Source organism: Dietzia sp. B32 (genome assembly GCF_024732245.1).
Taxonomy (GTDB): domain Bacteria; phylum Actinomycetota; class Actinomycetes; order Mycobacteriales; family Mycobacteriaceae; genus Dietzia.
In genome coordinates, this window is record NZ_CP093845.1 from 1,940,322 (window position 1) to 2,168,594 (window position 228,273).

Here is a 228,273-nt window from a genome sequence, read left to right on the forward strand (position 1 = left end):
GCATCCGGGCCGGGTGGCTGCGGTCAAGTGGCTGCGGTCAGGTGTCCTCCAGCGCGTAACCCTTGCGCTCCGGGAGGGTGAAGGCGGCCAGGGCGGCGACGACGAAGGCCGCGGCGAAGACCCCGAAGACCAGCACCGTGTCGCCCAGATCGAGCAGGAGCGGCACGAGCAGCGGCGCGATGATGGAGGCGATCCGCCCGAACGCCGCGGCGGCGCCGGTGCCGGACCCGCGGGTCGCGGTGGGGTAGAGCTCCGGTCCGATCGCGTACAGGGCGCCCCACGCACCGAGGTTGAAGAACGACAGGGCCATGCCGGCGGCGATGATCGTGGCCGGGGAGTCCGCGAGCCCGAACAGACCGGCCGCCACCGCCGAACCCGTGAGGAACACCGCGAGCGTGACCCGTCGGCCCCAGACCTCGATGAGCCACGCCGCGACCGCGTACCCCGGCAGCTGGGCGAGGGTGATGATGAGCGTGTACCCGAACGACCTGACCAGGTCGAAGCCCTGCGAGACGAGCAGACTCGGCAGCCAGATGAAGGCGCCGTAGTAGGAGAAGTTGATCCCGAACCACACGATCCACAGCGCGCCGGTCCGTGTGCGCAGGCGCGGGGACCAGATGGACTCGGCGGGGGCGGCAACGGCGGGGGCGGCGTCGACTCCGGCCGCTGGTGCCGATGCGGTGGCGGGACCAGCAGCATCGTCTGGCGGCTCGACGCCCGCGGAGGCCTCGTAGTCGCGGACGATCCGCTCGGCCTCGTCGGCGCGGCCCTTCGATTCGAGGTAGCGCACCGACTCGGGGAGCCCGAACCGCACGACGAGCGCGTACGCGGCGGGGACGAGCCCGATGGCCAGCGCCCAGCGCCACCCGTCGTCGCTCGCCGGCACCACGAAGTAGCCGATGAGGGCGGCCATGATCCAGCCGACGGCCCAGAACCCCTCGAGGATCACCACCACCCTGCCGCGTATCCGGCGGGGCGCGAACTCGCTGACCAGCGTGGACGCCACCGGCAGCTCGGCGCCCAGGCCGAGGCCGACGATGAAGCGCAGCACGATGAGCATGGCGATGCCGGTCGACAGCGCCGCGGCGCCGGTGGCGAGGCCGTAGATCAGCAGGGTGGCGGCGAAGACCTGGCGACGGCCGATCCTGTCGGCGAGCAGCCCGCCGAGCGCGGCACCGATCGCCATCCCGACGAACCCGATGGATCCGATCCACGACAGCTCGGTGGGCGAGAGCGACCAGTGGACCGCGAGCGCGGCCATGACGAAGGAGATCAATCCCACGTCCATGGCGTCGAGCGCCCACCCCACGCCCGAGCCGAGCAGCAGCTTGCGGTGCTTGCGGGTGAACGGCAGGCCGTCGAGGCGCTCCGTGCGGGTCGTCATGGCGGCAACGCTACTCGGCGCCTCCGTCAGATCGGCGGGTCAACCGGGGCTGGACGTGGACGAATGTCCGAGTAGCCTGGTGTCACTGTGTCACACATCACAACAAGAGGAGCTCCTCGTGGGCATCACTGAGTCGTCCGGCACCGGTTCGCCCGCTGCGACGGGCACGGACTTCGACGTCGTCATCCGGGGCGGCACGGTCTTCGACGGCACCGGCGCCCCCGGCATCCGCGCGGATGTCGGGATCCGGGCCGGGGAGGTCGCGGCGATCAGTCCGACGCCGCTCCCCGTCGCGCCGGACACGCAGGTCGTGGAGGCCGAGGGCAGGTGGGTGACGCCCGGGTTCGTGGACACTCACACCCACTACGACGTCGAGCTGCTCGTCTCCCCGGGCCTGGGCGAGTCCGTGCGGCACGGGGTGACCACCGTCCTGGTGGGCAACTGCTCCATCTCGGGCGTGTACTCGGGCACCGTCGACGTGGCCGACCTGTTCAGCCGCGTCGAGGCCCTGCCCCGCGACTCGGTGCTGGCGGCGCTCGAGCAGAAGAAGACCTGGTCGGGTCCGGCGGACTGGCGGCGCGCGGTCGAGGGGCTGCCACTGGGGCCCAACGTCGCGTCGTTTCTCGGCCACTCCGACGTCCGCGCCTCGGTGATGGGGTTGGGCCGGGCGACCGACCCCAAGCAGTCCCCCAGCCGCGACGAGTTGCGCACGATCGACCGCCGCATCAACGCCGCTCTCGACGAGGGCTTCCTGGGCGTGTCCACCATGACCAATCCGTGGGACAAGATGGACGGTGACCGCTACCGCTCGCGGACCCTGCCCTCCACGCACGCCTCGTGGGGCGAGTTCCGGCGGATCAGCCGGCTGCTGCGCCGCCGTGACCGCGTCCTGCAGGGCGTGCCCAACCTCAACACCAAGGTCGACGTGGCCTTCTACGCCGCCACCAGCACGGGGCTCTTCCGCAAGCCCCTGCGGGTCTCGCTGCTCTCGGCCGCGGACACGCTGGCCGAGCCGTGGGTCAACCGCATCTTCCGGCCCATCGCCTGGGCCGCCAACACAGTGGGTAAGGGCAAGTTCGTGTGGCAGCACCTGCCCACCACGTTCAAGGTGTGGGCGGACGGGATCGACCTGGTGGTGTTCGAGGAGTTCGGCTCCGGCCGTGAGGCCCTGCACCTGGTCGACGAGATGGCCCGCACCGATCTGCTGGAACAGGAGAGCTACCGCCGCTGGTTCCGGCGGGATTTCGAGAAGCGGTTCAGCCCGCGGGTGTGGCACCGCGACTTCGACGACGCCCTCATCGTGGCGTGCCCCGACGAGTCGCTGGTCGGCAAGACCGTCGGCGACGTCGCCCGCGCCCGGAAGCTCCACCCGGCGGACGCGTACCTCGACCTGGTGGTGGAGTTCGGCACCGACTTCCGCTGGACCACCACCATCGCCAATGCGCGCGAGAAGGTCGCCAACCGGCTGGCGCGGACCCCGGGGGTGACGATCGGTTTCTCCGACGCCGGAGCGCACCTGCGCAACATGGCCTTCTACAACTTCGGCATCCGCCTGCTGGAGCGCGTCCACCAGGCACAGCTGGGCGGCAAGCCGTTCCTCACCACGGAGGAGGCCGTGTACAAGCTCACCGGTGAGCTGGCGGATTTCTACCGCCTCGACGCCGGGCGCCTGGAGGTCGGCCGCCGGGCGGACGTGGTGGTCATCGATCCGTCCGGGCTCGACGGCGAGTCCCTCGAGTACCACGAGGAGGCCATGGACGAGTTCGGCGGGATCCGCCGGATGGTCAACCGCAACGACCGGGCCGTGGCGGCGACGATCATCGGCGGCCGGGTGGTGTGGTCCGACGGGGAGTTCGTGCAGGGTTACGGCCGGGAGTTCGCGGCGGGCCGGTTCCTGCCCGCGGGCGAGGCCGTGGCACCGCGCCCGGTGGAGGCGCCACGGCCCGCCGCTCACTCCGTGGGCATCCCGGCGTCCTCCCAGGCGGAGTAGCTGCCCTCGAGCTCGGTGACGTCGTAGCCGACGCTGCGCAGCGAGCTGGCGACCACCGAGCTGCGGGTGCCCGACTGGCAGTAGGTGACGATCGTGCCCGAGTCGGGCAGTTCGTCGCGCTCCCACATCACCTGGCCGCCGTGTAGCTGGGTGGCGTCGGGGACGTGGCCGTCCTCATATTCGGACGTGGCGCGGACGTCGAGCACCATGGCGTGCTCGTGGGACTCCAGGTTCTTGGGGTCGACCGTCTCCGGGCGGAACGTGGGCAGTCCGTCGGTGGAGGTGACGTACCCGCGTGTGGAGTCGATGCCCACGCGGATGACGTGCCGCCGCAGCTCGTCGGCCGCCTCGGCGTCCTCGGCGAGGAAGACCAGGCCGCGGGTGTCCTTGTCCGGATCGATCGCCCAGCCGGCGTAGGTGCCCGCCTGGCCGGCGGGGAGGTTGATGGCGCGGTCGACGGTGCCGTCGTGGACGTCGTCGGCGGGGCGGGGGTCGACGACGACGAGGCCACCGGACTCGATGCCGGAGGCCACCTCCTGGGCAGGCAGCTCGTGCAGCTCCGGCAACGGATTGCCGAGCACGGAGGGGCCGTCCCGGTTCTCGCGCTTCATCCGCCCGAAGTACGCCGGCGCGTCGGGCTGGCCGTCGAGGAGTTCGGAGATGAAGCCCTCCTCGTCGTCGTTCTCCACGTACGTCGGCCACCACGCGAACTTCCGCTCGTATCCCACCGAGCTGGACGGCAAGGCCCCCAGGGACTTGCCGCAGGCCGAGCCCGCGCCGTGGGCCGGAAACACCTGGACGTGGTCGGGCAGGGTGAGGAAGCGCTCGCGCAGGCTGGAGAACAGTTGCTTGGCGCTCTCGACGCGGGTGTCCTCGCCGTCCGAATCGCTGCCGGCGTCGTCGTGGCCGCCGGCGGTCTCGTCGAGCAGGTCCGGTCGGCCGAGGTCACCACAGAACACGAAGTCGCCGGTGAGCGCGTAGCCGGGCTCGTCGGCGAACGCACCGTCGGTGACGAGGAACATCAGGTGCTCGGGCGTGTGGCCGGGGGTGTGCACGGCCTTGAGCCGGACGTTCCCGAGCTCGATGGTGTCGCCGTCGCGGAGCCGTTCGCCTTCAAAACCGTAGCGCCAGTCGTCACCGCCCTCGTCCGAAAGGTAGACGGTAGCGCCGGTCGCGGCGGCCAGTTCGCGGGTGCCGGACAGGTAGTCGGCGTGGATGTGGGTCTCGGTAACCTTGACGATGGTCATGCCGTGCTGGTCGGCCATCTCGAAGTACGGCCTGAGGTCGCGGCTGGGGTCCACGACGATCGCCTCACTGCTGCTCTGGCAGCCGATGAAGTAGCTGGCGTGGGCCAGGTCGTAGTCATAGATGCGTTCGAAGAGCATGGTGCGGCGTCCTTTTTCCTTGGGGGAACAGGTACATCAGCCACCGTAAAACCCTCCCCGGTATGCAGCCACCGGTCGATTCGTGCGCACTCGCGGCCGGGCGGCGCACACTGGGGACGGACCGTATCGCCGATGGAAGGACCCCCGCCGTGACCGACTCGCCCCTGGACGACGACACCCGCGCCCTGCTGCTCGCGCCCAACCCGGCCGTCATGGCGACGCTGCGCAAGGACGGCTCCCCGGTCACCGTGCCGACCTGGTACCGACTCGTGGAGGGCGACCGGATCCACCTCAACCTCGATGCCGGCCGGGTGCGGCTGCAACACCTGCGCCGCGACCCGCGGGTGGCGCTGTCCGTCATCGCGTCCGAGGACTGGTACACCCACGCGAGCATCCAGGGGCGGGTCGTGGAGATCGCCGATGACCCGGACCTGTCCGGCATCGACGCCCTGAGCACGCACTACACCGGCGAGCCGTACCCGGTGCGCGACCGCGCCCGCGTGGACGCGTGGGTGGAGATCGAGCACGTCCACGTGTGGGGTCAGCTCCGCGAGTCCTGATCCGGACGCCCCGGGCCGGCCGGCTCGTCCGCGTCGGCCGAGCCGGCCGGTCCGGAGCTGTTCAGACCGCGTGCGCGGCCTCGACACCGAGCGCGGCGAGGAGCGCCTCGCGATAGGCGGCGTGCTCGGTCGCGCGCTCCGCGCGGCCCTCGGACAGGACCACGTCCACGTCCTGGGCGATCCGGCCCCCGTCGAGCACCACCACGCGGTCGGCCAGGGTGATGGCCTCGTCCACGTCGTGCGTCACCAGCAGCACGGCGGGCCGGTGCACCCGGCACAACTCGAGCAGCAACGCGTGCATCCGGATACGGGTCAACGCGTCCAGGGCGCCGAAGGGCTCGTCGGCCAGCAGTAGCTCGGGGCCCCGGACCAGCGAGCGGGCCAGCGAGACCCGCTGCTGCTCACCGCCGGACAGCTCCGACGGCCACGAGCGCTCCCGGCCCGCCAGACCGACCTCGGCCAGCGCCTCCGAGCCGCGGCGTCGCGTGTCGGGGCCGTCGAGGCCGAGCACCACGTTGTCGAGCACGCGGGACCACGGCAGGAGCCGCGAGTCCTGGAACACCACCGACCGGTTCTCGGGTACCTGCAGCTCCCCGGAACCGGGGACGCCCGCGTCCAGGCCGGCGATCGCTCTCAGCAGGGTCGATTTGCCGGAGCCGCTGCGTCCGAGCAGGGCGACGAACTCGCCGCGGCGGATGTCCAGATCGATGTCGTCGAGCACCACCCGTCCGTCGAATCCGCGGGTGAGTCCGCGGGCGCGGACGCTCAGCTCGCGATGGTCGTGCGCCATGACAGTGCCTTTCGCTCGAGGAGTCGGACCAGCAGGTCGGAGGTGGTTCCGAGGATGGCGTAGACCACCAGGCCCACGATGATCACGTCGGTCAGGCCGTAGTTGCGGGCCTGGTACATGAGGAAGCCGATCCCGCTGCTGGCGTTGACCTGCTCCACCACGACCAGTGAGGTCCAGGCGATGGTCACGGCCAGGCGCAGCCCCGAGATGAAACCGGGCAGCGCGCCGGGAACGGCCACGTGCCGCAGGAACCCGACCCGCGACAGACGCAACGACTCGGCCAGCTCGACGTGCCGGGCGTCCAGGCCGCGCAGGGCGGAGAAGGTGTTGATGTAGACGGGCACGAATACCGCCAGGGCGATGAGCAGGATCTTCATCTGCTCGCCGATGCCGAACCACACGATCGCCAGCGGGATGAGCGCGAGCGTGGGGATGGACCGCTTGATCTGCACCGGCCCGTCGATGAGGGCCTCGCCGATCCGGGTCAGGCCCGCGAGGGTCGCGAGCACCACCCCGAGCACGACGCCGAGCGCGCCGCCGACCAGCGCCCGCTGGACGGAGATCCACAGGTTGCTCTGCAGGCGCCCGTCGGCGATGAGCTCCCCGGCGGTCGTGACGACCGTCCACGGGGCGGACAGGGTCCGCGGATCGATGAGGCCGGTGGCCGACCCCACGGTCCAGATCGCCAGGAGCACGAGCGGCCCGATCGCCAGACCGAACCGGATCGGCGCGCCCGGCCCGAGCCGCGACCTGGCGGGCCTCGGTGCCAGGCGCCCGGCCGCCGGGGCCTCGTCCCCCGGCGTCCGCCCGGTCGGCCGGGCAGTGGCGGGGCGGTGCATGGTGAGCGTCATGAGGTCGTCCTCTCGTCAGGTGGTGGAGGAGATGGTGTCCGGCAGCGGCGGAACGGGGCAACGGTTGGCATCACGGTGATCGGATGTCGGCTCCCGGCTCGGCCCCTCCGCCGGCTGGCGGCTCGGCCCGACCGCCGGCTGGCGCCGGGGCAGATACCGCGGCACGACCCACGCGAACACCCCGGCGCCCACCACTGCCACCCCGCCGGTGGCCAGGCTCGCCGCGGCCAACCCGCCGAGCGCGGTGACCCCGGACAGGACCAGCGGCCCGGACAGCACCCCGAGGTCGTGGGCGACCCGCCACAGTCCGAGGAAGGCCACGCGGTCGCCCGGGGGCGCGAGGTCCGCCCCCAGGGTCATGAGCAGCCCGTTGCTCAGCCCGTTGGCCGCGCCCAGCACCACGGACACCGCCCCCACCGCGACCGGCCCGTGGGCCAGCGGCAGCAGCAGCGCACCCAGCGCGAACACGCTCGTCGAAGCGACCGCGACGGGAACCCGCCCGATGGTGTCCAGCGCTCGTCCCGCGGGCAGCGAGATCAGCAGGTCCATGGCGCCGCCGATGCCGAACACGACGCTCGTGGCCACGGCGTCCAGGCCCACGTGCGCGGCCCACAGCGGAAGGACCGTGGTGCGGCTGGTGCGGCACACCCCCAGCACCAACGCGCCGGCACCGACGCGGGTGAGGGGCTCGGCGTGGTCGACCGCCACCGCCCACACGCCGCTGCCGGTCTCGGCGCCACGGGCGGTGGCGTCGGGCACGATCATCATCAGCACGCCGGCCACGGCGATGGCCGCGGCCTGGATCCACAGCCCGCCGGCCGGACCGCTCACGGCGACCACGGCGGCGCCGACGAACGGGCCGATGAGCAGTCCCGCGCGCATCGACGCCGCGACCGCGGACAGCGCACGGCCGAGGTGGGCGTCGGCTGCGATCACGACCACGGAGTTCTGCCGGGCGACCATCGACACCGCCGCCGCGACGCCCACGAGCGCCACGCCGATCGAGATCCACACCGGGTCCCCGACCAGGGCGCTCAGCGCGGCGCCGCCGACCCCGACTCCCGTCGAGACGGCGACGGCCCGGCGCTCCCCCAGCCGGGAGATGATCCACCCCGACGGCACGTCGCCCAGCAACATGCCCAGGCCCGCCATGGCGGCCACGAGCCCGGCCTGCACCACCGACGCGCCGTGCTCGAGCGCGAGCAGCACCACGACCGGCGCGGCCGCACCCTGCCCCACCCCGTGCAGCAGCGACGGGACGAGCAGTGGCAGGACGAGCGCGCGCGGCAGGGCCGGGCCCCGGCGCTGCCGCCGGGGCCCGGCCGACCTCCCTCTCTCTGGCCTGTCCCCCACTAGGAGGCGGTGGAGCCGGCCAGCGGCTCGGCGGCGTAGCGGCTCTCGGGCCGCAGCAGGCCGTAGTGATCGCGCAGGGTGGTCCCCGAGTACTCGGTGCGGAACAGGCCCTTGTCCTGCAGGATCGGGACGACGCGCTCGGTGAACGCCTCCAGCCCCACCGGGTACACGGGCGGCATGATGTTGAACCCGTCCGCGGCGCCGGTGCGGAACCACGTCTCGATCACGGTGACGATCTGCTCGGCGGTCCCCGTGACGACGTTGTGCCCACGTGCACCGGCCAGCCGGTAGAGCAGCTCCCGCACGGTCGGCTTCTCCCGGAGGACGATCTTCGCCACCACGGACCTGCGGCTCTGGGTGGTGTCGGCCAGGTCGCCAAAGCCTTCGAACCACGACTGCGGGACCTCGTCGTCGTATCCCACCCCCGACAGGTCGATCCCGGTCAGCTTTCGCACCTGCTCGAGGCCGAAGGCGGGGATGGTGAGTTCGTTGAGTTCGCGCTCCAGGTCGCGGGCCTCGGCGGGCGAGTCGGCGATGAACGGGCTGAGCCCGGGCAGGACCTTGACGTGGTCCGGATTGCGGCCGGACTTGAGGGCGCGGGCCTTGATGTCCGCGTAGAAGGCCTGCGCGTCGCCGATGCGTTGGTGGGCGGTGAAGATGGCCTCGGCGTAGCGGCCCGCGAACTCCCGCCCGTCGTTGGACGAGCCGGCCTGGACCAGCACCGGGCGGCCCTGGGGGGACCGGGGCGAGTTCAGCGGGCCCCGCACGCGGAGGTGCTCGCCGCGCGCGTCGACGCGGTGGATCCGGTCGCCGTCGGCGTAGGTTCCGGCCTCCTTGTCGACGACGAGGGCGTCGTCCTCCCAGCTGTCCCACAGCCCGATGGCCGCCTCGACGAACTCGGTGGCCCGCGCGTACCGGTCGGCGGCCGGCGGGTGCTCGTCCAGCCCGAAGTTCGCGGCCGCGGCGTCGGTCGAGGTCGTCACGATGTTCCATCCGGCCCGGCCCCGGGAGAGGTGGTCGAGCGAGGAGAACAGGCGGGCGAGGTTGTAGGGCTCGTAGTAGGTGGTCGACGCGGTGGCGATGAGGCCGAGGTGGCTGGTGACGGAGGCCATCGCGGTGAGCGTGGTGATGGGCTCGAGGTGGTAGTCGGGCTTGAACCGGGCGTCCGAACGCAGGGCCGGGCCGTCGGCGAAGAACACCGCGTCGAGCTTGGCGGCCTCGGCCGTGCGGGCGAGTTCCTGGAAGTAGGTGATGTCGGTGATGCGCTCCGGGACCGCGGCCGGGTGGCGCCACGACGCCTCGTGGTGACCGGTCGGGTAGATGAACGCGTTGAGGCTGAGCTGGCGTGGCTGTGACATGGGGTTCTCTCCTGGGGTGGGCGGCGTCAGCTGCGGGTGCGGGAGGCTCCGACGGACGTCACGGCCTCTGCGACGACGGGGTCGAAGCGGCGGTCGACGCCCTCGGACGCCTCCACCGGTCGGGGCAGTCCGCCGACCGAGTCGAGCCCGGCGGCGATCGAGGCGATGACCTGCTCGACCTCGTCGAAGGTGGGGAAGGTGAACTCCCCCTGCGAGGCGAGGATCGCGTCGCCGTCCTCCTCGGTCAGCCCCTCGGACTCCACGACGTAGGAGCGGACCCACTCCTGCGGGTTCTCGTTGATCCACTGGTAGCTGCGCACCACGGCGGCCACGAACTCGGCGGCCGCGGCAGCGGTGGCGGGGTCGGACAGCGCCGTCTCGCTGGAGTACACGTACAGGTGCCCGGAGCCGAAGTCCTCGGTGAGCTCCTCGGGGACCTGGGAGCTGCCGGGGGTCTTGAGGTAGCGGGAGCGGACCGGCTGGCTCAGGGGCGCGGCGTCGATGACGCCGGAACGCAGGGCGTCGGGGAAGTCGGGCAGGCTCATGTGGACCAGCTCGACGTCCTCGGTGCCGAGCCCGGCTGCCTCGAGGAGGTTGAGCAGGAAGATCTGCTGCGTGGTGCCCTCGGCGTAGCCGAGTTTCCTGCCCTTGAGCTGCGACAGCTCGGTGACCTCGACGCCGGGGGCCAGCGCGAGCGCCACGGAGTTGTCGGTGGCTCCGGCGCCGATCACCTTGACGTCGTCGCCCGCGGCGAGGGCCTGGACCTCCAGGATGTCGCCGGCGTAGCCGATGTCGATCGCGTCGGCGCGGAACGCCTCCAGCACCGACGGCGCGCCCTGGAACGCGCCGAACTCCACCTCGAACGGGAGTTTGTCCAGTTCCCCGGACGCCTCGAGCGCCACGGTGAGCCGGTTCTGCTGGTCGGCCACGACGAGCGTGGTGCCCTCGGGGATCTCGGTGGGCAGTGGCGCGTCGGCCTCGATGCCGTCGGCGTCGCCGGAGCAGGCCGAGACGGCGGTGACCGCAGCCATCGCCATCGCGACGAGGGCGAGGCGACGGCGCGGGCGAGGGCTGGGACGTGGTGACATCTCTACTACTCCTGTAGGGCTGGCTCGTGTGAACGAGAGATGTCTACCAACGGGTGAGCGGGCGGGGGAACCTTAATTCGCATCGTGAACGGAACGGTCCCGAGCCGCTCTAGGGTGAGGTACTTCCCCTCACCCCCTGATCCCGGAGGCACCGGATGTCTGACCGCTACCCCCTCGCCGAGCTCGCCGACCTGCCCGATGACCTGCGTGAACGTATCCTGGCCGAGCAGGAGAAGGCCGGATTCGTTCCCGAGGTGTTCCTGATGTTCGGGCGCCGGCCGGCCGAGTCGCGGGCGTTCTTCGCGTACCACGACGCGCTGATGGACCGGGAGGGGAACCTGTCCAAGGCGGACAAGGAGATGATCGTGGTGACCATCTCCGGGCAGAACAACTGCCTGTTCTGTGTGGTGGCGCACGGGGCGATCCTGCGGATCGTCAAGAAGGCCCCGATGATCGCCGACCAGCTGGCGGTGAACTACCGCAAGGCCGATCTCACGCCGCGCGAGCGGGCGATCTGCGACTTCGCCACGAAGGTCAATCTGCACTCCGACGAGCTGGGCGACGCCGACTTCGCGGCGCTGCGCGAGCACGGTCTGGACGACGAGGACGCGTGGGACATCGCCGCCATCACCGGCCTGTTCGGGCTGAGTAACCGGCTGGCGAACGCGACCGACATGCGGCCGAACCCGGAGTTCTACCTCATGGGCCGGGTGCCGCGGCAGAAGTAGCCCGGCCCCGACCCCAACCGCGGCGCGGGGCCGCGTCAGTTCTGCTCGGTGACCACACCGCAGGCGGCGCGGCTCCCGCCATCGCCGGCCTTCTTGGTGTCCTCGTCCGGCCCGCCGGGCGCGTAGCGCTCCGGGATGTTGGCGAGGTTGTCCGAGTTCTCGTGGACCATGACGGCCGATCCGTCCTCGTCCAGCAGCAGGTCGCGGTCGAGCCGGTCGGTGAAGGTGACGATCCGGGCGGAACCGTCCTCCGTTACGTAGAGAGTGGGCAGGTCACCGGCATGTTCGGGGTGGCCGGCCTCGCCGTCCGGCCCGGCCAGGTGGCCGCCTGCCGAGAGGAACGCCCCGCGTTCGCCCGGCTCGGAGGGGTTCTCGCTGTCGGGTTCGCAGAGGCCCGCGCCGTGGATGTGGAGGCCGTGGAAGCCGGGTGTCAGGTCGGTGGCGTTGACGGTGACGAGCGTGCCGCCGTCGGTCTCAGCGAACTCCGCCGTGCCGCGGGGTTCACCTCCCGCGTTCACCAGTTCGGCGGTCGCAAAGACGTCGCCCCCGCTCGCACCGGCACCGTTCTCGGTATTGGTCGTCTCGGCCGTCGTGACAGTCGTCTGGGATTCGACATCGCCCTGGGCAGCCGGCGAATCCTCCCCAGTTCCGCATGAAGCCAGCAACAGGGCGGCTGCGCCAAGAGCGGCGAAAGCAGAGCTTTTTCTTCCGCTCAGTCGGGCGGCGGACACGGTGCGTGCGGTCATCGGAACCTCCTCGAACGGCGTCGTGGTGGTGACGGTACCGATGCGCATGCTCGGCGCAACCGCCTTGAGCCACACGACTTCTCGCGGCGCGCTTCGATGCGGTCTGCGGTACCACAAAGTAAGGATCCCCTTGGCATTGCGAGCTGGCGTTTTGTTGATTAGCCAACACCGGAGTAGGACAACCGACTTGACAGCCCCGTCGACCACTCCCGCGGGCGGCCCGAGACCGGTTGAGCTGGAGCGAGTTTCAGGGACGGCGCTGTGCGCGCAGCAGCCGGTCGAAGACGACTGTGAAGTTCGTTACGCAATTTTGTCTGAACGCTTGCTAAACCTGAGAGCGAGATGCATACTCTTCTCAGTCCCCGCACAGATTCCTCTGGCTCCCCGCGGGGCGTCCCTCCCCCTCGAGCCTCAGGCTCATTCCCTCGCAAGAAAGGGTTCATCATGAACCAGGTCTATGCCCTCATGGTCACTTTCCAGGCGTTCCTCGACGACCGCTTCGAGAACCGCAAGGACCGCGGCGCCACCGCCGTTGAGTACGGCCTGATGGTCGGACTGATCGCCGTTGTCATCATCGTGGCCGTCATCGCCCTCGGCGACAACTTGAACGAGATGTTCACGGGAGTGAACGACGCACTTCCCGTCGGCGAAGACGACGGCGAAGGCGGCGCGTAAGTCTCAAGTGCGCCCTCCGGCGCGGCGGTCAATCTGACGCCGCGCCGGGGGGCCTCAACCGACTTCGACCCACTCGTCCCAACCAGTTCCCAACTCCCGACACCCTCAGGCGCCGCAATGTTCACGCCCTCACGTGACCGCGGAGCAACCGCAGTTGAATTCGCCCTCGTACTGCCGATACTTCTCCTTCTAGTCATTGGCATCCTCGAATTCGGCCGGGCGTACCACGTTCAGACCACCCTCTCCAACGCAGCTCGCGATGGCGTCAGGGTGATGGCGCTGCAGGACAGCGCCACCGCTGCACGTGCGACCGCCAAAGACTCCGCCTCCGGTCTCTCCCTCACCGACTCGATGATCGATGTCACCCCCTCCCGCTGCACCTCGGATACAACGGCTCCCGGCCAAGTCGCGGTCACGATCAGTTACCCATTCACGCTGGTTTCCGGGTTCCTCCCCCTCGACGACTTCACCCTCACAGGCAGGGGGACCATGCGATGCTTCGGCTGAGTGACGACCGTGGCGCGGTTGCTGTCATCGTCGCCATCCTCATGGTTCCGCTCATCGGGTTCGCCGCAATCTCCCTCGATATCGCGGCCGCACACGCCGAAAAGCAGCAACTTCAGACCGGCGCCGACGCCGCTGCACTGGCCATTGCCCAGGACTGCGCCCGCAAAGCCTGCGGTTCTCCGAACACAACTGCCCAAACCTTCGCGAGCGAGAACAGCAACTCCGGCAACGCCGTCGCCAGCGTCCCGACGATTCCCTCCGCCTCGACGGGAAGGGTAACCGTGCACAACTCTGCGGTTCGCGAGCACTCGTTCGCGCCAATCTTCGGAATCGATCGCACAGCACTCACAGCGACTTCCAGCGCGGGGTGGGGCGGCCCGACCGGCGGCACGGCGGCGCTTCCGCTCATCATCTCGCTGTGCGATTTCAACAAGTTCTCCCTCGGCGGGGTTCCGTCAGGAGTTGAACAGACGATCGTCACAACACCGGCCGGGACCTGTTCGGGTACGGGTAACGGCTCCCCGACCCTCCTTCCCGGAGGATTCGGGTGGCTGGAGACCGATGAGAAGAAGAGCTGCTACACCACCACGCGAATCAACACGAAGGCCTATAGCGAGCCCGGCAACAACCCGGGCCAATGCGACCTCTCGACGATTCGCGGAAAGACCATCCTCATACCGCTCTTCGACGAGGCTGACTCCACCACTTCCGGCGGCAACGGCCGTGGCGCCTGGTACGAGGTCTACGGCTACGCGGCGTTCCACGTTACCGGGTACTACTTCTCCGGCCAGAGCTGGAATCCGCCGTGTGACAAGAACCAACGGTGCATCCGCGGCTACTTCACCTCGATGGTGAACACGGACCCCGACTTCACCTACGGCCCGGACGCGCCAAACCTCGGCACATCCGCCGTCTACCTACTACCTGACTAGTGAGAGACCAATGAACCGACGTCTCGTCTCGGCTATTGCAGCCGGCGTGCTCGCGCTCCTCGGCGCAGTACTGCTCGTCAGTTACGTGAACAACGCGGACAGTCGCGCGATGGCGAACATGGATCCCATCGAGGTCCTGGTGGTGTCCGCACCCATTGCCGAGGGCACTCCGTCGGAGGAGATCGCCGCCTCGGTGACTACCCAGCGCCTGCCCCGGGCGGCGGTCGGGCCCGACCCGGTCCGTTCGCTCGCCGAGGTGGCCAGCCGAGTCGCCGCGACCGATCTGCAGCCCGGGGAGCAGCTCTTAAGCGCCCGGTTTGTCACCAGGCAGTCGCTGGAACGCTTCGGCGGAATCCCCGTGCCCGAGGGGTACCACTCAGTGACCATCTCGCTTGGCGCACCGCAGATCGTCGGCGGCACCATCACTCCCGGGGACACTGTCGGCGTATTCATCACCGTCGGCGACGGGAGGACTCGCCTCATCCTCCGAAAAATCCTTGTGACCCGCGTCCAAGGCGGGCTTGGCGCGACCCAGCCGAACGAAGGGGTCGAGAACCCCGACGCTGCCCCGGTGCCCGACGGCGGCGCGATGATCACCATGGCGCTCACCACCGATCAGTCACTGACCGTCGTCCACGCTGCCAAATTCTCGAATATCTGGCTCTCGCTCGAAGACGCGACCGTCCCGCAGGACGGCACCCCCAAGGTCGATATGAGGAACTTCTCCTGATGAGCCGCATACTTCTCGCTTCCGATTCCGCCGATCTTCGCGGACTGATCGCCACCGCGACCGGCGAACCGGTCTCGGTGATCGCCGGAGCCCCGCTGCCCGCCGGCCCGTCGCAGTTGTTCCAGCAGCTCGGTTCGGGTATCGCCATCCCCCAGGTCGTCGTGATCGACACCGCCGCAGGCCGCAACGAGGCGCTGCAGCTCTCGTCCCGCCTCGCCGCCGAGTGCCCCGGCATGGCCGTGGTGCTGGTGAGCGATCACCCGGACGCCTTCGCCCTGGCCGCCCTGCGGGCTGGCGCGTGCGACGTGGTGCACCTCGACGCCGATGTCGCCGAGATTGCAGCGGTGCTCGGTCGCGCCGCACAGGTCGCCGCCACTACCGCACCCCAGGGGCCAGGTGACCCCGCCATGAACGGCAGCGCCAGCACGCGCGGCCGCGTCATCAGCGTGGTCTCCCCCAAGGGCGGGGTCGGCAAGACGACGGTCGCCACCAACCTGGCGGTGGGCCTGGCCCGCTCCGCCCCGAACTCGACGGTCCTCGTGGACCTGGACGTGCAGTTCGGCGACGTGGCCAGCGCACTCAACCTCGACCCCGAGCACACCCTTCTCGATGTGGTCCGCGGCCCGGCCGTCAAGGACTCGATGGTCCTCAAGACCTTCCTCACCCAGCACCAGACCGGCCTCTACACCGTGTGCGCGCCGGCGTCCCCCGCCGACGCCGACGACATCACCTCCGCCGACGTGGCCCAGCTGCTGAAGACCCTGGCCTCGGAGTTCCGCTACGTCGTGGTGGACACCGCCCCCGGACTGGACGACCACGCGCTCGCCGCGATCGACCAGGCCGACGAGCTGGTCCTCCTCACCAGTCTCGACGTGCCGGGCGTCCGGGGCCTGCGCAAGGAGATGGCCATCCTGCGCGACCTGGCCCTGGACTTCGACAAACGACACATCCTGGTGAACTTCGCCGACCCGCGCAGCGGGCTGACCAAGGCCGACGCCGAAGCCACCATCGGCACCGGAGTCGACCTGGTCCTCCCCCGCAGCAAGGCCGTGCCCGTCTCCGTCAACCAGGGCCTGCCCCTCCTGCAGAGCGACACCCGCGACCCCATGACCAAGCAGCTGCGCAAACTGGTCGACCAGTTCACCCCGGCGCCCATGCGCCCCACCCAGACCGCCGTGCCCCTCACCATGGGAGGCCGGCACCGACTCCGTAGGAAGCGGGTGAAGGCATGAGCCTGTCCGATCGCCTCCGCGCCGCGCGCGTCGCCACCGGCACGACCCTCACCGACGCGCCCCCGACCGAGGCCGCCGCGCCGGTCCCCGCCGCCACGGACCCGACGTCGTCCGTGGCCACCGCCACCTCGATGGCGACGACGACGAGGTCGGCCGCTGCGGGCACCACGCAATCTCTCGCGTCCGCGAGCGGTCCCCTCACCGACGACCCGACCGCCGATCCGCTGATCGCCCTCAAGGAACGCGCGGCCACCGCACTGTTCGAGCGCATCGGCGCTCGGCTGAACAACCCCTCGCTCACCGAGGACCAGCTCCACACCATGGTCCGCGCCGAGCTCAACAAGGTCGTCGAGGACGAGACCGTCCCGCTGACCGGGGACCAGCGCCAGCGCCTCATCACCGACGTCCAGGCCGACGTCCTGGGTCACGGCCCGCTCGAGAAGTTGCTCGAGGACCCGGACATCACCGAGATCATGGTCAACGGTCCCGACATGATCTTCGTCGAGCGCGCCGGTCAGATCACCCGACACCCCTCGCGATTCACCTCCGAGGACCACCTGCGGCAGGTGATCGAGCGGATCGTCTCCCGCATCGGCCGCCGCGTCGACGAGTCGTCCCCGCTGGTCGATGCCCGCCTCGCGGACGGCTCCCGCGTCAACGCGGTGATCCCTCCCCTGGCCGTCAACGGCTCCTCGCTGACGATCCGGAAATTCTCCAAGGACCCGTACCAGGTCCATGACCTCATCCGCTTCGGCACCATCACCCCCGAGATGGCCGAGGTTCTGCAGGCCTGCGTGCAGGCACGACTCAACATCATCGTCTCCGGCGGCACCGGATCCGGTAAGACCACCCTGCTCAACGTCCTGTCCTCGTTCATCCCCGAGGGCGAGCGGATCGTCACCATCGAGGACGCCGTCGAGCTCCAGCTGCAGCAGGACCACGTGGTCCGGCTCGAGTCCCGACCCGCGAACATCGAGGGCCGCGGGGAGATCACCATCCGTGAACTCGTCCGGAACTCCCTGCGTATGCGTCCCGACCGCATCGTGGTGGGCGAGGTCCGCGGTGGCGAGACCCTCGACATGCTCCAGGCGATGAACACCGGCCACGACGGCTCACTCTCCACCGTCCACTCCAATTCGCCACGTGACGCCATCGCCCGCCTGGAGACGCTGGTGCTCATGGCGGGCATGGACCTGCCGCTACGGGCCATCCGGGAGCAGATCGCCTCCGCCGTCGACGTCATCATCCAGCTCACCCGCCTCCGCGACGGAACCCGCCGCATCACCGCCGTCACCGAGGTCCAGGGCATGGAGGGGCAGACGGTCACCCTGCAGGACGCGTTCTTGTTCGACTACTCCGCCGGCGTCGGTCCCGACGGCAAGTTCCTCGGCAAGCCCGTCGCCACCGGGGTGCGCCCGCGGTTCACCGACCGGTTCACCGAACTCGGCATCACCCTGTCCCCCCGCGTGTTCGGGGCCACCACCGACGGAGCGGGGTCGATCCGATGACCGCGTCGCTGTTCTCTCCCGCTGCCTTCGGGCTCGCCGCCGTCACCCTGGCCATCGCCGTCCTCACCTTTCTGGCGCTCGCCCCCGCACGCGGCCACATCCCGCGCGAGCGCCGGAGGCCCGACCAGCCCGACGGCCCCGGCCTGCTGAATCGCACCGCCACCGCGCTCACCGAGGCGATCGACTCGCTCCTGCGCCGCCGCGGGACCACCGGAGCCGGCCAGCTCGAACGCGCCGGCGTCCGCATGGGGCTCCAGGACTACGTCTTCCTCGTCGTCGTCGCCACGATCGTCGCCTTCGCCCTGGGACTGATCCTCATCGGGCCACTGATGGGCGTGTTCCTCGCCCTCCTCGCCCCCGCGGGCGGATACATCCTGCTCCAGGTCCTCGCCGCCCGCCGACGCGCCGCGTTCGCGGACCAGCTCGATGACTCCCTGCAGCTCATGGCCAGCAGCCTGCGCGCCGGACACAGCCTCCTGCAGGCACTGGCCTCCGTGGCCCGCGAGGCCGAACAGCCGACCTCCGAGGAGTTCGCTCGGATCATCAACGAGACCCGCGTCGGTCGCGAGCTCGCGCCGGCGCTGGAGGAGACCGCGAACCGGATGGGTAGCCAGGACTTCGTCTGGGTCACCCAGGCGATCGCCATCAACCGCGAGGTCGGAGGCAACCTCGCCGAGGTCCTCGACGGCGTCGGCCACACCATCCGCGAACGCAACCAGATCCGCCGACAGGTCCAGGCACTCGCCGCCGAGGGCAAGCTCTCCGCCTACGTCCTCATGGCACTGCCGTTCGGCATCGGCGGATTCCTGTTCATCTCCAACCCCTCGTACATCGGCGTGCTCACCCAGAGCCCGCTGGGCTGGGGGATGATCGCCGCCGGAGTGGTGATGCTCATCATCGGCGGGATCTGGTTGAGCAAGGTCGTGCGCATCAAATTCTGACCCGGAGCCCGGCCCCGGGCCCCGTATCCCTCTCGTCTCCCCTCCCCTCCCCCTCTGCCCGTCTCCGCGAAAGGAGGCCCCCGCGATGCCGCTGACCGCCGCGTTGGCCGTGTTCGTCCTGACCGCCTCCGTGTTCCTGCTGGCCTTCGCCGTCTTCGCCGGCCGGGACACCGTCCGGGCGCGCACCGTCGCCAACCTCCGCCGCGGGACCGACGACGGATTCGCCTCCGCCGTCGACCTGACCGGTGTTGACGACGACGACTCCCGCAGCCGCATGTACGAGGTCGCCCGCCGACTGACGCCGGTCGGCACCATCCGCAGGCTCGAGAAGCTGTCCATCCGCGCCGGTCGGCCCCGCGGCTGGTCCATCCAACGGCTCGTCGTGGCCAAGATCGTCCTGCCCCTGGCCGTGGTGCTGCTGGGCCTCATGCTGTTGCGTGCCAATCCGGAGCCGCTGCTGCTCCTGCTCATGCTGGGGACCGCGGTCGTCTGCTACTTCCTGCCCGAGCTCCTCCTGCAGAGCCGCGGCCAGGAGCGCAACGACGAGATCGCGCTCGAGCTGGCCGACACCCTCGACCAGATGACCATCGCGGTGGAGGCCGGGCTCGGCTTCGACGCCGCCATGGCCCGCGCCGGGCGCAACGGCACCGGCCCGCTCGCGCAGGAGCTCATCCGCACGCTGCAGGAGATCCAGGTGGGCCAGCTCCGCCGGACCGCCTACGAGCAGCTGGCCATCCGCACCGACGTGCCCGACCTGCGCCGGTTCATCCGCGCGATCATCCAGGCCGACGCCTACGGCATCTCCGTGGCCGACGTGCTGCGCACGCAGGCGTCCGAGATGCGGCTCAAGCGGCGGCAGCGCGCCGAGGAGAAGGCGCAACAGGTGCCGGTCAAGGTGATCTTCCCGCTCCTCACGTGCATCCTGCCCGTACTGTTCATCGTGCTGCTCGGTCCCACCGCGATCAACATGATGGAGGCGTTCTCCTGACATGCTCTTCGTGATCGCCGCGGCCTCGGCCGTCGTGGCCGGTGTGGCCGCGGCGGTGCTCGGGCGATGGATGCGCTCGGTCGCCGGGTCGGACTCGCGGTGGCTGCGCTGCGGCCTGCACGTTGTGCTGGCGGCGGCCGGAGGGTTCGGTGCCGCGCATCTGGCCCTGGGCTGGGCGGACCTGGTGACGTTCCTCGTCCTGGCCGTGGCCTGCGCGCTGCTGGTGCCGATCGACCTGGCGGTGTTCCGCCTGCCGGATGCGCTGGTCCTGCCGCTGTACCCGGTGGTGTTCCTCGGTTTGGCGGTGACGGCCGCGATGTTCGACGAGTGGGGCTCGTTCGGCCGGGCCGCCGCGGCGGCGGCCGCGCTGTTCGCGTTCTACTTCGTGCTGGCGCTCATCAACCCGTCCGGACTCGGCCTGGGGGACGTCAAGCTCTCCGGCGTGCTCGGCGCGTTCCTCGGCTGGTTCGGCTGGCCCGCCGTGCTCGCGGGGACGTTGGCCGCGTTCGTCATCAACGCCGCGGTCGCGCTCGTGCTCCTGGCCGCGGGTCGGGTGGGGGCCAAGAGCGGCATCGCGTTCGGCCCGGCCATGGTGATCGGCGCGGTCGTCGGCGCCGCCTACTGGGCCGTGCGCTCGGCGGCGTTGGCGGGCTGAGCCGCGCGCGGCTGCCGCGTGCGGACCGTGAGTCGCCGGGCGAGGGCAACGACGACCACCACGACGGACGCGATCGCCGCCGTCCACACCAGGGCCGCCGATTCGTGCTCGCCCGAGGTGCGGCCGTACGCAACCCACGCCAAGCCCCACGCGGTGGCCAGCGCCGGCGGGATCCGCCCGCCGCTGAGGAGCGCGGTCGCCACGCCCACGGCGGCGGCCACGATGATGCCGACGATCCCGAACGGCACCTCGGTCACCACGTCGACGCCTTCGCTCGCGAGCCACGCGTAGGTATTGGCGAAGAACGCCACCGATACCCAGCCGAGGTACAGGCCGAACGTGCCGTCGGTGACCACGGTCTCGGGCACCCCGCCGATGCGCGGCGCCCCGAGGATGAACATGATGCGGATGAGCACCGCGAGCAGCAGCACGATCACCAGCACGGATCCCAGGATCAGCTCCATCTGGACCGCCCAGATCCACGCGGCGTTGAGCAGCACCGAGGCCAGGGCCCACGGCCGCAGCGCCGCCTGCCGGACCGAGCGGCGGGCCACCGGCGTGAGCTGCCAGAGGGCGTATGCGGCGAGCCCGAGGTAGATCACGCTCCAGATGCTGAACGCCGACCCGGCGGGCGCGACCGGCGTGGCGTCGGCGGACAGGACCCCGCCGGCGGCCTCGGCGATCGGCGTCCCGCCCAGCGCTCCGCTGCCGATGAAGGCGGCCACGATCGCGGCGGCGGTCCCCAGCAGGGTGATGATGGGCAGCGCCCAGCCGGTCGGGGCGGGCAGGTCGCCGGGGCCGGCGGCGTCGGCGGGCCCGCCCGGCAGCCCGGCGTGCCGCTGTCCCGTCGCACGGGCGTCTGTCACACGGGCGTCTGTCGCGTGGTTGTCGCTCGAGGGGGTCGTGTGAGAGCTCATAACTCCACCCAACCACGCATCTGCAGATGGTGCAGCCGGTGTCGGGGCTCGCCCCGACCGCCCCGAGCCGCGAAATCGGCTACTCCGAATCGGGATCGGCGAGCCCAATTGGACTAGCCGATGCCGATTCGGAGTAGCGGATCTGGAGGGGAGGGGCCGGCCGAGCGGGATCGGTCAGACGGTCGCGCGGAACCTCCGCAGGCGCAGGCTGTTGGCCACCACGAACACCGAGGAGAACGCCATCGCGGCGCCCGCGATCATCGGGTTGAGCAGCCCGGCCGCGGCCAGCGGGAGCGCCGCGACGTTGTAGGCGAACGCCCAGAACAGGTTGCCCCGGATGGTGCCGAGCGTGCTCCGCGAGAGTCGGATCGCGTCGGCCGCCGAGCGGAGGTCCCCGCGCACCAGCGTGAGGTCGGAGGCCTCGATCGCCGCGTCGGTACCGGTGCCGATCGCCAGGCCCAGGTCGGCGGTGGCCAGGGCGGCAGCATCATTGACGCCGTCGCCGACCATCGCCACCACGCGCCCCTCTGCCTGCAGCCGGCGGACCACGTCGACCTTGTCGGCCGGCATAACCTCGGAGATCACCGTCTGCGGTCCTGGATCGATGCCGACCTCGGCAGCGACCGAGGCGGCCACCGCGGCGTTGTCCCCGGTGAGCAGGATCGGGGTGAGACCCAGCTCGCGGAACTTCTCGATGGCCTCGGCGGAGGAGTCCTTGATCTGGTCGGCCACCACGAGGACCCCGCGGGCCTTTCCGCCCCAGCCCACCGCGACAGCGGTCTGACCAGCCCGGGCGGCCTCGGCCAGGGCCGCCTCGAGCTCCTGCGTCAGCGGCATGTTCCGCTCAGCCAGTAGGGCGGGACGGCCCACGACGACCACCTCGTCGTCGTCGGCCCCGGAGGAACCATCGACAGCGGGTTCCGCGGCCGCGCGCCCGGGACCAGCGCCAACGCGCCCCGACACCCCCAGACCCTCGTGGTTGGCGAAGTCCGCTACGGCCGGCAGGTCGCGGACCTCCTCGCGGGCGCCGGCGGCGATGGCGCGGGCGATGGGGTGCTCGGAGGCGTCCTCTACGGCCCCGGCGCGGCGCAGCACCTCGGCGCGATCCTCACCGGCCGCGACAGTCGTAGAGACCAACGCGTGCTGACCGGTGGTGACGGTGCCGGTCTTGTCCAGGACGATCGTGTCGACCTTGCGGGTGGACTCCAGGACCTCGGGGCCCTTGATGAGGATGCCCAGCTGCGCGCCGCGGCCGGTGCCCACCATCAGGGCCATCGGCGTGGCCAGGCCGAGCGCACACGGGCAGGCGATGATGAGCACCGCCACGGCCGCGGTGAACGCCAGGGCGGCGCCGCCGCCGGTGAGCATCCAGAAGGCGAACGTCACCACGGCCAGCACCAGGACGACGGGGACGAAAATCCCGGAGATGCGGTCGGCGAGGCGCTGTGCGGCGGCCTTACCGGACTGGGCGTCCTCCACCATCTGCGCCATCTGCGCGAGCTGGGTGTCGGAGCCGACGCGGGTGGCGCGCACGGTCAGGCGGCCGCTGGCGTTGACGGTGCCGCCCACCACGACGTCGCCGGGGCCGACCTCGGCGGGAACGGACTCGCCGGTGACCATGGAGGTGTCGACCGCGGAGGCGCCGTCGACGATCTCGCCATCGGTGGCGATCTTCTCGCCGGGGCGGACGACGAACTCGTCGCCGACCTGCAGGTCCTCCACCGGGATGCGGGCCTCCACACGCCCGCCATCAACACCGGCGCGCAGCACGGAGACGTCCTTCGCACCGAGCTCGAGGAGCGACCGCAGCGCGGCGCCGGCGGAGCGCTTGGACCGGGCCTCGAAGTAGCGACCCAGCAGGATGAACGTGGTCACGCCCGCGGCGGCCTCGAGGTAGATGTCCCCGGCTCCGTCACTGGGAGAGAGGCTGAACTCGAATCCGTGCGTCATCCCCGGCATACCCGCGTGGCCGAAGAACAGGGCGTACAGCGACCACAGGAACGCCGCGGACGTACCGAGCGAGACGAGCGTGTCCATGGTGAACGCGCCGTGGCGCAGGTTGATCGCGGCGGCGCGGTGGAACGGCCACGCGCCCCACACGATGACCGGCGCGGCCAGCGTCAGGGACAGCCACTGCCAGTTGGTGAACTGCAGCGCCGGAATCATGGCCATGGCGATGACCGGGATCGACAGGACGGCGGAGACGAGGACGCGCTGACGCAGCTCGTCGACCCGGTCGGGGCCGGCGGTGTCGTCGGTGGCGTTGCCGGCGTGGCCGGTCGACTGTCCGCCGTCGGCCGCGGAACCGTCAGCGCCGGGCGCGGACGTGCGGGGCTGAGTGTTCCGGGGCTTCGGCAGCTGTGCGTGGTATCCGGCCTGCTCGACGGTGTCCAGCAGGAGCTGCGGCTGCAGCCCCTCGGGGATCTGCACGCGCGCCTTCTCGGTGGCGTAGTTGACCTCGGCGGTGACGTCGTCGAGCTTGTTGAGTTTGCGCTCGATCCGGTTGGCGCACGAGGCGCAGGTCATGCCCTCGATCTGCAGCTCGACGAACGTGGTGCCGGCGGTGGGCGCGGCGGACTTGCTGGTGGTCACGGTGTCCTCATCCCTCAGATGTGACGGTGTACCCGGCCTCGTCCACGGCGGCACGGACCGCCGCGGGATCGACCGGATCGGAGGAGACGGCGACGAGGCGACCCGACTCCAGATCGACCTCGACCTCCGTGACTCCCGAGATCTCCGAGACCTCCTCCTGCACGGAGGCGACGCAGTGGCCGCAGGTCATGCCGGAGACGGTGAAGGTTGCGGTGGCGGACATGGCGTTCTCCTCGTTCGGGTGGCGGGTGTGCGGTGACTGTCGGATCGCACGGTCGGTCGGCGCGGTGGTCAGGACCTGACCAGGCGGGCGATGGCGGCGTTGGCCTCGGCGAGCTTGGCCTCGGCCTCCTCCGGACTGCCGTTCCCGATGGCCCCGGCGACGCAGTGGCCGAGATGCTCCTCGAGCAGGCTCAGGGAGACGGACTGCAGGGCGCGGGTCATGGCGGAGACCTGCGTGAGGATGTCGATGCAGTACTTGTCCTCCTCGACCATCCGTTGCAGCCCGCGGGCCTGACCCTCGATGCGGCGCAGCCGCTTGAGGTGGTCCTCCTTGTGCGGGGCGTATCCGTGCTCAGCCATGCCGCATACGGTACCCCCCTAGGGTACCCACCGCAAGGGTGACGGCGTTCGCGATCGGCGCTGTGGCCCATCGGATCGGTTCCGAATCCGCCTCTTGGTGCCTATGGTCGGGGCGAGGCCACCCTCCGATGTCGATCAGTCGAGAAAGGAATGGACTCATGACCGACACGACCCGCACCGCTCGCCCGGCCCGGCCCCGCTCCCCCGTCCAGTACGCAGCCCTCGCCTTCGGCGTGGTGTTCCTGCTCGTGGGTATCGCCGGCTTCATCCCCGGGATCACCACCGCGTACGACACCATGCAGTTCGCCGGCCACCACTCCGAGGCCATGCTGTTGGGCCTGTTCCAGGTGTCGATCCTCCACAACATCGTCCACCTGCTTTACGGAGTCGTCGGCCTCCTGATGGCCCGCACCGCTTCGCAGGCCCGCATCTACCTACTGGCAGGCGGTGCCGTCTACCTGGTCCTGTGGATCTACGGCCTGGTGATCGGTCACGACTCGTCGGCCAACTTCGTGCCGCTCAACACGGCCGACAACTGGCTGCACTTCCTCCTGGGCATCGCCATGGTCGCCCTGTCCTTCCTCCACCGCCGGCAGCCGCGCAGAGCCTATGAGATCCATGACACCCGGTAGCGATTCGACGCCCGATCGGGTGGCTCGCCCTTGGGGCGAGCGCACCCCGTACGGCCCGGGCGAGCAGTGGCCCGTCCGGGTGGACACCCACCTGGCCGACGGAGTGGCCGAGGCGGATGTCGACCGGTGGGTGCAGTCCGCCTCGATCCTGCACTCCAACGGCGACGGGCTGGACATCGCGGTCGCCGGCGGCCGGATCTGCGGCGTACGCGGGCGCGCCGAGGACCGGGTCAATCGTGGCCGCCTGGGGGTCAAGGACCTCTACGGCTGGCAGGCGAATGCGTCGCCGGACCGTCTGACCCGTCCCTTGGTGCGTGAGAACGGCGTGCTGGTGGAGACCGACTGGGACACGGCGATGGATCGGATCGTCGGACGCACCACCGAGTTGCTGGACGAGCAGGGCCCCAGCGCGATCGGTTTCTACACCTCCGGCCAGCTCTTCGCCGAGGAGTACTACACCCTCGGCGTGATCGCCCACGGTGGCATCGGCACCAACCATGTCGACGGCAACACCCGGTTGTGCACGGCGACGGCCGCGGCGGCACTCAAGGCGTCCTTCGGCTGTGACGGCCAACCCGGGTCGTACGCCGACATCGACCACGCGGACGTCATCTGCCTCTACGGACACAACATGGCCGAGACGCAGAGTGTGGCCTGGATGCGGATCCTGGACCGGCTCGCCGGGGACGACCCGCCCGCGATCCTGTGCGTGGACCCCCGCCCCACCCCGGTCGCCGAGCACGCCACCATCCACCTGACCCCGAGGCCCGGCACCAACCTGGCGCTGATGAACGGCCTGATCCACGAACTACTCGAGGCCGGCCATGTCGACCACGACTACGTGGACCGGCACACGGTCGGATATTCGTCACTGGCCGAGCAGGTCGCCGACTACCCGCCGGAGCGGGTGGCCGAGATCTGTGACGTGCCGGTCGAGCAGATCCGCGAGGCCGCCCGGCTCATCGGGGGCGCGCAGCGGCTGATGTCCACGGTGCTGCAGGGCTTCTACCAGTCCAACCAGGCCACCGCGGCCGCCGTGCAGGTCAACAACATCCACCTGCTGCGCGGGATGCTCGGGCGACCCGGGTGCGGCGTGCTGCAGATGAACGGCCAGCCCACCGCCCAGAACACCCGTGAGTGTGGCGCCGACGGCGACCTGGCGGCCTTCCGGAACTGGTCCAACACCTCGCACGTGCAGGACCTGGCCCGGGTGTGGAACGTCGATCCCATGGACATCCCGCATTACACGGCACCTACCCACGCCATGCAGATGATGCGCTACGTCGAGGACGGTTCGATCCGGCTGCTGTGGGTCAGCGGCACCAACCCGGCCGTCTCCCTGCCGGAACTGCGTCGCATCCGCTCGATCCTGTCCCAGGAGCGACTCACCCTGGTGGTGCAGGACATCTTCCTCACCGAGACCGCCAGGCTCGCCGACGTCGTCCTGCCGGCCGCCACATGGGGCGAGAAGACCGGCACGTTCACCAACACCGACCGGACCGTGCACCTGTCGGAGAAGGCCGTCGATCCGCCCGGCCAGGCCAGGGCCGACCTGGACATCTTCATCGACTTCGCCCACCGCCTGGGACTCAAGGACAAGGACGGCGAGCCGCTAATCAAGTGGCACCACCCCGAATCCGCCTTCGAGGCGTGGAAAGACTGCACCGCCGGCCGGCCGTGCGACTACACCGGACTGACCTACGACAAGCTGCGCGGCGGCTCCGGTATCCAGTGGCCGTGCAACGACGAGAACCCCGACGGTACCGAGCGCCTCTACTCCGACGGCAGATTCTGGGCCGACCCGGACTACTGCGAGAACTACGGACGCGACCTGATCACCGGAGCCCCCAAGGACGCCACCGAATACAAAGCGATGAACCCGGAGGGCAAGGCGATGCTCAAGGGCGCGGAATACCTCCCCGCGCACGAACCGCCCGACGAGCAGTACCCCCTGCAGCTGATCACGGGCCGGACCATCTACCACTTCCACACCCGCACCAAGACCGGCAGAGCCCCCGAGCTGCAGGCCGCCGCCCCGCAGGTGTGGGTGGAGATCTGCGCCGCCGACGCCGCGGCCGCCGGGATCACCGAGCGAGACCTCACTGAGATCTCCACCCCCCGCGGACGAGTACGGGCGGCCGCCCGGATCACCGGAATTCGGCCAGGGGTGATCTTCCTGCCGTTCCACTACGGCTACTGGGACGCCAGCGAGGGCACCGGCCCCGAGGCGGGCGCACCAGGGACGGCAGCCAATGAGCTGACCGCCACGGACTGGGATCCCGCGTCCAAGCAGCCGATCTTCAAGACCGCCGCCGCACGCATCGCCCGGATCGCCGACCGCGACACCACCTCCCGTGGCCGCTCGACGCGCGCATCGACAGGAGGTCAGAGATGAAGATCGGGCCCGTTCTCCGCGAACTACACCGCTCCGAGGTCGAGCTCGCCCACAAACTGCTGCAGGTCTCCGAGCGCCACAAGGTCGATCACGAGATCTACCACGTCGCCCGCGATCTGGTGGGCTGGTCCCGCAGCCACCTCGTCGAGATCGCCCGGGTCGCCGGCGACTACGGCCAGGACCTCGACCCCGACCCCCGGCTGGAACTCGGACTGGACGAGCGGGCGCGGGAGAAGGGCAGCGAACTGCTCGGCAGACACCACACCCCGGAGCTGCTCCTGCTCGAGGACCTGCGGACCGTCTACATGGAGGCCTCCGGGGTCGCCATGGACTGGCTCCTCATCGCCCAGGCCGCTCAGGGCCTGCGGCACCGCGACCTCCTCGCGGTCGCGGAGAAATGCCGACCCCAGACCACGCGCCAGGCCACCTGGGCCCAGGCCAAACTCAAGGAAACCGCCACCCAGATCCTGGTGAGCTGACGACGGAGAGGAACCGCCATGCCGAAGACCGACAGCGACGGGAACGCGAAGGACAGCGAGCTGCCCTCGACGCTGCAGCGCAGCGACCAGAAGGCCAAGGACACCTTTGCCAAGACCTACGACTCGGCGGAGGAAGAATACGGCGACGAATCCCGTGTCGCGCGGACCGCCTGGAGCGCCGTCAAGCACACGCACGAGAAGGTGGGCGACCACTGGGAGCCCAAGGATGGCAAGGGTCCCTCGGATTCACGCTCGGAGAGCGGAGGTCCGAACCCCTCCGGCGAGTCGAAGGGCGGGGTGGACGCCAACGCCAGCAAGGACCACCTCTACGAGCAGGCGCAGAAGCTGGACATCGAGGGTCGCTCGGACATGACCAAGGACGAGCTCGTGGAGGCGCTGCGCAAAGCGAACGACAGGAAGACCGAGAAGAGTCGGGACGACTCGTGAGCCGGCAGGACGTATGACATGCCGATGGGCCCGGGTCGGCCCCGGGCCCATCGGGCAGTGGCTCCTTCTGATCAGTCGCGAGCCCGCAGCCTCGCCTCCGCACGATCCGGCAGCAGGTAGTCGGCCGTCATCGCCGCGATGGCGGAACCGATGATCACCAGGACGAATCCCACCGCGGCGACGTACGGGCCGTAGGTGACCGCCGCATCGAGGGGCAGCCCCGACAGGATCGGGTCAGAGGTCCCGGTCGAGCCGTAGAGCACGTAGACGAACCCGAGGTGGGCGACGAGGACCAGGACCGCGGTCGCCGCGTTGAGGATCGCGAAGATGCCCAGCCTGGCGACGAGCATGACCGCGGTGAGGAACAGGAGCCCGACCAGCCCGAGGAAGTTCACCGGGGTGATCTCCCGCAGACCGAGCACCTCGGGCAGCTCCAGACCCGAGAGGGACCGGCCGCCGCCGGACACCCAGGGCAGGTACAGGCTGAGCATGCCGATCGCCAGGCCGACGAAGGCCAGCGGAGCGCCGATCTTGCTCTGCACGATCGGCAGGGACCTCCTCCTGCCGACCGCCGCGTCATGCTCGGCGTTCGCGTGCCCGGAACCTGGGGTGGCGTGGATGGTCATGGCGATCGCCTTCCGTGAGCCCACACCCTCCGTGTGAGATACGTCACATACTATGTTGATGCGACAGCATCCGCTACCCCGGCGGGCTATGAGTTCCCTGAATTTCCGGGAGCCGGTCCGGGCGCGCCGCTACGCCCGCAAGGGCGCCGCCCGCCTCACCAGGCGGACCGGCTGTCCGTCCTTCGGGAAGGGCAGCGACTTCATGTCCATCGGCGCCGTGTAGTCCGGGTCGACGTGCCACTCGAAGTTGCGCAGCAGGTGGTGCAACACGAGCGACACCTCCGCCCCGGCGAAATGCATGCCGATGCACTTGTGCACCCCGCCACCGAACGGCTGCCACGCCTGCCGGTGGACCTTGTCCTCCCGGCGCTCGTCGGAGAACCGGCCCGGATCGAACCTCTCCGGATCGGGCCAGTACTGCTCGAGGTGATGGGTGAAGTACGGGGCGATCGCGACCATGGTCCCCGCCGGAATGAAGTGCCCCAGCACCTCGGTGTCCTTGACGGCCGTGCGCGCGATCGTCGGTACCGGGGACACCAGGCGCAGCGATTCCTTCATCACCAGATCGAGCGACCGCAGCTCCGCGAGTTGCTCGTAGCTGATCGCCTCGCCCGGGATCGCCAGGGACTCCTCCCGGCACCGCTGCTGCCACTCCGGATGCTGACCCAGGTACTGCATCATCGTCGAGATGGTGATGGTGGAGGTGTCGTGCGCGGCCATGAGCAGGAAGATCATGTGGTTGATGACGTCGTCGTCACTGAACCGCTCGCCGTCAACCTCCACCCGGCACAGCACCGAGAACAGATCGTCGCCGTCGCCCGCCCGCCTGGCCGGCAGGTACTCGCGGAGGAACTCCTCCACCCTGCGGCGACCCACCAGGCCGCGGTGCCAGCGCCCGCCCGGGATCGGGTACCGCACCAGCGCGGTCGCCGCCTGGACGCAGTCGATGAAGGCGGCATTGACCTGATCGAGACGCTCCTGACTGGCGCCCGGGGCGCCGCCCATGAATACCTCCACGGCGAGATTCAACGTCAACTGCTTGAGCCGGGGATAGACCTCCACGTGCTCCCCGGGCTGCCACTCCTCGACGGCGGTGCGGACCGCCGGGTCGATCGCCGCCGCGTACCTGGCGAGGCGGTCGGAGGTGAAGGCCTCCTGCATCAGCCGGCGGTGGGCCATGTGCTCGTCGAAGTCCAGGAGCATCAGGCCACGGTCGAAGAACGGGCCGATGAGGAACTGCCAGGCGTCACCGTTGGCGAACGCCTTGTCGCGGTTCTGGAGCACCACTCCCGATGCATCCGGCCCGAGCAGGGCCACGATCCTCGTACCGAACGCGCGGAACCACGACACGGGCCCGTAGCGGCGGTGTCGCTGCTCCCAGAGCCGCATCGGATCCCTGAGGTAGTCCAGCCCGTGACCCAGGAGCGGCAGACCGCCGTCTCCCGGAACCGGGGTCAGCCCACTACCCGTCGGTGCGTTCGCCAATGTCCGTGTCACGAGCATCCCTCGATCCTCGAGCGGGCCTGTCCGTCACCGGCCGACCCGACCGCCTGTCTGACAGGTGACCCTGTCAGTTTGAACGAGTTTGAATCAGACAGGACCCCCTGTCAAGATCGGAACATGGCTCAGACCCCACGCCGCTACCGAGGCGCCAGCGCAGAGGAACGCCGTGCCGCCCGGCGCCGCCAGCTCCTCGACGCCGCCCTGGAGCTCGCGGGGACCCGTGGTGTCGAGCGGACCACCATGACGGCGATCTGTGCCGAGGCAGGACTGACCGAGCGCTACTTCTACGAGAGCTTCACCGGCCGCGACCAGCTGCTTCTCTCACTGGTCGACGAGATCGCCGACCAGGTCCGGGCCGCCGTTCTCGCCGCACTCTCCGACACCGAGGGCGACGCCGCGGCAAAGGCGCACGCCGCACTGGCCGCCTTCACGGCCCTGCTCACGGACGACCCCCGCAAAGGCCGGGTGGCGATCATCGAGTCGGCCACGGTCCCGGCCCTCCGGCACCGGCGACACGAGCTCTACCGCGACTTCGCCGCCCTCGTCGTGACCCAGGCCCGGGCCCTGTTCGGGCCCCGCGCGCTCCCGTCCCCACGGGACGAGATCAGCGCGCGGCTGCTGGTGGGCGGCCTGGGCGAACTCGTCACGGCATGGCTCCAGTCCGAGACCGGTGCCGGCATCGACGACATCGTCGACGAGGCGACCCGGTGGTTCGCCGTGGGCATGCACACCTGACCCCGTCGGGACGAGAGGCGAACCGGTCCGCGGGCCGTCCGTCCGGCCCGGCACTCTCCGGTCGTCGACGTACCCTCTGACGGTATGAGCACGTGGGTGGCGCGGTGATGGGCGGCGAGGGGGTGGCGTGGAGACTGCGCGTCGCCGGGATCCGGTACCGGTTCCGGGAGAGCCTGTTCCTCCTGCCCGCCCTGGTGATGCTCGGTGGCGTGCTGTTGGCGGTTGCCGCCACCGCGATCGACAACGACCTCGGCGACGAGGCGGAGGTTCCGCTGACCCTGGCGATGAGCAGCAACGCCGCGACGTGGCTCGTCTCGACCGTCGCCGGCGCCATGATCACCACCGTCGGCGTCGTCTTCTCTCTCACCGTCGTGAGCTTGCAGCTGGCCAGCAGCCAGTTCTCGCCTCGGGTGATGCGCTCGTTCATCCGCGACCGCCTCAGCCAGGGCGTGATCGGGCTACTGGTCGGCACGTTCTTCTACTGCGTGCTCATCCTCCCCAGCATCAACGGCGAGGCGACGGCGCCCGCCCCACGGATCTCCGTGACGCTGGCGGTGGTCCTGACGCTGGTCACCGTGGTCGGCATCATCGCGCACCTGGACCACCTGGCCCGCGGCCTCCAGGTCGGCAACCTCGCGCGCGTCATCTCCGCCGAGGGACGGGACGTGGTCACCAAGGTGAGCCGGACACCCGACGGTCTACACGGGGCGGATTCCGCAGACTTCTCCGTGCCGGACGACGCCACGGCCGTCTGCTCGCGGCGCAGCGGGTGGATCAGCCAGGTGGACACCGAGCAGATGCTGAACAGTGTCCCACCGGGCACCACGGTGAGACTGGAGACGAGGGTGGGCGCCTACATCCACGAGGGCGAGCCGCTCTTCACAGTGCACCCGCCCCAGACGCGGCGCACGCGGCACGCGCTCGCCGAGGCAATCGACGTCACCGCCGCCCGGACCATGCTCCAGGACGTCGACTTCGCCATCCGCCAACTGGTCGACATCGGCCTACGAGCACTGAGCCCGGCGGTCAACGATCCCACCACTGCAGTCGAGATCATCCTGCGCCTGGGCACCCTGATGCGGAAGGTCCTCACCTGCCCGCCGGCGCCGCTCGCGATACACGACGACGAGGGACGCGTACTGGTCCAGCCCTGGAACCTCCACCCCGACGAGTACGTCGCGCACGCTTTCGACCAGCTACGTCAGAGTTGCCTCGATCAACCCGAGGTGGTGGCGACACTGCTCCGGGTGCTGCGCATGCTCATCTCCCCCGTCGACGCCGCGGGATGTCACGCCCGCGCCGACTCTCTCGATCGTCAGATGCGGTTGACCCTGGAGGCGGTGGCGGAACAACCGGGCCTACATCCGGAGGACCTGGCGCGACTGCAGGCGATGGCCTCGGACGAGACGGACCCGGCCGACCACAGCCCGTAGCGATCCACACTCACGTCCTCCTCGACCAGACCTCGTCGCCTCGAGTCCGGAAGGGCTGGCACAACACTTACCCAGGTGGTGTCCATGTGCTGGGCACGGACGGATTACACTCCGTTTGTCAGTGACTCGCACCACAGCAGTCCGGGGGGACCGTGCCACTTCGTCGAACCGCGATGCGCGCAGCCGCATTCGCCGCCGCCATCGCCACCGCAGTCGCCGGAGGAGCCCTGGCCGCTCCCGCCGCCGGCGCTCAGGGGTCGTCCAACGATCCGGCGCCCACCTTCTACCAGCCGCCGGCCGCCCTGCCCGCGACCTCCGGTGAGCTCATCAAGACCGAGCCGTTCCCGCTGGCCGGGGCGATCCCGCCGATCCCCGGCGCCGCTCCGATCTCCGACGGCGCCGGCCCGCTGTCCACGGATGCGCAGCGGATCATGTACACCTCCGTCGGCTCGCGCGGCCAGGCCATCGCCGTGACCGGCACCTACCTGCAGCCGCGCGCACCGTGGACCGGACCCGGGTCACGCCCGTTGGCGGTCGTCGCGCCGGGGACCCAGGGCCAGGCCGACCACTGCGCGCCGTCCAAGACGTTCCAGAACCTCGCCACCGTCCGCACGGACCCGCCCGGCGTCGGGTTCGGGTACGAACTCATCCAGGCCTACGCCCTGCTGGCCCGCGGGTACGCCGTCGCGGTCACAGACTTCGAGGGCCTGGGCACGCCGGGACTGCACTCGTACATCAACCGCGAGTCCCAGGCACGCGCCGTGCTCGACCTCGCGCGCGTCGCGGCGTCGGTGCCGGGCGCCGATGTCGCCCCGGACGCCCGCACGGTCCTCGCCGGCTACTCGCAGGGCGGCGGCGCGGTGGCCGCGGCCGCCGAACTGCACCCGCAGTACGCGCCGGAGGTCAATCTGGTCGGTACCGCTGCGGGCTCGCCGCCGGCCGACCTGCTGGCCACCCTCGAGCAGGTGGACGGCACCGCGATCGCGGGAGTGATCGGCTACTCGCTCAACAGCCTGCTGGACGCCTACCCGGAGATGGGTCCGCTGATCGACCCGTACTTCAACGACCGCGGCCGGGCCATGCTCGCCACCACCGCCGACCAGTGCATCGGCGAGACCGCCGTCCAGTTCTTCCAACAGCGCACCACCGACTTCACGGTCTCGGGCCGGTCGGCCGGTGACATCGTGCGCTCCGAGCCGGTGCTCATGGGGTTCCTCGAGCGTCAGCGGATCGGCCGGCTCGCGCCCACCACGCCGGTGCGGATCCTCTCGCCGGTGAACGACGACGTCGTCCCCGGTCACCAGTCACAGCAGCTCGGTCGCGACTGGTGCGCGCAGGGCGCCACCGTGGACATGGTCATCGACCCGTCGCCTCCCGTCGCACCCGGGCTGGTGATCGGCCACGCCGCGCCCATGCTCACCGGTCTGGACAGCACCCTGCGGTACCTGGACGACCGCGTGGGCGGCGTCCCGGCGCCGAGCAACTGCGGGACCTACTGAGGCCAGCGGCTCCGGAACGCCGGGCCCGTCGTCGACAAGACAGTTCCGCACACCTTCGCCGAGAGGCAGGTGTGCGGAACTGTCTTCTCGATACGTCCCCCACCGCCGCCCCTACGGTTGCGCAAGCAGGTTGCGCAAGCAGGTTGTAGACTCGCCGGAGTGACACCCGCCGACCCGCCCATCGACCCGACCGCTGCCCCGCGGCCCGACATCGCCGACCTCGCAGAGGACCTCCGCCAAGTACTGCGCCCCCTGTGGCGACGGTTCAACTCCCACCGGACGTTGTCGCTGGGCAAGGTCGGGATCCTGTCCCATCTGGAACAGCGCGGGCCCCTGGCCGCGACCGACCTGGCCGGCCTCGAGCGGATCAGCCACCAGGCCGTCGCCAACGCCGTCCGCGAGCTGCAGGATCTCGGACTCGTCTCCCGCAGCCCGGACCCCGCCGACGGCCGCCGCACCCTCGTCACCATCACCGCAGACGGGCGCGAGCTGCTCCGCACCGAACGCGGCGCGGGCCAGGACTGGCTGACCCACGCGCTCGCCGGTCAGCTCGACGACGCCGAGCGCGCCCGACTCGCCGCGGTGATCCCCCTCCTGCGCCGCCTCGACTCGGAGGACGCCCGATGACCCCCCACCGTCGACCGGCACCCCGCTGGTTCGTCCAGGCGCTCGTCTACGCTGCCCTGACCAGCTCCATCGTCAGCTCCCTGGGCATGCTGCTCGTGCCGTCGGTGGCCACGGAGTTCGGCATCCCGGTGAGCACGGCGCAGTGGATGCTCACGGCCAACCTGCTCGTCGGCGCGGTCGCGACCCCGATCATGGGCCGCCTCGCCGACGGCCCCCACACCCGCGCGCTGCTGATGACCAGTCTGGGCGTCATCTTCCTCGGTTCGATCGTCGCCACGGTCGCGCCCAACTTCACGGTCTTCCTCATCGGCCGCGCGATGCAGGGGCTCCTCTACGGCACGGTGCCCATCACCATCGCACTGGCACGTCGACACCTCACCTTCACCGAATCCCAGCCCACGATCTCGACCCTGTCGGTCACCGTCTCGGTGGGCATGGGCCTGGGGTATCCGCTCACCGGCATCCTCGCGGCCGCGTTCGACCTGCGGGCCGCGTTCGCCTTCGCGGCGCTGTTCGTCGCCACGGCGGCCATCGGTGTCTGGCGCTTCGTCCCCGCCGGCCCCGATCCGCTCGCACCCCGCACGCCGTTCGACGTGGGCGGTGCCCTGCTCTTGGGCGGCGGGCTGGCCGCGTTGCTGTTGTGGATATCCGAGGGCCAGACCTGGGGCTGGGGGTCGGCCACCGCGCTGGTCGTCCTGGTCGTCGCGCTGAACACGCTGTTCTTCTGGATCGTGCACAGCATCCGCACCCTGCATCCCCTGGTCAATCTGCGCGTGGTCCGCCGACCCGAGGTCCTGCTGGCCAACGCCACCGCGATCGGCCTGGGCACCGCCATGTACATCGGCCTGTCCATCGCCAGCCTCGTGGCCCAGGCACCCGCCGGCACCGGCTTCGGCCTGGCGGTGCCGTTGATGTGGGCGGGCTTCATGATGGCGCCGCTGTCGGTGGGCAGTCTCATCGCCAACCGCACGGTCCGTGCGCTGTCCCGCCGCTACGACATGGCGGTGTTCCTGCCCGTCGGCGCGGCCGTGATGACGGTGGCGTCGGTGCTGTTGTGGCTTCGTCACGGCGACTTCTGGACGCTGGCCATCGGCATGTTCCTCTTCGGAGCCGGGATCGGGTCGGGCTACGCCGCGATGCCGGCGCTCATCGCCCGCAGCGTGGCGGTGGACCAACTCGGCAGCGCGGTGAGCTTCAACCAGGTGCTGCGCACGGTCGGTGGTGCGGTCGGCGCGGCCCTGTCGGCCGCCGTCCTCGCCGCGCACCCTTCCGACTCCGCGTACTCGACCGACGAGGGCATCACCATGGCGTTCGGGGTGGGTGTGATCTGCTGCGCGACGGTGATGCTCGCGTTGGTGCTCCACGCCGTCACAGGTCGACGACGACGAGCTCACCGGTAGCCCCGGCGTCCCGCGGCCCCGGGCGATACCGTTCTCGCATGCGCGCGTTGAGCTGGATCCCCGTGGGGATCGTCAGCCTGGTTCACCTGGTCGCGCTGGCGGCGGACGCGGGGATCGCGGCCGCGTGGACCCAGGTCCTGCTCATGCCCGCGCTCGCCCTGGTACTGCTGACGCTCCCCCGTGATGAACGCGGACCCGCCTGGCCGTGGGCCCTCGGGGCGCTGGCCGCGAGCTGGGTGGGTGACTCGCTGCCCAAGGCGGTGCCCGGAGACGCGCGGTTCCTGGCGATGGTCGGCGGCTTCGCGGTCGCGCAGGTGCTGTGGATCGTGGCGTTCACCCGCGTGGACCGGGGCCGGTCGCCTATCGCGTGGACGCTCCTGCTCATCGCCGTGGCTACAGCCCTACTGACGGTGACGGTGCCCGAGGCCGGGGTGCTCGCCCCGGCCGTCGTGGTCTACGGGCTGCTCCTGCTCGCGGTGGCCTGGCTCGCGGCCGGCCACGGTTGGATCGGCGGTCTCGGCGGCGCGCTGTTCGTGCTCTCCGACGGGTTGATCGCCCTGGGCGCGTTCCGGCCCGACCTCGTGGACTGGCCGGAACGCGACCTGCTGGTGATGGCCACCTACGTCGCGGCGCAGGCACTGTTGGTGGCGGTCATCCTTCTCACCCGCTCCCCGGACCGCACGTTCGGCCGCTCGCCGCTGCGGCACCCGCGTGCGCGCCTGCACACCTGACGCGAGGGTTGCGGCTTCGGAGCTACCGCCGAGAACTTATCTTATGACAAGCTGAAAGAACCCTATGGGCTCTCCCCGCACATAAAGAAGATCCGGGTAACAGCCCGAACCCCCGCGTGGGCCAACCCTGAACTGCGCTTTTCCTGCGCCAGCTCAGCAGACCCGGGCAGCCCGAGGACGTTAGACAGGCATCCCCTTCGGAGGCACGCAGACGACCCCTGAACTGGCGTTCTACCTACGACTATTGCGTTTGCCGCAATCTGAGTGCGGGTTTCGCAATTACGGCTCCGACCAAGAGACAGCGGCCACGACAGTCCACCGCGACCGCCTTTGTCCTGCTCACACCACCGCCAGGCTGGCCACCCCCCGGAGACGCACCCGGCAGCCCGAGCGCCCCGATGCCGCCGACCCTGTCACGCTCGCGCTCCACGAAGAAGCGGATAACGTACTTTCCCATCAGCCGCCCGAGCCTGTGGCATTAGCAACTCTTCTCCGTCCTCTAGATCTATACGTCGAGCGGCCCCCTCACCGCTACCAAGGGGTCGGTCGCTCCGGCCAAATCTGAAGGCCGGCGACCAAGTTGGACGCCGGCCCCGCTTCCCCGAATTGGCCACCAAGCCCCACGCTCCCTCTTTTCTTAGCGAGCCGCAGCGGAAGAACGGCGATGACACGCGCTCCGCACCTAGCCGCTGCTCGCGTGTTGCCTTCGCCATTCCCATTAATACGATACGATACGTAGCGACACATAAGGGCGGCACGAGTGCTAGCCCCGGTTCGGCTCACAGCCGACCAACAGTCAGGCGAATGGCTGAAATGATCTCGAACCCGAGTCCCTTCTCCCACCTTCAGGAGCAGAGCGTGCACACCCGACATCAAGGCAAGAATGTGGTCGTAACCGGTGGGGCAAGCGGCCTCGGGGAGGCCATCGTCCGCCGACTCGTGGCCGATGGGGCTACCGTTACCGTCGCGGACATAAACGCGGAGGCGGCCGAGACCCTCGCCGACGAACTAGGTGAGCTCGCCTGCGCCGCCCACCTCGACGTAACCGATCCGGCATCGTGGACCCGTTTGCTTGCCGGTTTCGATGGGGACGGCGCATCGCTGCACTGCCTCGTCAATAACGCCGGGGTCGCCCCGACCGCCGATCTAATGATGTCGCTGGATACCTGGCGATCCGTTATGGCAGTCGACTTGGACGGCGTCTTCCTCGGTACGCAGTCCGCGGTCCGGATCATGGGTCAGCAGGGCGTGCGGGGGTCGGTCATCAACAAATCCTCGGTCATGGCATACGTCGGCCAGACCATGACACCCGCCTACTCTGCAGCGAAAGCGGGGGTGATCGGACTTACCAAGGCCGCGGTCGCCTACGTTTCCGAACACGACCTAAACATCAGGATCAACACAATCCACCCGGGCACCCACCTCACCCCGATCCTGCTTAACGAGCTTCCGAAGCTTCCGCCCGGCTTCGAGGATCTCGAACTGGGCCGCCATCCCGTTGGACACTTCGGCGATCCAGTAGGGATTGGCGCCACGGTGTCGTTCCTCCTCGACGATGACGCCGAATTCTTTCAGGGTTCGGAGATCGTTATCGATGGGGGGCGCTTGTCCGTCGACCGGTGAGGACCAGGGGAGGGCGCGGCTTCCTACGGTGATGACCATGCTGCCAGCGTCCTCCCCCGTCCCTCCGCGGTGAGCTGCAGCGCTGGGCACCGCCTGCCTGACCGTGTCGGTGTGGCGACCGCCTCGCGAAGAGCCTTTTGCGGGAGGCACTCACTAGTCGACGGGAAGCTGGACCGTGCCTGGTCACGCGACCGATGCAAGTCGAAAGCCGATGTTTCCGGAAGTCGAATCGGGGGTATTGGAGCTGCGGGCCGATACTCGGTAGCGGTTGCAGTACGACTCGTGACACAGGTACGAACCGCCGCGTATAACCCGGCGGTTCCCGGCGCGCGGACCGCTAGGATTCACTTTGGTTGAGCGAGCGTAGTACGAGGGATCAAACCAGTCCTGACACCATTCCCACACGTTTCCGGCCATTTGCCATAGGCCGTAGCCGTTGGGCCGATAGCTCTTTACCGGGGCAGTGGTCAGATGCCCGTCTTCGGCGGTGTTGTCGTGGGGGAAGTTGCCCTGCCAAATGTTGCAGTTCCACTTCCCGTCGGACTTTAGGTTGTCGCCCCAGACAAAGTTCCGCCCTTCCAAGCCACCACGGGCGGCGTACTCCCATTCTGCTTCCGAGGGCAGGCGGGTTTGGCTCCACTGACAGAACGCGTTGGCATCTTCCCAGGACACGTGGACGACAGGGTGCTCGTCTTTACCGGTCAGGTTCGAACCTGGGCCGTTCGGACTTCTCCAAGTGGCCCCACGAACCGAGAGCCACCATGGGATCCCCGGGATTCGGCCGAGAATGTCGGATGGCTGGCCCTGGAAAGCGGCGTAGAACACTGCTGAGACACCCAGTCGTTCTGCGGTGGTCTGATATCCGGTCTGGTAGACAAATTCCGCGAACTCCAGGTTGGTTACCGTCGTGGAACTCATGCGAAAACTGTCTAGTCTCACTTTATGGACGGGAGTTTCGCCATCGGCTGGATAACCGACACCGTGGTGGTCGCCCATCGAGAGCGTCCCGCCGGGAACTCGAACTAGCGCCCCGGCTGCTGGTGGGCGCCGTACCGCCCTGCCTGGCAAGACAGAGCTGACGGATTCGGTGACCTCAAGGCCGCCGGAATCAGGGCTCTTGCCGATCCCGGCGGCCGGCAGCTCCGCCCCACCGGGAGCGCAACACCTACTCAAAGGTGGCACTCGCGGGATGGTCGATCCCGTCGGCCCAGTCCATCGCGTACCACACGGCCGCAGTGAATGGCGCGTACTGGTTGACCAGGTCAAAGTCAACGGGCACCACCCCGTTGACCTCGGCGTACCTGTCCCACTGACTCGCAAGCTCCGCGGCGATCTCCGGATGGTCGGCGGCCACGTCCGTCGTCTCACCCGGATCAGCGCTGAGGTCGTAGAGCGCCCATCGACCCGTGCCACCCATCGGCTCAGGGACGAACATCAGTTTCCAGTCCCCGGACCGATAGGCACGGTGCCCGAAGTGCTCGGACCCGTGGTCATCATCGGGTCCGATGCTCTCCGATGTGCCCTCGAGTAGCGGCTGTGCCGAATCCCCTAGCAGCTCCTCAGCAGTGCCCAGGTCTGCACCGGCGTAGTGCGCGAACGTCGGGTAGAGGTCTGTGATGTGAGCAAAGGTGTCGACTACTCGGTCACCGCCCGCCCCGTGGCCGGTTGGAGTTTTGATGATCGCCGGAACCCTCGTCCCACCTTCGAACAGCGAGTTCTTGGTGTGGAAGTACGGCCCCGAGGATGCCTGGGCGTTGTGGAGACCGAGCGACGGAAATGAGCCTTCGAGCCCGTATGATTCCATGTCGCCGAGGAGGGGATAGGCGTGGTCGTACCAGCCGTCGGTCGCGGCGGCGGTGTACATGGCCTGAGTACTGCCCGCCGGGCCGTTGTCGCTGGCCAGCACTATGAGCGTGTTGTCGTACTCCCCCGTTGCCCGGAGATGGTCCAGTACTCGACCCACTTCCAGGTCGGCCTCGTGGATGTTGGCCGCGTAGACCGCCATTCTGTACCGCAGGTCGCGTCGTTGGTCTTCTGAGAGGTCGCCCCAGTCTTGCACCTGCTCGGGCCATCGGGTGGAGACATCGGGATCGATCAGTCCGAGTTCTGCCATTCGCTGGATGCGTTCGGTTCGGAGACCCTCGTGGTTGTACTCCTCGCCATAGAGTTCGAGGTAATGCTCGATGAGATCTGTGTCCTCTACGTGCAGCGGATCATGAGGTGCTGTGTACGCCAGGTATCCGAAGAAGGGTCGGTCTGATCCCGCGCGCTGGTCCAGCATCCCGATCATCTCATCGGTGTAGGAACGGGTGGCGAAGAAGTCCTCTGGCAGTGCGTCGACGACTTCCCCGTTGCGTTCGTAGATCGCCGTGTCCACTGGCTCCACTCGACGATCGAACAAGCGGTGCCCGTCTGGATAGTACGAGGCGCCGGCGTCATACAGCGTGAAGTTCTGATCGAACCCCAGATCCTGCGGAGTTTGCCCCTCTCCGGATCCCAGGTGCCACTTACCGACCTGGAGAGTCTCGTACCCTTCCTGACCGAGTACCTCGGCAATCCCGGTGAATTCGCCCTCAAGGCTCCCCTTGTACCCGGGCGTGGTCAGGGGCACTCCCGGTGGGCCGACCCCTTCCATGGAACCGAGGCCCACGCGATGCGGGTCCTGTCCCGTCATCAACGCTGCCCGGGTCGGTGCGCACAACGGCGCCGTGTGGAAATTGGTGAGCTGAACGCCGTCGCGAGCGAGACCGTCGATATTCGGAGTACTCACCTCACCGCCATATACCCCCAGGTCCGAATACCCCAGGTCGTCCAAGAGCACCATCATGATATTCGGCTGTCCGGCACGCGGACCCGCGCTTCCCACGCTGCCCACGCTTTCCGTAGCGGAGGGTGATGAAACCCCGTAGCCCACCACGGCGGACGACAAGAGCGCGGTCACCCCGAAAGACAGCCCGGCCAGAGCCGTGCGGACCGAGTTCGAATCAGGAGGAATGGTCATTCGAGTTGCCTCTTTTTCCCTGTTGGTTCAGTTGCTCGGCGAAGTCGCGGCCTTGGCGCGTGCGGCCGCCTCTGCGATCTCTTCCACCTTGTCGAGCATGGGCATCCTGTCCTGTCCGATTTCGGCGTCGAATCGCTCGGCGACAGACTCCGGCGTCCACCCTTCGGCGGCACGTGCTGTTCGGATTTCGCGGGGCTGAGCCCACAGCGCGATATTTGGGCCATTGACGGTGTAGACCTGTCCGGTGACGTCTTGCGCCGCGTCGGAGAGGAGGTAGATCACCATCGGGGCGATGTCTTCCGCGGTACCGATTTCGGCGATATCAAAAGGTATCCCCTCGGACATCCGGGTCTGCGCGACCGGGGCGATGGCGTTAGCTGTCACCCCGTACTTGTGCATCCCGAGCGCGGCGCTGCGCACTAAGGACACGACGCCGCCCTTCGCCGCGCTGTAGTTGGCTTGGCCGATGCTTCCCGCGAACGCCCCGGAAGTGAACCCGATCAGGCGCCCGAACCCTTGCTTCCTCATCACGGCGGTGGCCGCACGGAAGACCGTGAAGGTGCCTTTGAGGTGGGTGTCCACCACACCGTCCCACTCGGCCTCCGTCATGTTGAACAGCATTCGTTCCCGAAGAATGCCGGCCACGCAGATGACTCCGTCGAGGTGACCGAACTCCTCCACCGCCGTCTGGATTATCCGCTGGCCACCCTCCATCTCCACGACCGTGTCGGCTACCGAGACCGCTCGGCCCCCTGCCTCGCGGATCTCGCGGACGACCTCGTCGGCCACTTCACTGCTCGGATCGCTTCCGTCGATCGAGACGCCGTAGTCGTTGACCACCACCGCGGCGCCGTGCCGGGCGCACTGGAGGGCGAGCGCCCGTCCGATACCGGAGCCGGCACCGGTGATGGCGACGACTTTCCCCTGCAGCATGCCGGTCTGTCGTGTGCTGTCATCAGTCATAGTCATCAGCTCACTCCTCGTGCGAATCAAGTCGTTCGATGATGGTGACGTTGGCCAAGCCGCCGCCCTCACACATCGTCTGTAGACCGAACCGGCCGCCGGTGCGCTCCAGCTCGTGGAGCATCGTGGTCATCAGCCGTGCGCCCGAGGCGCCCAGAGGATGCCCCAGTGCGATCGCTCCACCGTTGACGTTCACCTTCTCCGGGTCGATACCGAGTTCCTTCTGCCACGCCAGGACGACCGGAGCGAAGGCCTCGTTGGCCTCGAACAGGTCGATGTCGTCGACGGTCAGGCCGGTTTTGTCCAGCGCACGGTGGGTCGCCGAGATGGGGGCCGTGAGGATGAGCATCGGATCGGCCCCCCTGCACGACAGGTGGTGGATACGAGCCCGGGGACGGAGTGAATGCTCGCGTACTGCGCTTTCTGAGGCGATCAGCAGGCCCGCCGCGCCGTCGCAGATCTGGCTCGCATGCCCAGCAGTGATCATCGTGCGCTCGACCACCGGCTTGAGGCCGGCGAGCTTCTCGAGTGAGGTGCCCGGGCGCGGACAACTGTCGGCGGTCGCTCCTGCGAGCGGAACGGTCTCGCGCTCGAAGCGGCCCTCCTCGGCAGCCTGCACGGCCTTGCGATGGCTGTTGTAGGCGAACTCGTCCATCTGATCTCGGGTGATCGACCACTTGCGAGCGATCTCGTCGGAGGCGGTGAACTGCGAGAGCGGCACGTGCCCGTACCTGTCGGTCCAGCCCTTCGAGCCGAGGAACGGCTCGCCGTACGACGGGTCGACGTGAGCCGCCGCGGAGATCGGGACCGTGCTCATGTTCTGAACGCCACCTGCCACCACGAGGTCAGCTGTCCCGGACAGGATCGCCTGGGCGGCGAAGTGAACCGCCTGCTGCGAGGAACCGCACTGACGATCGATCGTCACCGCCGGGACCTCCTCTGACAACCCTGCGGCCAGCCAGGCGGTCCGAGCGACGTTGAACGCCTGCGACCCGATGGTGTCGAGACACCCGAAGATGACGTCGTCGACCAGGGATGAATCGATGGCAGCCCGATCGATCAGGTCCCTGAGGACGTGCGCTCCCATATCGGCCGAGTGGACCTCGGCGAGCTCGCCGTTCCGCTTCGTGACGGGCGTGCGGAGCGCGTCGATGATGTATGCCTCGTTCATGGATACCTTCTTTGCTTCCGGAGGGGTGGGTCAGGCGACCGTGAACGTGACGGGAACCGACTGGAAGCCCTGCACGAACTCGGCGTACTTGCGTTCGCAGTTGTCCCAGTCGACCGCGTAGGACTCGACAGCGTCGAAGAACTCCTGGAGCAACACGGTGCCGAGTCGCAGCGCCACGGCCTCGCCTAGGCAGCGGTGCTGGCCGAACCCGAAGAGCAGGTGGCGAGGATAGGTGCGGTGAATGTCGAAGACGTGGGCATTCTCGAACTCGGCCTCGTCGCGGTTCACCGATCCCCACAGCATGATCACCTGCTGACCGGGCTTGAGGGTCTGCCCTTCCACCTCGACCTCGTTGGCGACCTCGCGGCACATGATGTCCGTGGGGTGGTCGTATCGGACGGCCTCCATGAAGGCGTTCTGCAGCAGCCTCCAGTCACTGCGCACGGCCGCCAGCTGCTCGGGGTGCTGCGCCAGGTAGTACAGCGTTGCCGCGACGCTGGTCTCCGTGGTCTCGGACCCGGTCACGACGAGAGTGAACAAGTTGCCCAAGATCTCGTCATCGGTCAGCTTCCGGCCGTTGATCTCCGCGTCGAGCATCACCGCGAGGTCACCGGTCGCGGTCGACGGGTCCTTCCGTGCGTCGCTGAGCAACTGTTGCAGGTAGCCGAACACCTCGGCGCCGGCCGCTCCATTGGTCTCCGAAGTCCCGACCTGCCCGTACTCGCGGGTGAAGAACTCCTCGGAGCGCTTGCGGATCCGCTCGGCGTCGACGTCCGGGATGCCGACCTTCCGCGCTGCGAACCTGGCGGCGACGCGGTTGGCGTAGTCCTTGAACACGTCCATGGTGCCGTCGCCGTTCTCCACGAGCGGGAGGAGAACTTCGCGGGCGAGCGCGCGTATGAACTCCTCGTCGCTATCTGCGGCCTTCGAGTTGTAGGCGGGCTGGAGCAGACGCCGGCTCGCGGAGTGGTCGCGCAGGTCCATCGCGGTGAAGTTGACCATCGTCGGCTCCCCCAGCAGCGCCGAGATGGGCGGCATCCCGCGGTTCATCGTGGTGAAGTTCTTGGCGTCGCGGGCAATCTTCCACGCCGCGTTGAAACCGGCCACCGCCCAGGCGTCGTACTTGGGCAGGTAGTGGATGGGGCCCGACTTGCGCAGGGCCTCGTAGATGGGCCGGGGGTCGACCATGGATTCGGGGGCGAACGGGTCGTACTCCACCGGAGTCATAGACTCATCCGGGGTTGTCACCGATGCACTCATTGGATTGACCTTCTTGTCTAGTAACCGTGGACCGGGTCCACGACGTTGTGGAGAGGTTCACCGGCGACCCAGCGCCGGTAGTTGTCCGCGAAGGACGTGAGAATCGACTCCCACACCCCGAGCCCGCTCCAGGAGGCGTGGGGGCTGAATCGAACGCGCGGGTGGGTGTAGAGCCAGTGCCCGGCGGGCAGAGGCTCGACGGGGGCGACGTCGATCGAGGCGAGCGCGGGACGCCCCTCGTCCAGCGCACGACGGAGGTCGTCCTCCACGACCAGACCTGACCTCGCCACGTTGATGAGGTGTGCACCGGGCTTCATCGCGGACAGGAAGGCCGAGTCGACGACGCCCCTGGTCGATTCGGTGAGCGGCGCGGCGAGGATCACGTGGTCGGCGTCCGCCAGCAGCTCGGGGATCGACCGCACCATCGTGACCCCCGGCACCGGGCTGGGGGCGTCGCTGCGTCGGAGCGCGACGACCTTCGAGTCGAAGGCCAGCGCCCGGGTCGCGAGGGCGGTCCCCACCGTGCCGAAACCGAGGATCGCGATGGTGCGGCCCTGCAACCCACCGAGCTCCGGTCCGCCCCACTGGGCGGGGGGTTCGCTGACCCACGACTCCGGGAGCCGCTTCTCGGCGGTGAGGATCTGCGCCATCACCCACTCGGCGATCGCCACGGACGTGGCGCCCCGGCTCACGGTGAGCGGGCGCTCGCCGAGATGCTGCATGGGGAAGGTGTCGATGCCCGTGCCGACCGTGTGTACCCACCGGACTCCGGAGCGGAGCACCTCCGGAAGGTTGGGGGTGCCCTGCGCGAGAGTCAGCAGGACCTCGCCGTCGACGTCCACCTGCCCCTCCGGGGGGACCGGGACGATGTCGACGTCGGCCCCGGCCTCCCCCAGCAGGTCGTGGAACCCGCTCAGCTCACCGACGTGGCTGAGGATGCGCGATGTCGTGGGCGTCACGAGTCGGCCCCGCTCACCGACTCCGCCAGCGATTCGCTGGTCAATCCGTGGTGTCCCCACAGGTCGCCGTCGACGAACTCGTTGGCGACCCACGTCTCCTCGTCGACGAGCACCGGGTCGCATCCGATCTCCACCTCGAAGCCACCGGGGCTCTTCATGTAGAACGAGAGCATCCGGTCGTTCTTGTGTCGGCCCAGCGTCGCCGTGACCTGCATGCCGGCCTTGGTGGCGCGCTCGAGGGCCTCACCGACCAGGTCGACGTTCGAGACCTCGAACGCGATGTGGTGGGTGCCGGAGAACGGCCCCACCGCGCTGAGCGCGATGCTGTGGTGGCGCGGCGTGCACCGCAGGAAATGGATGGCCATGCCCGGTCCGAAGTTCATGTAGTCGGAGGTGCGCATACCGAGCGTCTCGGTGTAGAACTTCAGGACGCTGGGCAGGTCCTCGACCATGAGGACCGCGTGGCCGAAGCCGTTCTCCGTGATGAACTCGGGAACATGCTGCGGCGACCTGAACGGACCGTCGACGGTCGGGCCCCAGAAGATCTCCAGTCGGATGCCGCCGGGATCGGTGAACCACACCATGTCCGCGACGCCACGCGCGGCGAGCTCCTCGGCGGTCGCCTGCACCGGGTCGGCCCCAGCTGCCTTGAGCTGACGGACCGCCTCGTCGAAGTCAGCGCGGCCGACCACGTCGAAACCGATGTTGTGGATGCCCGGCTTCTCGGCCTGGCGGGCGGCGAGTCGCCAGGTCCGCTTGTCCGCCTTGAAGTAGGAGAGCTCGGTGTCGGCGCCCGCAGGGGTGACCTGCTGCACGCCGACGACGTCGGTCGCGAAGGTGTTCCAGGCCGCGAGGTCGGGAACGTTGACGGTGATGTAGCCGATGCCACGAAGTTGCATGATGAGTCCTTGTGTCGTGTTAGTCGAGCAGCTCGGGCTGCGCGAGGGTGATCTCGGTGTAGTAGCTCTGGAAGCCGAGCCAGCCGGCGTAGTGGCTTCCGGCCTGTCGGTTGGTCTGCCTGGCCATCTCGGGGTCGATCAGCTTGTAGGGCAGTCCGGTGGCCTCGAGCCGCATCTGGGACTGGCACATCTGCTCGAAGAGCAGGAACCAGAACACGGCCTCGTCGACCGTCTGGCCGACCGTCATGTGCCCGTGGTTCTCGTGGATCACTGTGGTGACACCGCCGGCGGAAGTGGTCTCGTCCGCGAATCCATGGGCGATCTTGTCGCCCACCTCGGTGTCGAACACGACGCCTTCGAAGCCCTCGATGATCCGCTGCGATTCGTAGAAGGCGCAGGCGTCCTGGCTGGTGGGTTCGATGAGTCGACCGGTGGCCGACCAGGGGCGACCCCATGGTGTGTGGGAGTGGCACGCGGCGACCACGGACGGGTTGTGGTGATGGATCCGGGAGTGGATCGCGAACGCTGCCGCATTGACCATCCTGTCGCCCTCCACCACCTCTCCGTCGCTATTCACGAGCAGCAGATCGGAGACCCGCATCCGACTGAACGGCGTCGAGAGGGGGTTGACCCAGAAGTGGTCCGAGTGTTCCGGGTCGCGGACCGTGATGTGGCCGTTGATGCCGGTGGTCAGATCCTTGGCCGCGATGATGCGGAACGCGGCGGCCAGACGCTCCTTGCGGTGCCGCCTCTCAGCCTCTACATCAGTGAAGTCTGGTGGGGAAATGCGGGACATGGTCTCCGCGACCGCTTCGCGTTCCCTTTCTGGAACTACCGATTGTTCAACCATGAAGCCTCCTCGTTGTTGAGATCTGGGGGGGTCACGGAGCGGTATTGCATACGCGACGGTTCGTATCGTAATCTCCACCTTGTGATCTGCGCAACAGTTCGCTCGAAGCTTGTTCGAGCGTCTCGACCGGAAGCGCACGAGGAGAGGTGTCACCATGACCGTTCACAGGACTGAGATCGGGTTGGTCTCGGAGCACGACGACATCATCGGGTTCTACCGGGATACCTTCGGGATGAGAGAGCTCGAACCACGCTCGTTCCCCAGCGGTGTTGTTCACCGTCTCGGATACAACGAACCGCTGGTCAAGATCATGATTCCCGCTACCTCACCACGGGTGGTCGACGAGCGTGGGGAGCCGTTCTGGGCGAGCACCGGTCTACGGTTCTTCACGTTCTGGGTGGACGATCTCGACGCCGTGCTCGAGCAGGTCAGCCCCCGGGGCGGCGTGGTTGAGACTGGCCCGATCGATCTTCGCCCCGGCGTGCGCACCGCCGTTCTGCGAGACCCGCTGGGTAACTCGATCGAGGTCATGGAGGATCGCTCATGATCCGAAGCGACCGCCCCAACGGTGCCGAAACTACGGTGCGACGCCCGAAGTCGACCGAGATAAACCCGCTCGGGCCGGCGTCTTTGTGGCGACTTGTGGAGTTGCGCGCCGACACAGACCCGGATCGCGTCTTCCTGGTCGACGAGTTCGACCGCTCCCTCACCTATGAGCAGTTCCGGCAAGCAGCTCTGCGTGCCGCAGCCGGATTCGCCGGACTCGGGGTTGCAGCGGGCGACACTGTGGCGTGGCAATTGCCCACGTGGATCGAGTCGGTGGTCACTATGGGTGCTCTCGCCCGCCTCGGAGTCCGTCAGCTTCCGTTGCTGCCGATCTACCGGGAGGCCGAACTCTCTGACCTGCTGGCGCGGTCTGGAGCCAGCCTGTGGTGTCTGCCTTCGCTGTGGCGCAAGACTGATTACCAGCCGATCGTGGAACGCGTATGCGAAGGCAGCCTCCAGGTGCGACACCTCTTCTGCGACCACGACCTTCCGGACGGGGATCCGAAGATCCTACCGGAGTTCGACGGAACCCAGGGCGATGAGGTGGCCTGGCTGTTTCCCACCTCCGGGACTACCTCCGCACCGAAATTGGTCATGCACACCGACCGATCCATCATGGCCGGTGGGGCGGCATTCTGCCGCGCCCAGGGCCTGCGCAAGAGCGACCGGTACGGGATTGCCTTCCCGATCACGCACATCGGGGGAGCGAACAACCTCGCGGCAGCACTTCTCGGCGGGTACTCCCTCGCCCTCACCGAGGCGTTCGACCCGGCCAAGACGGCCGCCTCCTTCCGCCGGAACCAGGTGACCATCGCTGGCGGCGGCCCGGTGTTCTACGCGGCGTTCCTGAAGGAACAGCGGCGTCGCGAGGATGGACTGTCAATCCTTCCCGACCTCCGGTTCATGACCGGCGGCGGCGCTCCGATGCCGTCGGCACTGCACTACGCGGTACGGGATGAGATCGGCGGGGTGGGTTGTGCACACGGGTACGGGATGACCGAGGCGTGCATCGTGTCGATGAACCACCCGAACGATGCTGACGAACGGCTCGCCACCACGGTGGGGCGACCGACGACCGGGGTCGAGGTGCGCATCGTCGCCGACGGGGGTCCGGTTGCGCAGGGCGACCAAGGCGAGATCCAGATCCGTGGCGAAGCTGTGTTCCGCGGATACCTCGGAGCGCAGGATTCCGCCCTAGACGACGATGGCTGGTTCTCCACCGGCGACCTGGGACATCTGGACACAGACGGCTACCTCCACATCACCGGCCGGCTCAAGGACATCATCATCCGCAAAGGCGAGAACGTCAGCGCCGTCGAGGTCGAGGGCATTCTGTTCTCCCACCCGAAAGTCAACGATGTCGCCGTCATCGGGCTGCCCGACCCTGATCGGGGCGAACTGGTGTGTGCTGTCGTCAGGCCCGAGAGCGGTGCTGCACCGACCCTGGACGATCTCGCCGACCACTGTGCCGCAGCCGGCCTGATGACCCGCAAGTTCCCGGAGCGACTCGAGCTCATGGACGACCTCCCCCGGAATCCGGCGGGAAAAGTCCTCAAGAACGAACTGCGGCAGCGTCTGGTCGCGGTGTCCTCGCAGGGGCACCAGTGACGACCACCCTGCGGGACCGCTGCGCGATCGCGGGGGTCGGCCATACCGAGTACACGCGGGGCACCCTCCGTTCCACCCTCGAACTGCAGTTGGAAGCCGCACTGGCGGCCCTTGATGATGCCGGCCTCACTGCAGCGGACGTCGACGCGGTGATGCCCAACGAGATGTCCGGACGCATCGCCGAGGAATTCATCATCGAGCTCGGGCTCACCGACCTCGCCTTCACCTCGACGATCCGCACCGGCGGGGCCAGCGTCATCTCGGCGATCCAGAGCGCCTGCATGGCGATCTCCACCGGAGTGGCGACATGCGTCCTCGTCGTCGCCGGCAGATCCGGGTATTCCGAACACCGGGTCTCGACTTCCACGACCCCGGCCGTGCCGGTTCTGGCCACGGTCAACGAGTTCGAGAAGCCCTATGGGAGTCTCGTCGCCGCCCAGTGGTTCGCCCAGGCCGCCCAGCGGCACATGCACGAGTACGGCACGACCAGCGAGCAGTTCGGTCACGTCGCCGTCACCACCCGGCAGCACGCCAACCTCAACCCCCACGCCTACATGCGCGACCGTCCTATGACGCTGAGCGACCACCAGTCCTCACGGCTCATCACGACCCCATTCCGTCTGCTCGACTGCTCACTCGAAACCGACGGCGCTGCGGCGATCATCATCACTGCGGCCGACCGTGCCGCAGACCTCCGCCGGGGCCCGGTGCTGATCAGCGGAGTCGGGGAAGGTCACGGCAATCCCCCGACCTCGATCACCCAGAAGGGTGACCTCACCTCGATGGAAGGCATGCGACATGCCGGTCGGCGAGCCTTCGCCATGGCCGGCCTCGGTCCCGATGAGATCGATTGCGCGCAGCTCTACGACGGATTCACCTGGTTCGTCGTGGCCACGCTCGAAGCTCTCGGCTTCTGCGCAATCGGCGAGGGCGGGCCCTTCGTGGCTGACGGCGAGATCCGACTCGGTGGCCGCCTCCCGGTCAACACCCACGGCGGTCTGCTGTCCGAGGCACACGTGTCCGGCCTCGGACACGTCATCGAGGCGACCCGGCAGCTACGCGCGACGGTCGAACCCGAACGGCAGGTCCCCGGCTGTGAAACCGCCCTCGTGTCGAACGAAGGCGATTTCCATGAGGGCTCAGTCCTCATCCTGAGAAAGGGAGACTCGTGACCGGCTCACCTACAGGGGCAACTGACCACCCCTCGCGCAGACCTCTCCCTGCCCCGACCACTCTGACCGCCGGATTCTGGGACGCCGCCCGGGAAGAACGGCTGGTCGTCCAACGGTGCGAATCCTGTTGCACGTTCCGTCACTATCCCCGCCACCGATGTCCCAACTGCACCGGCGATGCCTGGCAGTGGACCGAGGTCAGCGGAACCGGTCACATCCACAGCTTCACCGTCACCCACCAATCCTTCCACCCCGCCTGGGCGGACCGGGTCCCCTACGTGGTGGCGACAGTGGAACTGGACGAGGGCATCCGGATGGTCTCCGACCTGGACGAGCCCGCCGAAGCCGTGACAATCGGCGCCCGGGTCGACGTTTTCTTCCACCACCTCGTTGACGAGGGGATCACATTGCCACGATTCCGGCTCGTCGGGACCCCGTGACCGCCTGTGCCGGCACGAGCCACCACCGACCCGATTACAGGAGAGACCGATGGAACAACACGAACTTGAAGATCTGAACTATCGCACCGCCAACGGGGTCGCATGGGTGACCCTGAATCGACCGGATACCCACAACGCACTCAGCACACGTATGCGCGCTGATCTCCAGACCATCTGGCGAGAAGTCCGACGAGATGACTCGGTGCGGTGCGTCGTCCTCACGGGAAGCGGCGACAAGGCATTCTGCTCCGGCATCGACCGCTCCGAACTAAACGACGAACCCGGACGCTTCGATCCGTATTCATATGACGATCTCGGCGCCCAGATCGGGCCGAAGTCCAACGGATTGTGGAAGCCGGTCATCGCAGCGGTCAACGGTATGGCATGCGGCGGGGCCGCGTATCTCCTCGGTGAATCCGAGTTCATCATCGCCGCTGAGCACGCCACGTTCTTCGATCCGCACGTCACCTACGGAATGCCCGCCGTCTACGAGCCGATCCTCCTGATCGGTCGGATGTCGTTCGGAGATCTCACCCGGATGTCGCTGCTCGGAGCCTCCGAGCGCATGTCGGCTACGACCGCGAAGGGCTCGGGCCTGGTCTCGGAGGTCGTACCGGCCGACGCCCTCCCCGACGCCGCACGCTGGGCTGCTGAGACCATCGCCGCGCAACCAGCCCTTCCGGTGCAGACCACTGTGCGGTCACTGTGGGCCGCGCGGCGGCTCGGCTACCAGGACGCACTCGATATGGGCAACGTGTTGCTCGCTGCCGGCAACGACCCCGACGCATTCGCCGCGGGCCAATCCGACTTCCGCGGTCGCGTCCGCCAAGAACCGCGGCTCAGGTAATGCGCAGCACGCCAAACCCACCCAACCCCTTCGCCAACGAGGAGCACGCACACGATGGACTTCACTTTCACTGACGACGAGCGTCGTTTCGATACCGAGGTGGTGGCGTTCCTGGACTCGGAGCGGGACCACCCCGACGCGGCCGTGGTATTCGCTCCGCAACGCGAGGCGGACGCCCAACTGGCGAGCACGCCCGAGCACAAGGAGTTCATGCGACGCCTCGCCGACAAGGGTTGGCTGGGGATGTCCTGGCCGGAGGAGTTCGGCGGCGACGGACACGAAGGCCTCTACGAGTACATTCTCAACGAGCGCTTGTCACAGAGGGGTGCGCCCCTCATCGGCAAAGGCGTCGGCATGATTGGCAAGACCCTGATACGGCATGCGGACGAGCAGCTGCAGAAGCGTTTCCTGCCGGAGATCCGGACCGCGAGCATTGACTTCGCGCTCGGCTACTCCGAACCCGACTCGGGTTCAGACCTGGCGTCACTCAAGCTCCGTGCCACACGGGTCGAGGGCGGCTGGGCGCTGAACGGACAGAAACGATTCAGCACCTCGGCACACTTCGCCGAGTGGTACTGGGTCGCGGCCCGTACCGACCCCGACGCCCCGAAACACAAGGGCATCACCCTGTTCCTCATCGACATGGCCGACCCCGGCCTGACCGTCCTTGAGCAGAAGACGATGGGTGACGAGCGCACCAACGAGGTCTTCTTCGACGATGTCGTCGTGCCGGACGAGAACGTCGTCGGCGAGGTCAATTCAGGCTGGACCTACATCTGTGAGGCACTCGACTACGAGCGGTTCACCATCTACACCGTGGGCGCGTTGGAATCGAAGATGGCCCGGATCATGGAATGGGCGACCACCACCGAGCGCCGGGGCCGAAGGATGTCCGAGGACCCGCAGGTCCGCGCGGGCATCGTCGCCCTGGCCACTGATCTCGAGGTCGCGCGGATGCTCACGTTGCGGGTGATCGACGAAGCGGCCCGTGGCGGTGTGCCCTCTAACGAGGCCTCGATGTGCAAACTCACCCTCACCCGCCTGCATCAGAAGATGGCGGACTGGATGCTTGAACATCTCGGTCCGTCCGGTGTCCTCACCCATGAGGACCCGGATGCGATCGACGACGGATTCTGGGAGCACTCCTACCGCTTCACGGTGCTGGAGACCATCGGGGGTGGGTCGTCCGAGATCCAGAAGAACATCCTCTCCCGTCGAGCACTGGGCCTTCCGGGATGAGCGGCAACACCGACGACCAGGTGGACCGCAGCATTGCCGCGCTCCTGACCGAACGGGTCACCCAGCACGGACGTGGCCCAGTGGACACCCACTCGATCCGCCTGTGGTGCTCGGCCGTCGACGACGACAATCCGATGTACTGGTCCGATCAACAGCGGGCTCTCGCTCCCCCGGCGATGGTCGGCACGTGGACGCAGGCCCCGCCCTGGACCCCGTCCGGGCCTCCGGTCCGCGCACTCGAGCTCCACCACCGCTTGAAGGACGCGCTCGGACTGCCGACCGCGGTGGTCCGCGAGGTGTCCCACGCGTACGGCGTTCCCGTTCGTGTTGGCGACCTCCTCACCGCGACTCACCGGATCACCGACGTCGGACCACTGCGACGCAGCCGCCTGGGCGAGGGCCGGGACTGGCAGGTGCAGGTCGAGCACACGAACTCCGATGGAGAAACGGCCGCGACCGAGACCTGGTCCTTTCACGGGTACTCACCGCTCCCGCGTGCCTCTGACGGACCGGGATCGTCTCCCACCGGCGACAGAGATACTGCAACGACTGAGAACCAGCTTCCCGAACTACCCCTCGAGATCGATGCCGGCCGGATCGTCAAAGCCGCCGCCGGCAGCGGTGACTGGACCCGCTTTCACCACGATCCCGTCGCTGCGCGGGCAGCAGGCCTGCCCGACATCATCTTCAATACACCGGGCCATCTGGCCCTAATCACACGGTGGGCCACGACGATCGCCCCGGGCTCCCGGCCATCAGGCCTGAGTCTGCGGCTCCGCCGTTCTGTATTTCCCGGAGACAACCTCAAGGTCGGGGGCCGGATCGTCGCCGAAACCACGACCAGTGACGGCTGGCGAGTCCTCGAGCTTGCTGTTACCGAACGCGTCCGCGAGACCACTGTCGCGACGGGGCGAATCACCCTCGTAGTCGACGGAGACCGGAAAAGCGGGACAACCGTCAGCACCACCTCACGCGATCCCTGGGCGCTGCCCGCCGACCGCTGGCGCGCACTCGCGAACTCACCCTCTTCGTCCCTCACCTAGATAGAACAAGGACCACCACGAATGGATTTCACCTTTTCCCCAGAGCAGCAGATGCTGGCCGACACCGTTCGTTCGATGTGCGAGTCAGGTTGCGACTCCGAAACGGTCCGCCAGACGGAGCTCAACGGCGACCCGTTCCCTTCCCTCCTGTGGACCCACCTGGCATCAGCTGGACTCCTCGGTCTCACGCTGCCGGAAGAGCACGGCGGACTGGGGGCGGGTCTGATCGAGATGAGCCTGCTCGCACAGGAATTGGGACGGGCCGCTGCCCCCATCACACCGATTATTTCATCAGTCCTGGCTGGCGGGCTGATTGCACGCGGGGGGTCCGACGCCCAGCGCGCCGAGTGGCTTCCCCGAATCGCGGACGGCAGTGCCCTCGTGTCGATCGCCTGGCTCGAGGGTGCCGGTGGCTACTTCCCAGACGAGATCCGTCTGCAAGCAACACCTGATGGCGACAAGGTCCGGCTCCAGGGTTCAAAGGCCCTGGTGCCGTTCGGCGACCGGGCCGACGCCTTCATCGTCGTCGCCAGGAGCTGCGAAAGCGAAGATATCGATCTGTACCTCATTCCCGCCGGCCCGGGGACGTCCACGGAACCACACCGCACCATGGCTGGTGAGCCGGTCCACTCGCTCGCTCTGGACGTGACCTTGTCCAGCGGGAGCAGAATCGGCGAGATGGGCGAAGGGTGGTCGCTACTGAGGGAGCAGATGCTCGAGACGGCCGTCGCGCTCGCCGCGTACGCGTGCGGAGGCGCTCGACAAGCTCTCGACATGGCTACCGACTACGCCAAGCATCGGGAACAATTTGGTCGGCCCATCGGTGCCAATCAAGCGATTGCCCACCCCCTTGTCGACACTCTTGTGGCGGTAGAGGGCGCGACGAGCCTCATGTATGAGGCAGCGTGGGCCATCGATGCACAATGCGATGCACGTGTGCTTGCTGCGATGACCAAGCAGCGGTGCTGCCAGGTTTACCGGGATGCAGCCGCGGTTGCTCACCAGGTGTTCGGGGGCATTGGTTTTACCCTCGACGTGGATGTTCAGCTCTACTCGCGGCGCGCCAAGCAACTTCAACTGACCTGGTGGGACAACTGCTACCTCACCGCGCACCTGGCTGAAGAGCTGCTGGATGCTGGCGGTCCGGGCCTTTTGCCGCCGGTGATCTCGCGCACCGGGGCGGGGGGAGCATGATGCGTGTTGCTCAAGCCTTGGCGTTTCGTCGTTCCAGCGCCACTGGGTAACCGGTCAGGACGGTGTCGACGACGAGATCGATAAAGGCGTCATCCGGGGGGTTGGTGGCGAAGAAGACTCGGTTGACGATGGGGCCAAGAGCCAGGTAGATGAGCTCCTCGCGGTCCGACTCCGCGGGGAGCTCACCTCTTTCCATAGCTCTGCCGAACATGTCGAAGACCGACGTCAGCCGCCGTTCAAAGAAGTCCCGCACCGCGGGGTCCCGCTGGGGCGATTGGTCGGCAGCAAAGTACGCCATCACCTGACCGACAGGGGTCTCGAACAGGAGTTCGCTCTCTTGCCTGTAGAGCCCGCGGAGGTCTTCGGCAAGGCTCCCTGTGTCCGGGGCGACCATCTCGGGTAGGAGTTCGACCGCTTCGAGCACTAGGGCAATCTTGGTCGGCCACCAGCGGTAAATCGTCGTCTTTCCCACGCCCGCACCCGAGGCGATCTCCTCGATGGCCAACTCACTGAGAGTTCGCTCGCCCAAGAGCTTCAGCGTCGTATCGAGAATCGCTTGACGCGCCTTTTCGCTTCGAGGTCTCCCCTGATTCTTCAAAGGTTGACGACTGGTCTTCGTAACCTCCTTGGAGTCGTCCCCCTCAAGACCGTGCTCGTCCCCAGGGATGGTGTCGTCCTGCTCCATGGCGCTCATAACCCCGGAATCTACTAGGGGCCGCCAAGGGTGCCAGCCACCCATCGGTTCGCGAGACACGGATCCGCCAATCTGCCGAGATCCCACCTGCGACTTCCTTCCGTCACTGTTGCGTAGGTCACTCGATTTCTATACGATACGGTACGTATCGCTAAGCGAGGACACGGTAGCGATTCAGACAGTTAAGGAAAGGAGGAGGACGTGGACCCCGACATCGCGATCTCAGTCACGAACGGAATAGCTCAGCTCGAGTTCAACCGTCCCGACCGGGGTAACGCCTTCACCACCGAGCAGGTCACCGCGCTCAGCGACGCACTCGACCGCGTCTCAGCGGATTCCGAGGCCCGCGTACTTGTCCTCACCGGGCGGGGACGCCACTTCAACATCGGCGGCATGGCCGGGAACGGCGCATCTGTCACTGCACATTGGGAGCGCTCACCCGACGCGCACCGGACACAGGTCGAACTGGCGGTACACGTAATCCGTCGAATCCACCGGATGCCCATCCCGACAATCGCAGCGGTGAACGGCGGATGCGCCGGGGCAGGTTTGGCGATCGCATTAGCCACCGACCTTCGCTTCGCGGCGCGGCACGCGCGGTTCAATACCGCCTTTGCCGACAACTCGCTACCAGGCGAACTCGGCGCAATATGGTTCGCCGACCGCATCCTCGGAGCCGCTCGTACCGCCGAATTGTTCCTGCTCCCCGACAAACTGAGCGCCGACACCGCCCGGGAGATCGGTCTGGTCAACGCAGTTTTCGAGCCGGACGAACTCCTCCCACAGGTGCATGCGCGGGCGAGACGCCTCGCCAGCGTCGACCCCGGTGCCCTGCGGGCGATGAAAGCAAATCTCCTCGATGCGCAGTCCGCCGCACTCGACGACTACCTCGACCGCGAGACCCATCGACTCATCGCGAATGCCTGGACCAGCGTCAATCCCTCTCGACGACGCCTCGAACCGCGGCCACTTCCTACCTAAAGAATCGGCACTAACGGATGCCGCATCCCTGTCCCAAGCCCAATTCCTCTCAAGAACCAGCACTGTGAAGGTGACCGAACAATGACCGCAGTCTTCCCCACCGAATTCTCTCTACAGGTGCGGCACCGACGCGATTGCGCGACTGGCGTCGTCGAGTTGGAGCTGGTGCACCCCTCACGAATCGACCTGCCAGCATGGACACCGGGGGCGCATATCGACCTGGTCCTCGATTCGGGCCTTGTCCGCCAATACTCACTGTGCGGCGACCCCGACGACCGACAGGCATGGCGCATCGCCATCCTTCGTGAACCGGACGGACGTGGGGGCTCACAGTACGTTCATGATCAAGTGAAGGAGGGGGATGACGTGCGAGTACGTGGCCCCCGGAATCACTTCGAGCTCCGTCCCGCCTCCAAGTTCATCTTCATCGCCGGCGGCATTGGGATCACCCCGATCCTCCCGATGGTGACCCAGGCAGAGGCATCCGGTCAGGACTGGCAACTGATCTACGGTGGCCGATCCCGGGAAACGATGGCTTACGCAGACTTCCTTCAGGACACCTTCGGAAGCAAGGTCGAATTGGTGCCCCAGGACGCCTACGGAATGCTCGACGTAGGAGAGATCCTTGGCGAGTCCGAGCTTGGGAAGGCGGTCTACTGTTGCGGACCTGAGCCCCTTCTCAACGCCGTCACGGAGCACTGCAGCTCGTGGCCGGATGCCAACGTCAGAACCGAGCGGTTCGTCCCCCAGGAGTCCGCACAACACGGGGAGAGCAAACCCTTCGAGATCGAGCTGGCGACAACCGGGATGACACTGACCGTCCCCCCGGACCGCAGCATCCTTGATGTCGTCCTGGATGAAGGAATCGACGCGCTAACTTCATGTGGTGAAGGCACGTGCGGGACCTGTGAGATCCCGGTCCTGGAGGGGTCGGTAGACCACAGAGACTCTGTGTTGGACGCATCCGAGCGAGCGTCCAACGCCACGATGATGATCTGCGTTTCCCGTGCGGCATGCAGTCGACTAGTCCTCGATCTGTGACCTGGCCCCTGACAGTCGGTCACAGGAAAGCAGAAGGTAGTCCGTCCCGCCCCACCGGCACGATCAAGACGGCCGTCTAGGCCCAAAGTGGCGAGCTAGTCACCCTCCGGATGGGCGCTGATTTGACCTGTCTTGGGCTGGCATTCTCGTTGACAGCGCCAGACAGCTCCCGTCACCCGGCACTGGTGGCGCTCCTGCAAGTCCCCCATTCAGGATCGACCGCGGCCGATCAGATCGACCCGGCCAGGCACTGCTGGGACATGTCGAGAGTGACTACTTCACGAATGAAACTCATTGATGGGCGCCTCGCTACAGAGAACCTGCACCCGCGCTGTCTCGACAACAGGCTGTGGCCGCATGCCGTTCAGACGGTTCCGCGAAGATCTCGGCTTTCTCGCCGCGGAGCTCATGCCCGTCGACGTGACCGCCACCGAGTCCACCATTAGCATCCACAAGACTGGAGTATGACGTGCCGATCGACCTCGACACCGCCCTCGGGGCCCAGCTGCCCTCGCAGGAGTTCTCCTGGACCGCCTCCGACGTGGCGCTGTACGCGCTGTCGGTGGGTGCGGCCGCCGACCCGATGAACACCACCGGCCTGGCGTACGTCCAGGACACCGACCCCAAGGTGCTGCCGTCCTTCGCGACCGTCGCGGCGACGATGAACGTCACCGAGGCGCCCAGCGTGTCCTTCCCGGGAGTGGAGTTCGACCTGGCCAAGGTCGTCCACGGCAGCCAGTCGGTCCGGCTGCACCGCCCCATCTCGCCCGCCGGGACGGCGACGACGACCACGACCATCGCCGAGATCCAGGACAAGGGATCGGCCGCAGTCATCGTCCAGGAGTCCGAGACGGTCTCCGCCGACGGAGAGAAGCTGTGGACCTCGCGCTCGGGCATCTTCGCCCGCGGCGAGGGCGGCTTCGGCGGCGAACGAGGCACCTCCGAGAAGGTCGAGTACCCCGAGCGCGAGGCCGACCACACCATGGAGGTCGCCACGCTCCCCCAGCAGGCGCTGTTCTACCGCCTCTGCGGCGACCGCAACCCGCTGCACTCCGACCCAGCGTTCGCCGAGGCCGCCGGGTTCCCGCGCCCGATCCTCCACGGACTGTGCTCGTACGGCCTGGTCCTGCGCGCGGTCGTGGATCAGGTGCTCGGCGGCGACGTCGCCCGCGTCGGCGGCTACGGCGTGACCTTCGGCGGGATCTTCTTCCCCGGTGAGACCATGCGCATCCGCGTGTGGCAAGAGGGTTCGCGGCTACTCGTGGCGGCGACCGTGGCCGAGCGCGACGACGCCTCCGTGCTCAAGAACGTCGTGGTCGACCTCCTCTGACCAGCGCTAAGCATCCACCGGTACATCCAGAACATCTGCGGTCGAAAACCCCGAACATGCCACCGGCCGGGATCGTGAATTTATCAAGGCCTCCCAGGCTCCTCTTAGCGCGATCACTTGAACATCTCCGTCGCCGCTATTCGCAGATTCAGTCAAGTGTGCAGGTCAGAACAGATGAGACGATCCCGCCGCCCAGACCACTAGGGACACCACCTAGTCGACCGAGACTTGTACAAGATGTACTATTGGTGTCATGGTGACCACGACGCTTAGCAACTTCCGCGCCAACCAGAGCGAGGTACTCGACGCCGCACAGCGGGCGCCGGTCGAGGTCCTCAGCCGAGGCAGCCGTCGTCGCGCCGTCGTCGTCTCTCCTGAGTTCTTCGACCGCGCGCTGCAGGCCCTGGAGGATCAGGCCGACGTTCGCGGCGCAGCCGAGGCCCGCCGCGAGGACGACAGCATCTCCCACGAGGACCTCAAGGCAGAACTGGGACTCTGAGTCTGCGCGCCCCACTCGCTGATGCCCTACTCGATCACCTATAAACCCTCGGCCGCCAAAGCCCTCCGCAAAGTTCACCCCACCGAACAAAAGCGAATCGTCCGCGCCATCGAAGCCCTCGCGGTGACACCGCGACCGCCCGGCGCGATTCAGCTCGCCGGAGGCGAAGGTGAACTACGCATCCGCGTTGGCGACTACCGCATCATCTACGACATCGAAGACGACGCCCTCGTTGTGCTCGTGCTGCGCATTGGGCACCGCGGCGACGTCTACAAGTGACCCCGTCCCACGCCAAGTCGCCGCCGAGCGTTCGGGGACGCACTACCCGCCGGCGCCGATAAGACGCGTTATGTAAAGTATCGCTTGTCGAAACCGTATATTATCACTTGACGACAACCGCAGCGCAGGTGGACACTCGAAGCTATGGAGACCCCTCGCCTGGTCGAGCTCATCGACGCCCACAAACGCGCTTACGGCGTCAGCGAGTCCGAGCTGGCTCGCCGGATCGGGATCACCCGCCAAAATCTGCACCTGTGGCGCACCCACGGCCTGCGCGGCCTGCCGACCCGAACCACGCTCGACGGCATGGCTGCCGAACTGCGCCTTCCGTATTTCCAGGTTCTCGAGGCAGCCCTACGCGATACCGCCTACCTCGACGCCACCGACCGTGTGACCACCACTGAGAAAGACACGCAGCCCTAGAGGTGCGCTCGACGAGACGCTGCGGCAGCATCGATTAAGACGCGGATCGGCACCGATAACCAAACCTTATGACAAGTCGAGGGTGTCGAGTTGTCGAATACGCGAACTCAGCCTCTCCCCGAGTCGCCCGCAGCTCCTTCCTGCGCGTAGGCGGGTTGAAGTCGCCGCATGTCGGATGTGAGGTTTCGGACTCAAGCCACGACAGCATGGGGGCAACTGCTCTTAGCTGCGACCTTTCGTCGGGATTCGCCTCCTTGCGACTCTTCGCATATTCCGCGAAGCGTTAGATGGCGGCTCGAAACGCGCCGCCAGACCTTTCCCCAAGGCTGACGTGGGTGAACTGGACGCGTCGTAGCGTTTTGGACCAGCCCGCTCCTGGAACTCGGCGACGGGCCAGCAACTGCGACTTCACTTGCGCCTGGGGCCCCCGGGTGGCCCGAACCCGCCGAGGGGCTGGCCTACACGCGGGACGGCCAACCCACGTCCCCTTAGAGATTGCGAACCACGTTTCGGCCACGGTCGCGAACCCTCACTTCTGACTGCCCCAGTCGCCGAACACCGTTGGTCACCCGCCCGCCGCAGAACGCCAGGAGCTCTGGACCGCCGGGCCCACGCTCCCCCGGCATACTCGCCCGCCTCACCGCGCTCCCAATCACCGCTTGACAGTGCCGGGCATCACAGCGAGGATAGGTCGCATATACGTCAGCACAGTTCATATAGACGAATCTTCGAGTGGGGCGATGAACATGAGAACGAGCAATGAGAGCTTGTCGGGCCTGCGAGTCCTGGACCTATCCAGGGTGCTGGCCGGCCCATTGTGTTGCCAGCTTCTCGGCGATCACGGCGCCGAGGTCATCAAGGTCGAACCACCCGCAGGTGACGACACGCGCAAGTGGGGTCCCCCGTTCGTTGATACTGATCAGAGCGCGTACTTCAGTGCCATCAACCGCAACAAGACCAATATCTGTCTGGACTTGAGCACACAAGAAGGGCAGGAGGTCCTAGCCGAACTTCTTGCACGTACGGACGTGGTCGTCGAGAACTTCAAGACCGGGACCTTGGCACGCTGGGGGTTTTCCGACGAGTACTTGCTGACGAACTTTCCGCGACTGATCGTCGGGCGGATAACTGGCTTCGGCGCCGACGGACCGATGGGAGGCATGCCGGGGTACGACGCGGTAGCCCAAGCCTTCGGCGGCCTCATGAGCATCAACGGAGAAGCCGATGGCCCCGCACTGCGCGTCGGCGTGCCGATTGTCGACATGGTCACCGGCCTCTACGCTTTCAGCGGCATTCTGCTCGCACTTGCAGCCCGCGATCGCACGGAGCGCGGTCAGATAGTCGACTGCACGCTCGCTGACACCGCTGTTTCGCTACTGCACCCGCATTCCGCTTCGAACCTCACTGACGGCCGGATCCCCGTGAGGACAGGCTCGGCCCATCCGACTGTTGCGCCTTACGACACCTTCAACACCCTGGATGGGCAGGTTTTCATCGGAGTTGGGAACGACAGGCAGTTCCGCGGACTAGTCGATACTCTCGGCGCGCCTGAGCTCGCCGACGATGCCCGCTTCCAAACCAACGCTGACCGTTTGGCACATCTGCCGGGCCTGACCGCAGTTCTAAACTCGAGAACTGCATGCTTCTCCAAGGAAGCGCTAGCCAGGGAGCTCCTTAATCGAGGAATCCCCGCATCGGCCGTCCGCGATGTAGGCGAAGTACTACGTGATGAACACGTTCGTCATCGCCAGATGGTGATTGAGCAGGGCCAATATCGGGCGATTGGCATCCCCATTAAGATGAGCGCCACCCCAGGGACAGTCCGCTCAACGCCGCGCCCACGTGGCGCCGACACCAGAGCAGTGCTCGACGACATTGGTCTAGATGGCGACCAAATTGATCACCTGATCGACTCCGGCGTTGCCCAAGAATCCGCAATCGCAGCGACCAAGGAGTGGGCGGCGCGATGACTCCCTACGTTTGGCAGCCGACGGCGGCGAGAACCGCTACCGCCAATGTGACCCGCCTAGGCCGCTCGCACGGCATCAGCTCGATCACCGAATTGCGCACTCGGTCGATGAAGGATCCGCAGTGGTACTGGGATGCTGCAGTTCGTGACCTGAGCATTCCTTTCTCTACGCCTTACAACCGGGTGCTTGATCTCTCGCTGGGAGTCGAAAACCCCGACTGGTTTGTTGGAGCAGAATTCAATCTCGTAGACGCCTGTATCTCACGATGGCTGGATGCTTCGCCAAATGAGCTTGCGGTGATCCATGAGGACGAGAGCGGAACTGTCACCACGCTGACTTTCGCGGAACTCGGCGAGCAGGTTTCGGCTGCCGCGGCGGGCATGACGGCGCTCGGTATTTCGGCGGGGGACGCAGTGGCGATCTACCTGCCAATGATCCCGGAAGCAGTGGTCGCCTTCTATGCCGTCGCAAGCATCGGCGCGATCGCCGTACCTCTGTTCTCTGGGTTTGCGTCACCTGCGATTTCTGCTCGCATCAATGACGCCGCAGCCAAGGCGGTGATCGTTGCAGACGGCACGGTCCGCCGAAATCGGCGAATCGATATGGCGAATGCGATGGCTCAGGCACTCTCGAGCTGTCCTTCTGTCACCACTGTGGTGACAGTTCCCAACCTAGATGCTAGTGAGTTCCCGGACACTTGCGCGCAGGTAACGACGTGGGACTCTCTCGTCAGATCAGGGCAAGCACAGAGCCCTGCCCGTCTACCGGCGATGCAGACGTTCATGCTGGGCTACACATCAGGCACCACGGGTAAGCCGAAAGGCGCGGTTCACACTCACGCGGGCTTCACGGTGAAAGTCGCCACCGAGGTGGCGTACTCCTTCGACATCAAGCAAGGAGACAAGTTCTGTTGGATCACCGATATGGGCTGGGTGATGGGACCGCTCGCGACAATCGGGGCGCACGCGAACGGTGCGGCTCTGGTCTTATACGAAGGGTCACCGGACGTCCCAGATGACTACCGGCTCTGGCAGTTCGTGGAGCGCCACAAGATAACGATGTTGGGCGTCTCGCCGACGCTGGTTCGAGCGCTCCGTGCCACCGCAATGGACACCATCGCCACCTACGACTTGTCATCGGTACAGACTTTGGGGTCAACGGGGGAGCCGTGGGATTCCGATTCCTATGATTGGCTTGCCTCTGACGTGTTCGGAGGCCGAGTTCCGGTCATTAATTTCTCCGGCGGCACCGAGGTCGGCGGTTCCTTCCTTGCTCCATATCCGGTGGAACCGATACCCAGTTGCTCGCTGGGAGGGCCCTCACTGGGGATGAACGTTGATGTGGTCGACGACCAGGGTCTGCCACTGCGCGGAGAAATCGGAGAGTTGGTCTGCCGCACGCCCTGGCCGTCGATGACACGCAGCGTTTGGCGTGATCACGACAGGTACCTCGAGTCGTACTGGTCCAGATTTGAAGGCATCTGGTGCCACGGGGACTTTGCGCTAATCGACGAGGCAGATGGGACCTGGTACATCCTGGGCCGGTCCGACGATGTGATGAACGTCGCCGGCAAACGATTGGCTCCGGCTGAGATCGAATCGGCTATCGCCACACACCCTGCAGTTGCCGAGTCTGCCGCTGTCGGCGTTCCTGACCCGAAGAAGGGCGAGACCGTCTGGGTGTTTTGGGTACCGCGGGATGGCTCCGACCCCAACGCAGTTGCGGCGGAGCTACGAGAACTCGTCGCTGACAACGTAGGCAAGCCATTTGCGCCGAGCGAGGTCATCGCTGTACCCGCACTGCCCAAGACCCGCTCGGCGAAGATCCTTCGCCGAGCTGTCCGCGCCGTCGCCACCGACGCAAACCCCGGCGACATGTCCAGTGCGGAGAATCCCGAGGCACTGGATGGGATTCGAAGTGCCCTAACTGCCCTGCGATAACAACCACTCGCCCCCTCTATGCGCACTCCGCAGCTGTTCACGCCGGAGTGGCCATCACAGATTGGCGCAACAGATGAACTTCACTCTGACCGACGACCAGAACACGATTCGCCAGGCCGTTACCGAGCTCGCGGCCAAGTTTGACGATCAATATTGGCAGGAAAAAGACGCTTCCCAGGAGTTCCCGCACGAGTTCTACAACGCCTTCGCCGAAGGGGGATGGCTAGGGATCACGACCCCGGAAGAGTATGGCGGTCATGGATACGGGATCACCGAAGCTTCGCTCATCTTGGAGCAGGTGGCCGCTTCAGGTGCAGGGATGAACGGTGCGAGCTCAATGCACTTGTCTATCTTCGGCATGCATCCCGTCATCGTCCACGGCAGCGAAGATCTCAAACAGCGAACCCTTCCCCGAATCGTCACCGGCGATTTGCACGTGTGCTTCGGGGTAACAGAGCCGGGCGCCGGCCTGGACACCACCAAGATCACCACCTTCGCTAAGCGTGACGGCGACAAATACCTGGTCAATGGCCGCAAGGTGTGGATCTCCAAGGCCGTCGAATCCGAGAAGATTCTGCTGCTCACCAGGACCCAGAAGTTCGGCGATTCCAAGCGCAAGACCGACGGTATGACCTTGTTTCTGACCGATCTCGACCGCGACAAAGTCGACATTCGCCCGATCAAGAAAATGGGCCGTAACGCGGTGACCTCCAACGAGTTGTTCATTGACAACCTCGAGGTCCCCCTCGAGGACCGCGTTGGGGACGAAGGAGAGGGATTCCGCTACATCCTCGACGGTCTTAATCCGGAGCGCATGCTCATCGCCGCCGAAGCCCTCGGCATCGGACGCGCAGCTCTGCGGGCAGGGGTGAACTACGGCAACGAACGTGAAGTCTTCGGACGCCAGATAGGTAAGAACCAAGGAATCCAATTCCCGCTCGCTGACTCGCTGGCCAAGCTCGATGCTGCCGAGCTGATGCTGCGCAAAGCCACCTGGCTCTACGACAACGGCCTTCCCTGTGCCCGCGAGGCCAATACAGCCAAATACCTGTGCGCTGAAGCAGGATTTGAGGCGGCGGATAGGGCACTGCAGACGCACGGCGGCATGGGCTACTCCGAGGAATACAACGTGGCAAGGTATTTCCGCGAGGCCCGACTGACTCGGATCGCCCCGATCAGCCAGGAAATGGTCCTCAACTTCCTGGGCTCCCATGTCCTCGGACTGCCGCGAAGCTACTGACCCACTTCCCCATCTTGAAAGGACAGATCCATGCCGGGACTTTGGTTCGATGAGTTGAGCGTCGGTCAGACATTTGACCATGCCATCAGGCGAACGGTCTCCGAGACCGACAACGTGCTTTTCACCGCGATGACCCACAACCCCGCTCAGCTACACCTCGACGAGGAGTACATGAAGGGCACCGAGTTCGGAAGGCGCATCGTCAACAGTGCCTTCACTCTGGGCCTGATGGTGGGGATCTCGGTGGGCGACACCACTCTCGGCACAGCAGTGGCAAACCTCGGGTGGGACGAGGTGCGCTTTCCCACCCCGCTTTTCCACGGCGACACGATCCGCGTATCCACCGAGGTGGTCGAGCTGCGTGAATCCCGGTCCCGGCCCGGACAAGGCGTGGTGACCTTCCTGCACCGCGCATACAACCAGCACGATCAACTGGTCGCCTCGTGCAAGCGATCGGGTCTACAGCGCAAGCATCCCAACCCAGACGAGCTCGATCGGGGCCAGTCGGCATGAACAGGCCACTTCGATCAATGCTGTTCGTACCAGCAGATAGCGAACGCAAACTCTCCAAAGCGGCTGGCACACTCGCTGATGCACTCATCATCGACTTAGAAGACTCGGTCAGCGAGAGCCGCAAAGCATTAGGTCGGGAACTCAGCACCAGCTATCTCTCGAGCCGCGAAAGAGCTGCCAGCGACCCCGAGATGTGGATACGGATCAATCCCTTGAGCAGCCCCCACGCTCTGCACGATCTCGCAGCGGTCGTGCCCGTGTCACCTGCAGGAATCGTGCTCCCGAAGATCGACGGGCCTGAAGACCTGGCGACGGTCAGCAACCACTTGGACGCGCTGGAAGTCGCGTTCGACGTAGAGCAGGGATCCATCAGGCTCTTGCCAGTCGTCACGGAGACTCCCCGGGCGGCGCTGCACCTGTCTGCGCTCGCAAACAATCCTGGAGGCAAGCGCGTCTACGGCTTCACCTGGGGAGCAGAAGACCTCAGCACCACGGTTGGAGCCAGCACCAACCTGGGCCCGGACGGCGCATGGGCAAATACGTACCAGTTCGCCCGATCTCAGATGCTCTTAGCGGCGGCGACTGCGGGCGTTCAGCCCGTGGAAACCCTCTACTCCGACATCACCGACACCGAGGGACTACGGGAGTCGACTCGCGCAGCCCGGGCCGAAGGGTTCACCGGGCGGATCGCAATTCACCCTGGCCAGGTCGATGCGATCAACGAGGCGTTCACACCATCCGTGGGAGAGATCGACTACGCCCAGCGCGTCGTGGCCGCCTTCGCATCAGAAGACACCGGGACCGTTGCCTTAGAGGGAAAGATGCTCGACGCCCCCCATCTCCGCCAAGCACAGAAGATCCTGGCACTGGCACCCCGCTAATCGGGCCGGGCGGTTTGGCAACTAGTCCAATGACAACTCTGCCCCACGTAGCCTCAATAGACCCAACAATAACCAACCAGACAGGATGAAGATGACTGAGCCGCTGGCGGGGGCATCGGCCGAGCACCGCACGGTGTCTAGGGTGGCCGGAATTCTGGAGTTCGTCTCCCGATCAGATCAAAGCGTGAGACTCACCGACATCGTCGCGGAGCTGTCTGCCCCCAGATCGTCAGTCCATGGCCTAGTTCACGGACTCGTCTCTACCGGTTATCTCTCTACAACCGACGACGGACGATACATCGTGGGCCCGGCGTTGCCAGCCCTGTTGCTGCCGAAGACTGGGATCGACCATGCGATCCGCGCGGAGATGGAGGGACTCAGTCTCGAGTTCGATGAAACCGTCACGCTAGTGGCCCTAGCAGGGGACTCGATAGTCACCACCGATGCCGTTGAGTCGGCCAAGGAAGTCAGGTACAGCCCAGCCATCGGTACCCGTCGACCGCTCTACCCCACCAGCGCGGGCCGGTGCTTTCTGGCCAATGCCCAACCATCCTATCGGGATCGGTTCTTGGAACGGGCGTTTCCTCTTCCTGCCGAGCGCGACCGGGTCAGCTGTGATCTCCAGCGCGTTCGCGACGAGGGGCTCGCCGTGAACCGAGGCGACACCTTGTCCGATCTCCACGCCGTTTCGGCACCCATCTTCGATGGACGGACCGTCGCAGGAGTGCTGACTATCGCCGGGCCATCAGCCAGGTTTGTCGAACGACTCGACGACCTCTCCGCTGCGGTTCGTGAGGCGACCGGCAGGCTGAGCCGGAGCTCTAGCGGGTGACAGTGAGCCGCTCGGCTTGTGGGCAACGAGTAGCGACACAGATCGTAGTCGGAGGCGGTGCTCGGTGAAAGCTGTTGTGATGGAGAAGTTCGGCGGTCCGGACTCTTTAGAAATCGCCGAAGTTGATCGCCCGAAATCGAGGGCAGGATGGACTGTTGTCGAGCTCAGAGCTAGTGCGCTCAATTGGCACGATGTCCTAGTGCGGAGAGGCCAGTACGGTTCGCCACTACCTCACACTCCCGGTGCCGACGGGGCCGGCGTCCGAACTGACACGGGTGAAGAAGTAGTGATCCTGCCATCTCTCGGCTGGGGTACAAGCCCCCATGCGCCGGCCGCCGACTTCACCATCCTCGGCGATCACGAACCTGGAACGTACGCCGAGTTCGTTTCCGTTCCGACAGAATGCCTTGCGCCCAAACCTACTGGTTACACATGGGAGCAAGCGGCTGCTCTCCCGCTCGTCGGCGTCACTTCCTACCGTGCACTATTCACCCGAGCGGCACTGGGGCGCGGCGAAAGTCTGCTGATCATCGGGGCTAGCGGTGGAGTTTCCACAATGTCGCTGGCCTTGGCGAAGGCTGCGGGCGCCAGCGTATTCGTCACCTCTTCATCTGAAGCCAAACTGGACAGTGCACGTCGGGCAGGCGCCCTTGACGGGGTCCTCCACACAGATGCAACATGGCCGGAGCGAGCAAAAGCCTTGTCTCCCGGAGGGCAGGGTTTCGATGTCGTGCTCGATCCCGCAGGCCTGTGGAGACTCTCGATCCGTGCTCTCTGCCCGGGAGGGCGTCTGGCTGTCCTCGGCGCCAACGTCGCTCAAGAAGCGTTGGTCGAGGTGCGGCCATTCTATTTCGGTCAGTACAGTCTGCTCGGCACGACCATGGGGAGCCCCGACGACTTTCGGGGCCTCCTCAAACTGGTCTCCGGTGGAAGAGTCGACCTTCCGACAATCGCGGCTACATTCCCTCTCGCCAAGGCCCCAGAAGCGCACAAGCTCCTAGAGTCCGGGCATGCCATCGGGAAGATCATCCTCTCCCCTTGAGCGCTCTGCCCTAGTTCATCAGCTCACCTGCGTCGTAGAACAACAGAGAGTACTCAAGGCCACTGGACAACGCGCCTGCAACAAAGGCGAAAGCCTCTGGTTGAGAAGAAAGCGACCATCGTCCGCTCCTCAGCCAGAGGCCTCCGTCGGCGACCCCGCCTCCGGTTTGCCGCTCAGTTCACGCAAATCCCACGCCTCTTAAAGCGTGGGCCAGCTGATCGACCGGGTCCACCCAGTCGGCTACCGGGGAAACCGCTCAACTTTCCCGCCTACACGACATGGTTGATGTACTTGTGGTGGAGGTAGCCGTGCAGACCTTCGGTACCGCCCTCATAGCCGTGACCACTGTCTTTCATACCTCCGAACGGGGCTTCGATCGACGACACCGAGAACGAATTGATGCCGATGCCACCGGCTTGCAGAGCATCACTCATCGTGAGGGCAGTGTTCGCGGATGCGGTGAAGACATAGGCTGCGAGGCCGACGTCTAGCCGGTGACTTTCCTCCAGCGCCTCATCGATCGTCTCAAAGCGGTTGACGATCGCCAGGGGCCCAAAGGGCTCGCTTTGCATCGACTCGGCTTCGACTGGGACGTCAGCCAACAGCGTCGGCTGGAAGAAGCTCCCGGCCTCCCCGATCCGATTCCCACCAGTGACCAGCTTCGCCCCGCGGCCGACCGCATCGTCGACCATCTGCTCCATCGCCTGTACCCGTCGATGGTTCACCAACGGTCCCATCTGCGTTCCCTCGTGGGACCCGTCGCCCACCGAGACAGCCTCCAGCGCCCTACCGAAATCGGCCACAAAGGCATCGAAGATGCGGTCGTGAACTATGAATCGAGTCGGCGACGTGCAGACCTGGCCGGCGTTACGGGTCTTGCCAGCGAGGCAAGTCGCGACCGCCTTCTCAAGGTCCACATCATCAAAAACGACCACGGGTGCGTGTCCACCGAGTTCCATAGTGCTGGGCTTGGCGTAGTCTGCGGCAAGCTGCGAAAGACGCCTTCCAACCTCCGTCGACCCAGTAAAGCTGATCTTTCGGATTACCGGCGATCCGATCAACTTCTCCGAGATCTCCGAAGATGCACCGAGGACGACGTTGAACGCCCCCGCTTCGAGTCCGGCATCAGACAGGACGTGAGCCAGCGCCTGGACTGCGCCGGGCGTCTCTCCCGCCGGCTTCACAATGACAGTGCATCCAGCTGCAAGCGCGGCCGCGACCTTTCGAGTGGGAAGCAACAATGGGAAATTCCACGGTGCGATCGCGAGGACTGGCCCGACCGGCTGCGTGATAACCATTTGGCGAGAGTGGGCGATCCGGGCCGGCAGGACCTGTCCCCCGGCGCGCAGAGACTCCCCAGCGAACCATTCAAAGGTCTCTGCTGCCAATGCCACCTCAAGAGATGCCTCGGTGAGGGTCTTTCCCTGCTCCAGGGTGATGATGGTGGCGATGTCGTCGGCTCTTTGCCGGAGCAGTTCAGCTGCGCGGCGGAGAACCTCGACGCGCTGCACAGCGGGTTTGCGTCCCCAGACTCGAAAAGCATCGGCCGAGGAACTAAGTGCGTCGTCCAGGTCTTGAGAACTGGCGCGTGGAATCGACGCGAGTCTTTGGTCGTTTGCCGGGTTGACACGCTCCCCGATCTCTCCATCGCCAGCCTTGCGCCATTCACCGCCGATGAAGAGCTTGTTCGCGGTGTCTTCCAGTCCGAGCATCATCGTTCCTGTCTTAGATTGAAGCAGCTGTTACTTGATGAGGAAGCCGGCGTCGACCGGTAGGGCTACCCCAGTCACGTAGCGAGCGTCGTCGGTCGCGAGCCAGGCGACGGCGCTACTCACATCCGACGCCTCGATGACCGGGATCGGCATCTGGTTGGCCATCACACCGGCCGCATCGGGATCCTGCTCAAGCCACTCACGGATTACGTCATTGTCCGCCATCGGGGTGTTGACGCCGGTCGGCGCAATTGCGTTCACACGGATGTTCTTAGGCGCAAGCCAGAACGACCAGGTCTTCATTAGCCCCACGACGCCGTGTTTGGAAGCGGTGTATCCATCTTGAGCGCCGCTGCCGTTTCCCCCGCGGCCCGTCAGCCCCTGAGTCGATGCAGTGAGGATGATGGAACCGCCCTCGCCTTGCTCGATGATCTGGTCGACGCCGGCGTGGACGGTGTTGTACACACCGGTCAGGTTGACTGCGACAGTGTCCAGGAAGGTCTGGTACTGATCGCTCTCGCGAACCGACTGCGGCGCGATGCCCGCATTAGCAACGATCACATCGAGACGACCCAGCTCCGCGATGCCGTCAGCCACGGCTCGATTGACTGCATCAGCATCACGTACATCCGTCTTACTGGACACAATCTTCCGGCCGGTTGCCTCAACCGCGGCCACTGTCTCAGCGAGATCATCCGGAGTCGCCAGCGGATAGTGCACTGTTCCGATCGGAGCACACAAATCCAAAGCGATGATGTCCGCGCCCTCCTCGGCGAGCCGGACGGCATGGCTGCGTCCCTGACCCCTGGCAGCCCCTGTAATGAGAGCCACTTTTCCTGCAAGCTTTCCTGTCATCTGTCTTCTCCTCTGGGGTGTGAATACGGACTACCGAGTCAGTTTTCCCAGCCGGCAAGTGCCTGCATGGTTACGCCGAAACGGGAGATCAGTCGTTGTGCGTCTTCGTGCATTGCTTGCCACTCGGGGGAGCGCATACTGGTGGCCAGCGCATCGGGGGAATCGAAGTGCATCTCAGCAAGTCGGTGAAACGCCGGTACCGCTCCGTTGAGCCCGCCGTCTGCGCGGACCACCGTGATCTTTCGAAGTCCCGGTACGGCCGCTGCGAGAGGAACATGCGTTGAGGTGTAGTGCTCCTCAAACGCGTCGACGTCAGATGCCTCGGGCTGGGACCACAGGCCCACTACCTTGTACGAATCACTCATTACAGAACTCCTTCTGACGGTAAACAGCGCGGGAGGGGCCTCATGCCTTTACGACGATTCCAGCGTCGACCGGCAGCGTTGCACCCGTGATGTACCGCGCCTCGTCGGAGGATAGGAAGAGGACGGCGTTGGACACATCCGCCGGATCGACCCATGGGACTGGCAGCGCATTCATCTCGGTCGACACACCGACGATGTCCTCACGGGTCGGGGTCTCGAGATCGGGGCGGAACATTCGGTAGATCTCGTCATGCATGATCATGGGGGTGTCGACCTGGGTCGGATGAACACTGTTGACCCGGATGCTGTGCTGCGCAAGTTCGTTGGCAAACGCCCGCATGAGACCGACCGTCCCGTGCTTGGCAGCTGCGTAGTGGGCCAGGTTCTGGGGTGCGATCAGCCCGGCGGCGGAACTGATGATCGTGATCGATCCCGCGCCGCGGCTGACCAGATGCGGGACGGCAATCTTAATCGTCTGCCATACCCCGGTGAGATCGATGTCGATCATTTCGCGAAAGGCGTCCTCAGTGATCAGGTGCCCCGGCGCATAACTGGCAATCCCGGCATTGGCGACGACGATATCGAGGCCACCGAACTCCGCGACGCCCCGGTCAAGAACCTCCGACATCGCCTGCGGGTCGCGGACGTCCGCGACCTCTGCCACCATCCGGCGGCCGAGCGCCTCGACTTGACGCTTGGTTTCCGAAAGGTCGTCTCGGCTTGCCAAGTCATATGTGACGCTATCCACCGGCGCGCAGATGTCGATCCCGATGATGTCCGCGCCCTCCTCGGCCAGCCGGAGAGCGTGACTACGCCCCTGACCTCGGGCGACACCAGTGATAAACGCTACTTTTCCTGCAACTCGACCCATCTGATTTCCTTTTCTGCGGACGGTGAGAACTAGGACGAACTTGACGTCGACAAGGTCGGCCGGATGGTCTAAACCGTGGATGTCGCTTCTGCTCTGGCAGGGGTGAGGACGAATCCTTCATAGCCCTTATTTGCGATCTCGTCGCACTTGTCTCGGAAGACGTCAAGACCGCCGGCATAGGGCAGGAAGCGTCGAGGCTTTCCAGGAACGTTCTCGCCCGTGTACCACGACTTCGCCTTGACGTAAAGGGTCGTGGCACCGACCTCGTCGACGTGTGCAGCCCACCCGTCGTCGAGTTCTTCCGTGGTCTCAATCGTTGAGATGGAATGCGCGCGGAGGTAATCCAGGCACTCCGTGATCCACTCGATGTGCTGCTCGGCGAAAGTGACCACGTTGCCGAGAACGGCGGGGCTACCTGGGCCGTTGACCAGGAAGAGGTTTGGGAACCCGGCGACCTGTACGCCCAGGGTCGCCTTCGGTCCTCCCCTCCAGTACTCACGCAGCTGGCGCCCATCCCGACCGATGAGATCGATCTCGGTGAGCGCGCCACTGATCGCGTCGAAACCGATCGCAAAAACCAGCACGTCCACCTTGTGCTCGATACCCCCGCAAACGACTCCGTCTGCGGTGATCCTTTCGATTGGGTTCCCGCGCAGGTCGACCAACTCGACGTTGTCTCTGTTGTAGGTCTGGTAATAGTCGGTGTCCACACAGAGACGCTTGGCGCCGAACGGATAGTCCGTCGGTGCGAGAGCTTTAGCGGTTGCCGGGTCCTTCACGGTCTCGGCGATTTTCCGACGGACGAAGTCACCAACGGTCTTGTTGACTCCCGCATCGGTCATCACGTCCGAGAACGCACGCAAGAGAACGGGGGCCCCGCCGAACTCCCACCCGGCCTCGAGAACGGACACGCGCTGCTCTTCACTAAGTGGGGCGCCCGGTTCGGGGGCGGAAACTGGCGGGACTCCGGATGGCGCTCGGCGGGCGCGGGCGCGCCGGTCAGAGTAGGTGGCCTTGACTTCGTTGAGCTCGTCTTGACTGAGCGGCCGGTTGCGAGCAGGAACGGAGTAGTTCGGGGTCCTCTGAAAGACCGTGACATGCTCGGCATTCTTGGCGAGCTGCGGGATAGCCTGAATCCCCGTCGATCCGGTGCCGATAACCCCCACGCGCTTTCCGCGCACATCTACTCCCTCGGCGGGCCAACGCGCGGTGTGGAACCACTCTCCGCGGAAGTCGTCGAGCCCCTCGAAGTCGGGCTTCTTGGGGGCTGACAAGCCACCCGAGGCCATCACGCAGAACGTGGACCTGACGGTTTCACCCGTGGAAGTGGTGATGAGCCAACCGTCGTCGAAGAACTCCGCGGAAGTGACGCGACTATTGAAGGTCACGTGACGTCGAAGATCGAATCGATCGGCGACATGGTTGAGGTATGCCAAGATCTCCGGCTGAGCGGCGTAGCGCTCTGACCAGTTCCACTCCTGCTGCAGCTCCTCGGAGAAGGAGAACGAGTAGTCGATACTCTCCACGTCGCAGCGCGCCCCCGGGTATGTATTCCAGTACCACGTACCTCCGACGCTGGTTCCAGCCTCAAAAACCCGTACGCTGAAACCCAACTGCTTTGCGCGATAAGTCAGGTAGAGGCCGGAGAATCCGGCGCCCACGATGACGAGATCTACGTCCACGTTGTCGGAACCAAATTGACTGTTCATTGCTTTCCTTCCGGTGTGCACGGATATTGCACCGTGATCCTCTGAGCCCGAACTCATCGGCGTTTGGTCTGGGCCAGCACATCGGCCAGTGCTCGGATCGCCATATCGGATGTGTCCAGTGCGGCGTACATGGGGAAGAATCCGTGAGCCATGTCGTCGTAGCGATGGACGACTGTCTCAACGCCCGACTCTTCGAGACGCTGTGCGTAGGCAAGTGCCTCGTCCCGCATAGTGTCGTATTCGGCAACGACCAACAGTGTTGGCGCAACATTCGCCAGGTCATCCGTCATTGCCGGCGATAGGCGGTGGTCGTCGCGCCTCGAAACATCGGGCGCGTAGTTGTCCCAGAACCACGCCATGTCGTCCGCACTGATCAGGTACTTCGAGCCGTGCTCGCGGTAGGACGGGGTAGACATCGAATGGTCCAGAACGGGGTAGACAAGTGCCTGCATATCGATACGCGGCCCCTTACCTGTCCTCGCGATCTCATGCGTGACCGCGGCGACGAGATTGCCGCCGGAGCTATCTCCCATAAGCACCAAGGGGAGCTCGCTGGGGACGATTCCCGATATCCAATCGACGGCATCGCGGGCGTCATGGAATGCTGCCGGAAACTTGTGTTCGGGCGCGAGCCGATAGTCGACGCTGAAGACGTCCAGGCCACTCAATGCCGAGAGGTAGCGACAGAACCCGTCGGATTCCTCGACGCTTCCGAGGACCCAACCTCCGCCGTGAAAGTAGATGATGGCCCCCTTTGTGTTCGTACTCGGCCGATACCGACGGACGGGGATATCGCCATCTCGGCCCACCACATGAACGTCCTCCACAGTCGAAACATCCTGTGGTGGCGGAGTTGCCTTCAGCAGTGCCGACCGCCTGGTTCGGAGATCCGTGGCACCGATCTCGCGCATGGGTTCACCAAGATGTGCCTGGAAGGCCGCGACAACTGCCGCCATCTGGGGGTCAAGAGGAGTTCTAGTCCTTGGATTCATTGGGACCTCAAAGTGGAAACGACTGGCAACAGAGCTTCGGATGACGACATCAGGAATCAGTTCATAACAAGACCCGGGTACCCGTTGGCGGACTCCTCAAGTAGGGCATCTCGGTAGCCCTTCACACCCCCGAGGTAGAAGAAGGGTGCATGTGCCTTGCCCGGAATGTTGTCGCCCAGGAAGTAGTTGTTCCGCCCTTTCGCCACCACTGTTGCGTTCAGGATCTCGAGCAGGCTGTTCCCCCACGCGGCGGAGGCATCGGGGCACGCTTCGCTGACGGTCAGATTGCGTCCGCGCATGGTGGCGATCGTCTCGGCGATCCACTCGGACGCGTCTTCGATGACGACCGGCGCGTTCGCGAACGGCGAATGGGGACCAAAGATCATGAAGAAGTTGGGGAAATCGGGCACTGCCACACCGAGGTAGGTGGAAGGTCCGTCCTCCCACTTCTCAGCGATCGACAGGCCATTGCGTCCTCGGATATCCATGCGAGTGATCGACCCTGTCGCAGCGTCAAACCCGGTGGCAAAGATAATGACGTCCGCTTCGTACACGTCATCGCCTACCTTGACCCCGGTCTCGGTAATTTCGGAGATGGGAGTCTGACTCACATCGACCAGCGAGACGTTTTCGCGATTGTAGGTCTCATAGTAGAAGTGCCCGAGTGGAGGGCGCTTACCACAGAACGGATAGTCCTTCGGGCAGAGGAGCTCGGCCGTCTCGGGGTCCTTGACAATCGTGCGGATCTTGTTCCTTATGAACTCCGAAATCACGTCGTTGGTGCGCTCGTCAGTGAAGACGTCATCGAAGGTCTCGAAGACGAAGTGGAATCCGCCGATCTCCCAGCCTCGGTCAAGGATCAGCTGCATCTCCTCCGGCGTGACGTCCTCGAACGTGCGGCCGGCGAGAGCTAGATCGAACCCGAAAACCTGATCTCTTGCCTGCTCCCAGATGCTCGGATAGCGACTACGGATACTTTCCTGTTCAGCAGGATGGAGAGGAGCATTACGAGCCGGGACGACATAGTTTGGCGTGCGCTGGAACACCGTGACTTCTGACGCGATGTGCGCGATCGTGGGGATAAGCTGAACCCCAGTGGCACCGGTCCCGATGACTGCGACGCGCTTACCTGTCAGATCAGGGTCTTCCTCCGGCCACCGGGCAGTCATATACCACTCCCCACGGAAGTCGTCCACGCCCTTGAAGTCAGGCTTGTATGCAGCCGAAAGTGGCCCCGTCGCGCTCACCACGTAGCGTGCGGTGACCGTCTCGCCGGTGTTCGTTGTGACAACCCAGACGTTCCGCGTCTCATCGAAAACAGCCGACTCGACTCGGGTGTTCAACGTGATCTGGTCGCGGAAACCGAACTTGTCTGCGACATGCTTGAGGTAAGCGTGAATTTCCCGCTGGGGGGTGTAGCGCTCGTTCCAGGTCCATTCATTCTGCAGGTCCTCTGAAAACGAGTACGCGTAGATCCACGACTGACTGTCGGTCCTTGCACCGGGATACCTGTTCCAGTGCCACACACCGCCGATCTCGGGCGCCTCGTCGAAGCACCTTGCAGAGATTCCGCGCTGCCGCAGATCGTAAAGCTGCCGCAGGCCGGCGAACCCGGCGCCGATTACAACTGCCTCCACGTCGACGGTCGAGCTCTCGCTAGCCATACGCGCGCCTTCGACAACGGCCATGGTGTGTCCTTTCCACGCATCAAAAGAAGTCCCCAACCCCACCTCCGTTAGGCAGTGCCTCGGCGTGAAGCAGGCTGTGGCTGTCCAGGAAGGAAGCAAGAGGGGCTTAGCAGTGTTCGCATATACGACCTTTGATGCCGTGTTTGCGAACAAACGTAGATTACGACGTGTCGTGCGTCACGTCAACTGTCGCTCTGTAGCGAGCTCCCCTGCCCGCAAGCTTCAGAGAAGCCCCAGGGCCCTGCGGTCGACCGACTGGCCCGCGGGGCGCGCAATGCCGAAGTGCTGCCCATCAGACCGCCGACACACCCCCTTTATTTCGCTAGCAAAGCCGGACTCGAGCCCAGCCCGTGCGATCCGTGAATACCCTGCGACGGATCCACACGGTCATCATCGATGTCGACGGCCACGAGCTCACCGCCCGCACTCCGCTGGACGACGACGCCCGTGCCATGACAAGCGCCATCTCAGCGGGGCACTAAGGAGGTCCAACTCAGAACGGTGACCCCTGAGACCGTCTTGACGCCTTCAAGGGCGACTAGTACGAACACCTCGCCGTCGAAGCCCGACTGGACGAGTGCGAATCAGCCACCACGCAGGTGTACGCACTGCGCGAGTGAGCGCCGGAGCGTCGAGCTCAGCCTGGCCTACCCCAGCTCGATCGCACCTGAGTGGTAGCGCGCGGCGGCGCCACCTACGTCTGACGCTGGAGTGCGCGATAAAGCGTGGAGCGACCCACCCCAAGATCACGGGCGATTGCCGACGGCCCCTCCCCCGCCTCGATGCGGACGCGAGCCTTATCGACCTGTTCAGCCGTCAGGACGCGTTTGCGGCCTTTGTACTTACCCTTGGCCTTGGCGATGGCGATGCCCTCGGCCTGGCGTTCACGGATGATGGCCCGCTCGAACTCGGCGAACGCACCGAGCAGCGAGAGCATCAGGTCTGCTCGAGGATCCTGGGCGCCGGCGGCGTAGGTGGCCCGCTCGTGGATGAACTCCACACTGGCGCCCTTCGCGGTGATCTCGCCAACGATCTGCTTGAGATCAACCAGAGAACGAGCAAGACGGTCCATCGACGCAACAACCAGCTCGTCACCATCTCGCAGGTAGCCGATGCACTCTTCGAGCTTCACGCGATCGGCACGCGAACGAGCGGACTGTTTCTCGACGTAGACCCGGTCGCACTCCCCCACCGCCTCGAGCTGACGCGCCTCGTTCTGATCGGCCGCCGACACCCGCACGTACGCCACTCGCTGCCCACGAGGACGCGAGGCCCGGCGAGCTGGCTTCGGATTCGTCTTCGGCTTTCGCTTCGGGTTCTGCTCGATGATGTTCTCCGAGTCCGTCGACTCCACCCGAAAGTTCCAACCCAACTCGTCCCGACGACGGAACCGAGTTCGCTCCTTCCCGCGGCTGACGATGAGCACCTCCTCGCCACCATCACCCGAACGGTTCAGCAAAGTGCCGATTCGATCAGCCATCAGAAGACCCTTTCGCCCGGAATCTGTATCAATAGATCTTAGACCCGACGGGAAGGCGTTTCATAAATGCCGGACCATACCCTGTGACACAGCAGCGACGATTGGCGGCATATCGTCCCGCACGGGTGTACTTCACCGGAAATTGTGCGACGCAAGACACCGGCCAGGCCCGCACTCACCAGCTGATGCGCTCCGGACGGGCGTCGGCGAGGATCTCCGCGCGGTCGTCGGCCAGCAGGAAACCCTCCGCGATGAGCCTGTCGGCGGCCTCCTCGTAGGCCCTCAGGTACTCGTCGCGGCCCGACCACCGCTGGCGTATCTGCTCCTCGGCCACCTCCTCCGTGCGGCCGAGGAGCATGCAGAACGGCACGGACTGCGGGTACGGGGAGTCGACCAGCTTCTCGACCGGCGGCTCGACGGCCGGGCTCCGCACGCCACCCCGGCCGATGCCCAGATCGCGGGGGACCACCTCGTCGTCGTCGAGCTCGACCGGCGGCGCGCCAGGCGGCCTGGCCCCGCCGGCCACCCACGACACCAGGTGACGCAACGCGGCCCGCACCACGAACACCTGCTGGCCACTGTTGATCGCGCCGCCGCAGTCGACCAGGCCCGCCTGCTCGCCCGACTGGTGGGCGTCCGCGTGCGCCTGGCCCGCGATCTCCCAGGTGACGATGGCGTCCGAGTCGGGCTGAGTCGAGCAACCCTCCCAGGTCACCCTCGACCTGGACCACGAACACGGGGGGTCGACGTCGTCGCGCAGCAGCATGGTCGGCGCCGAGACGGCCGAGGCGGCGCGTTCGCCCGCAACGTGGCCGTCGACCAGCTCGGCAGCGCGGTGAGCTTCAACCACGTGCTGCGCACGGTCGGTGGTGCGGTCGGCGCGGCCCTGTCGGCCGCCGTCCTCGCCGCGCACCCTTCCGACTCCGCGTACTCGACCGACGAGGGCATCACCATGGCGTTCGGGGTGGGTGTGATCTGCTGCGCGACGGTGATGCTCGCGTTGGTGCTCCACGCCGCCACGGGTCGACGACGACGAGCTCACCGGTAGCCCCGGCGTCCCGCATCTGGCGCGCAACAGCCCTCAGGCGACGCCGTACCGGGGAAGGAACCTCTGGTTCGTCACCGTGGCTCGAACGGCCATGCTCACTTCTTCTGCCGTCTGCTGCCGCCGTGCCAGTCCTCCTGCGGGCCGACCGTGTCTGCGTCGACTCCGAACGCGGCGAGCTGCGGCTTCTCGCGAAGGCTGCGCTTGAGCTCGGCGAAACCCGGGAAGCGGGCGAGCCCCACCACGTGATCCCAGAGCTCGGCCGCCGAATCCTCGTGTGGCAGCCGGCTGATCACGGGCCCGAAGAAGGCGACGCCGGTCGGCGGCTCGAAGTGGATGATGGGCGTACCCACGTCCTTGCCCGTCAGCGAGAGCGCCTCGTCGGTCTCCCGGCGGATCTCGGCGTCCCACGACTCGTCGTCGACGGCGTCCGCCAGCTCGATCGGCAAACCAGCGTCGGCGAGGACCAGCCTGGCGAACTCGGCCGTCCCGCGCCGCTCACGCACCTCGTCTTTACTGTGGTCGTCGCCGGCGTCCGGAGCGGTGTCGAAGATGCGCGCCCCGAAGGCGGCGTACAACGGCGCCATCGCTTCCCGGCCATGCTCGGCTCGCGCACGAGCCGCCACTCTCAGGAGCCGCAGCCCAGCGGTGTGGCCGGCCTCGTACTCAGGGGGGAAGTGCGCGTCGTAGTCGACCTGGGCGTTGATCAGGCGCAACGAGATGAATCGCCAGTCGACGGTGAAGTCACGCTGCGCCTGCACCTGGCGCACCCACTTGCTGGTCATCCAGGCGAAGGGGCAGACCGGGTCGAAGTAGAAGTTGATGTCGGCGTCCATGCGCCCACCCTAGCCAGGTGCTCTGGCCACTCAGGTCGAGTACGCGGGTGACGGGTGAGACGCCTTCCCTGCGGCGTGCCCACGGTGAGAATTGAAGCCCTGCAGGCGCTTCACATCCAGTTGACGCCGTCGCGTTCGTGTTCGCGGACCCGGTACTCGATCATCTCGGTGAGTAGTGGGCGGGGTGGCGTGGTGTCGTATGGCAGTGCGATCGTGCCTTTGCCGGTGCGGTAACGGGTGAGCTCGGCCTCGAATGCGGCTCGGGTGGTTGGCGTGAAGGCGAAGTTGGCATGGGCCTTGTGTCCGCTGAACATGAACAGAATGACGCCGTCGGCATGGACGTACGCCGGGTGGCCCCACTTGATCTGCTCGACTGCGTCGGGAGCGGCGTCTCGACAAATGGTGCGGAGTTCGTTGAGAAGGGCACGGCCGAGCGGTGGTGCTGTGCTGATGTACTCGTCGATGGTCGCTGGTTTCGACATCGTCTCCAACTCGATCCTGTTACCTGGCTCCGCTGATTGTGGGGTCGCTACTCGCCGGGGGGTGGGTGCCGGGCGTCGACGTCTCGAGACACAGAACCTGCCGAAGCACTCACCAGCTGATGCGCTCCGGGCGGGCGTCGGCGAGGATCTCCGCGCGGTCGTCGGCCAGCAGGAAGCCCTCCGCGATGAGCCGGTCGGTGGCCTCCTCATAGGCGCGCAGGTACTCGTCCCGGCCCGACCACCGCTGACGCAACTGCTCCTCGGCCACCTCCTCCGTGCGTCCGAGGAGCATGCAGAAGGGCGCAGATTGCAGGTACGGGGCCCCGACCAACTTCTCGACAGGGGCCTCTACAGCTGGAGTGCGTACGCCACCGCGGCCGATGCCCAGATCGCCGGCGATCACCTCGTCGTCGTCGAGTTCGACCGGCGGCGCGCCAGGCGGCCTGGCCCCACCGGCCACCCACGACACCAGGTGACGCAGCGCGGCCCGCACGACGAACACCTGCTGGCCACTGTTGATGGCACCACCGCAGTCGACCAGGCCCGCCAGCTCTCCCAACTGGTAGGCGTCCGCGTGCGCCTGGCCGGCGATCTCCCAGGTCACCACGTTGTCAGAGTCCGGCTGGCGCGAGCGCGCCGAGTCGAGCAGGCCGCCCAGGTCGCCCTCGGCCTGGACGACGAACACAGGGGTGTCGAGGTCGTCGCGCAGGAGAATCGTGGACGAGCGGACGGCGGTGGCGATGCCGGCCGCGCGGCCACGGTCGTCGAACGGCAGTGCCCCGCCGCCTCGACTGTGCAGCAGGAACCCGTCGAACACGCCGACCAACGGGTGCACGCCGTCGATGTAGGAGGTCAGGGCGATCGCCGACTGCGACTCCCCGATAGCGATCACCGTCTCCGGCGCCAACCCTGCCAGTGGGCCGTCGTCGCGGCCGTCGCGGCAGATCCGGCCCACCTGCGTGACGATGTCGTAGGAATACGCGTCACCCGGGTGGTGGAGGTCGCCGTAGCGCTCCCGGCGTTGCGCACGCAGGCCCGTGGTCTGCCCGCCCATCCCCACGGCCGCGTCACCGCCCTCGACGCCGATGAACTGCGCCGACACCCCGACCCACGCGTGGCCGGCCCGGATGATCTCGTCGGCGAGGTAGGTGTACTCCGGTGCCGCGTCCTGGCCGCCGCTGACGTTGAGCCACTCCACCAGCACCACCCCGCTGAACCGCTCGGCATCGGGCCGGCGGACGAGCACGCGGGTGGCGAACGGCGCCGAGTCGGCCTGAGCCAGCTGGATTCGCCCGTCGGTGGGCACTTCGCCGACCGCGTAGGACGCCGCCTCGCCGGACGCGGCCCACTCCGACTCCGTGTACCCCGCTTCCGCGAGGTCCGGGCCCGGGCGGGCGGCCATGGGCGGGGCGATCCGGCCTTCGGTGAGTTCGGTGAACGTCGGGGTCACGACTGGCTGCATGGGTCCGATTCTCCCCCGCCGGCCGCCGTCGCCGGATCCCTTTCGTCCACAGCCGCAGCCGGACCACTGTCGACCTACACGGGCGGGTCACTCTCCGGCGGCGTCGGCCTCAGCGGTGGTGAACGTGGGCACCTCGGTGGCCGTCGTCGAGCTCGGCGTCGTGACGCTGGAGCGCGTGGTGTTCGGGGTGCTCGTCGCCGGGGTCGTCGAGTCCTCGTCCTGGGTCGCGGTCCGCGAACTCGTCCGGTTCGGTGAGGTCGCGACCGGGGGCGAGGTCGTCACGGTCGACGAGCCGGAGGGCGTCGACGGCGGGGCGCCCCGCCGGTCGCGCGACCCGCAATCACCCAGGTGCTTCTGCGCCATCCACGCCGGGGCCCCCCGGGCGATCGCGTCGGCCGGACAGGTCCCCAGGTAGATCGACACGTCGCCGACCCTGCGCCACCTGCCCCCCGAGTATGCCACCCAGTAGGGGTCGCCCGACACCGCGCTGGCCATGATCGCCCACCCGGAGCCGCAGTCGATGATCTGCGCGCCGCTGTTCGGGTAGAGCAGGTCGGAGTTGATCACCCCGGCGTCGCACTCCGGCCCCGACACCTCGAGCACTCCGGTGACCTCCGGGGCGGAGGCCGGCGGGACGAGCCGCGATATCCGGGGCGACGAGGGTGAGGTCACGGGAGCGGACGTCGTCGCGTCACCGGCCACCCGGTCCGGGCCCTTGCCGCCGGGCCGGACGAGCGCCGTCACACCGACCGCCACCACGAGCACTGTGACGAGGGCGGCGAGAACCACAACCAGTGTTCTCGAGGTGACGGGCTGGGGCAGTCCGGTCATCGCGCGTCTCCCGCCCGCTCGGAGGCCACACCGATTGTGAGGTCCCCCTTACTATATTCAGGGTCGCCATGAGGGTCAACGACCCTGACCCGCCCATGACGAACTCTCCAGATCCCCTGCCGGCCGCACCCGGGTAGTGGGCGGGCAGCATGTCTCAGCCACGCGATCACCGAGTAGGGAATGAGGCTAGCGGAGGGCGGCGGGAGCGGGCCGACGCGAGCTCCCACTCATGCCGCCTGCCATCGGAGTTATCAGAGGCGGAAGCCCGGTGGCAGTGGGACCGGGGTCGCATCGCCGGCACCGGCGAGTGGATTCCACACGTAGACAGTCGAGTTGTAGGTGGCGGCCGCATTCGGCTGCCCGGGCGCCGGCTCCTGCTGAATGCGAAGCTCGACGTGGAAGTTGCTGTGCTGGCCCAGGAGGACTCGCGGAGTCTCACCCGGCTGGGTGGCGACGCGCTCACCGCGATGGAACAGCACGACTCTGGTAGGCGAGGACCCGGTCCCCCCAGCCGTCTCGAGGAAGAGAAAACCGAGCTCGCCGCACAGGTTGGCGTGCGCGCCGACGATCCAGCCGACGCCTGGGAACGGACCCGGCGTCTCGGATGCGATCCGTTGGACGTCGACCGAGCAGTTCGCCGGAGGCGGCATGAGTGAATCGGTATTGACCGCCGCCGCTGTGGGCGCTGCGGCGACGGCGACGCCAGCGGCGGCCACGGCCGCGGCGACAGTTCTCGTGAATCCGGTCATGGGAGCCTCCTACCGCGCTGACGCCAAGGAAAGGTGACGTCGATCACATGCTAGAAGGGGTCAGCAACCGGGTCAACGGTCTTTCCGGTCTCCCCCGCAGCCACCCAACCGCTGAGCAATCCGGCCGCCACGACTGCCGCAGAAGAGAAAGGCTCGCGATTCATACACCGCTCATCGGCAGGTTCCGCACCCTGTGCCCGGCGCCCACATGGGCGGGGACGGGCGTTCCTCGTCGTCGTCGCCGTCCGGCTCGGTACGGTGAGCCCACGGCGCGCGCCGACCCCGGTGGCGACGCCCTACCCGCCCGACAGGAGGTCCCGTGACCAGCCAGGACATCGCCACCCACGTTCTCGACGAGGCGGTCGCGCTGGAGCCGATCGGCGAGAACCTCTTCCGCGGCCGCACGCACGAGGCGTATGCCAACATGATCGGTCCGTTCGGCGGCACCACGGCGGCCACCATGCTCAACGCCGTCCTGCAGCACCCCGGCCGCCACGGCGACCCGCTCGCGCTGACCCTCAACTACGCCGGGCCGGTCGCGGACGGCGAGTTCGTCATCGAGGCCCGCCCCGCCCGCACCAACCGCTCCAACCAGCACTGGTGGATCGAGATGCGCCAGGGCGACGAGGTGGTCACCACCGCCACCGCCCTCACCGGACTGCGGCGCGAGACGTGGTCGGAGACCGAGGCCGCACCGCCCGTCGTCCCCGCGCCCGAGGACCTCAGCCCCACGGGCGCCGATCGCGGCGTGCGGTGGGTGGACAACTACGACATGCGGTTCGTCACCGGTGGGTGGGACGACGTGGCCTCGGGCGAGGAGAACCCGGAGTCGACGACGACGATGTGGATCCGCGACGTGCCGACCCGCGATCTCGACCATGTCGCGCTGACGTCGATGTGTGATTCGTTCTTCCCCCGCGCCTTTCTCCGGCTCGGTCGGCCGGTCCCGGCAGGCACCGTGACGCTGACGATCCACTTCCTGGCCACCGCCGACGAGATCGCCGCGCAGGGCACGGACTTCCTGCTCGGCAGCGTGCACTCGCACCGGTTCCACGGCAACTACCACGACGAGGCCGCGCGCTTGTGGAGCCGCGACGGCAGGCTGCTGGCCACCGGAACGCAGCTTATGTATTTCAAGGGCTGAGGTATTTCAAGAGCTAGGAGGGCCCATGTCGGCGACCCGCAACCACACCACGCACGAGGTCCTCAACCAGGCGCCACCCCGGGTGGACGTGGACGAGTACGCCCTCAATCCGGCGCTGCAGGAGGCCGTGGCGGTCTTCTCGCCGCACGCGCGGGTCGAGGCGTTCCATGAGATCGGTCGGCACGTGGGCACCGAGCAGTACCAGCACGACGCCGAGCTCGCCAACACGTATCCGCCGGTCCACCGCGCCCACGACCGGTGGGGCAACCGGGTCGACGAGATCGAGTTCCACCCCGCCTATCACCGGATCATGGAGTACTCGGTGTCCCGCGGTCTGCACACCTCGGCGTGGGCCGACCCGGGGCCGGGGGCGAACGTCGAGCGGGCGGTGGGGTTCATGCTGGTCTCGCAGGTCGAGGCCGGTCACGGCTGCCCGCTGTCCATGACGCACGCGGTGGTCCCGTCGCTGCGGCTGAGCCCCGACCTGGCCGCCGAGTGGGAGCCGGCGCTGCTGTCGACGGTGTACGACCCCGAACTGCGCGACCCCGCCACCAAGTCGGGAGTGCTGTTCGGGATGGCCATGACAGAGAAGCAGGGCGGCTCGGACGTCCGCGCCAACACCACCACCGCCGAGCCTGTCGGTGACGGTGACTGCTACGTCCTGCGTGGACACAAGTGGTTCTGCTCGGCGCCACAGTCGGACGCGTTCCTCGTGCTGGCGCAGGCACCGGCCGGTCTGAGCTGCTTCCTCGTCCCGCGCGTCCTGCCCGGCGGCGAGCGCAACCCGTTCCTCGTGCAGCGCCTCAAGGACAAGCTGGGCAACAAGTCCAACGCGTCCTCGGAGGTGGAGTTCGACGGCACCCTCGGCTGGATGGTCGGCGAGCCCGGCCGCGGCGTGCGCACGATCATCGAGATGGTCGGCCGCACCCGCCTGGACTGCGTGCTCGGCGCGGCGGCGGGCATGCGCCAGGGCGTCGCGGAGGCGGCCTGGCACGCCCGGCACCGGACCGCGTTCGGCGCGACCCTGGTGGACCAGCCCGCGATGGCCGCGGTCCTGGCGGACCTGCAGCTCGAGGCGGAGGCCACGACGTGGACCGCTCTGCGCCTGGCGTCGGCGTACGACGACGAGGAGTTCGCCCCCTACCGCCGGCTGGCCACCGCGGTCGCCAAGTACTGGATCTGTAAGCGTGGGCCGAACCACGCCTACGAGTCGCTGGAATGCCTGGGCGGCAACGGGTACACCGAGGCGTTCCCGCTCGCGCGCCGCTACCGGGAGCAGCCGGTCCTGGCCGTGTGGGAGGGCTCGGGCAACGTCATCGCGCTGGACGTACTGCGCGCGATGGCCCGCGAGCCGGAGTCCGTGGCCGCGTTCGACGCCGAACTGGCCGCGCAGCTTGGCGGCCACGAGCTGTACGACCGGCACGTCGAGCGGGTGCGCGCGCTCATCGGCCGCGCCGCCGCCGACCCGGGCGCGGCGCCGGCGATCGCCCGTCGGCTGGTCGAGGCGATGGCGCTGGCCCAGCAGGGCGCGGTGCTGCTCGCCCACGCGCCGGCGGCGGTCGCGGAGGCGTTCTGCCTGGCCCGGCTCGGCGACGACCGCTCGGCCGAGTACGGCGCCCTGCCCGACGGCGTGGACGTCGACGCGCTGGTCGCACGGGCCTGAGGCCCGGGAGTCGCGCGCAGGGTGACGGGCGGGGCGGCGGGCGGGGTGGCAGGCGGGGCGATGAGGGAAACGACACCGCCGGTTTCGGTAATCGCGTGACAACTAGTGACGGCTGTCACACACTGGGGTCACCCGACAACGAGGTGCCTGATGTCCATTCCTGGTGATCCGCGGGAGAGGGTCTACCGACCCGGCCCGGCCCCACTGCGCTCCAAGCTGCCGGTCCTCGGCGGCACGCTCGAGTACGTCCACAGTCCCCTGGCAACCATGGCCCGCCGCTATCGCGATCACGGCCCCGTCTCCGACCTGAGCTTCCTCGGGGCCACGTGGACCGCTCTGATCGGCCCCGACGCCTGCCAGGCCGCGTTGCAGAACGCGGACAAGGCGTTCGCCAGCGGCCCCGGCTGGGGATACCTGGTGGGGCCGTTCTTCAACCGCGGGCTGATGCTCCTCGACTTCGAGGAGCATCACCACTACCGCCACATCATGCAGGAGGCGTTCACCCGTCCCCGGCTCGAGGGCTACACCCGCAGGCTCGCCCCACTGGTCGACGAGGGCATCGCCGCCTGGCCACCGGACCGGGCGTTCCAGATCTACCCCGCGCTCAAGACGCACACCCTCGACCTGGCGACCGAGGTGTTCATGGGTGGCGCCGAATACGCCGCGCCCGGCGAGTTGGAGCAGGTCAACAAGGCGTTCGTCGACTGCGTCCAGGCCGCGAACGGTTATGTCCGTTCCACTGCCGTGCCGTTCACCAAGTGGGGCCGTGCGGCCCGGGGGCGCCGGCTGCTCGAGGAGTTCCTGCGCCGCCACCTGCCGGCCCGACGCGCGAACCCCGGCGAGGACCTGTTCTCCGCCCTGTGCCAGGTGGCCGACGCCTCCGGCGGGATCGACGACGACGACATCATCAACCAGATGATCTTCCTGCTCATGGCCGCGCACGACACCACCACCAGCACGGTCACCTCGATGGTCTACGAGCTCGGCCGCGACGTCCAGTGGCAGGAGCGGCTCCGCCGCCAGTGCCAGGATCTGGGTCCGAACCCCACCCTGGCCGAGCTGGAGGAGCTGCCCGATCTGGCACTGGTGATGAAGGAGTCGCTGCGCCTGCACCCGCCGGTGCCGGTGATGGCGCGCAAGACGGTCAAGGACACCGAGATCCTGGGCGTGGAGATCCCGGCCGGCCGACTCACCTCGATCATGCCGCTGTACTCGCACCACATGCCCGAGTACTGGACGGACCCGGAGATCTTCGATCCCGAGCGGTTCTCCGAGGAACGGCGGGAGGACAAGTCGCACCGCTTCGCCTGGGAGCCGTTCGGCGGCGGGGTGCACAAGTGCCTCGGCATGATCTTCGCCAACCTCGAATCGAAGCTGGTGCTCAGCGCACTGCTACGCCACTTCGAGTGGTCGGTCCCGCTGGACTACGTGCCGCCCATGAAGAACGACTCGCTGCCCTACCCGGCGGACGGACTGCCCGTCTCGCTGCGGCCGCTCGCCCGCGTCGCCGCGGGCTGACCCCGCCGCGCACGATCCATCGACAAGACAGTTCCGCACACCCGCCTCTCGGTGGATGTGTGCGGAACTGTCTTCTCGTCGGGGTCGGGGGCGGGGCGGGTCGGGGCGGGTCAGCCCTCCAGGGCGTTGACCACGGTCAGGTCGCCCTCGGAATGCGAGACGCGGATGCGCTTCTTGTCGAGCTTGCCGACCGAGGTCTTGGGGATCTCGTCGACGAACGCGAACTTCTCCGGCACCTGCCACTTGGCCATCCGCTCGGCCAGGTGGGCCCGCAGCTCTTCGACGTCCGGGTCGGGGATGCCGTCCTTGATGACGACCGTGGCCAGCGGCCGCTCGTCCCACTTGGGATCGGGGATGCCGATCACCGCGGCCTCGGCGACGGCCGGGTGCTCGAGGAGGTAGTTCTCCACCTCGACCGACGAGATCCACTCGCCGCCGGACTTGATGATGTCCTTGGCCCGGTCGGTGAGCTGCAGGAACGCCTCGGACTTGATGTAGCCGACGTCACCGGTGCGCAGCCAGCCGTCGTCGAACTGGTCCGAGTTCTCCACCTTGTAGTAGCTCCCGGTGATCCAGGGGCCGCGGACCTGCAGCTCACCGACGGACTCGCCGTCCCAGGGCAGCGAGGTGCCGGCGTCGTCGACGATCCTGGCCTTGACGCCCGCGAGCAGCCGGCCCTGGGTGAGGCGCAGTGCGAACTGCTGGTCCTCGGGCAGGGACGCCTTCGGCCGGGACAGCGTCCCGATGGGCGAGGTCTCGGTCATGCCCCACGCGTGGGTGATGTTGATCCCGTACTTGTCACGGAACTTGCGGATGAGCTCGGGCGGGCAGGAGCTGCCGCCCACCACGACGGAGCGGAAGCTCGACATGTCGATGGGATGGTCGACCGAGTAGGCGTCGACGGCCTGCCAGATGGTCGGCACGGCGGCGGCGAGGGTCGGCTTCTCGCTGGCGATCATCGCGGCCAGCGGCTCGGGCTGCAGGAACCGCTCCGGCATGAGCAGCGAGGCACCCACCATGAACGCGGCGTACGGGAGCCCCCACGACATCGCGTGGAACATGGGCACGATCGCCAGCACGTTGTCGTCGAGCGAGATGTTCATGCCGTCGGACATGCACACCTGCATCGAGTGCAGGTAGATCGAGCGGTGCGAGTAGACGACGCCCTTCGGGTCGCCGGTGGTGCCCGAGGTGTAGCACATGGCGGCGCCGTCGTTCTCGTCCACCTCGGGCCACTCGAACTCCGTGGGCTGCGCGGCGAGCAGCGCCTCGTAGTCGTGCACCTGGATACCCTCGGGGGCCTCGAGGCCCGCGGCGCCGCCGCCGGTGACGATCACGTGCTCGACGGTCGAGAACCGCGGCAGGAGCGGCTGGAGCAGCGGGATCAGGCTCGGGTCGACGATCACGACCTTGTCCTCGGCGTGGTTGGCCACGAACTCGAGCTGGTCCGGGAACAGCCGGATGTTGAGCGGATGCAGCACGGCGCCCATCGACGGGATCGCCAGGTACGCCTCCATGTGCTCGGAGTTGTTCCACTGGAACGTGGCGACGCGCTGGTCGGCGTCGATCCCCAGGGAGCGCAGCGCGTGGGCCAGCTGCGCGGCGCGTCCACCCAGATCCCCGAAGGAGATCTTGCGCGGTCCCTGATCGGTCCAGGTGGTCACGACGGCGTCCTTGTGGACGGTCGCACCGAACTGCAGGATCGTGCTGATGTTCAGCTGCTCCGGCATCATCGTGCTGCGCATGAGGGGCTCCTTGGTCGAGGGGTGTCGCCTGTCACTCTGGGGTCGAGACTACCCGCCGCCGTGGGCGTTCCCGCCGCTTGTGGGTGTCTACCCGTCGAGGTCGTCGAACACCGCCTGAACGGTCCTCATCGCCGAGAGCGCCGCCGGTGCACCGCAATACCCCGACGCATGGATCACCGCCTCCGTGATCTCCTCCCGGGTCAGCCCGTTGGTCAGCCCGCCGCGCACGTGCCCGGCCAGCTCGGCATCGGCGCGCAGGGCGACGAGCATCCCGATGTTCAGCAGGCTGCGGTCCCGGCGGCCGAGCCCGGGCCGGTTCCAGATGTTGCCCCAGACGTTCTCGGTGACGACGTGCTGGATCGCCTCCGACGCCGTCCCGGCGGCCCGGTCCATGGCCCGGTCCACGAAGGCGTCGCTCATCACCTCACGCCTGGTCGCGAAACCCTGCTCGCGCAGATCCCCGGCCGAAGGCCCCTCGCCTGAACCGCTCGTCGTCGTCGTCATCTCTCGGGTCCCTCCACTGCGTCGGTCGATCGACCGACCGGCCGGTCGGTCGGTCGGTCTCCGCCCATCTTCCCCGCGGGTCACGACTAGGACTCGGCCGGGCCGGAAGCGGCCCACGAACCACGCCGCCGGAGCAGTCTGTGGGGACGTATCCGGATCGGGAAGGCGGCCCGCTCATGAGCTCACGGAAGTCCGGTCGGATCGCGCGTGCGGTCCTCGCCCTGGGGCTCGCGCCCGTCCTGGTGGCCACGGCCTGCTCGACCGACTCGGGAGGCGCGGATCAGGACGCGGCGCCCACCTCGTCGTCGTCGGCCCCCGCGCCCGACCCCGCGTCCCCGGATCCCGCCGCACGACCCGGCTCCCTCGGCGGTCCCCCGCTGCCCGTCCAGGACGCCGCGCCGTGCGCCCAGACCGGCGGCGGTACGCCGGTGGCACGCCCCGGCGAGGACGCCGGTCCCGCCGGTCCCATCGCGGACAACCCCGAGATCGCGACCGGGTACCGCACCGGGATGACCCCCGTGGCCACCGCGTCGTACTCGGTGTCCACCGCGCACCCCCTGTCCACCCTGGCCGCGTGCGAGGTACTCGCCGACGGGGGCACGGCCGCGGACGCGCTCGTCACCGCCCAGGCCGTGCTGGGGCTGGTCGAACCGCAGTCCTCCGGCCTCGGCGGCGGCGGGTTCCTGCTCTACTACGACCAGGGCACCCGGCAGCTCGAGACCTACGACGGCCGCGAGACGGCGCCCGCGGCCGCCACCGTCGACTACCTGCGCCACATCTCCCCCGAGGACACAGGCGAGCCGCAACCCGACGCCCGCCGCAGCGGACGGTCGATCGGCGTACCCGGCATCCTGCGGCTGCTCGAGTCCGCGCACGACGACCACGGCACCCGCGAGTGGCGGGAGTTGTTCGACCCGGCCGTGGTGCTGGCCGACGACGGGTTCGACATCAGCCCGCGTCTGGCCGCGTCCATCGCCGACGCCGCCGAGGACCTGGCCCGCGACCCCGACGCCGCCGCCTACTTCCTCGAGGGCGGCACCGGGAAACCCGCCGGGACTCGCCTGACGAACCCGGCCTACGCCAAAACCCTCGCAGCAGTGGCCAGCGAGGGCGCCGACGCGTTCTACACGGGCGCGATCGCCGAGGCGATCATCGAGCAGGTCACCACGCAACGCGAGGGCATCACGCCGGGCGCGATGACGCTCGACGACCTCGCCGGCTACCAGGCGACCACCCGCGACCCCGTGTGCAGCCCCTACCGGGACCACGCCGTGTGCGGCATGGGGCCGCCGTCCTCCGGCGGCACCGCGGTCGCAGCGACCATGACGATGCTGGCGGACAAGAACCTCGCCGCGTACCCACCGACCGGAGTCGACGACGACGGAGGCCTGCCCTCGCCGGAGGCGGTGCACCTGGTGACCGAGGCGGAAAGGCTCGCCTACGCCGACCGCGACGTCTACATCGCCGACCCACGCTTCGTCCCGCCGCCCCTCGGCTCGCCGCTGACCCTGCTGCGTCCCGGGTACCTGGCCGGGCGGGCCGAGCTCATCGACCCCGACCGCTCCATGGGCGAGGCCGAGCCCGGCGAGTTCGCCTTCGACGCCCGCGGCGTGTTCACCGGACCCGAGCACGGCACCAGCCACATCAGCATCATCGACGCCGAGGGCAACGCGGCCGCGCTGACCACCACCGTGGAGTCGGCGTTCGGTTCCTTCCAGATGGTGGAGGGATTCCTGCTCAACAACCAGCTCACCGACTTCGCGGCCGAGCCCCGCAACGAGGCCGGGGAGCTGCAGGCCAACCGTGTGCAGCCGGGCAAGCGGCCCCGCTCGTCCATGGCTCCCACGATGGTCTTCGACGGATCTCCTCTCGCCCGCGGCGACCTGCGCGCGGTGGTGGGCTCGCCCGGCGGATCGCGGATCATCCAGTTCGTGGTCAAGACGCTCGTCGGGATGCTCGACTGGGGCCTGGACCCACAGCAGGCGGTGGGCGCCCCGTCGTTCGGGGCGAGCAACTCCCCCGAGACGGCGGTGGGCGGGGAGCACCCGGCGGTGGCACGCGACCCGGCGGCGGTGACCGGGCGGCTCACCGAGCTCGGCCACGAGGTCTCCACGGACGACCAATCGTCCGGGCTCTCCGCGATCCTGCGGCAGTCCGACGGCACCCTCGTCGGCGGCGCCGACCCGCGGCGCGAGGGGGTCGTGCTGGGCGGGTGAGCTACCCTCGACAGGTCCGGTCCTGCACCGGACACCGTGGTACACGGCGGAAGTCGGTGTGAATCCGACGCTGTCCCGCAACTGTGATCCCGTCCCCCCGGACGGGCAAGCCAGGTCGGCCGATACCGCGGCGCCGTACGAACTGACCTCGGACGAAGGACGGTTGCGTGCCGCGACGTCCTCGTCGCAGCCGAGCTGCTTTCGTCCTCCGTCTCCCGGAGGATGTCATGCACCACCCATACCGGCGGCCCCGCCGACCCCGCTCACTCCTGCTCGCGGCCCCCCTGGCCGCCGTCACCCTGCTCGTCTCGGCGTGCAGCGGGACCGGCGGCGACGAGCCGGCGTCGGCCGATCAGACCACCGCCGCGGCCGACGATCCGCAGGCGATCGTGTCGCTGGCCCCGGTCACCACCGAGATGCTCTACGCCGTCGGCGCCGGGGACCGGGTCGTGGCGGTCGACGAGCGCTCCGATTTCCCCGCCGGCGCCCCGGTCACCGACCTGTCCGGTTACACGCCCAACCTCGAGGCGATCCTGGGGTACGCACCGGACCTGGTGGTGCTCACCGACGACAACGGCGACATCGTGGCCGGGCTGGAACGCTCCGGCGTCGAGGTGCTCCAGCTGCCGGCCGCGCAGACCCTCGACGACACCTACGCGCAGCTCGAACAGGTCGGCGCCGCCACCGGGCACATCGGCGAGGCCGCGGAGCTGGTGTCACGGATGCAGGTCGAGATCGACGAGATCGTCGCCTCCGTGCCGGAGCGCGAGACCCCGCTGACGTACTTCCACGAGCTCGACGACACCTACTACACGGTCACCGACGCCACCTACGTCGGCGAGGTGTACTCCCTGCTGGGCCTGACCTCGGTCGCCACCGGTGACGACCCGTACCCCCAGCTGTCGGAGGAGCTCATCCTCGAGGCCGACCCCGACCTGGTGTTCCTCGCCGACGGCCAGTGCTGCGGCATCACCCCGGAGGTCGTCGCCGAGCGGCCGGGGTGGGACGGGTTGACGGCCGTACGCGAGGGACGCGTCCACGTGGTCGACGAGGACCTGTCCAGCCGGTGGGGCCCGCGCATCGTGGACTTCATGCGCGAGGTCGCGGCGATCGTCTCGGCGGTGCCCGACGCCGCACCGGCCACGCCGGACACCGCGGGGGCGGCCGAGAGCCAGCCCACCTCATGACCCGCCCGTCGCCTCGCCACGCCCTGGTGCTCGGCGGGGCGACGCTGCTGCTGGGGGCCGCGGTCCTGCTGGGCACCCTCATCGGCCCGGCGGGGCTCACCCCGGGCGGCGTGGTGCTCGAGCTCGTCGGCCGATTGCCGCTGGTCGAGGTCGACTCCGGGTTCACCGAGCGGCAGCAGGTCATCCTGTGGGAGATCCGTATCCCGCGGGTGGTGCTGGGGGCGGTCGTCGGCGCGATGCTGGCGATCGCCGGGGCCACCTACCAGGGCGTCTTCCGCAACCCGCTCGCCGACCCGTACCTGCTGGGTGTGTCCAGCGGGGCGGGCCTGGGCGCGACCCTGGCGATCGTCGTGGGCGGTGCGATGGGATCGGCGATGGTGCCGCCCGCCGCGTTCGCCGGCGGCATGATCGCCGTACTGGCCACCTACACGCTGGGCCGCAGCGTCGGCGGCGGACGCAGCGAGGTCGTCATCATCCTCGCCGGCGTCGCGGTGGCCGCGTTCGCCAGCGCCGTCCAGACGTTCTTCATGCAGCGCCACGACGAGACCCTGCGCCAGGTGTACTCGTGGATGCTCGGCCGCCTCACGACCAGCGGTTGGTCCGACGTGCAGACGGTGCTGCCGTACGTGATCGTCTCGGTGGCGGTGATCGCCCTGTTCCGGCGCACCCTCGACGTCATGGCGGTCGGCGACACCGAGGCCGCGACGCTGGGGATCGCCCCGGCGCGCGTGCGGTTGGTCCTCATCAGCGTGGCCACGCTCGGCACCGCGGCGGTGGTGTCGGTGTCCGGTCTCATCGGGTTCGTGGGCATCGTCATCCCCCACGCGGTGCGCATGCTCATCGGGCCGGGTCACCGGCTGCTCCTGCCGGTATCGTTGCTGGTCGGGGCCACGTTCCTCATCCTCGCCGACGTCGTCGCCCGGACCGCGATGAGCCCGGCCGAGCTGCCCATCGGCGTGGTGACGGCGGCGATCGGCGCCCCGTTCTTCCTCCTGGTCCTGCGTCGCAGCCGGGGGCACATATGAGCGCCACACCGTCCGCAGGGTCCGCGGGGTCCGCAGGGTGCGCCGGGTCCGCGCCCGCCGCCCTGACCTGCCGTGACCTGCGGGTCACCCGCGACCGCACCGCCATCCTCCACGGCATCGACCTCACCGTGCCCGCCGGCTCCTGGGTGTCCCTCGTGGGCCCCAACGGGTCCGGCAAGACGACCCTGCTGTTCGCTCTCGCCGGTCTCATCCCGGCCACCGGTCGCATCGAGGTCGACGGGCTGACGCCGCGCCGGGCCGGACGCCGCCGGGTGGCGCGGACGGTCGCGATGATGCCGCAGCGCCCGGTCGTCCCCGAGGGGGTCACGGCACGCGAACTCATCGGGCTCGGTCGCACCCCCCACATCGCGCGCTTCGGCACCGAGTCCGCCCACGACCGCGAGGTGGTCGAGCAGGTCATCGACCGCCTGGGGCTGCACGCTCTGGCCTCGCGCATCGCCACGACCCTGTCCGGGGGCGAACTGCAGCGGGTGGTGCTGGGCCGCTCGCTCGCGCAGGAACCGCGGGTGCTGCTGCTCGACGAGCCGACGAGCGCGCTGGACATCGGCCACCAGCAGCAGGTCCTCGACCTGGTGGACTCCATGCGCCGCGAGACCGGGCTGACCGTGGTGGCGGCGATGCACGACCTCACCTCGGCCGCTCACTACGGGCAGCGGTTGGTGCTGCTCGACGGGGGCCGTGTGGTGGCCGACGGTCCGCCCGAGGAGGTCCTCACCGCCGAGCGGGTGGCGCAGGTCTACGACGCGCGCGTGGAGGTCCTCGACCGCCGCGACGGCCGCGCGGTGTTGCCGCTGCGCGAGGCCGGGCCGGGCTCAGGAACCGGGACCGGACCCGGGCCGGCACCGCGGGCGGGTGCCTGATGGAGGTCGTGCTGCTGGGCACCGGCGCCGCCGACGGCTGGCCCAACCCGTTCTGCCTGTGTTCCTCGTGCGACGGGGCACGCCGGCTCGGCGTGCTGCGCGGCCAGACCTCCGCGCTGGTCAACGACGAGGTGCTCATCGACTGCGGACCGGAGGCCCCCGGCTCGGCCGTGCGGCTCGGACGGTCTCTGGCGTCGGTCAGACATCTGCTCATCACGCACGCCCACGCCGACCATCTCGGCCCCCAGGCGCTGCTCTTCCGCTCGTGGGTCCCCGGTGCCGGTGAGCTGGAGGTGGTCGGACCCGCGGACGCGCTCGAGGCGTGTCGACCCTGGGTGGGCCCGGACGACCCGGTGCGCTTCGTCCCGGTCGCCGCCGGGGACCGGCTCTCGGTGGGCGCGTACGAGGTGCGCGTGCTCCCCGCCCGGCACCGCGTCTTCCGCGACGGGGACGCGGTCCTCTACGACGTGACCGGGCCCGACGGCACCCGCCTGCTGTGGGCGAGCGACACGGGGCCGTGGGACGAGGAGTGGTTCACCGCGGTGCGCGGGGCCCGCTTCGACGCGGTCTTCCTCGAGGAGACGCTGGGCGACCGCGAGGAGATCTCCCCCGCCCACCTGGGCCTGGCCCGGTTCGACGCGATGCTCCGGCGGCTCCGCGAGGTCGGGGCGGTCGATGAGCGGACCGACGTGGTGGCCGTCCATCTGGGCCACCACAACCCGCCGCCCGACCTCCTGGCCGGGCGGCTACGGGAGCACGGCGCGCGGGCGGGCGTCGACGGCGAGGTCGTCCGCTGCGGCCGCGGGACCACCTCCCGCTAGAGGAGCCGCCCGGCGCCGTCCCGGAGAAGGTCGAAGGCGACGTCCAGATAGGACCCCGGAGCGTCCGCCGGATCGTGCCCGCCGGCCTCCAGCGCGGTGCCGGAGGTACCGGACCCGGTCCCGCCCGATCGATGCCTGAGCACCGATGCCCCGGCGGCCAGGCTCAGGTCCACCATCACCCGCACCCGGAACGGGTTCAGCTGCGGTGCCCGGCCGCCGACGGCCTCGTACAGCGGTTCCAGGATCTGCTCGGCGACGCAGGCCCTCGCCTCGGCACTCAGCAGCAGCCCGATCTGCTCGCCCGCCACCAGCAGGTTCTGCGCGGCGTCGATGTCGTCCTCCGACCGCCCGTAGAGCTCACGGAACGCCGAGCGCAGGATGTCCAGTGGCGACAGGTCCGCCGGCGCCTGTTCCACCTGCCGCACCCATTCCGCGACCTGTTCGCGCAGGAAGTGCACGAACGCGTCCTCGCGGTGGGCGAAGTAGTTGTGGAACGTGCGGGTGGAGACCCCGGCGCGGCCCGCGATCGCCGAGACCGTCGCCCGCTCCGCCCCCTCGGCGACCAGCAGTTCGACTGCGGCCACCGCGAGGCGGGTGCGGGTGTCGGCCTTCTTCCGCTCGCGGAGGTTAGGCATTGGCGCGGGTCCCGGCGGGCTCGGCGTCCTCCTCGGCGGGGTCGGACCCCGAGTGCGCGGAACCGTCGGCCGTGGAGCCCATCGACTCGAGGGCCGAGCCCTCCACGTCCACGGACGGCAGGATGCGGTCCAGCCAGCCCGGGATCCTCCAGGCGCGCTCACCGAGCAGGAACATCACCGCGGGGATGATCGTCATGCGGACGATGAACGCGTCGAACAGCACCGCCACGGCCAGAGCGAAGCCCATCACCTTGATGAACTGCTCGTCGATCGTCATGAAGGCGGCAAAGACGCTGGTCATGATGAGCGCGGCGGCGGTGACGACGCGGGCGCCGTGCTTGAACCCGTTGGCCACGGCGTTCTGCGCGGTCTTGCCGTGGACCCAGCCCTCGCGCATGCGGGTGACGAGGAAGACCTGGTAGTCCATGGCGAGGCCGAACACGATGCCGATGAGGATGATCGGCAGGAAGCTGATGATCGGCTGCGGGTCGGAGATGAGGCCGCCCCAGCCCTCCTGCCACACCGCGACGGTCAGACCGAACGTGGCCGCGACCGACAGTCCGAAGCCCAGCGCCGCGATGAGCGGCACCCAGATCGACCGGAACACCAGCATCAGCAGGAGGAAGGCCAGCACCAGGACGATCCCGATGTAGGGCAGCAGCACCTCGGACAGTCGCTCCGAGATGTCTTCGTAGATCGGGGTGACGCCGGTGACCGCGTAGGTGCCGCCGGTCTCCTGCTCGAACTGACCGGCGCCCGCCCGGATGTCCTCGAGCACGGTGGCGGCGCGCTCGTCGGTCGCGCCGAACTCCGGGGTGATGAGCACCTGGGCCGCGTCGCCGGACTCGTTGGTCTCGATGATCTGCGCGTTCCGGACCCCGTCCACTGCCTGGATGTCGGCGACGGCGGAGGCCCAGGCCGCGGGACGCTCCTCCTCGGCGACGTCCATCGTGTCGACCAGGGCGACCATCGGGGCGTTGCGGCCGGGGCCGAACGCGTCCGAGGTGATGTCGTAGGCGATGCGGTTGGGGGTACCCGGGGCCATCGTGCCGTCGGACGGCATCGCCAGCCGCAGCTGGGCCGCGGGGATCGCGAGCACGCCGAGTAGCACGACGCAGGTGACGGCGTGCAGGACGGGACGCTTGCGCACGCGGCGGACCCAGGACAGGCCCATCGTCGGCTTCTCGTCCTCGGGGTCCGGAGCCTTGACCACGGGGATGCGGGCGCCGAACACCTTGGTGCCGACGGCGCCGAGCACGGCGGGCAGCAGCGTGATGGCCACGAACACGGCCACGGCCACCGTCGCGGCGGCGGACAGCGCCATGGCGGTGAGGAACGGGATGTTGATGATCGACAGGGCGGCGAGCGCGATGAGCACGGTGAGGCCCGCGAACACCACAGCGGAGCCGGCCTTGCCCACGGCGAGCCCGGCGAGGTGTGCACGATCCCGCACCGGGATCGTCTTGAGCTGCTGGGCGAGCTCGCGTGGCTCGAGGTCGTTGCCACCGATGTGCTTGACCAGCTCGGTGCGGAAGCGGGAGACGATGAACAGCGCGTAGTCGATACCGACGGCCAGACCGATCATGGAGGCCAGCGTCGGGGTGAAGTTGCTGATGGTGTCGGTGAACGAGGTGGCGGCGAAGATGCCGGCGATGCCGATGCCGACCCCGACGACGCCGACCAGCAGCGGCAGACCGGCGGCGATGAGCGAACCGAACGTGATGGTGAGGATGACGGCGGCCACGGCGATGCCGATGATCTCGCCGGTCGCGCTGATCTCGGAGGCCTGGAAGGCGTTGCCCGAGTAGGCGATGGTGAGCCCGTCCTCGTGCTCGGCGACGAGGTCGGCGAAGGCCTCACGGTCTGCCGTCTCCACGTTCATCGTGGTCTCGGCCGCGAACTGCAGCTGCAGGGTGCCGGTCGTCTCGTCCTCGCTCAGCGGGCTCAGCGCGGCGATGTCGGCGTCGATCTGCTCCTGCGGCGCGCCCTGGGCGGCCTTGGCCTCGGTCAGCTGCTGCGCCATGGCCTCGGCGGCGAGAACCGGGCTGACGATCTCCTCGGTGCCGGTGAGGAAGTCGAGTCCGCGGACGTCGGCCAGGAACGCGTCGACATCCTCTGTCACAGCCGGATCGGTGAGGGTGCTGCCCTCGGGGGCCTGGATGACCACGGTCCCGGTCGGGGCGTCGAGCTGGCTGGGCGAGCCGGGGAACCGCTCCTGGATCTTCTCCTGGGTCTCGATGGACTCGAGGCCCGGGATCGAGAAGCTGGAGGTGGTCTGCGTGGACAGCGCCGCAGCGGCCGTGCCCATGCCCACGATGATCAACAGCCAGGCGGCGATGAACCTCCATTTGTGCAGGTAGGCCGACCGGCCGATCCGGTAGAGAAATGACGCCATGCGCTGGCTCCTCGGGCGTAGGTGCGACTCGCGAACCCTGGCAGTTTTGCACGGCCACTGCACGATTGCACAGCTGGTGCAACGTGAAGTGACGGACGACACCTCGGCCTGAGGAGTCCGCATACCCCCCAGGGTGTCTTGCGCATACCCCAGGGGGTATGTATCGTCGTGGCACACCCCGACACCGGGAACCCGATCGACAAGGAGAGCAGCATGCTTCTCGAGCGCATCTACGACGAGGACCTCGCCCAGGCCGGTTACTTCATCGGCTGCCAGGCCAAGAACGAGGCGATGGTGGTGGACGCCCGCCGCGATGTCCGCGAGTACCTGGATCTGGCCGCGCGCCACGGCATGACGATCACCGCCGTCACCGAGACCCATATCCACGCCGACTACCTGTCCGGCACCCGCGAGCTCGCGGAGGCCACCGGGGCGACCATCTACGTCTCCGGCGAGGGCGGCGACGACTGGCAGTACGGGTTCTCCGCCGAGCGCCTCCACCACGGTGACCAGCTGAAGTTGGGCAACATCACCGTCGAGGCCGTGCACACCCCGGGCCACACCCCGGAACACCTGTCGTTCCTCATCACCGACGGCGCCTTCGCGGACAGCCCCGGGTACATGCTGACCGGCGACTTCGTCTTCTCCGGCGACCTCGGCCGACCGGACCTGCTCGACGAGGCCGCGGGCGGAGTCGATACCCGCTTCGAGGGCGCCAAGCAGATCTTCCGCAGCCTGAAGGACTCCTTCGTCACCCTGCCGGACCACGTCCAGGTCTTCCCCGGCCACGGTTCGGGCAGCGCCTGCGGCAAGGCGCTGGGCGCACTGCCGTCGACCAGCGTCGGCTACGAGCGTCGCTACGCATGGTGGGCGGGGTACGTGAACGACGACGACGAGCAGGGCTTCATCGACGAGATGCTCGACGGACAGCCGGACGCGCACGCCTACTTCGGCCGCATGAAGCGACAGAACAAGGAGGGCCCGGCGGTGCTGGGTGCACTGGCCCCGCTCCGCGAGTTCGGCACCACCGAACTGGCCGACTCCCTCGAGGCGAACGAGGTCGTCGTCGTCGACACCCGTGGCCAGGACGAGGTCCACGCCGGCACCGTCCCCGGGGCGCTCAACATCCCCGGCGTCGACAAGGCGGCGTCCTTCGGCGCCTGGGTCTACGACCCCGAGTCCGAGGACACGCCCCTGGTGGTCCTGGCCGAGGACGTCGAGATGGCCGAGGCGCTGCGCGATCACCTGCTGCGCGTCGGAATCGACACGGTCACCGGCTACACGACCAGCTTCGAGGGTCTGCCGATGACGACCCCCGAGATGATCGGGCCGGACGAGCTCTCCTCGTTCGACGCCGCGATGGTGCTGGACGTGCGCAACAAGACCGAGCACTCCGAGGGCCACATCCCGGGCTCCGAGCAGCTCGGCGGCGGCCGGGCGCTGTGGAATCTCGACCGGCTCCCGACCGACGGGCCGATCGTGACCTACTGCCAGAGCGGCGTCCGCAACTCGGTCGCGGCCAGCGCCCTGCGTCGCGCCGGCTACCGCGTGGTCGAGCTCGAGGGCAGCTACGCCGCCTGGTCCGAGCGCAACCTCGCGACCGTCTGACCCCACCCCTAGCCAAAGGACACCACTTCACCCATGCTTTCCACGCCCACGCACGCCCCGACCATCGCTCCCGCCGACCTGCGCGAGGCGATGACCAGCGACACCCCGCCCACCGTCATCGACGTGCGATCCGGCGCCGAGTTCTCCTCCGTGCACATCCGCGGCTCCTACAACGTGCCGCTACCCCTGCTCGCCGAGCACGGTGAGGAGTTCGCCTCCCGTCTGCCCGGCCAGGTTGTCCTCATCTGCCAGTCCGGCAACCGGGCCCGCCAGGCGAACGAGCGGCTCGAGTCCGTGGGCGTGAACCCCGACTCGGTGACCGTGCTCGACGGCGGCATCGCCGGCTACGAGGCCGCCGGCGGCGAGGTCATCCGCGGCAAGGGCACCTGGGCGATGGACCGGCAGGTCCGCATGGTCGCCGGGTCGCTCGTCCTGGCCGGCGTCACCGCGTCCAAGGTCGTCTCGCCCAAGTTCGCCTACCTCGCCGGCGCCATCGGGGCCGGGCTGACCTACTCCGCGGCGAGCAACTCCTGTGCCATGGCCGCGGGCCTGTCGAAGATGCCGTGGAACCGCTCCGCCGACGAGCCGGGCCTCGGCGCCGTCCTGGACTCGCTGCCCGCCCGCTCCTGACCGATCCCACCCCGGCGCCCCCGCCGGAGAAAGGCACCTGACATGGAGATCACCACGATCATCGTCGTGGCCCTGGCAGTCCTGGTCGGACTGTCACTGGGCCTGCTCGGCGGGGGCGGTTCCATCCTCGTCGTCCCACTGCTCACCTACATCGGCGGTCTCGACCCCAAGGAGGCCATCGCCACCTCGCTGTTCGTCGTCGGTGCGACGTCGCTGGTCAGCCTCCTCGGCCACGCCCGGAAGGGCAACGTCCAGTGGCGCACGGGACTGATCTTCGGCGCCGCCGGCATGGTGGGCGCGTTCCTCGGCGGACTGGCCGGCGGCTACATCCCCGGCACCATCCTCATGGTCGCCTTCGCGATCATGATGATCGCCACCGCCGGCGCGATGATCCGGGGTCGCAAGGCCCGCGACGGCGAGAGCAACACCCATCACCACCCGCTGTGGCGGATCCTGCTCGACGGCCTCGTCGTGGGCGCAGCGACCGGACTGGTCGGCGCAGGCGGCGGCTTCCTCGTCGTCCCGGCCCTCGTGCTCCTGGCAGGCCTGCCGATGACCGCCGCGGTGGGCACCTCCCTGCTGGTCATCGCCATGAAGTCCTTCGCCGGACTCGGCGGCTACCTCACCTCGGTGTCGCTGGACTGGCCGCTCGTCGCCGCGGTCACCGCCGCCGCGATCGCCGGCTCGTTCGTCGGGGTCCGGCTCACCTCTGTGGTTCCGGAGAAGGCGCTCCGGAAGGGCTTCGGCTTCTTCGTCCTGCTCATGGGCGCCTTCGTCCTGTCGCAGGAGCTGCCCTTCCCGGCCGCGCCGGCCATCCTCGGCGTGGTCGCCCTGGCGGCCGTGGCGGCGGCGACCTGCTGGTTCGGCTTCAGGGACCACTGCCCCCTGCGGTCCGCACCGCCGGCCGCCGCCCGGATGGCCTGACGCCACCCACCTCCGCGACAACGGGGATGAACGGACCTCCATTTAGCGGTGGTGTGACCTGGGTCACATAGTTACCGTGGCTCCACACTGTCAGCGGGAGGCGGGGTCATGGAGCACTTCAACCGGCGGACGTTCCTCACGAGGGCGTCGATGTTCGGGGCGTTCGTCAGTGCCGGGATCGCGTTTCCCGGAGCCCTGCCGCCGTCGCCCGGCCTGGTCGGCCGGGCGAACGCGCAGACCGGGAGCGCCGTCCTCGACGCGGTCGAGGCGTTCTCCCTCGACACCATGCGCGGACTGTGCGTGATGGTCATGCCCGGTCCCGATGAGTGGTCCCGGCAGCAGGGCACCCCGCGAACGGATCCCGGCCCGATCGAGGTCGGTGGCGGCGAGTTCATGAAGGACCTGTTCGACAACTATCTCGGCATGGGCGACCAACTCGCCCGGCCCCTGGCTCTCGGGATCGCCCAGGCACTGGCGGACCTCGGCATCCAGACCGGCCCCTTCCTCGGGTTGAGCGAGCCCGACGGGCGGCGCATCGACCAGGTACTCGGTTACGTCTACAGCGACCGGGTTCTCCCCCTGTCCCTCCCCGTTGCGCTCCTGCTCAACACGGGCGCGCTGCTCGCCGCCCCGCCGGCGATCGCCGGTCCGCTGGGGTCGCCGTTCTCGCGCCTGTCGATGGTCGACAAGCTCCGGGTCCTGGAGGGGATCGAGGGGCCCGTTCCACAACTGGTCTCGATCATCGACGGCGCGCTCCCGGTCCCGCTGCGGGGCACCGCGTCCGGCTTCCTCAGGTTCGCCGGCGGCATCCTCCTCGAGGGGACCGCATTCGGCGTGTACTCCGAACAGCACAACTACAACCCCGTCACCAGGACCGTCGAACCGCGGCCGGTCCCGTGGGACCTCACCGGATATCGGCCGGACGGCCTCGTGGACGGCCACCCCGAACTGCTCGGTTACTACCAGAATCGGACGGAGGTGCCGGCGGATGCGTGATGTCATCGTCATCGGCGCGGGAGGAGGCGGCCCGGTGGTCGCCGCGGAGCTGGCGGGGCGCGGCCTGGACGTGCTCGTCCTGGAGGGCGGCCCACGACAGGCGGACCCGTCCACCGAGTGGTCGCACGCGGAGAACGACGCCAACAACCCGAACAACGGGTTCCTCCGCTTCGGCCCGGAGGACCGGTCCAAGCCCGCGTGGTTCCGGGAGTGGACCACCAACATGTTCGTCTGGCAGCTGTCCGGGGTCGGCGGGACCACCCAGCACTACTATGGCAACAGCCCGCGCCCCATGCCCGGCGTCTTCCGCGGCTACACGGGCGCGGACGCCGCGGAGTACGACACCGGTCACCTCTTCCCGTTCACCTACGACGAACTCGTCCCGTACCTCGAATGGGTCGAGGCCACCCTGCCCATCGAGACCGCCGCGATGGGGACCAAGGAGGCGCTGACCTTCCGGGGCTGCGAGAACTACGGCCTCCCCCTCCAGACCTCCAGGAACATCACCCGCAACGCCTTCCGCCCGCAGCAGAACGCGATCCTCCAGCCCGGGGGCAATGCCGGCCGGACGGACGACTCCACCCTGCTCACCTTCCCGCAGGCGACCGGCTGCACCTTCTGCGGCCACTGCTTCCAGGGGTGCTACATGCCCCGGCAGGCCCCGCGGAACCAGTTCGCCAAACGCTCGACCGACAACAGCTACGTCCCGCTCGGACTGTCCGCTGATGCCGTCCGCCCCGGTGGCCGCGCCTTCGAGCTGCTCGCGGACAGTTTCGTGCAGTCGATCCGTCACGAGCAGGAGGGCCCGCACACCGTGGCCCGGGGTGTCACCTGGCGGAACAACGCCACCGGGGAGATCTTCACCGAGGACGCCCGCGTGGTGGTGCTCGCCGGTGGCGCCACCGAGAGTCCCCGACTGTGGTTCAACAGTGGACTGCCCAACCCCAACGACTGGGTGGGACGTGGGCACACCGACCATTTCTTCGACTGGGTGGTGGGCAGCTTCGACGAGTACACGGGGAACTCCAAGGGCGCCAATTCCTCGGCGCGGATGGACTTCCCCGGGCGCGGCGGGATCGAGAACGTCGGTCTGGGTCCGGCGATCCAGGCCTTCTCCCTCTCCCTGTCCGACTCGGGCGCCCGCGGCTACTACACCAACGGTCGCGGCTCCACCGGCCCCTGGGACGGCCCGGCCGGGCGCCTGGTGGGCAACGAGCTCAAGGATCTGATGATGGGCGGGATCGACAACCTTCTCAACTTCCTCGTGATCACGGACGACCACGTGGAGGCGGGCAACCGTGTCACCCCGTCCCTGTTCCCCGCAGACGAGAACGGCGCGCCCGCCAAGATCGACGTCTCGCTGCGCCGACGCACGCCACGGACCCTCGAGAACCGGGAATTCATGGTCCGACGCGCTGCCGAGATCATGCGCGCGGCCGGGGCGAAGAAGGTCTACCGGATGGACTGGGCGCCCCTGCTGCTGCACGTGCACTCGTCGATGCGGATGGGTGAGTCCGACCAGAACTCGGTGCTCGACTCCAACGCGGAGGCCCGGTGGGTCAAGCGGCTGTTCATCGCCGACAACTCGGCGCTGGCCAACTCGCTCGGCGGACCCAACCCCACGCTGACGACCCAGGCCCTCGCGACCCGCACCGCGGAGAAGATCTTCCAGACGTATTTCGACGGGGACCCGTGGGTGGACGAGGAGGCGCCGGTGGTGAGCACCGACCCCAGGATCTCCGCCCGGATGCAGCAGCTGGGCCTGTAGACACACGACCGGCAACCCGTCGGGTTCCGGGGACGCTCTACCGGCCCGGATCAGCCGTCGGCCGGTGTCATCGGAGATGATCGACGATGTGGAGAACACGAGCACGCGACGCGACTCGGTTCGAGAGTCCTACTCGGCCAGAGCTCAGGAGTACACGGATCACTTCGGCTGCATGGCCTCGACACACCCATCAGATCGGGCGCTGGTGAGGAGCTGGGCTGCCACGGTGTCGGGTCAGGTGCTCGACGCCGGGTGCGGTCCGGGCCAGTGGTCGAACTTCCTGGCCGAGTGTGGGTGCACCGTGAGCGGGATCGATCTGGTCCCGGAGTTCGTCGAACGAGCTCGCGCCCGGTATTCAGACCTCAGGTTCGACGTCGGCGGCTTCGAGAGGTTGGCCGCCGCGACAGGGTCACTGGGGGGTGTGCTGTCGTGGTACTCGCTCATTCACCACGGTCCGCAGCAGATCTCGGTTCCTCTGGCCGAGTTCGCACGCGTGATCCGACCAGGTGGAGGGTTGCTGGTGGGCTTCTTCGAAGGACCAACCGTCGGGATGTTCGACCATGCGGTGACCACGGCTTATCGGTGGCCGGTGACCGCCCTTGGCCAGGAGTTGGCCGCAGCCGGGTTCGAGGTGATCGAGACGCATACGCGAACGGGAATCGGGCACCGACCTCACGGTGCACTCACCGCACGGCGGAAGATGACCCGGTGAGGAATGATCCCGGTGCTCCCGTGGGCCCCGGCGCCTAGAAGACGCTGATCCCCAGGCTCCGGCGCACCCGCAGGTCGGCGATGTTGAGGGTGTAGTACGCCCGCAGTGGCCGCGGGAAGACCCTCTCCAGCACCGAGGTGAGCGCCAGCACCACCCGGCGGCGGCGGAGGTCGACAGGGGTGATCTCCCAGCGCATCTCGTCGCGGATGCGCCCGGGTACCCCGAACTTGGTCATGGACAGGCTCCACGGCCCGATCGTCCTGTGGGCCAGGGTGCCGAGCTGCTTCATCCTGATCTCGAGCACGCGGAAGTCCGCGAGTGACTGCAGGTAGTCGCGGACGGTGTCGTCGATCTCCACCGCCTCGAGCCCCTCGGCGAAGCGCTGTTCGTACTCGGCCCAGGTGGTCGGCCAGCGCGCCTCGGGCACGTTGAGCGTGGTCCCCAGCGGCCGCGCCATCTCGATGATGCGGTCCAGCTCGGACTCGGTGAGCGGCCCGTGCATCATCTGCCATTGATCGGTGTAGTAGCGCACCAGACACAGGGCCACCCACAGTTGGTACCCGGCGTGGTTTGCGCTGTAGCGCACAGGACTGGCCTCGGTCGAGGTCACCTGCGCGTGGATCCGGTGGACGGCCTCGTGGAAGAACCTGCGGTCGGAGTCGCTGCCGAGGGTGGCCACGGCGAGGTACTGGGCCGTGGTCCGGGCCCGCTTGATCGGACGCAGGTCCCCGCGGCCGCGCTCCACCCGACTCTCGACGACCCCGTGGCCCACGGCCGGGTTGGCCAACTGCATGACCACATTGGCGACCGGGAGCCAGAAGGCCAGGTGGGTCGAGATGTCGGGCAGGTGCCGGATCCGCCGGCCCCCGTCGCTGGCGATATCGGTCCGCGCGCCTGCGGTCATCGTGCACCCCCTGCTCCACCGATCACATATATCTTACATGCACGGCAACTGCCCGTCAGCCCCGACGCCGGGGACCAGGAAAAATGCAAGGATAGGGTCACCTAACTATCTTCAGTTGAAGGAGAACACTGTGACTCGCCCCCAGTCCCGCCCCCCGGTCACCCTCACGGTGCTGCGCAGGGAGCCGGTGGCCGCGCACCTCGTGCGGGTCGTCCTGGGCGGGGACGGGTTCGACACGTTCGCCGCCCGCGCGGAGACCGACAGCTACGTCAAGCTCGAACTCCCCCACGCCGGGGAGTCGGTCGTGCGCACCTACACCGTCCGTCGGGTCGATGCGGACGCGCGCGAGATCTGGATCGACTTCGTCGTCCACGGTGACGAGGGCGTCGCCGGTCCGTGGGCCCGTTCGGTGGCGCCCGGAACCGAGGTCGCGGTGCGCGGCCCGGGCGGCGGGTACCGGCCGGACCCGTCGGCGGACTTCCACCTGCTGGCCGGCGACGAGACCGCGGTGCCGGCGGTCGCGGCGGCCCTGGAGTCGCTGCCCCAGGACGCCGTGGGTGCGGTGTTCCTCGAGGTCGGGGGCGACGACGACGAGATTCCGATCACCGCGCCGGCGGGGGTCGAGATCGTCTGGGTACACCGCGGAACCTCCTCGGGGGACGCCGGCCCGGGAGTGATCGACGGCGACGCCCCGCTGGTCGACGCGGTTCGGGACATGCCGTGGCCGAGCGGTGACGTGCAGGTCTTCGTCCACGGTGAGGCCGAGACGGTGATGAAGCACCTGCGCCCGTATCTGCGCTCCGAGCGGGGCGTTCCCGCCGCGCGGGCGTCGATCTCGGGCTACTGGCGACGTGGGCGCTCGGAGGAGGGCTTCCGCACCTGGAAGCGCGAGCTGGCGCAGTCGGAGTAGCGTCGCCGCAACCCGTGAGGTGAGTCCGGGCTCACCATCCCCGGCCGACCCGGTAACCTCATGTGCCAGCACCGTTCGCACCCGGCCCCTCGCGTATCCGTCCGCGAGGCTCAGACGGCACAGACAAGGGCATGGCATATGGCATTCTCACGCGCGAAGCTCATCACCGGACTGGTCGCCACCTCGGCACTCGTCCTCGCAGGTTGCTCGAGCGGCGGTGAGGACGATGCCGCCGGTGGTGGCGGCGAGTCCTACCGCATCGGCATCAACCAGCTCGTCCAGCACCCGGCCCTCGATTCCGCCACGGCCGGCTTCAAGGAGGCCTTCGCAGAGGCCGGCGTCGAGGTCGAGTTCGACGAGCAGAACGCCAACGGCGAGCAGGGCACCGCACTGACCATCGCCCAGCAGTTCGCGGCTGACGATCTGGACCTCGCCCTGGCCGTGGCCACCCCGGCGGCGCAGGCGATGGCGCGGAACATCTCCGACGTGCCGCTGCTGTTCACCGCGGTGACCGACCCGGTCTCGGCGGAGCTGGTGGACTCGATGGAGGAGCCGGGCGCCAACGTCACCGGCACCTCCGACGCGGCCCCCATCGAGAAGCAGCTCGAACTGCTCAAGGAGATCGTCCCGGACGCCGAGCGCATCGGCATCGTCTACGCCTCCGGTGAGGTCAACTCGCAGGTGCAGGTCGACCAGGCCGAGGAGGCCGCGGGCCCGCTCGGCCTGGAGATCGAGACCCAGACCGTCACCACCGTCAACGAGATCCAGCAGGCCGTCGAGGCGCTCGGAGATGTCGACGCCATCTACGTTCCCACGGACAACATGGTCGTCTCGGGCATCGCCTCGCTGGTGCAGGTCGCCGAGAGCAAGCAGATCCCGGTGATCGCCGCCGAGTCGGGCACGGTCGAGGGCGGCGCCGTCGCCACTCTCGGGATCGACTACACCGAACTGGGCCGCCAGACCGGCGAGATGGCACTGCGGATCCTGCGCGACGGCGAGGACCCGGCCACCATGCCCGTCGAGACCGCGACCGAGTTCACCTACGTGGTCAACGAGGACGCCGCCGAGCGTCAGGGCGTCACGATCCCCGAGGACATCCTCGCCGAGGCTGAGAAGAAGTGATCGGGACCGTCGAGGTAGGCCTCATCTACGGGGTCATGGCGCTGGGGGTCTACCTGACCTTCCGCGTGCTCAACTTCCCCGACCTCACCGTCGACGGCAGTTTCACCACGGGCGCCGCAACGGCGGCCATGGGCATCCTCGCCGGCTGGAACCCGCTGCTCGCGACCCTCGCGGGTTTCGGCGCCGGGTTCCTCGCCGGCACGGTCACGGGATTGCTGCACACCAAGGGCAAGATCGACGGCCTCCTCGCCGGTATCCTCACCATGATCGCGCTGTGGTCCGTCAACCTCCGGATCATGGACGGCGCGAACATCCCGCTGCTGCGCAGCGACACCGTGTTCACGCCCCTGGAAGACGCTGACCTGCTGGGCGAGTGGCCCGGGGTCGGCATCCTCGCGGTGGCGGTCCTGCTGCTCGGGCTGGTCGTCCTGTGGTTCCTCACCACCGACCTCGGCCTGTCCATCCGCGCCACGGGCGACAACGGCCCCATGATCTCCTCGTTCGGCGTCTCCACCGACTTCACCAAGACCCTCACGCTGGCCTTGTCGAACGGGTTCGTGGGCATGTGCGGCGCGCTCATCGCCCAGTACCGCGGTTTCGCCGACATCTCGATGGGCATCGGCCTCATCCTGGTCGGCCTGGCGTCGGTGATCATCGGGCAGGCCATCCTCGGCCAGCGCAAGCTGCTGCTCGCGGTGCTCGCCGTGATCCTGGGCGCCCTGCTCTACCAGCTCATCATCTTCGCCGCCCTCCGCGTCGGCCTGGATCCCAACGACATGAAGGCCGTCACGGCGATCCTCGTCGTGGTCGCGCTGCTGTTGCCCCGGTGGAAGGGTGCGAGCGGACGCTTCGGACGCACACCCACCACCCCGGTCGCCGCCAACGAACGTGCGGCGGCGGGTGCCGGGACCGCCGTCGACGCGGGCCCCGATTCCGCCGCGACCGGCACCAAGGAGGCATGACGATGCTGACCGTCACCGGAGTGTCCAAGACCTTCTTCCCCGGCACCGTCAACGAGCGCCGGGCGCTGAACGACCTCAGTCTCACCTTGGCCGAGGGCGACTTCGTCACGGTGATCGGTTCCAACGGCGCGGGCAAGTCGACCTTGCTCAACGCGGTCTCCGGGCGGCTGCTCGCCGACAGCGGGAACATCGAGATCGACGGCACCACCGTCAACCGACTTCCCCAGCACAGGCGCGCCAAGTACGTCGGCCGGGTCTTCCAGGACCCGCTCGCCGGGACCGCGCCCAACCTCACCATCGAGGAGAACCTGTCGCTCGCGTTGCTGCGCGGCCGCCGGCGGGGCCTCGGCCCGGGCCTGAGCAAGAAGCGTCGCGGCCAGTTCTCGGAGCAGCTCGCCATGTTGGAGCTCGGCCTCGAGGACCGGCTCACCGCCAAGGTCGGCCTGCTCTCGGGCGGCCAGCGGCAGGCGCTGTCGCTGCTCATGGCCGGGTTCACCCAGCCGCGCATCATGCTCCTCGACGAGCACACCGCGGCTCTCGATCCCCAGCGCGCGGAGCTGGTCACCACGATCACCGAGCGCATCGTCCGCGAGGGCGGTCTGACCACCCTCATGGTCACGCACAACATGGAGCAGGCCATCCGCCTGGGCAACCGGCTCATCATGATGCACGAGGGACAGATCGTCTACGAGGCCGACTCCGCGACCAAGTCCAAGCTCACTGTGCAGGACCTGCTTCGCGAGTTCACCAAGATCAAGGGCGCGACCCTCTCGGACCAGGCTTTCCTGGGCTGACCCGCCGGGCCCCGACCATCGACGAAAAGACAGTTCCGCACACGTCGCCCGAGAGGCGGGTGTGCGGAACTGTCTTTTCGATGCGGGTAGGGGTGCGACTCAGCGGTCGACGGGCGTAGCGGCCTCCCAGCCGGCGCCGCTGCGGCGCACGAGCCCCATCTGCTCGAACTTCTCGAACCACCCCGGAGCCGGCCAGTCACCCCACCGCTCGGCGTAGTGGGCCCCGTTGCGCAGCAGGTCGGCGAGGTGATCGACCGGCGGATCGGAGACCGGGTGCCACCGGTGGTACGCGTGCGCGCCTGCCACCAGCACCACCGGCACACGGCGGTACAGCAGTCTGCGACCGAAGTCGGTGTCCTCGGCGCCGTAGCCGGTGAACGCCTCGTCGAACCCGCCGAAGTCCGTGCGCAGGCGCGTCCACAGCGCCGGACGCAGGGCGAACGACAGTGACCAGAACATCCCGAACTCGCCCGGCTCCAACTCGCGGGTGCCGACCGCGGGGAACGGCCGTGCCGGGTGCGGGTCGGTGTAGGCCGACAGGTCGGCCGGGTCGGGGGCTCCGGCGGACTCGGGCAGGTAGGTGACCGGCCCCAGACCGACGACGCCCTCGGGCAGTTCGTTGTAGTACCACCCCAGGTCGGGACCGGGCATGCAGTCGACGTCGAGGAAGACGATGAGCTTCGCCCCCAGTTCGGCCGCCCTGTCGCCGCCGAGATTGCGGCTCCGGGCGACGGGCAGGTCGGGGCCAGCCTGCAGCTCGACGATGTCCGCGCCGTCGGCGGCGAGCTCAGCGGCCAGCTCGGCGCTGCCGGGCCGCTCGGGGAGGACCACCACGTGCTTCGCGCCGGGCAGGTGCTCGGCCATGGCGCGGCGCTGGGATCGGAGGTGTTCGGCGCGACCGGGCGTGCAGACGGTCACGACAGCGATCGACGCGGCCGAGCTCACCGCGGGCCTCCTGTCGCCGACTCCGCGGCGGCGCCGAGCATCTCGGCTCCCGGTTCGCGCCCCGCAGCCACGCACTCGAGGGTCCGGGCCAGTCGCCCGGCGGCGCCGTCGACCTCCCAGGCACGCCGCAGGCCCGAGCCCGCTCCCGGGCTGGAACGGGCGCGTTCGAGAGTGCGACGGACGGCGTGGACCAGATGGGCGACGGGGTCCTCGCGGCCCACCACCTCGGCCAGTCCAAGGTTCGCGAGGGTGAGGGCGGTGGCGTCCTGCTCGTCGAAGGGCCTCTCCTCGGGGACCACCACGAGGTGGGCGTCGGCGGCGGCGAGATCGGCGATCGAACTCTGTCCCGCGGCGCTGACGACCACGTCGGCGCGGGCGATCTCGTCCCACGGGTCGGCCACCCAGCGTCCGCCGGGCCCGCCGAGCGAGATCCACTCGACGTCGTCGAGCTGGTCGCGGACGGCGTCCCAGCGGACGTCGTGGCCACCACCGCCGGAGCCCCGCAGGTGCAGGACCCGCGGTCGGCCGTGCCCCCGGGCGCCCGGCTCGGGGTCGCGACCGGCGAACCGCGAGACCCCGCCGACGGGTACCAGCGGGCGGCTCGCCCCGGCGGGGACGGGTGCGCCGGCGGCGCGCGGCCACCCGGCCACCAATGCCGAGCTCACCCCGTGGGCGAGAAGGTGCGGGGCATCGTCGCGCCGGCCCGGCAGGACCGTGGTGACCACCGGCGTCCCGGTCAACCGCGCCGCGAGGGTCACCTCGACGGAGATGTCGCTCCAGAACACCTCCGGGGCGTCGCGACCGATCCACTCGGCGAGCATCGTCATGCGTTGACGCAGCCCGGCCTGCCGCAACGGCACCCAGTGCAGCCGACCTCCGGCGGTCGGGTCCGGATCCGCGGGACCGTCGCCCGCGACGGGACCGGGACCGGTGGCCGCGCCGGGACCGGTGGCCTCGTCGGTGCCGGTGGCCGCGTCGGTGCCCGCCTCGTCGTAGTCCAGTGGCAGCGGGAGGATCCGGATGCGCCCGGGGTCGGGATTGGCGTCGGCGTGGATGCGCGCGGAGGTGAGGATGGTGACCTCGTCGTCGAGGGCGGCGGCGACCGAGAGCGCGCGCTGCACATGGCCACTGCCCTGGTGGTGGGCGTACACCCCGATCACGACGCGGCGCCCACCAGCAGGCCGCGCAGCAGCGTCTCGAGGGAATCGATGCGGGCGTCGTGGGAGAACGCCGCGGCGGCCGCCCGGGCGATCGTCACGCGGTCGAAGGTCAGCGCGGCGGGGATGCCCGCCGCGAGGGCGGACGCCGGGTCGCGTCCCGGCTCGACCAGCACCACGCCCGGTTGCCCGTCGAGGATCTCCCGGATCCCCCCGCGGGCCAGGGCCACCACCGGGGTGCCGCAGGCCAGCGCCTCGACGGCGGTCAGCCCGAACGGCTCCTCCCAGCACGGCGTCACCAGCGCCACCGCGGCCGAGGCGACCAGCGGGACGAGCGCGTCGCGGCCGAGCGGGCCGTGGTAGCGGACGCCGTCCCCGGCGTCGCGCAGTCGGGGCGCGAGGACCCGCTCCATGTACCGGTCGTCTCCGACCCGGCCGGCCAGGTCGAGCGTGAGGCCGGCGCGGCGGGCCGCCTCGACCGCCAGGTGCGGGCCCTTCTCGGGCACGATCCGACCGGTCCAGACGGCGCGGGGCCGGGCCGCGGGACGGCCGGCAGTGTGAGGACCGGCAGTGTGAGGACCGGCGACGGGGGTACCGGCAGCGTGGCGACCGGTGGTGGTCCGAGCGGAGAACCGGGCGGCGGACCGGCCACGGGGCCCCCAGACCCCCAGGTCCACACCGTTGGGCAGGACCTCGGCGCCGTGCGGCACCCGCCAGGAACCGAGCACGGAGTTGCTCACCGCGAGCACCCTGCCGGTCGCCGAACCGTACCGGTCGAACGCCTCCTGCATCGGCGCCAGCTGCGGGCAGTGCAGGGTGGTGATCAGGGGCGTGCCCATCTCGGCCGCGCGGACGAGCGGGACGTGCGACAGGCTGTGGTTGAGCACCACGTCGAACCCGGACACCGCCACGTGGTCCATGACCCGGTCGAACTCCGCGGCGTCGGCCTCGTACCCGCCGGGCGGGTAGTAGCTGTCGCCCCGTCCGGTGGCGGCGGCCAGGGTGGTGAACTCGAGGCGACGGTCGTGACCCTCGCTCCCGGCGGCGGCGTAGAGCGTGACGCGGTGACCCCGCGCGCGCAGCTCACGCACCTCCTTGGCGACCACCACCTCGAGACCCCCGGCGTACGGCTCACGGATGGGGAACCGCGACGGGCCGATCACTGCGATGTCGAGTCGCTCCTCGTTACGGGCGTCCACGGGCCCCCTCTCGTGTCGTCGCCCCGGGGCGGGTGCTGGTGATGTCGGAACCTCCGATAGTGGCCCCCCGGGGGGCCCTCCGCCACCGCTGGCCACCCCCGGGCCTCACCAGCCGCCGAGTACCCGCTCGAGCCGCACCCCCGTGCCGTCCTCGTCCACGACCCGGACCCCGCCGTGCGACGCCGCGATCGCGGTCGTCTCCGGCGGGTGGTCTCCCCACTCCTGCTCGCGTGCCAACGCCCGCGAACTGCGAATTTCTGCCAGACGGTAACCCTCGTCGTCGTCCAGACCCACGCTCCCCATGGGTGGGCACAACGCGCGCAGGCGCCGCGCGTCGAGCTCCCCGAGCGCGCAGGGACGGAGGATGTCGACGAGGACGGGCGGACGACGACGAGGGCCCTGCCCCGATGTCCCGGGCCGCCACCACGGGCCACGCGGCCCGAGGGTCACCCGGGGGTCGGCGGCGAAGAGCTCGGCGATCACCGCGGCGTCGGATGTGGCGGGGTCGACGGTCACCGCCACGTCCGCCCAGGACAGCAGGGAGATGCAGGTCGCGGCCGCGGAGCCGGTCCCGGCGAATTCGGGGCTACCGGCATGGATGTGGACCGCGATCGACGGCAGCCCGAAGATCCCGCCGGCCGGCCGGGTGAGCGGGGAGGCGATGAGCCCTGCCAGGAGGGCGGACTCGGCGTTCTTCTGCGCGAGCTGCCGGGCGTCGGCGCGTCCGGCCCAGTCGGGACCGTCGTGCCAGGCCACGGCGTCGGGCAGGTGCCGCAGTCGGCCGCCGGCCTGCTCGCAGCGCCAGGCCAGGTCCCAGTCCTCGCCGCCGTAGCCGACGATGTCCGGGTCGAACCCGCCGGCCAGCTCGTACAGGCGGCGGTGCAGACCGCACGCCGCCGACAGGACCCCCCGCCACAGATCGTCACCGCGGGTGAGATCCGCCGTCTCGTCGTAGAAGCTCGCAGGCCAGGCGGGGTCGGGGAGGATCTCGACCGGTTCGATCCCGGGCTCGGCCCCGGGCGTGGTGGGCGCGAATCGGCCGTACCGCCGGCGCCCCACCACCAGCAGGTCCGGGTCGCCCTCGAGCGCCGCGCAGATCGCGGCCACGTAGCCGGGCCCGGGGACGGTGTCGCCGTCGAGGAAGAGCAGGAGGTCGCCGTCGCCGGCACAGGCACCGAGGTGGCGTGCGGCCGAGGCGCGGAACCCGCGGTCGTCCTGGGTCACCACCGTGACCTCGGGCGGGACCACCGGCGGGGTGGGTGAGCCGTCGTCGGCGACGATGACCCTCACGGCGCATGCAGCACCCGGCGCGGTGTGCGCCGCGCCGCCGGACGCCCGCCCGTCGAGGCCGGTCTGGTGGCGCAGCGCCGCGAGAATCCGGTCGAGCATCGCCTGGTCCCGGTAGTACGGGATCACCACGTCCACACTGATCGCGGCGTGCGTCACGCGAGCCACCCCTCCCACGCCCGGCGGTACGCCCGACCGAGCTCGGCCGTCCCCGACGGTGCCGCCTCGCGCCGTGTGGGGGACGGGTCGTCGAGGAGCCGTCGCAGGTCCTCCGCGAGATCGGCTCCGTCGGTCATCAGCAGAGAGCCGGGATGTCTGCGCTCCATCTCGCGCGTGTAGTCCGAGTCGTAGACCAGGGGGCGACGCCCGGACGCGGCCCACGTGTTGAGGGATCCCGACGCCGACACGTTCCGGAACAGGGCGACGGGCACGGTGACCTCGCCGAGGACGCGGGCGAGGTCGTCGTCGTCGATCCGTCCCGTCACCTCGGCCCGGGCGCCGGCCGCGCGGGCGGTCTCCAGGGCGGCCCGGACGTAGTCGTCGTGCCCCTCGGCGGCCTGCCCCAACAGACGTAGAGAGACGTGTCGGTCTCCCGCGGTGGCGAGCGCGGCGACGGCCTCGGCGACCACATCGACGGCCTTCCCGGGGTGCAGGAAACCGAACACACCCACCGAACGCTCGTCGGGGGCCAGATCGGCGGGCGGCGCGAGGTCGGGGACGGGCAGCGGGATGACCGCGTCGACGGCGATGCCCGCGTCCGCACAGAGGTGGCGCTCGTGCTCGGAGCTCACCACGACCAGCCCGGCGACGGTCGCCATGCGCTGGTAGGCGCGCGTCCGCCGACGGCACCGTTCGGCTCCCTCGGCAGGTTGGGGAACGTCGTGCAGGGTGATGCCCACGGGGTGGTCCCGTGCCAGACGCTCGACGGTTGATGCAGCGTCGTCGGGGTCGGCGCCGAACAGCGAGTCGGTGGCGTGCAGGTACAGCGGCACTCCCCGGTGTGCCGCGAGCGCGCCCGCGAGCCCGGTCACGTCGGCGACCTCGAGCACCTCCGTCCCGGCCGCGCGGGCACAGTCCAGGGCGAACCGTGTCACGCCGTGGTCGGGCGGCCCCAGGGCGAGTGTGAGCGGGGCGATCGTCAGCGGCGCGCCCGCCTCACCCACGCGCGGACCGCTCACCTCAGCCCCAGCATCTCGATGCGGGCGGCGTGTCGGCGCATCCCCTCGTCCACCACGCCGGGAGTGGCCGAGTACCAGTCGAGGTGGGCGTCGATGATCGCGCTGCTGGGCACGGGCGAGCCGTCGACCAGCCACTCGCCCGAGCGGGCTCCCGTCGCGGCGGCACGGCTCAGGTCGGCACGGCTCAGGTCGGCACGGCTCGGGGCGGGCTCGCCGGCCGGCAGGCCGAGCGCGCACTCGACGGCGGGCTCCACCGGGGCGCGGGTGGCGCCGAGGGGCTCGCGGTCGCCGATGCGGGGCGGGTCGGTGAGCAGGCCGGCGGGCAGTCGGTCGAGGATCCGGTCGAACACGGTCGCCAGGGTGCGCCGGTCGGGGTGGTTGATGGTGTGCCAGCGCGGGACGCCGTCGAGCAGATCCGAGGCGACCAGCGTCCCGTGTGCCTGCTCGCGCACGCGCAGCGCCTCCACCGACTCGCGGGCCGCGGCCGTCGCCTGCTCGGCGTTCGGCGACGCCTCGAGCACGGCCCGGTCACCGGTCGCGGCGGCGACGATCGCCCGCAGGTCGTGGTACGGCGCGATCGGCGGGACCAGCGACCGGTCACGGGGCGGGCGGATCAACACCTGGTACGGGTGCAGCCCGGCATATCGCAGCACCGGGACCAGCACGATCGTGGCCGAGGGCGGCAGCTGCGCGGCCAGCTGGCTGTGCCCGAGCGGCAGGTCGCGGTAGTCGTCGCGGACGGGTTGGACGATCAGCACATCCGTGCGGGCGAGGTCGGCGTGCAGGGACGGGATGTCGGCGGCCGTCATCTCGTACACCGGCCGGACGTCGACCACCCCGACTTCGCCCGACGAGCGCAGCAGGTCGCGGTAGACGTCCGCCTGGCAGTTGCCGATCACCATGACGGTCGGCAGGTCGGAGGTGGTCACCGGGCCGAGGGTATGCATGGGCTCAGGTGGCGGCAACCGGCGGGCGTGGCACGGTGGCGGGGTGAACTCTGGCTCCTGCCCGGCCCCGTCGCCGTCGATCCGCGTCCGCTCCGTGCCGGCCGGCCACGACTACGTCCGCCACGCGATCTCCCCCGCGGCCGGCGTCACGGTGCTCGCCGACCCCGTGCTGGATCCGGCCGAGCCCGCCCGGTGGTGGCCGCACCCGGCGCTCGAGGCCGCCGACCGCCCGGAGGTCCTCGACGATGCCGATCTCGTGCACGTGCACTTCGGCTACGAACACCGCACACCCGGGCAGATCGCCGACTTCGTCGCGACACTCCGGGCACGGGGCCTGCCGCTGGTGGTCACCGTGCACGACCTCACCAATCCGCACGAGCCCGATCCCACCCGCCATCTCGAGCGCACCGGCCACCTCGTGCGCGGCGCCGACGCCGTGATCACGCTGACCACCGGCGCCGCGGCGGAGATCCGGGAACGGTGGGGCGTCGACGCGCAGGTCATCCCGCATCCCCGTCTCATGGCCGCCGAGGTCACCGAGCCGCACCGGGTCACGCGTCTCGGCGGTACTGACCGGACCGATCGCACCGGCCGGGTCGGCGCGGGCACCGCCCGGGGTCGACGAACCGTGGGCGTGGTGCTGGGTTCGCTGCGCGCGGGGGTGGCTGCGGAGGAGCTCCTGCCGCCGCTGACCGCCGCCCTGCCGGACGGCGCACGACTGACGGTGATGGTCCGCTCGGATGCCCTGACCGCCGCGCGCGATCCCGGGCATCCCCGGCACACAGCCGCGCTCGAGCTCGACCGGCTGGCACTCCACCCGGACGTCGAGGTCCGGGCGCACGGGCTCCTGTCCGACGCCGACCTCTGCGCGGCACTGGCCGAGTTCGACGCGCTCGTCCTGCCGCACCGCCACGGCACCCATTCGGGCTGGCTGGAGCTGTGCCGCGACCTGGCTCTACCGCCGGTCATCCCGCGGATCGGGTACCTGGCCGAGCAGTGGAACCCCGGCTCCGCTGTCTACGACCCTGCCCACGTCACCGCCGAGGACCTGCGCCACGCCCTGGCCGCCGCCCTCGACGGCCCTGCGGTCCCCCCGCGTTCGCCCGAGTCCGAGGACGCCGCGGTCGCCGCCGCGCACGCCCTCGTCTACCGCGCCGCCCGGGCTCGCTTCTGACCACTCGGCGAGATCGGCCGGGCCGCCGCGAGGGCGTCGCCGCGACCGCGGGGCGAGCCCGGGGCCGTGTCAGGCCTCCTGGCGACGGGCCATCTCGCCGATCCACTCCGGCGCATACGGCGAGGTGCAGTTCGGGGGAGTCGGGTAGTCGCGCAGCACGCCCAGGCGCTCTCCGATCGCCAGCGCGCGATCGCGATGCTCCGGGTGTTCGATCCCGATGTGCGCCAGGCAGGTGTTCATCTCCCACTGCAGCCTCGCGTGCGCACCCGCCATCTCGGCCTCGATCACGTCGAGCAGCGCGGACAGGTCCAGCCCCTCGGGCTTCTTGACCACCCGGTCGGCGGTGAGGGCCCAGCCGGCGGAGGCGACCACCGGGTCGGCATCGTCCAGCCACGCCACGCGCAGCTCCTCGGCGTGCGGCCCCTTCATCACCACATAACCCACCAGCCAGTCGTGGACCTTCCGGGTGCGGGCCTCACGCAGCATCGTGTCGAGCTCACCGGCGGAGAACTCCCTGGGCCGGCAGACGAGCAGCGCCAGCAACCGCGCGGCCGAATCGCCGGTGGCCCACAGGTCCAGTGCCAGGGGATGGTTCTTCTTCACCCGCTTGGCCACCGCGCGGAGCCTGGTGAGGTTGACCGCGTGATCGTCCCCGTGACGTTCGTTGACCTCCCGGATCCGCGCGTCCGCGAGGTCCGCGAGCTCGGCCATCACGTCATCGAGGGTGGGTGGTGTCGTCGTCGTCATATCCGTCTCCTCCTCCGCGCCCAGCGTCGGCGCCGTACGCACCTATACTCGCCGGGGTGCGCCTGTGGAGCATCGATCCCGTCCTGCTCGACCGCGCGGCGCTGGTCGCGGGGTGGCGTGAGGGGCTCCTGGCCCAGAAGGTACTCCGCGGACTGACCAAGGGCTATCGCAGTCATCCGCAGCTGGAACGCTTCCGCACCCTCGTCGACCCCGTCGCGGGGATCGCCACGTGGCTGCACGGGCTCGCCGACGCCGCCGACGTGCGCGGGTACCGCTTCGACCGCACCCGCGTCGTCCTCCCCGCCGGGCCGGAGCGACTCCCGCTCACCGACGGTCAGCTCGCGCTGGAGTGGGCGCACCTGCGGGCGAAGGTGATCGAGCGCGATCCGCCGTGGCTCGAGCGGCTCGATCGGTACGAGGCGACAGGGCCCCGCCCGCACCCGATGTTCGACCTGGTCCCGGGGCCGGTGGCCGCCTGGGAACGCGCACCCCTCCCGGAGGCCTGACGTGCCGAGACCGCCCGCCCGCGTGCCCCTGCCCGTGCTCGTCGCGCCCGCCGCGGCGTCCACGGCGCTGGCGTTGTGGCCGATCCGCCGGCCGTTCGTCGCCGCGACCGCGGGATGGGTGACGAGCCTGGCCGCACAGGAGCTCCCGCTGCACGTCGGCGCACTGGTCGGGGCGGTGGCCGCGCCCGTGCTCGCCCGCCGGGCCGCGAGTGCCTCGGACCGCCTCGGGGTGGGTATGGCCGCGCTGACCTGGGCGGGGCTGGGCGTGGTGGTCGCGCGGCACGTCGCCGCGCGGGACGCCCTGGACGGCGCGCTGCGGGAGTGTCCCGGTGCCGCGCGCGCGGACGGTGCGGACGTCGGCGGGTGCGGCGCCGGAGGATCCACGACGACGACGAGCTCCGCTCCCCTGCCCCGCACGCCGTGGCCGACGGTGCTGACCCGCCCGGTGCCGCTGCGGCCGCGGGGGGTGCGGGCCCGCCGGGGCATGGTCTACGGTCCGGACGCGGTGGCGAACCGGTTCGACCTCTACACCCGTGCGGACGATCTCGGCGAGGGTGCCGCCCGGGGAGTCCTGATCCACATCCACGGGGGACACTTCCGGGCGGGCGGCCCGAGCCGGGAGTCGCGGGCGATGCTCTTCGACCACGCAGCGCGGGGGTGGGCGGCCATCAGCACCACCTACCACCTGTCGCCCACGCCGGAGTCGGGGTTCCCGCAGCACCTCGTGGACATCAAACGACTCCTCCACTGGGTACGCACCGAGGGCCCGTCGCACGGCATCGGGCCCGATGCGCCGATCGTGGTGGCCGGCAGCTCTGCCGGGGCGCACCTCGCGATGATGACCGCCCTGACCGCCAACGACCCGCGGTTCCAGCCCGGGTTCGAGGCCGGCGACACCGCGGTCGACGGCGCGATCGGCCTGTACGGCTACTACGGCCGTCTGGGCGCGGAGACCAGGGACGTCTCCGACCCGGTACGTCACCCGGCCACCGGCGCCCCACCGGTCGCGATCATCCACGGCACCCATGACACCTACACCCCGGTGAAGGGTTCCCGGCGGCTCGTCCGGCACCTGCGCGCCGGGTCGACCAACCCGGTGATCTACGCGGAGCTCCACGGAGCCCAACACGGGTTCGACGCGGTGCGCTCGCCGCGTTACCTCGCGGTGGTCGAGGCGGTCGCGCGGTTCACCGACGGTCTGGCCTGATGGGCCCCGCAGACGGGCCATCCCAGGCGTAGTGTCGCCATCAACCGATGTAATCCCCGTAGCCGAGGAGACCCGATGCCGCTGACCGGCGAGTACGAGCCGAGCCCGAGCGAATGGGTGCGGATGCAGGTCGAGACATACGAGAAGACCGACGGGGCCGAGGGCGGCGACCTGGTCGGCATCCCCGTGATCATCGTGACCAGCGTCGGCCGCAAGTCCGGGAAGCTGCGCAAGACCCCGCTGATGCGTGTCGAGCACGAGGGGTCCTACGCGGCGGTCGCGTCCCAGGGCGGCGCTCCCACGCACCCGGTCTGGTACTGGAACATCACGGCCCACCCGCACGTCGAGGTCCGCGACAGGGACCGCGTCGGCGACTACACCGCGCGCGAGCTCAGTGGCGCCGAGCGCGACGAGTGGTGGGAGCGGGCGGTGGCGGTGTACCCCGATTACCGTGACTACCAGGAGAAGACCGACCGGACGATCCCCGTGTTCGTACTGGAGCCCCGCGATTAACCCCGGGGCGGATCTGCGCGCGGCGGCTGGAGTCCTCACGGAGTACTGCGCGAGATCCGGGAAGGCCACCGGATGAGCCGGATCGCCCTCGTCCTCGGGTGTGGCGGCACGATCGGCGGGGCGTGGATGATCGCCGCTCTGCACGCCCTGACGGAGCAGACCGGATTCGATCCCCGGGAGGCGGACGTCCTCCTCGGCACCTCCGCGGGCGCCGAGCTGATGACGATGCTGGCCGGCGGCATCGGCGTCGACGAACTCGTGGACATGCAGCGCGGACGAGCCTGCGATCCCCGGCTCCGGGAACACATCGCGTCCACCCCGCCGAGCCGCCCGCCACGTCCGCGGCTCCCGCTGCTCAACCCCGGCCTGCTCCGCACGCACTCCGGGTTGGCCGCCCTCACCGGCATCGCACCCACCGGCCGCGGCGACGCCTCGTGGCTGCAGCGGCTCGCCGAGGGGTTCGAGGTGGGCTCCTGGCTACCCCACCCCGGCGCCCGGATCGTCGCCTACGACGTCCGGGCCGGTGAGCGCGTCCTGTTCGGCGCCCCCGACTCGCCGATGGCGACCGTCGGCGAGGCACTACGCGCCTCCTGGGCGACCCCGGGGTGGATGCCGCCCGTCCCCATCGGCGACCGGATCTTCGTCGACGGCGGCATGGGCTCCACCGCCTCGGTCGACCTCATCTCCCCCGAGGACGCCGACCTCGTCTATGTCCTGGCCCCGATGGCGTCCGCGCCCGGTGTCCGCATCCCCGGGCCCGGAGGCGGCGTCGAGTACCGGATGATCCGCCGCCCGATGTCGACCGTCCTGCACGCGGAGATCGCCACCGTCCGCGCGCGCGGCACCACCGTCGTCCCGATCCTGCCCACCACCGCCGACCTCGCGGGCCTGACCCCGAACTTCATGAACGGGTCCCGACGGGTGGCGGCGTTCGAGTCCTCCATGAGGACCGCCCCGCACACGGTTCGCGCCGCGCTGGAGGCGAACGGGGCCGACGTGTGACCCCGTCCGGCACCCACCCGCCCTCGTCCGCGCCGCGGGAGCCTCGGGTGGTGATCGTGGGGGCCGGGGTCGCCGGCATCACGGCCCTGCACGTCTTCCGCGAGCGGGGCTTCACCGACGTCACCGTGCTGGAGAAGGGCTCCGACGTCGGCGGGGTCTGGTACTGGAACCGCTACCCGGGCCTGACGTGCGACGTGCCCTCCCAGCTCTACCAGTTCCGGTTCGCGCCGAAACCCGACTGGTCGCACGTGTGGGCCGACGGCGCCGAGATCCAGCGCTACCACCGCCGGGTCGTCGACGGCCTCGGCCTGGCCGGGCACATCCGGACCGACACCGAGGTGGCCGCCGCCCGCTGGGACGAGGGCACCGCGACGTGGGAGCTGACCCTCGCCGCCCGGGGCAGGGGCGACGGAGGCGGTGGCGACAGCGACGACGGGCGTGGTCACGACGACGGCGACGGCGACGGCGACGGCGACGGCGACGAGACCATCACCGCGGACGTCGTCGTGTTCGCGACAGGGGTCCTGCACCACCCGGCGATCCCCGACATCCCCGGACTGGCGGACTTCCGTGGCGAGGTCGTCCACACCGCACGCTGGCCCGACGGGCTCGACACGACCGGTCGCCGCGTCGCCGTCCTCGGCACCGGCTCGACCGGCGTCCAGGTGGTGTCCGCCCTCGTCGGTGAAGCGGGATCGGTCACGCACTACGCCCGCACGCCCCAGTGGATCCTGTGGGCCCCGATGCGGATGCGCCAGCTCGTCGTCGTCGGCTCGGTACTGCGACGGTTCCCCACCGCCCACCGCCCACCGCGCGCTGTACGCCGCGCTGCAGTGGGGGTCCGGCGTCCTCGCCGACATCACCACCAGACCGTCGTGGCGGCGGCGCGCGGTCCAGGCCTACGCGCGGCTCTCCCTCCGGGCGCAGGTCCGGGACCCCGACCTCCGCGCCCGGCTCACGCCCGACGACGAGCCGCTGTGCAAGCGGCAGGTGGTCTCGGGGACGTACTACCGCGCCATCCAGCGCAGCGACGCCGAGCTCGTCACCGACGGGATCGTGCAGGTCACCCCGGACGGGATCCGCACCGCGGACGGCACCGAGCGTCCCGCCGACGTGATCGTGCTGGCGACCGGCTTCCGCGCGCACGACTACATGCGCCCCATGGAGGTCGTCGGACGCGACGGCCGCACCCTCGAGCGCGAGTGGGCCGACGGCCCGCGCGCCTACCGGATGACCGCCATCCCGGGCTTCCCCAACGCGTTCACCGTGCTGGGCCCCAACTCCCCCACCGGCTCGATCTCACTGCAGCACACCGCCGAACTCACCGCCCGGTACATCGCCCACTGGCTCGAACTCCTCCGCGACGGCTCGATCCGGTCGGTGGAGGTGACCGAGGAGGCGACCGCCGAGTTCAACGACGACGTCGCCGGGGCTATGGGGCCGACGGTCTGGAACACCGGCTGCCACTCGTGGTACTTCCACGACGGCGGCACGATCGACCTGTTCCCCTTCGACCGGGCGCGACTGGCCGAGCTCATGGGGGAACCGGACCACTCGCACTTCCGGGTGGGCTGAGGGCGCTTTCCCGGGTGGGCCGCCGGCGGCGCAAGCAGGCCCGGCCATCGGAAGACCGAGGGGCTCTCAGACGGCCGGTGTGCTGTGACTGGCTGACGACGCGAGATCCTGCGCCGCCACGTATCCGAAGACCAGTCCTTGTCCGATCGTGGCGCCGGCGCCGGGGTACCGGTGGCCGAAGGCGTTCGCGGCCGTGTTCCCGATGGCGTACAGGCCAGGTACCTCGGTGCCGTCCTCTCGCAGGACACGGGCACGCTCGTCGACCGTCAGTCCACCGCATGTCCCGAGGTCGGATAGGACGACCCGGACGGCGTACAGCGTTCCGGACAGGGGCCGGAGGTTCGGGTTGGGGGTGACGGTGGGATCGCCGTAGTAGCGGTCATACGCGCTGGCGCCGCGCTGGAAGTCGTAGTCGTTTCCCGTTCCCGCCAGCCGGTTGAATCGTTCCAGCGTGGCCGCGAGGGAACCGGCGGACACTGCCATACGATCGGCGAGATCCCCCACGTCATCAGCGCGCACGGCGATGCCTGCCTCGTACCAGCTCTTCGGTAGGGCCATTCTCGGAAAGACCGAGCCAGCCAGCACGTAGCTGTTCCGGTAGCGCTGATCGAACACCAGCCACATATCACCGACCGGGGCACCTGCAGCCTCCCGACGCAGGACCTCCTGCCCGAACGACATGTAGTCGCTGGCTTCGTTGATGAATCGCGAGCCGGTCTCGTCGACCATGAAGGAACCCGGTAATGACCGCTCCGCCAGCAGCACCTGCGGGCTGGCGTCTCCCACCGGTGCGACCGCGGGGAACCACCAGGCCTCCTCCATCAGCGCCGATCCGCCTCCGAGTGCGCGACCTGCCGCGATCCCGTCGCCCGTATTGCCCTCGGCGCCCAGGCTGACGCTCTCCAGCCGGGTTGATTGGTGTTCATGCCGCATAGTCAGGTCGTGGTCGAATCCGCCAGCTGCGAGTACCACTCCGCGACTGGCCGTCACCACGACACGCCGTCCGTTCTGCTCCACCACGGCTCCGGTGACGCGGCCGTCCTGCGTGGTCAGCTCTACCAGTGCGGTGTTCGTCCACACCGGCACTCCGGCGCGGACCAGACCCGCGAACATGCCGGCCGCGAGCGCCCGGCCCCCGGCAAGGTACTCGCGACCGAGGGCCATACCGCCGATTCCCTGTACCGCCCGCTTGGCAATACGCGGCCATGAACGAAGTGGAGTCCGCGTCATGAGGTTCATCCACTTGTAGTCGGCTCCCGTGACGGGCATCGGAACGGGCGCCTCGAGGACTCCTGGCCGCAACCGCCCGCGCTCGTCTCCTAGGACGGAGGCATCGAACGGCGAGCACTCACAGGTGCGGCCGAGCGGCGAGCCACCGGGTTTCTCGGGGTGGTAGTCGGAGTAGCCACGCGCCCAGAAGAAGTCCATCGGGGTCGTACGACGGAGCATCGCGACGGCGTCTCGCCCGTGGTCGAGAAACGCCTCCCAGCGCCGGCTCGGCGCACTGTCACCGACTACGGCCAGGAGATACTCCCGAGCCGCCTCAGGCGTGTCCGGGGCGCCTCCCGCCCGAAGCGTCTCGTTCCCCGGGATCCAGAATGCCCCGCCCGACCGCGCGGTCGATCCACCCACGTACTCGGTCTTCTCCACCACGAGCACACTGAGGCCATGCTCGTGGGAGGCGAGCGCGGCGGCCATTCCGGTCCCCGAGCCGATGACGAGTACGTCGACTGTGGTCTCCTCGGCCCGCGGGCCGGCTGGTAGTGCAGATGTCGCCACCGTCACTCACCTGCCATCGCGTAGGTCGGCTCATAGACGCAGTGCGTCGCGCCGTAGACGGTGAACATGCATCCGTTGTTGTGGTCGCACCGGCCCGCGATCATCGGCCGGACCTCCATCCGGCTGACGAGGTCCGGCTCGCGCAACAGGGCCCGTCCCATTGCGACGAAGTCGAAACCCTCGTCCAACCCGGTCTGCATGTGGTCGAGGCTGTTGATCCCGCCGAGCAGGATCAGCCGGGTGTTCTTCATGCTTCGCACGAACTGGCGCGCATCGTCGAGCATGTACAGATCGTGGTATTCGTACTCCCCCAGGATGGGCTTGCCGAGCAGCTTCACGCCCGTCTTGAACGGTTCGCTCATCGCACCGGCGAAACCCTCGATCGGGACATCGCCACGGAACAGGTACATCTGATGGAACACGCTCGACCCCTGCGTGAGTTCGAGCGCGTCGAGATGGCCGTCCTCGTCCAACATCCGCGCAGACTGCAGCGACTCCTCGAGCCGGATCGATCCCTTGATCCCGTCGGTCATCGACAGCTTGGCGATGACCGCGGCGGAGTCGCCGATCCGCTGTTTAACGGCTTCGGCGATCTCGCGGACGAACCGGGTGCGGTTCTCTATCGAACCGCCGTATCCGTCCTTGCGCTTGTTGATCCACGGGGATAGGAAGGCGCTCGGCAGATAGAGATGCCCGAAGTGCAACTCGACGGCGTCGAAGCCTGATTCCACGGCGAGCTCGGCAGCGTCGGCGAACTGCCTGGTCGCCTCTCGAATCTCCTCCAGCGAGATGCCACGCGAGAGCTGGAAGGACGTCGGGCTGAGAAAGCGACTCGGAGCCATCGGCTGCTGCCCGGTGATCTTCTTACTCCCTACCGGGCCGGCATGCCCCAACTGCGCCGAGGCCTTCGCACCTGCAGCGTGCATCGTGTCCGTGAACTCCCGCAACCCGGGAACGGCATCGCGTGTCATGAGGATCTGCCCTGGTGCCGAGAAGCCGGCGCGGGTCGTCGCGCAGTAGGCGAGAGTGGTCATCCCCACCCCGCCCCGCGCGAACCCCTCGTGGAACGCGATGAGCTCGTCGGTCACCTTCCCCTCCGGGGACCGTCCCTCTGACGTGGCCGCCTTGATCGTGCGGTTGCGCAGTGTCACCGGCCCGAGCTGAACCGGTTCGAAAACGGAACGCTTGTCGGTCATGGATTCATCCATTGAGGGGTCCTTAGCTCGCGGAGTGTTCGACGCCGTGGGTCGACGAGATCGACGTCGCGTCCGCCTACGAGCATGCGCCGCCGGCATGGCGCGCATCACTGACCGTCCCGCTCGTCGGGAGACTATTTTGTCCTACGGCAAGGACGTGGCGAGAGTCCGATGAGTGCGACCTGCACTTATCGGGGTAGCCGATCGCGGAGCTCTTCGCGCCGGAGCTGCACGTCGGCCGTCTGCGCCGACGGTGATCTCGGAGACGGGGGGCGGGGTCCCCGCCGACAGTCGACTGACTGCCGACGGGGTCTCCAACCGGGTGGTCGGCAACGAGCGGCTCGGGCAGACCATCCGGGAACTCATGGACGGCGGCGAGCGCGTCACCTCGGTCCACCACGGGCACACGCCCATCATCGAGTTCACCTCCGACACCACCGCCACGGGCATCTGGGCGATGGAAGACATGCTTTGGTGGTCCCATCCGGACGGCGCCGAGGAGCACCTGCACGGCTACGGGCACTATCACGAGGAGTACCGGCTGGTCGACGACGTGTGGCTGATCAGCTACCGCAGCCTCACCCGCACCCGCGTCGACCACACGCCGCGGTTCCACGACGCGATCCCCACCAGCTGAGACGCGTCGCCTCCACGCCCGTCAGCGCGCCGCCCGCCTGTTGACCGGCCGGGTCCCGTCGCCCAGATCCGGTCGGGGCAGGCGCCGGCCCGGGTCGGCCAGACCGACGACGTGGCCGTCCGCCGACAACCGCGTCATCGCCTCGAGCAGCATCCGGCGCGCGCTGGCGTTGACCGAGGACACGCGGCTGAGGTCCAGGGTCACCTCGCTCGGCCCCTCGGGGATCTCGGCGAGGCGTCGCAGGACCTGTTCGGCGCTGGCGAACGTCATGGGGCCCTGCAGCCGGAAGGTGCGGCGCCCGGAGATCTCGTCGAACCGCACCGAGCGGACGGCCTCCACGTCCGTGACGGTGGTGTTCATCAGGTGCAACTCGAGGTCGTGGGACAGCCGCTCGAAGGTGCGCACCCCCTCCACGCTGTGGCCGTGCTCGTCGAGCCGCGGGGAGAACACCCCGAGCCCGACCTGCCCGGGCAGGGCACCGAAGATCCCGCCCGACACCCCGCTCTTGGCGGGGATCCCCACGGTGGACATCCAGTCCCCCGCAGCGTCGTACATGCCGCAGGTGGCCATCACAGCGAGCACCTGCCGGGCGACCGGCGCCGACACCACGCGCTCCTTGGTGACCGGGTTGATGCCGCCCGTCGCCAGCGTCACCGCCATCACCGCCAGGTCGCGCACGGTCACCCGGTAGGCGCACTGCCGGGTGTAGCCGCGCACCACCTCATCCGGGTCGTTCGCGATGATCCCGCCCGCGCGCACGAGGTTGGCCATGGCCCGGTTGCGGAACGCCGTGCGCAGCTCCGAGTCGAGCACGGCGTCGTCCACTCCGAGCTCGCGGCCCGCGAAGGCGGACAACCCCTGCCGCACCGCCTCGTCGCGGTCGTCCTGGGTCGCGTCGGGCTCGCTCACCAGCGTGTGCGTGGTGATGGCCCCGATGTTGATCATCGGGTTGCGCGGCCGGCCCGTCTCGCGGTCCAGGGAGATCTGGTTGAACGCGTCCCCGGACGGCTCCACCTCGACCTTCTCCAGGACCGCCTCGATTCCCCGGTCCCGCAGCGCGAGCGCATAGACGAACGGCTTGCTCATCGACTGGATGGTGAACTCGGCGTCCGCGTCCCCGGCGGTGTAGACGATGCCGTCCATCGTGCAGGCGGCCACCGCGAACCGGTCGGGGTCCACGGCCGCGAGCTCGGGGATGTAGTCGGCGAGCCGGCCGGCGTCACCGTTCGAGCAGGCGTCGCGGATCTCGAGCAGATAGTCAGGTACCGGCGTCTTCACGCCACCAGCGTGTCATGCCGGAGGGCCCGGGGCGGCGTGTGCACCGCCCCGGCCCCTCCGGCACCGCGAACCGGTCGCGGTCACGATCGTCGTCAGTGATCCCGGTCAGTGATCCCGGTCAGTGGTCGTGATGGTCGTCCGCCTTGGTCGGGTGGACGGTCCCGTGCTCGTGCTCCGGCGGACCGTACAGCGAGTACACCTTGAGGTCGTCCTCACCGATGTTGGTGACGTTGTGCCAGCTCCCGGCGGGCACGAGGATGACCCAGTCGTCGGAGACCTCGCGCACGAAGTCGAGCTGATCCTTCGCGGGGCCCATCTCGACCCGACCCTTCCCGGCCTCGACGCGCAGGAACTGGTCGTGGTCGTCGTGGACCTCGAGACCGATGTCGTCCCCGGGCTTGATGCTCATGACGGTGAGCTGCATGTGCGATCCCGTCCACAGCGTGGTGCGGTAGTTGTCGTTGGCGAGGGTGGCGTCCTCGATGTCGACGACGAACGGGTTCGGACCCTGATCGGTGGGGCTCATCGATGCTCCTGCTTCTTCGTAGACGGGTGTACGCGGTGGCCGGCGGCCAGCGTTCCGTCTCGAGTTTCGACGACTCCCGGGACGCTCGCAAGCAAGGGCATCCTCCCGAGTCGCGGCCCGGGCGACATTTCCCCATCCCGTCACGGGGCCACAACGATCAGGCCACGAGGGTTCACGTACCCCCTGCGCAGTGCGGACACCACCGAGGAGACCGGCGCTGCGGCCGAGGGCGACATCGTCGACACCGCGAACGCCGCGGGCGACTTCACCACCCTCACCCAGGCCATCGAGGCCGCGGGCCTGACGGAGACCCTCAAGGGGCCCGGTCCGTTCACGGTCTTCGCCCCCACGGACGAGGCGTTCGAGGCCCTGCCCGAGGGCACGCTGGACGAGCTGCTGGCCGACCCCACGGGCGACCTGGCGCAGATCCTGCAGTACCACGTGATCGAGGGTGAGGTCCCGGCCGCCGACGTACTCGAGATGGACGGCCAGACGGTCGCGACCCTCCAGGGCGGGGAGCTCACGGTCGAGGTGGAGGGCGAGAACGTCGCCCTCGTCGATGGGAACGGCACCCGCGTCAACGTCGTCCAGACCGACGTGGACGCCACCAACGGCGTCATCCACGTCCTCGACGGAGTCCTGATGCCGCCCGCCTGACCCGCCGGTGACACTCGCTGCGCCCCGACCCGGTCCTTCCCCGACCGGCCGGGGCGTGGCTCGTGTCAGGCGGGCGTGCAAGCTGGACGTGTCAGCTGCGCGCGCCAGCCGGTCGGGTCAGCGGGGCGTGTCGTACCTCTTGAGGTCACTGGTGGCCGGGCCCTCGATGAGCTCACCGCACGCAGAGAAGCGGGACCCGTGCCACGGGCAGTCCCACGACCGCTCCACGTCGTTCCACGTCAGTGCGGCGCCCATGTGCGGGCACAGCAGGCCGACACGGCAGGTCTCGCCGTCGTCGCCCGTCGCCTCCCCGATCGGTCGGAGGGTCGGCCGTGGCCTGCGCACCGCCGCGTGCGCCGCGGTGGCCGCCAACTGCACCGGTACGTCCGCGAACAACGGGACGGCGTTCTTCGCGATGCCCATGATGCTGGGCTTGCCGAACGACACCCGCGGGTCCACGCCCTCGAGTCGGTCGACCATGATCCCGGCCGCCGCCGGCGCGCCCGTGAGGCCCCACTTGCTGTACCCGCCGGCGAAGTGCACGCGCCCCCTGCCCCACGGCAGGGGCCCGGACTTGGGCAGCATCGTCACGGGGTGGAAGTCCTGCGCCGACCAGCCGTGGGTCATCGTCGCGCCGGGGAAGTACTTCTCCGCGTACTCCCGCAGCGAGTCGATCTTGGACGCGGTCCCCGTGGCCGTGCCGGTGCGGTGACCGTTGCCGCCCACGAACAGCACCTCACCACCGGGCGTGGGTACCGTCCGCAGCGAGCGGACCGGGCTCTCGACCGAGCCGTACATCCCCTCCGGCAGTCCGCCGGAGTACTCGAACGCGCAGAGGTAGGACCGCTCGGGTTCCATCGTCGCCACGGTCGGGCCGCGGTCCAGGGCCGGCGAGGCGGTCGCCAACACGACGTCGCGGGTGGTCATCGTGCCCGGATGGGCGGTGACCTCGACGAACGCGTCCTCGCCGGTCCCCTGCGCCTTCAGGCCGGTGACGCGGGCGTGCTCGACGATCCGCACCCCCAGAGCCGTCGCCGCGCGGACCAACGCCGCGAGCGCCTCCACGGGGTCGATCTGCAGCTGATCCGGCAGTTCCACGGCCGACCGGGCCGGGAACGGGACGTCCACGTGGTCGTACCACCGCGCGGGCAGGCCCAGGTCGACGAGGGTCTTCATCTCCTTGCGCAGGGTGGAGGTGCCCCTGCGTCCCTTGGAGAACGTCACCGCGCGGCGGCGCTGCGAGTCGACGCCGTGGGTCTCGCAGAAGTCGGCCCACCAGTCGAGTCCGTAGCGGTTGGCGTCGGCGTACGCGCGCGCCGTCTCCAGCCCGTGCTTGGAGCGGATGCTCGACAACCGCGTGCCCTGGAGGACCGAGACCTTGGCCGTGGTCGCGCCGCTCGCGCCCGCGCCCACCGTGTGCGCCTCCAGAACCACCACCGACTTACCGCGCGCGGCGGCCATCAGCGCCGTGATCAGGCCGGTGAACCCGGCGCCCGCGATCACCAGGTCGACGTGCTCGCCGTCCGGGAACTCGTGCGCCGGGGGATCGATCGTCGTGCGTCGCCAGAAAGATGTGCCCATCGTGCGTCTCCTATGCGTGCTCGCCGCGGATGTCGCTGGCGCTCACTGTAGGACCGCACGGCGGCGTCCGCACCCGCTCGTGGAGGTGGCTCGACGCGGCCGGCCGGGCTACTTCGCGGTGAACCCCGCGTCGACCGGCAGGGTGACTCCCGTGATGTGGCGACCCGACTCCTCCACCAGGTAGAGGACGGCGCGCGAGATGTCGATCGGCTCGAGCATCGGGACGGGTAGCGCGTTGCCCATCGTGTGGCCCTCGGGGTTGTTGGCGAACCACCTGGCCATCTCGTCGTGCGCCACCATCGCCGTCAGGACTCCGGCCGGGTGGATCGTGTTGATCCGGATGTTGTGCGGCGCGAGCCAGATCATGAAGCTGCGCATGAGCCCCACCACCCCGTGCTTGCTGGCGGTATATCCCGTGGCCGCGCCGGACCCGTCGCCTCCCCGCCCGGACAAGCCGTTGGTCGACGAGATGAGGACGATCGACCCGCCCTCCCCGCGCTCGATCATCAGCGGCGCGATCGCGTGGACCGTGTTCCACACCCCCACGAGGTTCACCATGATGGTGTCCACGAACGCCTGCTGGGCGTCCGGCTCCTCGCCGCGCTGCGAGTTGATCCCCGCGTTGGCCACCACGATGTCCGGGACGCCGAAGCGCTCCCGGCAGGCGTCGACCGCCGCCGCGACGTCCGTCGGTTCACGCACGTCGCCCGTCACCGCGACGATCTCCCCACCGACCGCCTCGACCTCGGCGACCGTCTGCTGCAGGTCGTCGGCGGTGGCCAGCCCGTACGGCACGGTCTCGATGTCCTCGCAGATGTCGAGCGCGAGGATCCGCGCCCCCCGCCGGGCGAGCTCCACGGCGTGACTGCGCCCCTGCCCCCTCGCCGCGCCGGTGATGAAGGCGACCCTGCCCGCCAGTGACTGTTCCTGACCCATGTGTGAACCGCTTTCCGATGGGATGAGTTGACTACCGTCAGGATTCAAGCACCGTCGGGGTCCGAGTGGTCGGCGTTCCTCCCGATCCGAGCCGCTCCAGCACCCGTCGGAGCTCCACCGCGAAGTCGGCCGCGTCGCGCGAGGAGAGCCGCGCGTAGCTCAGCACCAGCCCGGACACGGCATGCTGCGCGGACTGCCCGCTGAGAGACCGCGTACGCCACCCGGCCCGCTCGAGCTCACGCACCACCTCGTCGTCGTCATACCCCGGCAGCACCACGCACAGGTGCAGACCCGCCTCCACACCCGTGACCTCGAGGTCCGGGAGTTCCCGGCGCAGCGCCGCCACGAGCCGCCAGCGGCGATCGCTGTACACGCGCGCCGCCCGCGCCAGGTGCCGGTCCATCGCGCCGGAGGCGATGAACGCGCCCAACGCCTCGGCGGGCAGTGTCGACGGGCCCCGCCGGTGGACCGCGAGCCAGCGTTCGACCTCACGACGCATCGCCGCCGGCGGCAGGCACCACGCCACGCGCAGGTCCGGGGCCACGGATTTGGACGAGGTGCCCACGTAGGCGACGTGGTCGTCCGCCGCGGGGAGGCTGACCAGCGCGGGCAACGGGGCGACGCCGTAGCGGAACTCGCCGTCGTAGTCGTCCTCGATCACCAGCGACCCGGTCCGCCGTGCCCATTCCACCAGCGCGACCCGGCGGTCCACGCTCATGCGGTGGCCGAGCGGGAAGTGGTGCGCGGGGGTGGTGAACACGATCGCCGGCTCCGACCCCAGCAGCGCCGCGTCGAGACCGCCGGGCCGCGCGGGATGGAACCGCACCTCCAGGCCCTGCTCACGGGCCATGAGCACCGCACCGCGGTAGCCGGGGTCCTCGATGTGGAACCGCACGGTCCCGCCCCCGGCCCGCCCGTGCTGCCCGGCGACGAACGCCGCACACAGGGCCGCGATCGCCGACCGCGAACTGTCGAACAGCACCGGGTCGCCCGCGGCGATGCCCCGGTGTCGGCGCAGATGTCCCGCCAACGCGGTGCGCAGCGACGGACTCGGCTCCTCCCACGGGTTCAGACCCGCCAGGCCCTGCGCCGCGGCGGCGCGCACCGCCGACCGCCAGGCACGATCGTCGACGAGGGAGACATCGGGGATCCCGGGACGGAGATCGCGCGGTGACCGGCCGTGACGGGGTTCGGGGACCGGTGTCGAGGGTGAGGACGCCCGCGCGGACGCCCGCGGTGACGACCGCGGGGACGACCGTGACGACGACGACGAGGTGCGGCCCCCTCCGCGCGTCCGCGCCCCGGCCCGTGCCGCCTGACCGGCTCCGGCAGCGACCCGGGTGCCCGATCCCTGGGTGGAGTCGACGAAGCCGGCCGCGGACAATTCGTCGAAGGCACGAACCACGGTCCCGCGGGAGAGTCCGGTCTGCTCGGCGAGCGCGCGCGTGGAGGGCAGCCTGTCGCCGTCGGCCACGGATCCGTCGGCGACCAGGTCGATGATCGCGTCCGCCAGCTCCGCAGCCCCCGACACCTCGCCCACCACCAGTGATCCGGGACGAGCGGTACGGGCCATGGGCCGAGGGTAGCCCACGCCGCCGGAAAGTGGTCTCTCGAAATTGCGCGAAATGGACCTTCCTAGTGCTCCACTTCCGGGGTGGGATGGTCCCCATGACGACCTACCGCCAATCCCGACGCCTGCGCGACGTGCGCTACGACGTGCGAGGCCCGATCCTCACCGAGGCGATGCGCCTCGAGGCCGAGGGCCACGAGATCCTGCGCCTCAACCTGGGCAACATGCAGCCCTTCGGGTTGACCGCCCGACCGGAGCTCGTCGACGCGGTGGCGGCGGGACTCGCCGCCGGGCAGGCCTACTCCGACTCCCGCGGCATCCCCGCCGCCCGCGAGGCCGTGTCGGACTACTACCGCCGGCACGGGATCGGCGGCGTCTCGCCCGAGAACGTCTTCCTCGGCAACGGCGTGAGCGAGCTCATCACGCTGGTCCTGCAGGCCATGGTCGACCCCGGCGACGAGATCCTGGTCCCCGCCCCGGACTACCCCACCTGGACCGGGGCCGTGAACCTCACCGGAGGCGTGCCCGTGCACTACCTCGCCGACGAGTCCGACGGCTGGAACCCGTCGCTCGAGGACGTCGAATCGAAGGTCACCCCACGCACCACCGCCCTGGTGATGATCAACCCCAACAACCCCACGGGCGCGGTGTACAGCGAAGACACCGTCCGGGGAATGGCCGACATCGCGCGTCGCCACGGGCTCATCCTGCTGTCCGACGAGATCTACGAGAAGGTCCTCTTCGGCGACGCCCGCCACCACCACGCCGCGCGGGCCGCCGGCGACGACGTGTTGTGCCTGACCTTCGGAGGATTGTCCAAGGCGTACCGGGTGTGCGGATACCGGGCCGGTTGGGTGGTCGCGACCGGGCCGGTCGCCCACGCCGCGGACCTGCTCGAGGGACTCACCCTGCTGTCCAACATGCGGGTCTGCCCCGGCGTCCCCGCACAGCACGCGATCCCCGTCGCCCTGGCCGAGGACTCAGCGTGGGGCCACGACGTGGTGGACCCAGACGGCCGACTCGAACGGCAGCTGGCCCTGACCACCGAGCGCCTCAACGCGATCCCCGGCGTGAGCTGCGTGGCACCGCGAGGCGCGCTGTACTGCTTCCCGCGTCTGGACCGTGAGATGTTCGGCATCTCGAGCGACGAGGAGTTCGTCTTGGACCTCCTGCGCTCCGAGCACGTCCTGGTCACCCACGGCACGGGCTTCAACTGGCCCGAACCCGACCACTTCCGCATCGTGTGTCTGCCGGAGGCGCCGGTGCTCGACCGGGCGCTCGACGCGATCGCCCGACACCTGGACCGTCGACGCCTGGCTGCCGCCTGACCTGCTCTCCCCCTCGACTCCGTCGACTCCCTCGACTCCCTCGACCCCGTCGAAAAGACAGTTCCGCACACATCGCGCGAGAGGCGGGTGTGCGGAACTGTCTTCTCGACGGGCGTGGGCGGGGGGCTCCGCCGGGGTCAGCCTGAACCGCGTCCGGGACCGCCAGGAGCGGTATCACGTTGGTATCATCGCGGCATGGCTATGACACTTCGGCTCAACGACGACGACGAGCGCCTTCTCGCCGCACTCGCCGAGGCCGAGGGCGTCAGCAAACACGAAGCCACGCTCCGAGCGATCCGATTCGCAGCCGAGCGCACCGCGCATCGCGAGCAGGTTCGGCGGGCCTCCGCGGACAACCGTCAGCGCTACGCGGATCTGCTGGACCGCCTCGGTCGATGACCCACTACCTCGACGTCGAGGACCTCATGGCCCTGGTCGACGATCTCGGCGTGGGGCCCGTACGCGACGTCGGCCTCCTCGACTCTGCCGCCCATCGCCCCTCGTCGTGGATCCTCGGACGGGAGTCCTACGAAGGACTCGACCTCAAGGCCGCAGTACTGCTGCATGCCATCGTCTCGAATCATCCGCTCGTGGACGGGAACAGGCGACTGGGGTGGCTCGCGGTCGCCGTGTTCTACCAGATCAACGGTGTCATCCTCGACGCTCCGGACGATCCCGCCTACGACCTCGTCATCTCGGTGGCCGACGGGTCCGGCGACCCGTCGACTGTCGCGACGAGCCTGGCCGAATGGACGCGCCCGGCTCGCTGACCCCGTCTCGACGAGAAGACGGTTCCGCACACATCGCGCGAGAGGCGGGTGTGCGGAACTGTCTTCTCGATGGGCGGGCCGCGGCGAGACGAACGAGGCCCGCCGAGATGAACGCGGCCCGCCGCGGATCAGTTCTGGAGAGCCGGCTTGATGTGGTTCCAGCCGGGCGTGATGTAGTCGACGAACGTCTGCCACCCGTGGAGGCCTTCGTCGCCGTAATCCACGCGATGCGCGATGCCGTGGCGGTCGAGCTCGCGGGACAGGCTCTTGGCCCCCTCGATGACCCCCTTCTCCAGGACCAGCCCCTGCAGCATCGCGAAGTAGTCATCGCCGTAGTTGGCGCGATCCCCGTCTGACACCGCGGTGCCCCCGGTCGCGAAGTACACCGCGGTGCCCTCCAGACCCTCCACGTGGGAGATCGTGTCGTGGTACTTCCACAGTTCACTCCCGCGCGCGCCCCACATGTTGGTGGAATCGCCGCCGCGGCCGTCCACCGCACCGCGGATCGACTGGTAGCCCAGTTCGTCGGTGGTGGAGTAGTAACCGGAGAGACCCATGACCCCGGCATACCGTTCCGGATACGTGGCCGCCAGATGCATTGCGGCCTGCGCACCCATCGACGCGCCGGCGATGCCGTTCTTGCCGTTGTGCTTCGTTTCCCGGGTTGCCAGCTCCGCCTCGACCAGACCGGGCAGCTCCTCGGTCAGGAACGTCTCCCACTTGTTGTAGCCGAAGATCTCGTCCTCGCGCTGCCAGTCGGACCAGTACGTGGAGGGCCCTCCCGTGGGTGTCACCAGGTGGACGTTCTCCCCGGCCATGCGCGCGGGGAGGCTCCCGGCCCGCTTCCAGCCCGAGTTGCCTTCGACCGAGTCGACCCCGTCGAGGAGATACAACACGGGTGCCGGCCCCTCGTCCCTGACGCGGGACGGGAGCACCTCGAGAACGATCTCGCGTTGCATGGCTGCGGACGTGACGAGCCAGTGCTCGTACTCTCCGTGCCGGGTGATGCCGCGGAGTTCGACTGAGTCGATCGACTCGTCGCGCTCTCGCGGCGGGTTGGGGAGCTCCACGTATGACCCGGTGCCACCGAGCGGGATGTTGGTGGAGCCGGCCGACCCGAGGGACCCGAGTGTCGAGCCCAACGGAAGCGACCCGGTCGCCGACCCGATCAGCTCCACGTCCTCGAACCCCAGGGACGAGGTGTCGATGCCGCCGCCGATCTGGGCGGAGGCTGGGGCGGCGAACCCGAGGGCGATGGCGGCCGCGAGGGCGCTGGCGGTGGCGCGGCGACGGAGACGGGTGTTCATCAGGCTTCCCAGCTGTGAGTAGTGGTGATGCAGGAGCGGCCCTGCGCCCCGGAGTGGGGACGCAGGACCGCCTGTCTGGAAGGTGCTCAGGAACCGAGTGACCCGGACGAGCCCGCGGAGCCGGAGCCCGGGGATCCCGTCCCCGGATCGACGTCGTCGCCGTACAGGGCCGGCTCGATGTAGTCCCAGCCGGACTCGAAGTTCTTGAGGAAGTTCGGCCAGTTGTGCAGGCCGCTGGGGGCGTAGTCGATCTTCACATTGTCGATCCCGGCGCGGTCGAGCGACCGCTCGAACGCCTTGGTGCCCTCGAGGACGCCGCTCTCCAGCAGGAGACCGAGGAGCATGTTGAGCTCCCAACCCGGCTGCGTGCCGTAGTTGGCACGGTCGTTGTCATCGACCACGGGCGCGCCCGAGGACATGTACACCGCGGTATTCTCCAGGCCCTCCGGGTGCGAGATGGTGTCGTGACGCTTCCACTGCTCGCTACCGCGCGGGCCCCACAGGTTGCTCACGTCGCCGCCGCGCGTCTCGATCGTGCCGCGGATGGTCTGGTAGCCCAGCTCGTCCATGGTGGAGTAGTAGCCACTGAAGGACATGACGCCCTGGTAGAGCTCCGGGTAGGTGGCCGCGAGGTGCATGGCCGCCTGGCCGCCCATCGAGATGCCGCCGATGGCGTTCCTGCCGTTGGTGTTGAGCTGCTCGTCGACGATGGCGGGCAGCTCTTGGGTCAGGAACGTCTCCCACTTGTTGTAGCCGAGCCGCGGGTCCGCCTCGTTCCAGTCGGCGTAGTACGCGGCGAAGGCGCCGGTCGGGACGACGACGTGGACGTTCTCGGTGGCGAGACGCTCGTGGATCTTCGCCTGATGGTGCCAGCCGGAGTTGTACTCCGGGGCGTCGACGCCGTCGAGCATGTACAGGACCGGCGCGGAGCCCTCACCGGCGACCTTGGACTTCTTGACCTCGAGGATCACCTCGCGCTTCATGGCCGCCGAGGTCACCCGCCAGTACTCGTAGTCCCCATCGGTGGACTCGACCTCGATGAACTCGGAGGTCTCGATGTTCTCGTCGACCGGGCGAGGCGTGCCGATCGGGCTCGCGGAGCCGGTGAGCGGGAAGTCGGACGAGCCGAGCGACCCGACCGAACCGAGCGTGGAGCCGAGGGGCAGCGAACCGCTGACGCTGAGCAGGGCGTCGAATTCCGACGGGCTCAGCGAGGCGGGGTCCAGAGCATCCAACTGGGCGTAGGCGGGGGCGGTGGACCCGAGGGTCAGGGCAACGGCGAGGGCGCCGGCGGTCGCAGCCGCGGCGCGGCGGAGTCCGAAGGACATGAAGCTCCAAATGTTGTAAGTAGTGACTTATGGAGCTTAATCGCCTCTCAGCTGAAATCGTTACTCGCGCGGCGTCGGTCACTACCCCCGCAGTGCCGCTTCGATCGCCTCCCGCAGGTCCTCGGGCTTGCGGTTGGGCCCGAACCTCTCGATCACATGGCCGTCGCGGCCCACGAGGAACTTGGTGAAGTTCCACTTGATCCGACCTCCGAGCACCCCGGACTTCTCAGACTTGAGCCAGTCGTAGAGCGGGTGGGCGCCCGACCCGTTGACCTCGATCTTCGAGAACAGGGGGAATTCCACACCGAAGTTGCGCTCGCAGAACGCGCCGATCTCCTCGTCGGTGCCCGGCTCCTGGTGGGCGAACTGGTCGCACGGGAAGCCCAGCACCACGAACCCCCGGTCGCGGAACTCGTCGTACAGCTCCTGCAGCCCCTTGTACTGCGGCGTGAATCCACACTTGCTCGCGGTGTTGACCACCAGGACGACCTGCCCGGCGTAGTCGGACAACTCCTTGCCGCTCCCGTCGAGCAGGCTCGCCTTGAAATCCGCGAGGGTGGTCTGGGCGTCGGGCATGGGAACTCCTCGTCGTCGTACCGACCCCGGTCGGCCGGCTCACCCCGCCATTGTCACCGTTCTCAGGCGCCGCGTGCGGGCGTATTCTGGCAGACCCGCGTGAGGAGTCCGCCGTGAGCCAGTTGATCTACACCGCATTCGTCTCCCTCGACGGCGTCGTGGAGGCCCCCGGCGGCGAGCCCGGGTACCGCAACACCGGGTGGTCGTTCGCAGTGGACTTCGACGAGGACGTCTACAGCCTCAAGGCCAGCGAGCAGGACGAGGCCGGGGCGATGCTGCTCGGCCGGGTCAGCTACCAGACGTTCTCCGCCGTGTGGCCGCAGATGACCGACGAGTTCCCCCGCTACAACGCCATGCCGAAGTACGTGGTGTCCACGACGTTGGCCGAGGGCGACCTCGTGGAGGGATGGGGGACGACGACGATCCTGCGCGGCCTCGACGAGGTGGCGGCCCTCAAGCAGGCCGAGGGTGCGCCGATCCTGGTACACGGATCGGCGACACTGGCCCGGAACCTCTCCGACGCCGGGCTCATCGACCGCTATCACCTGCTGGTGTTCCCGTTCGTCCTCGGCGCCGGCAAGCGCATGTGGAGCGACACCGACAAGCCCAGGCAGAAGCTGGCGTTGGTCGAGAGCCAGGCGTACCCCAACGGCGTGCAGAAGCTGATCTACGACGTGGTCGGCTCCGACCCGGACGTCGAGGGCTAGCGGGCCGCGCCGCGGGACACCTCGGGCATCGTCACCGCCGACACCGCGCCGATCACCCCGAGCACCGCGAGGAAGACCAGCGCCCACTGCACGCCGATGACGGCGAGCGCCGAACTGATCCCGCCCACCACCAGCAGGATGACCCCCATGGCCGTGTTCCCCACCGCCACGTACGTCGTCCGCAGGTCGCCCTCGGCCACGTCCACGACGTAGGTCTTGCGGCCGACGCGGACACCGGAGTGCAGGAGCGTGAGCAGGAAGTAGGCACCGACGAAGACCGTCGCCCCGAGCGCGGACCCGCCATCGAAGCCCGGGAGCGCGACCGCGAGCACCAGGGCGACCGCCACGACCGACGCCGCCGTGGCCGCGCCCGCCATGAGCAGTCGGCTCGACCGGTCCGCCAGCCGCCCGAAGATGCGCCCCCCGATCAGCGACGCCACTCCGGAGGCGAGGATGAACCCGCCCAGCCCGGTCAGCGCGCCGGTGCCCGCCGCGACCGACATGGACACGATGAACGGCGGGCTCAGCGACGACACCAGCAGCAGGCCACGGACGGTGACGAACCTGCGGAACGTGGCGTCCTCGCGGAACAGGCGGGCCGCATCCGCGAACCACGAGGACGACCCGTCGCCGTCCTCCGCGCCCCCGCGGGGCCCCGGCTCGCCGGCCGGTTCGACCACCCGGGAGTACGTCGACGCCGAGAGCGCCCACAGCACCGCACCCGCGACCAGCAGCAGCGCCAACTCGGTGCTGTCCAGATCGCCGCCGCCGAGGATCCGGATCGCCAGGCCGAGCGTGATCGCGACCAGCCCCGCCGCCGACGTGGCCAGCCCGATGATCTGACCGCGCTCCCCCGACGGGATGGTGCGGCCCTGCACGTCCTTCGACGCGATCGAGCACAGACACCGGCCCAGGGAGAACATCACGAGCGCGGCCAGGATCCCGACGCCCGCCGCCGTCCCGTGCCCGAGGGCGGCGATCGCGGCCATCACCGCCACCGACACCGCCTGCACCAGGGCGCCCGTGACGAAGACCCACTTCCGGCGACGCACCCGCACGACCAGCGGGGTGAGGAACGCCTGCGGCAGCATCGACCCGGACTCACGGATCGGCACCAGCAGACCCACGAACGCCGCCGGCACGCCGATCACGTGGAACAACCACGGCAACACGGTCGACGCGTTGACCGTCTGATCGCCCGAGGACTGCAGCGTATTGGCGGCGACGAGCCGCAGCCCGTTGCGCGGGAGTTCGCGGCGGACGGCGTCGGGCAGGTCGTGCTCCGAGTCGGCGTCGCGGGTGACGAGGCGGGAGTAGAAGCGGTCGGCGGTGGTCACCGTTCAGGAGAGTAGCGGCACGCCGCCCGCGGCACTCGGGCCACCTCCCAGGCCCGGGCAGACGACGACCGGCGCCGGGGGATCACCCCGGCGCCGGTCGTGTGCTCCGTCTGCGCGTCCGCCCGGATCAGGCGAGCGGGCCGCCGCAGTTCGGCCAGGCACCCGCGCCCTGGCCGGCGAGCACGCGCTCGCCGATCTCGATCTGCTGCTCGCGGGAGGCCTGGTCGGCCGTCGCGGCGTACTCGCCGCCGCCGTACCCGCTCCACGTCTGGGCCGCGAACTGCAGGCCGCCGTAGTAGCCGTTGCCGGTGTTGATGTGCCAGTCGCCACCGGACTCACACTGCGCGACCTGGTCCCAGGCGCTCGGCGTGGCCGCGTTCGCGGCCGGGGCGGCGAGTGACGCGCCCCCGGCGGCGATACCGCCGGCCATGATCGCGCCGGTCAGGGTTCGAACGAGCTTCTTCTGCATCCCTCGTGACCTCCTCAAGGTCTCGTGTCGTGCATGGACGCCGCAGGGCGTCTTCGACTATGTCGTCGGACAGCGGCCGACACTACGAACCGACCGGTGGGCCCTCGCAACCCCTTCGCGGGTCCGGGGCGGGTGCCGGGGCGCCGCTCCGGGTGGGCCGGGACCGCATTGTGGCAGGTCATCGCGCCGGTTCGGCAGATCCCGTGGTGGCGGGATCGGGCGCGTGAGATGGCTCACCTCGTCGTCGTCGACCCGCCTAGAGTCGGCTCCATGACCGAACACCGGGTGCACATCGACGGACGCACCGTGGCCGTGCACGAGTGCGGTGACCCGTCCGGCGTGCCGCTGATCCACTTCCACGGCACCCCGGGGTCGCGGCTGGAGACGGTGTTCGGGGCCGGGCTCGCCGAGCGGGCCGGCGTCCGGGTGATCGGGTTCGACCGCCCCGGGTACGGCCGGTCGGACGCGGGGCCGATCAGCCTGGCGGGCGTGTCGAGGGACGTCGAGGCGATCGCCGACCACCTGGGCCTGGGCACGTTCGCCGTGTCGGCGTGGTCGGGCGGCGGGGCGTTCGCGCTGGCCACGGCGGCCGCGCTCCCGGGGCGTGTGCTGCGGGTCGGGGTCTCCGGCGGCCTCGCGCCGTACGAGGGGCGGCCGGGCGCGCGGGAGTCGCTCACGCCGAACGACCTCGACGCGCTGTCCCACCTCCCCGGCGACCCGGCCCGCGCCGCGGAGGTGTTCCGCACCGGCAACGCCGCCTTCCTCGACGCGATGCTCTCGGTCCGGGACGACGAGTCGGCGCCGTGGGTCGACTGGATGTTCGCCGGCAGCGACACGGGCGTGATCGCCGATCCGGACGCCCGCCGCGCGCTGTTCGTCAACTTCCGCGAGGCGCTGCGCCGGGGCGCCGACGCGATCGCGTGGGACAACGTGGCGTTCGTGGGGCCCTGGGGTTTCCGGGTCGAGGACGTCGCCGCGCCGGTACTGCTCTGGTACGGCGACGACGACGAGATGGCCCCACCCGACCACGGGCGATGGCTCGCCTCGCATCTGGGCTCGGCCCACCTGACGGTCTACGCCGGCGAGGGGCATCTGCTGCCGCTGGCCCATTGGGACGAGATGCTGCGGGCGCTGACCGCATCCGCGTGACCTCGCAGTGATTGTGGGTGCACGCCCGCCGCGCGGCCAACATACTGGCCCCATGAGTGATTTCAGGAAGGGCGACCACGTCGAGTGGAACTCCGAGGCCGGGATGGTGCGCGGCGTGATCCGCGAGATCCACACCGAGGACGTCGAGTTCAAGGGGCGCATGCGGCGCTGCAGCACCGACGAGCCGCAGTACGAGATCGAGAGCGACAAGACCGGTCACCTGGCCATGCACAAGGGCTCGGCGCTTCGAGAGATCGACTGACGGCGCGCGGCCGCACAACTGACCCACCAGAATGCGCCTGACCTGTGGGGTCCCGCGCGTCACGCGGAATCCGACAGGTCAGGTGGTCGGCGAGCCCGGGCGGCTCAGCCGGAGACGGCGGAGGCGAGATTGCCCAGCGAGTCCTCGAGTTGCTTCTCCGACACCAGCGGGAACGACACCTTCTTGAGCAGGTCCTTGTCCGTCACCTTGGTCCAGTCGTAGGTGTGACGGACCAGCGTGGAGTCCGGGCCCTGCGGCTCGAGCTCCCAGACCCACTCCCAGCCCTTGGGGTCGGTGCCCGCGGGTGCGGTCTGCCAGGCCAGCAGCTTGTCCTTCGCGAAGCCGGTGACGTGGTTGTCGGTTCGGTACTCGCCGCCCATGTGCTCGCCCTCCATGTCCATGGAGAAGACGTCGCCGACCTGCTGGATCCGGTCCGACTTGTAGTCCCCCCGGACGAAGCCCGACCCGTCGAGGCGGGCGTGGTTCTCCGGATTGGACAGGAACTGGAAGATCTCGTCCGCCGAGTGGTCGATCACTCGCTCGACGGTGATGGCAGTGGATTCGCTCATGACCCCACCGTGCACTCCGCGGCGCCGGAACGCATCCGGTCGGGGCCCCGCTCCGAATTCACCGTGGGTTCATCCCGATCGCCCTGGTCCGACTGACTCGGGTGCCAGGATGGGGTATCGGTTCTCAGTTCATAGAGTGGAGTGGTCGCTGTGTCGAGGTCTGTTGGTCGTCGGGCTGTCCTGGCGTCTGTCGCGGTGTTCGCGGTCGGCGCACTCGGATTGGCGGGCTGCTCCGAGCCCACCACCACGGGATCCGGCGAGGCGTCCGAGTCCACGACGGCGTCCGGGGAGGTCACCCTGTACACCTCGGAGCCGCAGGCCAAGATCGACGAGATCATCTCCGCGTTCAACGAGGAGCAGCCGGACATCGAGGTGAAGGTCTTCCGCGCGGGGACCGGCGATCTCAAGGCCCGGATCGAGGCGGAGCGGAGCACGGGCGCCGTGGCCGCCGACATCCTGCTCGCCGCCGATGTCCCGACCTTCGAGGACTACAAGGACCAAGATCTCTTCCAGGAGTTCGAGCCGAGCGAGGCCGACGCCATCGAGGATGTCGCCGTCGACCCGGACGGGTTCTACGTCGGCACCCGCATCATCCCCACCGTGATCGCCTACAACACGGGCGACGTCACGGAGCCACCCACGTCGTGGGCGGAACTGGCCGAGCCGGAGTACCTCGACCGCATCATCCTGCCCAACCCGGACGTCTCCGGCGCCGCCGCGTTCAACGCCGCCGCGTGGAGCCTGCAGCCCGATCTGGGCGAGGAGTGGATCAACCGGCTCGGGGCGAACAACCCGCAGGTCGCGGAGTCGAACGGTCCCGTCTCCCAGGCCGTCGCCGAGGGATCCAGGCCCGTCGGCATCGTGGTGGACTACCTCGTCCGCGACCACGCCGCGCAGGGCTCGCCCATCGCCGTGAGCTACCCGAGCGAGGGCGTCCCGTACATCACCCAGCCCGGTGCGATCTTCGCGGACGCCCCGAACCCCGAGGCCGCCAGGCTCTTCCTGGACTTCATCGTCTCCAAGAAGGGGCAGGAGATCGCCGTGGAGCAGAACTACCTGCCCGTCCGCGATGACGCCGGCACCCCGCAGGGCGCGCCGTCGCTCACCGACCTCACGCTCTTCGACCAGGACCTCGAGGCGATCGCCGCCTCCCGTGACCAGGCCGTGGCCGCCTTCAACGCCGCCGTCCGGTAGGTGACGCTCCCGCTCCGGCTGGCACTGTGGGCGTCCCTCGCGGGCGTCATGGTCCTGCCCCTGGCCCTGGTCATCTCACTGGGGCTGGGGGCCAACCATCTGCCAGAACTCATCGAACAGGGCCTCCTGCGCGCGACCGCCAACAGCCTCGTCAGCTCCGCCCTCTCGGCGATCGGGGCCGTGATCATCGGCACGCTGATGGCGTTCCTGCTCGACCGCACCGACCTGCCCGGGCGGGGTGCGCTCCGGCTGCTGCTGCTCACCCCGCTGTTCATCCCTCCCTTCATCGGCGCCATCGCGTGGAGCGGCCTGCTCACCGACGGCGGCCTGGTGGACCGGATGTTCGGGTTCTCCCCGTGGAACTTCTACGGTGGCCCCGGCGTGGTCTTCCTCCTCACCCTGCACGCCTACCCGATGGCGTACTTCGTGGTGGCCGCGGCGCTGCGGAGGATCCCGGCCGAACTGGAGGAGGCGAGCCGTCTCTCCGGCGCGACGCCGTCGCGGACCCAGTTCGACATCACCCTCCCGCTGATCCGCCCGGCCATGGCGGCGGCGTTCACCCTGACCTTCGTCAGCGGGATCGGCGACTTCGGTATCCCCGTCATCGTCGGCCTGCCGGCCGGGTACGAGACGCTCTCCACGATGGTCTACCGGTTCCTCGAGTCCGGGTCCGTCGCCTCACCCCTGCAGACCGTCTCCCAGATCGGGATCGTGCTGCTCCTGCTCGGTGTCCTCGGCACCCTCCTCGACCGTCAGGTCACCAAGGGCTCCGTGGAGTTCGGTGGCACCGGACGGCCCGCCGATCCCCAGGCCCTCGGCCGGGCGCGGGTCCCGCTCGGCCTCATCGCGTGGGTCACCGGCGTCGTCGTGACCCTCGCCCCGCTCGTCGGACTGGCTGTCCGGGCGCTCCTGCCGGCCCCGGGGGTCCCGCTCACCCTCGAGACCGCGACCCTAGACAACTTCCGCCGCGCACTCACCGCGTCCACCACGGTCGACGGCGTGACCAACTCGGTGGTGCTCGCGCTCGGTGCGGCCCTGGTGTGCGGCGTCCTCGGCCTGCTCGTCGCGTTGTTCACCACGCGGTTGTCCGGTCGGGACCGGGAGCCGATGCTCCTGTCGGTACTGCTGCCGCAGGCCGTCCCGGGCCTCGTGATCGCCACCGGGTGGCTGATCCTCGGCCGCTACACCGGGCTGTTCAACACCCGCTGGGTCATCCTCGGGGCGTACGTCACGGCGTTCACCGCGATCGTCGTCCAGACCGTCCGCGGGCCGCTCGCGGGGATCCACTCGTCGATGGAGGAGGCCGCGCGGATCGGTGGGGCCACGGCGTTGCGCTCCCGACTCGATACCAGCGTCCGTCTGGCGTTGCCGTCCGTCGGGATCGGCATGATCATGGTCGCGGTGACCGCGGTCCGCGAGCTGACGCTCTCGGTGCTGCTCGTCGCGCCCGGCACCCAGACCCTCGGCGTGGTGATCTTCCAGTACCAGCGGGCGGGCGACTACAACGCCTCCTCCGCCCTGTCCGCGGTGCTCATGGTGGTGGGCCTGCTCGTCCTGGCCGCCTTCGGCGCCCGCTACAGCCGACCCGCCACCGGGTCCGAATCCGCAACCGGGAGTATCCGTGCCTAACCTCGTCGCCCACGGCGTCGGCGTCCGCTTCGGCGACACCGTCGCGCTCGACAACCTCGACGTGGAGGTCCACTCCGGCAGGATCCTCGCGCTCGTCGGTCCGTCCGGATCCGGCAAGTCCACGTTCCTGCGCGCCATCGCCGGATTCGAACGCCCCTCGGAGGGGACGATCCGCGTCGGGGACCGGACCCTGGTCGGAGACGGGGTCCACCTCCCACCCGAACAGCGGGGCCTCGGTATGGTCTTCCAGCACCACGCCGTGTGGCCCCACCTCAGCGTGGAGGACAACGTCGCCTACCCCCTGCGCCGGGCGAAGGTGCCGGCCGCCCGCCGGCGGAAGCTGGTGGCGGACGCGCTCGAGACCGTCGAGCTGGGCGACTTCGCCCGCCGCCGGCCCGACACCCTGTCCGGCGGTCAGCGCCAGCGGGTGTCGCTGGCACGGGCGATCGTCGCGCGGCCGGGCGTCCTGCTCCTCGACGAGGCCCTGTCCGCACTCGACGAACCCCTCCGTGCGTCGCTCCGGCTGATGCTCCGCCGGCTCGCGGCCGAGCACGACCTCACGATGGTCCACGTCACCCACGACCGGGGCGAGGCCCTGGCGATCGGGGACGAGGTGGCCGTCCTGCACAAGGGCCGACTGGTCCAGTGCGATGTGCCCGACCAGCTCGATGCGGCGCCGAACAGCGCGTTCGTCGCAGGATTCCTGCACGACGCCACGCTGGTCGACGGGACGGTCACCGACGAGGGGTTCCGCTCCGATACCGGTGGGATCACCCTCGGCTCGGACGCGCTGGCCGGCCCCGCCGGGCCCGTGACGGGCCCCGCGACGCTCGCCCTCCTGCCGGCCGGACTCGCGCTGTCCACTCCCGGCGCCGGGGGCGCGGCAGGGGTCGAGGCCTGGCCTGACCGGATCGGAGCCGAGTTCGTCACCTCGCTCTACGGTCGCAGCGGTCGGACCGTCATCTGCCGGCACGAGGACATCGAGCTGCGGGTCCTCGCTCCCGTCGGCAGCGCCGTGCCGACGCGGGTCGGTGAGGCGGTGGGGATCGACGTGAGCCGCGGGTTCGTCTACCCGCGGGCCTGAGCCCGCCGCCTCCGGCCCGCGGGGCCGTCGACGCTCAGCGGCGGCGTGCCACCGCCTTGCCGATCAACCGCGTCGAGCCGAGGAACGGCACGCGCGTGAAGCGCTTGGAGTACCAGAAGAACGTCGCCAGGGCGTCGGGCGTGATCACCACGCGCCGGGCCTCGATCCCGCGCACCGACCGCCGGGCGATGATCTCCGACGTCAACCTCGTCCGCGACAGCAGCGTGCGTGCCATCTCGTCCGCACGCGCGTCCTCACCGGACAGCGAGTCCGCCAATCCGGACTTGAAGAACTGCGGGCAGATCACCGACGTCGACACCCCGCGGGGCCGGAGCTCGGCGTCGAGGGTCTCCCCCAGCGCCACCGCGGCGGCCTTGGTCGCGTTGTACGCGCCCATCTGCGGGGCGTGCACCAGACCAGCGGCCGAGGCGGTGATGACCAGCCGGCCTCCCCGGCCCAGCTTGGGCGCGAGCGCCCGACAGCCTCGCACCACGCCGAGCAGGTTGATGTCCACGATCCGCCGCCACGACTCCATCGACGTGGACTCGAGCGGACCGCCGATCGCGATACCGGCGTTGTTGACGAGGATGTCGAGCGAGTCGATCTCCGCGACGGCGGACTGCCAGTCCTCGTCGGAGGTCACGTCGAGTCGGCGGTAGGTCCACCGCCCCTGCAACCCCTGCACCGCGGGAGGGGGATCGGCGTGCACGTCGGTGAGGATCACCTCGTCACCGAGCGCGAGGTACTCCGTGGCCAGCGCCAGCCCCAGCCCCGACGCGGCGCCGGTGATGAACACTCGCCGGGCACCGCCCGGGGCGACTGCCCGCCCGGACCGATCGGCGCTCTTCCGTGGGAGAAATCGGCTCATGCTCGGGCCACCTCGTCGTCGTGGTCATGGTCGTCGTGGTCACGGTCGTCGTGGTCACGGTCGTCGTGGTCACGGTCGTCGTCGCGGTCGTCGTCGCTGCGGTCGGCGCCGTAACGGTCATCAACGCGGGCTCGGCGTGCGTCGGTGAGCTCCACGCGGTCCCCGAACGCCATCTCGCGGCGCTGGTCACCGAAAGCCAACTCGGGGATCTCCACCAGGAAGTTCTGGACGTACCGCCACGGCCGGGCGGTGCCCTGCTTGGGGAACTTGTGGCCGTCACGCTGGATGTAGCCGGCGTCGAAGTCCAGCAGCAGCCGGTCGGCGGGCTCGCCCGGCAGCCGTGGCGCGTACACCGACTCGCCCGTCTTCCACAGTTTGACCATGTATTGCGAGACCAGGTCGGCCCGCAGAGTCCAGGACGAGTTGATGTAGCCGACCGTGAAGCTGAAGTTGGGCACGCCCGCCAACATCATGCCGCGGTAGGTCGCGAGCGACGGGACGTCGAGAGCCTCGCCGTCGATGCTCAGCGTGCCGCCACCGAAGGCCTCGAGCTTGAGGCCGGTGGCGGTGATGATGACGTCGGCCTCGATTTCCTCCCCCGAGCGCAGGCGGATGCCGGTGTCGGTGAACCGGTCGATGTGTCCGGTCACCACCCGGGCGGCCCCACGCCGGATGGCCTGGAAGATGTCCCCGTCGGGGGCCTTGCAGACGCGCTGGTCCCACGGCCGGTACGGAGGGGTGAAGTGCTCGTCGATCTGCTCGGTGGAGATGTAGCGCCGCTGCATGAGCCGTAGGCCCGCCTTGAACAGCCAGGGCAACCGCTGGGCGATGACGAACTGGGCCGTGTCCCGCGCGCCGTGGTTGAGCCGCGCCGCCCGGTAGCTCCACGGCGCGGGGAGCAGTCGCCGCCACACCGCGCTGATGAGGTCCTTCTCCGGCAGCGGGCCGATGTAGCTGGGGGTGCGCTGGAGCATCGTCACGTCCGCGCCTCGCTCGGCGAGCGCCGGGACCAGCGTCACGGCCGTCGCGCCCGACCCGATCACCACGAACTTCCGGCCGTCGTACTCGAGGTCGTCGGGCCACTGCTGCGGGTGGATGATCTCGCCGCGGAAGTCCGCCTCCCCGGGGAACTCGGGACGGAACCCCTCGGTGTGCGAGTAGTAGCCGGAGCCGAAGTGGACGCGCCGGGCCCACACGGTGCGCGCGCCGGTATCGGTGACGCAGGTGACCCGGTACAGCTGGTGATCGCTGCGCCAGTCCGCGTCGGCCACCCAGGAGCGCAGGTGTAGGCGGTCGAGCGCGCCGGCCTCGCGGGCGGTGTCGCGGAGGTACTCCTTGATCTCCGCGCCGCTGCCGAGGGTCGATCCGTGCGGCCAGGGCCGGAACGGGAACCCGAAGGTCGCCATGTCCGAGTCCGAGCGGATGCCGGGGTAGCGGAAGGTGTGCCAGGTGCCGCCCAGGTCGTCGTGGGCGTCGTGGATCTCCCACCGCCAGTCGGGGAACGCGCGGTGGACGTGGTGGGCCAGGTCGATGCCGGACAGCCCCGCGCCGACGATCAGCAGGTCCAGCGGGTCTCCGGGTGCTGCGCCCGGGCCCTCCGGACGATTCGTGGAACTAGTCATGACCGGTACGGTATCCGCCCACGGCGACCCGGTCTTGCTCGAATGCGCCAATAAGTTGCTCTATCGCGCCAAGTGCCGCAGGGTGACTCCATGGCGTTCATCCGATCGGCCGGCCTGCGCGGGGTCCGGCAGGTGGTCACCGAACTCGGCGGTGACCCCGATGACCTGGCCCGCCGGTCCGGGTTGCCGGGCGGCGCCCTCGACAGCGACGAGATCCTGGTGGAGGACCTGTCGATCGCCCTCCTGCTGGAGACCGCTGCCGCGGAACTCGGGTGCCCGGACCTGGGATTGCGCGTGGCCGGGCACCAGGATCTCGACATGCTGGGCCCGGTCGCCGTGGCCGTGAAGAACGCGCGGACCACCACCCAGGCACTGGAGATGACCTCGAAGTACCTGTTCTTCCACTCCCGCTCGATCGAGATCACCGTGGTGCCCGATCCGCGCGACGAGGCCGACGTCCTCGGGGTGCGGTTCGGCTACCGGGAACCCGGGCAGCTCATCCCTCCGCAGACAGTGGATCTCGTCCTGCTCTTCCTCCATCGCGCCATGCGCAGCGTGCTCGGCGGCGACTACGGCCTGCTGGCGGTCGAGTTGCCCAATCCGCTCAACACCGATGCCGCGCGGTACGAATCACTCTTCGGCGCCCCGGTCACGCCGTCGGCCCCCGCCGCGGTGCTGCGCGTGCCCTCCTCGCTGCTGGGCCGCCCCATCTCGGGCGGCGACGACGCGGTCCAGCAGCTCGCACTGCGGTATCTGGACCAGCACCTGCCCGAGGACCGGCGGACCATGACCGAGCGGACCCGCACGGTGTTGCACCAGTCCCTCGACACCGGCACCTCGTCGCTGCCGCAGGTCGCCAGGCTGCTCTCCGTCTCCCCGCGGACGCTGCAGCGCGGGCTGGCCGGGGAGGGCACGAGCTTCGCGACCCTGCGGGACGAGGCCCGCCGCGACATCGCCGCGCGACTGCTCACCACCACCGAGATCCCGCTCTCCCAGATCGCCTCGGCCCTGGCACTCGGGGACGCCACGACGTTCAGCCAGTACGCCCGACGGTGGTGGGGGATGACGGCGCGCGAGTTCAGGCACGGACGCACGACCTCACCAGGGGTGGGACAATCACGGACATGAGCGACACCTCCGCGTCAGATCCGCTGGCGATGTTGCGTTCCGGACGCGGACTCCCGGACGACACGGCGATCGACGACCCGATCCGCGAGCAGCTCCTCGACGCGGCGGCAGCCCAGTTCGAGAGCGTCGGTATCGCACGGTCCACGATGAACGACATCACGCGACGGGCGGGCCTGGCACGGATGACGCTGTACCGGCGGTTCGCGAACAAGCAGGAACTGGTCGAGGCGACCCTGCTCAGGGAGGCCGCGTGGTTCCTCGCCGACCTGCAGCGCGAGATCGACGCCCACGAGACCATCGAGGACAAACTCACCGAGGGCTTCGCCTTCACCGTCGAGGCGCTGCGCGACCACGATCTGCTCAACCGCCTCCTGGAGACCGAGCCCGAGGCGACCGTCCCCCATTTCACCGTGCAGGGCGCGCCCCTCATCACCGCGGCCGCGCACTTCCTCGCCGCGGAGATCTCCCGGGCCGCCCCTGACGAGCGGAGCGACCAGGAGGTGTTGGTGGTGGCGGAACTGACCGCCCGGCTGGTCGTGTCCTTCGTGCTCACGCCGTCGACGACCATCGATCTGGACGACCCGGAGGTCTCCCGGGCCTTCGCGCGGAACCACCTCGGGCCACTGCTCGGCGGGTCCGCCCTCCAATCGGGTCCCTGAGCAGCAGCGCCGACGCGTAGCGCCGGCGGCGTCCGCGTCCGCGAACCCCGGCCCCGCCTCCTGCGCCGGTCCGCCCCTCGGAATGCGATCCGCCCCCGCCGTTTCCGCCGCCCACTTCGATTCACCCTTCTGATTTCCATGCGCGCGCGGGGGCCCGCGGGTGGATGGAAATCAGAGGGGCGGATCGGCGCGAGCCCTGGAGAATCCCGCCGCGCACCGCCAGCTGGCGAAGCCCGTCCCAGCGCGGCGCCGAACCACGGGCGCAACCCCGCCGGGGCGTGTGCGAAGCCGATCAGACCCTCATGACTGCTTGACGAAACGCACCCCCATGTCTAGCGTCAGAGACAGATAGATCGCGGATGTCTCTCTGTCTCATCCGCATCCGAGGATCCACGCTCACGGCCCCACCGGCCGGTGACCGGAAGGATGATCATGTCCGCTGCAGCCCCCGCACCCGCCCCGTCCGCGAGTCGCGAACAGTACGAGGACACGCTCCGTCGGCTGTCACACGCTTCGGTTCACCGCAGCTTCGACCCCTTCAAGGACATCCCCTGGGACCACCCCGACTTCGAAGTGGACCCCACCGACGAGCGGTGGGTCCTGCCCGCCGGAATCGATCCCCTGGGCGGTCATCCCTGGTACAAGAGCCTGCCGCTCGAGAAGCAGATCGCGATCGGCCTGTGGCGTCAGGCCAACGTCATGAAGGTCGGCCTGCAGTTCGAGAACATCCTCATCCGCGGGATCATGCAGTACGTCTTCAAGGCGGACAACGGTTCGGAGGAGTTCCGGTACCTCACCCACGAGGCCACCGAGGAGTGCCACCACACCCAGATGTTCCAGCAGGGCGTCAACCGGATCGGCGCGGACGTCCCGGGAATGCCCGGGTGGATGCGCCGTCTCTCGCCGGTGCTCCCGCTGGCCGCCGGCCGCTTTCCCGTCGCGTTCTTCATCGGCGTCCTCGCCGGCGAGGAGCCCATCGACCACACGCAGAAGCAGGTCCTGCGGAACTCGGACTCCCTCCCGCCGGTGCTCTCGCGGATCATGGAGATCCACGTGGCGGAAGAGGCCCGGCACATCTCGTTCGCGCACACCTACGTCGCACGCAACGCCCCTCGGCTCTCCCGGGGCGACAAGTACGTGGTCTCGCTGCTCTTCCCCGTGATCATGCGGGTGTTGTGCGACGCGATCCTCAAGCCCACCAAGGAGTTCCGCGAGACGTTCGACATCCCGGACGAGGTGGTCCGGGAACTCTACTGGGACAGCCCCGAGTCGCAGCGGTTCCTGTCCGACCTGTTCGGGGACGTCCGCATGCTCGCCGAGGACTCGGGCCTGATGAACCCGGCCGCGCGTCGGGTGTGGAAGGCGCTGAAGATCGACGGTCGCCCGTCCCGGTACCGCGGCGAGCCGCCCGTGGCGTTCCGCGACTAGGCCCGCCCGCCATGCCCCACGTCATCACGCAGGCCTGCTGCGCCGACGCCTCGTGCGTCCACGCCTGCCCGGTCAACTGCATCCACCCGACACCCGACGAGCCCGATTTCGCCACCGCCGAGATGCTGTACATCGACCCGGTGTCCTGCGTGGACTGCGGCGCCTGCGTGGGGGCGTGCCCGGTCGGCGCGATCGTGCCGCACACCGCGTTGGCCCCCGAACAGCAGGACTTCCTCGGCATCAACGAGGCCCTGACCGGGACCGACCGCCCGGCCAGGCCCCAGGCGCGGGTGCCCACGCTCGTGCGCCTGGGCCCCACGCGGACGACGCTCCGGGTGGCCGTGGTGGGCGCCGGCCCGGCCGCGCTGTACGCGGCCGACGAACTGCTCCGCCAGCCCGGGGTGGAGGTGACGGTGTTCGACCGTCTGCCCGTCCCCCACGGGCTCGCCCGGCACGGCGTGGCCCCCGACCACACCGACACCCGCGCCGTCGCGGACCTGTTCACCGCGATCGAGGACCAGCCCGGCTTCACCTACCGACTCGGGGTGAACATCGGCGAGGACGTCACCACCGAGGAGTTGGCGGCCCACCACCACGCGGTCGTGTACGCGACCGGTGCGGGCACGGACCGACCCCTGGACATCCCGGGGGTCGACCTGCCCGGGAGCACGTCGGCGACGCAGGTCGTGGGGTGGTACAACGATCACCCCGACCATGCCGACGCCCACGTCCCGTTGGATCACGAGCGGGCGGTGATCGTCGGCAACGGCAACGTGGCGCTGGACGTGGCCCGGATCCTGGCCACCGACCCGGAGCGGCTCGCCGGCACCTCCATCGCACGCCACGCGCTGGAGGCGCTGCGCGGCAGCAGGGTCCGCGAGGTGGTGGTGCTCGGCCGCCGCGGCCCCGAGCACGCGGCGTTCACCCTGCCCGAGCTGGTCGGACTGGCCGCCCGTGACGACATCGACCTGCGCATCGACGCCCCCGGCGGCATCGACCCGGCCGCCGCGACCACCCGCCAGGGCCGCCTGAAGCTGGAATACCTCGCGCGGATCGCCGCCCGTTCGCACGACACCGCGGACGGGCCCCCGCAGACTCCCCCGCGCCGCCGGATCATCCTCCGGTTCCGGACCGCACCCCTGGAGGTCACGGGCTCCTCTCGTGCCGAGGGCCTGCGGGTGGCGCGGACGGAACTCGCCACAGGCGCCGACGGCCGGGTCCACGCCGTGCCCCGTCCGGACTCCGAGGAGACCATCGCGGCGGGACTGGTGTTGGGCTCGGTGGGGTACCGGGGCGTCGAGGTGCCCGGGGTGCCGTTCGACCCGGAGACCTCGACCATCCCGCACCGCGGTGGCCGCGTACTGGACGGCGTCGGTGGGCGCGAGCTGCCCGGACTGTACGTGGTGGGTTGGATCAAGCGGGGCCCGCGCGGGTTCATCGGCTCCAACAAGACGTGCGCGCGCGAGACGGTCAACGCCCTGCTCGCCGATGCGAACGAGGGTCGTCTGCCCACTCCGGGCCCGGCGGCGCGTTTCGAGGAGTTGCTCCGGAGCCGCCGCCCGGCCCCGGCGACCGTATAGGCGTACCGAATCGCTCAGGCGGCCTGCTCCTGCGCGACCCGGTCCGCGATGACCCGCGCGAGCCGACCCAGCGGGGAGGCACCGTCGCCGTCGGCCTCGTACCGCGCCGCGTACCCGGCGTCGCGATAGGTCGTCAGGGTGTCGGTGGCGTCGTCGAGCTGACGGAGCAGATGCGGTGACCACAGCGCCGGGTTGTTCACGACGTGCAGCCGCAGGGCGAACCTGGTCCGGGTGTCGGGGAGGTTCTCGAGCAGGTCGTCGTACACCTGGGCGGGTGTCAGGGTCGAGTCCCTCACCGCCCCGCGCAGCAGATTCGTCGGCTGCACCCCGCTCAGCGGGTCGCCCGACACGGACAGCCAGTGCGTGCGTTCGGGGATCGGGCCTCGCCGCAGTCCCGCCACGCCCTGCCCGCCCGGGTCCGACGTTCCGACGAGCCAGCGGTCGCTCGGTCGGAACGGGTCCGCGACCAGTCCCACCGCCACGACCCGGTCCAGATCCTCGGGATGCGCGTCCATCCAGTCGTGGATCACGCGGGTCCCGCAGCAGGCGCCGATGAGCACGAGGTCGTCGGACGGATGGAGCCTCACGAGTCGGTTGAGGTCAGCCACCCCCGCCGCGGCCGAGGACTCCCAGGTGTGTGACCGACGGCGCCCGACCGCGCCCGGAGCCGGCCACTGCACACGGACGGCCTCCCGGGCACCGGTCAAGCCGAGCAGATCCTCGACGAACCTGCCGAGGATCGCCGAGGTCTGACGATATCCGCCGTCGCTGTCCGCGATGAGTATCCGCACGTGTGACCCCCCAGCCGCCTTGCGCCGGAGCCGCAAGATTGATGTGACAACTTCAGTGTCATATGAACGGCTGACAAAAGGGGGAGATGAAAGATAAATGTTTCGTATCAATACGCTTGTACTGCTGGAGGAGTCGTCTCAGGTTCCGCAGTAGGTGACGTGCGGCGCGGCCTCGGGCGGGGCGGGGCGCGTGTAGCGCTCGTAACCGGCCCGCTCGGCGAACGGATCGGTGACGACGACGAGGAGTTCCGTCACGGGCCCCATGTCCCCTGCCGTGGCCGCGTCCAGGGCCTCCTCCACGAGATGGTTGCGGGGGATGTAGACCGGGTTGACCCGGTCCATCGATCCCCGGTCGGGCCCCAGGGCCCGCCACCGCGTCAGCCAGCCCTCGGCCAGGACGCCGACCAGCTCGCGCACCGGATCGTCGTCCCCGTCCGCGGCAGCCCCCAGGGCACGGAAGAACGTCGTGTAGTCGGCCCGCGTCGCACTGAGCAGCCGGGACAGCTCGTCGATGAGGTCGGTCGCCTCGGCGTCCGCGACCTCGTCCGGGAGGCCGATCTTGGCGCGCATCCCGGCCGTCCACGCCTGCTGGTAGTGCGCGGGGAACGTGCCCAGCACCTCGGTGAGCAGGCGGACCGCCTCGTCCTGGTCGGGGTCGACCAGCGGGACGAGGGTCTCGGCGAACCGGGCGAGGTTCCACTGCAGCACCGGCGGCTGGTTGGCGTAGGCGTAGCGCCCGCCGGTGTCGATGGAGCTGAAGACCGTGGCCGGGTCGAACTCGTCCATGAAGGCGCACGGCCCGTAGTCGATGGTCTCGCCCGAGATGGTGGTGTTGTCCGTGTTCATGACGCCGTGGATGAACCCCAGCAGCATCCAGCGGGCCACGAGTTCCGCCTGATCGCGCAGTACCGAGGCGAACAACTCCAGGTACGGGTTCTCCGCGGTGGCGGCGTGCGGGTGATGCCGGGCGATCGCATGGTCCGCCAGTCGGCGCAGCAGCTCGTCGTCGTCGACCGATCGCGCGAACTGGAACGTCCCCACCCTCAGGTGACTCGCGGCCACTCGGGCCAGCACCGCGCCGGGCAGGGGCTCCTCGCGGTACACGGTGTTGCCGGTGGCCACGACGGCGAGCGAGCGGGTGGTGGGCACGCCGAGCGCGTGCATCGCCTCGCTGATGACGTATTCGCGCAGCATGGGACCCACCGCGGCCAATCCGTCGCCGCCGCGGGCGAACGGGGTGCGGCCGGAGCCCTTGAGGTGCAGGTCACGCCCGTCGGGCAGCTCACCCAGCAGCAGGGCCCTTCCGTCCCCGAGCCGTGGCGAGTAACCGCCGAACTGGTGGCCGGCATAGGCCTGCGCGACCGGCGTGGTCCCGTCCGGCACGTGGTTGCCGGTGAGCACCCGCACGCCCTCGTCGCCGCGCAGGTAATCGGCGTCCAGGCCCAGCTCGTCGGCCAGTGCCTCGTTGAGGACGAGCAGGCGCGGCCCGGTCGCCTCCGCGGCCTTCCACGGCACGCCCAGCTCGGGGAACTCGCTCGCGTACCGGGAGCCGAGGGAGAGGGGTCGTGCGGTGTCCGTGGTCATGGACCCGACGATACGGACGAGCCGCCGGGCGGGTCATGTGGAAAATCACCCGGCGGGGCGCCTCGGGCGTCTCGCGCGGCCAGCTCGCGTCGCAACGCGGCGATCTCCTCGGCCAGCTCGGTCACCTGGGCCCGGGTCGCCGCCGGGCTGACTTCTCCGGGTCCGGCCCGATCCTCTCCGGCGTCACCGAGTTCGGCGTCACCGACTTTGGCGCCATCGAGTTCGGCCACCCTCTCCAGGATCCACGAGGCGAGCGTCGCCGTGACCACGGCCAGCAGTGCGATCCCGCCGAACATCAGTCCCACTGCGATCGCGCGGCCCACCGGGGTCACCGGCGAGTAATCGCCGTACCCCACGGAGGTCACCGTCACGGTCGCCCACCACAGAGCCTCACCCCAGGTCTCGATCGTCGCGCCCGGCGCCCCACGTTCCGCGTTCAACGCCGCGAGCGAGGACACCACCAGCAGCACCACCGCCCACCCCGCGGCGTACGTGATCGCCTGCCCGCGTACTTCTGTGCCCGCCGACCGCCTCATCCCCCCGAGCATGGTCACCAGCCGGAGAAGTCGCAGCGGCCGCAGGACCGGCAGGACAAGGACCGCGAGGTCGTACCAGTGTCTGAGCAACCACGGTCCGCGACGCTTCGCCAACGCCACCCGGACGGCGAGGTCCACGAAGAACAGAAGCCACGTCCCCGCCATCACGACCCGGGTGACCGCTCCCACCGGACCCACGGGTTGCCCGACCACCATCACCGCGGCGGCGACCAGGAAGGCCAGAGCTGCACCCATCAGGGGCCACTCCGCCAACTCCTTCCACCGTGTTTCCGTCACCTGTCGATGATCCCCCAGGCGCGGCGCGGTGGCCTCGGACACGCATGGCGGCCTCAGAAGTACTGCGACCCGCCGTCGATGCTGATGTGCTCAGCGGTGATGAACTTCGACTCGTCGGAGGCCAGGAACGCCACGACGTTGGAGATCTCCTCCGGCTCGGCCCAGGTCTGCTCCAGGAACGTCGAGCCCATGAGGTTGAGCGGCGGGTTGGACTCGCCGACCTTCTCCAGCGTGCTCACCATGTCGCCGCCACCCATCGGGGTGGCCACACCGCCGGGGTGGATGCTGTTGACCCGCACGTTCTTCGGCCCCAGCTCCGCCGCGAACGCCCGGGTCATCCCGACCAGCGCGTGCTTGGAGGTGGTGTAGTGGATCATGAACGGCTGGATCTTCTTGCCCGCGTACGAGCTGGTGAGGATGATCGACCCACCACCGGCGTCGATGACGTGGTGGGCCGTGGCCATGACGGTGTTCCACACGCCGGTGACGTTGGTGTCGATGGTCGCGGCGAAATCCTCCGCGGTGATGGTGTCCCACACCTGAGGGGTGCAGATGCCGGCATTGGCCACCACCACGTCGAGACGCCCGAGTTCGGCCACCCCGTCGTCGACGATCTTCTTCATGCCCCCGAGATCCCGGACGTCACCGACTGACAGGAGCGCGCGGCGACCCTTCTCCTCGACCAGCCGACGCGTCTCGTCCAACTCCTCGCGCGTGGCGGGGTCATAGGGGACGGCGTCCGGCAGCGGGCCCGCCAGGTCGAGACCGATGATGTCCGCCCCTTCCGCGGCCAAGCGGACGGCGTGCGTCCTGCCCTGCCCGCGCGCGACCCCCGTGATGAACGCGACCTTGCCCCCGAGTCGTCCCGCCATGTCGAACTCCCGTCCTCGGTGTCGTCTGCCGCTCACCATAGGTTCGGCTGTCCCGATAAGTGGGCAGATCGGGGACTACTCGCGGTCCCGGCTGCTGCCCGGCAACCCCGCCCGGAGGAAGCCCGCGAGCACCGTATCGACGGAACCGGAAAACCACTAGGGTAAGAAAATATCTAACCGGGAGGAACACGATGGCCACCAAGAAGCGCTGGAACGACCTGACCGACAATCAGAAGGCCCTCCTGCTGACCGCCATCTCGGTCCAGGTGTCACTCGCCGCGACCGCGTGGGCGGACCTCGCCGCCCGGCCGGCGGCGAAGGTGCAGGGCTCCAAGGGCAAGTGGGCCGCCATCATCGCGATCAACTTCATCGGGCCGATCCTCTACTTCACCCGCGGGCGGCGGTAGTGACCACCCGGTCACGGGCCGGCCTGGCCGCCGGTGTCCTCCTCGTCGTCGTCGTCGCCCTCGGGGCGTGCGCGGCCGGGCCCAACGTCGACGTCGCCCCCGCCGGCGCCGGGTTCTGGCTCGGCCTGTGGCACGGGATCATCCTCCCCGTCACGTTCGTCATCTCCCTGTTCACCGACACCGTGACGATCTACGAGGTGAACAACAACGGCAACTGGTACGACTTCGGGTTCGTCGTGGGACTGTCCCTGTTCTCCGGGCCCGCCCTCGCCGGCGGCCGCGGGCGGCGGGGTTGATGCGCGTCCTGGTGACAGGGGGCGTCAGGTCCGGAAAGTCCCGGCACGCAGTGCGACTGCTCGACGGCGCGGACGCCGTGACGTTCGTCGCGCCGGGCCGGCCCGCCGACGAGCTCGACGACCCCGACTGGGCCGGGCGCGTCAGCCATCACCGAGCGCACCGTCCGGCGGAGTGGCGCACCATCGAGTCCACGGATGTGGCCTCCGCGCTCCGCAACGCGCCCGGACCAGTTCTCGTGGACTGCCTGGGCACCTGGCTCACCGCGACCGTCGACGACCTCGGACTGTGGGACGCCCCCACCGACGAGGCGCGCGCCGCGGTCGACGAACGCACGGACGCCCTCTGCGCCGCCCTGACCGCCCGGGACGACGTGGTGTTGGTGACCAACGAGGTCGGCTCCGGGGTCGTTCCCCCGTACCGTTCGGGCGGGGTGTTCCGCGACCTGCTGGGCGCGCTCAACCAGACGGTCGCCGAGTGCTGCGACGAGGTGCACCTGGTGGTGTGCGGGCGCGTCCTCACCCTGTGACGGGCAGCGCCGCCCACCGGAACGAGACGGTCATCACACCACTTTTCCTGCGCGAATAACGACACGTTCACGGGGGCCGGGTTCCATACTTGGACGACCCTGCCCCGCGCCGCGCGCCGCCCCGAAGGACCCCGTGAGCACCGACCAGATCGCCGAGAAGACCGACGAGCCCGCCTCGCCCCCACCCCTGGCCACCGCGGGCCGCGCGGTCGTCACGGCCGCGCGTCGACTCCCCGTCACGGCGGTGATCGTCGCCGCACTGCTCGTCACCGGCGTTGTGTTCGAGGCCCTCTTCCGCAGCGCCCGCCACGCCACGTGGTTCCCCGACGTCGCCTACGGGGTGCCCGCGCTGGAGGGCGGCCGCTGGTGGACGCTCGTCACCGGACCCTGGCTCGGGCTCACCCCACTCCAGCACCTGTCATTGTTGGTGCTGGTGGCGGCGGGGATCGGGATGGGCGAGTGGCGCCTGGGCCCGGCCCGGACGGCGTGGGCGGCGGCGGGCGGGCAGCTCATCGGGGTGCTCGGCGCGGTGGCCGTGATCGTTCCCGGCGACGCCGTCGGCTGGGCGTGGGCCACGGAATTGTCGGTGGTGCTGGACGTGGGCTGCTCGACCGCGGTGGTCGCCGTGCTGGCCGCCGCCTCGGCGACGCTCGTCTCGCCTTGGCGCCTGCGCGCGCGGGCGCTCCTCTACGGCTACGTGATCGTGTCGTTCCTGTTCGTCGGGAGCCTGGCCGACCTCACCCACCTGGTGGCGTTCGTCGTGTTCCTCGCCGTCGGCGAGAGGTTCTTCTCCCGCAGCGAGCACGGTCTGGGTCCCCGAACCCGGCGCGAGACCCGACTGCTGGCCTCGGCGGGCATGTGGTTCATCGCCGCGGTCCACGTGGTGGTGTACTTCCTCCCCTCCGACGGCCCACTCGGCCCCACCGAGGCCGAGGACGTGAACCTGGTCGGCATGCTCCTGTCCGTCCTCGTCGCCGCCGCGACCGCGGAGCTCCTCCGCCGCGGATACCGGGTCGCCTGGGGCGTGGCACTCGCGTATGCGCTGCTCACCGCTGCGGTCACCCTCGTCGTCACGGTCCTGGTCGTCGCCGCCGACTTCGAGTCGCTGGGCGCCGTCACCCTCGGCACCGGTCTGCTCTGGGTGGGCGAGGCCGTGCTGCTGGTGGTGGGCAGGGGCGCGTTCGGCGCGCGGGTGCGGCGACGGGTGACCGGGTCGCGCGTGCACTCCGACGACGTCGTCGAACGCGTCCGCGATCTCATCCGGGCCCACGGCGGCAGCACGATGTCGTGGATGATCACGTGGCAGCCGATGAATTACTTCTTCGGCGGAGGCGACGGCACCGCGGGCCCCGACTCGGCGGGCGTCGTGGGGTACCGGATGCACGTGGGCACCATCATCGCGCTGGCCGACCCGGTCGCCGACCCCGCCGATCGCGGCGTACTGCTGAGCTCGTTCGTCGACTTTGCCGAGGCGCAGGCGGCCGTCCCGTGCCTGTTCTCGGTGTCCGGGGAGACGGCCGACCGGATGCGCGCGCACGGGTGGCGGGCGCTGCAGATCGCCGAGGACACCATCATGGACCTGCCCGACCTGGAGTTCACGGGCAAGAAGTGGCAGAAGATCCGCTCCGCCATGAACAAGGCGTCCAAGAGCGGCACGACCTACGTCTCCGGTCTGCTGCGGGAGCAGCCGGCGGCGGTGTTGGCGCAGGTGCGGGAGATCTCCGAGCAGTGGGTCGGGGACAAGGAGCTGCCGGAGATGGGCTTCACGCTCGGCACGGTCGAGGAGGCGCTCGACGACGACGTGCGCATCGCGCTCGCCGTGGACTCGGGCGGGGTGGTCCAGGCCGCACTCTCCTGGCTGCCCGTCTACCGCGGCGGGCCCGACGGCGGCGTCCGCGGCTGGACCCTGGACCTCATGCGCAAGCGCAACGGCCCCGGTGCGAACAACATGGTCGAGTTCCTCATCGCCCGCTCCGCGCTGGAGTTCAAGGACGAGGGCGCCGACTACGTGTCGTTGTCCGGTGCCCCGTTGGCGCGAAGTGGCGACGACGACGACGAGGTGGCCGTTCTCGACCGCGGACTCGATCTGCTGGGTCAGGCACTCGAGCCCTACTACGGGTTCCGGTCGCTCCACCAGTTCAAGGCCAAGTTCAATCCGAGGATCGAACCCGTCTACCTGTGCTTCCGCGACGAGGCCGATCTGCCCCGGATCGGGGTGGCGATCGGTCGGGCGTACCTGCCGGGCGCGACGACCCGCCAGCTCGCGGCCCTGGCCCGCTCGGGGGCGTCCGAGACCGTCGACGTCTAGGTCGGGGCGCGCGTTCAGCTCACCCGCCGTGGCGGGCGAGGCGCCGGGCGAGGTGCTCGCGCAGGTCCTCGAAGTGCCGTTCGGCTGCAGTCGCGTCGTACATCGACGTGTCGGCCATCGAGTAGCCGTGCGGGGCGCCGGGGTAGACGTCCTGGTCCAAGGGCACACCGGATTCCCGGGCCAGGGACGCGATGACGTCCATCCCTTCCCGCGGCATTGACGGGTCGTCGTCGGCGTGCCGCAGCAGGACGGCGGCCCGGGTGGTCGCGAGACCGAGGTGCGGACTGTCGGGATCGTCCGTCGCGAGCCCGCCGCCGTGGAATCCGGCGACGGCGGCGACGCGGTCCGGGTGGTCCCCACCCGCGCGCAACGCGAGTCGCGCTCCCATGCAGTAGCCGACGACCCCGACCCCGGCCCCGACCGAGACCCCGGGCAGTGCCAGCAGTGCGTCCAGGTACGCGGCGGTGTCCGCCCGCGACCTCTCGGAGGTCAACGCGGCCATCCGGGGGAACGCGGTCTCGATGTACCGGTCGCGTTCGCCCGGTTCGCGCAGGTCCACGGTCGGGGCGAGGTCGTCGGCGGTGCCGGACCGGTAGAAGACGTTCGGGGCCAGGACGACGTAGCCCCAGCTCGCGATGCGGTCCGCCATCGCCCGGATCTGCGGCCGCAGGACGAAGATGTCCGGGAACAGCAGGACGCCCGGCAGGTCACGGTCGGCGCTTCCCGGCCGGGAGACGAACGCCTCGGCGTTGCCGTCGGCGGTGTCGATGGACAGATCCACGGTCATTCCGGTTCCCAGGCCCACAGTCGGTTCCCTTCCGTCGTCCCACACGCTGTGCGCCCGACGGTACAGCCGCTCGCGCGCGCTCAGTTCCGCGCCGCCAGCACCGCGTTCCTCGCGTCGAGCGCGGTGTCGCTGTCCAGCGCGAGTTCCGCGAGCCGCCTGCACTGTTCGAGCGTGACCCCCGCCAGGGCGGCCCCGACGAACGGCAGTGCCGCGGTGGCCACGGACAGTGAGCCGACCCCGAGTCCCAGCAGGACGCACGCCAGGTTCGGGTCGGCCGCCGCCTCACCGCACACCCCGACCGGGATCGCGCGGCCGTCCGGCGCCCGGCCCGCGGCGTCGGCCACCGCGCGGATGAGACGCAGCACGGCCGGCTGCCACGGATCGGTGAGCGAGGCCAGGTCGGAGGACATCCGGTCGGCCGCCATGACGTACTGCGTGAGGTCGTTGGTGCCGATCGACAGGAAGTCCACGTGCGGGAGGAACCTGTCGACGGCGACCGCGACCGAGGGCACCTCGACCATGATCCCGGGCGTCAGTCCGCGCCGGCGGCACCGGTCGGCGAAGTCGCGGGCCTCGTCGACGGTCGCGACCATGGGTGCCATCACCCACGGGGAGGACTGCGCCCCGCCCACCCGGTGGCCCGCCGCGGCGAGCGCATCGAGCTGCCGGTCGAGCAGCCCGCGGTCGATGAGGTCCACGCGGATTCCGCGGACCCCCAGTGCGGGGTTGTCCTCCTCCGTCATGCCCGCGAACGCCAGCGGCTTGTCCGAACCCGCGTCCAGGGTCCTGGTGACGACCCGGGTGTCGGGGAAGGCACCGAGCACCCGGGCGTAGAGGTCGACCTGCTCGTCGTGGGTCGGTTCGCTGGCCCGGTCGAGGAACGCGAGCTCGGTGCGGAACAGCCCGATCCCGCCGGCCGGGCCCGACGCCGCGTCCTCCGCGCCCGCGCCGTCCTGGACGTTGGCCAGCAACCGGATCGGGTGCCCGTCGGCGAGGACCGCGGGGCCGCTCCAGTCCGCGGCGACGGCCCGCGTGCGCCGGTCGGCCTCGGCGGCGGCCCGGGCGGAGCCCTCCTCGGGCTCGACGGTGACCGTTCCCGCGGCCGCGTCCACCAGGACCTGCGTCCCGTCCGCGACCGCGGCGAGTCCCCCGGCCGCGACCATGCACGGGATGCCGAGCTGCCGGGCGATGATCGCCGTGTGCGAGGTGGGGCCGCCGTGCTCACACACGATCGCGAGCACCATGGCGGGGTCGAGGGCGGCGGTGTCCGCGGGGGCGAGGTCGTCCGCCATGAGGACGCCCGGCTCGTCGAGGTCGGGGATGCCCGGCTCGGGCAGACCGCGCAGCTCGGCCACCACACGGGCGCAGATGTCGCGCAGGTCGGTGACGCGTTCGGCCTGCCGGCCACCGACCCGCGCGAACATCGCGGCGAAGGTCTCCGTGGCCGCCACGGTCGCGGCCTCGACCGCCGCGCCCTTCCTCAGCTCCTTCACCACCGCCTTGGCCCACCCGCGGTCCCGGGCGAGGACGGCGTTGGCGGACAGGACCTCGGCGCTGACGCCGGTGGCCAGGGCGGCTCGCTGGTCGAGGCGCCCGGCGACGGTGCGGGCCGCCGCGACGAAGCGTTCGCGGCCCGCCTCGACCTGCTGCTCGTCCGGCGGCACCGCACCCGCGTCCGCCGCGTCGCCCGCGGGGCCGGCCGCGGCACCGGGAGCCGGTGCGTCCGGCCGGATGACCCATCGGGCGGGTCCGTAGGCCAGTCCGGCGACCACGCCGGTGCCGCGGATGACCGCCCCGGCCTTCGACTGCTGCGTCATGGGAACTCCTAGCGGACCGGACACCCGCGTCCGGCCCAGTGGTGGGTTATGTGACGAGAATAACTAAATCGGCTTGACTTTCCAACCGTATCGGGCAGAATCCAACACAATCAGTCACTCAAACGAAGGTCGGTCCCCACATGTACGGCAGCGAGCGACGGCGGCACATCACCGAGGCACTGGCCGCCTCCGGGCGCGTCACCGTCGCCGATCTCGCCGCCGACCTCGACGTGAGCGCCGAGACGATCCGCCGCGACCTGTCGCTACTGGAATCGGAGGGCCAGCTCGAGCGCACCCACGGCGGGGCGGTGCCCGCGGTACCGGGCGGCCGCGTGGAGCGGACACTCGCCGCGCGGCGATCGGAGAACGTGGCCGCCAAGTCCGCGATCGGTCGGGCGGCGCTGCGTCTCCTACCCGCCGCGGGCGGCTCGGTCCTCCTCGACGCGGGCTCCACCACCGCGACCCTCGCGGAGTCGCTCCCCGCCGACCACGGCCTCACTCTGGTCACCAACTCGATCCCCATCGCGGACGGTCTGCACCGCGCGGCCACGGACGACCTCCACGTGCTCGGCGGATCGGTCCGGGGCCTCACCGGGGCGTGCGTGGGCCCGTCGGTGTTGCGGGCGTTGGACGCGATCAGGGTCGACGTGGCCTTCGTGGGCACCAACGGCCTCCACCCCGAACGCGGCCTCACCACCCAGGACCCGGACGAGGCGGCGGTCAAGAACGCCATGTGCCGGGCGGCCCGCAGGGTGGTCGCACTCGCGGACTCGAGCAAGGTCGGCCACGAGTTCCTGGTGTCGTTCGCCCCCCTGGACCGGATCGACATCCTGGTCACAGATGCTCCCCCACCGGCCGCACTGGCCGCCGCCTTGGACAACCACGGAATCGAGGTCGTGCTCCCATGATCGTCACGCTCACCATGAACCCGTCGGTGGACCGCACCGCGCAGCTGCCCGCACCGCTCGCCGTGGGCGGGGTCAACCGCATCGCGGCCGTCGACGACTCCCCCGGGGGCAAGGGCGTCAACGTCGCGCGGGTCCTCACCGCCGGAGGGGTCCGGACACAGGCGGTGTTCCCGGCCCCGGCCGCCGACCCGTTCGTGGCGATGTGTGCCGGGACCGGCATCACGACGACCGTGGTCCCCGCGGACGGCGCCGTGCGGATCAACCTCACCCTCGCCGATCCCGACGGCACCACGACGAAGATCAACGTCCCGGGTCCCGAGCTGGACACCGCCGCCCTGGACCGCGCGCGCTCCGCGGTCGCGGCCCTCGCGCGGGAGGCACGGTGGGTGGTGCTGTGCGGTTCCCTGCCGCGTGGCGTGCCGGACGACTTCTACGCCGACCTGGTCGGTGCACTCCGCCCGGCGGGCGCGCGCCTCGCCGTCGACACCTCCGACGCGCCGCTGGAGGCACTCGCCGCGCGACTCCCGGACGCGGCCCCCGACCTGGTCAAACCCAACGGCGAGGAACTCGGGCAGCTGGCCGGTGTCGACGGCACCGAGCTGGAGCGGCGCGCCGCCGACGGCGACACGACCCCCGTGGTGGAGGCCGCCAGGGCGTTGCGCGACCGGGGCGTGGGCGCAGCCCTGGTCACCCTCGGCGGGGCCGGTGCGGTCCTGGTCGACGACGGCGAGGCGTGGTTCGCGAACACCCCTGCCGTGCAGGTCAGGTCCACGGTGGGGGCCGGTGATTCCGCGCTCGCGGGATATCTGCTCGCCGAGGCCCGCGGCCTCCCGCCGCGGGACCGGCTCGTGTGGGCGGTCTGTCACGGGAGTGTGGCCGCCTCCCTGCCCGGCACCGGGCTGCCGCTCGGGCTCGACCCGTCCACGTTCCGCGCCACGGTGCGCAGGCTCGACTGATGTCCCCCGCCGGCGCCGCAGCCACCCGGCCCACACCCGACCCGTCTGAATCAGCACCCCTCACAGGACACGGAGTACGACCATGAACCAGCCGATCATCGAGACCGCCGCCGTGCGGCTCGACGCCGATCTGGGCGGCACCAAGCAGGAGGTGATCATGGCCCTGGCCCGGACCCTGGTCGATGCCGGCCGGGCCGACGATCACGACGCGCTCGTGCGCGACCTGATGGCCCGGGAGGACAAGGCGGCCACCGGCATGAAGGGCGGGATCGCCATCCCGCACTGCAAGTCCGAGGCGGTGTCCGCGCCGAGCCTGGCCTTCGCGCGGCTCGACCCGCCCGTGGACTTCGGGGCCAAGGACGGCCCCGCCGACCTCGTCCTCATGATCGGCGCGCCCGCCGGCGGCGGGAAGGAGCACCTGAAGCTGCTGGCCACGCTCGCGCGCAATCTCGTGCGGTCCGAGTTCGTGGACTCCCTCCGGTCCGCGGCCACCCCCGACGAGGCGGTCGCGGTCATCGAGGGGGTGCTCACGGCGGAGCCGAAGACCTCGGCGGCTTCGTCGTCGCCGTCGTCGTCGTCACCCGGGTCCCCCGCGGCTGCGTCCTCGGCGGCGGCACCGGCCCGCGTGGTCGCGGTGACCGCCTGCCCCACCGGCATCGCCCACACCTACATGGCCGCCGACTCGCTCGCGCAGGCGGCGGAGGCGCGCGGCGTGGAGCTGCACGTGGAGACCCAGGGCTCGGCCGGCGCCACCCCTCTCGACCCGGCGGTGATCGAGGCCGCCGACGCGGTCGTGTTCGCCACCGACGTCGGGGTGCGCGACCGCGGCCGGTTCGCCGGCAAACCCGTCGTCGAGTACGGGGTGAAGAAGGCGATCGACGCGCCCGACCAGGTCCTCGACGAGGCGCTGGCCGCGGCCCGTGACCCGCAGGCCCGCCGTGTGTCGGCCGAGGCCGGGTCCGGTTCGGGATCGTCGGGGTCGGCGTCGTCCGGCTCGGACGAGCACTGGGCCCGGGGCCTCCAGCGGGCGGTCATGACCGGGGTGTCCTACATGATCCCGTTCGTCGCAGCCGGCGGCCTGCTGCTCGCGCTCGGATTCCTGTTCGCGGGCTACGACGTGGCGTTCGTGTGGGAGGAGCTGGCCACCGGCTACTCGCTCACCGAGCTGCCCGGGGAGGTGTGGTACCTCGACGGCGAGATCGTCTCGGCCGGAACCGCCGGTGCAGAGGCCCTCACCCACGCGGGCCTGCGCCTCTACATCGGTGCAGTGCTGTTCGCGATCGGCCAGGCGGCGATGGGCTTCATGATCGCCGTGCTGTCGGGGTACATCGCCTACGGGCTCGCCGACCGTCCCGGCATCGCGCCCGGCTTCGTCGGTGGCGCGCTGTCGGCCACCCTCGGCGCCGGGTTCATCGGCGCGCTCGTCACCGGCATCCTCGCCGGCTACCTCGTGCGGTGGATGACCACCTGGAAGACCCCGCGTTGGCTCGCCGGCCTCATGCCCGTGGTGCTCATCCCGCTGATCGGGTCGCTCGCGATCGGTCTGCTGATGTTCCTGTTGCTCGGCCGTCCCCTGGCCGCGCTGACCGAGTCCATGGAGTCCTGGCTCAGCGGCATGACCGGGTCCTCGGTGATCCTGCTGGGCGTGATCCTGGGTCTGATGATGTGCTTCGACCTGGGCGGGCCCGTCAACAAGGCGGCATACACGTTCGCCACCGCCGGACTGGTCGCCGACAACCCCGCGACGCTGCGGATCATGGCCGCGGTGATGGCCGCCGGCATGGTCCCGCCGCTGGCGATGGGCCTGGCGACGGTCGTGCGCAAGCGGCTGTTCAGCCCGGTCGAGCAGGAGAACGGCCGCGCCGCGTTCCTGCTGGGCGCGAGCTTCATCTCCGAGGGCGCCATCCCGTTCGCCGCCGCCGACCCGCTGCGCGTGATCCCGTCGATGATGGCCGGCGGCGCCGTGACCGGTGCGCTGATCATGGCGTTCTCCGTGGAGTCGTACGCGCCCCACGGCGGCCTGTTCGTGGTGTTCGCCATCAACCCGGTCTGGGGCTACCTCCTGGCGATCCTCGCCGGGACCCTGGTGGCGTGCGCGGCCGTGGTGGCCGCCAAGACGGCCCGCCGCGACCCCACCCCGACCCCGGTCGCCTCGGCCCAGCCGGTCGCGGCCTGAGGCCGGAGCCTGCACGATGGCGGGAACGTCCCGTCATCGGAACGCCCCACCACCGCGTAGGAGAAGGAGACACCATGCCCAGCACCACCGTCACCGTCGGATCCGCCGAGGGCCTGCACGCCCGCCCGGCGGGGATCATCGCCGAGGCCGCCGAGAAGTACGAGACGGACATCGAGATCGCCTACGGCGAGGAGGAGGCCGACGCCGCCTCCGCCATGCTCATCATGGCCCTCGGGGCCGAGGAGGGCGCCCAGGTCACGGTGAGCGGTGAGAACGCCGACGCGGTGGCCGAGATCGCCGCCCTCATCGAGCAGGACCTCGACGCGGAGTGACCGTCCTCGTCGTCGGATCCGGCGGGTACCTGGGCTCGCGGTTGGTCCCCGCCCTGCTCGCACGCGGCCACCGCGTGCGAGCAGGGGTGTCCGATCCGCGTCGGGCGGTGGAGCACGCCTGGTCGGACCGGGTCGAGACGGTGCACTCCGACGTTCTCGACCCGTCCTGCCTCGCGGACGCCCTCGACGGGGTCGACGACGTGGTGTACCTGGTCCACCGCATGGGCGCCGGCCCCGATTTCCGGCGGGAGGACGCGGCGGGTGCCGTCGCGATGCGCCAGGCGATGGCGGCCGCGGGCACACGGCGGTGCTCCTACGTCTCCGGGCTGGCACCCTCCGGCGGCGATCGACCCGCGTTGTCCCGGCACATGGCGTCCCGGCTCGAGGTGGAGTCGCTGCTGTCCGCCGGGCCCACTCCCGTGTTCACCCTGCGGGCCGGGGTGATCCTCGGTGCCGGCTCGGCGAGCTTCGAGGTCCTGCGCACGCTGTGCGAACTGCTCCCCGTCCAGCCGGTGCCGCGGTGGATGCGCAATCGTAGGGTCGAACCCGTCGCCGAACGCGACGTGGTGGAGGCCCTGTGCCGGTCCCTGGACGGCGAGCCCCGCACCGGCCACGCGGACCTCGGCTGCGGCGAGGCCCTGACCTACCCCGCCCTGCTCGCCCGCTACTCCCGCCTCGCCGGACTGGCCACGGTGCGGGTGCCGGTGCCCGGGCTGCCGTGGGACCTCGTCGCCGCGGGACTCTCGCCCCTGGTGGAACAGGACGGCGCCACGGTCGGCGCACTGATCGAGAGCCTGCAACACGACATGGTGGTCGGCGAACCGGCCACGGGGGTGTTCCCCGAGGGCTGGGTGATGACGGGGGTCGACGAGGCCATCCGTCTCGCGCTCGACGGGGGCCCCGGTCACGGCCCCGGCGGTGGGCCCTGACGGGGTTTTCCCCGCGCATCGGCTGCCGGACCGGCTATCATTGACACATGTCAACCGGTGCGGGGCGGCGCTGCCGTGCCCCGGCACCGACTCCACGAACAGAAACCATGAGGTCGAGCCCGCGATGACGCCTTCCGTCGCCCCCGGTCGTGAGCCGCTGTTCCGCCCCCTCGCGGTCCGCTCCCTCGCGCTGTCCAACCGCCTCGTCATGTCCCCCATGACCCGCATGGGCTGCCCAGGCGGCCTGCCCGACGAGGTCAACCGCGACTACTACGCCGCCCGCGCGGCCGGCGGGACCGGGCTCGTCGTCACCGAGGGGATCGGCGTGGACCACCCGACCTCGGTCGACCACTCGGGGATCCCCCGCCTGGACACGCCGGAATCCGTGGCGGCCTGGCGCGTGGTCACCGATGCCGTCCACGCCGCCGGCGGGCGGATCATCGCCCAGCTGTGGCACGTCGGTCCGCTCTGGGGCGCCAACGCCCGCTTCGACCGCGATCACCGCGACCGGCTGATGGAGATGCACCCCATGCGCCCGTCCGGCCGATGGGGCACGCCGGGCGTCACCACGTACTCCGAGCGCAGCGTCGCCCGGTGGTCGCCCGAGGTCGCACCCATGACCGACGGCGACATCACCGAGGTGATCGACGCGTTCGCCCGCTCCGCCCGACTGGCGATCGACGCCGGGTTCGACGGCGTGACGCTGCACGGCGGCCACGGCTACCTGCTCGACGCGTTCGTCTGGGCCGACACCAACCGCCGCACCGACGACTGGGGCGGTGACCTGGCCGCGCGCAGCCGTTTCCCCGCAGCCGTGGTCGCGGCGGTCCGTGGGGCGATCGGCCCCGAGGCGCCGCTGTTCTACCGGTTCTCGCAGCACACACAGCAGGACTACACCGTCCGCAAGGCGGCCACTCCCGATGAACTGGGCGTCTACCTGGGTGCGCTCACCGAGGCGGGCGCCGACCTGTTCGACGCCTCGACCAGGCGGTTCAGCGACCCGGCCTTCCCCGACCTGGGAGGCGACGACGGCGAGGTGACCCTGGCCGGGTGGGCCCGCAGGCTCACCGGCAAGCCGAGCGGCGCGGTGGGCGGGGTGGGGATCGGGACGTCCCTGCGCGAGCAGAAGTCGGGCACGCCCGCGATCGCAGCAGACAACATCGACGCGGTCGTGGAGTGCCTGGAGCGCGGCGAGTTCGACCTCATCTCCGTGGGCCGACTCCACCTGGCCGACCCCGCGATCGCCCGGGTCCTGCGCGGCGCCGGGCCGCTGCCGGAGTTCGTCCGCGAGGTCCACGAGATGCCGTTGCGCGCGCCCGCCTGACCCGGCGTGCGGGTTTCCGGCGGCGAGAAACGAACCCTGGCCGGCCCGTTGAATCGGGACTAGCCTTCGGCCATGACCGTCACCGATGAACTGCTCGAGGCCGCCAGGGCCTACCAGGCCGGGTTCGACAAGGGCGATCTGCCCATGCCCCCCGGCCGCAAGATCGCCGTGGTCGCCTGCATGGACGCCCGCCTCAACCCCTACGGCCTGCTGGGCCTGACCGAGGGCGACGCCCACGTCATCCGCAACGCCGGCGGGGTCGTCACCGACGACGTCCTGCGCTCGCTGACGATCAGCCAACGCCTCCTCGGCACCGAGGAGATCGTCCTGATCCACCACACGGACTGCGGGATGCTCACCTTCCGCGACGACGACTTCAAGGACCGGGTCCAGGCCGACACCGGACTGCGGCCCCGCTGGGCCCCGGAGTCGTTCCCCGAGCCGGAGGCGGACGTGCGCCAGTCCATCGCCCGGGTCGAGTCCGACCCGTTCCTGCTCCACGCCACCGCCGTCCGCGGCTTCGTCTACGACGTCGGCACCGGCGAACTGCGCGAGGTCGCCCGCGACTGACACCCGGACACGCGATCCCGGGAGACGCTCGAGGGATCCGCCCCGGCCGAGTCACGTCAACAGGGTCCGCGAGCTCCCTTCCCGGCAGGTGGCGATCGGCCTACGCTGAAAGTTCCTTCACTCAGCGCCGGGCCACCCCGGCGATCCCGATCGGAGCTCACGCCGTGTCCGCACCCAGTCACACTGCCGAGAACACTCGTTCCGTGAACCCGTTCCGCGTCGCCCTGCTGATCGGAGGCCTCATCGCCGTCGGGTTCGGCATCGCCGTCCTCGTCTGGCCCGTCAAGACCGCCCTCGCCGTGACCGGCGTGCTCGCCGTCTACGCGATCCTCGCCGGTCTCGTCTACATCGCCGTCGCCGTCGTCGCCACATGGCAGAGCACCGGAAGCCGCATCGGTCACGGGTTGCTGGGCCTGCTGTTCATTCTCGCCGGGGCGTACGCGTTCGCCTCCCTCCAAGAATCCGCGGTCTTTCTCGCACTGTTCGTCACGATCATGATCGGCGTCATGTGGATCGTGGAGGGCTTCACGGCGCTGTTCACCCTCGGCGAGACGGGATCGACCGCCGTGACGGTCCTGTTCGCGATCATCTCGGTCCTCGCCGGCTTCGCCCTGCTCAGCACCCCGGTGTGGGGCGCGGGATTCCTCTGGTGGCTCTTCGCGATCTCGCTGCTCGTGCTCGGGATCCTCAACGTGGTGCGTGCGTTCCCGCTGAGGAGTTGACCCCGTGGGCCGGCGTCGCGCAACCGTCCCGGGAGGGCGGGCCTGCGACTGCGTTGGGGAACTGCGGCCACGACCGGCCTGCTGCCGACCGACGTCCTCGGCGGCCTCTCCTGATCGGTCCGGACAACGCAGAAGGCCCCGGGACCACATCGGTCCCGGGGCCTTCCCTCGCGAGGGCTGGTCCTCAGGAGGTCCGGACGCCGGCCTGCGTCTCGCCCGCAGACGATGCTCCGGGGCCGGTCTCGTCCGAGTACAGGGAGGTCTTGCTGGTCTCCGGCGCCAAGACCAGCGAGATGATGGTGAGCACGCTAAGCCCGACCAGGTAGTAGCCGACGTAGGCGACCGAGTAGTTCTGCACCAGCCACACCGCGACGAACGGGGTGAGCGCCGCACCCAGGATCGCGGAGAAGTTGTACGCCACCCCCGAGCCCGTGTAGCGGGTGTTGGTGGGGAACAGCTCGGGCAGCACGGCGGACATCGGCCCGAAGGTCAGGCCCATGAGCATCATGCCCACGCACAGGAACAGCAGCATGCGGGTCACGTCGAGGTCGTCGCCCGTCCCCATCGCCTCCGGCTCGAGCCACCACCCGAAGCTCAGACCGAACAGGATGATCGCGGCGGTGACGCCGATGAGCATCCGGCGGCGTCCGAGCAGGTCGGCCAGCCAGCCGGCGATCGGGACGAACGCGGCGAACAGCAGGATCGCGATCACCTGGATGATGAGGAACGACTGGTACCCGTAGCCGAGCCCGCCGGCGTCCGCGTCACCGATCGCGAACGACAGGATCCACGTGGTCATCAGGTAGAACAGGCCGTAGGTGGCCAGCATGATGAACGTGCCGAGGATGATCTCCCACCAGTTCTTGCGGAACACCTCCGAGACCGGGGTCTTGACCCGCTCGTTGTTGACGATCGCGCGGGCGAAGACCGGGGTCTCCTCGATGCGCAGCCGCACGTAGAGGCCGACACCGACCATGACGATCGACAACAGGAACGGCAGGCGCCAACCCCACACCAGGAACGGGTCGTCCAGATCGGCCGCGGTGGAGTCGTACGAGAACCAGATCGTCAGCAGCAGGAAGATGCCGTTGGCCAGGATGAAGCCGAACGGTGCGCCGAGCTGCGGCCACATCGCCGCGAACGCCCGCTTGCCCGGTTGCGCCGTCTCGGACGCCAGGAGCGCGGCGCCCGACCACTCGCCACCGAGGCCGATGCCCTGGAAGAAGCGCAGGATCGTCAGCATCGCCGGTGCCCACAGGCCGATCTGGTGGATCGTCGGCAGCAGGCCGATGAGGAATGTGGCGATACCCATGGTCAGCAGCGCGCCGACCAGCGTGACCTTGCGACCCAGGCGGTCCCCGTAGTGGCCGAAGACGATGGACCCGAGCGGCCGCGCGATGAACGCCGTGCCGAACGTGGCCATCGAGGCCAGCAGAGCGGTTCCGGAGTCACCGCCCGCGAAGAACAGCAGCGGGAAGACCGATACCGCGGCCGTGGCGAAGATGTAGAAGTCGTAGAACTCGATCGTGGTACCGATGAGCGAGGCGAGGATGATCCGTCGCCGGGGCACCGGCTCGGCCGAGATCGTCTCGGTGACCGCGGTACCCGTCCCGTGGGGTTCGGTGGACCCGTCCGGCGTTGCCATGTTCCTCCTAGGGCGTCAGGCGGAGAGTGCCGACGACCGTCGACCGCGACAAGGCTAGGCGGTCAAGTGATGTCGGTCACCCTGCCCGGTGATGGTTGTGCAGGTGGCACAGATCAGCCCATCGATTTTCGCGACGGCTGCGCACGGTGTCCAATCGCAGTCCCCGCCCTCGATGCTCGTGGGGGTGAGGGCGGGTGAGGTGGTGACCCGGCTCAGCGCCTCCGGTAGTGCGAATAGGCGGTTCCGTTCTCGAAGACGCGGTGATCGACGAGCTCCAGATCCAGCGTCGCGTCCGGGGGCAGGGCACGGAGCCCGCCGCCCACCACCCGGGGGACGACGAACAACTTGAAGTCGGAGACCACCCCGGCCCGGATCGCCTCCGCCGCCGTGGTGGGCCCGAAGATCTCGACCTCGCCCGGGGCTTCGTCGACGATGCGGCGCAGCGTGTCCAGGCCGAGTCGAGGGACCAGGCGATCGCGCTCGGACACGAGATTCTCGACGGTCAGCGTCGAGGAGACCACTGTCCGCGGGATCGATTTCCACCGTCGCGCGAACTCGTGCTCGTCAGGACTCCACGAATCGTCCTCGGGCGGGGCCTGCCAGTACTCCATCAGCTGGTAGGTGCGCCGCCCGAGCACCTCGTGGACCACCGGCTCGAGGCGTTCCACGTGGAACCGGAACACCTCCCCGCTCGGGGCGGACCAGTTGAAGTCTCCGTCTGCGTCCGCGGCGTAACCGTCGACGGAGACGGTCGCGGTGAATGTCAGCGTGCCCATGTCCGCCCTCCGGAACTCGTCAGCGTTGAGGGAGAGCGTAGTGCCGTCGGCGGTCTCTAGGCTGAGCGTTTCCCGCGCTTCCCGGTTCCGCCCGCGGCGATGGCCTGCCGCAGGCGGGTGAGGTCGTCGAAGCGCTCCGGTCGCGAACCGAAACGCCGGTTGCTCTCACTGCCCCGCCCCGCGATGACCACCACGTCGTCCGGTTCCGCGGCGGCCACGGCGAGTGCGAGGGCCCGGTCCCTGTCCGGTTCCTCGACGACCTCGGCGGAACCCGCCTCCCGGGCGCCCGCGAGAACCTCGGCGCGCAGGGTGGCGGGATCCTCGTCCTCCGGGCTCTCGTCGGTGACGATCACCAGGTCGGCGAAGGTCGCCGCCGTGCGGCCGAGGGGGCCGTGGTCTCGCCTGCCGCGGCGAGGCCCGCCTCGAGGAAGTGCGACGTGCTGGTCTTGCCGTTGGTCCCCGTCACACCGAAGACGCGGAGTCGGGCGGAGGGGCACCCGTGGAACCAGGAGGACAGCGGGCCGCTCACCGCCCGCGGGTCGTCGACGACCAGGGTCGGCAGCACGGACGACGGCCGGTCGCTGATCACGACCACGGCGCCCGCGGCCGCAGCCTGACTGTCGAAATCCAGGCCGTGGTGGCGCAGGCCCCCGACGGCGAGGTAGGCGTGACCGGGCGCGACAGTGCGGGAGTCGTCCGTGATGTCGAGGACGACGGCGTCGCCGACCGAGGGATCGCCGACCAGTGGCGCGCCGAGGTGACGCGCGAGGTCCCCGACCGTGAGCGAGGACCGCGTCCGCACCGTGTGGCACCCCGGATCCGTGAGCGACGGGACGTCGCCCGGTGTTCTGCCCACCCGCTCTCCTTCCGCGTGGAGTCGTCGGCTGCCACGGTCCCACCCCGGGCAGCCCCCCGCGACCGGTGAGAACGCGGGCAGCACGAGGTGGAGGAGTGGCGGCCGGCCTCGACCGGGACCGGTGGGCCGGAGCGTCAGCCGCCGGACGCGCGCTCGGCGTCGCGCCGGTCTCGCTCCTGCGCCTCGGCGATGGCCTGACGCGCATAGACCCACCGGGCGGTGGAGTTCAGGTGCGAGCGGTGGTCACCGATGTGCATTCCCCAGGACAGCAGGGTGATGACGCGGTTCCTGAATCCGATGAGGAAGGCCAGGTGCACCACCAGCCACAGGACCCAGGCGACGAAGCCGTGGAACTCGAACGGCCCGATCTTGGCGACCGCGCTGTAGCGCGAGACCGTGGCCATCGACCCCTTGTCGAAGTACTTGAACGGCGGGCGCTCGGCCGGGGACCGTCCCCCCTCGACCTCGCGGACGATCTGCTTGGCGACGTACTTGCCGCCCTGGATGGCGACGGGGGAGACGCCCGGCAGGTTGTCGAGACTGATCATGTCGCCGATCACGAAGATCTCCGGGTGCCCGGGTAGCGAGAGGTCCTTGTTCACGAGGACCCGGCCGGCCCGGTCCACCTCGGCGCTGGTCTGGTCGGCGAGCATCCTGCCCAGTGGGCTCGCCTGGACGCCGGCCGACCAGATCTTGCAGGTCGTGTCGATCCGACGCAGGGATCCGTCCGGGTCCTTGACCTCGATCCCGCTGTAGTCCACGTCCGTCACCATGGCGTTGAGCTGGATCTCCACACCCAACTCCTCCAGCCGCCTGCGGGCGGCGTTACCGAGTCTGGCGCCGAAGGGCGGGAGGACGGCCGGGGCGGCGTCGACGAGGATGATGCGGGCCCGGGCCGGGTCGATCCGCCGGAAACTGTCCTTCAGGGTCCGCTGTGCGAGTTCAGCGATCTGTCCGGCCATCTCCACGCCGGTGGGGCCGGCGCCCACCACGACGAAGGTGAGGAGGCGACGACGTTCCGCCTCGTCCTCCGTCACCTCGGCCTGCTCGAAGCAGCCCATGATCCGGCTCCGCAGCTCCAGCGCGTCGTCGATGGACTTCATGCCGGGTGCCCAGCGTTCGAAGTGGTCGTTGCCGAAGTAGGACTGGTTGGCTCCGGCGGCGACGATGAGACTGTCGTACTCGAGCTCGAAGTCCACGTGACCGGCGGTGGCGTGGATGGTCCGGGTGGCCACATCGATCCGGTCGACGTCACCGAGGGCGACGGTGGCGTTCTTCTGGTCCCGGAGGACCAGCCGCGTGGACGGCGCGATCTCGCCGACGGACAGGATGCCGGTGGCCACCTGGTACAACAGCGGCTGGAAGAGGTGGTGACCGGTCCTGGCGACCAGGGTTACGTCCACGTCCGCCTTCTCGAGCGCGCGCGCTGCGGCCAGCCCGCCGAATCCGGACCCGATGATGACCACGCGGTGGCGCCCACCCCCCGGTGCGTGGGCACCCGTCACCTGCTGAGAGTTCACGGCCATAGCGCCTCCTCGACCCGTAGCTGTCCGGGTTCCGATCCCGGTGGGACTCACCTCAGCCAAGCCTAGACCGGACGACCCGGCCGGGGTCCCGAGCAGCAGAACCGTCCCGAACCCGGCGCATCCCCCGTGACATCGGATCAGCTCCAACGGGACTCACCGCGGTGCGGACGGACCGGCTTCAGACCCATTCCGCGAGCGCGGGGGCGTACCGGCGGAGCAGGCGGGTCACCAGCACCAGGACCATCACGAGGATCCCGACCCACAGCACGGCCAGGCTCCAGCCCGCGAAGACGTCGCTGGGGAAGTGGACCCCCAGGTAGACGCGGGACGCGCCGACCGCGGCGACGTAGACCACCGCCACCGCGAGCACGGCCCACCGGAAGCGGGTACCCCAGGCCAGGACGACGAGGGGAGCAGCGATCGACATCGACCCCATCGCGTGCCCACTGGGGAACGAGAAGGTGTTCTCCGCCGACATGTGCTCCCAGAAATCCGGGCGTGTCCGCTCGAACGCCGCCTTGAAGGCGACGTTGAGTCTGGACGAGCCGTACACGGCGGCCAACACGAGGAATGCGCCCCCGAACCTGCGCAGGACACACAGCAGCAGGGCGATCACGACGGAGGCCACCAGCACGACGTGACCACCGAGATAGCTGGCGGTCTCCGCCGCGGCCGTGAGCCAGGGTGTCGTCGCCCCGTGCACCCACATCATCACGGGCTGGTCCACCGCGACGCTCCCGTCGGTAGCGGCCAGGGCCAGCCCGACGAAGACCCCCAGGAGAACCAGGAGCACCGCGGCGCCCGCCGCCGGCGCTCTCCACGAGGACACCCCGGGGACGCGCCGGGCATTGCCATCGTCGAGGGTCATCGCCCCAGCGTAGGGACCAACGATGAGAAAATCAGGAAAAACTTCTGTCAGGCGACGTGGTCGTGACCGCTCCGTCGACCAGTTGGACCCCCGCGTCGCACCGGGCCGCCATCGCGGCGTCGTGCGTCACGAGCATCAGCGCCACGTCGAGCTCACGTGCGGTGTCGAGCAGGAGGTCCATGACGACCCGCCCGGACGCGGAGTCGAGCGCGCTCGTCGGCTCGTCGGCGAGCAGGAGCGACGGTCCGCTCATCAGCGCCCGCGCCACCGCCACCCGCTGCCGCTGCCCGCCGGACAGCGCCCCGACCGACCGGCCGGCGGCATCGCTCAGACCGACCATGTCCAGCAGGTCGTCGGCCCGATCGCGCGCGCGGCGCCGTCGGGCCCGGGACGGCCGCGCCCCCAGCCACGCCATGGCCTCGAGTTGTTCCCGCGCCGTGAGGGACTCGATGAGGTTGGCCTGCTGGAACACGATGCCGATCTCGCGTCGGCGCAGTTCGGCCCCTCGGCGCGCGTCCACCGCGGCGAGATCCACCGCCCCGTCCCGGGTCTCCAGCCACACCCGCCCGGCGTCCGGCCTGACGAGTGTCGCGGCGACGGCGAGCAGGCTCGACTTCCCCGACCCCGAGGGGCCGGTCACCGCGAGGCTGCGGCCCCGCCCGATCGCGAGTGAGACGTCGTCGACGGCGGTGACCCGGCCGTGGCCGTCGGGGAAGGTCAGGACGACGTTCTCCAGCCTCAGTGCGGTCCGGACGGGCGCGGTGGTCGCGGAGGTCGACGACGACGACGTGGTGGTGCTGCAGGTGTGGGACTCGGAGCAGTTCATCGGGCCGCCCCCAGGGCGGAGTTGGGGTCGGCGGTCAGCACGGGCCGCAACGAGACGGCGGCGCCCGCGAGGCCGAGGACGGCGAGCAGTGCGGCCGGCACGAGGGTCGTCGCGGCCGAGACGACGAACGGCACGGTGCCACCCACGGCCAGGCCGAACAGTGCGGCGATCCCGACCCCGCCCGCGACGCCCACGGCCAAGACGACGGCGGCCTGGCCGACCGAGTCGCGGACGACCGCGGCGGTGGACGCCCCGAGCGCCTTGAGCACGGCCACGTCCCGACGGCGCTGCATCCCCCACACGGCGAAGAACGCGCCCACGACCAGTGCGGTGACGGCGAGGAGCATGGTGGTCATCGTGCTCAGCGAGGTGTTCTCGGCCCGATGTGAGGGCAGTGCCGCGACGAGTCCGTCGGGGTCGACCAGCGTGAGTGCGGCGTCGCCGGCGACGGCGTCCCGGACGGCGTCCGCCGCCACGGACATGGTGGTGGCGTCCCCGCCGCGCGGAGCGAGTGCGTGCCAGGTGTCGAGGTCGGTGACGACGACGGGGGTGTGTGAATGCCAGAGATCACCGGCGTGTCCGGCGACCGCCAACGCGCTGCTTCCGAGGTGGATCACGCCGACGTCGGAGCCCACCTCGTCGTCGACACCGTCGGAGACCAGGACCTCCCCCGGCGCCGGTGGCGCCACCGATCCCACGGGTCCGGCCAGTCCCACGGCGACGACGGACACCCCGGTCTCGGTGCCGTCGTCCAGCGTCGTCCTCGCGATACCCAGCGGCACGGCCGCAGGGTCCTCCGCGCCGATGGCGGCCACCTGGCCGGCGGTGAGTGCGGCGCGGTCGAGGTCGACGGCGCCGGAGTCGTCGGCGGGGAGGACGAAGCCCGAGCCGTCCGTGCCGAGCGCCCTGAGCGCGGACACGCTCTGGTGTGCCAACCCGGCGGTCAGGCCGAGCAGGCCCGCCACCAGGACGGACAGCATCAGCACGACGCCCGTGATGAGGGCGAATCGCCACCGCGCGGTGCGGAGTTCGCGGAGTGCGAAGAACATGGGGTCCCTTTCGTGGGGTCTGCCAGTCGTGAGGGTCCAGCTCTCGTGGAGGACTGACTCTCGTGGAGGTCTGCCTCCAGGCTCGTCCCGCGGACGCCGGACCGGATCGGCCACGAGGGTGGTCCCGCGGGGACGAACGGTGGGGCCGGCCTCCACCGTTCGATGGATGCCGAGGTCTACAGCGACGACTAGCGTCGACCGGGTGACCTCCGCGCCCGCGCCCGCCGCCGCCGCGCCCGCCGCCGAGCTCCCACCCGAGTCGGCGGGGGTCCGGGTGGTGTTCGCGCAGCTCCAGGTGGCACTGCACACGTTGGTGGCCGCACTGCTGGCCCTGACGCTGGTCAGCGCGCATCGGGACACCTCCGGCATGCCCGATCCGCTGGCGGTCGGCGCCGCGGTGGGGTTCGCGGCCGCGTACGTCGCGGGGACCGTGTGGGCGCGCCGTCGCCCGACGACCGCCGCCGTCCGGGTCGGCTGGTTGATCGTCGTCCTGGCGTTGTGGGCGTGCCTCGTGGTCCGGGTTCCCGAGGCCGCCTACCTGGCGTTCCCCCTGTTCTTCCTGGTGCAGTTCCTCCTGGGCGTGTGGGCGGGCACCGCGGCGGTGGCGGCGCTGTCCGCCGTGGCGGTCGTCGCCCTGGGCCTGCATCACGGGTTCACTCCAGCCGGGGTCATCGGCCCCACGGTGGGAGCGCTCGTGGCCCTCGGCCTGGGCGCCGGCGTCCGGGCACTGCACCGCGAGTCCCGGGCCCGGCGGGAGGTGATCGCCGAGCTCGTGGCCACCCGCTCGGTGCTCGCGTCGCGGGAACGGGAGGTGGGCCGCGAGGCCGAGCGCGCGCGGCTGGCCGGGGAGATCCACGACACCGTCGCGCAGGGGCTCGCGAGCATCGGAATGCTGCTGCACGCGGCCGAGCGCGCCGCACCCCAGGGGCCGGCAGTCGACCAGATCCGTCTGGCCCGGGAGGTGGCGGGCGAGAACCTCACCGAGACCCGCCGTCTCATCGCCGCCCTGCGGCCCGCGCCGCTCGACGGCGTGTCGCTGGCCGGGGCGCTGGGCCGTGTCGCCGCCAGGTGCCGGGCCGAGAATCCCGGGCTCGAGGTGTCCGTCACGACGGAGCACGCGAGCGAGCACACCGACAATCACGTCGGCGAGCACGCCACCGAGCCGCCGGCGGAGCTCGCCGCGGTACTCGTCCGGGTGGCGCAGGAGGCCCTGACGAACGCGGTGCGGCACGGTGCGCCGCAGAAGATCACGCTGACCCTGTCCGGCTCCCCCACCACCGTGGCCCTGGAGATCGCCGACGACGGCCGCGGCTTCGACATCGCCGCCCCGCGCACCGCCGCCTCATTCGGGCTCGACGGCATGGCACGGCGGGTGGGCGACCTGGGCGGGCGGTTCGAGGTCGACTCCGAGCCGGGGTCGGGCACGGTGGTCCGCGCCGTACTGCCGGTGCGGGAGACGGCGCCGGGGACCCGCTCGGGGGACGAGAGATGACGACGACGAGGACGCGTGTCCTGATCGCGGACGATCACGCGGTGGTGCGAACCGGGCTCCGTGCGCTGCTCGCCGCCGATCCCGAGATCGAGGTGATCGCCGAGGCGTCAGCGGCCGATGCTGCCGTGGAACGGTGCAGGATCGGAGATGTGGACGTGGTGCTGATGGACCTGCGGTTCGCGGGGGATGCCACCGCCGGTGTGCTGGCCACCGCAGCGATCCGAGGGTTCGCCGACCCTCCTCAGGTGTTGGTGCTGACCAGCCACGACACGGACGCGGACATCCTCGGCGCCATCGAGGCCGGGGCCTGCGGCTATCTGCTCAAGGACGCCGGCCCCGACGAGCTGCTGGGCGCGGTGCGCGCCGCCGCCGCCGGCGAGAGCGCCCTGTCCCCCACCGTCGCCGCGAGGCTGATCAGCCGGATGCGCCACCCGCGGCCGGTGCTGACCGAGCGGGAGTCGGAGGTCCTGCGGGCCGTCGCCACCGGGGCGACCAACCGGCAGGCCGCCGCGTCACTGCACGTGTCGGAGGCGACGGTCAAGACGCACCTCGTCCACGTCTTCGACAAGCTCGGCGTCACCTCGCGGACCGCGGCGGTGGCGCGGGCACGTGAGCTCGGGGTGCTGTGACGCCGGGTTTCCGGGAGTTCGTGTTGCTGTGAGTTCGTCGACGCGGTCACCCGAGCGGTCGCCTCATCACGATCCGTGGAAAGCCCGACGACACCGACGAGGTATCGGCCACCTTGACGAAGCCTGCTGACTCGAACAGGGTGCGGAAGCCGACGAAGGCCATGGTCAGGTCGACCTTCTCCGCACCGTTGTCGACGGGCACCGCCTCGACCGCGGGGGCTCCGTTCTCGCGGGCGAAGTCGACCGCCCCCGAGACGAGGGCGTGGGCGATCCCCCTGCCGCGGTATCCGGGGCGGACCCGGATGCAGAAGATCGACCACACCGGCACCGAGTCGACCGTCGGCACCACCCGGGATCGCGCGACGGGCAGCTCGCGTCGCGGGGCGACCCCAACCCACCCGACGGGCTCGTCGCCCAGATAGGCGAGTACGCCCGGTGCGATGTCCCTCCCACACAGGTCGCGGACGAGGTCGCCGCGAGCACGACCGACAAGCGACCTGTTGGTCTTCGCGTCCAGTCGGTGACTCAGGCACCAACAGACAGAGGCATCCGGGTTCTTCTTCGGCCCCAGGAGGACTGCGACGTCGTCGAACCGGTCGGCTGGGCGCACCTCGATCATCGTCGTGCCCCCTCCTGGTCGGTCCGGCGCTCTCCGGGGAAGCCGGTCGGCCGGGTGACCGGGGGCTCGGCCCAGATCTCCGCGAGGACCTCCCAGTGGTCCTCATCCATCATGCTCGCCGGGATGACCGACACCGCGTGCGCCCCGGCCGCCGCGACCGCCCTCAGGCCGGCACTCAGGTCCCGCGGCGACACGACAGCAGCTCCCCGACTCCACAATCCGGTCGACATCACTGTTCGGTCCCCGAAACGACGGCGAAGGGATGCGACGAGGACGGCGCCGTAGCTCGGATCCCGATTGCCCAGTGCAAAGTAGTTCCAGACCGCGATGCGGTCCACGGAGCCGAGCAGCAGACCGTAGTCGTGACCGGAGTCCGGCCTGTCGCCGTCGGGGTCCTCCCAGTTGACGCGGACGTCCATCTCCACCGGGACATCGAACTCGGCGACCCGCTCAGAGATCCGGCGCATCACTCGAGCCAGGGACTCGGCGCGCCAGCGGTGGATGGCCGAGTGGTGGACGTCGATCTCCTCGTTCTCGCGCGTGGGGAACCCCGGGCGGCCCGTGTGCTCGGTGAAGTGGGACAGGTCCTCGGTACCGAAGGTGGCATCGTCGAACATGAGCTCCGTCAGACTGATCCTCTCCGGCCGGTAGCGGCGAGCCACCTCGCGGCAGATATCCACTAGGTGAGCGCCGAAGTGGCCACCGTCGAGGGCGGAGACCGCCAGGAAGTCCGTCGAGGACTCCCCATCGATCGTCCGGCCGGCGATGGCCGGATCCCGCTCGATCGCCCGGGGAGCGAGGGCATCGACCACCAGCGTGATGGCGAGTCCGTCGAGTCCCGCCAGCGCCTCCCGGACGAAATCACGTCCGGTCCTGGCGACGACGGAGGATTCCCACTCGGGGGCCGCGTCGAACGGAAACGCCAGCCAGTCCCCGCGCCCCACCGAGATCGTGGCGCCGGTGGCGTTCACCTCCTCCAGGCGGGTACGAACCGAGTGCCAATCGGCACGCTCGTCAGCGACGTCCTCGAATCCGAACGCCACGGTTCGTTCCCTCGGGACGGGCATGGCGCTCCGCTGAACTCCCCGCTGACCTCCGTCAGTGCCCATGCCCAACGTCCTACTCGCCGGGCCCGGAACGGTCAATGCCGCATGGGGCGATCACCCGACCGGAGCGCTACCTCGAGACCGGCCGAGCTCAGAGCCACTTGTTCCGCTTGAACACACCAAACAACCCCAGACCCATCATCAGCATCAATAGCAATGCGAAGGGGTAGCCGAGCTCCCAGCCGAGTTCGGGCATCTTCTGGAAGTTCATTCCGTAGACGGTGCCCACCAGGGTCGGCGCGAACAGGATTGCCGCCCACGACGAGATCCGCTTGACCTCTTCACTCTGCGCGAGGCTGGATTCCGTCAGTCGTCTCATCTCGTCATTCTGCCGCTGGCCGACCAGGGTCGCCTGCACCGTCAGCGCATTGTTCAGCAGCGCCCGGAAACCACCGATGCGGTCGCTGATTCGGATCGCATGGTCGTCCACATCGCGAAGTCGCCTCTGCAGCTCCTCATCCATGGAGTACTTCTGCGCCCCCAGCTGTAGCGCTTCGAGCATCCCGACCAGCGGTTGGACCGCACGTTGGAATTCGATCACTTCCCGGGAGAGCGCATAGATTCGACGCGACACATCCGCGTGGCCTGAGAAGATCTCATCCTCGATTTCGTCGATGTCGTTCTCAAGACCTGCCACCACCGGGAAATACTGGTCCACGACCTCGTCGAGAATTCCGTACAGCACCGCCTGAGGTCCAAGCCCCAAGAGCTCGGGATCGCTTTCCATCCGTCGTCGCACCCGGCGCAGATCCGGGGATTCGGCCTGCCGGATAGTCACCACGAAGTCCGGTCCAACGAAGATGTGCACCTCACCGAACTCGACCGTCTCGTCCGCGTCGATGTATCGGGCCGGGCGCAACACCACGAACAGGACGTCTCCGTAGCGCTCGAGCTTGGCTCGTTGGTGACCGCGCAGCGCATCCTCGACCGCCAGCTCGTGCAAGCCGAACTCTTCGGACACGGCTTTGATCTCGTCAGGATCGGCCCTGTACATACCGATCCAGGCCATCCCGGCACGCTGCCGCATCAACTCGAAGGTCTCATCGAGGCTCGATGGGTCCGCGGTACGACGACCGTCCTTGTATACCGCGTTGTCTACCGTCGTCATCCGTGCCCACTCTTTCGTCCCGGCGTCGACGCACCCCGATGGCAGCCATGGCACCGCGATGACCGTACCTCCACCGTCGAGCCATACTCACCACATCCGGGCACCGCAAGATCCATGCAGGTTCGACGCGCCGTGGAAATTCGAACGGACGACTAGTTGGCACCCGGCAGGAGCAGCTACAGGCCCCGCGCCATGTCCACGAACCGCGAGTAGTGGAGCTGGTGCGCCACCGTGATCGTGGACGTGGGACCACCACGGTGCTTGCCCAGGATCAGGTCGGCCTCGCCGGCGCGCGGGTCGTCGCGCTCGGAGGCGTCCGGCCGGTGCAGCAGCATGACGATGTCCGCGTCCTGCTCCAGTGAGCCGGACTCACGGAGGTCGGACACCTGGGGCCGCTTGTCCGTCCGCTGCTCCGGGCCACGGTTCAGCTGGGAGATCGCGATCAGGGGGACGTCGATCTCCTTGGCCAGCAGCTTGAGCTGACGAGAGAACTCGGAGACCTCCTGCTGACGGGACTCGACCTTCTTGCCCGAGGACATCAGCTGCAGGTAGTCCACCACGATCAGCCGCAGGTCGTGCTTCTGTTTGAGCCGGCGGGCCTTGGCGCGGATCTCCATCATCGTCATGTTGGGAGAGTCATCGATGAACAGGGGCGCCTCGGAGATCTCGCCCATGCGCCGGGCCATCCGGGTCCAGTCCTCGTCGCTCATCTTGCCCGACTTCATGTCGGACAACTTGACGCGTGCCTCGGCGCTCATCAGACGCATGACGATCTCGGTACGACTCATCTCCAGCGAGAACACCACCGAGGCGAGGCCGTGCTTGATGGAGCACGACCGCATGATGTCCAGGCCGATGGTCGAGTTGTGCGTGGGGATCGCGGTGGGGCCCGCCAGGTACAGGTGGTCGGCAGCGGCCACCTCGATGCACTTCACCGGGACGCTCTCGGCGCCGCGCACATCCGTGATCACCCGGGCCGCCCGGCCGGAGCCGGGATGCTCGGGGACGACGATCCCGAAGTCACAGACCAGCATGAGGGTGTCGAGCGATTTGGTGGTGACGATCTGCTCGGTGCCACCCATCTCGATACGCCACTCGTGCTCGGCGTCGGCCACCAACTCGGTGCCGTCGTTGAACCGGACGGTGAAGCACGGACGGTCCTGCCACACCTCGGTCACGGCGACGACCTCGGTGGGCTGCCCGTCGGCACCCAGCACCCGGTCCCCCACCACGACCTCGCCCATGGTGGTCTGCCCGTCGGGCGTGGGCAGGACGGTATGCAGCGCGAGCGCCTTACCCACACCGGGTCGGGCGGCGATGATGATCATCTGGCCACCGTGCAGGCCGTTGGTGACGGCGTCCAGGTCGGCGAATCCGGTGGGCACCCCCTGGGCGAGCCCGCCCGCGGTGTGGATCGCGTCGATCTCGTCCATCGTGGGCTGGAGCAGCTCCTCGATGATCACGAAGTCCTCGGTGGTGCGCCGCTCGGTGACCTCGAAGATCTCCGCCTGGGCGCGGTCCACGACCTCGGCGACGTCCGCGCCCTCGGAACCCGAGTAACCGAACTGCACGATGCGGGTGCCTGCGTCGACCAGGCGGCGCAGCACCGCCTTCTCCGCCACGATCTGCGCGTAGTACCCGGCGTTGGCCGCGGTGGGGACGGTGGAGATGAGCGTGTGCAGATACGGGGCACCGCCGGCACGGCGGAGGTCACCGCGGCGGTCGAGCTCGGCGGCAACGGTGACGGCGTCCGCCGGCTCACCGCGGGCGTACAGGTCGAGGATCACGTCGTAGATCGCCTGGTGCGCGGGCTTGTAGAAGTCGCCCGGCTGGATCTCCTCCACCACGTCCGCGATGGCGTCCTTGCTCAGCAGCATCCCGCCGAGCACGGACTGCTCGGCGGTGAGGTCCTGCGGCGGGGTGCGGCCGAACTCGCCGCCGCCCCCCTCGTCCGGCGGAGGCGGCATCTCGCCGGGACCGCTGAATCCCCCCTGCGCCATGACCGCTCCTCTCCGCTGTAGAACTCGTACCGCCACCGACCCCGAACACGCACCGACCCCGTACGGGCACCCCGGTTCAGGCGCCGAGCGACCCCTTCACTGTAGGTCACCGGACCGACACGCCCGGCGCCCTGTCCGACCAGTTATCCACAGGTCTATCCACATTTGCGAGAGAGCACCTGTGGACAACTGTGGATGGATGTGAGTTACGCAGGGCCGATGGGCGTATCACTGTGGAGAACCGGTGGAATGCCCAGGCCACTTCCTGCAAAACCGCAGGTCACCAACATTGTCGCAGGTCGCCGCGTCGGTGGAGAACGCCGCTTACCACGTCACAAACAGGGACACAATGGATAACGAAAGATGAACGGCACCGATCTGAGAACCGTCCGGACCCTAGGCATTACAACTAGTTATCCACAGGCCGTCCACAAAAGCGAGGGCCCCGATCGTCACTGTGACGACCGGGGCCCTTCGCGGTGAATCAGGCGGGAACGACCTCGACCGCGACGCGCGCGGTGGTGTCGTGTCCCAGGTCGACGACGACGCTGTGGGCGCCGGTCGACTTGATGTGCTCCTTAGGCATCTCGACGGCACGCTTGTCGAGGGTCGGGCCGCCCGCAGCCTTGATGGCCGAGGCGACATCGCCCGCGGTGACCGAGCCGAACAGCTTGCCGGTGTCCGAGGTCTTGACCGCGACCTTGACATCGGCCAGCGACTCGAGCTTCTGCTTGAGCTCGTTGGCGTGGTCCGCGTCGCGCACCTCACGGGCCTCCTGGGCCCGCTTGATGGACTCGACCTGACGCTCGGCGCCCCGGGTGGCCACGATGGCCAACCCGCGCGGGAGCAGGAAGTTACGACCGTATCCGCCCTTGACCTCGACGATGTCGCCCGGCGCACCGAGCTTGTCGACGTCGGCGGTGAGGATCAGCTTCATGATCCGTCTACCTTTCTTTCCTCCGACGGACCCGACCGGGGCCGGGATGTCGCGAGGTCATGTCTCATGCTTATGGGGTGGGACGCGCGCTGCGCCCCCGGGGAAATCGACTCGCTCTAGAACGGGGGCTCGTCGTCCATGCCACCGAAGCCACCGGAACCGCCGGCCTGCGGGGCACTGCCCCACGGGTCGTCGTTCTGCTGACCACGGCCCTGGCCGCCGCCGTATCCGCCCTGCGGCTGACCGCCGCCCTGGAATCCGCCGCCGCCCTGCTGTCCGCCACCCTGGAAGCCGCCGCCCTGCTGGCCACCGCCCCCGCCGCCTTCGCGGTTGGTGCGGGTCACCTTGGCGGTGGCGTACTTGAGCGACGGGCCGACCTCGTCGACCTCCACCTCGTAGACGGTGCGCTTCTCGCCCTCACGGGTTTCGTACGACCGCTGGCGCAGCCGACCGTTGACGATGACTCGCATGCCCTTCTGCAGCGACTCGGCGACGTTCTCCGCCGCCTGGCGCCAGACGTTGCAGGTGAGGAACAGGCCTTCGCCGTCCTCCCACTGGTTGGTCTGCGAATTGAAGCGGCGTGGCGTGGAGGCGATCCGGAAGTTCGCCACCGCGGCACCCGACGGCGTGAACCGCAGCTCGGGATCCGCGACGATGTTCCCGACCACTGTGATAGGGGTGTCGCCCTGTGCCATGCGCTTGTCCTCCGTGTTGAAGCCGGCGTATTACAGCCTGAGGTGGATGGTGATCGAAGGCCGACCGACCGCGCCCAGATTACCGGGGCGGTCGGACACTCCGGGTCACTTGTCGGCGCGGAGCACCTTGGTGCGGAGGACGCTCTCGTTCAGACCGAGCTGACGATCCAGCTCCTTGACCGCGTCCGGCTCGGACTTGATCTGCACGACGGCGTAGATGCCCTCGGTCTGCTTGTTGATCTCGTAGGCGAAGCGGCGCTTCCCCCAGACATCGACCTTGTCAACCGAACCGCCCTCTTGCCGGATCACGTTGAGGAACGTGTCCAGCGACGGCGCAACGGTGCGCTCGTCGAGACTCGGATCGAGGATGACCATCACTTCGTATTGACGCATGGGACCTCATCACCTCCTGTGGACTACAGATTCGGCCACGGTGTCTCCGTGGCAGGAGGGTCGTTGCGTCAGCAACCGCTCAAGGCTACCCCGTGTGTTCTCGGGAGGTGAAATCCCCACCGACGGCGACGCCACCGTCGTCGACGGCCCCGCGACCCGTCAGAGGTCGTCGAGTGTGATGTGGCCGTCCTCCAGGGCCCGTAGCAGCAGCCTCACCTTGGTACGCGCGGGCCGACCGACGGCCTCGTATTTGGACCTCACCCGCTGGATGTACGTGCTGACGGTGGAGTCGGCGAGGAACAGCCGCTCGGTGACCTCGCGCTTGCTGTCCGAGACGAGCCAGGCGACGAGCACCTCCACCTCCCGGTCGCTGAGTTCCGGTCGCGCAGCAGGGGGCCGGAAGGGAATCGTGGCGGTCATGGCGTCCTCCGTTCTATGAACTCCGACTCATTCTGGTGCCGCCCGGTGACGGGGTGAACATCCCCCGAGTTGTCCATACAACTCCGTACGGCTGCGTCCCACGTTCGTATGAAACCCCAGCACATGACCTTCGAATCCCTTCCGTACGCCGCTCATCCGGCCGTACGATGTTGACCATGAACACCTCCCGCGGGGCCGACGAGCCCGCCGTTGGACGATCAGCCGTTTCTCAGATTATGACTCGGGAGGAGCTCGGTGCCGCGCTCACCGCTCTCCGGGTGGCGGCCGGACTCTCGGTCCGCGACGTCGTGCGGCTGGTCCCCTCGCTGACCCTCGGAACGGCGTCGGGCTGGTTCTCCGGACAACACGTCCCGACGCGCGCCAGTGAGTCGACGCTCGTGGAGATGCTCCGACTTCTCGGGGTCGACGGGGACACGGGCTCCGCCGGGGACCCGGACGAGTGGCGGGCCGCCGTCGAGCGGGTCCGGATGCGTCCGGGACCCCGCCCCACCCCCCGCCGCGGCCGGAACGGCGCCCGACCCGGCGGCGACGCCGACGCGCCCACGGACCCCACCGCACCGGCGGGGGCCGATCCGGCCGACCACCGTCCGGCCCCCCGCACGGCCGTGCCCCAGCCCGATGACACGGGCAGTCCCTACGTCGGCCTGCGGTCCTACCTCAGCGACGACGCCGCCCTCTTCCACGGCCGCTCGGCCGAGATCGAGCAGATCCGGTCCCGCCTCACCGCGTCGCGGATGCGACCACTGCTGGTGGTGGGCGCGTCCGGCTCGGGCAAGTCCTCGCTGCTCGCCGCCGGACTCGCCCCGCGCTGGGTCGACGAGGGCTCGACCGTGGCGATCGTGCGCCCGGACGAGGTCACCGCCGAGCTCGCGAACTCCGCGGGCCACCTCGCGGTGGACCAGTTCGAGGAGATCTGGGCGGACGAGGTCAGCGGCGCGCGCCGGGCCGAGGTGTTGACTCTGCTCGCGGGCCGCGCTGCCGACCGCCGCCCCACGGTCCTGGCCCTGCGCGCCGACTTCTTCCAGGCCGCCCTCGCCGAGCCCGTCCTGCGCGACGCGCTCGACGACCCGGTGGTGATCGGCCCGCCCAGCCGCGACGAGCTCGCAGAGATCATCGTCGCGCCCGCCCGCTCCCTCGGTTACGCGGTCGAACCCTCGCTGGTGAACCTCCTGCTCGACGCGGTCGCCCCGGCCGACGGCGGCGCCGGGGAGCGCTCCCTGCTCCCACTGCTGTCCCACGTGCTGCTCGTGTGCTGGGAGCGCAGCCGCCGGCGCCGGATCACCGTGGACGACTATTACTCCTCCGGCGGGGTGGAAGGCGCCGTCCGCGCGTCGGCCGAGTCCGTCTACCAGGAACTGGATCCGGCCGGCCGGGCCGCCTGCAGGACCCTGTTCCTCCGGCTGGTCGACGTCCGTTCCGCCCGTCCCGTCCGCCGCCACGCCCCGCTCGCCGAGCTGTCCGAGGACCTCCTCGTCGTCGCCACCCCCTTCGCCCACGCGGGCCTGCTCACCGTGGACGGCGAGGCGGTGACCCCCACCCACGAGGTCCTCTTCTCCTCGTGGCCGCGCCTGGTCGACTGGATCGACGCGGATCGCGAGGGCCTGCGGACCCTCGCTCGTATCCGCTCCGCCGCCGTCGACTGGGAGGGGTCGGGGCGCAGTGAGTCCGCGCTGCCCCCCGCCTCGGCCACCGCCGACTACGTGAGGTGGAGGGACGACGACGAGGACGGATCCAACGCCCACCTGGCGGAATCGGAGCGGCAGTTCCTCGCCGCCGCCGAATCCCATCACCGGTCCGTGGCCCGGCGGGACCGCACACGCATCCGTACCCTGACCGTGCTGGCGGCGTCGTTGGCGGTGGTGACCGTACTGGCCCTGGTCGCGAGTGGTGTCGCACTCCGGGCCGGCGCGGACGCCCGGCACACCCGCGACGTCGCCCTGTCCCGTTCCGGATCCGTCTCCTCGACCACCGCCTTCGCCCGCGACCCGGGCCTGGGCCGCGCATTGGCCCTGGCCGCCTACCGGATCCGACCCACCACCGAGGCGCGGTCGGCGTTGCTCAACACCAGCCGCGCCGACGTGCCGCTGCGGTTCGAGGCCGCACCCGGTAGTGGACGCGTCGTCGCGCTGCCGGACGGCGCCGGCGTCGCCTCCATCAGCTCGGACGGCGTCCTGCGGATCTTCCGCGCCGGGGACCCCGACGCGTTCGCCACGCTCGTCCCGGGCGCCGGTGAGCGCCAGGAACTGTACGCCGCCGACCTCTCTCCGGACGGCTCCGTCCTCGGGGTCGCGGGGCAGGGCGGGGTCCAACTGGTCGACCTCCGCGATCCCGCCGCCCCCGAGGTCCTCACGGTCCTCGAGCAGCAGGCCGGGCCGTTCCACTCCGTCGCCTTCTCCCCCGACGGCACCACCCTGGCCGCCGGTACCGGGGACGGGCGCGTCCTGCGATGGCCGCTGGACATGCGCGGCGGGGCGCCCGCCGTCACCGACCAGCGGGCCCGGATCGCCGTCCCGGACCCCGGCGCCGAGGTCGCCAAGCCCGTCGAGTCGCTGGCCTGGCTGCCCGACTCGCAGACCCTGCTGCTCGCCAACCGCACCGCCGGGGTGAAGACGCTGCTCGACGCCGGGGCGGACGGGGGCGGCCGGCGCGGGCCCGCCCTCGACACCGGCCCGGACGCCCTGCCCATGTCCCTCGCCGTGAACGTCGACGGCACCCGGATCGCCGCCGGCACCACCGGCCGGACGGTGCAGCGCTGGCAGGTCGACGGCAGCGGCGCCGGGGCACTGGAGAGCGCCCGCCCACTGCCCCCGCTGACCGGGTGGAACGCCTACGTCAACGACGTGACCTTCGACGACCGGGGCCGGCTCGCCGCCGCCGGATCCGACGAGCGGGTCCGCGTCTACGACCGCGCCGGTCAGATGCTCACCGAACTGCCCGCCTCCCAGGTCGCGACAGGCGTCCGGTTCACCGACTCCGACCACCTCGCGACCTACTCGGTCGACGGCCTGGTCCGGCTCTGGCCGCTGGACCGCCTGGGGGCCGCGTCGGAATCCAACTCGATCTTCCAGACAGCGTCCTCGGCGGATCGGACCACCGGGGTCCTCGGCGTCACCGCCGCGGAACTGCACCACACCGTCGTCGACACCACCGGCCCCGTCCCGCGCGAGACCGGCCGCGTCATCCCCGACGCCGGCACCCGGTTCTCCGGATCCCTGGCCATGTCCCCGGACGGTCGCGTCGTCTACGCCGGGCTCGCCGACGGCGGCGTGCAGGTGTTCACCGCGCCGTTCGGGCCGGCCACCCGGTCGGTCGCCCGCCTGCCCGTCACCTCCGGCGTGGTGGTGGCCAGCCCGCTCAGCCCCGACGGGCGCACCCTCGCCGTGTGCAGCGACACCAGTCCCGACCTGGGGCTCGTCGACGTCACCGACCCCACGCGTCCCGAACTCCGGGTGACGGTACCGCTGCCGGACCCGTGTGTGGTCGCCGAGTTCTCCGCCGATTCCGGCCGGCTCGTCGTGCCGACGCTCGGGCCCGAGACGGTCATCCTCGACATCACCGACCCCGACCGACCGGCCGTCGCGCACCGGCTCACCACCGGGATCGGCGCCTCGCCCTCAGCCGGGTACGCGCACGACTCGCCACTGCTGGCCACGTCAGGGGGCGACAAGACGATCCGGCTGTGGGACGTCTCCGGCGCCTCGACGCCCCGCGAGCTGTCCTCGTTCACCGCGCCGCCCGGGGAGATCTACTGGACCGCCTTCTCCGCCGACGACGATCTCCTCCTGATCACCTCGAGCACCGGGCAGGTCACCGTGGTGGACGTGTCCGACCCGGCCGAGCCGAGGCCGTGGGCGGTGCTGGGGTCGACCACCGATCCACTGCTCTACCAGGGCCGCAGCGCCTCACCCACGGGTGGATTGCTGGCGGTGGGCGTCGAGGGCGCCATGTGGATGTGGCAGCTCGACCCGGACCGGGTGGTGAGCGAGGCCTGCGCCGGCGGCGTGCAGCTCACCGATGAGGAGTGGGACCGGCACTTCCCGGACACCGAGCCGTTCGACCTGTGCGGCTGAGCGGGTCCCGCTGCGGGATTGCCGGGCCGCCGACCGGCCGGGCACTGGGCCAGCGCGGCCGGCCGGGCAGCCGGGCAGCGTAACCGGCCCGGGATGCGCTGGCTCGTTGGCTTACGCGCCGAATTTGGTGCATCGCCCCAGCACAACCCCCTCTGAGGCGTACATTCCCGCAGCGTAGGTCAAAGAGGCAGCGTATCCGGCGAGGGGTGTGCTGGTGGAGTGTCCGCACGGGCCCCGAGTCGGCCGAGCAGCCCACTCCCCCGGCGGGCGAGGCCGGCCGGGGGAGGCCGGCCGGGGGAGGCCGGCCGGGGGAGGCCAATGCTGGGCCGGCGGCCGCTGACCGGGGTCGGGCCGGTCAGCCGTGCTGGAGGCCGATGGTCAGCGCCTGCGACACCGGGATCACGGTGAGGAACAGGAACGCCGCCACCGTCCAGCCGATCCACACCGGTTGGCGCCACCCCGCCCGGTAGCCGCCGGCGGCGGTGACCATGCAGATGAATCCGATCAGGATGCAGACGAACATCCAGATCATGGAGCTTGTACTCATGGGGTGGCGTCCTCTTCTCGGGGGGCGTCAGCAGTGTCGGTCGGGGTCGTCGCCGGGGCAACGGTCGCAGGTGACGCCTCGCCGGCCGCGGACAGGGCACCAGCAGAAGACCGGGCACCAGCGGTGGACGGGAAATCGCCGGCGGCACGCGGCGCGGTCACCAGGGGTTCGTCCGGATCGGCGAGCACCCCGGCCAGCGGGTCCGGGCCGTCGGGTGTGCCCTGGTGCGTCATGCGTACGCGGTCCAGGTGGGGCCGGTAGATCTCGAGGATGACCACCGCGCAGACGGCCACGACCAGCAGGTCGCGGACCAGGACCAGCGGGTGGAATACCTCCGCGCCGATCCCCTTGTTGTCCACACCGTGGAAGTACGACATGTGGGCCACCCAGAGCAGGGCGTCGAACGCCATCCACGGCAGCAGGAGCCGCACGCGGGGAACGGCGAGCACCGCGAGGGGCACCAGCCAGAGCGAGTACTGCGGACTCCACACCTTGTTGGTGAGCAGGAAGAACGCCACGATGAGGAACGCCAGCTGCGCGACCCGGGGGGTGACGGGCGCGGTGAGTCCGATGACCAGCACCGCGATGCAGCCGAGCGCGAACAACACCAGCGACACCAGGTTGAGGGTCGCGGGGGCCTCGCCCGCCGCGCGGGCCGCGTCGAATCCCTGCCAACCGGTGAGGGTCTGGATGACCGCGTAGATGCTCTCGGGATTGGCGGGCCTGTCGGAGTTGAGGCGGAAGAACTCACGCCAGCCCTGGGGGAACGGGATCATGACCGGCAGGTTCACCGCCAACCAGGCCGCCACCGCCGCCGCGGCCGCCTTGCCCAGCTCGACGAAACGTCTGCGACGCAGTGCCACCACGAGCAGGGCGCCGAACAGGAACAACGGGTACAGCTTCGCGGCCACGCCGAGCCCCAGCACGACCCCCGCCCAGACCGGGCGACGGCGGGCCCACAGCAACAGGGCGACGGAGGCGAACGCGACCGCCATGAGGTCGTAGTTGGTGAAGGCCTGGAAGATGATGAGCGGGCTGGTCGCCATGATCAGCGTGTCCCAGGGCCTGCGCCCCGCGGAAAGGTAGGTGGCCCACACGGCGATCATCCACGCCAGCGCGAGCAGGACGCTGCCCAGGACGAAGTACTTGGCCACCTCGATGAGGCCGCCGGGGAAGAGGGCGTGCCAGGCCTGGGCCGCCTGCGCCGTGACGTACTGGAACATCCCGGACAACACCGGGTACTCCATGTAGCGGACCTCACCGTTGTCGGCGACCCACATGTACTTGTACGGGAGGGCGCCGGTGTCCAACCCCTCGGCCGAGTACAGCGGCAGCGGATCCGCGTAGCACGCCTTGTAGTACTGACGGCCGTCCCAGTTGAGGCCCGGCTGGGAGCCGTCGCCGGGATGGGTGGTCTCCAGGCAGGCGGCCTTGGAGAAGAAGCCGAACGCCAGGAAGATCACGGCGAACAGCATGATCACGCGCAGCGGGGTCCAGACCCGCTGACGACCCACCACCGCGTGCCGACCGACCGGCCCGCCCCACGCCGCGATGGCCTCTTCGGCGGCCCCGTCACCCGGGCGGACCCGCTCGTGCGGCCCCAGTGAACGGAGGTCGTCGTCGAGCGGCAGCGGGGAGATGTGGCCGTTGCTCTGCACGGTCACACCCTAGTCCACGGCATTTCGCACCCGGGCCCACGGCGATCGCCATCCGGCCCGGGGCGGCGGCAGCCGTCGGGCGACGTGACCACCGCGCGTCAGGCGCCCGGGTCGCCTCCCCCAGCCTCTCCACCGGCGCCTCCTCCGGCGCCGCCGCCGGCGCCGCCGCCACCGGGGACCGGTGCGGGCTCCGGTGCGGGGGCCGGGGCGGGCGCGGGGGCCGGGGCGCCGGCTCCCGGGATGACGATCTCCGGCAGTCCGGGGACCTGGAGCGTGAGCGGCCCGGGCGCCTGGGGCGCCGGCGCGGGCTCGGCCGGGGCCGGGGCGGCACTGGGCTCGGGCGTGAAGTCACCGGAGTCGGTCCCGTCCGTGGTGCCCGAGCTGCTGCCGGAGGACTCCCACTGGGACGCGCCGGCCTGGCCCCCGATGTACCCGGGTTCGGGGAAGCTCTCCCAGTCCGTGCCCGACAGTGCGCCGTCCATCGCGGACTTCCAGATGTCGGCAGGCAGTGACGCGCCGTACATCGTCCCGCCCCAGGCGTTGAGCAGCGGCTGGTTGTCGTCGGTGCCGACCCACACGGCGGTCGCGATCGACGGGGTGTAGCCGACGAACCAGGCGTCCTTGTTGTAGCCGCTGTCGCCGAGCTGGGTGGTGCCGGACTTGGAGGCCGAGGGCCGTCCGCCGGCCAGTGAGTGTCCGTTGGAGTAGGCGGCGATGGGCTGCATCGCGGAGGTGAGGTTGTTGGCGACGTCGGCGTCGACCACCTCTTCGCCCTCGACGGAGGAGTTGTCCAGGAGCACCTCGCCGTCGGCGGTCTCGACCTTCTCGATGAAGTGCGTCGGCCGGTGGACGCCCTCCGCGGCAAAGGTCGCCAGGCCGGTGGCCATGTCCCGCACGCGGATCGGGTACTGGCCCAGGATGAGGCCGTCGTAGGGATCCTCGCCCTGCTCGCTCAGCGTCTCCCACGGCAGGCCCGGGATCTGCTTGGGGATGCCGACGCGGTGGGCCATGTCGCGGACGTCGTTCGCGCCGTTGTCGAGCATCCGCTGGAGCCGGATGAAGGAGGTGTTGAGCGACATCAGCAGCGCCTGGGAGAGCGAGCACGAGCCGCAGGACTGACCGTTGACGTTGGTGACGGTGACGTTGCCCGTGGTCACGGGCGCGGACGAGATCTGGGTACCCAGACCGATGCCCTGCTCGAGGGCCGCGGCGACGCCGAAGATCTTGAACGTCGAACCGGTCTGCAGGGGGGCGTTGGCGTAGTCCCAGCCCTCGGCCTCCTCGCCGCCGTAGTACCCGATCACCCCGCCTGTCCTGGGGTTGATCGACACGATGGCGGTCCGGTTCTCCGGCCTCTCACCCTGCATGTTCGACCGCGCCGCGTCGACCACGGCGGCCTGGGTCCGGGGGTCGATCGTCGTGGTGATCTTCAGCCCGCGGGTGTTGAGCATCTGCTCGTCGATCCCGGCCAGGGCGAGCTCGGCCAGCACCTGGCGGCGGATGGGCCCGTTGCTCGGGTCGCCGACGTTCTGCTCGATGGCCTGCGGGTCCTCGACGACCTGGGGGAACACCGCGTTTCCGCGCTGCTGGGCGTCGATCGCGCCCATCTCCCTCATGCCGTCCATGACGTAGTTCCAGCGCCCCTCCGCCGCCTGGCGGTTGTTGAGCGGGTCCAGCGCGGAGGGCGACTGGATGACGCCGGCCAGCAGTGCGCCCTCCTCGATCGTGAGGGCCTCGACCGGCTTGTTGAAGTACGCGGTGGAGGCGGCGGCGATGCCGTAGGCGCCGCGGCCGAAGTAGATGGTGTTGAGGTAGGCCTCGAGGATCTGGTCCTTGGACCACTCGTTCGTCATCTTGGCCGCGATGATGATCTCTTTGGCCTTGCGCTCGTAGGTGGGCGCGTCGCCGACCATCGTGTTCTTGACGTACTGCTGGGTGATGGTGGAGCCGCCGCCCGCGCCGGACTCACCGGTGATCTGCCCGATCACCGCGCGGCCGATGCCGGTGGGGTCGTACCCCTCGTTGGTGTAGAAGCTGCGGTCCTCGGCGGCGATCACGGCGTTGCGCACGTGCACCGGCACCTGGTCCAGCGCGATGAGCGTGCGGTTGCCCTCCGGAGGGACGATGCGGCCGATCATCGTGGTGCCGTCGCTGGAGTAGATCTCGGAGATCTGCTCGGTGCGGACGCTGCCCGCGCTCGGGATCTCGGTGCGGTTGTACATCACGCCCGCGATGGCCAGGGGGATCACGAGGACGACGACGGCGAGGAGGATCACCGTCGTCCAGACCGGATGGCGACGGGCCCAGCCGGGCCGGTCCGGGTTGGTTCCCCGGTCCTTGTCGGCGGATCGACTCGTCCTGCCACTCTGCGTCATGTTCTACCCTCCTGCGAGCCGACCCGATTGGCCCGGGAGTCCCCCGGTTGCGGTGCTCTGGCGACCATTGTGTACGAAATCGCGACGGATTCTGTACTCCCCGGCCCCCGCCGGGCGCTCCGGGTGGGCGTCAGTGGTGTCGCCGGAGCTCCCGCGCCGCCCGTCGCACGCCCTTTCCGGTGCCCGGGGTGAGCCCCACCTCATAGGAGAGGATGAGGTGGTTCCAGGAGCAGCTCCGGCAGACTTCCACCACGTGGACGGTGAACCCGTCGTGGGTCAGCGCGAGCTGGGCGATCTCGTCCTCCCCGCGCGCGGAGCCGGACGCGGTCCCGAGGTCGTCACCGAACACCCAGGAGACCTCCGTGAGGTTCTCCTTGCGGCAGACCGGGCAGACCGTCTCGGTCTCCGCGCCGTGGAAACCGGCGGCGCGCAGGAGGTAGACGTCCGCGTCGCACACCTCGCGTAGCGAGAGCGCGCCCTCGCGCAGGCCCCCCAGGACACCGCGACGACGCAGGGCGAAGTCCACCACCCGTCGACGCCGGAGCGCCGCACGGCCGGTGGGGTCCTCGGGCCCCGGCGGGGGGCCGGGTCGCGGGGAGCGGGAGTCGGCCTGGTCCACGCCGTCCAGCCTACGGCCCCCGTCCCGGGCCCGGGCCGGACCGAGCCCCGCGGGCGCCGCGGCGAGGCCCGCGACACGTCGGATCGATGCCACACCTCGGTATATCGGCCTGATACATCAGCGGGTGTACAGTCGGTGTCCGTCGCATGACACGAGGCGCACGACGTGCAGGCACGATTCGCGGGAAGGGGGAGACGGAGTGCTCGAACTGGCCATCCTGGGGCTGCTCGACGAGCGGCCGATGCACGGCTACGAGCTGCGCAAGCGACTCTCGGAAATGCTCGGGACGGTCCGGACCGTGTCCTTCGGTTCCCTCTATCCCACCCTGCGCCGCCTCCAGCAGCAGGGGGACATCGTCGAGGACTCCTCGGCCGCCACCGCGACGCGCCCGCCCGCCACCGCGCGACGTGGCCGGAAGACCTACCGCATCACCACCCGCGGCAAGGAGACGCTGGCCGCCCTGCTCGACGAGCCGGCGTCGGCGTCGTTCACCGACGACGGCTTCGGCGTCCACCTCGCGTTCTTCGACCGCACGCCCGGGCCCGCCCGGGTGCGACTGCTCGAGGGACGGCGCCGGGTGCTGGAGGAGCGTCGCGAGGGCCAGCGGGACGCCGCCACCCGCACCGGACCCTCCGAGCTGCGCTACGCCCGGCAACTGACGCTGCTCGGGTTGGAGACCAGCGAGCGCGAGCTGCGCTGGATCAACGAACTCATCCGGACAGAGAACCCATCACAAGGAGAACCCCAATGACCGACCAGAAGGTGCGCGTCGCGATCGTCGGCGTCGGCAACTGTGCGTCCTCGCTCGTGCAGGGCGTCGAGTTCTACAAGGACGCCGCGATCGACCAGACCGTCCCCGGCCTCATGCACGTCAAGTTCGGCGACTACCACGTGAGTGACGTGGAGTTCGTCGCCGCGTTCGACGTGGACGGCAAGAAGGTCGGCATGGACCTCGCCGAGGCGATCAACGCCTCCGAGAACAACACCCTGAAGCTGTGCGACGTACCGCCGACCGGCGTGAGCGTCCAGCGCGGACCCACCCTCGACGGCCTGGGCAAGTACTACCGCGAGACCATCGAGGAGTCCGCCGCCGAGCCCGTCGACGTGGTGCAGGCGCTGCGCGACGCCGAGGTAGACGTCGTGGTCAGCTACCTGCCCGTCGGCTCGGAGGAGGCAGACAAGTTCTACGCGCAGTGCTGCATCGACGCCGGCGTGGCGTTCGTCAACGCCCTCCCCGTGTTCATCGCGTCCGACCCCGTCTGGGCCGAGAAGTTCCGCAGCGCCGGCGTCCCGATCGTCGGTGACGACATCAAGAGCCAGGTCGGCGCCACCATCACCCACCGCGTCATGGCCAAGCTGTTCGAGGACCGCGGCGTCGCGCTCGACCGCACGTACCAGCTCAACGTCGGCGGCAACATGGACTTCAAGAACATGCTCGAGCGCGACCGCCTGGAGTCCAAGAAGGTCTCCAAGACCCAGGCGGTGACCTCCAACCTCGAGGGATCGCTCAAGGACAAGATCCACGACCGCAACGTCCACATCGGCCCCTCGGACTACGTGGAGTGGCTCGACGACCGCAAGTGGGCGTACGTTCGTCTCGAGGGACGCGCGTTCGGTGACGCCCCGATCAACCTCGAGTACAAGCTCGAGGTGTGGGACTCGCCCAACTCGGCGGGCATCATCATCGACGCCGTCCGCGCGGCCAAGATCGCCAAGGACCGCGGTATCGGCGGACCGATCCTGCCGGCCTCGGCGTACCTGATGAAGTCGCCGCCGGAGCAGATGGCGGACGACAAGGCCCGCGCCGAGCTCGAGGCCTTCATCATCGGGGCCTGACCAGCGCAGCAGAGGGATCGTATGAACCGCACAGCGACGAACCACCCCCAGACCGCCACCGGGCGTCGCCGTGCCCCGGCCGTCATCGCACTCGCGATGGCGGCCGGTGTCGTACTCGGGGCCTGTTCCGCGGACTCCGGTGACGGCATCGCCCCGTCGCCGACGACGCGGACGAGCACCTCGTCGTCGTCATCAACCCCGGCTCCCACCACGACGGCCTCCGACACCGCGGAGCCCGTGTCGGCACCGCCCGCGCCGGCACCGCCCGTCGCCGCGGCGCCCGCGACACAACTGCCCGCCAACGTCGTGGGCACCGGCGGACCCTGCCAGATGCTCGGAGAGGTCGCGCAGGCCCAGGACGGGTCCGCCCTGTTCTGCACCGAGGACCCCGGCGGGGCCGGCCCACTGTGGCTGCCGCAGGCCGGCGCCGATCCCGGCGGGGGCGGCGTCGCGGATGCCACCGGCCAGGCCCGACCCGGCGGCCCGTGCGCACAGGAGGGCCTCGCGGTGACCGGCGTCGACGGCGCCGTGCTCACCTGCCGCCTCACCGGTGGGGGCGACGTGCCCGGCGGACTCTACTGGCAGTAGGGCCCGCCCGCCCGCTTCCCCCGCATCGCCCGCTTCCCCCGCTTCCCCCGCAGCCCGTCCGGCACCCGGCGGGGCCTCATCCGGTTGCAGGTGGCGCGCTGCGCAGATTGACTGGGCAACAACTGTCCCGAAGATCAACCGGAGGCCCCGATGACCCAGACCCGGTTCACCCATATCGAGGTCGACGACGGTGTCTACGCGCCCCAGGACGACTCCTGGCTTATCTGCGAAACGCTGGACCAGTGCGATCTGGTCGCGGGCAAGCGAGTCCTCGACATCTGTACAGGCAGCGGGATCCTTGCGATCGAGACCGCGATCAAGGGCGCCCGGGAGGTACTCGCCTACGACATCTCCCCCGCCGCCGTGGCGTGCGCGACGCGCAACGCCGAGCGGGCCGGGGTGCGGGTGGACGTCCGGCTCGGCACCCTCGACGACGCCCGCCGGGCCGGGCCCTTCGACGTGGTGGTCTCCAACCCGCCCTACGTCCCCTCCGACGCCCCGCTCGAGGGCACCGGTCCCAACCGGGCGTGGGACGCCGGCGCGAACGGCCGGGTGGTGTTGGACCAGCTGTGTGATCTCGCCCCGGACCTCGTCGCGCCCGGCGGGAGCATGCTCATCGTGCACTCGGAGTTCTCCGACCCCCCGCAGACAATCCGCAGACTCCAGGAGGCCGGTTTCACGGCGCGGTCGGTCGCCACGCGCATCGTGGACTTCGGCCCCGTCATGACGTCCTACGCGGAGCGACTCGAGGCCGCCGGCCTGCTCGAGCCCGGGCGACGCGAGGAGGAGCTGGTGGTGATCCGCGTTGACCGCCGCTGACGCCCGGCGGGTGCGGATCGTGCCCGGTGGCCCGATGCTCGTCGAGGGCCCGGTCGAGTTGACGACCCCCGACGGCGAGCGCGTGTGCTCGGACCGCTTCATGGTGGCGGTGTGCACGTGCCGACGCAGCAAGACCTACCCGCTGTGCGACACGAGTCACCGGCGCAAGGTGCGGTCGACCGGGACGTCCCCCGACGACGACTGAGCGGAGCCCCGGCCCAGACCCCGGGCTTGCCCCAGCCCCCGCCCGCCGCCCGCCGCCCGCCGCGAATCCGCTACTCGGAATAGGGATCTGCTACCCCAATGCGCATAGCGGATCCCGATTCGGAGTAGCGGATTTTCCGGAGCGGTGGGGCAGGCGGCTCGCCGGGTAACTGGCCGGGAGGCTGTCAGGGCAACAGCGAGGACTCTCCGCGCTTCCACGCCGCGAGCATTTTCTCCGCGGCCAACTCGTCGAGGTGGTCGAGCGTGCGCATGCCGAACACCACGTCGGCGGCCAGCTCCGGTTCGCGCCGCACCAGATCGCCCACCACGTCGTGGCGCATGACCTGCTCGTGGACCGCGTCGGCCTCCACGTGCTCGGCGTAGAAGTGGACACACTCCTCGGGGGCGCCCATCCGCCGCAACCCGGCCACCAGACGCGCCGACCCCGGCGACGAGGTGATCTCGATGGCCGCGAAGTGTCCGATCGCGGCGCCGCGCAGCGACCGGTGGAGCCCGAACATCGACATGAGGTTCACCGTCGACAGCGTCTCGGCCGACACCCTGTCGATGTACCCGAGGTAGGTCGGATCCAACTCGGCGGCACTCATGAGGTCCGCCCACAGCTGCTGGTGCACGCGCTCGCCGCGACCGCCGCCGAACTCGTCGAACTCGACCGCCACGAACGCCGCCTTGGCCTGGCCCTGGAGCCGCGGGATCGCGAACGCGTGCGGGTCGCCCTCCTTGAGGTGGTAGAGCGACCGGTGGGCGAAGTACTCCCGCATCTGATCCCAGGAGCCCTCGTCCTTGAAGTACCAGGACGGGCCGGTGCCGGAGGTCGCTTCCACCGACAGCGCGTCCATCTCGGCCACGGGGTCGTCGCCCGGCTCGACGGCCGAACGAAGGTGGTCGAGGAAGAGCCGCTCGAGGTCCCTGCGCATCCGCAGGACGTCGGGCTCCCACTCGAGCTCCGGGTTGACACCGGCGAAGCCCCGGTAGTGGAGCTCGTACAGGGTGTACAGCGCGAGCTGCAGATCGCGACCAAGCGGGTCGGTGTCCGCCGGAACCGGTGGCAGGCCGTCCGTGCGCCCCGTCGAGAGCGCCACGATCACCGCGTCCGACAGCGGACCGCACGCGGCGGGCAGCGGTGGGGCGGTCGGGGGCGTGGCCTCCCGGTGGAGCGCCTGGTCGGTCGGTGCGGCTGTCATGTCCCCTTGTCTACTCGTTCCGGGACCGCTCTTCCACCTGCCCGCCGGCCGTGGGCGCGACGCGGGCGGCGGCCATGGGGCGACGAGAGGGGGTCGGGCCGATACGGTTGCGGAGGTCACGGTGCTGGCGTTATATGGGGGCGGACCCGAGTACCGGAGGTGCCGATGTCGGAGCGACAACCCGACCCCGGCCGTCCGCGGGCGTCGCGGCCCGACCTGGCCCGCCGCGGATCGCCGCTCAACTGGCCGGTCTGGCGCCAGCTCACCGGTGACGATCTCCTCGGTCGCGGCTCCGCGACCCGTTCCCGCCGCTCTCTCGAGATCACCCCTCGCACGACGACCGCCGACAAGGTGGTCAAGAGCGTCTGCCCGTTCTGCGCGGTCGGATGCGCCCAGGACGTCTACGTCTCCGACGGCAAGGTCATCCAGATCGAGGGCGACGAGAACAGCCCCATCTCCCGCGGCCGGCTGTGTCCGAAGGGATCGGCGAGCAAGCAGCTCGTGACCAACCCGGACCGCATCACCACGGTGCTCCACCGCAAGCCGTACGCGACCGAGTGGGAGGAACTCGATCTCGAGACGGCCATGGAGATGGTGGCCGAGCGAGTCCTCGAGTCCCGGAAGCAGTTCTGGGAGGAGACGGACTCGAACGGCGACACCGTCCGGCGCACCCGCGGCTTCGCCAGCCTGGGCGGGGCGACGCTGGACAACGAGGAGAACTACCTCATGAAGAAGCTCTACACGGCGCTCGGCGCCATCGAGGTGGAGAACCAGGCGCGCATTTGACACTCCTCCACCGTTCCCGGTCTGGGAACCTCATTCGGGCGTGGTGGTGCCACGAACTACCAGCAGGATCTCGCGAACGCCGACTGTATCGTCATCCAGGGTTCGAACATGGCCGAGGCGCATCCGGTCGGCTTCCAGTGGGTGATGGAGGCCAAGCGCCGAGGAGCGACGGTCATTCACGTCGATCCCCGGTTCACACGCACCAGCGCGCTCGCTGACCAGCACGTCCCCATCCGCGCCGGGTCGGACATCGCGTTCCTCGGCGGGCTGATCAACCACGTGCTGTCCACCGACGCATGGTTCTCCGAGTACGTGCTCGCCTACACCAACGCGTCGACGATCATCGGCGAGGAGTTCCTCGACACCGAGGACCTCGCGGGCCTGTTCTCCGGCTTCGACTCCGACGACCGGACCTACGACCTCGACTCCTGGCAGTACGCGGGCGCCCAGAACGACATGCCCGACGAGGGCCGCGATGACGACGACGCCGAGGACGAGGCCTCCGAGACCCCCGGTGCCGCCGGCGCCCGCGCGTCGGCGACGACCGAGGACCCCTCGCGCGACGAGACCCTGCAGCACCCGCACTGCGTGTTCCAGATCCTCAAACGGCACTTCAGTCGCTACACGCCGGAGATGGTCGAGCGGACCTGCGGCGTCGCCGCGGAGGACTTCCTGCGCGTGGCCCGTGCGCTTACCGAGAACTCGGGACGGGAGCGCACGACCGCCTTCTGCTACGCGGTGGGCTGGACCCAGCACACCGTCGGCGTGCAGTACATCCGCACGGCAGCGATCCTCCAGCTGCTGCTCGGCAACATCGGCCGGCCCGGCGGCGGCATCATGGCGCTGCGCGGGCACGCCAGCATCCAGGGCTCGACCGACATCCCCACGCTGTACGACCTCATGCCGGGGTACCTGCCCACGCCGAACGCCGGCGAGCAGCCGGACCTCGACAGCTACATCGGTACCGACGACGAGGCGCAGGGCTTCTGGGGCCACATGCGCTCCTACACCGTCAGCCTGCTCAAGGCCTGGTGGGGGGACGCGGCGACCGCGGACAACGACTTCGCCTACGACTACCTGCCCAAACTCACGGGCAAGCACGACTCGACCGTCACCGTGCAGCGACAAATCAACGAGGGCGGGGGCGGTTACTTCCTCGTCGGCGAGAACCCGGCGGTGGGTACCGCGAACGGGCGGATGCAGCGGGCCGGACTGGCGAATCTCGACTGGCTGGTCGTCCGCGACCTCGTCATGATCGAGTCCGCCGATTTCTGGAAGAACGGTCCGGAGATCGAGACCGGCGAGATGCGCACCGAGGACATCGGCACCGAGGTGTTCTTCTTCCCCGCCGCCAACCACGTGGAGAAGAAGGGCACGTTCACCAACACCCAGCGGCTGCTCCAGTGGCGGCACCAGGCCGTCGAGCCGCCGGGTGACGCGCGCAGCGAGCTGTGGTTCTACTACCACCTCGGGCGGCGGCTCAAGGAGAAGCTGGCCGACTCCACCGACCCCCGCGACCGGCCGCTGCTGGACCTGACGTGGGACTACCCCATGGAGCCGGGCACCGTGGACGAGCCGGACGCCGAAGCCGTCCTCGCCGAGATCAACGGCCGCGGCCCCGACGGCGAGCCGTTGTCGGCGTTCACCCAGCTCAAGCCGGACGGCTCGACCGCGTGCGGGTGCTGGATCTACTGCGGCGTGTACGCCGACGGCGTGAACCAGGCCGCGCGGCGGAAGTCGCGGCACGAGCAAGGACCGGTGGCCCCGGAGTGGGGTTGGGCGTGGCCGGCGAACCGGCGCATCCTCTACAACCGTGCCTCCGCGGATCCGGAGGGCCGGCCGTGGAGTGAGCGCAAGGCACTGATCCGCTGGGACCCCGACGCGGACGACGGCGCTGGCCGATGGGTGGGCGACGACGTGCCCGACTTCGAGGCCGGCAAGTCGCCCGACTACACCCCGCCCGAGGGCGCGGTGGGTCCGGATGCCATCGGCGGCGCGCAGCCGTTCATCATGCAGGACGACGGCGTGGGGTGGCTCTACGCTCCCCGCGGGCTCGCCGACGGTCCGCTGCCCGCGCACTACGAGCCGCCGGAGTCGCCCGTGGCGAACCCGATCTACCCGGGTCACGACGCCAATCCCGCCCGCGCGATACGCCCCGGCCGGTACAACGAGACCCAGCCGGGTCACGGGCAGCCGGGCAGCGAGGTATTCCCGTTCGTGTTCACCACCTACCGCCTGACCGAGCACCACACGGCGGGCGCGATGAGCCGGACGCTGCCGTACCTGTCCGAGCTGCAGCCGGAGTTCTTCTGCGAGATCAGCCCGGAGCTGGCGCGGGAGCGGGGCCTGGTCAACGGCGGGTGGGCCACGATCGTGACCGCCCGCTCCGCGATCGAGGCTCGCGTGTTGGTGACCCGCCGGATGACGCCGCTGCAGATCAACGGCCGGACCCTGCACCAGATCGGCCTGCCCTATCACTGGGGTGGCAACGGTGTGAGCATCGGTGACCCGGCCAACGACCTGTTGCCACAGCAACTCGACCCCAACGTGTCCATCCCCGCGACCAAGGCTACGAGCTGTGACATCGTCGCGGGACGTCGCCCACGCGGTCCGGAGCTGCTCGAGTTCGTCGAGGAGTACCGCCGCCGGGCCGGAGTGACCCCCGACCCGGGAACGGAGAGCTGAACCATGTCCGCCTTCTTGTCCGACCTCGGGCGGTCCTTCTTCGGGGACATCGACCCCGCACAGGACAACGGCTACTCGGACCCACCGCCGCGCAAGGGCTTCTTCACCGACACCAGCGTGTGCATCGGCTGCAAGGCCTGCGAGGTGGCGTGCAAGGAGTGGAACCTCATCCCCGAGGACGGCATCGAGCTGTCGGGGATGAGCTACGACAACACCCAGGCACTGGGCGCGTCGACGTGGCGGCATGTGGCGTTCATCGAGCAGGAGGTCCCGGCGCGGGGCGGGCACATGGCGGGCGGGCACGCCGGGCCGTCCGCGCCCGTCGACCTGGGGATGCCGGCCCCTACCCTGCCCGGTGAGTCCCCCGACGCCGGCGAGCCCACGGACTTCCGGTGGCTCATGGAGTCCGACGTGTGCAAGCACTGCACGCACGCCGCGTGCGTGGACGTCTGCCCGACGGGCGCGCTCATGCACACGGAGTTCGGCACCGTGGTGGTGCAGAGCGACATCTGCAACGGCTGCGGGTACTGCGTGAGCGCGTGCCCGTACGGCGTGATCGAGCGCCGATCGGGCCCCGCGGGCGACCCCGCCGTGGGCATCGCCCAGAAGTGCACGCTCTGCTACGACAGACTCACCGAGGGCCAGACCCCCGCCTGCGCCAAGGCGTGCCCCACGGAGTCGATCCAGTTCGGTGACCTCGATGAGCTCCGCGAGCGCGCCGCCGGCCGCCTGGACCAGCTGGTGGAGGCGGGCGAGCCGAACGCCCAGCTCTACGGGCACGACTCGAACAACGGCGTCGGCGGCACGGGCGCGTTCTTCCTCCTGCTCGACGATCCCGAGGTCTACGGGTTGCCGCCGGATCCCGTGGTGACGACGCGGCACGTGGGGGCGATGTGGCGCCAGGCCGCGTTGGCGGCCGTGACCCTGTTGGGCGGCGCGGTGGCCGCCTTCGCCGTGGGGGGCGGGGCCTGATGGGCAGCGTCGACGGGGCCGACCACAACCGGGCCGACCACAACCGAGCCGACGACAACCGAGCCGACGACGACAAGGCGGGCATCTCCCCCGCACCCGGGCAGCAGACCCGGACCCGCCGACGCGGCCGGGGCGGCCGTGAGCAGTTGATGGTCCCTCGCGCGGAATTCCGTTCCTACTACGGCAAACCGATCGTCAAGGCACCGCCGTGGGAGTACGACATCGCGGCGTACCTGTTCCTCGGCGGCCTGGCCGGCGGCTCCTCGCTCCTCGCGGCCGGGGCCGACCTGGCCGGTCTGCCCAGCCAACGCCGTTCGGCCCGGATCGTGGCGTTCGGCGGGATCACCGGGAGTCTCTACTACCTGGTCAACGATCTGGGCCGGCCGGAGCGGTTCCACCACATGCTGCGGGTGCTCAAACTGACCTCGCCCATGAGCGTGGGCACCTGGATCCTGTCCGCGTACGGACCGTTCGCCGGGTTGGCGCTGGGACAGGAGATCGTCCCGCTGCTGCCCGCCCGCCTGGCGCGCCGGCTGCCCACCGACCTCATCACCCGCGCCTCGCGACCGGCCGGCATCGTCGCGGCGCTCGTGGCTCCGGCGGTCGCGTCGTACACGGCGGTGCTGCTCACCGACACGTCCCTCCCGAGCTGGAGTGCGGCGCGGCGGGAGCTGCCGTTCGTCTTTGTCGGCAGTGCCGCGGCCGCGTCCGGCGGGGTGGGCCTGCTGCTCAATCCGCTCCACGAGACGGGTCCCGCCCGACGGCTCGCGGTGGGTGGGGCGGCGCTCGAGCTCACCGCCGACCGGATCATGCAACGGTCGATGGGCATCACCGCGGAGCCGCTCCACGCGGGCCGGGCCGGGGCGTACCACCGCGCCGCCCAGCTCCTCACCGTCGCCGGTGCGGCGGGCGCGGTGCTCGGGCGACGCAATCGCCTCCTGTCCGCGGCCGCGGGGGTCGCCCTGGCCGCGGGGTCGGCGTGCACCCGGTGGGCGGTGTTCCACGCCGGTATGGCGTCGGCGCAGGACCCGAAGTACGTGGTCGTCCCGCAGCGGGAGCGGCGCGGCGCCCGCGGTGGCGGCGAGGCCTACGCGGACCAGGGGTAAGCGGGCCCACGCGGGATCGCGGCCGGCGGCGCGGTCCGACGGCCGGCCAACCGGTCAGAGGATGGCGTGCCCGTCGTCGCCCTCGCGGCGGCTCAGCCCCCGGTCGGCGAGCGCCTCCAGCAGCGGCATCACGACGCGCCTGGAGGTGCCCAGATGGGTGCGGGCGCTGCTCGGGGTGAACGGCTGCGCGAGTTCCCCGAGCCTGCGCGCGGCCTCGGCGAACGCGCCCGGGGCCAGCCACACCCCGGGCCCCACGCCGACGAGGAGTCCGGCCCGCTCGCACGCCGAGAGCTCACGGGGCCCCAGGCCCAATTCGGCCAGGTCGTCGGCGGTCGGGGCGTCGAACGGCCTGACCCGGAGCCGCTCGGCCAGGGTCTCGGCCGCCGCCCGGACAGACCGGGGAAGTCCCGGCCCGTCGCCTGCGACGACCCGACCTCGCTGCGTCCGCAGCGGCGCCGCCGCCGGATGGTCGAGGACGACCCCGAGCAGGGCGGCATCCGGCAGGCCCAGGGTGCGCCGGGCCGCCTCCGTCGGCAGGCCGGGATCGAGGGGATCGTCCCGGTCATGTCGACGTACGGCCCCGACGAGGGCCTCCGCGAGGGCCGCGACGTGGTCCGGGTCGATCAGCCACCCGCGGTGCGCCGGGTCGACGGACGGGACCGTGATCCCCCAGGCTCTCAGGTCGTCGACGTGGGCCACCCCGCGTCGGCTCAGCTCCGAGGCCAGGTCCGGACTCTCCGGGGTCGCCGAGAGCTCCTCCGCCCGACGTCGGGCCGCGCCGCGGCGTCGCAGAGGTGGCGGCGCCGGATCGAGCACCACGGCCCCCGCTGGAATACGGTCGGCGCCCGGTTCGCGCAAAATGAGCCGGTCCCCCACCCGCAGCGGCAGCGGGGCGGCGAGGGTGAGCCGGGCATGCCCCTCGTCGAGGGGCCGCACGCGCGCGGCCGTCGCCGCGGACCCGACGTGCAGCATCACCTGCTCCGGCAGCGCGTCCGTCCGCCCGTCGACGCGGACGTCGAGAGTCGTGATCGGGCGCCACCGACGCGGGGCGACCAGGGCACTGCCCCGCGGGATGTCCTCCGCCGCGACCCCACGCAGGTTCACCGCGACCCGCGCCACCGCGGCGACCTCGTCGCGCCGCTGCCCGAGCGACTGCAGTCCACGAACCGTGACCTGCGGACCGTTCGGGCCCAGCTCCAGCACGTCGCCGGCCCGGATCGTCCCCGCCGGCAGTGTGCCCGTGACGACGGTGCCGGCGCCGCCGATGGTGAACGACCGGTCCACCCACAGCCGGACGTCGGCATCACGATCGGGCTCCGGCAGCAGCGTCCCCAGCCGGGCCAACTCGGCGCGCAGGGTGTCCAGTCCGGCGCCGGTGACGGCCGAGACGCACACCGCCGGGACGTCCGCGAGCGGGGTCCCGGCCATCGCGTCGCGGGCCTCGGCGAGCGCCAGGGCGGGATCGAGCAGGTCGCTGCGGGTGATGACGAGAACCCCGTGCTCGACGCGCAGCGCGGTGAGCGCGTCGAGGTGTTCGGCGGACTGCGGCATCCACCCGTCATCGGCGGCCACGACGAACATCACCGCGGGAACAGGCCCGATCCCGGCCAGCATGTTGGGGACGAACCGCCGGTGGCCGGGCACGTCGACGAACGCGACCGTGCGCCCGTCGTCGAGGGTGGTGGAGGCGTAGCCCAGGTCGATGGTCAGACCGCGGTGGCGTTCCTCGACCCACCGGTCGGGCTCCTCGCCGGTCAGCGCACGGACGAGGGTCGACTTGCCGTGATCGACGTGGCCGGCGGTGGCGACGACGAACATCAGGCGAGCGCCTCCGCCCGGAGCACGAGCCGCCCCAGCTCGTCGTCGTCGCCCTCGGGTACCGCACGCAGATCAAGGAGGCACCGGCCGTCGGTCACGCGTCCCAGGACGGCGGGGCGTCCCGCGCGCAGCCTCTCGGCGACGTGCTCGGGCAGGGACACCGCGGCGCTGGGCAGGCCGACGCCCGGGGCGCCCCCGCCACCGACGGCGGCGACGGATCGGACGGCCTCCGCGTCCAGCCCCGCCGCGCGCAGCCGTGCGGCGATCCGCTCGGCACGCTCCCGCAGTTCGGCCGGGTCGGCCTCGAGACCGGCGACGACGGGCGGACGCGGGCCGCGCAGCGTCGCCTCGAGGGCGGCCAGCGTGAGCTTGTCGACCCGCAGCGCCCGGGCGAGCGGATGGCGGCGCAGGCGCTGCACGAGCGCGGCGTCGCCGGCCATGATCCCGGCCTGCGGGCCCCCGAGGAGCTTGTCACCGCTGGACGTCACGAGGTCGGCGCCCGCCGCCAGCGTCGTGGTCATGTCCGGCTCATCCGGCAGCGTGGGGTGAGGTGCGAGCAGCCCCGACCCGATGTCCACCACCAGCGGCACGCCGAGCTCCCGCAGCTCGGCGGGCGGGACCGTCGAGGTGAAGCCGCTCACCACGAAGTTGGAGGGGTGGACCTTGAGGACGAACGCCGTGGTGTCGTCGATCGCGCGGGAGTAGTCCTCGGCGTTGACCCGATTGGTGGTGCCGACCTCCCGCAACCGGGTGCCCGTGGATTCCAGCAGCTCCGGCAGGCGGAACCCGTCGCCGATCTCCACCATCTCACCGCGCGCGATGACGATCGTCCGCCCCGGCCCGCCCAGCGCGGTCGCGGCGAGCGCCAGGGCGGCCGCGCCGTTGTTCACCACGTGGACGTCTCCCGCCGTGGGCACGGCGGCCCGCAGTGCGTCGAGGGCGCCGCGTCCCCGCCTGCCCCGGCGGCCCGTCGCCAGGTCCAACTCCACGTCGTTGGTGCCCGCGGCCTCGGCGAGCGCTCGCACGGCGGCGTCCGAGAGCGGGGCCCGGCCGAGATTGGTGTGCAGCAGGACGCCGCTGGCGTTGAGGACGGGCGTCAGCGTCACGGGCGCGCTTGGCAGCGCGGCGAGCACCGCGCCGACGATCCCGTCGACCGCGAGCAGTCCCGCGCGGGCGCGGCCCTGGGCGTCGCGGATCTCGCCCTTGACGAGCTCGCGGCCCAGCCCGTCGACCGCCGCGGCGAGGCGGGGATCGCGGAGCAGGACGTCGGTGGACGGGATGAGACGACGCGGATCGGGCGACGGCGCCCCCGACCCCTCGCGTGGCTGCTCGGTGATCTTCCGTTCCCCTTTTCGGATCGGTGCCGGTGAGGTTGTGGCGGAGGCGGACGGGAATCGAACCCGCCTGACCGAGATACTCGGCCACGTCGGTTTTGAAGACCGCGGGGACCACCAGGTGCCCGGACGCCTCCCTGCCCCACGAGACTAGGCGGTGTTCCCCGGCCGCGCCCACCGAACGGCGCCGCGTCGTTAGGGTCGGACCATGGCCACCGAACCCATCTCGCCCGTCGCCCGGCTCACCTCCTACGCCCACGGTGGCGGGTGCGCCTGCAAGATCCCGCCCGGTGCACTGGAGAACGTGGTCGCGGACCTCATCGGGGCGCCGGTCCGCGATCCCGCCGCGGAGCTCATCGTGGGTCTCGACGACGGCGACGACGCGGCGGCGGTACGGATCGCCGGCGGCCGGGCCATCATCAGCACGGCCGACTTCTTCACCCCGGTGGTCGACGACCCGAACGACTGGGGGCGCATCGCCGCGGCCAACGCGCTCTCGGACGTGTACGCGATGGGCGGGACGCCGATCATGGCGATCAACCTGCTGTGCTGGCCGATGGACGTCCTGCCGTACGAGATGGCCGGGCAGGTGCTGCGCGGTGCGCAGGAGGTGGCCGGCGCCGCCGGCTGTCACGTGGCCGGCGGACACAGTGTCGACGACCCCGAGCCCAAGTACGGCATGGCCGTCACCGGCGTGGCGGACCCCGACCGGCTTCTGCGCAACGACGCGGGCCGGGCCGGGGTGCCGTTGTCGCTCACCAAGCCACTGGGGATCGGGATGCTCAACTGTCGGCACAAGAACACCGGCGAGGTGAGCCGAGAGGCGGTCGAGACGATGACCCGACTCAACGACGTCGCCTCCCGGGACGCCCTGGCCGCCGGGGTCGAGTGCGCCACAGACGTCACCGGGTTCGGACTGCTCGGTCACCTGTACAAGATGGCCCGGGCCAGCGGCGTCTCCGCGGTGATCGATGCTGCCGCCGTTCCCTACCTCGAGGGTGCGCGGCAGGCGCTCGCCGACGGCTTCGTCAGCGGCGGGACCCGACGCAACCTCGACTGGGTGCGTCCGCACCTCGCATCCGGGGTCGACGAGGGCGAGCTGCTCCTGCTCGCCGACGCCCAGACCTCCGGCGGGCTACTCGTGGCCGGGGAGATCCCGGGGGGCACCGTGATCGGCGAACTCGTGCCCGCCGGCGACGCGGCCATCACCGTGCGCTGACGGGGCCGGCGGGCGCTGACGGGCGCTAACGGGCGCAGGCGGGCGGGTACCGGAAGGCGCCGACGGGGCTGCCGGACGGAGTGCGTCCGCGGTGCCACAACGGCATCGACGTGCGGGGTATCGACGTGCGGGGTCACCGACTTGCGCGCCGGGAATGGACCATTCACGGCACGCACCCCCGCCCGGAACGGGCATTCAGGACGCGTAAGCCGAAGAGCGCGCGGACCGGTCAGCACCTGCGCGGGTCCGACACGGCGCGGCCCGGTCGAGGCGCCGCCCGCCGTCCGCAGTCGGCGGGCACCGGCGCCCGCCGACCCGCGCCCCTCCGGCTCAGGCGCTGCGGTCGAGGCGGGCGAACGCGTCGAAGATGCGGGCACCGTGGGCCAGCGCGCGCTCGTCGAGTACGAACCCCGGGTGGTGCAGGTCGGTCTCCTCGGACTCTCCGTCCCACACGCCCAACCGCAGGTAGACGCCGGGGATCTCCTCGGTGTACCAGGCGAAGTCCTCGCCGCCGCTGGACTGCTCGGCGGTGCCCACCCCGTCCGGTCCGAGCACGGATTCGACCGCCTTCGCGGCGAGATCGGCGCACTCGTCGTCGTTCACCACGGGCGGCACACCCTGGATGTACTCGACCTCGGTGCGCGCCCCGTACAGGGCGCCGATCCGCTCGACGGTCTCGCGCACCAGCGGCTCGACGGTCGCCCACACGTCCCGGTCCGCGCTGCGCAGCGTTCCCCAGATCTCGCCCGAGTCGGGGATGACGTTGGGCGCGGACCCGCCGGCCTTGATCGAGGCCCACGTGAGCACGGTGCCCGACCGCGGGTCGATCCGCCGGTCGATCACGCCCGTGACGCCCGTGACGATCTGGGCGAGGGTGAAGACGGTGTCCTGGGTCTCGTGCGGACGCGCGGTGTGCCCGCCCGCCGACCGGACGGTGATGCCGATCTTGGCGTTGGAGGACGTGATGGCCCCGCCGGTCACACCCACCTCGCCGACCCGGCGGTGCGGGTCGCAGTGCAGAGCGAGGATGCGGTCGACCCCCTTGACCACGCCCTCCTCGACGCAGTCCTTGGCGCCGCCGGGCATCGTCTCCTCGGCGGGCTGGAAGATCAGCCGTACCGGGCGGGGCGGGGGGTCGGCGACCAGCATCTCGGCGGCGCCCAGCAGCATCGCGGTGTGGCCGTCGTGCCCGCAGGAGTGGCTGACGCCCTCGACCTCGGAGGAGAAGGACTCGCCGGACTCCTCGCTCATGGCCAGCGCGTCGATGTCCGCGCGCAGCGCCACCACGTCGGTCGACGTGGCCCCGTCGGCAGCGGCGATGTCGCACCACAGCCCGGTTCCCACCTCGAACCGCTCGGGCTCGAGCCCCATCGACCGGAGCTGCGACTCGATGTACCCGGTCGTCTCCCGCTCCTCGTAGGACAGCTCGGGGTGGGCGTGGATGTGCCGCCGCCACTGCACGAGCCTGCCCTCGAACCCGGCCGGGTCGGGGGTCTCATTCTTCTTGCGTCCGAACATCGAACACCTCCTGGCAGAACTGGACCACCCGGTCGCCGAGAAGCTGCCGGTTGGCCAATTTCACGAATTCATGACCTTCGTCCTCGAACAGCAGGACGTCCACCGGTACGCCACTCCGGCGCAGGAACTCCACGGCCTGATCGGTCTCGCTGAGCGGCACATTGGTGTCGTGCGCGCCGTGGACGAAGAGCATCGGGACGTCCACATGGTGGTAGCGCCGCAGGGGCGAGGCCTCCCGCAGGAGTTCCCGTTCCTGGAGCGGGTTGCCGTACTTGGGGTAGGCGGCCGCGGCGATCCACGGCTCCGTGGTGCGGTAGAAGGTCTGCAGGTCGCTCATGCCGCACGCGGCGATCCCGCCGCACCACCTCCCGGGATGACGGACCAGGGTGGCGTTGACCAGGTAGCCGCCGTAGGAGCGGCCCGAGACCACCGCCCGACCGGGGTCGGCGATGCCCTCGTCGATCAGGTGCAGCAGGGCGTCCTCGACGTCGTCGATCGCCGAGAACCGCCCGTAGCGGTCGTCGGCGTGACTGTAGAAGCGCCCCGCGCCGGTGGAGCCGCGCACGTTGGGCAGGAAATAGTTCACGCCGATGTCGAGGTAGCGGCGGGCGATGTCGTTGTACCCGGGGCGCGACTGCCCCTCGGGGCCGCCGTGGAGGTGGACCACGGTCGGGCCCGGTTCGTCGCCGATGTCGGGCCGGTAGAGCCAGCCGCTGAGCTGGAGCCCGTCACGGGCGGGGAACTCGACCAGTGTCGGCGCAGGATCGGGCTGCTCGGGCGGCCGCCCGGTCCACCTGCGGTTGTCCACGTCGTACATCACGGTGCGGGGAGGTTGGTCGAGGCTCTGGACGGTGAGCGCGAGCAACCGGCCGTCGGCGGTGAGCGTCGGGGACGACACCACGACCTCGGGCAGCGGCGGCCGGACGATGACACGGGGGCGTTCCGGCCGCAGGTCGAGGACCTCGATCTCCGACAGGCCGCCGCGCACGTTCCACAACAGGACCGCGGTCGAGCGGTCCAGGCTCACCTCGACCTTGTCGAGATCGGCGTCCGTGCGGAACGCCACCGGCCAGGACTCGGTGGAGTCCTCGTCCGCCTCGACCGCGAGCAGGCCCATCCGGTCGGCCGAGTGGTCGCTGCGCACGATCATCCGCATGGGGCGGTCGGCGTCCCCGGCGTCGAGGATGACCCCCGCGTCGGTGGTGGAGCCGGTGTCGACGGGCAGCAGGGGCCACCACCGGCCGTCGGGGACGATGCGCAGCAGCTCGCGGTTCCCGCGAGCGCCCACCCTGAACAGCGCGGCACCGTCCCACGCGTGGACCAGTGCGCCGCCCATCCGGCGGTCGACCACGGTGCTCTCCCCGGTCTCCGGGTCCACGAGTCGGCCCTCGGCCAGGCCCTCGGAGTCGAAGGCCGTCACCGCGAGCAGGTCGCCGTCCCACCCGACGATCTGCACGGTGGCGTCGCTCGAGGTGTCGACGGGATAGACGGCGTGATCCTCGGGGTCGGTGGTGACCAGCCAGATCCGTTCGCGTTCACCGCCGTCCGGAGCGACCTCGCAGGCCAGCCACCTGCCGTTGGGCGAGTACGCGACGCGGCGCACCGGACCGTCGACGGGCAGGACCACGTCGCGTTCCGGCCCGGCACCGTCCAGCCCGCCCGGTCCGAGCGGCCGTTGGACGGCGCGCGGGTAGCCGGAGCGCTCGGTGACCACGCATGCCAGCATCGACCCGTCGGGCGACAGGTTGGGGGAGGTGGTGTGGCGGATCTTGGTGGGGCCCCCGGCGGCGTCGTCGGGAGGACCCGCGATGTCCCGGGACTCCGCCTCCTCGGTGACCTCGACTTCGACCTCGGTGGTGTCACGCACGGTGAATCCAGGTGTCCTTTCCGCCGCCCCCACTCGAGGCGTTGACGACCATGGTGCCCGCCGGGGCCACGCGCGTCAGTGCGACGGGCGGTGCAGAGGCGAGGATCTCTCCCCCATCGCCGTGCCGCAGCATGACGAACGCCCGCATGTCGACGTGTCGACGCTGCAGCTCGCGGCCGTCGAAGGTCGGCAGCGTGGACAGAGGCTGCACCTCCTGCGCGACGAACCGGTCGCCGTGGCGGCGCAGTTCGTCCCGGCGCTCGTCGAGCTCGCGGGGCGAGCACTCCGGACCCACGGTGATGTCCGACCCGCCGTATCCGTCGATCGGCTTGACCACCAACTCGCCCAGCCGGTCCAGGACCTCCCGGCGCTGGTCCGGGTCGGCGCAGAGGTAGGTGTCGACCTGGCCGATGAGGGGCTTCTCGCCGAGGTAGAAGTCGATGATCTTCGGGACCAACGCGTAGATCGCCTTGTCGTCGGCCGCGCCGTTGCCCGGCGCGTTGACCACGGCGACACCGTGTTCCGCCATCGCCCCCAGCAGGCCGCTGCGTAGCGCGGTGCCGTCGGCCCCCGTGGAGGACAGCAGCATCTCCTCGTCCATACGGACGTAGAGCACGTCGATCCTCTGACGCTCCCCACCCTCGACCCGCCACAGTCCGGAGTCCTCGCACACCAGGTCCGAGGGGGTCACCAGGATCCCACCGACCGCCTCGGTGACGCTGTTGAGGTCGAACGCCTCGAGCTCGTCCTCGGCGATCACCACGGCGATCGTCGGATCGTCGACGCCCTCGGGCGCAGCCGCCCGTAGGGTGTCGGTCAGCATGGCGAGGGCGTCGCGGGGGTCGTGGACCTCCGAGCGCGCGCCGAATTCGGGGTAGCCCTCCGCGATGCGGTCGCGCAGGGCGACCGCCATCGCCATTCCCCCGGGCATCCGGAGGTTGTCCTCGAGCACGATCCACTCGCCCGGTGCCGTGGAGACCAGGTCCACGCCGCACACCGGCGCGTGCAGGACGCCCTCGGGGACCGCGCGCCCGGTGGGCCGGAACCCGGGGGCCCGCTGGAGCGCCTCGGCGGGGACCACGCCGGCCCGGCTGATCTCCCCCGCCCCGTAGATGTCGCGCAGGAACATCTCCATCGCGCGGGCACGCTGCTCGATGCCCGCGGAGATCCGCGCCCACTGGTCGGCCGGGACGATCCGTGGGACGGAGTCCAGCGGGAAGACCTGCGGTTCGTCCTTGCCGTACACCTTGAGCGTGATGCCCATGGAGCGCAGGGTGTCGTCCACCTGCGCCTTGCGCTCGCACAGGACGTCGGGGCCCAGGTCGGACACGGCCTTGAGCACGTCCACGTACTCGGGCCGCGGGGAGCCGTCCTCGGCGATCGCCTCGTCGTGCACCTCCTCGGTCACCGCCTCGCCGAGCGGCGAATAGGCGGCGAGCATGCTCCGCATCCCCCGGTCGTCGCTGATCTCCCGGGGTCGGATCCGCCCGACGGTCTCCGCGAACAGGACGGCGATCACGTCGCTGCGGCGCCCCCGTCGGCGGTGCGCCGCGCGCTGGCGGGTCGCCGAGGTCGCGGCGCCGCGGACCCCGTCGAGCAACTCCAGCACCAGGTCGAGTTCGCCTCCGGCCCGGAGGTGGTCGACGTGGTCGTCGACCAGTCCGGTGAGCACCTCGGTGGCGGGCCGGGGACGCCCGGTGGCCACGTCCACCAGGTCGCCCTCCAGTCCGGAGCGGGCGGCGCGCCAGAACGCCGCCGCAAGGACGGCGTCGGAGGGACCGTCCCACCGGTCGGATCCCGGGTCGTGCTCCGCGTCCCGTGCGGCGAGGACGCGGTCGACCGCCGCGCGGAACAGGGCGGCGACGACGACGAGGGTGTCGACGGTGCTACAGGAGTCGCAGGCCACGAGTTCGATTCCGTCCCCGTCCCGGGCGGGGCGGACGTCGACCGCGATGGACTCCCGTCCCGCGACCACGCCGGTGGCGATGATCTCGTCCTCACAGGCGAGCGCCTCGGCGGCGGTGTCGGCGGCGTACGCGGGCACGTGTGCGGGTGACCACTGACTCTCGAAGTAGCGGGTGGAGGCGTAACCGGAATCGGTGCCGTCGGCCCAGTAGGGAGAACTCGCCGACAGTGCCAGCAGCACCGGTGCGAGGGCGGCGACCCGGCGGGCCGCGTACTGGGCCTCGTCTGCATCGGCAGTCTCGACCACCACGCGGAAGCCGGCCGAGGCGCGGGTCTGGGACTCGCGGCCCGGCGCGGGGTGGGGGTCCTGCGGCGCGGGTTCGAACTCCACGCCGGGCGAGGCCAGGGACCCGGCCGCGACCACCCCGGTCCGCAGCCCGTTGGCCGCCTCGGCCAGTCGGGCCCGGTTCCGGCGGAGGGCATCGCCCAGGTCGCCGATCCCGGTGTGGGCGCCCGCGTCCGCGACCACGACCGCCCCGTGTTGCTCCGGCCGGACGTGGCCCTCCTGCCCCTGCTGCCCCGTGTCGCCGAGAGCGGCGAGCACGTCCGCGGCCCGCCGAACCGGTCGCCGGCTCCTCGTGTCGACGAGGTGGAGTTCCTCTTCGACTCTGATCCATCGCTGTGCGTCGGTCATCATTCCCACGCTAAGGGAACCCGGACGTGCCCGCACCCGCAGCCGCGCCACTCCGCGGAACGGGCCCGGACTCAGCGCATGATCCACGTGTCCTTGCCGCCGCCCCCACGTGAGGAGTTGACGATCATCGACCCCGCCGGTGCCACCCGGGTGAGTCCGGCCGGGACCGCGTGGGCGGTGGTCCTGTCCCCCTCCCGCCGGACGTGGGCGAACGCGCGCAGGTCCACGTGCCGGCGCTGCATCCGGGTGCCGTCGAAGGTGGGCAGTGTGGACAGGGGCACGACCTCCTGGGCGATGAACCCCTCCGGTCGGGTGAGCAGGTCCTCCCGGCGGGCGGCGAGTTCGGCCTCGGAGCATTCCGGACCGATGGTGATGCCGAGGCCGCCGTACCCGTCGATGGGCTTGACCACGAGTTCGCCGAGCCGGTCCAGCACGAGGTCCCGCTGGGTCCGGTCGGCACACAGGTACGTGGGGACCTGGTCCAGGACGGGGGTCTCGCCCAGGTAGAAGTCGATCATGGCGGGGACGGACGCGTAGACGGCCTTGTCGTCGGCCACCCCGTTGCCCAGCGCGTTGGCGATCGTCAGGCGTCCGGCTCCCAGCGCGTCGAGCAGCCCGTCGCGCAGGGGGACGCCGTCCTCCCCGGGGGAACTGAGGAGCATGTCCTCGTCGATCCGGGCGTACATCACGTCCACCCGGTGCAGGTCGCGGCCGGCACGGTGGTGCAGGATTCCGTCGCGGAAGGCCAACCGGTCGGGCGTGACCAGGGGCAGGCCGGTGCGCTGCGCGATGAGCCGGTGTTCGAACCACGCCGAGTCGGTCGCGCCGGAGGAGACCACCGCGAGCTGCGGGTCGTCCCCGGCGGCCGGTGGCGCGGCCGCCTCGAGCGTCTGCCGGATCATGCCGAACGCCTGGTCCGGCGTGTGCAGGTCGAACCCCTCCGTGAGGTCGCCGAACAGCGAGGTGGTCATCTGCCGGAGCGCGTGTGAGAAGGCGATCCCGGACGGCACCCGGACGTTGTCCTCCAGAACGAACCACTTGCCGTCGTCGCCGCACACCAGGTCGATCCCGCAGATGTGCGCCCGGGTCCGCCCCGGTCGTTGCACCCGTCCCGTGCTGCGGTGCCCGGGGGCGCGGTCCAGCGATTCGGGCGTCAGGTGGCCCGCGCGTACGAATTCCCGGTCCCCTTAGATGTCGTCGAGGAAGGCGTCCAGGGCACGGGCGCGCTGTTCGGTGCCCGTGGCCAGCATCCGCCACACCTCCGGCGAGATGATGCGGGGTACGAAGTCCATCGGGAACGCCTGGGGCCGCTCCTGCCCGGTGACCCGGAACGTCACCCCGGCGACCGAGGCCTCCTGTTCAGCCGTCACCTGTCGCGACCGGAGCCGCACGGTGCCGGCCCGCTCCAGGGCCGACACCAGCGGGCCGTAGGACCGGCGGGGCGAGCCCCCCTCCTCGACCGCCTCGTCCCAACTGGGGTCGGCGTCCAGACCGTCGATCGGTTCGTAGACGCCGAACAGTCGGGAGTGGGCGTCGGGGACCGCCGACCGGGGACCGCTGACCCCCGCTGTCTCCGCCGCGAGCAGGTCCACCACGTCGTGGGCGTGCCCCCGTCTGCGGAGGGTCTGACGCTGACGGAACGCGCTGCTGCCGTTGTAGAGCGCGTTGTCGAGCAGGGTGCACACGGTGTCGAGGTCGCCCGACCGCGTCAACTCGTCGGTCAGGGAGTCCACCAGGTCGGAGACGACGTCGGCGGCGGGCCGGGCCCGGAACGTGGCGGGGTCCACGAGGTCGCCCTCGAGGCCCGACCGCGCGGCGCGCCACAGGGCGGCGCGCAGCCTGGTCTCGGCCGGAGCGGTGACCTCGGCGCCGTTCGCGATCGCGGCCGCCTCACGCTCGACCAGCGCCCGGAACAGGGCGGCCGCCAGGACGGTGGCGTCGGAGGAGGGGCAGGCGTCGCCCACCTGCAGCTCCACCGACCGTCCACCCGGCCCGGGCTGCACCCCGAAGCCCACCATCGACGCATCGACCACCACCCCGCTCGCCACGAGGTCCGCCACCAACTCGTCGAACTCCGCCGCCGAGCACACCCCGGCGACCGGCGCGGCCGTGGGCCACTGCGAGGCGGCCACCGACCGGCAGCTCGCGTAGCCGGAGTCCGACCCGTCCCGCGGGAAGGGCGAGCTCGCCGTGAGGGCGAGGAGCACCGGCAGGTACGGCGAGACCCGGCAGGACACCCGGACCGCCTCGTCCGCATCACGGGCCTCCACCCGGATGCGGACGCCACAGTAGATCTGGTCCCGGGCCAGGTACTCGTAGTCGGCCAGGAGTCGCCGCGTCTTCGGACTCTCGTCGACGAGAGCGGATCCCGGGGGCACGAGCGGGACGGCCCCGGCGGCCACCACCGCCAACCCGAGCTCGATCCCTGCCTCGTTGAGTCCCGCCCGCTCGGCACGCAGGGCCGATCTCAGCTCCGCCGCCGACTGGGCGGGGTCGGTCGCCACGCGGACGACGCAGTTGCGCAGCTCCTCCCCCGCGCCGTGTCCACCCCTCCGCGCCAGCAACTCCGCCGCACGGGGTGCCAGCTCCCGACTCGTCGTGTCGAGGACGTGAAGGTCCTCTTCGACGACCATGGTCCTCAACCCTGCTTCCATGAAGAAAATGTAGGGCCGAAGGACGGAGTTCACATCCGGACGCGACGTGGGATGGATCTCATCGGGTCCGGGTTCAGCGCGCCTTCCACACCGGGGCACGCTTCTCCGCGAACGCCCGCGGGCCCTCGGCCGCGTCCTCGGAGGTCATGACGTTCATCATCTCCGTGTCACTGACCTTCCACTTGTCGACCTCCGCCGGACGCCCGCCGTCGGTTATACCGAGCGCGACCCGTTTGGTCCCCTGAACCGCCAGCGGCGCGTTGGCGGCGATGGCGCCGGCGAGCTCGAGCGCGGTGTCGAGCAGCCGGTCGGCCGGGACGACGTGGTTGATCAGGTGCAGGTCGAGCGCCCGCCCGGCGGTGATCGGCTCGCCGGTGAGCATCATCTCCATGGCCACGCGGTGGGGCAGCTGGGCCGGCAGCCGGAACGCGCCACCGGCGGCGGCGATGAGCCCACGCCGCACCTCCGGCAGTCCGAACACCGCGTGGTCGGCGGCCACCACGAGGTCGCAGGCCAGGGCGATCTCGCAGCCCCCGCCCAGTGCGGTGCCGTTGACCGCGGCGATCACGGGGACCGAGACGTACTGCTGCATCATCCCCGCGAATCCCCACTGCCGGTTCTCGGCCGGGAAGATGTCCTCACCCCGGGAGATGGCCTTGAGGTCCGCGCCCGCACAGAACGACCGCTCTCCGGCGCCGGTGATCACGACCACCCGGATCTCTGGGTCGGTGTCCGCCTCGTGCAACGCGTTGCCCAGCAGCGTGCTGACCTCCCCGTTGACGGCGTTGCGGGCCTCCGGGCGGTCGAAGGTGACGAGCAGGACGTGATCCCGGCGCTCGGTGCGGACGGCGGGACGGTTCTCGATGTCGGTCATGTGCCCAGTCTCGCCCGGCGGTGGCCGCCCCGCAGCGCCTCCGCGCTATTCGGGCCGCTCAACTGTGCAGCGGCGTGATCGGCGGGACGAACTCGCAGCCCACCGGACGCGGGTTGGCCGGGTCCAGCGCGTTGAACACCAGATCCCGGGCGACGGGGTCGGTGACGATGGAGACGTGCTCGGAGAAGTCCAGCGGGCAGTAGTCCTGCACGACGTGGTTCTCCGCATTGGGACCCTCGACGTACCCGCTGGTGTACGGGGTGACGATCTCGTCGATGTTCGTGAGGATGTTCGTGTATTGCACGTCCGGGTGGTACGGGGTCCCGTCCCGCCACAGGTCGTGGAAGAACCGGCTGCCCGCGAGGACCTCATTGCACGCGCCGCATCCGACGGTGTGGATGAAGTCCTGGACCTCGTCGCGGATGCCCACCTGCCCGAACGCGTCGAAGATCGTGGAGAGGAAGAACGCCGTGCTGCCCCGCCACACCGAGCCGAGCCCGACGTAGTTCTCGACGTAGCGGTGGCCGCCCAGCTCGTTGACGTAGACCGCCGGCATGATGGTGCCCTGCGAGTGCCCCACCAGATCGACCTTCTCCGCCCCGGTCGCTTCGCGCACCCGGTCGACGAACCCGGCGAGCTCGGCGGCGCCTTCCTCCATCGTCCGCGTCCCGCCCAGCGCTTTCAGCGGCCACGGGGCCTCCGGGTGTGCGGCGTAGGTCAGCGCGTAGACGCAATAGCCCTCGTTGGCCAGGCTCGGTGCGAGGTAGGCCCAGTTGTCCTGGCGGTTGAGGAACGTGCCGTGGACCAGGACCACCGGGCGCGGGCGGGCCTCGGTGAGCCGGCAGTCCCAGTCGTTGGTGGCCGGGTGCTCTCCGAGGGGGTTCTGCACCTCCGCCCGCAGACCGTCGACGAAGGACGCGGGCACCGGGTGCGGGCCGCCGGCGGTGGGAGGCGGGACCGTGCCGGCCGCGACCGGTGCGGTGGCCTCCGTGGTCGGGGCGGCGGGGCCGGGCTGCGCGGCGGCGCCGGAGGGGACGACGACGAGGGCCGCCATCGCCAGAACGAGCGCGGACACGAGATGTTTCACGTGAATCCCTTTCGCACGGGCGGCGCTGCCACCCCCGGCGAGGTAGTGTGAGCCGCTACAGATATATTTGATTTCGATTATCGGTCGTCGGCACCCCGCGCGGGTGCTCCTTCTTGTGAAACGAGGTGGCGGACGTGGCCCCCACACGACTCGCCCAGCGCCCCCAGCTCTCCGAGGAGGTCGCCGACCACGTGCGGACCCGCATCATGAGCGGCGAGGTCCGTCCCGGGGACTTCATCCGGCTCGACGAGACCGCCGCGGCCCTCGGGGTGAGCGTGACCCCGGTCCGCGAGGCACTGCTCACCCTGCGCGGCGAGGGCCTCGTCGACCTGGTTCCGCGGCGCGGGTACCTGGTCTCCCCGATGAGCCGGCAGGACATCGAGGACATCTTCTGGCTCCAGGCGGAACTGTCCAAGCGGATAGTCGACCGGGCGATCACCCGCTACGACGCGCCCACGCTCGAGTTCCACGCCCGGTTGATCGACGACTTCGAGAAGGCGTCCGCATCCGGTGACACCGACGGTGTCGTGCACGCGCAGTACGCCATCCACCGGACACTCAACCGGGCTTCCCGGTCGGACAAGCTCTCCCGCTTCCTGTCGAACGCCGCCCGGTACATGCCCTACCGGTTGTACGCGGACGACCCCGACTGGCGTGCGGGCGCACTGCTGGACCACCGTCGCATGCTCGAGGCGCTGCGTAGCGGCGATGTCGAGACCGCCCACGACGTGGTGGAGTCCGAGTTCGCGGGCGGCGCGACGCTGCTCATCGCCCACCTCGAGCGGGCCGGCGTGTGGGACGAGGAGCGCGAGCCGGAGCTCGCCGCGGAGGCCTGAGCCTCACATCAACGACCGGCCGGTCCTCAACCGCCACCTCAGGTCGATGAGCAGGATCCGGTAGGTGATCGTCCGAACCGTCTCCGGCAGCAGGCCGTTGAGCCGGGCGGTCGCGGCGAGGAAGCTCTCGAATCGGCGCTGGTCGCGCGGGCTCCACGGGAGGCCGAGTTCGTCCCGGAACTCGCGGTGCAGGAAGCCGCTGGTGATCCACTTGTTGATCCGCCCGAACAGCAGGGTGGCGGGCTGCGGCAGCATCCGGAGTTCGGTCAGCCCGACCAGGTGCTCCCGGACGGGTTCGTCGAAGCGGATCCTCGCCATGCCCTCGCGCCAGTAGCCCTCGAAGTCGGCGCGGGTGGCGGGCCACTGGTCGGGCCGCACCTGCAAGGTCGTGCCCAGCGTCGGCGCGGAGGCGTAGAACGCCTCCCTGTCGGAATCGGTCATGGGACCGTGCAACCACTCGAAGACGTCCTCGAACCCGATGTAGAGGCACGCGGCCACCCACATCTGCAGTCTGGGGTCGTTCGCGCTGTACTTCACCCGGCTCTCGGGCGTGGAGAACACCTCCCGGTGGATCCGGTAGACCTCCTCGCTGTAGACCCTCTTGTCCTCGTCGCTGCCGAGCGTGGCGACGGCGAGGTACTGGAATGTCGTCCGCGCCCGCTTGAAGGGGCGTTTGTAGACGTTGCCGGTGTCCACCCGGCTCTCGCGCACCCCCCATCCGACCTCGGGCCAGGCCAGTTGCATGATCACGTTGGCGACGCCACTGGCGGCGCCGAGGGAGTCCACCGCGTCGGTGAGCCCGGGCGGTCTCCCACGGGTGATCGGCGGCGCGGGATTGCGGTGCAGTTCGGTGAGCACGGACGGTTCTCCTTCGAAAATGGTCAGGCGAGTTGGGCGTCGTCGAGGAGCCAGCGGTCGCCGTCGCGGACCACGGTCACGACCATGCGGCTGGAGTCGACCCGTCCGTCGGGGACGGTGACGTTGCTGATCTCCTGGTCCAGGAACACCAGGACCACCGCGCGATCGCCATCGACGCTCTCGACGGCGGCGTGCGTGACGGTCCCCGTCGAAGTGCCCTCGCCGCTGGCGAGCAGCTCGCGCAGGCCGTCGGAGACCTCGCGGTAGCGCTCGGCGAAATCGGGGGTGGCGTCCGCGACGACGGCGTCGAGGTTCGCGTCCACGTCGGTGTGGTCGTACGTGGCCAGCTGGGTCACCAGGCGGGTCGCGTCGTCCGAGGCGGAGCGCCGGAGTTCGGCGTCCCGGTGGTTCTGCCAGGTCAGGTAGCCGAGGATTCCCGTCGCCGCGAGCAGGGCCACGATCACCAGTGCGGTCACGATCCGTCCGGCACGGCCGCGACGGCGTTCGGCCCCGGGCTCGGCCTGCTCGGCCCCGGCCTGTTCGGCCCCGGGCTCGGCTCTTTCGGCCCCCTCGGCCCGGTCGACCGGGCCGGTCGTCTTCTCGTCAACCGCCATTGCTGCGTAGTCCTTCCATCATCGTCGCCCAGTACGCGGCGATCTCGGTCCCCGTCGGGACGAGCAACGGGTCCGCGGCCATGTCCGGACCGATCCGCGTGCCCGGCCGGTTGGCTCCGGCCAGGCCCTCGCCGTTCGGTCTCGGTGCGGCCTGCGAGCCGCGTTGGGCGAGGTTCTCTCCGGGCGGGCAGTACATCCTCAGGTCCGGC

General features: G+C 69.7%; 212 protein-coding genes, 1 tRNA gene, 2 pseudogenes and 1 riboswitch (1 of these 216 cut by a window edge). Of the genes and pseudogenes, 111 read left to right on the forward strand and 104 right to left on the reverse strand.

Annotation, left to right across the window (positions count from 1 at the left end):
- Positions 1–37 precede the first annotated feature (37 nt).
- Positions 38–1,384: an MFS transporter gene (locus L8M95_RS09275; protein WP_260485861.1), complete on the reverse strand. Its 1,347-nt coding sequence runs from the start codon at positions 1,382–1,384 to the stop codon at positions 38–40.
- A gap of 118 nt (positions 1,385–1,502) precedes the next feature.
- On the opposite strand from L8M95_RS09275, the gene L8M95_RS09280 reads away from it, so the two are divergent.
- Positions 1,503–3,374, forward strand: coding sequence for an amidohydrolase family protein (locus L8M95_RS09280; RefSeq protein WP_260485862.1), 1,872 nt, complete (start codon positions 1,503–1,505; stop codon positions 3,372–3,374).
- Here the strand turns inward: L8M95_RS09280 and L8M95_RS09285 are convergent.
- The gene (locus L8M95_RS09285) at positions 3,335–4,759 is read right to left on the reverse strand and encodes a rhodanese-like domain-containing protein (protein WP_260485863.1); all 1,425 of its coding nucleotides are present in this window, start codon (positions 4,757–4,759) and stop codon (positions 3,335–3,337) included. The two genes, L8M95_RS09280 and L8M95_RS09285, sit on opposite strands and share 40 nt — an antisense overlap.
- Before the next feature lie 149 nt (positions 4,760–4,908).
- On the opposite strand from L8M95_RS09285, the gene L8M95_RS09290 reads away from it, so the two are divergent.
- A complete protein-coding gene (locus tag L8M95_RS09290) occupies positions 4,909–5,319 on the forward strand; it encodes a PPOX class F420-dependent oxidoreductase (RefSeq protein ID WP_260485864.1) in 411 nt (136 codons plus the stop codon).
- Between the two features lie 61 nt (positions 5,320–5,380).
- Here L8M95_RS09290 and L8M95_RS09295 read toward each other — a convergent pair whose 3' ends face one another.
- The 5 genes from L8M95_RS09295 to L8M95_RS09315 are packed head-to-tail and all read right to left on the reverse strand — an operon-like array spanning position 5,381 to position 10,759.
- Entirely contained in the window at positions 5,381–6,109 is a 729-nt protein-coding gene (locus L8M95_RS09295) for an ABC transporter ATP-binding protein (protein WP_260485865.1), read from the reverse strand.
- Complete coding sequence (locus tag L8M95_RS09300) at positions 6,085–6,960, reverse strand: ABC transporter permease (RefSeq protein WP_260485866.1); 876 nt, start codon at positions 6,958–6,960, stop codon at positions 6,085–6,087. Before L8M95_RS09300 ends, L8M95_RS09295 begins: the two co-directional genes overlap by 25 nt.
- A 15-nt stretch (positions 6,961–6,975) precedes the next feature.
- Positions 6,976–8,313 (reverse strand): MFS transporter, encoded by a 1,338-nt coding sequence (locus tag L8M95_RS09305; protein WP_260485867.1) that lies wholly within the window; start codon positions 8,311–8,313, stop codon positions 6,976–6,978.
- Positions 8,313–9,671 (reverse strand): LLM class flavin-dependent oxidoreductase, encoded by a 1,359-nt coding sequence (locus L8M95_RS09310; RefSeq protein WP_260485868.1) that lies wholly within the window; start codon positions 9,669–9,671, stop codon positions 8,313–8,315. The genes L8M95_RS09305 and L8M95_RS09310 overlap by 1 nt, the downstream gene beginning before the upstream one ends.
- Before the next feature lie 26 nt (positions 9,672–9,697).
- Positions 9,698–10,759, reverse strand: coding sequence for an ABC transporter substrate-binding protein (locus L8M95_RS09315; RefSeq protein WP_260485869.1), 1,062 nt, complete (start codon positions 10,757–10,759; stop codon positions 9,698–9,700).
- Between the two features lie 155 nt (positions 10,760–10,914).
- On the opposite strand from L8M95_RS09315, the gene L8M95_RS09320 reads away from it, so the two are divergent.
- The gene (locus L8M95_RS09320; protein WP_260485870.1) at positions 10,915–11,487 is read left to right on the forward strand and encodes a peroxidase-related enzyme; all 573 of its coding nucleotides are present in this window, start codon (positions 10,915–10,917) and stop codon (positions 11,485–11,487) included.
- A gap of 35 nt (positions 11,488–11,522) precedes the next feature.
- Here L8M95_RS09320 and L8M95_RS09325 read toward each other — a convergent pair whose 3' ends face one another.
- Positions 11,523–12,233 carry a superoxide dismutase family protein gene (locus L8M95_RS09325; RefSeq protein WP_260485871.1) on the reverse strand — a complete coding sequence of 237 codons (711 nt, stop codon included), beginning with the start codon at positions 12,231–12,233 and terminating at the stop codon, positions 11,523–11,525.
- A 444-nt stretch (positions 12,234–12,677) separates the two neighbouring features.
- Between L8M95_RS09325 and L8M95_RS09330 the strand changes: the two genes are divergently transcribed.
- From L8M95_RS09330 to L8M95_RS09370, 9 genes are all read left to right on the forward strand, one after another.
- Positions 12,678–12,908 (forward strand): Flp family type IVb pilin, encoded by a 231-nt coding sequence (locus tag L8M95_RS09330; RefSeq protein ID WP_260485872.1) that lies wholly within the window; start codon positions 12,678–12,680, stop codon positions 12,906–12,908.
- A gap of 117 nt (positions 12,909–13,025) precedes the next feature.
- Positions 13,026–13,415 (forward strand): TadE/TadG family type IV pilus assembly protein, encoded by a 390-nt coding sequence (locus L8M95_RS09335; RefSeq protein WP_260485873.1) that lies wholly within the window; start codon positions 13,026–13,028, stop codon positions 13,413–13,415.
- Positions 13,403–14,347, forward strand: coding sequence for a pilus assembly protein TadG-related protein (locus tag L8M95_RS09340; protein ID WP_260485874.1), 945 nt, complete (start codon positions 13,403–13,405; stop codon positions 14,345–14,347). The genes L8M95_RS09335 and L8M95_RS09340 overlap by 13 nt, the downstream gene beginning before the upstream one ends.
- A gap of 10 nt (positions 14,348–14,357) precedes the next feature.
- Positions 14,358–15,077 carry a Flp pilus assembly protein CpaB gene (locus L8M95_RS09345; protein ID WP_260485875.1) on the forward strand — a complete coding sequence of 240 codons (720 nt, stop codon included), beginning with the start codon at positions 14,358–14,360 and terminating at the stop codon, positions 15,075–15,077.
- On the forward strand, positions 15,077–16,309 hold the full coding sequence (locus L8M95_RS09350; protein ID WP_260485876.1) for an AAA family ATPase: 1,233 nt from the start codon (positions 15,077–15,079) through the stop codon (positions 16,307–16,309). The genes L8M95_RS09345 and L8M95_RS09350 overlap by 1 nt, the downstream gene beginning before the upstream one ends.
- Positions 16,306–17,817: a CpaF family protein gene (locus L8M95_RS09355; protein ID WP_260485877.1), complete on the forward strand. Its 1,512-nt coding sequence runs from the start codon at positions 16,306–16,308 to the stop codon at positions 17,815–17,817. The genes L8M95_RS09350 and L8M95_RS09355 overlap by 4 nt, the downstream gene beginning before the upstream one ends.
- The gene (locus L8M95_RS09360; protein ID WP_260485878.1) at positions 17,814–18,758 is read left to right on the forward strand and encodes a type II secretion system F family protein; all 945 of its coding nucleotides are present in this window, start codon (positions 17,814–17,816) and stop codon (positions 18,756–18,758) included. The genes L8M95_RS09355 and L8M95_RS09360 overlap by 4 nt, the downstream gene beginning before the upstream one ends.
- 85 nt (positions 18,759–18,843) lie before the next feature.
- Positions 18,844–19,746, forward strand: coding sequence for a type II secretion system F family protein (locus tag L8M95_RS09365; RefSeq protein WP_260485879.1), 903 nt, complete (start codon positions 18,844–18,846; stop codon positions 19,744–19,746).
- Between the two features lies 1 nt (position 19,747).
- Positions 19,748–20,401, forward strand: coding sequence for an A24 family peptidase (locus L8M95_RS09370; protein ID WP_260485880.1), 654 nt, complete (start codon positions 19,748–19,750; stop codon positions 20,399–20,401).
- On the opposite strand, the gene L8M95_RS09375 is transcribed toward L8M95_RS09370, so the two are convergent.
- From L8M95_RS09375 to L8M95_RS09390, 4 genes are all read right to left on the reverse strand, one after another.
- Positions 20,365–21,267 carry a tryptophan-rich sensory protein gene (locus L8M95_RS09375; RefSeq protein ID WP_396118616.1) on the reverse strand — a complete coding sequence of 301 codons (903 nt, stop codon included), beginning with the start codon at positions 21,265–21,267 and terminating at the stop codon, positions 20,365–20,367. The genes L8M95_RS09370 and L8M95_RS09375 overlap by 37 nt on opposite strands.
- A 225-nt stretch (positions 21,268–21,492) precedes the next feature.
- A complete protein-coding gene (locus L8M95_RS09380; RefSeq protein ID WP_396119781.1) occupies positions 21,493–23,844 on the reverse strand; it encodes a cation-translocating P-type ATPase in 2,352 nt (783 codons plus the stop codon).
- Positions 23,845–23,917: 73 nt separating this feature from the next.
- Entirely contained in the window at positions 23,918–24,133 is a 216-nt protein-coding gene (locus L8M95_RS09385; RefSeq protein WP_260485883.1) for a heavy-metal-associated domain-containing protein, read from the reverse strand.
- Between the two features lie 68 nt (positions 24,134–24,201).
- A complete protein-coding gene (locus L8M95_RS09390; RefSeq protein ID WP_260485884.1) occupies positions 24,202–24,492 on the reverse strand; it encodes a metal-sensitive transcriptional regulator in 291 nt (96 codons plus the stop codon).
- Positions 24,493–24,650: 158 nt separating this feature from the next.
- Between L8M95_RS09390 and L8M95_RS09395 the strand changes: the two genes are divergently transcribed.
- Genes L8M95_RS09395 through L8M95_RS09410 form a run of 4 tightly spaced genes read left to right on the forward strand, consistent with a single transcriptional unit; the run spans position 24,651 to position 28,445 of the window.
- Positions 24,651–25,124 (forward strand): DUF4383 domain-containing protein, encoded by a 474-nt coding sequence (locus L8M95_RS09395; protein ID WP_260485885.1) that lies wholly within the window; start codon positions 24,651–24,653, stop codon positions 25,122–25,124.
- Positions 25,111–27,519: a molybdopterin oxidoreductase family protein gene (locus L8M95_RS09400; protein ID WP_260485886.1), complete on the forward strand. Its 2,409-nt coding sequence runs from the start codon at positions 25,111–25,113 to the stop codon at positions 27,517–27,519. The genes L8M95_RS09395 and L8M95_RS09400 overlap by 14 nt, the downstream gene beginning before the upstream one ends.
- The gene (locus tag L8M95_RS09405; protein WP_260485887.1) at positions 27,516–27,998 is read left to right on the forward strand and encodes a hypothetical protein; all 483 of its coding nucleotides are present in this window, start codon (positions 27,516–27,518) and stop codon (positions 27,996–27,998) included. Before L8M95_RS09400 ends, L8M95_RS09405 begins: the two co-directional genes overlap by 4 nt.
- A gap of 18 nt (positions 27,999–28,016) precedes the next feature.
- Positions 28,017–28,445 carry a ChaB family protein gene (locus L8M95_RS09410; protein ID WP_260485888.1) on the forward strand — a complete coding sequence of 143 codons (429 nt, stop codon included), beginning with the start codon at positions 28,017–28,019 and terminating at the stop codon, positions 28,443–28,445.
- A gap of 71 nt (positions 28,446–28,516) precedes the next feature.
- On the opposite strand, the gene L8M95_RS09415 is transcribed toward L8M95_RS09410, so the two are convergent.
- A complete protein-coding gene (locus tag L8M95_RS09415) occupies positions 28,517–29,071 on the reverse strand; it encodes a hypothetical protein (protein WP_260485889.1) in 555 nt (184 codons plus the stop codon).
- Between the two features lie 129 nt (positions 29,072–29,200).
- Positions 29,201–30,568 (reverse strand): cytochrome P450, encoded by a 1,368-nt coding sequence (locus L8M95_RS09420; protein WP_396119783.1) that lies wholly within the window; start codon positions 30,566–30,568, stop codon positions 29,201–29,203.
- Between the two features lie 123 nt (positions 30,569–30,691).
- On the opposite strand from L8M95_RS09420, the gene L8M95_RS09425 reads away from it, so the two are divergent.
- The 7 genes from L8M95_RS09425 to L8M95_RS09455 all read left to right on the forward strand — a co-directional run bounded on the left by L8M95_RS09425 (position 30,692) and on the right by L8M95_RS09455 (position 38,622).
- Positions 30,692–31,309, forward strand: a complete 618-nt coding sequence (locus tag L8M95_RS09425) for a TetR/AcrR family transcriptional regulator (protein WP_260485891.1) — start codon at positions 30,692–30,694, stop codon at positions 31,307–31,309.
- A 92-nt stretch (positions 31,310–31,401) separates the two neighbouring features.
- A complete protein-coding gene (locus tag L8M95_RS09430) occupies positions 31,402–32,742 on the forward strand; it encodes a DUF2254 domain-containing protein (RefSeq protein ID WP_312027407.1) in 1,341 nt (446 codons plus the stop codon).
- A 173-nt stretch (positions 32,743–32,915) separates the two neighbouring features.
- A complete protein-coding gene (locus L8M95_RS09435; protein ID WP_260485892.1) occupies positions 32,916–34,241 on the forward strand; it encodes a lipase family protein in 1,326 nt (441 codons plus the stop codon).
- Positions 34,242–34,400: 159 nt separating this feature from the next.
- On the forward strand, positions 34,401–34,868 hold the full coding sequence (locus tag L8M95_RS09440) for a MarR family winged helix-turn-helix transcriptional regulator (RefSeq protein WP_260485893.1): 468 nt from the start codon (positions 34,401–34,403) through the stop codon (positions 34,866–34,868).
- Positions 34,865–36,268 (forward strand): MFS transporter, encoded by a 1,404-nt coding sequence (locus L8M95_RS09445; RefSeq protein WP_260485894.1) that lies wholly within the window; start codon positions 34,865–34,867, stop codon positions 36,266–36,268. The genes L8M95_RS09440 and L8M95_RS09445 overlap by 4 nt, the downstream gene beginning before the upstream one ends.
- 38 nt (positions 36,269–36,306) lie before the next feature.
- Complete coding sequence (locus L8M95_RS09450; protein ID WP_260485895.1) at positions 36,307–36,999, forward strand: lysoplasmalogenase; 693 nt, start codon at positions 36,307–36,309, stop codon at positions 36,997–36,999.
- 804 nt (positions 37,000–37,803) lie between these two features.
- Positions 37,804–38,622, forward strand: a complete 819-nt coding sequence (locus L8M95_RS09455) for an SDR family NAD(P)-dependent oxidoreductase (RefSeq protein WP_260485896.1) — start codon at positions 37,804–37,806, stop codon at positions 38,620–38,622.
- 183 nt (positions 38,623–38,805) lie between these two features.
- Here the strand turns inward: L8M95_RS09455 and L8M95_RS09460 are convergent, their stop codons facing one another.
- The 8 genes from L8M95_RS09460 to L8M95_RS09495 form a co-directional block, all read right to left on the reverse strand.
- A complete protein-coding gene (locus L8M95_RS09460; RefSeq protein ID WP_396118622.1) occupies positions 38,806–39,618 on the reverse strand; it encodes a formylglycine-generating enzyme family protein in 813 nt (270 codons plus the stop codon).
- A 169-nt stretch (positions 39,619–39,787) separates the two neighbouring features.
- Positions 39,788–41,449 (reverse strand): sulfatase-like hydrolase/transferase, encoded by a 1,662-nt coding sequence (locus L8M95_RS09465; RefSeq protein WP_260485897.1) that lies wholly within the window; start codon positions 41,447–41,449, stop codon positions 39,788–39,790.
- Positions 41,450–41,650: 201 nt separating this feature from the next.
- Entirely contained in the window at positions 41,651–42,586 is a 936-nt protein-coding gene (locus tag L8M95_RS09470) for an SDR family oxidoreductase (RefSeq protein WP_260485898.1), read from the reverse strand.
- 10 nt (positions 42,587–42,596) lie between these two features.
- Positions 42,597–43,757 carry an acetyl-CoA C-acetyltransferase gene (locus L8M95_RS09475; RefSeq protein WP_260485899.1) on the reverse strand — a complete coding sequence of 387 codons (1,161 nt, stop codon included), beginning with the start codon at positions 43,755–43,757 and terminating at the stop codon, positions 42,597–42,599.
- A gap of 30 nt (positions 43,758–43,787) precedes the next feature.
- Positions 43,788–44,984, reverse strand: coding sequence for a cytochrome P450 (locus tag L8M95_RS09480; RefSeq protein ID WP_260485900.1), 1,197 nt, complete (start codon positions 44,982–44,984; stop codon positions 43,788–43,790).
- A gap of 50 nt (positions 44,985–45,034) precedes the next feature.
- Complete coding sequence (locus tag L8M95_RS09485; protein WP_260485901.1) at positions 45,035–45,976, reverse strand: NAD(P)-dependent oxidoreductase; 942 nt, start codon at positions 45,974–45,976, stop codon at positions 45,035–45,037.
- Positions 45,973–46,875: a VOC family protein gene (locus tag L8M95_RS09490; protein WP_260485902.1), complete on the reverse strand. Its 903-nt coding sequence runs from the start codon at positions 46,873–46,875 to the stop codon at positions 45,973–45,975. The genes L8M95_RS09485 and L8M95_RS09490 overlap by 4 nt, the downstream gene beginning before the upstream one ends.
- A 19-nt stretch (positions 46,876–46,894) precedes the next feature.
- On the reverse strand, positions 46,895–47,881 hold the full coding sequence (locus L8M95_RS09495) for a class II aldolase/adducin family protein (protein ID WP_312027408.1): 987 nt from the start codon (positions 47,879–47,881) through the stop codon (positions 46,895–46,897).
- Between L8M95_RS09495 and L8M95_RS09500 the strand changes: the two genes are divergently transcribed.
- The 8 genes from L8M95_RS09500 to L8M95_RS09535 are packed head-to-tail and all read left to right on the forward strand — an operon-like array spanning position 47,880 to position 55,814.
- Complete coding sequence (locus L8M95_RS09500; protein ID WP_260485904.1) at positions 47,880–48,272, forward strand: VOC family protein; 393 nt, start codon at positions 47,880–47,882, stop codon at positions 48,270–48,272. The two genes, L8M95_RS09495 and L8M95_RS09500, sit on opposite strands and share 2 nt — an antisense overlap.
- The gene (locus tag L8M95_RS09505) at positions 48,269–49,879 is read left to right on the forward strand and encodes a class I adenylate-forming enzyme family protein (protein ID WP_260485905.1); all 1,611 of its coding nucleotides are present in this window, start codon (positions 48,269–48,271) and stop codon (positions 49,877–49,879) included. Before L8M95_RS09500 ends, L8M95_RS09505 begins: the two co-directional genes overlap by 4 nt.
- Entirely contained in the window at positions 49,876–51,051 is a 1,176-nt protein-coding gene (locus L8M95_RS09510; protein WP_260485906.1) for a thiolase C-terminal domain-containing protein, read from the forward strand. The genes L8M95_RS09505 and L8M95_RS09510 overlap by 4 nt, the downstream gene beginning before the upstream one ends.
- Positions 51,048–51,491 (forward strand): Zn-ribbon domain-containing OB-fold protein, encoded by a 444-nt coding sequence (locus tag L8M95_RS09515; protein WP_260485907.1) that lies wholly within the window; start codon positions 51,048–51,050, stop codon positions 51,489–51,491. Before L8M95_RS09510 ends, L8M95_RS09515 begins: the two co-directional genes overlap by 4 nt.
- Positions 51,492–51,540: 49 nt before the next feature.
- Positions 51,541–52,338, forward strand: coding sequence for an enoyl-CoA hydratase/isomerase family protein (locus L8M95_RS09520; RefSeq protein ID WP_260485908.1), 798 nt, complete (start codon positions 51,541–51,543; stop codon positions 52,336–52,338).
- Between the two features lie 54 nt (positions 52,339–52,392).
- On the forward strand, positions 52,393–53,577 hold the full coding sequence (locus L8M95_RS09525) for an acyl-CoA dehydrogenase family protein (protein WP_260485909.1): 1,185 nt from the start codon (positions 52,393–52,395) through the stop codon (positions 53,575–53,577).
- Positions 53,574–54,620: a MaoC family dehydratase N-terminal domain-containing protein gene (locus L8M95_RS09530; RefSeq protein ID WP_260485910.1), complete on the forward strand. Its 1,047-nt coding sequence runs from the start codon at positions 53,574–53,576 to the stop codon at positions 54,618–54,620. Before L8M95_RS09525 ends, L8M95_RS09530 begins: the two co-directional genes overlap by 4 nt.
- A 21-nt stretch (positions 54,621–54,641) precedes the next feature.
- Positions 54,642–55,814 carry an acyl-CoA dehydrogenase family protein gene (locus L8M95_RS09535; RefSeq protein ID WP_260485911.1) on the forward strand — a complete coding sequence of 391 codons (1,173 nt, stop codon included), beginning with the start codon at positions 54,642–54,644 and terminating at the stop codon, positions 55,812–55,814.
- 10 nt (positions 55,815–55,824) lie between these two features.
- Here L8M95_RS09535 and L8M95_RS09540 read toward each other — a convergent pair whose 3' ends face one another.
- Entirely contained in the window at positions 55,825–56,508 is a 684-nt protein-coding gene (locus L8M95_RS09540; RefSeq protein ID WP_260485912.1) for a TetR/AcrR family transcriptional regulator, read from the reverse strand.
- Between the two features lie 201 nt (positions 56,509–56,709).
- Here L8M95_RS09540 and L8M95_RS09545 point away from each other — a divergent pair, with 201 nt between their 5' ends.
- From L8M95_RS09545 to L8M95_RS09605, 13 genes are all read left to right on the forward strand, one after another.
- Positions 56,710–57,489 (forward strand): enoyl-CoA hydratase/isomerase family protein, encoded by a 780-nt coding sequence (locus tag L8M95_RS09545; protein WP_260485913.1) that lies wholly within the window; start codon positions 56,710–56,712, stop codon positions 57,487–57,489.
- Between the two features lie 81 nt (positions 57,490–57,570).
- Positions 57,571–58,530 (forward strand): PDR/VanB family oxidoreductase, encoded by a 960-nt coding sequence (locus L8M95_RS09550; protein WP_260485914.1) that lies wholly within the window; start codon positions 57,571–57,573, stop codon positions 58,528–58,530.
- A gap of 469 nt (positions 58,531–58,999) precedes the next feature.
- Positions 59,000–59,860, forward strand: coding sequence for a MaoC/PaaZ C-terminal domain-containing protein (locus L8M95_RS09555; protein WP_260485915.1), 861 nt, complete (start codon positions 59,000–59,002; stop codon positions 59,858–59,860).
- Between the two features lie 253 nt (positions 59,861–60,113).
- Complete coding sequence (locus tag L8M95_RS09560; RefSeq protein WP_260485916.1) at positions 60,114–60,359, forward strand: type II toxin-antitoxin system Phd/YefM family antitoxin; 246 nt, start codon at positions 60,114–60,116, stop codon at positions 60,357–60,359.
- 21 nt (positions 60,360–60,380) lie between these two features.
- Positions 60,381–60,638 carry a type II toxin-antitoxin system RelE/ParE family toxin gene (locus tag L8M95_RS09565; protein ID WP_260485917.1) on the forward strand — a complete coding sequence of 86 codons (258 nt, stop codon included), beginning with the start codon at positions 60,381–60,383 and terminating at the stop codon, positions 60,636–60,638.
- Positions 60,639–60,782: 144 nt separating this feature from the next.
- Positions 60,783–61,061 carry an XRE family transcriptional regulator gene (locus L8M95_RS09570; protein ID WP_260485918.1) on the forward strand — a complete coding sequence of 93 codons (279 nt, stop codon included), beginning with the start codon at positions 60,783–60,785 and terminating at the stop codon, positions 61,059–61,061.
- A 740-nt stretch (positions 61,062–61,801) separates the two neighbouring features.
- The gene (locus L8M95_RS09575) at positions 61,802–63,031 is read left to right on the forward strand and encodes a CaiB/BaiF CoA-transferase family protein (protein WP_260485919.1); all 1,230 of its coding nucleotides are present in this window, start codon (positions 61,802–61,804) and stop codon (positions 63,029–63,031) included.
- Positions 63,028–64,971: an AMP-binding protein gene (locus L8M95_RS09580; RefSeq protein ID WP_260485920.1), complete on the forward strand. Its 1,944-nt coding sequence runs from the start codon at positions 63,028–63,030 to the stop codon at positions 64,969–64,971. The genes L8M95_RS09575 and L8M95_RS09580 overlap by 4 nt, the downstream gene beginning before the upstream one ends.
- Positions 64,972–65,044: 73 nt before the next feature.
- Positions 65,045–66,211, forward strand: a complete 1,167-nt coding sequence (locus L8M95_RS09585) for an acyl-CoA dehydrogenase family protein (protein ID WP_260485921.1) — start codon at positions 65,045–65,047, stop codon at positions 66,209–66,211.
- Positions 66,212–66,241: 30 nt separating this feature from the next.
- A complete protein-coding gene (locus L8M95_RS09590; protein ID WP_260485922.1) occupies positions 66,242–66,724 on the forward strand; it encodes a MaoC family dehydratase in 483 nt (160 codons plus the stop codon).
- 17 nt (positions 66,725–66,741) lie between these two features.
- Positions 66,742–67,605, forward strand: a complete 864-nt coding sequence (locus L8M95_RS09595) for an HpcH/HpaI aldolase/citrate lyase family protein (RefSeq protein ID WP_396118633.1) — start codon at positions 66,742–66,744, stop codon at positions 67,603–67,605.
- A gap of 91 nt (positions 67,606–67,696) precedes the next feature.
- On the forward strand, positions 67,697–68,437 hold the full coding sequence (locus tag L8M95_RS09600; RefSeq protein ID WP_260485924.1) for an IclR family transcriptional regulator: 741 nt from the start codon (positions 67,697–67,699) through the stop codon (positions 68,435–68,437).
- A gap of 64 nt (positions 68,438–68,501) precedes the next feature.
- Positions 68,502–69,479, forward strand: coding sequence for a zinc-binding dehydrogenase (locus L8M95_RS09605; RefSeq protein ID WP_260485925.1), 978 nt, complete (start codon positions 68,502–68,504; stop codon positions 69,477–69,479).
- Positions 69,480–69,748: 269 nt separating this feature from the next.
- Here the strand turns inward: L8M95_RS09605 and L8M95_RS09610 are convergent, their stop codons facing one another.
- The 7 genes from L8M95_RS09610 to L8M95_RS09640 form a co-directional block, all read right to left on the reverse strand.
- Positions 69,749–71,194: an NAD-dependent succinate-semialdehyde dehydrogenase gene (locus tag L8M95_RS09610; protein ID WP_260485926.1), complete on the reverse strand. Its 1,446-nt coding sequence runs from the start codon at positions 71,192–71,194 to the stop codon at positions 69,749–69,751.
- Positions 71,195–71,221: 27 nt separating this feature from the next.
- On the reverse strand, positions 71,222–72,046 hold the full coding sequence (locus L8M95_RS09615; RefSeq protein ID WP_260485927.1) for a mycofactocin-coupled SDR family oxidoreductase: 825 nt from the start codon (positions 72,044–72,046) through the stop codon (positions 71,222–71,224).
- A gap of 38 nt (positions 72,047–72,084) precedes the next feature.
- Positions 72,085–72,411, reverse strand: a complete 327-nt coding sequence (locus L8M95_RS09620; RefSeq protein WP_260485928.1) for an EthD family reductase — start codon at positions 72,409–72,411, stop codon at positions 72,085–72,087.
- A gap of 40 nt (positions 72,412–72,451) precedes the next feature.
- Positions 72,452–73,282, reverse strand: a complete 831-nt coding sequence (locus L8M95_RS09625) for a mycofactocin-coupled SDR family oxidoreductase (RefSeq protein ID WP_260485929.1) — start codon at positions 73,280–73,282, stop codon at positions 72,452–72,454.
- A gap of 68 nt (positions 73,283–73,350) precedes the next feature.
- Positions 73,351–74,991, reverse strand: a complete 1,641-nt coding sequence (locus L8M95_RS09630; protein ID WP_260485930.1) for an NAD(P)/FAD-dependent oxidoreductase — start codon at positions 74,989–74,991, stop codon at positions 73,351–73,353.
- Positions 74,992–75,044: 53 nt separating this feature from the next.
- A complete protein-coding gene (locus L8M95_RS09635; protein ID WP_260485931.1) occupies positions 75,045–75,902 on the reverse strand; it encodes an alpha/beta hydrolase in 858 nt (285 codons plus the stop codon).
- 137 nt (positions 75,903–76,039) lie between these two features.
- Entirely contained in the window at positions 76,040–77,671 is a 1,632-nt protein-coding gene (locus tag L8M95_RS09640; RefSeq protein ID WP_260485932.1) for an NAD(P)/FAD-dependent oxidoreductase, read from the reverse strand.
- A gap of 350 nt (positions 77,672–78,021) precedes the next feature.
- Between L8M95_RS09640 and L8M95_RS09645 the strand changes: the two genes are divergently transcribed.
- Entirely contained in the window at positions 78,022–78,153 is a 132-nt protein-coding gene (locus L8M95_RS09645; protein ID WP_260485933.1) for a hypothetical protein, read from the forward strand.
- A 212-nt stretch (positions 78,154–78,365) separates the two neighbouring features.
- On the opposite strand, the gene L8M95_RS09650 is transcribed toward L8M95_RS09645, so the two are convergent.
- Both L8M95_RS09650 and L8M95_RS09655 read right to left on the reverse strand, forming a co-directional pair.
- Positions 78,366–79,151 carry a recombinase family protein gene (locus L8M95_RS09650; protein WP_260485934.1) on the reverse strand — a complete coding sequence of 262 codons (786 nt, stop codon included), beginning with the start codon at positions 79,149–79,151 and terminating at the stop codon, positions 78,366–78,368.
- Between the two features lie 175 nt (positions 79,152–79,326).
- The gene (locus L8M95_RS09655; protein ID WP_260485935.1) at positions 79,327–80,001 is read right to left on the reverse strand and encodes an alpha/beta hydrolase domain-containing protein; all 675 of its coding nucleotides are present in this window, start codon (positions 79,999–80,001) and stop codon (positions 79,327–79,329) included.
- Here L8M95_RS09655 and L8M95_RS09660 point away from each other — a divergent pair.
- Entirely contained in the window at positions 79,987–80,199 is a 213-nt protein-coding gene (locus L8M95_RS09660; protein WP_260485936.1) for a hypothetical protein, read from the forward strand. The two genes, L8M95_RS09655 and L8M95_RS09660, sit on opposite strands and share 15 nt — an antisense overlap.
- Positions 80,200–80,294: 95 nt before the next feature.
- On the opposite strand, the gene L8M95_RS09665 is transcribed toward L8M95_RS09660, so the two are convergent.
- The 5 genes from L8M95_RS09665 to L8M95_RS09685 form a co-directional block, all read right to left on the reverse strand.
- Positions 80,295–81,032, reverse strand: a complete 738-nt coding sequence (locus L8M95_RS09665) for a hypothetical protein (RefSeq protein WP_260485937.1) — start codon at positions 81,030–81,032, stop codon at positions 80,295–80,297.
- Between the two features lie 110 nt (positions 81,033–81,142).
- On the reverse strand, positions 81,143–81,514 hold the full coding sequence (locus L8M95_RS09670) for an iron chaperone (RefSeq protein ID WP_260485938.1): 372 nt from the start codon (positions 81,512–81,514) through the stop codon (positions 81,143–81,145).
- 109 nt (positions 81,515–81,623) lie between these two features.
- Complete coding sequence (locus tag L8M95_RS09675; protein WP_260485939.1) at positions 81,624–82,976, reverse strand: alpha/beta hydrolase domain-containing protein; 1,353 nt, start codon at positions 82,974–82,976, stop codon at positions 81,624–81,626.
- A gap of 87 nt (positions 82,977–83,063) precedes the next feature.
- Positions 83,064–83,807 (reverse strand): hypothetical protein, encoded by a 744-nt coding sequence (locus tag L8M95_RS09680; RefSeq protein ID WP_260485940.1) that lies wholly within the window; start codon positions 83,805–83,807, stop codon positions 83,064–83,066.
- Between the two features lie 251 nt (positions 83,808–84,058).
- The gene (locus L8M95_RS09685; protein ID WP_260485941.1) at positions 84,059–84,556 is read right to left on the reverse strand and encodes an LppP/LprE family lipoprotein; all 498 of its coding nucleotides are present in this window, start codon (positions 84,554–84,556) and stop codon (positions 84,059–84,061) included.
- Between the two features lie 319 nt (positions 84,557–84,875).
- On the opposite strand from L8M95_RS09685, the gene L8M95_RS09690 reads away from it, so the two are divergent.
- The 3 genes from L8M95_RS09690 (at position 84,876) to L8M95_RS09700 (ending at position 88,881) form a co-directional block, all read left to right on the forward strand.
- Positions 84,876–85,700 (forward strand): acyl-CoA thioesterase II, encoded by an 825-nt coding sequence (locus L8M95_RS09690; RefSeq protein ID WP_260485942.1) that lies wholly within the window; start codon positions 84,876–84,878, stop codon positions 85,698–85,700.
- Between the two features lie 25 nt (positions 85,701–85,725).
- Entirely contained in the window at positions 85,726–87,363 is a 1,638-nt protein-coding gene (locus L8M95_RS09695; RefSeq protein WP_260485943.1) for an acyl-CoA dehydrogenase family protein, read from the forward strand.
- Positions 87,364–87,513: 150 nt separating this feature from the next.
- The gene (locus L8M95_RS09700; RefSeq protein ID WP_260485944.1) at positions 87,514–88,881 is read left to right on the forward strand and encodes a cytochrome P450; all 1,368 of its coding nucleotides are present in this window, start codon (positions 87,514–87,516) and stop codon (positions 88,879–88,881) included.
- Between the two features lie 110 nt (positions 88,882–88,991).
- Here the strand turns inward: L8M95_RS09700 and L8M95_RS09705 are convergent, their stop codons facing one another.
- A complete protein-coding gene (locus tag L8M95_RS09705) occupies positions 88,992–90,626 on the reverse strand; it encodes a long-chain fatty acid--CoA ligase (RefSeq protein ID WP_260485945.1) in 1,635 nt (544 codons plus the stop codon).
- Between the two features lie 87 nt (positions 90,627–90,713).
- Positions 90,714–91,130, reverse strand: a complete 417-nt coding sequence (locus L8M95_RS09710; protein WP_260485946.1) for a carboxymuconolactone decarboxylase family protein — start codon at positions 91,128–91,130, stop codon at positions 90,714–90,716.
- 176 nt (positions 91,131–91,306) lie between these two features.
- On the opposite strand from L8M95_RS09710, the gene ggt reads away from it, so the two are divergent.
- From ggt to L8M95_RS09735, 5 genes are all read left to right on the forward strand, one after another.
- Positions 91,307–93,346: a gamma-glutamyltransferase gene (ggt, locus tag L8M95_RS09715; protein ID WP_260485947.1), complete on the forward strand. Its 2,040-nt coding sequence runs from the start codon at positions 91,307–91,309 to the stop codon at positions 93,344–93,346.
- Positions 93,342–93,485: riboswitch (cobalamin riboswitch) on the forward strand. Its footprint overlaps the gene before it by 5 nt.
- Positions 93,486–93,573: 88 nt before the next feature.
- Positions 93,574–94,533, forward strand: coding sequence for an ABC transporter substrate-binding protein (locus tag L8M95_RS09720; RefSeq protein WP_260485948.1), 960 nt, complete (start codon positions 93,574–93,576; stop codon positions 94,531–94,533).
- Complete coding sequence (locus L8M95_RS09725) at positions 94,530–95,558, forward strand: iron ABC transporter permease (RefSeq protein ID WP_206475070.1); 1,029 nt, start codon at positions 94,530–94,532, stop codon at positions 95,556–95,558. Before L8M95_RS09720 ends, L8M95_RS09725 begins: the two co-directional genes overlap by 4 nt.
- Entirely contained in the window at positions 95,555–96,439 is an 885-nt protein-coding gene (locus L8M95_RS09730) for an ABC transporter ATP-binding protein (protein ID WP_260485949.1), read from the forward strand. Before L8M95_RS09725 ends, L8M95_RS09730 begins: the two co-directional genes overlap by 4 nt.
- On the forward strand, positions 96,439–97,260 hold the full coding sequence (locus L8M95_RS09735) for an MBL fold metallo-hydrolase (RefSeq protein ID WP_260485950.1): 822 nt from the start codon (positions 96,439–96,441) through the stop codon (positions 97,258–97,260). Before L8M95_RS09730 ends, L8M95_RS09735 begins: the two co-directional genes overlap by 1 nt.
- On the opposite strand, the gene L8M95_RS09740 is transcribed toward L8M95_RS09735, so the two are convergent.
- Positions 97,257–97,895: a TetR/AcrR family transcriptional regulator gene (locus L8M95_RS09740; RefSeq protein ID WP_260485951.1), complete on the reverse strand. Its 639-nt coding sequence runs from the start codon at positions 97,893–97,895 to the stop codon at positions 97,257–97,259. The genes L8M95_RS09735 and L8M95_RS09740 overlap by 4 nt on opposite strands.
- Positions 97,888–100,290 carry an MMPL family transporter gene (locus L8M95_RS09745; protein ID WP_260485952.1) on the reverse strand — a complete coding sequence of 801 codons (2,403 nt, stop codon included), beginning with the start codon at positions 100,288–100,290 and terminating at the stop codon, positions 97,888–97,890. Before L8M95_RS09745 ends, L8M95_RS09740 begins: the two co-directional genes overlap by 8 nt.
- Before the next feature lie 213 nt (positions 100,291–100,503).
- Between L8M95_RS09745 and L8M95_RS09750 the strand changes: the two genes are divergently transcribed.
- From L8M95_RS09750 to L8M95_RS09775, 6 genes are all read left to right on the forward strand, one after another.
- Positions 100,504–101,898, forward strand: a complete 1,395-nt coding sequence (locus L8M95_RS09750) for an MBL fold metallo-hydrolase (RefSeq protein ID WP_260489215.1) — start codon at positions 100,504–100,506, stop codon at positions 101,896–101,898.
- Positions 101,899–101,931: 33 nt separating this feature from the next.
- Positions 101,932–102,528: a rhodanese-like domain-containing protein gene (locus tag L8M95_RS09755; RefSeq protein ID WP_260485953.1), complete on the forward strand. Its 597-nt coding sequence runs from the start codon at positions 101,932–101,934 to the stop codon at positions 102,526–102,528.
- 42 nt (positions 102,529–102,570) lie between these two features.
- The gene (locus tag L8M95_RS09760) at positions 102,571–103,452 is read left to right on the forward strand and encodes a sulfite exporter TauE/SafE family protein (protein ID WP_260485959.1); all 882 of its coding nucleotides are present in this window, start codon (positions 102,571–102,573) and stop codon (positions 103,450–103,452) included.
- Between the two features lie 108 nt (positions 103,453–103,560).
- Complete coding sequence (locus L8M95_RS09765) at positions 103,561–104,448, forward strand: hypothetical protein (RefSeq protein WP_260485960.1); 888 nt, start codon at positions 103,561–103,563, stop codon at positions 104,446–104,448.
- Positions 104,441–106,216 carry a GMC oxidoreductase gene (locus tag L8M95_RS09770; RefSeq protein WP_260485961.1) on the forward strand — a complete coding sequence of 592 codons (1,776 nt, stop codon included), beginning with the start codon at positions 104,441–104,443 and terminating at the stop codon, positions 106,214–106,216. The genes L8M95_RS09765 and L8M95_RS09770 overlap by 8 nt, the downstream gene beginning before the upstream one ends.
- A gap of 76 nt (positions 106,217–106,292) precedes the next feature.
- Positions 106,293–106,928, forward strand: coding sequence for a class I SAM-dependent methyltransferase (locus tag L8M95_RS09775; RefSeq protein WP_260485962.1), 636 nt, complete (start codon positions 106,293–106,295; stop codon positions 106,926–106,928).
- Positions 106,929–106,962: 34 nt separating this feature from the next.
- Here L8M95_RS09775 and L8M95_RS09780 read toward each other — a convergent pair whose 3' ends face one another.
- Positions 106,963–107,832 (reverse strand): oxygenase MpaB family protein, encoded by an 870-nt coding sequence (locus L8M95_RS09780; protein ID WP_260485963.1) that lies wholly within the window; start codon positions 107,830–107,832, stop codon positions 106,963–106,965.
- Positions 107,833–107,962: 130 nt separating this feature from the next.
- Here L8M95_RS09780 and L8M95_RS09785 point away from each other — a divergent pair, with 130 nt between their 5' ends.
- From L8M95_RS09785 to L8M95_RS09800, 4 genes are all read left to right on the forward strand, one after another.
- Complete coding sequence (locus L8M95_RS09785; protein ID WP_260485964.1) at positions 107,963–108,742, forward strand: siderophore-interacting protein; 780 nt, start codon at positions 107,963–107,965, stop codon at positions 108,740–108,742.
- 138 nt (positions 108,743–108,880) lie between these two features.
- The gene (locus tag L8M95_RS09790; protein WP_260485965.1) at positions 108,881–109,864 is read left to right on the forward strand and encodes an ABC transporter substrate-binding protein; all 984 of its coding nucleotides are present in this window, start codon (positions 108,881–108,883) and stop codon (positions 109,862–109,864) included.
- The gene (locus L8M95_RS09795) at positions 109,861–110,826 is read left to right on the forward strand and encodes an ABC transporter permease (RefSeq protein WP_260485966.1); all 966 of its coding nucleotides are present in this window, start codon (positions 109,861–109,863) and stop codon (positions 110,824–110,826) included. The genes L8M95_RS09790 and L8M95_RS09795 overlap by 4 nt, the downstream gene beginning before the upstream one ends.
- A gap of 2 nt (positions 110,827–110,828) precedes the next feature.
- Positions 110,829–111,620: an ABC transporter ATP-binding protein gene (locus L8M95_RS09800; RefSeq protein ID WP_260489216.1), complete on the forward strand. Its 792-nt coding sequence runs from the start codon at positions 110,829–110,831 to the stop codon at positions 111,618–111,620.
- Positions 111,621–111,719: 99 nt separating this feature from the next.
- Here the strand turns inward: L8M95_RS09800 and L8M95_RS09805 are convergent, their stop codons facing one another.
- From L8M95_RS09805 to L8M95_RS09830, 6 genes are all read right to left on the reverse strand, one after another.
- The gene (locus L8M95_RS09805) at positions 111,720–112,565 is read right to left on the reverse strand and encodes a glycosyltransferase family 2 protein (RefSeq protein WP_260485967.1); all 846 of its coding nucleotides are present in this window, start codon (positions 112,563–112,565) and stop codon (positions 111,720–111,722) included.
- Entirely contained in the window at positions 112,562–113,725 is a 1,164-nt protein-coding gene (locus tag L8M95_RS09810) for a glycosyltransferase (protein ID WP_260485968.1), read from the reverse strand. Before L8M95_RS09810 ends, L8M95_RS09805 begins: the two co-directional genes overlap by 4 nt.
- Positions 113,722–114,921: a glycosyltransferase gene (locus tag L8M95_RS09815; protein ID WP_260485969.1), complete on the reverse strand. Its 1,200-nt coding sequence runs from the start codon at positions 114,919–114,921 to the stop codon at positions 113,722–113,724. The genes L8M95_RS09810 and L8M95_RS09815 overlap by 4 nt, the downstream gene beginning before the upstream one ends.
- Positions 114,922–115,026: 105 nt before the next feature.
- Complete coding sequence (locus L8M95_RS09820) at positions 115,027–116,367, reverse strand: glycosyltransferase family 2 protein (protein WP_260485970.1); 1,341 nt, start codon at positions 116,365–116,367, stop codon at positions 115,027–115,029.
- Entirely contained in the window at positions 116,364–117,386 is a 1,023-nt protein-coding gene (locus L8M95_RS09825) for a hypothetical protein (protein ID WP_260485971.1), read from the reverse strand. Before L8M95_RS09825 ends, L8M95_RS09820 begins: the two co-directional genes overlap by 4 nt.
- On the reverse strand, positions 117,383–118,315 hold the full coding sequence (locus tag L8M95_RS09830) for a WcbI family polysaccharide biosynthesis putative acetyltransferase (RefSeq protein WP_260485972.1): 933 nt from the start codon (positions 118,313–118,315) through the stop codon (positions 117,383–117,385). The genes L8M95_RS09825 and L8M95_RS09830 overlap by 4 nt, the downstream gene beginning before the upstream one ends.
- A 61-nt stretch (positions 118,316–118,376) precedes the next feature.
- Here L8M95_RS09830 and L8M95_RS09835 point away from each other — a divergent pair, with 61 nt between their 5' ends.
- Positions 118,377–119,507 (forward strand): glycosyltransferase, encoded by a 1,131-nt coding sequence (locus L8M95_RS09835; RefSeq protein ID WP_260485973.1) that lies wholly within the window; start codon positions 118,377–118,379, stop codon positions 119,505–119,507.
- 69 nt (positions 119,508–119,576) lie between these two features.
- On the opposite strand, the gene L8M95_RS09840 is transcribed toward L8M95_RS09835, so the two are convergent.
- Complete coding sequence (locus tag L8M95_RS09840; protein WP_260485974.1) at positions 119,577–120,254, reverse strand: DNA alkylation repair protein; 678 nt, start codon at positions 120,252–120,254, stop codon at positions 119,577–119,579.
- A gap of 56 nt (positions 120,255–120,310) precedes the next feature.
- Here L8M95_RS09840 and L8M95_RS09845 point away from each other — a divergent pair, with 56 nt between their 5' ends.
- The 6 genes and pseudogenes from L8M95_RS09845 (at position 120,311) to L8M95_RS17595 (ending at position 125,057) form a co-directional block, all read left to right on the forward strand.
- Entirely contained in the window at positions 120,311–120,760 is a 450-nt protein-coding gene (locus L8M95_RS09845) for a pyrimidine dimer DNA glycosylase/endonuclease V (protein WP_260485975.1), read from the forward strand.
- Position 120,761: 1 nt separating this feature from the next.
- Positions 120,762–121,967 (forward strand): alpha/beta hydrolase, encoded by a 1,206-nt coding sequence (locus L8M95_RS09850; protein ID WP_260485976.1) that lies wholly within the window; start codon positions 120,762–120,764, stop codon positions 121,965–121,967.
- 75 nt (positions 121,968–122,042) lie between these two features.
- Positions 122,043–122,480, forward strand: coding sequence for a nitroreductase family deazaflavin-dependent oxidoreductase (locus tag L8M95_RS09855; RefSeq protein ID WP_260485977.1), 438 nt, complete (start codon positions 122,043–122,045; stop codon positions 122,478–122,480).
- Between the two features lie 72 nt (positions 122,481–122,552).
- Positions 122,553–123,482 carry a patatin-like phospholipase family protein gene (locus L8M95_RS09860; protein WP_260485978.1) on the forward strand — a complete coding sequence of 310 codons (930 nt, stop codon included), beginning with the start codon at positions 122,553–122,555 and terminating at the stop codon, positions 123,480–123,482.
- 56 nt (positions 123,483–123,538) lie between these two features.
- Positions 123,539–124,156 (forward strand): annotated as a pseudogene (locus L8M95_RS17590) (flavin-containing monooxygenase); the annotation flags it as partial.
- Positions 124,157–124,166: 10 nt separating this feature from the next.
- Positions 124,167–125,057 carry a flavin-containing monooxygenase gene (locus L8M95_RS17595; RefSeq protein ID WP_396118650.1) on the forward strand — a complete coding sequence of 297 codons (891 nt, stop codon included), beginning with the start codon at positions 124,167–124,169 and terminating at the stop codon, positions 125,055–125,057.
- A 66-nt stretch (positions 125,058–125,123) separates the two neighbouring features.
- Here the strand turns inward: L8M95_RS17595 and L8M95_RS09870 are convergent, their stop codons facing one another.
- Positions 125,124–126,836 carry a 3-ketosteroid-delta-1-dehydrogenase gene (locus L8M95_RS09870; protein WP_260485979.1) on the reverse strand — a complete coding sequence of 571 codons (1,713 nt, stop codon included), beginning with the start codon at positions 126,834–126,836 and terminating at the stop codon, positions 125,124–125,126.
- A 2-nt stretch (positions 126,837–126,838) separates the two neighbouring features.
- Entirely contained in the window at positions 126,839–128,032 is a 1,194-nt protein-coding gene (locus tag L8M95_RS09875; RefSeq protein ID WP_260485980.1) for an NADH:flavin oxidoreductase, read from the reverse strand.
- Positions 128,033–128,285: 253 nt separating this feature from the next.
- Between L8M95_RS09875 and L8M95_RS09880 the strand changes: the two genes are divergently transcribed.
- Positions 128,286–128,669, forward strand: coding sequence for a nuclear transport factor 2 family protein (locus L8M95_RS09880; RefSeq protein ID WP_396118652.1), 384 nt, complete (start codon positions 128,286–128,288; stop codon positions 128,667–128,669).
- Positions 128,670–128,690: 21 nt separating this feature from the next.
- Here L8M95_RS09880 and L8M95_RS09885 read toward each other — a convergent pair whose 3' ends face one another.
- On the reverse strand, positions 128,691–129,947 hold the full coding sequence (locus tag L8M95_RS09885; RefSeq protein ID WP_069388600.1) for a glutaminase: 1,257 nt from the start codon (positions 129,945–129,947) through the stop codon (positions 128,691–128,693).
- Between the two features lie 118 nt (positions 129,948–130,065).
- Positions 130,066–130,473 (reverse strand): cupin domain-containing protein, encoded by a 408-nt coding sequence (locus L8M95_RS09890; protein WP_067712996.1) that lies wholly within the window; start codon positions 130,471–130,473, stop codon positions 130,066–130,068.
- On the opposite strand from L8M95_RS09890, the gene L8M95_RS09895 reads away from it, so the two are divergent.
- Positions 130,372–131,130, forward strand: a complete 759-nt coding sequence (locus L8M95_RS09895; RefSeq protein ID WP_260485981.1) for a fasciclin domain-containing protein — start codon at positions 130,372–130,374, stop codon at positions 131,128–131,130. The genes L8M95_RS09890 and L8M95_RS09895 overlap by 102 nt on opposite strands.
- Before the next feature lie 117 nt (positions 131,131–131,247).
- Here the strand turns inward: L8M95_RS09895 and L8M95_RS09900 are convergent, their stop codons facing one another.
- The 3 genes from L8M95_RS09900 to L8M95_RS09910 all read right to left on the reverse strand — a co-directional run bounded on the left by L8M95_RS09900 (position 131,248) and on the right by L8M95_RS09910 (position 135,220).
- Entirely contained in the window at positions 131,248–132,711 is a 1,464-nt protein-coding gene (locus L8M95_RS09900; RefSeq protein ID WP_260485982.1) for an FAD-dependent oxidoreductase, read from the reverse strand.
- A gap of 108 nt (positions 132,712–132,819) precedes the next feature.
- Entirely contained in the window at positions 132,820–133,647 is an 828-nt protein-coding gene (locus tag L8M95_RS09905) for a mycofactocin-coupled SDR family oxidoreductase (RefSeq protein ID WP_260485983.1), read from the reverse strand.
- A gap of 37 nt (positions 133,648–133,684) precedes the next feature.
- Positions 133,685–135,220 carry a PLP-dependent aminotransferase family protein gene (locus tag L8M95_RS09910; RefSeq protein WP_260485984.1) on the reverse strand — a complete coding sequence of 512 codons (1,536 nt, stop codon included), beginning with the start codon at positions 135,218–135,220 and terminating at the stop codon, positions 133,685–133,687.
- A gap of 95 nt (positions 135,221–135,315) precedes the next feature.
- Here L8M95_RS09910 and L8M95_RS09915 point away from each other — a divergent pair, with 95 nt between their 5' ends.
- The 3 genes from L8M95_RS09915 to L8M95_RS09925 all read left to right on the forward strand — a co-directional run bounded on the left by L8M95_RS09915 (position 135,316) and on the right by L8M95_RS09925 (position 137,315).
- Entirely contained in the window at positions 135,316–136,545 is a 1,230-nt protein-coding gene (locus L8M95_RS09915) for a pyridoxal phosphate-dependent aminotransferase (protein ID WP_260485985.1), read from the forward strand.
- 195 nt (positions 136,546–136,740) lie between these two features.
- Positions 136,741–136,944 (forward strand): CopG family transcriptional regulator, encoded by a 204-nt coding sequence (locus tag L8M95_RS09920; RefSeq protein WP_260485986.1) that lies wholly within the window; start codon positions 136,741–136,743, stop codon positions 136,942–136,944.
- The gene (locus tag L8M95_RS09925) at positions 136,941–137,315 is read left to right on the forward strand and encodes a type II toxin-antitoxin system death-on-curing family toxin (protein ID WP_260485987.1); all 375 of its coding nucleotides are present in this window, start codon (positions 136,941–136,943) and stop codon (positions 137,313–137,315) included. The genes L8M95_RS09920 and L8M95_RS09925 overlap by 4 nt, the downstream gene beginning before the upstream one ends.
- A 128-nt stretch (positions 137,316–137,443) precedes the next feature.
- On the opposite strand, the gene L8M95_RS09930 is transcribed toward L8M95_RS09925, so the two are convergent.
- From L8M95_RS09930 to L8M95_RS09940, 3 genes are all read right to left on the reverse strand, one after another.
- Complete coding sequence (locus L8M95_RS09930) at positions 137,444–138,622, reverse strand: alpha/beta hydrolase family protein (protein WP_260485988.1); 1,179 nt, start codon at positions 138,620–138,622, stop codon at positions 137,444–137,446.
- Between the two features lie 86 nt (positions 138,623–138,708).
- The gene (locus tag L8M95_RS09935) at positions 138,709–139,950 is read right to left on the reverse strand and encodes an alpha/beta hydrolase family protein (protein WP_260485989.1); all 1,242 of its coding nucleotides are present in this window, start codon (positions 139,948–139,950) and stop codon (positions 138,709–138,711) included.
- 81 nt (positions 139,951–140,031) lie between these two features.
- Positions 140,032–140,526 (reverse strand): glutathione peroxidase, encoded by a 495-nt coding sequence (locus L8M95_RS09940; protein WP_260485990.1) that lies wholly within the window; start codon positions 140,524–140,526, stop codon positions 140,032–140,034.
- Between the two features lie 113 nt (positions 140,527–140,639).
- On the opposite strand from L8M95_RS09940, the gene L8M95_RS09945 reads away from it, so the two are divergent.
- Positions 140,640–141,233, forward strand: a complete 594-nt coding sequence (locus L8M95_RS09945; RefSeq protein ID WP_260485991.1) for a dihydrofolate reductase family protein — start codon at positions 140,640–140,642, stop codon at positions 141,231–141,233.
- Here the strand turns inward: L8M95_RS09945 and L8M95_RS09950 are convergent.
- Positions 141,230–142,570: an MFS transporter gene (locus tag L8M95_RS09950; RefSeq protein WP_260485992.1), complete on the reverse strand. Its 1,341-nt coding sequence runs from the start codon at positions 142,568–142,570 to the stop codon at positions 141,230–141,232. The two genes, L8M95_RS09945 and L8M95_RS09950, sit on opposite strands and share 4 nt — an antisense overlap.
- A 127-nt stretch (positions 142,571–142,697) precedes the next feature.
- The gene (locus L8M95_RS09955; protein ID WP_312027409.1) at positions 142,698–143,039 is read right to left on the reverse strand and encodes a transglycosylase family protein; all 342 of its coding nucleotides are present in this window, start codon (positions 143,037–143,039) and stop codon (positions 142,698–142,700) included.
- Between the two features lie 270 nt (positions 143,040–143,309).
- Here L8M95_RS09955 and L8M95_RS09960 point away from each other — a divergent pair, with 270 nt between their 5' ends.
- Positions 143,310–144,188 carry an alpha/beta fold hydrolase gene (locus L8M95_RS09960; RefSeq protein ID WP_260485993.1) on the forward strand — a complete coding sequence of 293 codons (879 nt, stop codon included), beginning with the start codon at positions 143,310–143,312 and terminating at the stop codon, positions 144,186–144,188.
- Positions 144,189–144,240: 52 nt separating this feature from the next.
- On the forward strand, positions 144,241–144,450 hold the full coding sequence (locus tag L8M95_RS09965) for a DUF2945 domain-containing protein (protein WP_260485994.1): 210 nt from the start codon (positions 144,241–144,243) through the stop codon (positions 144,448–144,450).
- 104 nt (positions 144,451–144,554) lie between these two features.
- On the opposite strand, the gene L8M95_RS09970 is transcribed toward L8M95_RS09965, so the two are convergent.
- Positions 144,555–145,019, reverse strand: a complete 465-nt coding sequence (locus L8M95_RS09970; protein ID WP_260485995.1) for an SRPBCC family protein — start codon at positions 145,017–145,019, stop codon at positions 144,555–144,557.
- 150 nt (positions 145,020–145,169) lie between these two features.
- On the opposite strand from L8M95_RS09970, the gene L8M95_RS09975 reads away from it, so the two are divergent.
- From L8M95_RS09975 to L8M95_RS09985, 3 genes are read left to right on the forward strand one after another with little or no spacing between them, the layout of a single operon-like run.
- Complete coding sequence (locus tag L8M95_RS09975; RefSeq protein WP_260485996.1) at positions 145,170–146,213, forward strand: ABC transporter substrate-binding protein; 1,044 nt, start codon at positions 145,170–145,172, stop codon at positions 146,211–146,213.
- A 48-nt stretch (positions 146,214–146,261) separates the two neighbouring features.
- Positions 146,262–147,842, forward strand: coding sequence for an iron ABC transporter permease (locus L8M95_RS09980; protein WP_260489218.1), 1,581 nt, complete (start codon positions 146,262–146,264; stop codon positions 147,840–147,842).
- On the forward strand, positions 147,835–148,926 hold the full coding sequence (locus tag L8M95_RS09985) for an ABC transporter ATP-binding protein (RefSeq protein WP_260485997.1): 1,092 nt from the start codon (positions 147,835–147,837) through the stop codon (positions 148,924–148,926). Before L8M95_RS09980 ends, L8M95_RS09985 begins: the two co-directional genes overlap by 8 nt.
- A gap of 34 nt (positions 148,927–148,960) precedes the next feature.
- On the opposite strand, the gene L8M95_RS09990 is transcribed toward L8M95_RS09985, so the two are convergent.
- Both L8M95_RS09990 and L8M95_RS09995 read right to left on the reverse strand, forming a co-directional pair.
- The gene (locus L8M95_RS09990; protein WP_260485998.1) at positions 148,961–149,794 is read right to left on the reverse strand and encodes an SDR family NAD(P)-dependent oxidoreductase; all 834 of its coding nucleotides are present in this window, start codon (positions 149,792–149,794) and stop codon (positions 148,961–148,963) included.
- Positions 149,791–151,416: an NAD(P)/FAD-dependent oxidoreductase gene (locus L8M95_RS09995; RefSeq protein ID WP_260485999.1), complete on the reverse strand. Its 1,626-nt coding sequence runs from the start codon at positions 151,414–151,416 to the stop codon at positions 149,791–149,793. The genes L8M95_RS09990 and L8M95_RS09995 overlap by 4 nt, the downstream gene beginning before the upstream one ends.
- A gap of 90 nt (positions 151,417–151,506) precedes the next feature.
- Between L8M95_RS09995 and L8M95_RS10000 the strand changes: the two genes are divergently transcribed.
- From L8M95_RS10000 to L8M95_RS10015, 4 genes are all read left to right on the forward strand, one after another.
- Entirely contained in the window at positions 151,507–152,544 is a 1,038-nt protein-coding gene (locus tag L8M95_RS10000) for an AraC family transcriptional regulator (RefSeq protein WP_260486000.1), read from the forward strand.
- The gene (locus L8M95_RS10005; protein WP_260486001.1) at positions 152,541–153,203 is read left to right on the forward strand and encodes a TetR/AcrR family transcriptional regulator; all 663 of its coding nucleotides are present in this window, start codon (positions 152,541–152,543) and stop codon (positions 153,201–153,203) included. The genes L8M95_RS10000 and L8M95_RS10005 overlap by 4 nt, the downstream gene beginning before the upstream one ends.
- A 432-nt stretch (positions 153,204–153,635) precedes the next feature.
- On the forward strand, positions 153,636–154,631 hold the full coding sequence (locus L8M95_RS10010) for a diiron oxygenase (RefSeq protein WP_260486002.1): 996 nt from the start codon (positions 153,636–153,638) through the stop codon (positions 154,629–154,631).
- Between the two features lie 11 nt (positions 154,632–154,642).
- Positions 154,643–156,211 (forward strand): FAD-dependent oxidoreductase, encoded by a 1,569-nt coding sequence (locus tag L8M95_RS10015; protein ID WP_260486003.1) that lies wholly within the window; start codon positions 154,643–154,645, stop codon positions 156,209–156,211.
- A 14-nt stretch (positions 156,212–156,225) separates the two neighbouring features.
- On the opposite strand, the gene L8M95_RS10020 is transcribed toward L8M95_RS10015, so the two are convergent.
- From L8M95_RS10020 to L8M95_RS10035, 4 genes are all read right to left on the reverse strand, one after another.
- Positions 156,226–157,002 carry a hypothetical protein gene (locus L8M95_RS10020; protein ID WP_260486004.1) on the reverse strand — a complete coding sequence of 259 codons (777 nt, stop codon included), beginning with the start codon at positions 157,000–157,002 and terminating at the stop codon, positions 156,226–156,228.
- 138 nt (positions 157,003–157,140) lie between these two features.
- On the reverse strand, positions 157,141–158,586 hold the full coding sequence (locus L8M95_RS10025; RefSeq protein WP_260486005.1) for a YdiU family protein: 1,446 nt from the start codon (positions 158,584–158,586) through the stop codon (positions 157,141–157,143).
- A complete protein-coding gene (locus L8M95_RS10030) occupies positions 158,583–159,419 on the reverse strand; it encodes a potassium channel family protein (RefSeq protein WP_260486006.1) in 837 nt (278 codons plus the stop codon). Before L8M95_RS10030 ends, L8M95_RS10025 begins: the two co-directional genes overlap by 4 nt.
- A gap of 53 nt (positions 159,420–159,472) precedes the next feature.
- Positions 159,473–160,291: a mycofactocin-coupled SDR family oxidoreductase gene (locus tag L8M95_RS10035; protein WP_260486007.1), complete on the reverse strand. Its 819-nt coding sequence runs from the start codon at positions 160,289–160,291 to the stop codon at positions 159,473–159,475.
- Between the two features lie 191 nt (positions 160,292–160,482).
- On the opposite strand from L8M95_RS10035, the gene L8M95_RS10040 reads away from it, so the two are divergent.
- From L8M95_RS10040 to L8M95_RS10055, 4 genes are all read left to right on the forward strand, one after another.
- Positions 160,483–160,698 carry a hypothetical protein gene (locus L8M95_RS10040; RefSeq protein WP_260486008.1) on the forward strand — a complete coding sequence of 72 codons (216 nt, stop codon included), beginning with the start codon at positions 160,483–160,485 and terminating at the stop codon, positions 160,696–160,698.
- Positions 160,698–160,994, forward strand: coding sequence for a hypothetical protein (locus L8M95_RS10045; RefSeq protein ID WP_260486009.1), 297 nt, complete (start codon positions 160,698–160,700; stop codon positions 160,992–160,994). Before L8M95_RS10040 ends, L8M95_RS10045 begins: the two co-directional genes overlap by 1 nt.
- Complete coding sequence (locus L8M95_RS10050) at positions 160,994–161,521, forward strand: bifunctional adenosylcobinamide kinase/adenosylcobinamide-phosphate guanylyltransferase (protein ID WP_260486010.1); 528 nt, start codon at positions 160,994–160,996, stop codon at positions 161,519–161,521. The genes L8M95_RS10045 and L8M95_RS10050 overlap by 1 nt, the downstream gene beginning before the upstream one ends.
- A 133-nt stretch (positions 161,522–161,654) precedes the next feature.
- Positions 161,655–163,829: a bifunctional lysylphosphatidylglycerol flippase/synthetase MprF gene (locus L8M95_RS10055; RefSeq protein WP_260486011.1), complete on the forward strand. Its 2,175-nt coding sequence runs from the start codon at positions 161,655–161,657 to the stop codon at positions 163,827–163,829.
- Positions 163,830–163,848: 19 nt separating this feature from the next.
- Here L8M95_RS10055 and L8M95_RS10060 read toward each other — a convergent pair whose 3' ends face one another.
- Positions 163,849–164,616: a dienelactone hydrolase family protein gene (locus tag L8M95_RS10060; RefSeq protein WP_260486012.1), complete on the reverse strand. Its 768-nt coding sequence runs from the start codon at positions 164,614–164,616 to the stop codon at positions 163,849–163,851.
- Positions 164,617–164,696: 80 nt separating this feature from the next.
- A complete protein-coding gene (locus L8M95_RS10065; RefSeq protein WP_260486014.1) occupies positions 164,697–166,433 on the reverse strand; it encodes a phosphoenolpyruvate--protein phosphotransferase in 1,737 nt (578 codons plus the stop codon).
- Positions 166,434–166,573: 140 nt separating this feature from the next.
- Here L8M95_RS10065 and L8M95_RS10070 point away from each other — a divergent pair, with 140 nt between their 5' ends.
- The 8 genes from L8M95_RS10070 to L8M95_RS10105 all read left to right on the forward strand — a co-directional run bounded on the left by L8M95_RS10070 (position 166,574) and on the right by L8M95_RS10105 (position 174,350).
- Positions 166,574–167,341 (forward strand): DeoR/GlpR family DNA-binding transcription regulator, encoded by a 768-nt coding sequence (locus tag L8M95_RS10070; RefSeq protein ID WP_260486015.1) that lies wholly within the window; start codon positions 166,574–166,576, stop codon positions 167,339–167,341.
- Entirely contained in the window at positions 167,338–168,297 is a 960-nt protein-coding gene (locus L8M95_RS10075) for a 1-phosphofructokinase family hexose kinase (RefSeq protein ID WP_260486016.1), read from the forward strand. The genes L8M95_RS10070 and L8M95_RS10075 overlap by 4 nt, the downstream gene beginning before the upstream one ends.
- A gap of 82 nt (positions 168,298–168,379) precedes the next feature.
- A complete protein-coding gene (locus tag L8M95_RS10080) occupies positions 168,380–170,473 on the forward strand; it encodes a fructose-specific PTS transporter subunit EIIC (protein WP_260486017.1) in 2,094 nt (697 codons plus the stop codon).
- A gap of 74 nt (positions 170,474–170,547) precedes the next feature.
- On the forward strand, positions 170,548–170,805 hold the full coding sequence (locus L8M95_RS10085; RefSeq protein WP_260486018.1) for an HPr family phosphocarrier protein: 258 nt from the start codon (positions 170,548–170,550) through the stop codon (positions 170,803–170,805).
- Entirely contained in the window at positions 170,802–171,734 is a 933-nt protein-coding gene (locus L8M95_RS10090) for an NAD(P)H-binding protein (RefSeq protein ID WP_260486019.1), read from the forward strand. Before L8M95_RS10085 ends, L8M95_RS10090 begins: the two co-directional genes overlap by 4 nt.
- 124 nt (positions 171,735–171,858) lie before the next feature.
- Positions 171,859–173,058 carry a 12-oxophytodienoate reductase gene (locus tag L8M95_RS10095; RefSeq protein WP_260486020.1) on the forward strand — a complete coding sequence of 400 codons (1,200 nt, stop codon included), beginning with the start codon at positions 171,859–171,861 and terminating at the stop codon, positions 173,056–173,058.
- A gap of 72 nt (positions 173,059–173,130) precedes the next feature.
- On the forward strand, positions 173,131–173,628 hold the full coding sequence (locus L8M95_RS10100; RefSeq protein ID WP_260486021.1) for a carbonic anhydrase: 498 nt from the start codon (positions 173,131–173,133) through the stop codon (positions 173,626–173,628).
- A 203-nt stretch (positions 173,629–173,831) separates the two neighbouring features.
- A complete protein-coding gene (locus L8M95_RS10105; RefSeq protein ID WP_260486022.1) occupies positions 173,832–174,350 on the forward strand; it encodes an HdeD family acid-resistance protein in 519 nt (172 codons plus the stop codon).
- A gap of 184 nt (positions 174,351–174,534) precedes the next feature.
- On the opposite strand, the gene L8M95_RS10110 is transcribed toward L8M95_RS10105, so the two are convergent.
- The 8 genes from L8M95_RS10110 to L8M95_RS10145 all read right to left on the reverse strand — a co-directional run bounded on the left by L8M95_RS10110 (position 174,535) and on the right by L8M95_RS10145 (position 181,896).
- On the reverse strand, positions 174,535–175,995 hold the full coding sequence (locus L8M95_RS10110; protein WP_260486023.1) for an MFS transporter: 1,461 nt from the start codon (positions 175,993–175,995) through the stop codon (positions 174,535–174,537).
- Between the two features lie 212 nt (positions 175,996–176,207).
- Positions 176,208–176,771: a dihydrofolate reductase family protein gene (locus L8M95_RS10115; protein ID WP_260486024.1), complete on the reverse strand. Its 564-nt coding sequence runs from the start codon at positions 176,769–176,771 to the stop codon at positions 176,208–176,210.
- 56 nt (positions 176,772–176,827) lie between these two features.
- Positions 176,828–177,124 (reverse strand): glutamate ligase domain-containing protein, encoded by a 297-nt coding sequence (locus tag L8M95_RS10120; protein ID WP_260486025.1) that lies wholly within the window; start codon positions 177,122–177,124, stop codon positions 176,828–176,830.
- Positions 177,121–177,627 carry a Mur ligase domain-containing protein gene (locus L8M95_RS10125; protein ID WP_260486026.1) on the reverse strand — a complete coding sequence of 169 codons (507 nt, stop codon included), beginning with the start codon at positions 177,625–177,627 and terminating at the stop codon, positions 177,121–177,123. The genes L8M95_RS10120 and L8M95_RS10125 overlap by 4 nt, the downstream gene beginning before the upstream one ends.
- A gap of 134 nt (positions 177,628–177,761) precedes the next feature.
- On the reverse strand, positions 177,762–179,153 hold the full coding sequence (locus tag L8M95_RS10130) for an NAD(P)/FAD-dependent oxidoreductase (RefSeq protein WP_260486027.1): 1,392 nt from the start codon (positions 179,151–179,153) through the stop codon (positions 177,762–177,764).
- A 178-nt stretch (positions 179,154–179,331) separates the two neighbouring features.
- Positions 179,332–180,021: a phosphatase PAP2 family protein gene (locus L8M95_RS10135; RefSeq protein ID WP_260486028.1), complete on the reverse strand. Its 690-nt coding sequence runs from the start codon at positions 180,019–180,021 to the stop codon at positions 179,332–179,334.
- A gap of 31 nt (positions 180,022–180,052) precedes the next feature.
- Positions 180,053–180,847, reverse strand: a complete 795-nt coding sequence (locus L8M95_RS10140) for an ABC transporter ATP-binding protein (RefSeq protein WP_260486029.1) — start codon at positions 180,845–180,847, stop codon at positions 180,053–180,055.
- Positions 180,844–181,896 carry an FtsX-like permease family protein gene (locus L8M95_RS10145; protein ID WP_260486030.1) on the reverse strand — a complete coding sequence of 351 codons (1,053 nt, stop codon included), beginning with the start codon at positions 181,894–181,896 and terminating at the stop codon, positions 180,844–180,846. The genes L8M95_RS10140 and L8M95_RS10145 overlap by 4 nt, the downstream gene beginning before the upstream one ends.
- Before the next feature lie 202 nt (positions 181,897–182,098).
- On the opposite strand from L8M95_RS10145, the gene L8M95_RS10150 reads away from it, so the two are divergent.
- Entirely contained in the window at positions 182,099–183,388 is a 1,290-nt protein-coding gene (locus tag L8M95_RS10150) for a sensor histidine kinase (protein WP_260486031.1), read from the forward strand.
- Positions 183,385–184,017, forward strand: a complete 633-nt coding sequence (locus tag L8M95_RS10155; RefSeq protein ID WP_260486032.1) for a response regulator transcription factor — start codon at positions 183,385–183,387, stop codon at positions 184,015–184,017. The genes L8M95_RS10150 and L8M95_RS10155 overlap by 4 nt, the downstream gene beginning before the upstream one ends.
- A 46-nt stretch (positions 184,018–184,063) precedes the next feature.
- Here the strand turns inward: L8M95_RS10155 and L8M95_RS10160 are convergent, their stop codons facing one another.
- From L8M95_RS10160 to L8M95_RS10195, 8 genes are all read right to left on the reverse strand, one after another.
- Entirely contained in the window at positions 184,064–184,636 is a 573-nt protein-coding gene (locus L8M95_RS10160; protein WP_260486033.1) for a GNAT family N-acetyltransferase, read from the reverse strand.
- On the reverse strand, positions 184,633–185,745 hold the full coding sequence (locus L8M95_RS10165; RefSeq protein WP_260486034.1) for a hypothetical protein: 1,113 nt from the start codon (positions 185,743–185,745) through the stop codon (positions 184,633–184,635). The genes L8M95_RS10160 and L8M95_RS10165 overlap by 4 nt, the downstream gene beginning before the upstream one ends.
- 88 nt (positions 185,746–185,833) lie before the next feature.
- Complete coding sequence (locus tag L8M95_RS10170; RefSeq protein WP_260486035.1) at positions 185,834–186,850, reverse strand: magnesium and cobalt transport protein CorA; 1,017 nt, start codon at positions 186,848–186,850, stop codon at positions 185,834–185,836.
- A 176-nt stretch (positions 186,851–187,026) separates the two neighbouring features.
- Entirely contained in the window at positions 187,027–188,817 is a 1,791-nt protein-coding gene (gene dnaB / locus L8M95_RS10175; protein WP_260489219.1) for a replicative DNA helicase, read from the reverse strand.
- A 517-nt stretch (positions 188,818–189,334) separates the two neighbouring features.
- Complete coding sequence (gene rplI / locus L8M95_RS10180) at positions 189,335–189,787, reverse strand: 50S ribosomal protein L9 (protein ID WP_260486036.1); 453 nt, start codon at positions 189,785–189,787, stop codon at positions 189,335–189,337.
- 116 nt (positions 189,788–189,903) lie between these two features.
- The gene (locus L8M95_RS10185) at positions 189,904–190,482 is read right to left on the reverse strand and encodes a single-stranded DNA-binding protein (RefSeq protein ID WP_260486037.1); all 579 of its coding nucleotides are present in this window, start codon (positions 190,480–190,482) and stop codon (positions 189,904–189,906) included.
- Between the two features lie 105 nt (positions 190,483–190,587).
- A complete protein-coding gene (gene rpsF, locus L8M95_RS10190) occupies positions 190,588–190,875 on the reverse strand; it encodes a 30S ribosomal protein S6 (protein WP_260486038.1) in 288 nt (95 codons plus the stop codon).
- A gap of 159 nt (positions 190,876–191,034) precedes the next feature.
- Positions 191,035–191,295 (reverse strand): LuxR C-terminal-related transcriptional regulator, encoded by a 261-nt coding sequence (locus L8M95_RS10195; protein WP_260486039.1) that lies wholly within the window; start codon positions 191,293–191,295, stop codon positions 191,035–191,037.
- Positions 191,296–191,531: 236 nt separating this feature from the next.
- Between L8M95_RS10195 and L8M95_RS10200 the strand changes: the two genes are divergently transcribed.
- A complete protein-coding gene (locus L8M95_RS10200; protein WP_260486040.1) occupies positions 191,532–195,386 on the forward strand; it encodes a hypothetical protein in 3,855 nt (1,284 codons plus the stop codon).
- A 355-nt stretch (positions 195,387–195,741) separates the two neighbouring features.
- Here the strand turns inward: L8M95_RS10200 and L8M95_RS10205 are convergent, their stop codons facing one another.
- The 4 genes from L8M95_RS10205 to L8M95_RS10220 all read right to left on the reverse strand — a co-directional run bounded on the left by L8M95_RS10205 (position 195,742) and on the right by L8M95_RS10220 (position 200,495).
- Positions 195,742–195,933, reverse strand: a complete 192-nt coding sequence (locus tag L8M95_RS10205) for a hypothetical protein (RefSeq protein WP_260486041.1) — start codon at positions 195,931–195,933, stop codon at positions 195,742–195,744.
- The gene (locus L8M95_RS10210; protein ID WP_260486042.1) at positions 195,930–197,597 is read right to left on the reverse strand and encodes a glycosyltransferase family 87 protein; all 1,668 of its coding nucleotides are present in this window, start codon (positions 197,595–197,597) and stop codon (positions 195,930–195,932) included. Before L8M95_RS10210 ends, L8M95_RS10205 begins: the two co-directional genes overlap by 4 nt.
- 92 nt (positions 197,598–197,689) lie before the next feature.
- Positions 197,690–199,966, reverse strand: a complete 2,277-nt coding sequence (locus L8M95_RS10215) for a transglycosylase domain-containing protein (protein WP_260486043.1) — start codon at positions 199,964–199,966, stop codon at positions 197,690–197,692.
- 130 nt (positions 199,967–200,096) lie between these two features.
- Positions 200,097–200,495, reverse strand: a complete 399-nt coding sequence (locus L8M95_RS10220; protein WP_260489220.1) for a DUF5318 domain-containing protein — start codon at positions 200,493–200,495, stop codon at positions 200,097–200,099.
- Positions 200,496–200,784: 289 nt separating this feature from the next.
- Between L8M95_RS10220 and L8M95_RS10225 the strand changes: the two genes are divergently transcribed.
- From L8M95_RS10225 to L8M95_RS10245, 5 genes are all read left to right on the forward strand, one after another.
- Positions 200,785–201,336, forward strand: a complete 552-nt coding sequence (locus tag L8M95_RS10225) for a PadR family transcriptional regulator (protein WP_260486044.1) — start codon at positions 200,785–200,787, stop codon at positions 201,334–201,336.
- Positions 201,333–202,421 carry an inositol-3-phosphate synthase gene (locus L8M95_RS10230; protein ID WP_260486045.1) on the forward strand — a complete coding sequence of 363 codons (1,089 nt, stop codon included), beginning with the start codon at positions 201,333–201,335 and terminating at the stop codon, positions 202,419–202,421. Before L8M95_RS10225 ends, L8M95_RS10230 begins: the two co-directional genes overlap by 4 nt.
- A gap of 21 nt (positions 202,422–202,442) precedes the next feature.
- On the forward strand, positions 202,443–203,009 hold the full coding sequence (locus L8M95_RS10235) for a hypothetical protein (RefSeq protein WP_260486046.1): 567 nt from the start codon (positions 202,443–202,445) through the stop codon (positions 203,007–203,009).
- 150 nt (positions 203,010–203,159) lie between these two features.
- A complete protein-coding gene (locus tag L8M95_RS10240) occupies positions 203,160–203,828 on the forward strand; it encodes a HemK2/MTQ2 family protein methyltransferase (protein ID WP_260486047.1) in 669 nt (222 codons plus the stop codon).
- Positions 203,829–203,862: 34 nt separating this feature from the next.
- Complete coding sequence (locus L8M95_RS10245) at positions 203,863–204,033, forward strand: CDGSH iron-sulfur domain-containing protein (protein WP_260489221.1); 171 nt, start codon at positions 203,863–203,865, stop codon at positions 204,031–204,033.
- 184 nt (positions 204,034–204,217) lie between these two features.
- On the opposite strand, the gene L8M95_RS10250 is transcribed toward L8M95_RS10245, so the two are convergent.
- Positions 204,218–205,237: an iron-containing redox enzyme family protein gene (locus L8M95_RS10250; RefSeq protein ID WP_260486048.1), complete on the reverse strand. Its 1,020-nt coding sequence runs from the start codon at positions 205,235–205,237 to the stop codon at positions 204,218–204,220.
- Between the two features lie 165 nt (positions 205,238–205,402).
- On the opposite strand from L8M95_RS10250, the gene fdh reads away from it, so the two are divergent.
- From fdh to nrfD, 3 genes are all read left to right on the forward strand, one after another.
- Entirely contained in the window at positions 205,403–208,708 is a 3,306-nt protein-coding gene (gene fdh, locus L8M95_RS10255; protein WP_396118676.1) for a formate dehydrogenase, read from the forward strand.
- Between the two features lie 3 nt (positions 208,709–208,711).
- Positions 208,712–209,680 carry a 4Fe-4S dicluster domain-containing protein gene (locus L8M95_RS10260; protein ID WP_260486049.1) on the forward strand — a complete coding sequence of 323 codons (969 nt, stop codon included), beginning with the start codon at positions 208,712–208,714 and terminating at the stop codon, positions 209,678–209,680.
- A gap of 149 nt (positions 209,681–209,829) precedes the next feature.
- Positions 209,830–210,786: an NrfD/PsrC family molybdoenzyme membrane anchor subunit gene (gene nrfD, locus L8M95_RS10265; RefSeq protein ID WP_260489223.1), complete on the forward strand. Its 957-nt coding sequence runs from the start codon at positions 209,830–209,832 to the stop codon at positions 210,784–210,786.
- Positions 210,787–210,840: 54 nt separating this feature from the next.
- Here the strand turns inward: nrfD and selB are convergent, their stop codons facing one another.
- The 3 genes from selB to L8M95_RS10280 form a co-directional block, all read right to left on the reverse strand.
- Positions 210,841–212,604 (reverse strand): selenocysteine-specific translation elongation factor, encoded by a 1,764-nt coding sequence (gene selB / locus L8M95_RS10270; RefSeq protein WP_260486050.1) that lies wholly within the window; start codon positions 212,602–212,604, stop codon positions 210,841–210,843.
- Entirely contained in the window at positions 212,604–213,866 is a 1,263-nt protein-coding gene (gene selA / locus L8M95_RS10275) for an L-seryl-tRNA(Sec) selenium transferase (protein ID WP_260489224.1), read from the reverse strand. The genes selB and selA overlap by 1 nt, the downstream gene beginning before the upstream one ends.
- A gap of 113 nt (positions 213,867–213,979) precedes the next feature.
- Positions 213,980–214,075 (reverse strand) — tRNA-Sec (locus L8M95_RS10280).
- Positions 214,076–214,146: 71 nt separating this feature from the next.
- Between L8M95_RS10280 and selD the strand changes: the two genes are divergently transcribed.
- Positions 214,147–215,157 (forward strand): selenide, water dikinase SelD, encoded by a 1,011-nt coding sequence (selD, locus tag L8M95_RS10285; protein ID WP_260486051.1) that lies wholly within the window; start codon positions 214,147–214,149, stop codon positions 215,155–215,157.
- A gap of 330 nt (positions 215,158–215,487) precedes the next feature.
- On the opposite strand, the gene L8M95_RS10290 is transcribed toward selD, so the two are convergent.
- The 7 genes and pseudogenes from L8M95_RS10290 to L8M95_RS10320 all read right to left on the reverse strand — a co-directional run bounded on the left by L8M95_RS10290 (position 215,488) and on the right by L8M95_RS10320 (position 225,756).
- Positions 215,488–216,675 carry a M20 family metallopeptidase gene (locus L8M95_RS10290; protein WP_260486052.1) on the reverse strand — a complete coding sequence of 396 codons (1,188 nt, stop codon included), beginning with the start codon at positions 216,673–216,675 and terminating at the stop codon, positions 215,488–215,490.
- Positions 216,653–218,542 (reverse strand): S9 family peptidase, encoded by a 1,890-nt coding sequence (locus L8M95_RS10295; protein ID WP_260486053.1) that lies wholly within the window; start codon positions 218,540–218,542, stop codon positions 216,653–216,655. Before L8M95_RS10295 ends, L8M95_RS10290 begins: the two co-directional genes overlap by 23 nt.
- The gene (locus tag L8M95_RS10300; protein WP_260486054.1) at positions 218,535–221,141 is read right to left on the reverse strand and encodes a carboxylate--amine ligase/circularly permuted type 2 ATP-grasp protein; all 2,607 of its coding nucleotides are present in this window, start codon (positions 221,139–221,141) and stop codon (positions 218,535–218,537) included. Before L8M95_RS10300 ends, L8M95_RS10295 begins: the two co-directional genes overlap by 8 nt.
- A 71-nt stretch (positions 221,142–221,212) precedes the next feature.
- A pseudogene (locus L8M95_RS10305) lies at positions 221,213–222,316 on the reverse strand (circularly permuted type 2 ATP-grasp protein); the annotation flags it as partial.
- Between the two features lie 12 nt (positions 222,317–222,328).
- Entirely contained in the window at positions 222,329–223,795 is a 1,467-nt protein-coding gene (locus tag L8M95_RS10310) for a YbdK family carboxylate-amine ligase (protein ID WP_260486055.1), read from the reverse strand.
- A 73-nt stretch (positions 223,796–223,868) separates the two neighbouring features.
- Positions 223,869–224,669, reverse strand: coding sequence for a crotonase/enoyl-CoA hydratase family protein (locus tag L8M95_RS10315; RefSeq protein WP_260486056.1), 801 nt, complete (start codon positions 224,667–224,669; stop codon positions 223,869–223,871).
- 58 nt (positions 224,670–224,727) lie between these two features.
- Positions 224,728–225,756: a triacylglycerol lipase gene (locus tag L8M95_RS10320; protein ID WP_260486057.1), complete on the reverse strand. Its 1,029-nt coding sequence runs from the start codon at positions 225,754–225,756 to the stop codon at positions 224,728–224,730.
- Positions 225,757–225,881: 125 nt separating this feature from the next.
- On the opposite strand from L8M95_RS10320, the gene L8M95_RS10325 reads away from it, so the two are divergent.
- Positions 225,882–226,592 carry a GntR family transcriptional regulator gene (locus L8M95_RS10325; protein ID WP_260486058.1) on the forward strand — a complete coding sequence of 237 codons (711 nt, stop codon included), beginning with the start codon at positions 225,882–225,884 and terminating at the stop codon, positions 226,590–226,592.
- A 3-nt stretch (positions 226,593–226,595) separates the two neighbouring features.
- On the opposite strand, the gene L8M95_RS10330 is transcribed toward L8M95_RS10325, so the two are convergent.
- The 3 genes in view from L8M95_RS10330 to L8M95_RS10340 are tightly spaced (at most 23 nt apart) and all read right to left on the reverse strand, a layout consistent with a single transcriptional unit that may run on beyond the window.
- Positions 226,596–227,450, reverse strand: a complete 855-nt coding sequence (locus L8M95_RS10330) for an oxygenase MpaB family protein (RefSeq protein ID WP_260486059.1) — start codon at positions 227,448–227,450, stop codon at positions 226,596–226,598.
- A 23-nt stretch (positions 227,451–227,473) separates the two neighbouring features.
- Entirely contained in the window at positions 227,474–228,064 is a 591-nt protein-coding gene (locus L8M95_RS10335; RefSeq protein ID WP_260486060.1) for a hypothetical protein, read from the reverse strand.
- Positions 228,054–228,273, reverse strand: partial view of an MlaD family protein gene (locus L8M95_RS10340; RefSeq protein ID WP_260486061.1) — the 3' end only. The gene runs 998 nt beyond the window's last position; only the last 220 of its 1,218 coding nucleotides appear in the window; its start codon lies off the right edge, out of view — the gene reads right to left on this strand; it ends in the stop codon at positions 228,054–228,056. The genes L8M95_RS10335 and L8M95_RS10340 overlap by 11 nt, the downstream gene beginning before the upstream one ends.

Excerpts from the sequence above, each read along its gene's own strand:
- L8M95_RS09735 (WP_260485950.1), top strand. The coding sequence starts at position 96,439 with ATGGAGGTCGTGCTGCTGGGCACCGGCGCCGCCGACGGCTGGCCCAAC.
- L8M95_RS09390 (WP_260485884.1), bottom strand. The coding sequence starts at position 24,492 with ATGGCTGAGCACGGATACGCCCCGCACAAGGAGGACCACCTCAAGCGG.
- L8M95_RS09965 (WP_260485994.1), top strand. The coding sequence starts at position 144,241 with ATGAGTGATTTCAGGAAGGGCGACCACGTCGAGTGGAACTCCGAGGCC.
- L8M95_RS09800 (WP_260489216.1), top strand. The coding sequence starts at position 110,829 with ATGCTGACCGTCACCGGAGTGTCCAAGACCTTCTTCCCCGGCACCGTC.
- L8M95_RS09905 (WP_260485983.1), bottom strand. The coding sequence starts at position 133,647 with ATGGGTCAGGAACAGTCACTGGCGGGCAGGGTCGCCTTCATCACCGGC.
- L8M95_RS09400 (WP_260485886.1), top strand. The coding sequence starts at position 25,111 with ATGACACCCGGTAGCGATTCGACGCCCGATCGGGTGGCTCGCCCTTGG.
- L8M95_RS09770 (WP_260485961.1), top strand. The coding sequence starts at position 104,441 with ATGCGTGATGTCATCGTCATCGGCGCGGGAGGAGGCGGCCCGGTGGTC.
- L8M95_RS09425 (WP_260485891.1), top strand. The coding sequence starts at position 30,692 with ATGGCTCAGACCCCACGCCGCTACCGAGGCGCCAGCGCAGAGGAACGC.
- L8M95_RS09380 (WP_396119781.1), bottom strand. The coding sequence starts at position 23,844 with ATGACCTGCGCCTCGTGCGCCAACCGGATCGAGCGCAAACTCAACAAG.
- L8M95_RS09385 (WP_260485883.1), bottom strand. The coding sequence starts at position 24,133 with ATGTCCGCCACCGCAACCTTCACCGTCTCCGGCATGACCTGCGGCCAC.
- L8M95_RS09300 (WP_260485866.1), bottom strand. The coding sequence starts at position 6,960 with ATGACGCTCACCATGCACCGCCCCGCCACTGCCCGGCCGACCGGGCGG.
- L8M95_RS09540 (WP_260485912.1), bottom strand. The coding sequence starts at position 56,508 with ATGAGCGCCATGGAGCAGGACGACACCATCCCTGGGGACGAGCACGGT.
- L8M95_RS10315 (WP_260486056.1), bottom strand. The coding sequence starts at position 224,669 with ATGACCGACATCGAGAACCGTCCCGCCGTCCGCACCGAGCGCCGGGAT.
- L8M95_RS09275 (WP_260485861.1), bottom strand. The coding sequence starts at position 1,384 with ATGACGACCCGCACGGAGCGCCTCGACGGCCTGCCGTTCACCCGCAAG.
- L8M95_RS09285 (WP_260485863.1), bottom strand. The coding sequence starts at position 4,759 with ATGCTCTTCGAACGCATCTATGACTACGACCTGGCCCACGCCAGCTAC.
- L8M95_RS09575 (WP_260485919.1), top strand. The coding sequence starts at position 61,802 with ATGAACATGAGAACGAGCAATGAGAGCTTGTCGGGCCTGCGAGTCCTG.
- L8M95_RS09620 (WP_260485928.1), bottom strand. The coding sequence starts at position 72,411 with ATGAGTGATTCGTACAAGGTAGTGGGCCTGTGGTCCCAGCCCGAGGCA.
- L8M95_RS09745 (WP_260485952.1), bottom strand. The coding sequence starts at position 100,290 with ATGGCGTCATTTCTCTACCGGATCGGCCGGTCGGCCTACCTGCACAAA.
- L8M95_RS09790 (WP_260485965.1), top strand. The coding sequence starts at position 108,881 with ATGGCATTCTCACGCGCGAAGCTCATCACCGGACTGGTCGCCACCTCG.
- L8M95_RS10160 (WP_260486033.1), bottom strand. The coding sequence starts at position 184,636 with ATGATCGAGGTGCGCCCAGCCGACCGGTTCGACGACGTCGCAGTCCTC.
- L8M95_RS09435 (WP_260485892.1), top strand. The coding sequence starts at position 32,916 with ATGCGCGCAGCCGCATTCGCCGCCGCCATCGCCACCGCAGTCGCCGGA.
- L8M95_RS09600 (WP_260485924.1), top strand. The coding sequence starts at position 67,697 with ATGACTGAGCCGCTGGCGGGGGCATCGGCCGAGCACCGCACGGTGTCT.
- L8M95_RS10310 (WP_260486055.1), bottom strand. The coding sequence starts at position 223,795 with ATGGAAGCAGGGTTGAGGACCATGGTCGTCGAAGAGGACCTTCACGTC.
- L8M95_RS09410 (WP_260485888.1), top strand. The coding sequence starts at position 28,017 with ATGCCGAAGACCGACAGCGACGGGAACGCGAAGGACAGCGAGCTGCCC.
- selB (WP_260486050.1), bottom strand. The coding sequence starts at position 212,604 with ATGTTCGTCGTCGCCACCGCCGGCCACGTCGATCACGGCAAGTCGACC.
- L8M95_RS10110 (WP_260486023.1), bottom strand. The coding sequence starts at position 175,995 with ATGGCAACGCCGGACGGGTCCACCGAACCCCACGGGACGGGTACCGCG.
- L8M95_RS09980 (WP_260489218.1), top strand. The coding sequence starts at position 146,262 with ATGGTCCTGCCCCTGGCCCTGGTCATCTCACTGGGGCTGGGGGCCAAC.
- L8M95_RS10135 (WP_260486028.1), bottom strand. The coding sequence starts at position 180,021 with ATGACCCTCGACGATGGCAATGCCCGGCGCGTCCCCGGGGTGTCCTCG.
- L8M95_RS10130 (WP_260486027.1), bottom strand. The coding sequence starts at position 179,153 with ATGGCCGTGAACTCTCAGCAGGTGACGGGTGCCCACGCACCGGGGGGT.
- L8M95_RS09520 (WP_260485908.1), top strand. The coding sequence starts at position 51,541 with ATGGAACAACACGAACTTGAAGATCTGAACTATCGCACCGCCAACGGG.
- L8M95_RS09955 (WP_312027409.1), bottom strand. The coding sequence starts at position 143,039 with ATGCAGAAGAAGCTCGTTCGAACCCTGACCGGCGCGATCATGGCCGGC.
- L8M95_RS10000 (WP_260486000.1), top strand. The coding sequence starts at position 151,507 with ATGGCGTTCATCCGATCGGCCGGCCTGCGCGGGGTCCGGCAGGTGGTC.
- L8M95_RS09755 (WP_260485953.1), top strand. The coding sequence starts at position 101,932 with ATGCTTTCCACGCCCACGCACGCCCCGACCATCGCTCCCGCCGACCTG.
- L8M95_RS10205 (WP_260486041.1), bottom strand. The coding sequence starts at position 195,933 with ATGAGTACAAGCTCCATGATCTGGATGTTCGTCTGCATCCTGATCGGA.
- L8M95_RS09710 (WP_260485946.1), bottom strand. The coding sequence starts at position 91,130 with ATGACGACGACGACGAGCGGTTCAGGCGAGGGGCCTTCGGCCGGGGAT.
- L8M95_RS09680 (WP_260485940.1), bottom strand. The coding sequence starts at position 83,807 with ATGACCGGACTGCCCCAGCCCGTCACCTCGAGAACACTGGTTGTGGTT.
- L8M95_RS09455 (WP_260485896.1), top strand. The coding sequence starts at position 37,804 with ATGGCTGAAATGATCTCGAACCCGAGTCCCTTCTCCCACCTTCAGGAG.
- L8M95_RS09900 (WP_260485982.1), bottom strand. The coding sequence starts at position 132,711 with ATGGGCACATCTTTCTGGCGACGCACGACGATCGATCCCCCGGCGCAC.
- L8M95_RS09470 (WP_260485898.1), bottom strand. The coding sequence starts at position 42,586 with ATGACTGATGACAGCACACGACAGACCGGCATGCTGCAGGGGAAAGTC.
- L8M95_RS10335 (WP_260486060.1), bottom strand. The coding sequence starts at position 228,064 with ATGGCGGTTGACGAGAAGACGACCGGCCCGGTCGACCGGGCCGAGGGG.
- L8M95_RS10005 (WP_260486001.1), top strand. The coding sequence starts at position 152,541 with ATGAGCGACACCTCCGCGTCAGATCCGCTGGCGATGTTGCGTTCCGGA.
- L8M95_RS10215 (WP_260486043.1), bottom strand. The coding sequence starts at position 199,966 with ATGACGCAGAGTGGCAGGACGAGTCGATCCGCCGACAAGGACCGGGGA.
- L8M95_RS09775 (WP_260485962.1), top strand. The coding sequence starts at position 106,293 with ATGATCGACGATGTGGAGAACACGAGCACGCGACGCGACTCGGTTCGA.
- L8M95_RS09345 (WP_260485875.1), top strand. The coding sequence starts at position 14,358 with ATGAACCGACGTCTCGTCTCGGCTATTGCAGCCGGCGTGCTCGCGCTC.
- L8M95_RS09875 (WP_260485980.1), bottom strand. The coding sequence starts at position 128,032 with ATGACCGACAAGCGTTCCGTTTTCGAACCGGTTCAGCTCGGGCCGGTG.
- L8M95_RS10060 (WP_260486012.1), bottom strand. The coding sequence starts at position 164,616 with ATGACCGTGGATCTGTCCATCGACACCGCCGACGGCAACGCCGAGGCG.
- L8M95_RS09465 (WP_260485897.1), bottom strand. The coding sequence starts at position 41,449 with ATGATGGTGCTCTTGGACGACCTGGGGTATTCGGACCTGGGGGTATAT.
- L8M95_RS09920 (WP_260485986.1), top strand. The coding sequence starts at position 136,741 with ATGGCTATGACACTTCGGCTCAACGACGACGACGAGCGCCTTCTCGCC.
- L8M95_RS10230 (WP_260486045.1), top strand. The coding sequence starts at position 201,333 with ATGACCGACCAGAAGGTGCGCGTCGCGATCGTCGGCGTCGGCAACTGT.
- L8M95_RS10245 (WP_260489221.1), top strand. The coding sequence starts at position 203,863 with ATGCTCGTCGAGGGCCCGGTCGAGTTGACGACCCCCGACGGCGAGCGC.
- L8M95_RS09935 (WP_260485989.1), bottom strand. The coding sequence starts at position 139,950 with ATGTCCTTCGGACTCCGCCGCGCCGCGGCTGCGACCGCCGGCGCCCTC.
- L8M95_RS09675 (WP_260485939.1), bottom strand. The coding sequence starts at position 82,976 with ATGCAGCCAGTCGTGACCCCGACGTTCACCGAACTCACCGAAGGCCGG.
- L8M95_RS10095 (WP_260486020.1), top strand. The coding sequence starts at position 171,859 with ATGACGCCTTCCGTCGCCCCCGGTCGTGAGCCGCTGTTCCGCCCCCTC.
- L8M95_RS09840 (WP_260485974.1), bottom strand. The coding sequence starts at position 120,254 with ATGACGACGACGACACCACCCACCCTCGATGACGTGATGGCCGAGCTC.
- L8M95_RS09560 (WP_260485916.1), top strand. The coding sequence starts at position 60,114 with ATGGTGACCACGACGCTTAGCAACTTCCGCGCCAACCAGAGCGAGGTA.
- ggt (WP_260485947.1), top strand. The coding sequence starts at position 91,307 with ATGAGCTCACGGAAGTCCGGTCGGATCGCGCGTGCGGTCCTCGCCCTG.
- L8M95_RS09650 (WP_260485934.1), bottom strand. The coding sequence starts at position 79,151 with ATGGCTGATCGAATCGGCACTTTGCTGAACCGTTCGGGTGATGGTGGC.
- rpsF (WP_260486038.1), bottom strand. The coding sequence starts at position 190,875 with ATGCGTCAATACGAAGTGATGGTCATCCTCGATCCGAGTCTCGACGAG.
- L8M95_RS09930 (WP_260485988.1), bottom strand. The coding sequence starts at position 138,622 with ATGAACACCCGTCTCCGTCGCCGCGCCACCGCCAGCGCCCTCGCGGCC.
- L8M95_RS10070 (WP_260486015.1), top strand. The coding sequence starts at position 166,574 with ATGTACGGCAGCGAGCGACGGCGGCACATCACCGAGGCACTGGCCGCC.
- L8M95_RS10065 (WP_260486014.1), bottom strand. The coding sequence starts at position 166,433 with ATGACGCAGCAGTCGAAGGCCGGGGCGGTCATCCGCGGCACCGGCGTG.
- L8M95_RS09475 (WP_260485899.1), bottom strand. The coding sequence starts at position 43,757 with ATGAACGAGGCATACATCATCGACGCGCTCCGCACGCCCGTCACGAAG.
- L8M95_RS09405 (WP_260485887.1), top strand. The coding sequence starts at position 27,516 with ATGAAGATCGGGCCCGTTCTCCGCGAACTACACCGCTCCGAGGTCGAG.
- L8M95_RS10200 (WP_260486040.1), top strand. The coding sequence starts at position 191,532 with ATGACTCGGGAGGAGCTCGGTGCCGCGCTCACCGCTCTCCGGGTGGCG.
- L8M95_RS09740 (WP_260485951.1), bottom strand. The coding sequence starts at position 97,895 with ATGCCTAACCTCCGCGAGCGGAAGAAGGCCGACACCCGCACCCGCCTC.
- L8M95_RS09340 (WP_260485874.1), top strand. The coding sequence starts at position 13,403 with ATGCTTCGGCTGAGTGACGACCGTGGCGCGGTTGCTGTCATCGTCGCC.
- L8M95_RS09625 (WP_260485929.1), bottom strand. The coding sequence starts at position 73,282 with ATGGGTCGAGTTGCAGGAAAAGTAGCGTTTATCACTGGTGTCGCCCGA.
- L8M95_RS10040 (WP_260486008.1), top strand. The coding sequence starts at position 160,483 with ATGGCCACCAAGAAGCGCTGGAACGACCTGACCGACAATCAGAAGGCC.
- L8M95_RS09610 (WP_260485926.1), bottom strand. The coding sequence starts at position 71,194 with ATGATGCTCGGACTGGAAGACACCGCGAACAAGCTCTTCATCGGCGGT.
- L8M95_RS09630 (WP_260485930.1), bottom strand. The coding sequence starts at position 74,991 with ATGAACAGTCAATTTGGTTCCGACAACGTGGACGTAGATCTCGTCATC.
- L8M95_RS10235 (WP_260486046.1), top strand. The coding sequence starts at position 202,443 with ATGAACCGCACAGCGACGAACCACCCCCAGACCGCCACCGGGCGTCGC.
- L8M95_RS09720 (WP_260485948.1), top strand. The coding sequence starts at position 93,574 with ATGCACCACCCATACCGGCGGCCCCGCCGACCCCGCTCACTCCTGCTC.
- rplI (WP_260486036.1), bottom strand. The coding sequence starts at position 189,787 with ATGAAGCTGATCCTCACCGCCGACGTCGACAAGCTCGGTGCGCCGGGC.
- L8M95_RS10015 (WP_260486003.1), top strand. The coding sequence starts at position 154,643 with ATGCCCCACGTCATCACGCAGGCCTGCTGCGCCGACGCCTCGTGCGTC.
- L8M95_RS09570 (WP_260485918.1), top strand. The coding sequence starts at position 60,783 with ATGGAGACCCCTCGCCTGGTCGAGCTCATCGACGCCCACAAACGCGCT.
- L8M95_RS09640 (WP_260485932.1), bottom strand. The coding sequence starts at position 77,671 with ATGGCCGTTGTCGAAGGCGCGCGTATGGCTAGCGAGAGCTCGACCGTC.
- L8M95_RS09315 (WP_260485869.1), bottom strand. The coding sequence starts at position 10,759 with ATGTCACCACGTCCCAGCCCTCGCCCGCGCCGTCGCCTCGCCCTCGTC.
- L8M95_RS09765 (WP_260485960.1), top strand. The coding sequence starts at position 103,561 with ATGGAGCACTTCAACCGGCGGACGTTCCTCACGAGGGCGTCGATGTTC.
- L8M95_RS09615 (WP_260485927.1), bottom strand. The coding sequence starts at position 72,046 with ATGACAGGAAAGCTTGCAGGAAAAGTGGCTCTCATTACAGGGGCTGCC.
- L8M95_RS10290 (WP_260486052.1), bottom strand. The coding sequence starts at position 216,675 with ATGTTCGGACGCAAGAAGAATGAGACCCCCGACCCGGCCGGGTTCGAG.
- L8M95_RS09535 (WP_260485911.1), top strand. The coding sequence starts at position 54,642 with ATGGATTTCACCTTTTCCCCAGAGCAGCAGATGCTGGCCGACACCGTT.
- dnaB (WP_260489219.1), bottom strand. The coding sequence starts at position 188,817 with ATGCCGCCTCCGCCGGACGAGGGGGGCGGCGGCGAGTTCGGCCGCACC.
- L8M95_RS09525 (WP_260485909.1), top strand. The coding sequence starts at position 52,393 with ATGGACTTCACTTTCACTGACGACGAGCGTCGTTTCGATACCGAGGTG.
- L8M95_RS10100 (WP_260486021.1), top strand. The coding sequence starts at position 173,131 with ATGACCGTCACCGATGAACTGCTCGAGGCCGCCAGGGCCTACCAGGCC.
- L8M95_RS09450 (WP_260485895.1), top strand. The coding sequence starts at position 36,307 with ATGCGCGCGTTGAGCTGGATCCCCGTGGGGATCGTCAGCCTGGTTCAC.
- L8M95_RS09750 (WP_260489215.1), top strand. The coding sequence starts at position 100,504 with ATGCTTCTCGAGCGCATCTACGACGAGGACCTCGCCCAGGCCGGTTAC.
- L8M95_RS09860 (WP_260485978.1), top strand. The coding sequence starts at position 122,553 with ATGAGCCGGATCGCCCTCGTCCTCGGGTGTGGCGGCACGATCGGCGGG.
- L8M95_RS09635 (WP_260485931.1), bottom strand. The coding sequence starts at position 75,902 with ATGCGCGAGATCGGTGCCACGGATCTCCGAACCAGGCGGTCGGCACTG.
- L8M95_RS10185 (WP_260486037.1), bottom strand. The coding sequence starts at position 190,482 with ATGGCACAGGGCGACACCCCTATCACAGTGGTCGGGAACATCGTCGCG.
- L8M95_RS09960 (WP_260485993.1), top strand. The coding sequence starts at position 143,310 with ATGACCGAACACCGGGTGCACATCGACGGACGCACCGTGGCCGTGCAC.
- L8M95_RS09700 (WP_260485944.1), top strand. The coding sequence starts at position 87,514 with ATGTCCATTCCTGGTGATCCGCGGGAGAGGGTCTACCGACCCGGCCCG.
- selD (WP_260486051.1), top strand. The coding sequence starts at position 214,147 with ATGGCCACCGAACCCATCTCGCCCGTCGCCCGGCTCACCTCCTACGCC.
- L8M95_RS09495 (WP_312027408.1), bottom strand. The coding sequence starts at position 47,881 with ATGGTGACACCTCTCCTCGTGCGCTTCCGGTCGAGACGCTCGAACAAG.
- L8M95_RS10140 (WP_260486029.1), bottom strand. The coding sequence starts at position 180,847 with ATGAACTGCTCCGAGTCCCACACCTGCAGCACCACCACGTCGTCGTCG.
- L8M95_RS09915 (WP_260485985.1), top strand. The coding sequence starts at position 135,316 with ATGACGACCTACCGCCAATCCCGACGCCTGCGCGACGTGCGCTACGAC.
- L8M95_RS09910 (WP_260485984.1), bottom strand. The coding sequence starts at position 135,220 with ATGGCCCGTACCGCTCGTCCCGGATCACTGGTGGTGGGCGAGGTGTCG.
- L8M95_RS09355 (WP_260485877.1), top strand. The coding sequence starts at position 16,306 with ATGAGCCTGTCCGATCGCCTCCGCGCCGCGCGCGTCGCCACCGGCACG.
- L8M95_RS09595 (WP_396118633.1), top strand. The coding sequence starts at position 66,742 with ATGCTGTTCGTACCAGCAGATAGCGAACGCAAACTCTCCAAAGCGGCT.
- L8M95_RS09365 (WP_260485879.1), top strand. The coding sequence starts at position 18,844 with ATGCCGCTGACCGCCGCGTTGGCCGTGTTCGTCCTGACCGCCTCCGTG.
- L8M95_RS10075 (WP_260486016.1), top strand. The coding sequence starts at position 167,338 with ATGATCGTCACGCTCACCATGAACCCGTCGGTGGACCGCACCGCGCAG.
- L8M95_RS10115 (WP_260486024.1), bottom strand. The coding sequence starts at position 176,771 with ATGGGCACGCTGACATTCACCGCGACCGTCTCCGTCGACGGTTACGCC.
- L8M95_RS09995 (WP_260485999.1), bottom strand. The coding sequence starts at position 151,416 with ATGACTAGTTCCACGAATCGTCCGGAGGGCCCGGGCGCAGCACCCGGA.
- L8M95_RS09940 (WP_260485990.1), bottom strand. The coding sequence starts at position 140,526 with ATGCCCGACGCCCAGACCACCCTCGCGGATTTCAAGGCGAGCCTGCTC.
- L8M95_RS09590 (WP_260485922.1), top strand. The coding sequence starts at position 66,242 with ATGCCGGGACTTTGGTTCGATGAGTTGAGCGTCGGTCAGACATTTGAC.
- L8M95_RS09695 (WP_260485943.1), top strand. The coding sequence starts at position 85,726 with ATGTCGGCGACCCGCAACCACACCACGCACGAGGTCCTCAACCAGGCG.
- L8M95_RS10250 (WP_260486048.1), bottom strand. The coding sequence starts at position 205,237 with ATGACAGCCGCACCGACCGACCAGGCGCTCCACCGGGAGGCCACGCCC.
- L8M95_RS09320 (WP_260485870.1), top strand. The coding sequence starts at position 10,915 with ATGTCTGACCGCTACCCCCTCGCCGAGCTCGCCGACCTGCCCGATGAC.
- L8M95_RS10025 (WP_260486005.1), bottom strand. The coding sequence starts at position 158,586 with ATGACCACGGACACCGCACGACCCCTCTCCCTCGGCTCCCGGTACGCG.
- L8M95_RS10170 (WP_260486035.1), bottom strand. The coding sequence starts at position 186,850 with ATGACGACGGTAGACAACGCGGTATACAAGGACGGTCGTCGTACCGCG.
- L8M95_RS09725 (WP_206475070.1), top strand. The coding sequence starts at position 94,530 with ATGACCCGCCCGTCGCCTCGCCACGCCCTGGTGCTCGGCGGGGCGACG.
- L8M95_RS10195 (WP_260486039.1), bottom strand. The coding sequence starts at position 191,295 with ATGACCGCCACGATTCCCTTCCGGCCCCCTGCTGCGCGACCGGAACTC.
- L8M95_RS09780 (WP_260485963.1), bottom strand. The coding sequence starts at position 107,832 with ATGACCGCAGGCGCGCGGACCGATATCGCCAGCGACGGGGGCCGGCGG.
- L8M95_RS10010 (WP_260486002.1), top strand. The coding sequence starts at position 153,636 with ATGTCCGCTGCAGCCCCCGCACCCGCCCCGTCCGCGAGTCGCGAACAG.
- L8M95_RS09890 (WP_067712996.1), bottom strand. The coding sequence starts at position 130,473 with ATGAGCCCCACCGATCAGGGTCCGAACCCGTTCGTCGTCGACATCGAG.
- L8M95_RS09705 (WP_260485945.1), bottom strand. The coding sequence starts at position 90,626 with ATGCGCAGCACGATGATGCCGGAGCAGCTGAACATCAGCACGATCCTG.
- L8M95_RS09325 (WP_260485871.1), bottom strand. The coding sequence starts at position 12,233 with ATGACCGCACGCACCGTGTCCGCCGCCCGACTGAGCGGAAGAAAAAGC.
- L8M95_RS10145 (WP_260486030.1), bottom strand. The coding sequence starts at position 181,896 with ATGTTCTTCGCACTCCGCGAACTCCGCACCGCGCGGTGGCGATTCGCC.
- L8M95_RS10050 (WP_260486010.1), top strand. The coding sequence starts at position 160,994 with ATGCGCGTCCTGGTGACAGGGGGCGTCAGGTCCGGAAAGTCCCGGCAC.
- L8M95_RS09855 (WP_260485977.1), top strand. The coding sequence starts at position 122,043 with ATGCCGCTGACCGGCGAGTACGAGCCGAGCCCGAGCGAATGGGTGCGG.
- L8M95_RS09970 (WP_260485995.1), bottom strand. The coding sequence starts at position 145,019 with ATGAGCGAATCCACTGCCATCACCGTCGAGCGAGTGATCGACCACTCG.
- L8M95_RS10085 (WP_260486018.1), top strand. The coding sequence starts at position 170,548 with ATGCCCAGCACCACCGTCACCGTCGGATCCGCCGAGGGCCTGCACGCC.
- L8M95_RS09500 (WP_260485904.1), top strand. The coding sequence starts at position 47,880 with ATGACCGTTCACAGGACTGAGATCGGGTTGGTCTCGGAGCACGACGAC.
- nrfD (WP_260489223.1), top strand. The coding sequence starts at position 209,830 with ATGGTCCCTCGCGCGGAATTCCGTTCCTACTACGGCAAACCGATCGTC.
- L8M95_RS09460 (WP_396118622.1), bottom strand. The coding sequence starts at position 39,618 with ATGGGCGACCACCACGGTGTCGGTTATCCAGCCGATGGCGAAACTCCC.
- L8M95_RS10300 (WP_260486054.1), bottom strand. The coding sequence starts at position 221,141 with ATGACCGACGCACAGCGATGGATCAGAGTCGAAGAGGAACTCCACCTC.
- L8M95_RS09395 (WP_260485885.1), top strand. The coding sequence starts at position 24,651 with ATGACCGACACGACCCGCACCGCTCGCCCGGCCCGGCCCCGCTCCCCC.
- L8M95_RS09990 (WP_260485998.1), bottom strand. The coding sequence starts at position 149,794 with ATGAGCCGATTTCTCCCACGGAAGAGCGCCGATCGGTCCGGGCGGGCA.
- L8M95_RS09335 (WP_260485873.1), top strand. The coding sequence starts at position 13,026 with ATGTTCACGCCCTCACGTGACCGCGGAGCAACCGCAGTTGAATTCGCC.
- L8M95_RS10155 (WP_260486032.1), top strand. The coding sequence starts at position 183,385 with ATGACGACGACGAGGACGCGTGTCCTGATCGCGGACGATCACGCGGTG.
- L8M95_RS09490 (WP_260485902.1), bottom strand. The coding sequence starts at position 46,875 with ATGCAACTTCGTGGCATCGGCTACATCACCGTCAACGTTCCCGACCTC.
- L8M95_RS10035 (WP_260486007.1), bottom strand. The coding sequence starts at position 160,291 with ATGGCGGGACGACTCGGGGGCAAGGTCGCGTTCATCACGGGGGTCGCG.
- L8M95_RS10165 (WP_260486034.1), bottom strand. The coding sequence starts at position 185,745 with ATGGGCACTGACGGAGGTCAGCGGGGAGTTCAGCGGAGCGCCATGCCC.
- L8M95_RS09580 (WP_260485920.1), top strand. The coding sequence starts at position 63,028 with ATGACTCCCTACGTTTGGCAGCCGACGGCGGCGAGAACCGCTACCGCC.
- L8M95_RS09505 (WP_260485905.1), top strand. The coding sequence starts at position 48,269 with ATGATCCGAAGCGACCGCCCCAACGGTGCCGAAACTACGGTGCGACGC.
- L8M95_RS09415 (WP_260485889.1), bottom strand. The coding sequence starts at position 29,071 with ATGACCATCCACGCCACCCCAGGTTCCGGGCACGCGAACGCCGAGCAT.
- L8M95_RS09330 (WP_260485872.1), top strand. The coding sequence starts at position 12,678 with ATGAACCAGGTCTATGCCCTCATGGTCACTTTCCAGGCGTTCCTCGAC.
- L8M95_RS09685 (WP_260485941.1), bottom strand. The coding sequence starts at position 84,556 with ATGACCGGATTCACGAGAACTGTCGCCGCGGCCGTGGCCGCCGCTGGC.
- L8M95_RS09730 (WP_260485949.1), top strand. The coding sequence starts at position 95,555 with ATGAGCGCCACACCGTCCGCAGGGTCCGCGGGGTCCGCAGGGTGCGCC.
- L8M95_RS09585 (WP_260485921.1), top strand. The coding sequence starts at position 65,045 with ATGAACTTCACTCTGACCGACGACCAGAACACGATTCGCCAGGCCGTT.
- L8M95_RS09530 (WP_260485910.1), top strand. The coding sequence starts at position 53,574 with ATGAGCGGCAACACCGACGACCAGGTGGACCGCAGCATTGCCGCGCTC.
- L8M95_RS09350 (WP_260485876.1), top strand. The coding sequence starts at position 15,077 with ATGAGCCGCATACTTCTCGCTTCCGATTCCGCCGATCTTCGCGGACTG.
- L8M95_RS09295 (WP_260485865.1), bottom strand. The coding sequence starts at position 6,109 with ATGGCGCACGACCATCGCGAGCTGAGCGTCCGCGCCCGCGGACTCACC.
- L8M95_RS09360 (WP_260485878.1), top strand. The coding sequence starts at position 17,814 with ATGACCGCGTCGCTGTTCTCTCCCGCTGCCTTCGGGCTCGCCGCCGTC.
- L8M95_RS09310 (WP_260485868.1), bottom strand. The coding sequence starts at position 9,671 with ATGTCACAGCCACGCCAGCTCAGCCTCAACGCGTTCATCTACCCGACC.
- L8M95_RS09670 (WP_260485938.1), bottom strand. The coding sequence starts at position 81,514 with ATGTCGAAACCAGCGACCATCGACGAGTACATCAGCACAGCACCACCG.
- L8M95_RS09565 (WP_260485917.1), top strand. The coding sequence starts at position 60,381 with ATGCCCTACTCGATCACCTATAAACCCTCGGCCGCCAAAGCCCTCCGC.
- L8M95_RS09370 (WP_260485880.1), top strand. The coding sequence starts at position 19,748 with ATGCTCTTCGTGATCGCCGCGGCCTCGGCCGTCGTGGCCGGTGTGGCC.
- L8M95_RS10260 (WP_260486049.1), top strand. The coding sequence starts at position 208,712 with ATGTCCGCCTTCTTGTCCGACCTCGGGCGGTCCTTCTTCGGGGACATC.
- L8M95_RS10080 (WP_260486017.1), top strand. The coding sequence starts at position 168,380 with ATGAACCAGCCGATCATCGAGACCGCCGCCGTGCGGCTCGACGCCGAT.
- L8M95_RS09445 (WP_260485894.1), top strand. The coding sequence starts at position 34,865 with ATGACCCCCCACCGTCGACCGGCACCCCGCTGGTTCGTCCAGGCGCTC.
- L8M95_RS09665 (WP_260485937.1), bottom strand. The coding sequence starts at position 81,032 with ATGGACGCCGACATCAACTTCTACTTCGACCCGGTCTGCCCCTTCGCC.
- L8M95_RS09925 (WP_260485987.1), top strand. The coding sequence starts at position 136,941 with ATGACCCACTACCTCGACGTCGAGGACCTCATGGCCCTGGTCGACGAT.
- L8M95_RS09550 (WP_260485914.1), top strand. The coding sequence starts at position 57,571 with ATGACCGCAGTCTTCCCCACCGAATTCTCTCTACAGGTGCGGCACCGA.
- L8M95_RS09760 (WP_260485959.1), top strand. The coding sequence starts at position 102,571 with ATGGAGATCACCACGATCATCGTCGTGGCCCTGGCAGTCCTGGTCGGA.
- L8M95_RS10240 (WP_260486047.1), top strand. The coding sequence starts at position 203,160 with ATGACCCAGACCCGGTTCACCCATATCGAGGTCGACGACGGTGTCTAC.
- L8M95_RS09480 (WP_260485900.1), bottom strand. The coding sequence starts at position 44,984 with ATGACTCCGGTGGAGTACGACCCGTTCGCCCCCGAATCCATGGTCGAC.